This window comes from Falsibacillus albus, assembly GCF_003668575.1.
Classification (GTDB): Bacteria; Bacillota; Bacilli; order Bacillales; family DSM-25281; genus Falsibacillus; species Falsibacillus albus.
Genome location: NZ_RCVZ01000001.1, coordinates 1 through 230686, shown reverse-complemented (window position 1 = coordinate 230686; position 230686 = coordinate 1). Strand labels below are relative to the sequence as shown.

The following is a 230686-nucleotide window of genomic DNA, read 5'->3' as shown; positions in this document are numbered from 1 at the left end:
TGTTTCCTCGACTGCTTTCGCATATGCTTCAGGTAAAATGAAGTCCAATGCGTCTTGGTATAATGATTCTACACCGAAACGTTGTTCGAACATACCGCGCGGCATTTTCCCTTTACGGAACCCAGGTACATTTACTTGTTTTACGACTTTTTTGAACGCTGAATCCAAGCCTTCTTTAACTGTGTCCGCATCAACTTCAACAGTTAATACACCTTGGTTGCCTTCTAATTTTTCCCATTTTACAGACATACTTTTCCCTCCAACAATCTATATTTCATAGTTTTTTTAAGTAAGATCATTTCTTTTTGGTCTGATGCTGCCAAACATTATCAAACCTTAGTAAAAAAATGAAAAAAAGGAATATGTTCATAAATACATATTACAACCATTACATTATAACATACGATTTCTTTGTTTCAACATCGGCGCTACATAATGGGAGAAGAAATTTCTTCTAGGTTCCTTATAACGGCCAATGGTTTGTGTATGCCCTCTTCGTCTGCCCCATATTGCTCTGCTATGACTTCAGCAGGTCGATCCTCACCGTAATATTCCAGCATCAATAAGTGGTATGCAGCGGCTGCAAGCTTTGGCGATGCTTCTGGCAGATCAAACGGGTATAAAAGAAATTCATGCCTTTTCACCAATTCCATGCATTGGTCAAACAAAGTCGGATTGCTCTGTCCGATCTCCCTTTCCAATTCTTCCTTTATTTCGATAAAAAAATCGTTTGCAAACACCTCATCCAGCTGTGAAGGAATCACTTCGTCTGTATAGTCGAATTTTGAGATTTCTACAGGGTGCCCGATTGCATGTTCCTTCAGAACATTAAGAGCCATCGTTTGCAGGAAAGGATGCTGTTTATTATCTTTTAAGAAGGATTTCAGCTCCTTCAAGTAGGGATGAATATTCTTTTGGGCCAGCTGCGCAAGGAGAAGCGCCTGTTCCTGTACATTACGGCCCTCCAATAAAACCTGATTGCTGAGGTTTAATTCCTCATTGTCATCGTCATTTTCTTCCACCTGCGGGCTGGAAGCGTATAATGCCCTCTCACTGAATTGGAGGAGCTTTTCAAAATGCTCCAGTTTCTCTGAAGGCACTTCCCTTTCCTCCAGGAGCGCCCTGATGGTCGATTCAATTTCCTGATGCTCATTCAATTGAAGAAGGATCATAAGATACAGGTCCACCACTTCAAAATAATCGCCGATTCCTTTATGTAATAACTCCTGGCAAATATTTTTGGCTTCCTTATAGCTGCGCGACTCATACAAGGCGATGGCAAGTGCCATTTCAATATCGCCATCGCCCCTTCCCTCACTCAGTTGCAGGGCCTTCTGAAGAAATTCAACCGCCTCATGGAAACGGTGCTGATTGAGATGCTCGAGCCCTATATCCAGATACCGCTCTTTTAGATTCGGGAATAGAATAATATTTTCTTGGTTCTTTTTTTCTTTTGACATGCAAAGTCCGTCCTTTTTTCAGTAAATTCTTCATGGAATCTACATTACCAGATGAATATGTTCATTATTCACTTATCTATTTCATTTTGCAAATTTCGTATTTTTAATAATGGCTCTTTACTCAAAGATTGTTGCCTCAGCTACTAAATAGGATTGTCATTGCAATTTTTCACCTTTAAAATGGCGCAATTAGTGAGAAAAGACTCTTTTGGAAATACAAAAAAAGTCCACTTGCCAGTGAACTTGGTTTGTAAAAATTATTACGTCCCAGGAGAGATTCGAACTCCCGACCGACGCCTTAGAAGGGCGTTGCTCTATCCAGCTGAGCTACTGGGACTTAGTTGCTGTTTTTTAAGACATTTTTTATTATATTCATCAAACGTCTAAATGTCAATAGGTTTTTAAGGAGAAATTTTCATTCCTCCTTAAAACCTGAACAATATCTATATTATATCGTAAATTCCATTCTCAAATCGACCATTTCCTCATGGGTGTCTTCAAAAATTTTCACGGTTATGCGGTTGTTTTCTTTTTCTACAATAGCATACGTCGCTTCATTTCTTCCTCTTGGAAGAAGGGTGCTTCCAGGATTTAAAAAAAGGATGTTCTCTATCATCTCAGCGCCTACTAAATGTGAATGACCGAAAAACACAAAATCCGCTTCCTGTTCTTTCGCATGGTAGAACAATTTATTTAAAGACATTTTGATTCCGAAAAGGTGGCCGTGGGTGACAAAGATTTTTTCATTGTCGATGACTTCCAGCGATTCCTCCGGAAAGCCTGGCCCATAATCACAGTTCCCTTTCACGACCTTGAATCCTGTAATTGCGGGATCATCAGGGGAAAGCTCTGAATCACCGCAGTGAAACATGCCATCCACCTTTTGAGCGTACCGTCTTTTTAAATCCTCCAGAATACCAGAAGAGCCGTGGCTGTCACTTACCACTAATAATTTCATTTTTATTCCCCTTTAACTATGATGGTATCGATCCTATCCTTCAATTGCTGCAAAGCTTTTGCTCGATGGCTGATTTTATTTTTTTCTGACGAAGAAAGCTCTGCCATCGATTTGCCTTGTTCCTTTACAAAAAAGATTGGATCATAGCCAAATCCATTTGTCCCTTGGCGCTCAAAAAGAATATGCCCGTCGCATGTACCTTCGACTGTAATCGTTTCTTCTCCTGGTACTGCAACAGCAAGTGCACAATGGAATCGAGCCGTTCTATCCTCGCCGGGTATATCCTTCAACTCCATAAGGACTTTATCCATATTGGCTTCATCATTCTTTTCTTCGCCTGCATACCTGGCCGAATAAACCCCTGGCCTTCCTTCCAACGCGTCAATGGCAAGGCCTGAGTCATCCGCAATTACAATTGTATTCATTTCCCCTGAGATCGTTTCAGCTTTAAGAATTGCATTCTCTTTGAAGGTTGTCCCTGTTTCTTCCACATCCGGAGCATTCGGGATATCCAATAATGTTTTCACTTCAATTCCATAAGGGGAGAACATGCTCACAAATTCTTTCGCTTTCCCTTTATTTTTTGTAGCGATAATCACTTGCTTTCCCATATCATTCACCTTTTCTTGACTCAATTTTAAGAGCGATATCCCCTAGTACCTGCTTCTGCATTTCAATCAATTCATTAATTCCTTTTTGGGCGGCATCGATCATTGATTGAAGCTGGCTATGGGAGAAAGTGGATTCTTCACCGGTTCCCTGCAGTTCTACAAACTCCCCGCTTCCAGTCATAACGACGTTCATATCCACCAGGGCGCTGCTATCTTCTGCATAGTTCAAATCCAATACGACGCCATTTTCCTCCATTACACCAACGCTCGTAGCTGCCAAGAAATCATTTATCGGAAATGAAGGCAGCTTTTTCGCTTCTTGAAGTTTATTCATTGCAATCGCCATGGCTACGAATGCTCCTGTGATAGAAGCTGTCCGTGTACCGCCATCTGCCTGGATGACATCACAATCGATCCACACTGTTCTTTCACCAATTTTATTCAAATCCACAATCGCACGAAGCGCGCGTCCGATCAGGCGCTGAATTTCCATTGTTCTTCCGGAAACCTTCCCTTTTGAGGATTCACGAATGTTCCTTGTTTCTGTGGCACGGGGAAGCATGGAATATTCCGCTGTGATCCACCCTTTTCCTTCTCCTCGCATGAATGGAGGAACTCGATCCTCGACGCTGGCAGTACAAATGACCTTTGTTTCTCCCACTGAAATCAAAACTGACCCCTCCGGGTGTTTCAAATAATTCGTATCAATATGTATGGGTCTTAGCTGCAGCGGATTTTCCCTGCCGTCTGGCCTCATCTATAACTCCTCCTTGAATGTATTTCAGTTTATGTTCTTCACAATAAAGAAGAGGTGGCAGTCTGCCATCCTCTTTCATAGTTCAGTATATAGTATAACAAAAAATTTTTTTTAAAAACTACCTGTGTTCACTTTTTCAGGTCTTGTGACAGGTTCTGTCAATGATTCCCCTTGATCATCAACAAGTTTGGTGCTTCCATTCACTTCAATTGCAACACTCTTGATCTCAGGCTGTTCCGTCAAGGACAGGACAAGCGAATTCATTAAGTATTGGGAAATCTTCTTTTCTTTAAAGCTCCCTAGTACAGATTCATTAAAGTTCAGAGTGACTTTGCCAGCATCAAATTCAGGTGCATCGACCAATTTGACATCCGGAAGAAAATCAGTGACGAGGTTGCTGTTATAGCCCGGTCCATCAACCAGTTCTTTTACGACAGCTGCCACATCATCCCGTTCACTGTTATCCACCCTTTTCGTGACCGGAACATAATTATAGCCCTTTCCATTTTGTGATAAGTAATAAACCGTTATCGGATGTGTGTTAGTGATATCAGCCACACCGGAAGTATCCATGTTGATGCCATCCGCCCGGCTGAGTCCATCCGCACTGATCGGAGTTCCCTTAACAGGCATTTCCTTTAATGGCGTTCCATTGACCCGCAGTTCCACTTTTTTCACTGTATCAAACTGGGTCATTGTCCAGGTGATCGCTTGAAGGATTTTTTGTTCATCTGCTGCCTGATATTTAGTGAACTCCTTCGAAAAATCAACTACTGCTTTGCCGTCATCCTTAATATCAACACCCAGGACTTCGGTATCAGCCGGCAATACCGCTCTAAATCCATTTGGCAGCATTTCCGTCACCGGCCCCCCATCGACCAAATATTCCAGTGCTTCCTTCGCAATTGATTGGGTATTCGGCAGTGCAAAGGTTTGGGCAACGACATAGCCATCTTTATTGATTAAATATAGCTCGGTTTGTATCGCCTTTTCGGTTGCTTTGTTGGAATTTTTATCTGCGGAAGCGTCAACAGATTTACCTTCCTTCAAATACGAAACATCTTGCGGCGGATCGAGTTTTTCTTTATTGTTCCCTCCGAATAATCCACATCCGGATAAATACATGGATGAAGCCAGGACTGTAATCGCAATGGTTGCTTTCGCACGTTTAGACATGCAGTACCCCTCCTCAGGACAGTTTGTACTACATATATACGAGCCTTGATAAAAAAATAGACCGCTTGGACAAAAAAAACTCTTTTCGTATTCTCAATAGTTGCAAGCCTTCCTGGCATAAGGCTGAAAAAAAACCATTTCGTCCTAAGAGCGTTCATTCACTCTTAAAACGAATGGTTTCTACTTCGATCATTTCTTTATTCAGCCAATCCATAGCGATCCTCGAGAAGATTTGCCGTGAACCGCTTGTGAAAAATCTATGCATCGGCTCTTCTTTCAAATCAGACATCATCCCATAATAATAAAGGATTGTACTCACTTCCCGTGCGGTCTCCTCACCTGAGCTGATTACCTGGACGGTCTTGCCCATGATGTTTTCAATCACAGGCTGAAGCAATGGATAATGCGTACATCCCAATATTAAGGTATCTATCCCCCAATTCCTTATTGGCTGCAGCGTTTCGGCTACAATCTTCTTTGCAAACGAACTCATATATTCTCCACTTTCAACAAGAGGGACAAACTTTGGACAAGCCAATCCTTGTACAGATACACGTTGATTTATGGAGGTCAATGCCTTTTCATATGCTTTGCTTTTAATTGTGCCGATCGTTCCTAATACCCCAACGTGGTGATTCTTCGTCAATTTCAGCGCTGCCCGAGCCCCTGGATAAATGACCCCGATCACGGGAATTTGGAGCTCCGACCTTATCTCGTCAAGGACAACGGCGGTTGCGGTGTTGCAAGCAATGATCAGCATTTTAATTTCATGCTTCAGTAAAAAACGGGTCATTTGCCATGTATACTCTTTCACTTCTTCAACTGGCCTCGGTCCATATGGGCATCTTGCCGTATCCCCGAAATAATATATGGTTTCATTCGGCAGCTGCCTCATCACTTCTTTCGCTACCGTCAAGCCTCCAACTCCTGAATCAATAATGCCAATCGGTTGTCTCAAGCATCTCGCCTCATTTTTCTTTCATTTCTTGGTGTAATTTCATCAAATTGTCTTTCAGGTTGAATACTTCATCAGCTGAAAAGTTTTGGAGCAATTCCTGTAAATAAATCTGACGCTTTTGGATTACCTCATCAATGATCCGTTCCCCTTCTTTTAGCAGATGGATCCTTACCACCCGGCGGTCATTAGGGTCCTTCACTCTCATCACAAGATCATTTTTCTCCATACGGTCAACCAAATCGGTTGTAGTGCTGCATGCTAAGAACATTTTGTTTGATAGATCGCCAATTGTCATATCTCCATCCTCAAAAAGCCATTGCAGCGCAACGAACTGAGGGGGTGTGATCGTATAATTGCTGAGGATTTCCCGTCCTTTTTGTTTTATGATTGCGGATATGTATCTTAAATCTTTTTCTATATCGGCAACGACGTCAAGTTTTTCCTTATCGACGCTTTTGTTTATCATTTCATGCAACTCCCTAGTACTAGTGTCATTCTACGATTATTGTCCCTTTTTTTCTATGAAATTTCAAGAAAGAATAATTCAAATGAGTTTTTATTAATGGCTGCTTTCTTAAAGTTGGTTGCAATTATCCATAAAAAAAATAAAGTTGATTACTCGAAAATATGCTTACTCCAATTAATGACCTTATGAATAATTCTCACTGATAAAAGAAAAAGACTCTTTTCTCAAAGATTGTTGTTTAGAACAGTTTTTCCTGAAAATTATTGTTGATTTGAACGCAAGGTGTGAGACTCTTGAGGGATCAGCGCGCAGGTTGGAAAAGCTGCAGGGCTTTGACTAGGGGCTTATGACCGATCCCCTAAGCTCTGGCCTGGATCTAGACAGGTGAGACCCCACGAAGCGAGGAGGCTCACAGCACGCCACTTGGAAAGCGAGCAACCTGCAGCGGAAATCAACCTTACACAACCTTTGTCCAATAGCAATAAACTTTACGAAAAGAGCGAAGAAAAAAACAATCTTCTCGAAAACAGCCCAGTCATTGTATTTACACTTAAAAATGGGAAACCGGCCACCTTAAAAATAAGGAAGCCGGCATCACTTATAGCTTTAACTCTCCCATTCGAAGAAGTTCAACTACAGCTTGAGAACGCCCCTTAACTCCAAGCTTTTGCATGGCGTTGGAAATGTGGTTTCGAACTGTCTTTTCGCTAATAAACAATTCGCCTGCGATCTCCTTGGTTGTTTTATCCTGTACTAACAGTTCGAATACTTCTTTTTCTCTCTTTGTGAGCAACGGTTTGTGAGTGAAATCATTGTCCTTCAACTATTGTAACCCTCCTTGCCTTCGCCAGCTTCTAACCGCGGGGATGGGTATTTTGGTCGTCACGTTATCATATGTGATTTAAATAATTGAAGTGACATTAGAATGGCTGATAATGTAAAAAAAGGCTATTCTTTTTTAAAAAGAATAGCAATTGCTCCGTTTTCCTGCATTGGCCATCCTTTCTTTCATGTCCTCCGTCCATGGGGCGCCTTTTCCAGTCTTCTTTGACATTTGCACGATGGTTCCTCTCCCAACAAAGCAAATGCAGCCATCCTCGTTTGTCCCCATATAATGAAGATCCATGGAAGAATTTCCGATCGATTCTGGCTTCACATGAACTTGGATCGTTTGACCGAAGAATACCTGCTGGATAAAATCGCATTGCAGATCAGCGACAACAGGGATCTCGCCACTATCAGGATGAACCCAATCCTGCATGAATCCAAGAAATTTAAAAAACTCGATTCTTGCTTCTTCAAAATAAGTGAATGGTACAGTATTGTTTAAATGGCCGAACATATCGGTCTCAGAAAATCTGACCTTAATGGAATGCGAAAATGAAAACGCCTCTTTCCACGACTCCGGTTCATCTATATAATTTACACGGTTTAACACTAGAAACCCCTCCTTGATGCTTTTAAGCAATGATCTCATCTAAAAATGAATGAATGTTCATTCTTTTTTTTACTATTATAAAACTTTTCTGATTCTTTGAAAAGAATAAACGGTGATCTTTTTTGTCCCCCTGTTTAAACCTGGATTACTGATAAGGTTGGATGAGAGTGAGAGTTTATTCCACAAAATAACCTTTTTATCAATTAACTTTTTTAATGCTTTTTAACAGAGATTGTTGTTTTTTTACCGTTGTTTTTGCAGAATTTGCTATTTATTGTTGATTAGAGCGGAAGGTGCGAGACTCCGGAGGGATTGGCGGGTCAGATGAGACCCAGCAGGCGAAAGCCGAGGAGAGGTAAGGAGGATGTTCGATTAAGGTCGGCACATCGTGTGAGGCCCCTCGGAAAGCGAGCATCCTGCAGCGGAAATCAACCATACTCAATCTTGATAAATAGTACGAAGGTTTTTAAATAGCCTTTCTCTCTTATTCCTTTTTTGGCAATTGAACAATCCTTCCGCCCTCTGGAGAAGTGACGGTCTTCATTTTCTGGATATACGAAGACACCGCCTCATAATCGACCATTGGCAATTCTTTCGACTGGCTCTCTGCTTCCTTGAAAACGGTGTATCCATCACCGCCATCTGCCATGAATTTATTCATGACCACGGAATACTTTCGGTTGGGATTAATGGGATTGTAGGAATCATCGGATTTCACCTTCACATTAGTTACTCTTTTCCCGATGGGCTTAGTCGGGTCAAATTCAAAGTGAATGCCTGACACTTGCAAAAAACGCCCTGATGGTTCTTCCAATGCAGAAACACCATGTTCAAGGGCAGAAATGATTTCGTATCCTGTAAGCGGTAAAACAATCAATGAATCTCCGAATGGGAGGACATTAAGGAGATTTCCTACAGAAATCGGCCCCTTTTCCAAAGACGCTCTGATGCCCCCACTGTTTTGAAAGGCAATATCCACATGATCAGTTTTACGGGCTTCATTGAGCAGGGCATCAGCAATCAAGTCTCCCAAATTTGTTTCTCTTATACGGATATCCGGCCGATCGCCGTTCAATCGCTCAGCGGATGTCCCGATTATTTTAGTTTCCAGCGCTTGCACAGACTTGCTGTATTCTCTTACTTTTTGTTGGGCAAATTGATCTGGCTCATATATATCGTTTCCATTTTTGTCTTTCGCATGGACATCGATCAATTTTCCATTCCATTTATCCAATTTTCCGTTAGGGTCGAACACCACATTTAACTCGCCTAAATATTTTGCATATTCGTTCGCTTGTACGATGATTGTCGGAGTCGTTCCATTCATTATGACTACTGGCTGATCCAGCTTTGTATGGGAGTGCCCGCCGATGATGACATCGATACCAGCTACCTCTTTGGCCAATTTTTTGTCCTCATTGAAGCCAAGATGGGATAAGACTACTATCTTATTGATCCCGTTTTTCCTGAGCTGCTGGATCATTTTCTCCATTTTTTCCTTTGCGTTTTGGAAAATGATCGTTTTGCCGGGGCTGGAGAGAAAAGGCGTTTCTTCAGTAGTAACTCCAATGATGCCAATTCGATGTCCATCTATTTGTTTGATGATCGCTGGATAGATCATGCCATCCTTTGCGGGGTTTCCAATTTTATTTATATAGAGACCGGACAGGTCGGGATCGTGGGAAAAATCAATATTTGCGCTGACAAACGGAAATTTCGCTCTGCTGACGAACTGGGATAGGACTGCTGAGGTCCGATCAAATTCATGATTGCCGAAAGTCATCGCGTCATAGCCGATTCTGTTCATTAACGCTAAATCCGCCTGACCTAAAAATTGGTTGAAGAATAATGTTCCTGAAAACACGTCTCCTGCATCGAACAGCAATGTATGTTTACTTTCCTGGCGAACTTGTTTTATGGCGCTATGCAAAAAAGGGATGTTCTCCAAATGGGAGTGAGTGTCATTTGTGTATAGCAGGGTAAGATCCAGTTGATTAGTCGCTTCTTTGGACTGCGCAACTTCCCATTCCACCGTGCTCAACATACTAAATGAAAGCGTGGCGATAACACCTATCAGCATTTTCCTGAAGTTCATCATACGTGCCTCCTTTGGAAGTTTTTCGTTTAGTATGCCAAGAAAGGAGCTGAAAAATTTGTGGAAAGTTCTCTTCGAAAGATCTGTAGCTCTTCAAAAAAGGATGGATACGGTTGATTGCCAAGGAAGGTTGTTCGCGTTCCTCGGGGCGGGATATTGAGAAAACAATCAAAAAAAGCTTACAGCCGCGTTCGGCTGTAAGCTCTTGTGACTTATATTAAACAGTTTTGTCGCTTCCAAAGAAGTTACGGAACATTTGGAAAGTGGTATCCCTGTTCAAAGCTGCAATGGAAGTGGTTAAAGGAATGCCTTTCGGACAAGATTGAACACAGTTTTGGGAGTTTCCGCAGTTCGCAAGTCCACCGTCACCCATGATCGTTTCCAAACGTTCATCCCTGTTCATCTCTCCAGTTGGATGTGCATTGAAGAGACGGACCTGGGATAAAGGCGCCGGCCCGATGAAGTCCGATTTGCTATTCACATTCGGACATGCTTCCAGGCAGACTCCGCAAGTCATACATTTAGAAAGCTCATATGCCCATTGGCGCTTCTTCTCAGGCATACGTGGACCAGGACCCAAATCATAAGTTCCATCGATCGGAATCCATGCCTTTACCTTTTTAAGAGAATCGAACATTCTGCTGCGATCGACCTGTAAATCACGGACAACCGGGAATGTACGCATCGGCTCAAGGCGAATCGGCTGCTCTAATTTATCAACAAGCGCAGTACATGACTGTCTTGGCTTGCCGTTAATGACCATCGAACAAGCTCCGCAAACCTCTTCAAGGCAGTTCATATCCCATGTAATGGGAGTCGTTGCCTGGCCTTTGACATTGACAGGATTTCGCCTGATTTCCATCAATGCAGAAATCACGTTCATATTCGGTCTATAATCTAATTCAAACTCTTCTTGATAAGGTGCCGCTTCAGGACTATCTTGACGTGTAATGATGAAGCGAACTTTTTTATTTTCACTCATCCTTTATTCGCCTCTTTCTTACTTTTAGTATAGTCACGTTCGCGTGGAGGGATCAAGGAAAGATCCACTTCTTCATAATGGAATTCAGGTGCATTTGTTTCAGCATTATACTTAGCCATTGTCGTCTTTAAGAATTCTTCATCATTACGTTTAGGGAATTCCGGCTTATAATGGGCTCCACGGCTTTCATTACGGTTATAAGCTCCGATTGTAATGACTCGTGCAAGCTGAAGCATATTATGAAGCTGTCTCGTGAATGATGCACCTTGGTTGCTCCATTTTGCCGTATCGTTGATATTGATATTTTTATAGCGTTCCATCAATTCCTGGATTTTTTCATCCGTTTGTAGAAGCTTATCGTTATGGCGGACCACGGTTACATTATCCGTCATCCATTCACCAAGCTCCTTATGAAGGACATAGGCATTTTCTTTTCCGTCCATGGAAAGGATATTTTTCCATTTTTCTTCTTCCTGCTGTACATGACGATCGAAAATGGAAGAAGAAATATCGTCAACATGCTTTTCCAAACCTTTAATATACTTAACTGCATTTGGTCCTGCAACCATTCCGCCATAGATTGCGGATAGAAGGGAATTCGCCCCGAGACGATTTCCGCCATGCTGGGAATAATCACATTCTCCCGCTGCAAAGACGCCAGGAATGCTTGTCATTTGATTGTAGTCGACCCATAGTCCACCCATTGAATAGTGAACGGCCGGGAAGATTTTCATAGGGACCTTGCGTGGGTCATCACCCATGAATTTCTCATAGATTTCAATGATTCCACCAAGTTTGATATCAAGCTCTTTCGGATCTTTATGAGAAAGATCAAGATACACCATGTTTTCTCCATTGATGCCTAATTTTTGATTGACGCAGACATCAAAAATTTCACGCGTCGCAATATCACGCGGAACAAGGTTTCCGTAAGCAGGATATTTCTCTTCAAGGAAATACCAAGGCTTCCCGTCTTTATATGTCCATACGCGTCCACCTTCACCACGGGCAGATTCACTCATCAAGCGAAGCTTATCATCCCCAGGGATCGCTGTCGGATGAATTTGAATAAATTCGCCATTGGCATAGTAAGCCCCTTGCTGATACAAAATGGAAGCTGCAGAACCAGTATTGATTACAGAGTTGGTTGATTTACCAAAAATGATTCCAGGACCGCCGCTTGCCATGATGACAGCATCTGCAGGAAATGATTTGATTTCCATCGTTTTCAGATCCTGGGCAACGATTCCTCGGCCTGCTCCATCATCATCTAGGACTACCCCTAGAAATTCCCAGCCCTCATACTTATTTACAAGGCCGGATACTTCGTGGCGGCGAACCTGCTCGTCCAATGCATAAAGAAGCTGCTGGCCAGTAGTTGCCCCCGCGAATGCTGTTCTATGATGCTCTGTTCCGCCAAATCGACGGAAATCCAATAATCCCTCTGGTGTACGGTTAAACATGACACCCATACGGTCAAGTAAATTGATGATTCCTGGTGCAGCTTCACACATCGCCTTTACTGGAGGCTGATTGGCGAGGAAATCGCCTCCATAGATCGTATCATCAAAATGAATCCATGGAGAATCCCCTTCACCTTTCGTATTTACAGCACCATTGATTCCACCTTGTGCACACACAGAGTGAGAACGCTTAACAGGCACTAGTGAAAACAGATCCACTGGCGTTCCTGATTCTGCGATTTTAATTGTTGCCATCAAGCCGGCAAGTCCGCCTCCGACAACAATGACTTTTCCTTTACTCATCATGACTCACTCCTTTTCTAACCATTGTCCATTCTTTCAAACATGCTATCTATCAAGTCTGAACATTAACTTATACGAACGCAAGAAGCGCTTGAACGCCAACTACAGACAACGCAATAAAAATCAATAACGTTACATAAGTTGAAATAAGCTGTGATCTTGGAGAAACAGTGATTCCCCAGCTTACGCAGAATGACCATAGTCCATTTGCGAAATGGAAAACAGTTGATACAACTCCGATTATGTACCACGCAAGCATTAGTGGATTTGATAAAATATTGTGCATCATTTGGAAATTGACTTCTGCACCAAATGCTGCCTGAATCCGTGTTTCCCAAACATGCCATGCAACGAATGCAAGTGTAATGACACCGGATACACGCTGAAGCATAAACATCCAGTTACGGAAGTACCCAAATCTGCTTGCATTGTTTTTTGCAGTAAATGCAATATATAGTCCGTATATCGCATGGAACAGCAAAGGCAGAAAAATAATAAAGATTTCCAAGAAATAGCGGAATGGCAGTTTCTCCATAAAGCCTGCAGCATCATTGAATGCTTGATCTCCGCGTGTTGCAAAATGGTTCACTACTAAATGTTGAGTCAAGAATAAACCAACAGGAATAACACCTAGCAGAGAGTGCAATCTGCGATAATTAAATTCACGATTTCCAGCCATGATTTACCCCCCTTAATGATGAATGCTTTGCATCGATTTTCAATGGACACAATTCGATATTGTGCGACATCCGATGCATTATTGAATTATAACAATAATGTGACATGTTCATTTTACTCCCATGTAGTGGAAGCGTCAAGAAAACGTATTCACAAAATCACTGTTATTCTAAAACATTTCTTTACCCTTCTTTATCCGGAATGTTCTGAAAATAAGCTTATGATTATGTTCATTATTCAACAAGAAGGTATTGTGAAAAAATATTCCAGTATGAATTCGTCCTTTTTTCCTTTTAAAACAATGTAGATTTTTGTATATAATATAATTATAGAAAGAGGGGAATTACGTGAATGCTTCTACTGAAGAACTATTGAGTGCTGAGACCGAACAAGAACTGGAAGAGCAACAAACCACAACCAAAGATATGATATCGGTCTTTGGTTATGAACTGATTCGTGAAATCCTGGTCCCTGACCTGCTTGGAAAAGAAGCTCCGGACATTTTATATTGGGCAGGCAAGAACTTAGCCCGTAAATTTCCGCTGCTGTCCCACGACGAACTGTATGCCTTTTTTGTGGAGGCCGGCTGGGGATACCTACATATTACGAAGGAAGGAAAGCTGGAAACAGAATATGAACTGACCAGCTCCATCATCAAAAACAGATTGAAATCCAATCCTGATTCATGCTTCAGGATGGAAACCGGATTTTTGGCACAGCAAATTCAATCGCAAAAAAAAGTAATTACAGAGGCCTATGAAGAAATACACAAAAAACAGCAATCAGTGAAGATTATTGTGAAATGGGACAAAAAAGATCCAGTGCACGATTAGAAATAAGGGCAGGCAGCGACTATCCATCCGCTGCCTGCCCTAACGTTTGTATGTGAATCTTTTTATGAGGAAACTTCAGCTTCTGCTTTCAATTTATCCAAACCGAAAGCGGTGTGGAGGATGCCCGCTGCCTTCAGCATCTGCCCCTCATCAATAACCGTTGAAACCTTGATTTCAGATGTGCTGACCATTTTAATCTTGATGTGTTCATCGGCCAGTGCCTTGAACATTTGTGCTGCCACACCAGGGTTGGAAACCATGCCTGAACCAACGATAGATACCTTGGCAAGTCCGGTTTCATATTCTGCGGATTCAAAATCCAACTCTTTTTTATAATTTTCCAGGACGCTGATTGTCTCATTCAGCTGTTCTTTTTTTATCGAAAAAGACAAGCTTGTTTTTTGTGCTTCCGTTTGGCTTTGAATGATAATATCAACATTGATATGATTTTCAGCAAGTTTTGTAAAAATTGTTGATAAATGCTGAATTTCATTTTTTAGCCCGACCAGTGTCACCCGGATAATATCTTCTTCAAAAGCCACACCACGGACAATAAGATTTTGTTCCATCGTAACCGCCTCCTCAATGATTGTACCTTCCACTTTTTCCATACTTGAACATACCTGAAGAGCAATGCCATAATTCTTCGCAAATTCTACTGCTCTAGGATGCAGCACCCCCGCTCCCAAATTTGCCAGTTCAAGCATTTCATCGTAGGATACGGACTTTAACTGACGCGCTCCCTTTATATATCTGGGATCAGTAGTATAAACGCCTGTCACATCCGTAAAAATATCGCATCGGTCCGCATTCAGGGCTGCGGCCAATGCAACAGCGGTTGTATCCGAGCCTCCCCTGCCAAGCGTCAAAATTTCATTATTTTCATCGATGCCTTGAAATCCTGCAACGATGACGATCTTTTTTTCATTCAAGCAACCTTGTATCTTTCCTGAGGAAATGTGTTTGATCCTCGCATTCCCCGGAACGGATTCCGTCAAAATCCCTGCCTGCCCGCCTGTAAAAGAAATGGCTTCATGTCCCATTTCCTTCAGTGCCATTGATAACAGGGAGATGGTAATCTGCTCCCCGGTGGACAATAGCATATCCATTTCTCTTTTATCCGGTATCGGACTTATTTGTTTTGCCAATTCTACAAGCTGATCGGTAGATTTGCCCATAGCCGAGACGACTACGACGACTTGATTTCCTTTTTCCTTTTCTTCCACTACTCTTCTGGCTGCATTCAATATCCGCTCAACATTGCCTACCGATGTGCCGCCAAACTTTTGTACAACTATACCCACGGTTTCTCCTTCTTTCTTTAACGGATTTATTTTGGAGAAATCTGGCCACCAATAAAAAAAGCAATGAGATCTCATCCCATTGCCAGTAATGTACGAAAAAAACGAACAATACATTGGTGAGATAGCCCTCCAAGATGTTAACATCTTGACAATCCTGCATTTATTCAATGCAGAACCAGCAAAAGGAACGATGAGCTTCCTCTCACTTCGGCAGACATTCCCTTTCAAAACTCTTCACTGAAGCTCATTCTTCTCTGAGTTCCTACTATTGAAGCCCGCACCTCTATCATCACTTTGTTATAAAAAGTGATTTATGCTTATTAGGTTTGCTATATTATAACATACCCTCCATGAAGGTAAAGCTTAATCTTTTAACTTTTCAAAAATGTTTTCCGCGACTTTTTGGGGAAGACCCATACCAATAAAATCCTCGATTGACGCTTCCTTCATTTTTTTCATGGATCCAAAATGCTTCAACAACTGTTTTTTTCTTTTCGGGCCGATCCCTTCAATATCATCCAACAGCGATTTAAAGGATGTTTTTCCTCTAACCTGCCTGTGGAATGTAATGGCAAAACGGTGAACTTCGTCCTGGATCCGTTGAAGCAAATAAAATTCCTGGCTGCTCCGTTCAAGCGGCACGATTTGAAGCGGATCGCCGTATAAAAGTTGTGAAGTCCTATGCTTCTCATCCTTTGCCAATCCCGCGACAGGTATCTCTAAATCCAATTCGTTGAGCAATATATCCTTTGCCGCCTCGATCTGGCCTTTTCCCCCGTCAATCACTATCAAATCCGGGATGGGCAGATTTTCTTTCAAAACCCTTGAATACCTGCGACGCACCACTTCACGCATGGATTCATAGTCATCCGGCCCCTGGACGCTTTTAATTTTATATTTTCGATACTCTTTTTTTTCCGGCCTGCCATCGATGAAAACGATCATGGCAGAAACGGGATCCGCCCCTTGAATATTTGAATTATCGAAGGCTTCAATCCGATGCGGGGTGTAAATATTCATGATCTCCCCAAGGTTCTCAACTGCTTTGATCGTTCGTTGTTCATTTTTTTCAATTAAAGCAAACTTATCATTCAATGCCATTTTTGCATTTTTTTCAGCCAGTCTGACAAGCTCTTTTTTCTGTCCCCTCATTGGCTTTAACACTTTGATATCCAATAGTTCCGAAGCCAATTTTTCATCAACTGATTGCGGCACGAACAGTTCATTTGGCTTAATATGATTCGTTTTCGAGTAAAATTGACCTAAATAAGTAAGGAATTCGCCTTCAGGCTCATCATAAACAGGGAAAAGGGATACATCACGTTCAATTAATTTCCCTTGCCGCACGAAGAACACTTGGACACACATCCAGCCTTTATCAACAGCGTAGCCGAAAATATCCCGATCCGTAAAATCGGTCATCGTCATTTTCTGTTTTTCCATCGTAGCTTCAATATGCATGATTTGGTCCCGGTATTCTTTTGCCCTTTCGAATTCCAGATTTTCCGAAGCATCCTCCATCTTTTTAGTAAGTTCCACTTTGATATCCTTGTACCCTCCGTTAAGGAAACGGGTGATTTCATCCGTCATTTCCTTATAGGTGTCCTCTTTTACTTCCTTTACACAGGGTGCCAGGCATTGTCCCATATGATAATATAGGCAGACACGGTCAGGCAGTGTGGAACATTTCCGAAGAGGATATAAGCGGTCCAGCAATTTTTTTGTCTCATTTGCCGCACCGACATTTGCATAAGGTCCGAAATATTTCCCTTTATCTTTTTTTACTTTCCGAGTCGTGATCAATCTTGGATGACGCTCTGCAGTAAGTTTGATAAAAGGATAACTTTTATCATCCTTAAGCATGACATTATATTTTGGATCCCATTTTTTTATTAGATTCATTTCCAATATAAGTGCTTCCAGGTCAGAAGATGTCATGATATATTCGAAATCATGTATTTCACTGACAAGCCTTTGGGTCTTTCCGTCATGGGATCCAGTAAAATAAGACCTGACCCGATTTTTTAAAACCTTCGCCTTTCCTACATAAATGATCGTTCCCTGGCGATCCTTCATCAAGTAGCATCCTGGTTGATCGGGAAGCAAGGTCAATTTATTTTTAATTAGTTCATTCATCGCTACAACCAACTCCATATCGCCTTATCCTCTATATAGTATTATACAATCGGTGCGGTCAAAGATAAACTGGATTGCACCAGCATAACTCATGCCATCCGGGGACGGTTCGTTAAACGGATTTGTGGGGCACGCCACCGCCCTCTTGTTCCCTTTTTTTTTCCGCGAGCCCCTCATTCGGGCACGATAACCGCTCGTTCCCTTTTCCTTCCCCTATGACTCAATAGGAATCCGGTTCAACTGAAACTCCAAGCCCTTTTCAAACACTACTAAATGCTTCAGTTTTTCAACCAATTTCCAGTTGGCCCACCCCGCCATAATTATTTTACAGCCATAAAAAATGGCTGCCGAATAAATTCGACAGCCACTATTGTGCTTAGGCACCGTTCAATGTATTATGCGTGTTTGTTCAAAAGCTCAGCCAACGCTTCTTTTGGTTGGAATCCGATTACTTTGTCTACAACTTCGCCGTCTTTAAGAACGACTAAAGTTGGAATGCTCATTACGCCAAAGTTGCTTGCAGTTTCTTGGTTTTCGTCTACATCAACTTTAACGATTTTTACTTTGTCTCCCATTTCGGAATCCAATTCTTCCAAAACAGGTGCAATCATTTTACAAGGTCCGCACCACGGCGCCCAAAAATCAGCCAATACTAGGCCTTGCCCAGTTTCAGCAGAGAAATTTTGATCAGTTGCGTGTGTAATAGCCATTAATTTTGCCTCCTAATGAAATATCCTTAACTTATATGGAGAGTATACCATCCATTATACGATGATGCGAATATTTTGCTCGTACGTAATTTACCCAAAACACTGTTTTGTATTCATCCAAAAGGAAAGCGGCCCTTAGGCCGCTTTCATCTCAAACCATATTAAGAACTTGCAACCTTCAATTTCTTGAATTCTTCTGTCAGCATCGGAACTACCTCGAAAAGATCGCCGACAATTCCGTAATCTGCAACTTTGAAGATGTTGGCTTCAGGATCTTTGTTAATGGCTACTATCACTTTGGAATTCGACATTCCCGCCAAATGCTGGATCGCCCCGGAGATTCCGCATGCGATGTAGAGGTCAGGTGTTACGACCTTGCCAGTCTGGCCGATTTGAAGGGAGTAATCGCAATAGTCTGCATCACATGCCCCACGGGAAGCCCCAACCGCCCCGCCAAGCACGTTCGCCAATTCTTTTAAAGGCTCAAAGCCGTCTTCGCTTTTCACTCCGCGGCCTCCTGCAATAATGACTTTTGCTTCAGAAAGATCTACGCCTTCGCTCGCTTTTCGCACAACATCTTTAATGATCGTACGCAGATCCTTGATTTCAGCTGTTACAGACCCTACTTCTCCGCTGCGGCTTTCATCCTTCTCAAGAGCTGGGATGTTATTAGGACGTATAGTGGCAAAAATAATTCCATCTGTGATGATCTTTTTCTCAAACGCTTTTCCCGAATAGATCGGACGGGTGAAAACCAGATTTCCGCCTGCTTCTTCCAATGCTGTCACATCGGAAACCAAGCCTGTCCCAAGCTTGCCCGCTACACGCGGTGATAGGTCCTTCCCAAGCGCTGTATGGCCGAAAACGATTCCTTCAGGACTTTCAGCATCCACTACTGCTTGAAACGCTTGTGAAAAGCCATCGGAAGTGTATTGCTTCAACTTTTCATCTTCGACGACCACGACTCGATCCGCACCGTAATGGAGCAACTGTTCTCCTAAAGCGCTTACAGAATCGCCCAATAAAACGCCTACTACTTCTCCGCCCTCTGCAATCGTCTTCCCAGCTGCAATCGCTTCAAAGGATACATTGCGCAGAGAGCCGTCCCTGACTTCACCCAATACTAAAACTTTTCTAGTCATGTTTTATTCCCTCCTGTTTGTCATCGTCACAATAGAAGTTATTTCAGACAACCTTTGCTTCTTTATTCAGTAAAGTCACCAATTCTTTTACTTGGTCTTCTAGTTCGCCTTCCAGCACTTTTCCTGCTTCTTTCTTCGGCGGCAAATAAATTTCAATGGTTTTTGTCTTGGCTTCGACATCGTCCTCATCAAGATCTAAATCATCCAATTCCAATTCTTCCAATGGCTTTTTCTTTGCTTTCATTATCCCTGGAAGCGAAGGATATCTTGGTTCGTTCAAGCCCTGCTGTGCAGTGACCAGCAAAGGAAGTGTTGTTTCAATCACTTCAGAATCCCCTTCGACATCACGTACGACAGTCGCTTTGTCCCCATCTATTTCAAGCTTCGTGATGGTTGTTACATAAGGGATATCCAATAATTCGGCTACACGTGGACCAACTTGCCCCGATCCCCCATCGATGGCTACATTTCCACCTAGAATAATATCTGCGTCCTTATCCTTCAGGAATTCAGCAAGGATTTTAGCTGTCGTAAATTGGTCGCCATATTCCAAATCATCCTCGGTATTGATCAGAACAGCCTTATCAGCACCCATAGCCAATGCAGTGCGCAGCTGCTTTTCGCTTTCCTCGCTGCCTACTGTCACAACCGTGATCTCGCCGCCGTGCTCATCCCTTAATTGGATTGCTTCCTCGACCGCATACTCATCATAAGGATTAATGATGAATTCAGCACCATCCTCATTGATTTGTCCGCCGGAAATAGTGATTCTTTCTTCTGTGTCAAAAGTTCGTTTCATTAAAACGAAGATATTCATATTCTGTCCCTCCCAATAATGAAAACATTATTTTAGTTTAAAAGATTTCGAAAATTCACTTCAAAAAAATTTGTATTTTTATTTTTTAAATTGTGTAAGGTTGAATTCCACTTCAGGATGCTTGCTTTCCAAGCGGCATCGCACCTTCCACTCCAATCAACATCATATGATGAGCTATTTTAGAGAAAAACTATTTGCCTATGAAGTTCGGCTTCCGTTTTTCGATAAAAGCACTGATTCCTTCCTGTCCATCCTCAGACATGAACACTTCGCCAAAAAGCTCAGCTTCACGCTTCACTCCTTCTTCAAACCTGCCGTCCTTAGCATAATTTAGAAGTTCAATAGCTGCCTTCATGGCAATCGGGCTTTTTTGGGCAACCTTTTGAGCCAGCTTTTCAGCTTCTTCAAACACTGCATCCTCTGTGAATGCCGCATTCGCAAGCCCCCAAGCAACAGCTTCTGTGCCAGATATCGGATCGCTTGTCAGCAGCATTTCAGCAGCTTTCGCTACGCCGACATATCTTGGGAGACGCTGTGAACCGGCAAAACCTGGAACAAGTCCTAGCTGAAGTTCAGGCAGACCGAGCTTGGCATTTTCACTGACATAGCGTATATGACAAGCCATCGCAAGTTCCAGACCACCTCCGAGAGCTGCACCGTGTATGGCAGCAATGATCGGTTTAGGGAAGTTTTCCATCCGCTCGAAAACTTCTTGGCCGTTTGCGCCAAGCTTTTCGAAATCGGCTTCATTCTTTACAGATGTGAATTCCTTAATATCTGCTCCTGCAGAGAAAAATCTTCCCTCTCCATGAAACAGCAGGACACGAATTTCATCATCCTTTTCGACTTCGTCCAGCACCAGCGATACTTCCTCGATGACCCCTGATGCCAATGCATTAGCTGGCGGCCGGTTAATCGTTACATAACCAACGAGATTTTCTTTCCTTAAAGACAAGTATTGCACGCCAATCCCCCTTACTTTTTAGTCTGCATTCTGCCCGCTGAATCCATTGAGCAAAAGCTGATGAACGGCGGGAGCCTGTTTGACTAAATCGTATTTTTGTTCATTCATGACCCAAGTTGTAACGGTTTCGTCAATCGTACCGAAGATCATTTGCCTTGCCAGTCTAATATTCAATGAATGGAATTCTCCATTATCAATGCCTTCTTGAAGGATGCTATCCATCAATGATAAGTATCCTTTAAGTACATCGTTGATCTTGAGGCGCAAATCTTTGTTCGACTGTCTTAACTCCAGTTGGGTAACAATGGCTAAGTGATGGTCCTCTGATAAGATCTTAAAATGATTTTCTACCATCACTAATAATTTCTCCGCCGCTTTTTGTTTTCCTGCTATAACTTCTTCAATTTTTTCAACAAATAATCCCATTTTTTCTTGAAACAATGAAATCAATATGTCTTCTTTGTTTTTGAAATACAAATAAATCGTTCCATCTGCTACACCAGCTTGCTTGGCAATCTTTGAAACTTGTGCCTGATGATAGCCATTTTCGGCGATCACAATGACAGCAGCATCGATAATTTGTTTATATTTTGGTTTGTTTCGCTTCATAGCTATCACCTGCTAGTTTTCTTCCTGGATTCAAAATGAATGAATGGTCATTCATAATTCTATAATAAATAGAATTCACACATCTGTCAAGGAACGGGACGCATTTTCTTCCCAAAAACAAAGAGCCCCTTATTGACGGCTCCAATGGAGAAGCATTCATCCTAGTTTATCATCTTTTTGTTTATTTTTCTCTTCCTCAATCAACGCACGCCTTAATATTTTTCCAACAGCCGTTTTTGGAAGCTCCTCCCGGAACTCGTATACCCGGGGAACCTTGTAAGCGGCTAAATGTTTTCTTGCGAAAATATTTAATTCATCCTCTGTGACGGTTGAACCTAATTTTCTCACCACATATGCTTTAACGGTTTCACCACGATAAGGATCCGGAACACCTGCAATGACCACTTCCTGAACATCTTCATGCTCATAAAGGACCTCTTCGATTTCCCGGGGATAAATGTTGAATCCCCCAGCTATGATCATGTCTTTTTTACGATCTACCACATAGAAATACCCTTCTTCATCCATATAGCCGAGATCTCCTGTCCGGAGCCAGCCATCTTTAAGGATTTGCTCCGTTTCTTCAGGACGGTTCCAATATCCTTTCATCACTTGAGGTCCTTTGACAGCTATTTCACCAACTTCCCCAACTGGAAGCGGTCTCCCATCCTCTAATGACAAAATGGCAGAATCGGTATCCGGCCATGGGACTCCTATGCTTCCCTTCATCCGTTTTTGCCCCCATAAGAAGTTTGCATGCGTGACTGGCGAAGATTCAGTCAAACCGTACCCTTCGACCAGCTTTCCATTCGTAGCCTTTTCGAATTGTTCCTGCACTTCGATAGGAAGCGGCGCCGATCCGCTGATGCATGATTCAATCGAGGATAAATCAAAATCTTTGAGCTTTGGATGATTCAAGAGTCCGATATAAATGGTCGGGGCCCCCGGGAACAGCGTAGGCTTTTGTTTGTGAATGGTTTTTAAAGTTGTTTCCGGATCAAATTTGGGCAGCAGCACCATCTTATATGCTTGCATGACAGCAAGGATCATGACAGCAGTCATCCCATATACATGGAAAAACGGTAGGATGCCGAGAATCGTTTCTTCACCTTTTTTGCATTTGTAGAGCCAAGCGTCGCACATCGATGCATTGGAAACCAAATTTTTATGCGTCAGCATGACTCCCTTAGGAAAGCCTGTTGTCCCTCCTGTATACTGGAGCAAGGCCAAATCTTCCTCAAAGTTGAAGTCGATTGACAACGGCTTCGCTTCTGCAACATCCAAAATTCTTTTTAAAAGATGATGGTTTCCTTGATGTTTGACATCTACGACAATTCCGTACTGCTTTTTCTGGATGAATGGGTAGATCAGGTTTTTCGGAAATGGCAGAAAATCCTTGATAGCGGTTACAATTATATGCTCCAATGATGTTGATTCCAGGATGCCGATCACTCTTGGAAACAGGATATCCAAAGTGATGATTGCTTTTGCTCCCGAATCATTCATTTGGTACTCCAATTCACGCTCCATGTATAGAGGATTTGTCTGTACGACTACCCCGCCAGCATAGAGAATACCATAGTAGCTGATGACCGACTGCGGAGTATTTGGCAGCATGATTGCAACGCGGTCGCCTTTCTTTATTCCGATGGAGCAAAGATAATTCGCCATTTTCAAAGCAGCTTCGTACACTTCCCTGTAGCTTAATTCCTTGCCCATAAAATGAATGGCAGTCTTGTCTGGAAAGTGTGATGCCGCTTCGGTCAAATAAGAATGTACCGGGATTGGGGCATATTCAAGGGCCGAAGGTATTTCCTCAGGATATTGTTCAAGCCACGGTTTGGATTCCATCCATATCCTCCTTTCTTCTCACAAAATCATTTTTACTCGAAAAATTAGAATTTTTAAATTTCTCTTTACAATTATAATATATCCATAGTCCCTATACAATTTATTAAAATTGGCATTTGGCGGATATAACTTTAAAAAATTGTTTTTATACTAGAGTGTTAATAGAAATGAAATTATCTTATAAAGGCTGATTGGAGCGGAAGACGTGAAATTCCGGAGAGATCAGCGTGCAAGGTGAGCCCCCTCCACAGCGGAATGAGAAGGCTAACTCCCGCACCTCGGAAAGCGATCATCCTGTAACTGAAATCATCCTTTACATTCATCAACGCATCCAGCAGATTTTTTGATTACTTGTAATCCATTGATACAATATTGATTTTTCAAACTGCCTAAAATCAAAATGGAGCACTGCGTTTCGCAGAACTCCATTCAGACTGGTAAAATATTTATATCTTCACATTGAAATAATCATATATATTATGCCAATTAATAAAAACACTCCGCATAAGGTGAGCAATACCTTTGCCAATTTATCCATTCAAGTCTCTCCTTACGATATGCTTGCGCCAATGACATAGGATAATCCGATGGAGATGACCATCGATATGAATCCTACCGCCCGGTTATCCTGTTGAATTTCTTCATCGATTTTAAACTTCGGAGTCAAGAACTCATAGATGAAGTAGCCGATCAATAGCAGGACAAACCCGAATACTCCCCAGCCAATCATGGTCAAAAGGGTATTATGCTGCAGGATTGAATGGCGGAAAACGTTGGCTATGCCAAAGATTTTCCCGCCAGTGGCCATTGCAACAGCCAAATTCCCCTTTTTGATTTCGTCCCAATTTTTGTACTTCGTAACAAATTCAAATATGGCTAAAAATAATACCATGCAAAGGATGACTACGCTGTAATAACCTGCTGTCTGTACGTACTCATTTTCCCAAAAGGACGCATTCATTTTTCCACACCACTCTCCCTGTTATTTCAATTCGACAACCGTCACGCCGCTGCCTCCTTCACCAGCTTCCCCGAAGCGGATCCTTTTGACGTTTCGATGATTTTTCAAATATTCCTGAACACCCTGCCTCAATGCGCCGGTCCCTTTCCCGTGAATGATGGAAACCCGTGGATAACCAGCCAAAACGGCATCATCCAGGTATTTTTCCACTCGAATCAGCGCACCTTCATACCTCTCGCCCCTTAAGTCCAATTCAAGGCTGACATGATAGTCCCTGCCTTTAACCGTGGCGAGCGGCTTTGTTTCAACCTTTTGCTTGCCTTTAATGAATTCCAGGTCGGATTCTTTCACCTTCATTTTCATGATGCCGATCTGAACCTGCCATTCATTTCTGGAAACTCTTTCGACCAGATGCCCTTTTTGATCAAAGCTCAGGACCTTGACTTCATCACCTGCTGCAAATTCATGTTTGGATGCTGAACGTTTGACCGATTTGCTGGTCTTCTCCAATTCAGGTGCAGCACCTTCCAGCCTCTTTCTGGCCTCAATCAGTTCATGCTCTTTGATTTCCGCTTTTTTGTTCTGCTGAAGCTTTCTCAAATCATGAATGATTTCTTCGGCTTCACTTTTTGCTTTGTCGACGACCTTTGCTGCCTTTGCTTCTGCCTTTTCATACATTTTGTCCCGTTGTTCATAAAACTCGATCATCTGTTTCTGAAGGTCCTTATGGAGTTTATCCGCACTTTTCATCAGTTCGTTTGCTTCCAGCCGCTCTTCTTCTGCGAGTCTCCTGCTCTGTTCAAGTGAAGCGATCATGTTTTCGACTTCATTCGTATCAGCACCGATATAAGAGCGGGCATGCTCGATGACTGCATCATTCAATCCGAGACGCTTGGAAATTTCAAAGGCGTTGCTCCTTCCAGGGACACCGATCAATAATTTATATGTGGGGCTCAACGTCTCAACATTAAATTCCACACTTGCATTCATGACCCCTTCTCGATTATATCCATATGCCTTCAATTCAGGATAGTGGGTGGTCGCAATGACTTTGGCCCCTCTATTATATACCTCATCGAGTATAGAAATCGCTAAGGCTGCACCCTCCTGCGGATCGGTCCCGGCACCCAGTTCATCGAAAAGCACAAGGCTCTCATGATCGACAAGTTTCAAGATTTCCACAATATTGACCATGTGCGAGGAAAATGTACTTAAACTTTGCTCAATGGATTGTTCATCCCCGATATCAGCAAAGACTTGCTTGAAGACGTTGATCTCCGAACCATCGAGAGTCGGGATTTGAAGCCCGGCCTGTGCCATGATGGTACAAATCCCGATTGTTTTCAAGGTGACCGTTTTTCCGCCGGTATTTGGGCCTGTGATGACAATGGTCGAGTAATTTTCCCCGATTGCTATATCATTTGCAACGGCTTCATCCATTGCCAAAAGTGGATGACGTGCCTTGAAGAGCTTAACGATGCCATTATCGTTCACTTTCGGTTTGGTCGCCTTTATGGAAGCACCGAATTTTGCCTTTGCGAAGATAAAATCAAGTTCGCCCATAATCCGCACTATTTCAAGTAATTCATGACTGGCCGCTGCAATTTCAACCGTCAGTGCCTGAAGGATCTTCTCGATTTCCTGCTGTTCTTTCAGCTTGAATTCCCTTAACTGATTGTTTAATTGAACGATGGACTGCGGTTCAATGAACAATGTCTGCCCTGATGAAGATTGATCATGGACAATCCCGCCGTAGTGTCCTCTATATTCCTGTTTGACCGGAATGACATAGCGGTCGTTCCGGATGGTGACAATCGCATCCGATAACATTTTCTGTGCGTTTTTTGATCGGATATAGCCTTCCAGTTTTTCACGGACCCTTGATTCATTTGCCCTCAGCTGCTGACGGATATGCCTCAATTCGGTACTTGCTGAATCGAGTACCTCACCATTTTCGTCCACTGCATTTTTTATTTCATGCTCCAAAGGGGTTAAGATCGACATTCCATCCGATTTTTTAACCAAAATTGGAATGAGTATGTCCTTCGAATCAGTGATATCCTCTATAAAATGTTTTATTACACGGCTAGCGTGAATTGTACTGGCAATTTGGACAAAATCATTTGGACTTAAAATTCCCCCGATTTCCGATCTTTTTACATGTGGGCGGATATCGTAAATTCCGCTCAAAGGAACATTTCCTTTCAATCTTATGACAGAAGCGGCTTCGTCTGTTTCTTCCTGCAGCTTTACAACTTCATCATAGGATGTTGATGGCAAAAGCGATTTTATTTTGTCTGCACCCAACGATGAGGATGCAAATTCGAGCAATAAACTTTTAATTTTATCGAATTCCAATGTTTTTAATACTTTTTCAAACATGGAAGTTTTCTCCCTCCTGCTACTTGCTTGTTGTTTCATCATTCCGTCTTAAAAATTCCATCAATTCATCAGGAGAATATGTGTTGAGGACCATCTCTGCGGATGCCCACCCTTTCCGTGCTGCAGAAACACCTATTTCCATGAAATCAAGATTTTTAATATTATGTGCGTCGGTGTTGATGACTATTTTGACGCCTGCCTCTTTTGCTTTCCTGATATGTTCAGATGAAAGATCCAGCCTGTTCGGATTTGCGTTCAACTCCAGGACTGTATCGGTCTTCTTGGCAAGCTCGATTAACATGTCCATATCGACACTGTATCCTTCCCTTCTTCCAATGAGCCTTCCGGTAGGATGTGCAATGATATCAACATGATGATTGTTCAATGCAGCTGTGAGCCTCTCCATTATTTTTTCCTGGGATTGTGAGAAGCTCGAATGAATGGATGCGATGACAAGATCCATTTCTGCAAGCAAATCGTCATCATAATCCAAGGTTGCATCCGGTAAAATATCCATTTCAATCCCAGATAAAATTAATATATCATCATACTTTTCATTCAATCGGCGAATTTCTTCCTTTTGCTTTCTTAGCCGTTCAGATGTAAGTCCGTTGGCGACCCTCAAATATTGAGAGTGATCGGTGATCGCCATATATTTATAGCCTTTTTCCCTGCATGCCTCAATCATTTCCTCCAAAGAAAATGCACCGTCCGACCAGGTTGTATGCATATGTAAGTCGCCTTTAATACCTTCTTTGGAAACAAGTCGGGTTTCAGAAGAAAAAGTCTCTACTTCCTTGCCGTCTTCCCTGACTTCAGGTGGGATGAACGGGAGGCCGAAATGATCAAAAAACGCTTCTTCCGTTTCAAAAGTCAGCACTTCCCCTGTTTCCACCACTTCGACACCATATTCGCTTATTTTTTCTCCGCGTTCTTTGGCAATCTGCCTCATTTTGACATTATGATCTTTAGAACCGGTGAAATGATGCAAGGCAGTGGCATAGACTTTTGGTTCCACTAATCGAAAATCTACGGAAACATCATAGTCAAAGGAAAAGGTTAACGATACCTTGGTCATTCCATTTGAAATGGCTTCTTTTATATCAGGCAGCTTCAAAAGCTGATCTTTCACTTTTTGAGGGGAATCAGTGGCGATGATGAAATCCAGATCTTTGACTGTCTCTCTCATTCTCCGTATGCTGCCTGCACGGGAAAACCGGTCCACGTATTCCATGCGGCTGATGCATTCCTCCAGTTTATCGACGATCGGGAGCATATATGCCAACGGTAATCTCTCTGGCCTGGATCCAACTTCTTCGATGGCCTGCAGAATTTTTTCCTCCGTCTTTTTGCCGAACCCTGCTAACCCCTTTACTTTTCCCTCTTCACAGACAGCTTTTAAAGTTTCAATATCCACTACATCAAGTTCGTGATAAAGCTTGGCGATTTTTTTTCCGCCAAGCCCAGGGAGCTGCATAAGCGGAATGAGGCCCTTTGGCACTTCTTTTTGGAGCTCTTCCAAAACAGAGGATCTCCCGCTCTCTATGTATTCTTCAATGACGGCGGCAGTTCCTTTTCCAATACCATTCAAAGATTGGAAATCTTCCATTTCAGATAGACTGCGATCATCCGCTTCCAATGCGGCCGCCGCTTTTCTGAAAGCAGACACTTTAAAGGAGTTTTCCCCCTTCAATTCCATATAAATGGCTATATGTTCAAGTAATCTCACGATATCCTTTTTATTCATATTTAAACAATCACCTTCCAAAGATTTATGCTTCTTCCATAATAGTAGCAAATTCATCTGAAAAAGAAAAAAATCGGAACCAACCCCATCAAGACAAGTACATCAACTCATATGAAGGTCCACAGGAAGTGGAGTCCGCCAATTATGAGGAGATGCCTGGCCTCTGATTACGGGTCAGCTCCGTTTAGGACGCTACATATTCAATCCACCATTCTTTCAAACGCTCAGAAAAAATCGGTGTATTCTCGATCATGGCTTCAGCAAGGAAGGATTTATCCAATGCATTCTGAATCGATTCGATAGGCAGCAGTGCGCCAATATATAAAAGGATGAAAATCAATAAATATATTTCCACAAAACCAAGGATGCCGCCAGCCCAAACGTTCAGCTGCTTGATGATTGGAAGATGTGCCACAAAATCCAGCATTGAACCGAAGATATGCAAAACAATTTTCACAGCGAAAAAGATGATGGCAAACGCAATTGCACGGTAATAAGCGTCTTCCATTCCCCCGCCCTGAAAGATCATATTGAATGAATCAGCATTATCCAATGAAGGGTATGGAATCCACAACTTTAATTTCGGAGCCAAATCATCATAGTAAAAGTAGGCGGCAATGAATGCTGCCACAAATCCGATCATATGGATCGCCTGAAGGATGAATCCCCTGCGCAAACCATTAAAAAATCCAATAATAAAAAGAACAATAATTACTAAATCAAGCATTATTTCTTCAACCCTTTAACTTATTTATTTCCTCTTCCAACTGTGCATTTTTCTCCTCAAGCTTGATGAGATCATGCACAGCGTTGACAGCTGTTAAAATAGCCAGCCGATTTTGTCCTAAATAGGGGTTTTTTTCGTTTAACTCCCGAATTTTTTCATCGACAATTGATGCAACCAAATGTATATGTTCTATTGATTCTGAACTGACAATGTCATATTGTTGATTGTATATCGTAACAGTTGTTTTATTTCTATTTATCGACAACCGTTATTCCCCCATTCTAAAGAATCCTAATCCCTATATTACCATGAAAAAAAAATGAAGGGAATGAAATTTGTCCAATAATGCCGTATCATAGCACTATATGAAAGGAGATAGCATATTTTGTCACATGCCGTACTGAAAGTAAATCAATCAACCATTCAACAAATGAAAAATCATTATAAACTCGGACTGGGTTCCAAAGTTCCTGCCGGAGCAGCATTTACTGCCAAAATCGAAGGGTGCACCATTACTGCTTACCATACAGGTAAGGTTCTTTTCCAAGGAAAAAACGGAGAGGTTGAAGCCAAAAAATGGGGTGCATCCTTGCCTTCAAAGGCTAAAAATGGATCGCCAAAAACCAAAACTTCGGGTGCACCGCTCCCAGAGAACATCGCAGCTCTTTCTCTCATCGGCTCCGATGAAGTGGGTACAGGTGATTATTTCGGCCCGATTACAGTAGTCAGTGCATATGTGGAGAAAAAACAGATTCCACTCTTAAAGGAACTCGGGGTGAAGGATTCCAAGAATTTATCTGATCCGCAAATTATCTCAATTGCCAAAGAGCTATTAAAATTCCTTCCATACAGCCTGTTGACACTCTCCAATCAAAAATATAATGAGTGGCAGGCAAAAGGAATGAGCCAGGGCAAAATGAAAGCATTACTTCATAATCAAGCCATCCAGAACGTTTTGGTGAAAATCGAGCCTGAAATCCCGGAAGCGATTTTGATCGATCAATTCGTGGAGGCAAGTACATATTACAAACATATTCAAGGTCAGAAAAAGATCATTAAAGAAAGGGTATACTTCAGCACAAAAGGGGAAAGCATCCATATCGCAGTTGCCGCGGCATCGATTTTGGCAAGGTATGCTTTCTTGAAAGCGATGGACGCATTAAGCCAAAAGGCTGGATTTACGATTCCTAAGGGAGCCGGCCCGGCAGTCGACAAAGCGGCTGCTAGACTCATCTCCGAAAAAGGGGTCGGTGCCCTCACTGAATTTACAAAGCTTCATTTTGCCAATACGGATAAAGCGAAGCGGATTATCAATTTGAAATAAGGCTGTTTTCGTATTATTTAATACACTTGCTAAATCATTATATTAGTTGTTTTGCGCTCCAGGATGCTCGAGTCAATTGATTGATGAATCCTTTTCAGTTTGTTTTTAAAACAGCGCTCATTAATTAAACAGCTTTTGAAGGATTTCTACAACATTACCTTTTCCACACTACATTATTTTTCTGTTATCCACCATAAAAAAAGGCTGTGCAGTAATCTGCACAGCCCTTTCCTTTTATTATCCTCGCAATTCCGCTCCAGTTTCTTCTTTTACAGCCGCCAAGACTATTTCATGTGCCTTGACTACTTCTTCATCGGTCAATGTTTTTTCCGGATCGTAGTATTTCAATGAGAATGCGACCGATTTCTTTCCCGGTTCCATATGTTCGCCTTCGTATAAGTCGAATACGCGCACATCTTTCAATAATTTACCGCCGGATTTAATGATTGTATCTTCGATTTTACCTGCACTGACAGATTGATCCACCACAAGTGCGATATCGCGGGTAATCGATGGGAAACGTGGAATCGGATCATAGGCAAGCGCTGGCACTTCTGCCGTGAACAGCGGTGCAACCTTCATCTCGAATACATATGTTTCCTTTAGATCCAATGCTTTTTGGACGTTTGGATGCACTTGACCGATAAATCCGATGGCATCGCCATTCAGAATGATTTCAGCCGTTCTTCCCGGATGCATCCCATCCATATTAACCGCACGATAAGCAATTGATTGCTGGAGGCCAAGTTTTTCAAACAGCCCTTCCAAAACTCCTTTTGCCACAAAGAAGTCCATTGCCTTCTTCTCCGCTTGCCAAGAATGCAGATGCCAATTCCCAGTCAGCGCACCAGCTAAATGTTCTTCCTCCTCTGGCAGCTCCCCTTCGCCATTGTTCAAGAATGTTGCACCCAATTCAAACAGCGCGATGGAGTCGTTCTGTCTCGCAAGATTATATGACACAACCTCCAATAATTGCGGGAGGATGCTCAAACGAAGAAAGCTTCTTTCTTCACTCATCGGCATGGAAAGCTTGACAGGCGTCCTAACATCCAATGCATATTGGACAGCCTTATCCGAGCTAGTCAATGAATAAGTTACGGCTTGGTTTAACCCTGCTCCTTCGAGAAATCTCCTGACCGTTCTTCTCTTGCTTTGGTACGGAGTCAGTCCTCCTGGAGTCGCAGCACCCGTTGGCAGCGTTTTTGGAAGGTTGTCATAGCCATACAGCCTTGCTACTTCCTCGATTAAATCTTCTTCAATCGTAATATCCCCGCGGCGGGTAGGGACTGTCACGATGATTTCTTCTCCATCTATGCTGGTTTCAAATTGAAGGCGATTGAAAATTTCCTGTACTTTATCCAAAGAAATATCCGTTCCTAAAACTTTATTGATCTTCGTTAAAGAAGTGCTGACAACAGCCGGCTCGATATGCATTTCATTGACGATCGCTTCCCCGCTCAACACTTCGCCGCCAGCATACTCAGCCATGAGCTGAGATGCCCGATCAGCTGCTTCTTGAATCCTATTAGGGTCCACGCCCTTTTCAAAACGGGCACTGGCCTCACTGCGGAGACCATGATCCTTGGAAGCATTTCGAACCGTCTGGCCCTTGAAATAAGCAGATTCCAATAATACAGTCACCGTATCCTTTTGAACCTCGGAATTGGCTCCTCCCATTACTCCAGCAAGAGCAACCGGCTCATTGCCATTGGTTATGACCAAGTGGTCTGTCGAGAGCTCCCTTTCCACATCATCGAGTGTCACCATCTTCTCATTCGGACGAGCTTTTCTCACTACGATTTCTTTTGACCCCAAGCGGTCATAATCGAACGCATGCAGCGGCTGGCCGTATTCCAAAAGAATATAGTTTGTAATATCCACGACATTATTGTGAGGACGTATGCCTGCTGCCATCAGTCTCGTTTGCATCCAAAGCGGTGACGGCCCTACTTGGATGTTTTTGATTACTTTCGCAATATACAGCGGATTGTCTTCCGTTTCCTCAACCTTCACGGAAATATAATCTGTTGCTTTTTCTGATGATGAGTTTTTTTCAATGCTTGGCAGCGTGACACTCTTTCCGAGAATCGCTGCGACTTCATAAGCTACTCCAAGCATGCTTAAGCAGTCTGAGCGATTCGGTGTCAACCCCAATTCCAGAATACGGTCATCAATGTTCAGCTGCACCAATGCATCGGCGCCCGGCTCAACACCATTCGGGAATACAAAGATCCCTTCCGTATATTCCTTCGCCACCAATTTACTTTCTATGCCCAATTCTTGAAGGGAACAGATCATCCCATTGGATTCTTCCCCTCGAAGTTTTGCACGTTTGATTTTAAAATTCCCAGGGAGTACAGCACCAACCTTGGCAACAGCCACTTTCTGGCCTTTTGCTACATTGGGAGCCCCGCAAATGATCTGGACAGGTGCATCTTCACCTAGATCCACAAGGCATTTATTCAATTTATCTGCATTTGGATGCTGTTCACATTCCAATACATGGCCGACTACCACACCGGAAATGCCATCTCCAGGATGCTCGACACCTTCAACCTCAATTCCGCTTCTTGTAATTTTTTCAGCGAGCTCTTCCGCTGAAATCCCGTTCAGCTCTACATAATCCTCTAACCACTTATATGATACAAACATGTTGTCGTCCTCTCCCTTCTCTTACGCTTCGTATTTGGCAAATTGTTTTAAGAATCGAATATCGTTCGTATAGAAATGGCGGATATCGTCAATGCCATATTTCAACATCGCAATTCGCTCCGGACCCATTCCGAATGCAAAACCAGTATATTTTTTCGAATCGAAGCCAGCCATTTCAAGGACGTTAGGATGAACCATTCCAGCTCCCAGTATTTCAATCCAGCCTGTACGTTTACATACACTGCAGCCTGTTCCACCACAAATTTTACAGGAAATGTCCATTTCCACCGAAGGTTCCGTAAATGGGAAAAAGCTCGGACGCAGGCGGATTTCACGATCTTGGCCGAACATCTTTTTCGCAAATACTTCAAGTGTCCCTTTCAAATCAGCCATTGTGATATTCTCATCGATGACAAGACCTTCTATTTGCATGAATTGATGGGAATGAGTAGCATCATCGTTGTCGCGGCGATATACCTTACCAGGGCATATGATTTTCACAGGTCCTTTTCCTTCGTGCCTTTCCATCGTCCTTGCCTGTACCGGTGATGTATGTGTGCGCAAAAGTGTTTCTTCCGTAATATAGAAGGAGTCCTGCATATCCCGGGCCGGATGTCCTTTTGGAAGATTCAACGCTTCGAAATTATAATAATCCTGTTCGACTTCAGGACCTTCAGCAACTTGGTAGCCCATTCCGATGAATAAATCCTCAATCTCTTCGATGATTCGTGTCAAAGGGTGATGGTTTCCTACTTTTACCGGACGTCCCGGTAAAGTAACATCGATTGTTTCAGATTCAAGCTGTTTTTGGACTGCTTCTTTTTCCAACTTTGCTTGCTTTTCTTCCAATTTTTCCTGGATTGCACTTCTTACATCGTTGGCCAGCGCCCCCATCTTTGGACGTTCTTCAGCCGAAAGCTTCCCCATCCCGCGCAATACTTCCGTGATTGGGCCTTTCTTTCCCAGGTACGCCACTCGTATGTCATTCAGGCTCTTCAAATCTTCAGCTTTTTCAATTTGCTCGATGGCATCGTTTTGAAGTTCGAGTAATTTCTGCTCCATTTTTCTTCCTCCTATTAGTAAAAATAAAAAAACCTCGCCCCTAAAAAAGGGACGAGGATATGTATCGCGGTACCACCCTTGTTAACATACGATAAAAACTGTATGTTATCTTCATTGGAATAACGGTCCTGTGCCGTGGCATCTTTACACATTGTGTGGTCCCGATGCCAGCTCCGGAGGTGAACTTCGCTTGAATGGACCATTAAAATGCTTTCAGTCTTCGGCATTTTATCCCTGAAAGGCCATTATCGAGCTACTTTTCTCCGTCATTGCTTTCATTTAGTACAATTATTTTTATATTATATTACTTTAAGAAGCTGTTTTCAAACCTTTTTGGAAAATCAGGCTCATCCCTTCAAATAATACATAAGAATCCCTGCTGCGACCGCAACATTCAATGATTCGCTTTTCCCGTAGATCGGTATAAACAAGTTTTGTTTCGTCCGCTGAAGCAGTTCGCTTGCAACACCACTTCCTTCATTTCCTACGATCAATGCAAACGCATCTCCGGAATCCGCTTCTTTGTATGGAACACCATTCTCAAGTGCAGTTCCAAAAATAGGGATCCCATGTTTTTCAAAAGAAGTGATCCAATCATTCAAATCACCTCGTCCGATGGGCAAATGAAAATGGCTGCCTTGAGCTGACCGAATCACCTTTGAATTGAATAGGTCGGCACTGCCTTCACCAAGTACCACCAAATCAATCCCTGCAGCATCCGCTGTCCGGATCATCGTCCCAACGTTTCCGGGGTCTTGAACGGCATCAAGGAACAATGCTGTTTTTACATCTTTCATATCTATTTCCATTTTCGGCTGAAGGCATACTGCATAAATGCCTTGTGCCGCTTCCGTTTCTGAAATTGCTCTGGAAGCATCCTCGGATATATACGTTAAAGAAATATTGTTTAAATCCCATGATGCAGGGATTTGTATATTCTCTGTAGCAATTAATTCCATGACATGTCCATCCTGTTTCAATGCTTCTTCTACAAGATGAAATCCTTCGATTAAATATTGCCCGGTTTTGGTCCGTTCCTTTTTCGCAGTAAGCTTTTTCCATTGCTTGATTTGTGGGTTTTTAGGCGACTGAATAAAATTCAAAACGACTGCACCTCTCATATTTATTCCATATTCCAGACTAGTCGTCTGCGTACATGATTTCATAAGCTTTTCTGCTGGATGCAAAAACAGCCGATGTTAATTATACCCTTGTTTCGTACATAATAAAACAAGTTCGTGAAAAGATATAAGTAGAAGCGTCAACTTCTGGGCATTTTTATTTTGTTGACGATTTCAAGGTTTTGGAGAACCTAAAATTCTGTGAGGTGCAAAAGCATGAATTTAAATTTGCGAAACGCAATCGTCCACAACGTTTCTGGCAACAACCAAGAGCAGCTTGAAGACACGATCATGGATGCCATACAAAGCGGCGAAGAAAAAATGCTGCCAGGATTAGGTGTTCTTTTCGAAATCATTTGGAAGCATGCAGATGAAAACGAAAAACACATGATGCTCGAAACCCTCGAAGAAGGCTTGAAGTAAGAAAAGTGCAGGCAGCTTGCTCAGAGGCGTAGAGATTGGACTGAAGTACCGCGAGATAAAGGAAACACGATGAGCGGAGCGAATCGATGTTGACTTATCGTAAGCGTGCTGAGGGAAATCTCACAGCCTCTAGCTGCCGGAGCTGGACAAAGAGAAAAGTGGAGCCGGCTGTTTATCGACGTACGGACTAGAAGGACTTTCCTTGTCTATTTGGAACAAAGGCTTAGTACGCCACGTCCTCGAAAAATGCCAGTCATTTTTCTTCGTGCGATGTGTCGCAATCGAAGCTTTACTTGTCCTGTGGCAACGCCTTTGCTAGTACATCCTGTAAAGGAATCACGATGAACGAAGTGAATCGATGGTGACTTATCATAGGGAGGAATCCTGAAGTCCGCTGGTCGATAGCCGGCGAAACAAAAAAAGGATGCCCATTGACGGCATCCTTTTTCTTGTTTGTACATATTCAGCTTGAATCTTCGTTTAAACAAAAGTCAATTTTTCAACTGTTTCTCTATCCAGTTTTTTCACGACTTCCGTGATTAATTTCACGGCGTTTTCATAATCATCGCGGTGGAGCATAGCGGCATGTGAATGAATGTACCTTGTGGCAATGGTGATGGATAACGCAGGCACCCCATTGGCGGTTACATGGATAGCTCCAGAATCCGTCCCTCCCCCAGGGATGGCATCGAATTGATAAGGAATATTCAGTTCATCGGCTGTATCCGTGACGAAATCCCGCAATCCTTTATGAGAAACCATTGATGCATCATAAAGAATGATTTGCGGCCCTTTCCCCATTTTGCTTTGCGCATCCTTATCGGAAATACCCGGTGTATCCCCTGCAATTCCAACATCTACGCCAAATGCAATATCAGGCTGAATAGCCGATGCAGCCGTCTTCGCTCCACGCAGTCCAACTTCCTCTTGGACAGTGCCCACGCCATAGACAACATTTGGATGGCTGGCATCCTTTAAATTCTTCAGTACATCGATGGCGATGGCACATCCGATCCGATTGTCCCAAGCTTTAGCCAAAAGCATCTTTTCATTGTTCATGACCGTGAATTCAAAATATGGGACAACCATATCTCCCGGCCTCACACCCCATTCCATGGCTTCTTCACGGTTAGAGGCACCGACATCGATGAACATATCTTTAATATCAACCTGCTTCCTGCGCGCCTCTGGAGGCAGGATATGAGGAGGCTTGGATCCGATTACACCCGTCACATCACCTTTTCGTGTAACGATCGTGACACGTTGTGCAAGCATGACCTGCGACCACCAGCCTCCGACTGTTTGAAAGCGCAAAAATCCTTTATCATCAATTTGTGTCACCATGAAACCGACTTCATCTAAATGACCGGCAATCATTACTTTCGGTCCATTTTCTTCGCCGACCTTTTTAGCGATCAAACTTCCCAGACCGTCTGTTTGTATCTCATCTGAGAATGGTTCAATATATTTCTTCATCACTTCCCGGACTTCCTTTTCATTGCCCGGAATTCCTTTCGCATCAGTAAGATCTTTGAGCATATGTAATGTTTCATCAAGCTTTGTCATTCAATTTCCCCCTATTTCTATTTATAGCCTCATTATACTAGAGGTGAAATAAAAGTTCAAAAATTCAGCCAATTAGTATCCCTCATGCTGCCGTTGAAAGTTCACATCATTTTTAGCTCTATATGCCTGTTCAATTTCTTCAGGATGGAATCCAAGATTTTGCGCCAGCCCTAAATAACCTTCAAGAAGCTTATGGAAATGGAGGATGGAAGGGTCATTCCAAAATGAATTCACCTGTCCATAGATGTTAATAAACGCTTGTACATTATCTGTCTCCACCTTTATTTCTTCGAAGATGAATTCCTCTTGGTCATAGCCCAATTCGATTCCCAATGAAAGGATGAAATGGACACCATCCACGAACTCTTCAAGGATCCTTTCCCTTGGAGCCGAGGGCTTGAGGCTCCAAAACTTAAAGCACCTGGTTTCATTAGCCAATTCACCGATCTCGACCAATAGTGCCAGCACCTTTTGACTGATGAGATCCTCTTTTTCAAGTCCATGTTCCTTTTTAATAAAGCTGTCCAATTCCTTCTGCATTGAAAACATTGCTTTCAAATCCATAAAAACCACCTTTCTTTCAAAAAAATTATATCAAATGAATGAAACCTTTTTCATTCTCAATCGTATATATGATAAATGTTTTCTGGAATAGGGGGGATTATCCATATGCTCTGGTTATTTCGATTTGCCATTTTTGCTTTGATTCTTTATTTATTGTACAAAGCCATAAAATTTATTATAGATCCAAAAAGAAAATTGGAACTTGCCCATGAAAAAAAAGAATATTATTTTTTCGATGATTTGAATAATGTGAGAAAAAACTTCCTGATCACATATAAAGGGGTTATGTTTGAAGGGGAAAAATATCTTGGGACAACTGAAAATGCATTTGATGTCGTTTCGATTTTTGTTTGGCCAAGAAATGCGTCTAAGCTTCAAGGGCTGACCTATGATGATTTCATGTTTTTGGAAGATGAAATCTCAGGAGCTTATGAAAATGCCAAAATCGATTGGAAAAGCCCCATCAAGGAATTTTTAGAGAAAAAGCATACGGAATAAAGCTTATTTTAATGAACTGACGTTAACTAATGGCATTTATTTTGTTTTTTTTTTGAGGATGAGGACATCAGAACAATCTTCTGGTGTCTTTTATTTTGGATTTAGAAATTGATCAGCATCAGATTCTCGTTCTGGTTACCGTTATTTTGTTTTCCCACTCTGACGGGCATCTGATCTCCTTTCTGGTTACCGTTTTTTTGGTTTTCAACTCTGACGGGCATCTGACCCCCATTCTGATTACCGTTATTTTGTTTTCCCACTCTGACGGGCATCTGACCCCCATTCTGGTTACCTTTATTTTGTTTTCCTGCTCTGACGGGCATCTGATCCCCCTTTCTGGTTACCGTTATTTTGTTTTCCCACTCTGACGGGCATCTGATCTCCTTTCTGGTTACCGTTTTTTTGGTTTTCAACTCTGACGGGCATCTGACCCCCATTCTGATTACCGTTATTTTGTTTTCCCACTCTGACGGGCATCTGACCCCCATTCTGGTTACCTTTATTTTGTTTTCCTGCTCTGACGGGCATCTGATCCCTCGTTCTGGTTACCGTTATTTTGTTTTCCCACTCTGACGGGCATCTGATCTCCTTTCTGGTTACCGTTTTTTTGGTTTTCAACTCTGACGGGCATCTGACCCCCATTCTGATTACCGTTATTTGGGTTTTCTACTCTGACGGACACCTGACCCCTATTCTGGTTACCGTTATTTTGTTTTCCCACTCTGACGGGCATCTGATCTCCTTTCTGGTTACCGTTTTTTTGGTTTTCAACTCTGACGGGATACTGATTCCCATTCTGATTACCGTTATTTTGGTTTTCTACTCTGACGGACACCTGACCCCTATACTGGTTACCTTTATTTCGTTTTCCAACTCTGACGGGCATCTGATCTCCTTTCTGGTTACCGTTATTCTAGGGTAGCCCCCCCCCCCCAAAAAAAGACCATGTCAGTGAAGAAAAAAATTTTCTTCACTGACATGGTCTAAAATTTTCCGGCTCACTGCCCGCCCCTCGGAAAGCGAGCATCCTGCAGCGGAAATCAACCTTATAGAAGTATTGATGAATAGCAACAAACATTACGAAAAGAGTCTTATTTTTCAACACTGCCATCATTTATGATTCGGAACGAAAAAACTCCCTCCATGTCATTGTGACCACTTTCTCCCTGAGCAAATAAAACAGCACTGACATTGAAAGCAAGATCATGACCACCATACTTGGTGTGAACCGTGTGATGAATTCACCAAAAACCGTATAAAAAAAAGCAAGGGGAATGTTTGAAAAAAACGTACTTTTTGCATAATCCCTGAAATTTGGCTTGCGCTCCATAAGGCACAGATTGAGTAAATGATAATGAAAGAATGGAACCATTTTAAGGATGGCAATTTGGCCAACGGTTAGCTTGGCATGATGTCCAAACCATTTCTGCTTGATCTGAAGGAGTTTTTTGTATGTTCTGGGCATTTTATGAATACAGAAATAAAATAAACAAGACAAAAGGAACAGCCCAATCAGCGAATAGATCGTTCCAAGCAGGCTTCCAAAAAGAATTCCGCCCGCCATGCATACGACCGCCACGGGGATGAATAAGAACTGTCTAAGTATATGGAACAAAATAAAGATTACTGGAGCAAAGATTCCGCCTGATTCAACAAAAGAAAACAGCAATGCAAGCTTTTCGTTCAATTGACTCACCCGCTCTCCAAGCCCCTTCATGCCCTCATTACACCTTATACATGGTTTCTCGCATTTATGACAACTTCCAAAGGAGATAAAGCCATATTACGCCTTCCACATACGCAAGAACCGGCATTCCCCATTTAAAATTGCGATGTTTCGTTTTATGCCTGAACAAGTTCATTCCAATGGAAGACCCGATCGCCCCACCAAGGATGGCAGTGTTCCACAGTGTTTTTTCCTGGATGCGGTATTTGCCTTTTCTCGCTTTATCCTTATCGACTTTCATTAAAGTAAAACCGACGATGTTGATGACAATCACATATCCAACCAACAAGACCATCATTTCGTTCCCCCTTCTTTCTATTAGGCTGTTTTCGTAAAAATTGTTGTTAAAATCCTAATGCCGATTTTAACGTAATAATAGCTATTTAATTCGTTAAAATAAAGTTATCCAGCTCTTTTCCCCCTATATACGCTATTTTGAAGTTGAAACTTTGCTTAAACCATCCTACTTTATTAGCTCAAGCAACAATGTATGGGAAAAGAGCCTTCTGTCAGGCTGTTTTCGCAAAGAATGCTGCTTTTAACGGTTTTTCTTCACAAAAATTAGTCATGTGAGGGTGATTGGAGCGGAAGGTGCGAGACTCCCGAGGGATTAGCGAATCAGGTGAGACCACGCAGCGGAGCAAAGAGATAAAGGCGGATGTTCGATTAAGTTAGTCACCTCATCGAAAAAGCCAGGCATTGTTCTAGGGTGATGTGTCTCCGCCTAAGAGTTCTTCGTCCTGTGCCAATATCGATCGGCCTCACTTCTTGTGCCCCGCCCCCTGGGAAAGCAAGCATCCTGCAGTGGAAATCAACCTTGCACAATTTTTATGATTAGCAACTTACTTTACGAATAGAGCGTCTATTGCAATTGAAAAAGCCATTCCCTTGATTAAGAGAATGGCTGGTTTCAATCATTATTTTTGAAGTTGAGATTTTGCTTGGCTTGCTAGTTCAGCAAATGCATTAGCATCATAAATAGCAAGGTCAGCAAGCATTTTACGGTTTACTTCGATGCCAGCAAGCTTTAGACCATGCATCAAACGGCTGTAAGAAAGACCATTGATCCGAGCAGCTGCGTTGATACGAGTAATCCATAATTTACGGAAGTCGCGTTTTTTCTGGCGACGATCGCGGAAAGCATAGTTTCCGGATTTCATAACCTGTTGGTTAGCAACTTTATATAATGTATGTTTTGAACCAAAATAACCTTTGGCTAATTTCAATACTTTTTTACGACGTCTGCGAGTAACTGTACCGCCTTTTACACGTGGCATATTATTTCCCTCCTAATGTTTATCCTAATTACTTAATCATGTCAAGCATATGACGAATGCGTTTGAAATCACCTTTAGAAACAACGGCAGCTTTGCGAAGCTTGCGTTTTTGTTTCGTAGATTTATTAGCGAATAAGTGGCTTGTATAAGCGTGGGAACGTTTTAATTTACCGGATCCAGTCTTTTTGAAACGCTTAGCTGTACCACGGTGAGTTTTCATTTTTGGCATGTTGTATTCCTCCTCAATCCATTACTTTTCGTTTTTAGGTGCTAATACTAAGAACATGCTGCGACCGTCCATCTTAGGTTTCGATTCTATTGTAGCAACGTCATCACACGCTGCAGAGAAACGGTCCAATACGCGCTGGCCGATTTCTTTATGAGTGATGGCACGTCCTTTAAAGCGAATCGACGCTTTCACTTTGTCACCTTTTTCAAGGAACTTTCGTGCATTGCGGAGCTTCGTATTAAAGTCATGTTCTTCAATAGTCGGACTTAAGCGAACTTCTTTTAAATTGATGATCTTTTGATTCTTGCGCGCTTCTTTTTCTTTCTTTTGCTGCTCGAAACGATATTTACCATAGTCCATGATGCGGGCTACTGGCGGTTTTGCGTTTGGAGCAACCAATACGACGTCCAAGTTCACACGCGCTGCAATTTCAAGAGCTTCGTTTTTGGACTTGATGCCCAATTGCTCTCCATTTTGGTCAATGAGACGAAGTTCACGGGCACGAATGCCTTCGTTTACGATCATGTCTTTGCTAATAATTAGCCACCTCCAAGGTTTTTTAAAGAATACACGGTTTGGGTCAAGATTGTCTTGACACATCATTGTACAGGTATTTAAAACATAAAAAAAGTGCGGGTAGTAGAAGACCCGCACCATGTATACATACGAATAGCGTAAGAATTACATTGAATCGCAAAACCTGCCAACTGCATATATCGCGTCAATCAGGCGAGAAGCGGGTGCTTCTTCTTTTACCACAAACTAGTATTCAATTTACCTTAGTAATATATCATAAGCATATTTCTATGTCAAATGATCGCTTCATTTCACAACGTTTATAATCTTATCAGACAATCACGATGGAAGCAATAGTTTTTTGAATTTTATTTTTTTGACTCTTTTTTGTAAGTTTGTTGCCCATCATAAAATAGGTAAAGTTGATTTCCACAGAGGGAGTCTCGCACCTTCCGCGGAAATCAACGTCTTTAAGAAATATTCATCGCAAAAGTGTGATAAACAACCATCTTTTACAAATCCGCTATTCTTTTTTAACGTTTTACTTCGTCTTTCAAGCCGGAAATGAACTGCTCGAAAGGCATTGTTTCGGATTTTTGTTCGCCATATTTTCGAACGTTTACGGCATCGTTTTCAATTTCTTGATCTCCGACGACAAGCATATATGGAACCTTTTGCATTTGTGCTTCACGAATCTTGTAGCCGATTTTTTCATCCCGTTCATCAAGTTCAACGCGTAAGCCTTCCAATTGAAGCTTTTCTTGAACCTTTTTCGCATAGTCGAAATGGACCTCCGGGGATACAGGAATTACCTGTACTTGTGTAGGCGCAAGCCAAGTAGGGAATGCCCCTTTATATTCCTCGATAAGGAATGCAACGAATCGTTCCATAGTAGAAACGACGCCGCGGTGGATGACGACCGGTCTATGCTGCTTTCCATCCTCGCCGATATAGTTGAGGTCGAATCGTTCCGGAAGCAAGAAATCAAGCTGGACAGTGGATAGTGTCTCATCCTTTCCTAGCGCTGTTCGAACCTGCACATCCAGTTTCGGGCCATAGAACGCTGCTTCTCCTTCTGCTTCGAAATATTCAAGTCCGCTTTCATCCATCGCTTCTTTCAGCATGCTTTGTGCACGCTCCCACATTTCGTCATCGTCGAAATATTTTTCTTTGTCTTCTGGGTCGCGGTAGGAAAGGCGGAATGAGTAATCATCCAGTCCAAAGTCCTTATATACCTCTAGAACGAGTTGTACGACTCGCTTGAATTCTTCTTTGATTTGGTCAGGTCTCACAAAGATATGGGCATCATTCAATGTCATGCCGCGTACCCGCTGCAACCCTGCAAGGGCACCGGACATTTCATAGCGGTGCATAAGCCCAAGCTCCGCAATGCGGATCGGCAGTTCTCGATAGCTGTGAATATCATTTTTGTAGATCATCATATGATGAGGGCAATTCATCGGACGAAGGACAAGCTGTTCGTTATCCATATCCATTACTGGGAACATATCTTCTTGGTAATGATCCCAATGTCCGCTTGTTTTATAAAGATCGACGCTTCCCATGATCGGTGTATAAACGTGGTCATAGCCAAGACGTTCCTCTTTATCCACGATATATCTTTCAATGATGCGGCGGATCGTCGCGCCTTTCGGAAGCCACATCGGCAAGCCTTGCCCAACCTTTTGGGAATTAGTAAATAAGTTAAGCTCTTTCCCGATTTTACGATGATCGCGTTCTTTCGCTTCTTCTAATAAGCGCAGGTGTTCTGCCAACCCTTCTTTGTTGAAGAAAGCAGTTCCGTAGATGCGCTGCAGCATTTTATTGTCGCTGTTACCGCGCCAATATGCCCCTGCAATGCTTAACAGCTTGAATTCCTTTAATTTATTCGTTGAAGGGACGTGCACGCCGCGGCAAAGGTCGAAAAATTCTCCCTGCTCATAAATCGTGACAGTCTCGCCTTCAGGGATGGCATCCAAAAGTTCCAGCTTGTATGGATCTCCGATTTCCTCATACAATTTCTTTGCTTCTTCCCTTGTTACTTCCTTGCGAACGACTTCCAAGCTTTCACCGATGATTTTTTTCATTTCTTTTTCGATTTTCGGTAGATCTTCCGGTGTCAAAGACTCCTCCATATCGATATCGTAATAAAAGCCGCCTTCAATGACCGGACCAATTCCCAATTGAACATTTGGGTAGAGGCGCTTTATGGCCTGGGCCATCAAATGCGCCGTGCTGTGTCGAAGGATTTCAAGCGCTTCCTCACTTTTAGGTGTGATGATCTCGATTTTTCCATCCTCTAAAATTGGACGGCGAAGATCGTAAAGCTCGCCATTCAATTTGCCCGCAAGCGCCTGCTTCTTCAAGCCGGGGCTTATGGATGCGGCAATATCTTCAGTTGTTGCGCCTCTATCGAATTCCTTGCTGGCTCCATCAGGAAAAATAATATTGATTTTCTCTGCCATCGTTACCACTCCTTTTATTTCTGACAAAATAAAAAACCCGTCCCTCTAAATAAGGGACGAGTTTAAATAAACGAAATTAATGGTTAATACCCGTGGTTCCACCCTAGTTCTCAAATTGCACCTTGTTTCTGTGGCACAATATGACTCTGGATTCAGATAACGGTCTGTAAAGCCGTCAGCTCTTACTGGATCTTTCGTTCTGAGCTGAAGTTTAGAGGTGGTAAGCATTCAAATCGTGTTAGGAAGTCCCAGCATTTCTTCCCTCTCTGTAAACCGTAAGAGAACACCCTTATCCTCATCATAACCTTTTGCATCTTCACTTATAATATGTACCAAATTATAGATGGTTATGTTTAGAAAATCAAGAGGGAGAGATTAATTAAATTCTACTAGTTGGCCGGGCTTCCGTTTGCCGCATTCTTTTCTTCTTCAAATGTTCCTCTTTTTAAAATACAAACCCTTTCTTCAAAAATATTTTGTACCGTTCGGACCAAGCCATTATTACGTTCATCTGTATATATATAAATGCATTGCGGGGCCATGGACAAAAGGGGCGCAATGGTGAAGGAATCGATATAGACCGGGTGATTGGTCAATAAACGGCGATCCATCATTTCGAGCAGCTGTTGCCTTGTCAATTGCTCGAATCGGGAATTGAAAAAAACAGGTTGGTCGTCCCCGCTTAACACAAGGTGGATCGCATCCATTTTAGATTCCTTTTTTTGCAAAAAATCACGAAGCATTTGAACAAACGTTTGATATTCTTGCTCCATTTTGAATTCATCGATTGCCAGCTCAACATATTGGACAAGACGCATCATATATTTTTTCATTCTGAACTTTATGAAAGAATCGAAAGAAATGGCCCCTGACCTTTCAAATAGAGACGCAGCCGCCTCCTCGATCATTGCATCCTCATCCGCTTCCTCGAGTAATGAAGTCAATTCCGTTCGATCCCCGCTGAAAATTTCATACACAATATCCATTATTTGATTTTGGAGAGTATCATCTTGGTAAAAGAACTGTTCATGTAATATGGTCCTGATCCAATCCCCTCTCTTTTGATTCAGTAAAAAATTTTTGATGATTCTTTTTAGATGAGCTTCATCTATGGCATCCACATCTATAGTCAATATAAATTGTTTTTGGTTTTGAAATTCCGTTTCATAATACCAAGATGATTTTGCATGCTCCGCTAAACAATGTTGGAGCTTCAACACATCCTGCCATTGTTTAAAAATAATTTCCATCCTCACTCCCCCTTTATGCAAAATCCCTGATTTATATATATGGGAAGCTTGGACGTTTTAGAAGTAATCCTGAAGGAAATGCATAGTCGGTTGATTTCCGCAGGAGGATGCTCGCTTTCCGAGGGGCCTCACGCGAAGTGAGGTCGTTCGATGTTGGCACATGGATGCGCCGAACTTAATCGAACTTCCGCCCAACATCTCCTCGCTACGCTGCGGGGTCTCACCTGGCCCGCTTATCCCTCCGGAGTCTCGCATCTTCCACTCCAATCAACACAACTGTGATGAATTTTTCTCATAAAAAAAAACAATAATCTTTAGGAAAACAACCTTTTATTAAGAGGCTATGTTATAGCTTCCTGTTGTTAGGAGCCCGTGGAAATCAACCTTACTCACCCCTTATGATTCACCACAGCTTTACGAAAAGAGCATGGATAAAATACAACTTTTGAAAAAGAAAAAGCCCCAAAATGTCAGTTGGGATGGTTAATCCCCTCACATTTCAAGGCTCAGACAATTTAATTTCTTCGATTCGGTCCGTTCACGATTACGGGCGCGGCCAAATATTTAATCCTTTCAATAATGCGGGCAGCCTTCAATTTCTCTTCCTCTCCCCGCTGCGTGTAAGTAAGGTGATACTCCAATCCTTTTAGATCGAAATTTGAGGAGAAGAAGGTCGGCAGGTTTTCAAGCATCCTGAATTGAAGGATCGTTCCCAGGACTTCATCCCGTGTCCAGCTTGACATCGTTTCAGCTCCGATATCGTCCAGCATGAGTACCGGCGCTTTCTTGACAGCATCCAGCTTTTGATCGACGGTTTGATTTCCCAGCGATTGTTTCATTTCCCTGAAGAACTCAGGTACATAGACGATCAGCGTAGAAACCCCCTTTTCAGCAAGCTGATTGGCAATCGCACCAAGTAAATAGGATTTGCCGATCCCAAAACTTCCGGACAAGAATAAACCTTTCATTTTTTTGCCCCGTTCATACTCCGCCACAAACTTTTCAGCAAGAACAAAAGCATTCATCCTTTCATCCGTATCCAATTCAAACTCAGCAAGATTGGCATTTAGGATGTCTTTAGGAACATAGATGCTTTGAATCAGCTTTTCAGTGCTCTTTCTTTCATCGTGCATGATTTTCTGCGGGCATTTATGATATTGCAAATCAATGGAATTTCCATTGATGACAAGCTCCGGTTCATACCCTTGCATCATGTTTTGGCATTGGGACAAACTTGGACAGTCACCACACTGTTTCGATTGTGAAATGAATTCATATAGCTTGTTTAGGCTTCTATCCATCATCTCTCGTGTGATGACATCGGAATGCTGATGAAAAAAGGCTTGTACATCTTTGTTTTCCATAATCTCCTTTTTCATCATTGAAAATCTTTTTTGAAAATCACTATTTCCTGCAAGACGCTTCAAGGTCTTATTTATTTTCTCCATCAGTTTACCTCCTTACTTTTTATATTTTTCCTGCAGCATCTTGGCTTTTCTTCTCTTTTCCTCAATATCATCATCCTGGCTGTCCACAGGCTGCTTTCGCGAGCTGCCCTGATCTTTATCTTCAACAAACCAGTCAGGCAATTTTTCCGTTCGGGTCGGCTTCGATTGCCAAGATGTTTTTTTTGCAGTCTGCGCGGTCTTTTTACCCTCAGCCCAATCTTGATACTGACGATGCTCCTGTTTTGCGAGGTCCATCGCTTCTTTAACCGTCTTGATATTTTTCCTTGCCCAATGTGAAGCGATTTTCTCCAAATAGTTTTTTGATAGCTTCATATCGGTCTTGAGCATGACATATTGAATCAGTACATTTACGATTCCGGCTTCGAGTTTCTGATTGAACATAACCTCCTCCACTGCTGCCAGATCCGCTTTAGAAGGGTCGGCACCGTTGGAAATATCCCTCAGCAACTGTCTCGGGGAAGTCGTTTCAAAGTATTGAATCAGCTTTTCTTCCTTATCATTGCTTCCCTTGCTTGATTGAGCAGGGGGCTGCAATCTATCCACCAGCTGAGGCAGCTGGTCTCCATTCTCAACCTGATACCAATCCCGGGCTGTCTTCCTCAATAATTCAATATCTATTCGCTGATCATCCGTTATGGCATTCATCACGATTTTTTTCATTTCCACTGCATCGATTTGATAAAGGAAGGCTAGCTTCTCGATGGCTTGTCTTGCTTTTTTGGTCATCGCTTTTTTCGGCACAATGGAGTCCTGTAACCCTGACATGAGCAGCTCAAAGTCAAATTCATCATTGCGGACAATGAATGATTCAGCTTTTGTTCTTGTCATCAATTGCCTGGAATCATCGATGCTGCTGTCCTTCCATACATCATCATCCATAAAGCTTTGTTGATCGCCAGAGGAAAAAACATCTTGAAATGCTCTCGTGATCTCAGAAAACTCTTGTTTATTCGCCTTTTGATCCATGAAAAATTGTTTAATGCGAAGGAAATGGCTGCGCCCGAGTTTCCGGTATAAGTATACATTCAGCATTCCATCGGAAAAGAATTGGTCCGGGGATAAGGGAGGCTGCAATTCATAAATGAAAGACCTTTCTCCGTCGGTCTCCTTGGCAAATACCTTTAACAAGCCAATTCCTTCAAGCTTTAGCCTTGCTTCATATATATCCGGTAAATTCAGTGACATAAAATTCATCAATTGATAATGGTTGCTTTTTTGAGACCATAGCCTATTTTCCTCGACCTCGTTCCACAATGTCATCAATAAGCTGGAACAGATCGGCCCGATTAATGGCTGGTATAAAAAAGATATCACTTTCCGATCAAACTCATGAAGAATTCCATTCGTTGATACTTGATAGCTATCGATAGGCTGAATTTGATTCCAATACTGTTTCATTTCCAACATCCTTCAAACAATTCTATTAATGAAAGGCTCATGTAAAATAAGCAGAGCCTAATGAAAAAAGGATGACCCGCAATTACCATTGTCATCCATACACTAGACGTGCATAGCCACTTTCTTAGTGTAAGGGACAACAGAATGGGCCAGCCTTGATTATGATTGTTCTTTTTTTATCAGCTCTTTTAACTCATCGAGAAATACACTGATATCCTTGAATTGACGATATACGGACGCAAACCGCACATACGCAACTTCATCGACGGAGGCAAGGCGGTCCATGACCATCTCCCCAATGCTGTCGGATTGTATTTCGGCGACGCCGTTGCTTCTCAATTCCTTCTCGATATCCTGCGTGATTTCCTCCAATTGCTCAAGTCGAACAGGTCTTTTCTCACACGCTTTAATTAAACCACGAAGTATCTTATCCCGGCTGAATTCTTCTCGAGTTCCTTCTTTTTTCACGACAACAAGTGGGATTTCTTCCACCCTCTCAAATGTCGTAAAACGATATGCACAGACCTCGCATTCCCTTCTTCTTCTGATTGAAAGGCCATCCTCCACCGGTCTGGAATCAACTACTCTTGTGCCATTATGATGACATGAAGGGCAAATCATCCTATCAACTCCGATTCAGTAATCATTTGTATTACCATTATCTTATATAAAAGATACCCTCTGTACAAGATGTTCATTATTTCCTGTTCAAGACAGGCAGATTCCCGTCCAACCAATTGTAATAAGAAATGATTTCCTTCCTCAGCTTGGGGTAAGGGCCGCTGATTTTCGTATCATCACTTGTTATTTTAAAATCAATCGCCGTTTCGAAAGGCCGTACCGTTACGATAGAAGCGATGATGAAAATTCCTTTCTTCTGAAAAGCCCACTCCCCATGTTCTTTTGAATGGGATATTGGTTTATACATGCTGTCTGAGAAAATTTCCCCCACCGCCTCGAAGGCTTTATCAAATGATGTACGATAATAATGAGTGGCCAATGACGGATCCGAATGTTTTTCTGAAGTCTCGCATTGGTGCTGAAATCGTTGAAACAAGGTTCTAAAGAAACTCACTGCTCGTCCTCCAAAATAGTCTTTTCTTACATTTTACCATAATTAATCCCACAGCGTATAAGGACAAAAAATCATGGCTATGTTTGTATAAGGATTATTATTTGTTACATCAATACCTTCGAGAAGACAGCCAAAATCAAAAAAGATCGACTCATATTTGAGAGCCGACCTTTTCATTCGATGTCGTTGTTATTATAATGCTTTTACTTTTGATTGTTTTACTTGTACTGGACCCATTCCACGCGGCAATTCGATATTTTCGCGAGTTTGGGCACCCAATGCTTCTGCAATATAGTCAGCAGCGATATTTGGATCTAAATCGCCGCAAGTGTACACATCAATACTTGCATAACCATGCTCTGGAAAACTGTGGATGGTTAAGTGGGATTCAGAAATGATGACAACACCACTCACACCTTGTGGAGCAAATTTATGAAAGGCAACCTCCCGAACTTCTGCACCTGATTTTAGCGCAGCATCTACAAATGTTTGCTCAATCTGTTCCACGTTGTTCAGCTTTTCAAAATCACAACCCCATAATTCTGAGATTACATGACGACCCATTGTTTCCATTGATCGTTTCCCCCTTTTACCTTAATTTTTTGCGATCACTAAAACAATTCATTCTACAACTACCACGGGGGAAAGTTAGTCCAAAGAGGTCCTAACCCTTTAAGTAGTCAATGTTTTATTCTTGACAAAGATCAAGAAGTTCACGAAAAATAGTATACTTTGTTTAAATTCTTTTTGCAATAAAAGTTTTTAAAAATTTGTGCCCAAATTTTTAAAGCTCCTATGGTAAACATTGTTGATTTAAAATAAAAGTTGACTTCCTCTGCAGGACGTGCGGTGAAACGAAATCAATTCTTCGTGCTAACGCCGCACGAAAAAAATACTTTTTCATTTTCGAGGATTCTCGTACCTGCCGTCCAATCCACATCAATTTATGGATGATTGACAAAATAATCTTTTAAAATAACAAATTCGCGAGAAAATTCTTGAGATATTCAGCGTATTTTCCAAATGGCTCTTTTCTCAAAGATTGTTTTTTAAAAACAATTTTTCTTTGAAATAACTCATCATATGTTGTTGATTGGAGCACCTTTAATGAATAGCAACAAACTTTACGAAAAGAGCGTTCCAAAAACACCATAAATAATTTTGGCTCTTTTCTCGAACTTTGTTGCTGTAACGACTAAAATAGGATTGTCCATTCATTTTTCATCTTTAAAATGGCCAGATAATCAAGAAAAGAGCCGGGATCCTATAAGCGTTAAACACCTTTTTACGTGTTAAAATCGTCAGTACGATTTCACCAACAATCTTTACGAAAACATCCTTAATTAAAAAAGCCCATCCTGAGAGGACGGGCCACTACCGATTCTTAAACAGCTTTAAGCTCGGATACTACTTTCATTTCATTCGCTACATACTTAGCAAGATCTACAACCCTGCAAGAGTATCCCCATTCATTGTCATACCACGCCAAAACTTTCACTTTTGTACCGTCAATCACCATAGTGGAAAGTCCATCGATGATGGCCGAATGCGGGTTGGTATTGAAATCTATGGAGACAAGCGGTTCAGTCGTATATTGCAGAATGCCGTTCAGGCTGTCGGCAGAAGCTGTCTGGAATGCTTGGTTGATAGCCTCAACCGAAACTTCCTGCTTTAAGTCCACCACTAAGTCTACCAGCGATACGTTCGGCGTCGGCACACGCAGCGCCATCCCGTGAAGCTTTCCCTTCAGCTGAGGCAAAACGAGCGATAAAGCTTTTGCAGCTCCTGTCGTTGTCGGAATGATTGATTGGCCGCAAGCACGTGCACGGCGTAAATCCTTGTGAGGATTGTCAATATTCTTTTGATCATTTGTATAAGCATGGACGGTTGTCATAAGACCATTTTCAATGCCAAATTGCTCATCCAGTATTTTCGCAACCGGCGCTAAGCAATTCGTTGTACATGATGCATTGGAAATGACGTCGTGTTCATGAATATTTAATGCGCTTTCATTTACACCCATGACAATCGTCACATCTTCATTTTTCCCTGGTGCGGTCAGAATGACTTTCTTCGCTCCGGCTTCCAAGTGAAGTGCGGCTTGATCGCGTGAATTGAATTTACCTGTAGCTTCAATGACAATATCAATGCCAAGTTCTTTCCAAGGTAACATCTCAGGGTTGCGCTGATTGATCAACCTAATAGGATGACCGTTGACGATCAATTTATTTTCTTCATGGGACACTTCTCCATCGAAAGTGCCATGATTAGTGTCATACTTAATTAAATGCGCCAAAGTTTCTGCAGGATAACTAGCATTTATGGCTACAATGTTCAAATTATCTTCCATAACGGCTTTTCTAAAAACCATTCTTCCAATACGTCCGAACCCATTTATCGCAATTTTGGCATTCATTATCGGATCCTCCCACATAAATGTTATACTTATTAAGCGAATTAACTGTAATTAGTATAACATATTAAAGGGAGTATGTAATGATAAATGTGCGGAATTTTAATTAAAGTAATATTCTGAAAAAAAACTTGGTTAGAAGGAAAAAATCAACAAAACAATCTCCACCGGCACATCGGCAGGCCGCTTGTAACGGTTAACATAAAAAAAAGCCGTTCTCTATGCACTGTTTCCTGCGCATGAGACGGCTTTCTTTATGGAAGCAACCCCCATTTTGAAATGAGCTGTTCCAATTGTGCTTCTGTATTTTCTCTTCTGTCATTATTGTCAATGACCACATCGGCCATTTTTACCTTTTGGCTAAGCGGGAGTTGGGAAGAGATTCTGGCCGAAGCTTCATCCTTACTTAAACCATTGCGCTCCATTAGTCTATGAAGCTGGACTTCTTCATCTACGTAGACGAGTATGACCTTCTCGACCATATACGTCAAGTTGCTTTCGTATAGAAGAGGGATATCGAGGAAGATTGTACGCTTCCCTTGTTCAATCGCTTCATCCTTGCGCTCATTCATCCATTTTCGAACAGCAGGATGAACGATTCCATTCAGTTTCTTCCTTTGTTCTTGGTCATGGAAGATGATCTTCCCTAATTTGGCTCTGTCAAGATTTCCATCAGCCAGCAGGATCCCCCGGCCAAATGCATCAACAATCTCGCACAATGCTGGAGCACCGGCTTTGACAACTTCCCTTGCCGCGATATCTGCATCAATTATTTTAAATCCCCGATGATTGAGCATTTCCGAAACTGTGCTTTTTCCACTGGCAATCCCGCCGGTTAATCCGATAATAAGTGACATAGTGAATCCTTTCTAACTGACTATATTTTTAAAATTCCAATCAAAATTAAAAGCAATCCAGGTAAGAAAGACATTCTTTGCACCCAGCTTACATGGGAGAAGATCGACCCGATTTTCATTCCGCTTGTTACAAATAGCATACTCATCAAAGCTACCGTGACCGACAATATCAATGGGGAGTAGCCGAGCATCGCTGCACCGAATCCTGCACCGAATGCATCCAGCGACAATGCGACTCCGAGCATCAACGCCTCTACGCCCGTGATGGTTCCCGATTTGTCGAAGTCAGCACTTGTAGGCTTTTTCAAGATTTGAATGACGACTCCGAGTGAACGGATTTCAAAGTTAATAATCGTTTTTTCATTTTCCTGTTGTTTTTCAGGACGAAAGAATTGAAATAGCACCCAGCCACCCAAAAAGATTAAAATGATCCCGCCGGCATAGTTGGCCACGTTGGGGGAAAGGAACTTTCCAACAATGTTTCCCATCAGCATTGCTAGCAGAAGGGATGCTGCAGAACAACAGGCGATGATGATAATGGACTTTAAAGGAATATGCATTTTTCTTAATCCATAAGTAAGCCCTGTGCTGAAATTATCAAGACTTACAGCAAGGGCCAATAGTAATAGTGACAGCGAAAATTCCATGATGATACTCCTTCCAAACACAATCGATAAAATAGTATATGGAAGGAGCTAGAACACTGTTAAAGGTCCATTTTAAGTTCTTTTCTGACAAGAAGGACATATATGTGTTCCGCGGCCAGCAGCTACAAATTTTTCTATCTCGGTGCCGCAAACCCTGCATGGTTCTCCTTTACGTCCGTAAACAAACAGGCTCAATTGAAACATCCCGATCTGCCCTTGCGAATTGAGATACGACCGGATCGTGCTTCCCCCTTTGTCAACAGCCTCCTGCAAAGTCTTTATCGTTTCTTTATGAATCCTTTCTACTTCGGAAGGAGTGAGTGAACTTGCTTTCTTTTCAGGATGGACGCCCGCACGGAAAAGGACTTCATCCACATAAATATTGCCAAGGCCCACCACGACATTTTGATCGAGGAGGACAGCTTTGACGGCCCTTTCCGTTTTTTGTAGTTTTTCAGTCAGCATTTGCAAGGAAAACTCCTTGGAAAAAGGTTCAGGCCCTAATTTTTTCAATGGGAGCACATCAAATTCAGCTCCCTTTTGAAATAGGTGCATCGTGCCGAATTTCCGGACATCCTTATACCTCAATTCAAAACCATCTTCAAATGTGAACGTAATATGGGTGTGAAGATCCATGGGATCTTCAGCATTGAAAAGTCCATATTTCCCTTCCATCCGTAAATGGGAGACAAGGGTAAATTGATCAAGATAAAAAATGAGGAATTTCCCTCTCCTACCGACTGAATGAATCGTTTCACCCCTAAGCAAAGTACAAAATTCCTGTACTTCTTCGGGATGCTTAATGATTTTGGGCCACATCACTTTTACATCTGATATGGTTCTCCCCACCACTAATTCCGTTAATGTTCTTCTGACAGTTTCTACCTCTGGAAGTTCAGGCATTGCTTTCACCCCAAAATGAACTATTTTGCATCATACCAAGTCGATCCATAAGCGAAGTCCACCTTCAATGGCACTTCTAGTGAGATGGCATTCTCCATCACTTCAGGAACGATTTTTTTCAATGTTTCAATTTCTTTTTCCGGTGCTTCAAAGATCAATTCATCGTGAACCTGCAGCAACAGGCGTGTTTCCAGATTTTCTTCCTTTAACCGGTCTGCCATCTGGATCATCGCCAGCTTGATGATATCCGCTGCACTTCCTTGAATCGGTGTATTCATTGCAGTCCTTTCAGCAAAGCTTCTCAAATTAAAGTTGCGGCTGGTGATTTCAGGGATATATCTTCTTCGGTGAAGCAATGTGGAAACATAACCATTTTGCTTCGCTTCCTGGACAATGTCTGTCATGTATTCCTTGACTCCCGGAAAGCTCTCCAAGTAACGATCGATGAATTCACCAGCTTCCTTGCGCGTTATCCCCAAGCTCTGGGATAATCCATAGTCGCTGATTCCATATACAATTCCAAAGTTAACAGCCTTTGCTTGTCTCCTCATGTTCGATGTAACTTCATCTTTCCCTACATGAAATACATCCATTGCTGTTTTTGTATGGATATCCATATTCTCTTTAAATGCTTCAACAAGTTTTTCATCATTAGCAATGTGCGCAAGGACACGAAGCTCGATTTGGGAGTAATCCGCTGCAAATATGACCCAGCCTTCCTGTGAAGGGATGAATGCCTGGCGAATCTTTCTGCCCTCTTCTAAACGGATTGGAATGTTTTGAAGGTTCGGGTCTGTTGAACTGAGCCTTCCTGTTTGTGTAAGAGCCTGGTTAAAGCGGGTGTGAACTTTATGGCTATCTTCATGCACCACTTTTAACAAACCTTCAATATAGGTTGATTGCAGTTTGCCCAATTGACGGTAATGAAGAATCTGTCTGACAACATCATGCTTAGACTCCAGCTTTTCAAGCACATCTGCCGAAGTGGAATACCCTGTCTTTGTCTTTTTGATGACCGGCAGCCCCAGCTTCTCGAAAAGTACCACGCCTAGCTGTTTCGGTGAATTAATATTGAATTCTTCTCCGGCCATCTTGAAAATGTCTTCTTCTATTTGTTTCAGACGCTCTGTCAAGTCTTTATTCATGTCCTTCAACCGCTGGACGTCCACTTTCACACCCGTCGCTTCCATATCTGCCAAAATGATGGATAGCGGCAATTCAAGATCTAAAAATAATTCGAGCTGATGGTTCTCCTTTAACCCATCGACACAATCAGATGCCACTAAATTGATGCCTGCTGCTTTTCTGGCAAGATGCTCAGCCAGCACAGCTTCGTCATCGGGAACTTTTCTTTTGGCACCTTTTCCATATACCGCTTCATCTGGCTGTACATCATGATAGCCATGACGCTTAGCCACTGAAGCAAAATCGTCGCCAGATTCAGATGGATTGAGAATGTAGGAGGCAATAAGCAAATCAAATTCGACACCGTTTAAATCAATGCCCTTTTTCTGCAGGGAAACGATGGATTTCTTTGCATCAAATACTTTTTTCTTCTTATTTTCATCCGCAGCCCATTCTTTGAAACGCTCCGATCCCGCTGCAGTATCCGTAGGGATGAAATAGTTCCCGTTTTTGTTGTTCAAACCGATCCCGATCATTTCTCCTACTTGATAATTTTCACCAAAAATTTCTATATAGAGGGAAGCCTCACTTGTCAAATGCTCATCTGTCAGCTCATTCACGATCTCATATGAAAGATCTTTCATTTCCTCCTGAGCAGTTTCACCTTCAGAGCCCATCTTTTCCAGCAGTGAATTGAAGCCAAGTTCTTTATAAATGGCTACAACTTTATCCGCATTCCATTCTTCATATTGAAGGTCATCCATTCCAATTTCTACAGGGGCTTCACGCATGATCGTGGCAAGCTCCTTGCTCATGATCGCTTGATCTTTAAATTCCTCGAGCTTTTCCTTTAATTTCTTTCCGCTGACTTCATCGATGGAATCCAGCAGTTTTTCCAGAGTTTCAAACTGCCCCAGCAATTTAATGGCCGTTTTTTCCCCTACACCAGGGACACCTGGAATATTATCAGAGTTATCGCCCATCAGGCCTTTCATATCGATGATTTGTTCCGGAGCCAGTCCATACTTTTCCTTGATATGTTCCGGGGTGTATACTTCGATATCGGTCATTCCTTTTCTTGTGATGGCAACCGTCGTATGGTCTGAACTCAATTGGGTCAAATCCTTATCCCCGGATATGACTTTTACTTCGTAGCCGTCTTTTTCAGCTTGCAAAGAAAGTGTGCCGATAATGTCATCCGCCTCATAATTTTCAAGCTCGTATTGTTTGATTTGATAAGCATTCAACAATTCCCGGATGAAGGGAAATTGTTCGGATAATTCAGGTGGGGTTTTTTGACGTCCCCCTTTATATTCCTTGAACGTCTTATGTCTGAATGTCGTTTTACCCGCATCGAATGCTACTAGAAGATGTGTAGGCTTCTCTTCATCCAGTATCTTTTGAAGCATTGTCGTAAACCCATAAACTGCATTTGTATGTATACCTTTGTCGTTATTCAGGAGAGGCAGCGCAAAAAACGCACGGTAGGCGATGCTGTTCCCGTCGATCAATACTAATTTTTTCTTGTTTTTTCCCAATTCTAATACCTCCCGATTGGAGTTGATTTAGTTCTTCAAAAATATAAAAAAGCCGTTATTTTCCCATCTTTATTTTATCATGTTCGATAAAGAAAAGGAAAATAGCGGCCTATTCAAAGACTATTTTGTATATCCCTGCAAAATCCTAGCATAAGGAGAATCAGATGGAAGGACGATGACCGTCTTCTTCCCGATCGTTTTTTTATAGGATTGCAGTGTTCTGTATAAGTTATAGAACTCTGGATCTTTTGAGAAGGTCTGATTATAAATTTTTGCTGCCTCACCCTCACCTTCACCGCGGATGACTTCAGCATCAGCTTTTGCTTTGGACAAGAGCTCTTTCACCTCTTTATCAGTCTCTGCCGTGATTCTATTTTTTTCAGCATCACCTTGGGATAAATATTCTTGTGCTTTCGTTTCCCTCTCCGAGATCATCCTCGTATAGACGGACTTTTCATTTTCTTCAGGTAGATCTGTCCGCTTCATCCGAACATCCGTCACTTCGATTCCGTAATGATCGTTATTCAATAGCTTATTCACCTTTTCTGTGACCCTGTCGTTCAGGCTTCCCCTTGAAGAATTTTCATCATTGATGATTTCATCGTAGTTGAGCTGACCAAGCTCCGCACGGACAACGGAATAAATGAATTCCTCCATCCTGGTTTCCGCTCCGGTCACCGTCCTTGCATTTGTGATCATTTTTTTCGGATTTGTAATCCTCCAAACCGCATAGTTATCGATGATCATCCTTTTCTTATCCTTTGTATTGATTTCTGCCTCTGATACATCATAGGTCATTTGATATTTTGGCAATGTAGATACACTTTGCACAAATGGAATTTTAAAATTGATTCCTGGTTTGCTTATGATCTTTACGACTTCACCAAATTGGCGGACCACTTTGTACTCTCCTTCTTTCACAATAAATGTGTTGGCCAGGATGATTGCAGCAATCACTACAAACAGGATAAGGGAGATTCCCAATTTGGTATAGCGCCTCCATTCAAAACCCGATCGTTGACCTTCATTGATGTTTACAACATTTTTATCTGACATTATTGATTGTCGCTCCCTTCCTGTGAGGGTTTTGCCGACTCTTGATCGATAGGTTTAATCGGGAAGTACTTGAGAGTATTCCCTTCATCTTTCATGATATATATTTCGGCGTTGGGCAATACTTGCTCGAGCGTTTCAAGTACTAAACGCTGTTTCGTAATTTCGGGATTCGTTTTATATTGTTCGAATAGCTTATTGAATAAAGCAACGTCCCCTCGAGCCGTTTGGATACGTGCCGCTTTATCCCCTTCAGCTTTTGAAATGATCGCATCCTTCTCACCTTGCGACTCATTCAGGGTTTTGTTTCGATATTTCTTTGCTTCATTTATCTTTGTATTCATCGTTTCGCGTGCATCCGTCACATTTGTAAAAGCACTGCGGACATCTTTATTCGGGAGCTCAACATCTTGCAGCTTCACCGCCAGGATAGATATCCCCAAGTCATATTTTTTGATAAGGCTGGCCAGTAAATCCCTGACCTTCGCTTCGATTTCACCCTTTCCGGAAGTCAGTGCGTCGTCGATTTTCGAGCTTCCAATGATGCTTCTTAACGATGCTGAAGTCGTATCATACAAAAGCTCTTTTGGATTATCTGAATTGAACAAGTATTTCTTCGGATTGGTGATTTTCCATTGAACGACAAGATCAGCCAAGACAATGTTTTCATCACCGGTGATCATCTTTGTATCATTGGGATGTTCTTTAACCTTCCCATCTTTTTCTTCATATCCAAACTGAAGGCTGTATGTCTCTTTTGAAAGCTTTTCGACCGACTGAATCGGCCAAGGCATTTTGAAATGAAGGCCAGGTTCTTGTATTGCATCCTCTGCCTTTCCAAAAGTCAGGATGACAGCCTGATCGGATTCATCAACGGTATACCAAGAAGAAAATAATACAATGGCGAGTACAATGACGCCAACCAAAATACCGATAAGCGAATAAATTCTTTTTAAACTCATAAGTATCGTCCTTTCTTGAAGATGTGCTAATTGTAATACGGATATATATGTAAAAAGTTCCATTGGAAGAAGAAAAAACTAAAGGGAATGATTTCTAAAGGGGAAATGTACAATAGGAATGCATGAAAAAAGACATGAACGGGGTAGGTTCATGTCTTTTTTCTGGCTCCTTGGATGAAGGGGTTTTCACTTATGATTGTAGCAAGCGTATGTTAAGAAAGAATAAACTATTTGTAAAAATAACGTAAACAGACTTTAATCCTAATATTATTTTGCCGGAAATGATTTCGTTAAATAAACTGTGAAGACAGTCCCTTCTCCAACCTTACTTTTTACGGATATATAGCCCCTATGTGCTTCAACAAGATGCTTGACAATGGCAAGCCCCAAACCAGTCCCGCCTGAATTTCGGCTGCGGGCTTTGTCGACTCGGTAAAACCTTTCGAAAATCCGCGGTATTTCCTCTTGGGCTATCCCGATTCCAGTGTCTGATACTTCCACCTTTACCCTTGAACCTACACTGGAGGCGTGGACTTTAATGCTGCCGCCGGATGGTGTATAAGCGATGGCATTATTGATCAGATTGATAAAAACCTGCTTAAGCCTATATACATCTCCTTCAATTTCAAGGAGGTCTTCCGTATTGTACTGCAACTCAATATTTTTACTATCTGCCTTGTTTTCCAGCATTTTCATGACCTCCTCCAGCATATGGGAAAGGTCAAGCGGCTGAACATTCAATTTAAATCCTTGCTGTTCGATCTTTGATAAATCCAACAAATCCTGAATCAAGGATTGAAGTCGGTCGCTTTCATTTAAAATGATATTGAGAAATGACTTCAAAGCCTCTTCATCATGCATCGCCCCGTCCAGAAGCGTTTCTGAAAAGCCTTTGATCGAAGTGATCGGTGTTTTCAATTCATGCGATACGTTCGCAACGAAATCTTTCCTCATCTGTTCGAGCATCTTAAGATCTGTAATATCGTGAAATACTAATAGAATCCCATTCCATTCATCATTCGTTCCGATGATCGGCGCACCGTATACTTCAAAATGGCGCCTTTCAATATCAAGGGATAGCAGCAGCTGCCGTCTGACGTTTTTCTCCGTCATAAAAATTTCTTCTACCAGTTTTACAACTTCTTTGTGCTTGATTACTTCATGATAGCGTTTTTGCAAGAATTCCGTTGGCTCGATATTGAAATTTTCCTTGTAGGATCGATTGATCAATGTAACATAGCCCCTACTGTCGATCAGGACCAGTCCGCTCCCCATATTTTCAATGAGGGTGCTCAAGCGATCCTGCTGCATCTCCTGGGAAACCACCATTTCTTGAAGATTCCTGGCCAAAATATTGATGGACGAACTTAGCATCCCGGCTTCATTCACTTGTTCTTCATACGTCCTTGCTCTGTAATTGCCTTTTGCCAATTCTATTGCCACTTTAGTTGCAGATTCAATCGGCTTTGTATAGCTTGTCATGATTCTTGTACCAAGCAGGATGATCACAACCAACGCCAAGCCAAGCGAAATGCTGAGAATGAGCCAAATCTGCTGATAAATCCGCTTTAGCTCATCGACTTTCGCACTCACAACAAGCAGGCCTTCGACTGCTTTTTTATCTTTTTGTGATATGATCGGTTTCCAATAAAATTGCAAATCATTGGCAGCACGCTTTACATTGCCGCTTGTACTATTTTTTTTCTTCATTTCTTTGAAAATGGACCGAACAATATCTTCATTAGCTTTGTCATTGATGCTCAAAGGCGATCCATTATCGAAAAGCACATCTCCATTCGAATTAAGCACCGTTAAATGAAGGTCCAGTAGATTGACGCTCGATTTCAAATGTGTTCGATTCAATTCTGAAAGACCGCCATTTTCTTCAATTCTCTCTGCTAGATAGGTCGTTTCTTTTTCCAACCGCTCATTGAATATATTTAAATAATAACTCTTAAATAATTGGCCCAGTAAAAGACCCAGCGCTAATAGAACAAGTAAAATTAATGATATCAATGCCACTAATAATTTTGTTCTAAAACGATTCATATACCTTTGGGCTCCTCTAATTTGTAGCCTAATCCTCTGATCGTCTTGATATACGCTGGTTTCTTTGTATTACTTTCAATTTTCTCCCTTAAATGGCTGATATGTACATCCACAATTCTAGTGTCACCGGCAAAATCGTAATTCCAGACCGCGCTCAGTAATTGATCCCTCGTCAATACACGACCTTTATTCTTTGCCAAATACAAAAGAAGCTCAAATTCCTTTGGTGTGAATTCCAACAAATTATCATCGAAATAAGCTTCATAATGTTCAGGGTAAATTTTCAGCCCGCCAATTTCAATGCATACCCGCTCTTCTTGCGTCCCTTCGACAAGCTCTGCCTGTACTTGGGACCTGCGAAGGATCGCTTTTACTCGAGCCACAACCTCTCTCGGACTAAAAGGCTTTGTCATATAATCATCTGCACCTAATTCCAATCCAAGAACCTTATCGAATTCGTCATCTTTAGCCGTAAGCATCAAGATCGGAGTCATGACTTTTTGCTGGCGAAGCTCTTTGCAAACTTCAATTCCATCCAGTTTAGGCAGCATCAAATCCAATATGATCAAGTCTGGATGCTGCTCGATGGCCAGTACTTTTCCTTGCTCACCGTCTGGAGCGGTCAATGCATCATAGCCGGCTTGTTCAAGGTTATACTTTAGTAGTGTTGCGATTGATTGTTCATCTTCGACGATCAAAATTTTTTTACTCATGAAGTCCTCCATCTTTTATCAAAAATTAAAACCCCTTCATCCAGGAACCACTTCTTGACCTTATTATAATATAATTCCCAAATCAATGATAAATAAAAAAAGATTGCCCCCGATGGGACAATCACAATTTAGATCAATTGCATTGAGAACCTTTCTTGTGCTCCTCTTTTTGCGTTAATCATTTATTTTAACTTAGATAGGTGTTTTCACTAAAAACATTGTCCATTCCTTTCCGCTGCAGGCACTTGCTTCCCTCTATTTCCCGCAGGAGTCAAGTGCCTTCCGCTCCAATCCACTTAGCACCATTATATGTCCATTGGAATAAGAAGGACAGTGGAGAATCATGCACATAGGAACTATAGAAGCTCGACCCTGATCCCTTGCAGTGGTGAACAATCTCAATTTACAATCATTAAAATAAACCCTAGACAAGAATCTCATTTGTCTTCGGTCTGAGCAAACTTTAGAATGAATGGATTGTTATTTCATCATGTTAGAAATTTTCCAATGCATTCCCGTTCATTCCGTCGATTTGCTGTGGCGGACAAACAAGGACCATACCGGTGACGACCGTTTCATTTTCCTCGTTTGTTGCATGGACCTTCACTTCTACTGTTCGCTCTTCCTTATTCACCTTGGTTACCTCAAATAAAAACTCTACTGTCCCATAATGGTATACCGGTTTTGGGAATTCGATTTCATGTTTTAAAATATGTGAGCCTGGTCCAGGCAGATATTTCGAAACTGCAGCGGTTATCGTACCAGTAAGCATGATTGTAGGAACTATAGGTTTCTTAAATGGAGTCTGCGATGCATAATCATGTTGAATATATAAAGGATTCGCATCATTGGTCAAGCCAAGGAATAATAAAAGGTCCTTATCTTCAATTTTTTCTGTTAGGGTCAGTTTTTCACCGACACAAATCTCTTCGATTTTCCTACCCATTTTTCGCTTTTTTCCCAGCAGCATAAAGACACCTCCGAAATATGTAACCGTTTACAATTTAAATAAAAAAATAAAGAAAACTCTGTATTGTCTGTCTTTTGATTCTATCATAGCATTTTTAACCTACCCTTTCAAAAGAAATTTTATGAGGTGCTCTGATGTGAATTGAAGATGGCGCTCCATTTTCTCAGTGATCTGTCCTTTTATCGGCACGATGTTCTATCCTAGAGCCATCATTCCATAGAAAAACGCCAAGGCATCCATTGCCTCGGCGTGATGATAGATAGTTTCATGCAAGCGAACTCATTACATTTTTAACGGAATCGGCAGATTTTGTTAGTGCTGCTTTTTCATCATCGGTAAGTTCCAATTCGATGATTTTTTCCAATCCATTGCCGCCAACGATTGTAGGGACTCCCAAATAAATGCCATCATACCCGTACTCACCTTCGAGGTAGGCAATGGTTGGAAGTACACGGCGCTGATCTTTCAGGATGGCCTCGCACATTTCAACCAATGACGCGGCAGGTGCATAATATGCACTCCCGTTGCCTAGAAGATTTACGATTTCACCGCCGCCTTTGCGCGTGCGCTCAACAATCGCTTCCAGGCGGTCTTGAGGAATCAATGTTTCAAGTGGTATTCCTCCAGCATAGGAATATCGCACAAGCGGAACCATATCGTCTCCATGCCCGCCCAATACAAATCCAGTGACATCCTTGACTGAAAGGTTAAGTTCCTGTGCCACAAATGTACGGAACCTTGCTGTATCAAGAACGCCGGATTGACCGATTACCCTGCTTTTCGGGAATCCTGATTCTTTGAATACTGTATAGGTCATTGCATCCACCGGGTTCGTTAAAACGATGATCAAGCAGTTTGGAGAAAATTTTACGATTTCCTGGGTTACACTCTTCATGATTTTTTGATTCGTTTGCACGAGGTCATCTCTGCTCATGCCCGGCTTGCGTGCGATTCCAGCGGTAATGACTACGATATCTGAATCCTTCGTGTCCTCGTAGTCTGCTGTTCCAGTAATGTTGGCGTCGAAACCTTGTACAGGGCTTGCTTCAAGCATATCCAGTGCTTTCCCTTTAGTTGGGTTTTCCATTTGAGGGATATCGACCAAAACGACATCGCCGAGCTCTTTTTGAGCAAGTAAAAATGCAGTTGTAGCGCCAGTAAATCCTCCACCAATTACAGAAATCTTTTTACGCTTGATTGACATGAGAGATTCCCCCTTTATTTGTTTGCTATGTAATATTCTGTCCACAATGAACAGCCGAGCAAGAGTGATCCAGTTTCTATTAAATCGCGGAGCCGGTTCAACCGGCTCCGCTTTTCTGCATGTCCAGCTCCGGCAACTAGAGGCTAGTAGACTTCCTTCAGCGTGCTTACGAAAAGTCAACACTTCAGTCCAAGGAAAATTTGCATTCTAATTTTCCCAATCTATACGCCTCTGATCAAGCTGCCTCGCTTTTCTGCTTACATATTCTTGATTAGTTCGTCTCCGAATTCAGAGCATTTTACTTCAGTTGCTCCGTCCATTAAGCGGGCGAAGTCATATGTTACTACTTTTGATGCGATGGATTTTTCCATTGCTTTTGTGATAAGGTTGGCTGCTTCGCTCCATCCAAGGTGTTCAAGCATTAACACACCAGAAAGGATGACGGAGGAAGGATTTACTTTATCAAGGCCAGCATATTTAGGAGCTGTTCCATGAGTAGCTTCAAAAATCGCGTGTCCTGTTTCATAGTTGATGTTTGCACCAGGAGCGATTCCGATTCCGCCTACTTGAGCAGCCAATGCATCAGAGATGTAGTCTCCGTTCAAATTCATAGTAGCCACTACATCAAACTCAGCTGGGCGCGTCAAGATTTGCTGTAAGAAGATATCTGCGATTGCATCTTTTACGATGATTTTCCCAGCAGCTTCGGCTTCGGATTGTGCTTGATTGGCAGCATCCAATCCTTTTTCTTCTTTGATCTTGTCATATTGTGCCCAAGTGAAGACTTTATCTCCGAATTCTTTTTCAGCAAGCTCGTAGCCCCAGTTTTTGAAGGCACCTTCAGTAAATTTCATGATATTCCCTTTGTGAACCAATGTTACAGATTTGCGTCCTTCAGTGATGGCATAATTGATTGCTGCACGAACAAGACGGCTTGTACCTTCTTCAGAAACTGGCTTAATGCCGATTCCGGAAGTTTCAGGGAATCTGATTTTGTTAACGCCCATTTCATTTTGAAGGAATTCGATAACTTTTTTCACTTCATCTGAACCTTTTGCATACTCGATTCCGGCATAAATATCTTCAGTATTTTCACGGAAGATAACCATGTCTGTATCTTCAGGACGCTTTACTGGGGATGGTACTCCATCAAAATAGCGGACTGGACGCAGGCACACAAAAAGGTCCAATTCTTGGCGAAGCGCTACGTTCAATGAACGGATTCCGCCGCCTACCGGTGTCGTAAGAGGTCCTTTGATGGCAATGAAATATTCGCGGATAACATCAAGTGTTTCGCTTGGGAGCCATTCACCTGTTTTATTAAATGCTTTTTCCCCTGCCAATACTTCTTTCCATACTAATTTGCGCTCACCATTGTAAGCTTTTTCCACAGCTGCATCCAATACGCGTGATGCAGAAGCCCAGATATCAGGACCTGTGCCGTCTCCTTCGATAAATGGAACGATTGGGTTGTTAGGAACGTTTAATACACCATTTTCTACAGTAATTTTTTCACCTTGTGACATGTCTTTCCCTCCAATATCAATATCAAAGGTTAGATGGCAGCTGCCCCTAACCTTTTAAACTCACATTACATATTACAACAATAATTTTTCAATTTGTAAATAAAGGCGTTATCCGCGTTTTTCAACAGGCACGTAAGTTTGCATTCCTGGACCGGTATAATCAGCACGCGGACGGATCAAGCGGTTATTTTCATACTGTTCAAGAATATGGGCAAGCCAACCGGATACACGGCTTACAGCAAAGATCGGTGTGAATAGATCATGGTCGATCCCTAAGCTGTGGTACACAGATGCAGAATAGAAATCAACATTTGGCGGAAGCCCTTTTTCTGATGTCACGATATTTTCAATTTTTGTGGACATTTCATAGAAATGGGATTCACCCGTTAATTTTGTAAGCTTTTCTGACATTTCTCTTAGGTGTTTCGCGCGTGGATCCCCTTTACGGTAAACACGGTGACCGAAGCCCATGATTTTTTCTTTATTGTTCAATTTCTCATGAATATACGAATCTACATTTTCAACAGAGCCGATTTCGGTCAACATCTTCATAACCTGTTCATTAGCACCGCCATGAAGAGGTCCTTTCAACGCACCGATTGCTGCCGTTACGCCTGAATACACATCGGATAAAGTGGCGACACACACTCGCGCAGTGAATGTGGATGCATTTAGTTCGTGGTCTGCATGAAGGACCAACGCTTTATTGAATGCTTCAACCGCAATATCTTTCGGTTCTTCGCCAGTAAGCATGTATAGGAAATTAGCAGCAAAACCAAGATCTCTCTTTGGTGCGATCGGCTCCAATCCTTTGCGGATACGCGCAAACGCAGTTACAAGTGTAGGTAATTTTGCTTGAAGACGAACCGCTTTGCGATAGTTGGCATCCTTTTCCATGACATCCGCTTCTTCATCGAATAAACCAAGGGAAGAAACCGCTGTACGGATTGCTGCCATTGGATGCACTTTATTGATTGGAAACGTTTTAAATTGATTCAATACTTCCTGTGGCACCGCGGCATCCTTAGCCAATTGTTCTTTCAATTCGTTAAGCTGACCTGCAGTAGGAAGCTGGCCGTGCCAAAGCAGGTAGATTACCTCTTCAAAGCTTGCGTTTTCTGCCAAGTCGTCGATGTTATAGCCTACATATGTAAGGGTGTCATCGATGATTGAGCTGATGGAAGAAGTTGTAGCTACAACACCTTCTAAACCTCGTGTTGCTGTCATATCAATCTCTCCTTTATCAATATAAATCTCACATCACCATTGCAATGTGGAGCAAAAAGCCAATTAGGCTTGTTCAATGTATTTCTTCACCAAAGGAATTTCCTTGGGCTATCGAGCGCTTGCTCATTTGACAAACATGCACAGAAATACTTCGACATTCTCTTGCGAAAAACGACATTTTTTTAGCATACGCTTACATTTCCTATTATAAACAATTATCTGACTTTTGTGAACGGATACGCATTAAAATAAATAAAAATTATTTTTTTAGAAAAACTTAAATAATCAAAAATTCACCAGAAGAAACTCTTTTCTGGTGATAAAATTTGGTTCTTTACTAATATAATAACTTGCATAAGATCATGTAAATATTTGCATGACTTTCATTGCCATATAAGCAATGCCGGCTCCAATCAACGGTCCCACAGCGACACCATTGAATAATGAGACGGATATTATCGTTCCCAGGACCAACGCAGTGGTGATATGGGGGTCATCTTCAAGGAGCCCCAACCCGCTCTTCGCGATCAGTGCGACCGCCATCCCTGCCAATAACGCAATCCATGCCAAAGGAGATTTCATGGATTCCCCTAATTCTTTAAAGCCGATCGCACCACTGGCAATAGGTGCTAAAACAGCGATTGTGATGATGGTGACTCCCCAATTGATGCCTTTTGTCTGCAGCGCTGAAAATATTTTTTCATCAATCCCTATGATTTTTAATACAATTAAAACCACGACAGCTATGAGCAGTGATTGATTTTTAGCCAAAAGGGCAATTCCAAGGAGCAATAATAAAAAGAGCATTGGCTGAACAAACATATTTTCACCCCTTCAAAGTGATGCCAATATTATCCTAACATACTAAAAACTTTGTATATTTTTTCACAAAGGGTTGTTTTGCAAAAACGTTAATAAAATTGGAACTTTTTTTCAGTTGCAACACCATGTAGAATAATACTTATATTTGATATCAAAGGTGGTTGATCATTGTTGAATCCGGAATTTATATATCGGACCCTCCGGTTTATATTTGTAATTGGAATTATCGTCATTTCATTGATAGGCCTATACTATATTTCCACCGTTACCTATCCTTTTTTAATTGCGATCGGCATTGCCTTTATCATCAATCCTTTAGTGAACCTCTTTGAGAATAAAGCAAGAATCCCGCGGTCTGCAGCCGTTTTAATATCATTGGTCATCCTCATTGCATTTTTTGCAGGACTAATCACTTTGCTGATTGCTGAAATTGTTTCTGGGGCTAATTATCTAGGAAAAGTAGTACCGGAACATGTGGATACGCTTGTAAAGTACATTGAAAACCTCATTACCTCACAGATTATTCCGCTTTACAATGAAGGGGCTAGTTTATTTAAAAACCTGAATGCCGGACAACAGGATACAATCACACAAAATATTCAAACTGCTGGCCAGAAAATTGCCTCATCGGCCGGTGCATTTTTACAAAATTTCTTTCAAAAACTGCCTAATATCATTTCGTGGATTCCAAATGCTGCCACTGTTTTAGTATTTTCTGCACTTGCTACATTTTTTATCAGCAAAGATTGGTATCGTCTTTCTGGTTTATTGGCGAGGTTTTTACCCGTCAAAGCGCGCACAAGCGGTCAAAAGGTCTTCATTGATTTAAAGAAGGCTTTATTCGGCTTTATCCGTGCTCAATTCACTTTAATATCCATCACAAGTGTCATCGTTCTTATCGGACTTTTGATCTTGAGGGTGGATTATGCCATCACCATTGCCTTGGTCAGCGGGCTTGTAGATCTTTTGCCTTATTTGGGAACCGGGGCTGTATTTGTACCTTGGATTGTTTATGAGGCCATTGCTGGCGATACTGGGTTGGCTGTAGGGTTAAGTATTTTGTATGTAATCGTAATCGTCCAAAGACAGATCATGGAGCCAAAAGTTTTGTCTTCAAGCATTGGCCTTGATCCATTGGCTACATTAATAGCATTATTCGTTGGCTTTAAATTAGTAGGGTTTCTTGGATTGATCCTTGGACCTGTCACACTCGTCATTATCACGACTCTTCATAAGGCCAATGTGTTCCACGATGTATGGAATTTCATTAAGGGCAAAACCGATGATAAGTTAACATGATAAGGACAAATTTGTATAATTTGTGGTATTCAACATGGGTTGTGCAAGGTTGATTTCCGCTGCAGTATGCACGCATCGATGGCGGATCTCACCTTGCCCGCTAATCCCTCAGGACATCAAATTCACTTCTTCGAGCTAACACCGCACGAAGAAAATGCGTATGCATTTTCGAAAAGTCCCGTACCTTCCGCTCGAAACAATTTCAATTGATCGATTACATTTAAAAAACTGCTAAAAGCCAAATAAAGGACTGGGTATCAAACGATGCGATCCCAATATCCTATGTGAAATCAATAAAATCGTTCACATAGAAGGGAATCACACCGATAATAGCCAGCCCTTGTTCATCTAAAGATAATGATATTTTTTTGTTCGATCCATTTTCGAATCATTTTGATCAGTACAGGCTTTAACATACCTCTGGTAATCGGGAACAATAGAAAAAACCCGATCGTATCAGTGATAAATCCTGGAGTCAGCAAAAGCACACCACCGACAAGGATGCATACTCCATCTATTATGGCATTCCCAGGCGGTTCACCTTGCCTTACTTGATCCTGCAGCTTCCTTATGGCCTCAATTCCTTGCTGTCTGGCCAAATAGGCTCCGATGACACCGGTTAAAATAATGAGTCCAATTGTGGGCCAAACGCCCAGCAAATTGCCTGAAAGGATAAAAAGCCATATTTCTAATGCCGGGACGATTATTAAAAAAAGCATAATAAACTTCATCAAACATGCCTCCAAGCATTGAAAATTTCTTTTCTTCCTTCAGTATACCACAAACAAGAAAAATGCTATTCCACAAGCAACTTGAGGAATAGCATTTTCTTTAATCTATTTACAGGACACTCGCATGACCATTGTAGATGACGCCATGTGCTGCATCTACTGTAAGCTCTTGTCCATCTTTAATAAGGGAAGTTGCGTTCTCTGCACCGACAATGACCGGCAAGCCTAGATTAATTCCTACAACTGCTGCGTGGCTTGTCAAACCGCCTTCTTCAACAATAAGTGCACTGCATTTTTGCAAAGTTTCCACCATATCTTTGTCTGTACCGAGCGTTACTAGAACAGAACCTTGTTGAACCTTTGCCTTTGCTTCATCTGCATTTTTTGCAATGACAGCTTTACCATAGGCTGACTTTCTGCCGATTCCTTGTCCCTTCATCAGTACATCTCCAACCACATGGATCTTCATCAAGTTTGTAGTCCCGGATTCACCAACTGGGACTCCTGCCGTGATGACAACAAGATCGCCATGCTTGACGATGGTTGAATTGATGCTTTCTTCAACAGCCATTTCCAGCATTTCATCCGTGGAGGCAACTTTTGTACCCATTTGTGGAATGACGCCCCATACCAAGGCTAAACTTCTGGACACTGTATCGTTGGCAGTCACAGCAACAATCGGAGATTTCGGACGGTATTTGGAAATCATACGTGCTGTATGGCCGCTCTCTGTTGGCGTGATGATGGCATTCGCATCCAGATTCAATGCTGTGTGGGCAACGGACTGCCCGATGGCATCCGTCATATTATGTCCGCTGTTCCTGCTTTGCAGAGAAAGGATGTCGCCATGGTTAAGAGCAGATTCTGCTCTTGATGCAATATTGTGCATCGTTTGTACTGCTTCAAGCGGGTAATTGCCGGCAGCAGTCTCACCGGATAGCATGATTGCATCAGTTCCGTCAAAAATCGCGTTTGCAACGTCACTCGCTTCCGCACGGGTAGGGCGAGGATTGCGCTGCATAGAATCAAGCATCTGTGTAGCCGTTATGACTGGCTTGCCTAACAGATTGCATTTTTTTATTAATTGTTTCTGTACCAATGGGACTTCTTCAGCAGGGATTTCAACGCCAAGATCACCGCGGGCAACCATCAGACCATCTGAAACCTCAAGAATTTCGTTGATGTTATCAACACCCTCTTGATTTTCAATTTTTGGGATGATTTGAATATGAGATGCGTTATGTTCTTCAAGAAGCTGGCGGATTTCCAATACATCAGAAGCTCTGCGAACAAAAGAAGCAGCAATAAAGTCGACACCTTGTTCGATTCCAAATACGATATCCTGTGCATCCTTTTCAGTAATGCCAGGGAGCTTGACAGAAACTCCAGGAACGTTTACGCCTTTTTTGTTTTTTAAAGTTCCGCTGTTCAGTACTTTAGTATGGATCTCATCATTTGCCTTATCGATGGAAGTGACTTCAAGACCAATCAATCCGTCATCCAAAAGAATTTTGGAACCGACATGGACATCCTCGATTAATCCTTCATATGTAATGGAGAATTTCTCAGGAGTCCCTTCCACTTCTTTCATCGAGACAATGACATTCGTCCCTTCCGTTAGTTCAATCGAACCATTGACCATATTATTCGTCCGGATCTCTGGTCCCTTTGTATCCAAGAGGATCCCAATGGTTTTACCAGTTTTTTCAGCGGCTTCACGAATGTTTTTAATGCGCTGACCGTGTTCTTCATGATCTCCGTGCGAAAAGTTAAGACGTGTTACATTCAACCCGGCTTCCATTAATTTAGAAAGCATATCCACACTTTCACTTGCTGGACCAATCGTACAAACAATTTTTGTTTTTCTCATTTGAGTGATTAAACCTCCTATGGTTTCGTTTAATGATTAAATCGAAAGCTCTTTAGAAAGACGATACATATCTAAGTCGACACGATGCGGCATAGCCAATGCCTCAATGATGTCGTAGTCAACAAGCTGGTTCTTTTCGATCCCTACAGCTCTTCCACCTTTACCTTCAATTAATAATTCTACCGCATGTGCTCCCAATCTGCTAGCCAAAACCCGGTCAAAGGCAGTCGGAGAACCACCGCGTTGTATATGTCCAAGGACAGAAACCCGCGTTTCCATGTTAGTGGCTTCTTGTAATTTCTCTGCAAATTCGGGTCCGCTCATGACACCCTCAGCAACGATGATGATACTATGTTTCTTCCCGCGCTCATGTCCTTTTTTCAAACGGTTCGCGACATCTTCCATCTTGAAATTATCTTCCGGAATGACGATGGTCTCTGCACCACCCGCCAAGCCTGACCAAAGCGCAATGTCGCCTGCACCTCTTCCCATCACTTCAACGATAAATGTTCTTTCGTGGGAAGTAGCAGTATCCCTGATTTTGTCGATCGCATCGATCACGGTATTCAATGCCGTATCAAAGCCGATCGTATATTCTGTACCTGGGATATCATTGTCAATCGTCCCTGGAACACCTACACAAGGGTAGCCTTGCTCCGTCAAAGCCTTGGCGCCTCGATACGAACCGTCTCCGCCCACGACAACAAGTGCATCGATTCCATGCTTTTTCAATTGTTCGATTCCTTTTTGCTGACCTTCTTTTGTTTTGAATTCTTCACATCTTGCGGAGTAAAGCATCGTACCCCCGCGATGAATGATATCGCCAACTGATCCCAATTCCAATTTCTTGATATTCCCATTGATCAGGCCGCTGTACCCTTGATAAATGCCATACACTTCCAAATCGTGAAAAATCGCTTTCCTTACAACAGCACGAACCGCTGCATTCATTCCTGGAGCGTCTCCTCCGCTTGTTAATACGCCAATCCGTTTCATCTTCTACCACCTCTATCAAATTATGTAGGAAATTCATCATATAATTTTTTGTTAAAGACTTCACAAAAAATTCGGTTTATTAGTTTCTTTGGCCATTATAGTAGATTTCTCATAAATATTATGGTCGTTTAAATCATTTAATATTTCTAAAATAACACGAAGATTGGTCTAGCTCAATAATTTACTGGTTTGAAAACAAAAAGACGAAATTATCCGCATAATGAAAGCGTTTAACTCAATAAGAAAAACGCATCCATGGAGGATGCGCCTATGATTTGATTTCTTCAAATTGTTTCATATCCGTATACTTGCCGATCTTTTTGAATTTTTCATACCTCTCATCAACAAGCTGATCCTTGGAAAGAGAGAGCAATTGTTTTAAAGATGCCTTTAAAACATCATCGATAAATCCAGACTGCTTTTCAACGTCCTTATGGGCTCCACCTTTGACTTCTGGGATAATTTCGTCAATAATCCCCATTTCCTTTAAGTCAGGGGCGGTGATCTTCATGGATTCCGCTGCCTGCTTTGCAAGTGATGAGTCTTTCCAGAGTAAAGCCGCAGCACCTTCTGGAGAAATGACAGAGTAAGTGGAGTTTTCAAGCATATGGATATGATTGCCGATTCCCAGCGCCAATGCTCCACCGCTTCCACCTTCCCCGATCACAATGCAAATAATCGGAACCGTCACCCCGGCCATTTCAAAAAGGTTTTTTGCTATTGCTTCACTTTGGCCACGCTCTTCCGCTGCTTTCCCCGGATACGCGCCTTTCGTATCGATGAAACAGATGATCGGACGATTGAATTTTTCTGCTTGTTTCATATGCCTCAATGCTTTGCGGTAGCCTTCTGGATGAGGCATTCCAAAGTTGCGGCGGATATTCTCTTTTGTATCTTTACCTCTTTGATGCCCGATAACAGTGACAGGAAGGCCTTTGTACTTTGCAATTCCCGATACGATCGCTTCGTCATCACCGAAGGCACGGTCACCATGCATTTCAAAGAAATCTGAAAATAAAAATGAAATATAGTCCAATGTGGTCGGACGGTTTGGATGGCGTGCTACCTGCACCCGGTCCCAAGGTTTCATATGCTCATAGATATCTTGCTCCAATTTGGCCAAACGAGCCTCAAGCTTGGAAATTTCCGAAGATAAATCCACATCTGATTGTGTCGTGAATTCCCTCAATTCTGTTATTTTTTTCCGTAATTCTGTGACGGGTTTTTCAAACTCCAATTCATTTACCAATCGATGTCACCTCCAGGCTGATGAATTTCTAATACATTTGCTAATTTTTCCTTCAATTCTAATCGATGAATGACTGCATCAAGTTGTCCATGCTTCAACAGGAATTCAGCAGTCTGAAAGTCTTCCGGTAAATCTTCCCTGATTGTCTGTTCAATGATGCGTCTACCGGCAAAACCGATCAATGCACCCGGTTCGGCAAAATTATAATCCCCAAGAGAGGCAAAGCTTGCAGAAACTCCTCCTGTTGTCGGGTTGGTCATGATAGATAGGATTAGGCCGCCATGATCGCTGAACCTTTTTAAGGCTGCACTTGTTTTCGCCATTTGCATCAACGACAATACACCTTCTTGCATTCTGGCACCGCCTGAAGCCGTAAAAATAATAAATGGCACTTGCTTGCGGTCGGCTTCTTCAATGGCTCTCGTAATCTTTTCACCTACGACAGACCCCATACTGCCCATTCTGAAATGGGAGTCCATGATCGCGACGACAACCTCGATGCCGCTGACTTCCCCTGAGCCAGTCAAGACTGCTTCATTTAGCTTTGTTTTTTTCTTATCCTTTTCAAGCTTATCAAGGTAATCCGGGAAGCCAAGTGGATTTTCGGATGTCAATCCTGCATCCAATTCTTTGAACGTCCCCTCGTCGAGGAATGAATCCACTCGTTCGAAGGCATTCATTTTATGATGGAATTCACAGTGCAAGCAAACTTTCAAGTTCTTTTGCAATTCTTTTGTGTACATGATTTTTCTGCATTTCGGGCATTTCGTCATAATGCCTTCCGGTACGTCTTGCTTTGCTGCCTCCGAAGGGATCGTTGCATATTTTTTTTTCTTTGTTTTAACAAATAAATCTTTTAGCAAGGTTTTTTCCTCCTTGTCAAAGGATAACAATTTATTAAGATGGCTTGTTTATATAATGTATCGAATGTTACGTTCGAATATTGTTATAAATTGTCATCTTTGCTTCGACAGTTTTTGCATTTCGTCATAAATTTGAATGGCTTGCTCATGATCGCCTTCCATGAGCCCGGCGATTAATTTAAGTGGAAGGTCGATGTCATCGATCTTTCTTTCACTCGAAAGTTGTGAATGATATTGATTCAATATGAACCATATTTTAAGCAGCAGCCGATTTTTTGATAAATAAAAAATGGCTTTAAACAGTTCGTCTTCGCTTTGGATTTGTTTGGAATGAATCGAGTCGGTAATTGTGGCCAGACCACTTTTTTGCTCCATGTGTTCCTTAGCCACCAGTCTAAGACAGTCTTTCTCCAGAAGCTCTTTTGTATGCTCGACATCATTTTTCACATCTGCATCCTGAAGAATGAACGTACTCAATAATTCTACCAGCTGATGATCGCGAAAATCACGTAAAAAAGTTCCTTCTCCTCTTCTTGTCTCGATCAAACCAAGCAATTCGAGTGCTCTTAAAGCTTCGCGAACCGAAGAGCGGCCTACATTCAGCCGCTCCGATAGTTCACGTTCAGAAGGGATTTTGTCCCCTTTTTTCAATCCATCACAGTCGATCATATCTCTTAATCGGTGAACAATTTCAAGATAGACTTTTTTATTTGGAGGAGTTGACTTCACTAGGCAATCACTCGCCTTTTCCAATGACTGCCAATGTCTCCGTACGCTTTTTGACTTCTTCTGGATCGACCTTCATTCTGGCGACGCCTGTCTCCATTGCCGCTTTGGCAACCGCTGATGCCACCGCGGGAGCCACTCTTGGATCGAAAGGACCAGGGATGACATAATCAGCGTTCAATTCATTTTCGCTGATTAAGCTTGCAATGGCTTCAACAGCTGCCTGCTTCATTTTTTCATTGATATGTGTCGCCCTTACATCCAATGCGCCCCTGAAGATGCCAGGGAATGCCAAAACGTTGTTGACCTGGTTAGGGAAGTCCGAGCGGCCAGTCCCGATGACCTTTGCCCCTGCTTTTTTTGCATCCTCCGGCATGATTTCAGGAACAGGATTTGCCATTGCAAAAATGATGGAATCATCTTTCATCGATTGAACCATTTCTGATGTCAATGCACCTGCTACCGATACACCAATGAACACATCCGCATCCTTGATGACATCAGCTAAGCTGCCTTGGAGTTTATCCCTGTTTGTGTATTTAGCAACCTCTGCTTTAATATCATTCATTCCATTTGGACGCCCCTCATAAATGGCCCCCTTCGTATCACACATGATGATGTCGCGGACACCATAATTATAAAGCAGCTTGATGATGGCAATCCCTGCAGCACCTGCTCCATTCGCCACTACCTTAATCTCAGACATCTTCTTGCCAACGAGCTTCAATGCATTGACAAGACCGGCAACCGTCACGATGGCGGTACCGTGCTGGTCATCGTGGAAAATTGGGATATTCGTCTCTTTCTTCAAGCGCTCTTCAATTTCAAAACAATTCGGAGCTGCAATATCCTCGAGGTTCACTCCTCCGAAAGTAGGTTCCAGCAGCTTGACCGTTTCTACAATTTTATCAATATCTGTCGTGCTTAAACAAATAGGAAATGCATCGACGCCTGCGAAGCTTTTGAATAGAACTGCTTTCCCTTCCATTACAGGCAACGCCGCTTCAGGACCGATGTTCCCCAGTCCCAAGACCGCCGTTCCATCTGACACTACCGCTACCATATTGCCTTTCATTGTATATTCGTAAACCGTTTCCGGCTTATCATATATGACTTTGCAAGGTTCAGCAACACCAGGAGAATAAGCTAAGCTTAAATCTTTAGCATTTTTCACTTCGACCTTTGATTTTGATTCCAATTTCCCTCTGTTCACACGGTGCATATGCAATGCTTCTTCTCGTAATGACACCTTACTTCACTCCTTCATTCCTGGATCCTTAGCTATTTTATTTTGGATGTTTTCGTAAAGTTCGCTGCTAAATAGAGTATTGATAACAGAAAACACCATTTTATTAATTGAAATTAATTGAAAGTGGTCTGACCACACAGTCTCTTAAACAATATAACATATCCGTATTGGAAGTAAAGAAATTATTGTTTCAGTATGACATTGTCTTTGCCCAGTAATGTTTCCAATTCCTCCAGGCATCCTTTGGAAGCATTGACCCAATCCTTTTTACCTAGTTGAATGATTTTATCATCGCTTTCGTAATACATGATCACACGGGTCGATCCATGATATTTCCTCAAGGTCGATTGGACTTTGTGAAGTTCCCTGGAATTTTGAAAGGAGGGAGTAACTTTTAGATAGAGCTTTTTCATCGAATCAGCCAGCTCTTCTTTTACTTGATCAATCGTTTTGACCTGCTGAACGATCATTTGTTTTTTTTCATTTCGATCTTCAATCTTTCCTTGAATGATGACAATATTTCCTTGCTGACAGACAGCACTGTTCTTGCTATAGACTGTAGGGAAGAGGACGCACTCAAGATCGCCCCATTGGTCGCTGACCGTCATGAAGGCCATCACTTGTCCCTTCTTGGTTCGAATGGTCTTCATAGATGTAATGTATCCACCTGCCGAAACGTTCTTTTCCCCGATTGAAAGGTCATTAATATACACAGTTCCATAATGGTCCAATACTTCTTTATAAGGACTTACCGGGTGATCGGATAAATAAAGGCCGATCGCCTGTCTTTCAAAGTTCAGTTTTTCCAATAATGGCATCGCTTCGACATCCGTATATTTCGGAACCAGCTGAAAGGAATTTTCATCTTCAAAGAGATTGTAATCCTGGTCATCAGGGTTTAAAAGTTCACCGTGCTCCAAAGCAGCGTCAAGGCTTGCAAGGAGGACTGCCCGGTCTTTTCCGAATTCATCAAATCCGCCTGAAAAGATAAGGGCTTCAATTGTTTTGCGATTTACGGCTTTTATTGGGACCCTAACGCAAAAATCAAATAAATCCTGATATTTCTTACCTTGCCGGTTTTCGGTTATGGCCCTGAGTGCTGCGACACCGACTCCCTTGATGGCTGCAAGACTGAAACGTATGCTTCCGTTTTCAACCGAGAAAGCAAAGTGGCTTTTGTTTATGGATGGAGGAAGCACGTAAATCCCCATCAATTTTGTTTCTTTGATATATTGTGCCACCTTGTCCTCGTTTCCTACTACGCTAGTTAATAATGAAGCCATGAAATATATTGGATAATGCGTTTTTAAGTAGGCTAATTGATAGGCGATCACACTATAAGCAACTGCATGTCCTCTTGGGAAACCATAGTTGGAGAACCTCACGATTAAATCATAGATTTGATCGGCATTTTTTTGATCATATCCTTTGGTGAGAGCCCCTTTTACAAAATGATTTCTCTGCTCATCGAGAACCTCTTTCTTCTTTTTGCTTACGGCTCTTCTTAATAAGTCTGCTTCCCCTAAAGAAAACCCTGCCATCTTGTAAGCAATCTGCATGATCTGTTCTTGATAAACGATGACTCCATACGTCATTTCCAATATTTCCTTTAAATCCTCATGCGGGTAATCAACAGTCTTAAGACCATGTTTACGATCGATGTATAGCGGGATATTCTCCATCGGTCCTGGACGATACAGTGCGTTTACCGCCACTATGTCTTCGAATCTGGATGGTTTTAACTTCATTAACACCTTTCTCATCCCATCCGACTCCAGTTGAAACACTCCCGTTGTATCGCCTTTGCTCAATAAATCATATGTTTCTTTGTCATCGAAAGGGATTTCCCTAAGATTCACTTTACGGCCCGTCCCGCGTTGGATTGATTGGATGATCCGTTCTAATATCGATAAATTTCGCAATCCGAGAAAATCCATTTTGAGCAATCCGATTTCCTCTAAGATATCCATTGAATATTGAGTGAGGGATAAATTCCCCTGTCCGCTCTGCAATGGAACATCTTGCACAAGTGGAGAATCGGAAATCACTACCCCTGCAGCATGTGTAGAGGCATGCCTGGGCAAACCTTCCAATTTCACCGCTGTAGAAAACATCTTTTTATACAATTCTGTTTGGGCGATGAACTCCCTAAATGAAGGGTTCTGTTCGTATACTTCCGTTAAACGGAGCCCTGGCTTGGAAGGAAGCAGCCTGGAGATTTGCTCAAGCTCTTTTGAATTGCAGCCGAATACTTTTGCAACATCCCTCATTGAAGCCTTGGCAGCTAATGTACCAAAGGTGATGATTTGTGCAACATGTTGTGTTCCATACTTTGCTGCTACATATTGAAGCACTTCATCCCGTCTATGATCAGGGAAATCAATATCGATATCGGGCATGGTGATTCGCTCCGGATTAAGGAAACGTTCAAATATCAGTCCATGATCAATCGGGTCAACATCTGTTATCTGCAAGGAATAAGCAACAAGCGAACCTGCCGACGATCCCCTGCCAGGTCCCGTCAAAATTCCTTTTTCCCGAGCATATTTCATAAAATCCCAAACAATCAAGAAATAATCACTGAACTCCATATTGCGGATGACCCCTAGTTCGTAGTGAAGTCTGTCCTGATAGATTTTTTTATGGAGAAGCCCTCTTGACTCAAGACCCCGTTCACATTGTTCCTTGAGCATTGCATGCGGGTCAAGATGGCCTTCAAGCGGGAATTTGGGAAGCAGCCTTTTATGGAAGGAGAGATTGACTTTGCATGAATCAGCCACTTTAATTGTATTTTCCAATGCTTCGACGTCATCCGAAAATAGTTCGGCCATTTGCGATTTCGTTTTGAAATAATATTCATTTGAGTCTAAACGGGGGCGGTCCTCATCCGCCAGCACTTTCCCTTCACGGATGGCCATCAGACATTCATGCGCGAAGCTATCGGCCTGTGATAGATATTTGACATCGTTCGTAATGATTGTGGGGACGTTTAGTTCTGACGCCAAGCACCTGATTTGTGGAATGGAATGCTCCACGTCTCGTTTGTTATGCTGCTGCAGGGATAGGTAGAAGGACTCTCTTTCAAAAATATTTTTGAAAAGCTGAATCGCTTCCTTTGCCTTGTCAACCTCATCCTCTGCTATGTAATATTCAATCTCGCCTTCATTACCTGGAGTCAGGGCAAATAAACCTGCACTGTAAGCCTTGAGCCACTTAAGAGGTATCCCGTCTTCCGATTTGGTTTGGATGACACTGGAAATCTTAAGCAGATTCTGATAGCCTTCGTTGTTTTTTGCGAGCAGTACCAACGGATATGATTGGCCAGGCTGAATTTCGCTCAATACATCTGCCTCAAGGCCTATAATCGGTTTAATTCCATGATTCATACAAGCTTTATAAAAAGGAACGGAACCATACATCACATTTCGATCCGTAATGGCTAACGCCTCATAATGCATTTTTTTGGCTTGCTGAACCAATTCCTCTATGGAAATGGTACTTGATAAAAGACTATATGAAGTTGAAACTTGTAAGTGAATGAACGACATGTCGATTCACAACCTTTTTTCAAATCTGTATTTATTATATTTATAGTATATCAAAAAAAGAAAATATGTTCCCATCAAGGAGCTAATCATAACATAGAATGTTGTCCCATATATATAGGGTAAAGATATTTTAATTAAGGATGATTGCGGGATGAACGGTGCTTTTTTTCCATCTTTCTTTGAGAGTTTTTTCATTGCATTCGGTGTATTGATCGGAGGGACTTTAATCGGCGGGCTGTCTGCTTTCATTACGGGAGAGCCTCCGTTGACCAAAGTGGCTGAAATCTCGACAAATATTCGGATTTGGGCCATCATTGCGGCCATTGGGGGGACATTTGATACTGTTTATAGTTTTGAAAGGGGATTTCTTGATGGAGATACACGTGATCTCTTCAAGCAATTCCTGCTTATTTTATCTGCCATGGGCGGTGCTCAATGCGCTGCGGAAATTATCAGGTGGTTTACACAGGAGCATATTGGATGAGGATACCCCCATTGTATCGAAGACCGGAATGGCAGCGATTATTGGCTGGAATAGCAGTGGGCGGCTGTATCAGCTGGGTCATCTTTCTCTTTATGTTCGGCGCCCTTCAGGAAAAACAGGCAAAAATACTGGAAGATCAGCGCGATAAAATCATTCAATTAGAAAAAGACAAATCAATATGGCAGGAAGATTTCGCTGAGTTGAATAAAAAAAATCAGGAGCTGCTGACCATTCAAAATATTTCCATTAAAATCACCAATGCTTCCAAATACAATATTGATGATTTATCCTTGGATGAAGCTGAGGATGCACTAAGAGAGGATTTAAGGCCGCTTTTGGCAAAAGACTTGAACTCAGTCTATAAAAATAAAGAACTAGTAAAAAGGACGATCGAAAATAAAACCATCACTCTAAATGACAAGAGATATTCATTTGTCATAAAAGAAATCTTCTTTTATACAACCATCCAAGTCACATTGGAAATGAAGCTGGCCAAATGAACCTTGGCCAGCTCTTTTCGTCAACACTTCAGAATGCTCTGTTTCTGTGGGAAGGCGATTTGATTTATGCTTCCATACAGACAGCTTCCAGATCTTTCGTTACATCTTCGACTTCTTCCCAAGAATGTACGGATGCACCTGCAGCCAGAGGATGACCGCCGCCATTATATTTTTTGGCAATTTCGTTGATTACAGGTCCTTTGGAACGAAGGCGGACACGGATTTGGTCCTCTTCTTCAATAAAAAAGCACCACGCCTTGATACCTTTTACATTCCCGAGACTGCTGACAAGCTGGGAAGCAGCTGATGGAGTAACATTGAATCGTTGCAGCAGGTCCTTTTTTAATATGAGGACACCAGCTCCACTAGGCATCAGTTCAAAATTTTGCATGATAAAACCCTGAAGCTTCATTACCTTAGAGTCAGTCTCATACATTTGATTGAATAATTCCGTTCTGTCAAAATCATAGCGGATCAATTCACCTGCATAGTCAAATGTCCTCTGAGTTGTACTCGGGTACAGGAATCTGCCTGTGTCTCCGACGATGCCTGCGAATAGAAGACGGGCTGCTGCATCTGTCATGACCAGGCCATAGTCTTTTTGTGACAAATAAAAATCGTAGATCATTTCACTCACAGAACTTGCAGATGTATCGACCCATAATAGATCTCCGTATGGATCTTCATTGGGATGGTGGTCTATTTTCACGAGTTTCTCACCCAGCCGATAGCGCTCATCGCAGATTCGCTCTTGGTTTGCAGTATCGCAGACGATGACAAGAGCTTGTTGATACATATCATCCTCAATGACATCCAGGCGATTCAAAAAGTTCAGAGAAGGCTCTTCCGTGCCAACTGCAAAGATCTTTTTGCCGGGAAAAGAAGCTCTCAACATTTCCACCAGACCTCCTTGCGATCCGTACGCATCTGGATCTGGCCTGACGTGGCGATGAACAATGATGGTTTCGTATGCTTTTATCGTTTCTAAGATTTTTTCCTTCATGATTTTAATAGTCTCCTTTTGTTCAACTTTCCTGCAAATTTCGAATAAAAGTGGCTTTTTTCCAGGAATATCGTTACAATATAAATTGAAAATTGTCGATATTTGGAGGAACTTTCATGCCATTTCTTGTTGTATTTATTGTACTATCGCTATCATTTTATATATACTACAAAGTCAAATATGTCCGAAGCAATCTTCCTATGGAAAAGAAATACATATCCGGAAAATCCAGTATGGCTTTAGGATTGTTTATCGGACTATTCGGCATCAATCAATTATATCTTTACCCTACCACTACTACTTATATCGTTGCCGCTCTCTTTATCATTATGGGTACGCTTAGCATTTGGGCAGGCTACAAAGCTTATCGATTTTACCTGCCGCACGCGATCAAAGAGGCTGAATATGTTGATGAGCAAAGCTGACGATGGTCAGCTTTTTTTTTTATGCCCCCAGCGCCTAGAGGCTCGAGGACTTCCCTCGGCTCGCCTACGATAAGTCAACATCGAATCGCTGATGCTCTTCGTGTTTCCTTTATCTCCGATGTACAGGATGTACAAGCAAAGGCGTTGCCACACGACGTGGCGATCTTAGCCTTTGTTCCTTTAATCAGTCTAAGGAAAATTCGAACTCTAATTTTCCCAGTCCTTAGCGCCTCTAATCAAGGCGCTTCCGCTTTTCTATCTATCAATAAGTTGGCACATCATTAGGGCTTTTCCAACGAGTACGCCATCGTTAAAGACTTCTACATCTACTTTTCCAAATTTGCGCCCTACCTCCAAGACTCTTGGGACGATTTCAATCATGCTTTCCATTTGGACCGGTTTGATAAAATAAATGGTCATATTTTCAACGACCAAGTCGCCCTTTTTGAAGCTCCTCAATGCACGATTGGCAGCTTCGGTGACGATGGTGGTGAATACGCCGTAAGAAATGGTTCCGAGTTGATTGGTCATTTGCGGTGTGACTTCAAATCGGTAGCTGTTTTCCGAATCATCGGCATGGGATACTGATAGCTGGTCTGTCATGATGTCATCAATCGTTTCACCTACCTGCGGCTGCCTTTGAATCATTTGAAGCGCTTTTAATACATCCTGCCTGCTGATGATCCCTTGAAGCCGATTTTGTTCATTGACGACCGGGAGGACTTCGATGCCTTCCCAGATCATCATGTGCGCTGCAGATGCTACACTTGTCTTTACGCCGACCGTTATCGGGTTTTTCGTCATAATCTTATCCACTGTAATATGGGAATCGACGCCGATGATATCCTTGGAGGTGATCATCCCTTGAATTTTCATGCTTTGGTCAACGACAGGGAATCGACTGTGGCCCGTTCCTTTATTTTTTTCATGCCACAACTTGACCGTCTCATCCGTCTTGAGGAACACGGTCTCTTCCAACGGTGTCAATATATCTTCGACAAACACAATATCCTTTTTGATCAATTGGTCGTAGATGGCGCGATTGATCATGGTTGCCACCGTAAATGTATCATAGCTAGTTGAGATGATCGGCAGCTCGAGTTCATCTGCCAGTTTCTTTACTTCATCATCTGTATCAAATCCACCTGTGATGAGGACTGCAGCCCCTGCCCTGAGTGCCAACTCGTGGGCTTTTGTACGATTCCCCACGATAAGCAGGTTGCCGGCGCCGGTGTATCTCATCATCGCTTCAAGTTTCATGGCGCCTATAACAAACTTGGTCAGTGTTTTATGTAATCCGTCTCTACCGCCCAGAACTTGTCCATCAATGATATTGACCACTTCAGCAAATGTGAGCTTTTCGATATTTTCTTTCTTTTTTCTTTCGATCCGTATCGTCCCGACTCGCTCAATCGTACTGACGTAGCCTTTATTTTCGGCATCTTTGATCGCGCGGTAGGCAGTACCTTCACTCACGCTCATGGCTCTGGCGATTTGCCGGACAGAAATCTTCTCCCCGACAGGAAGCCCATCTATGTATTGCAAAATTTGTTCATGTTTAGTAGCCAAGCTCTTCACCCTTTTCTAATCGGTCCCTTTATATAATCACTATTATAAGGTGAAAAGCTTGCTGATTCAATTTTATTGGGCATATAGCGGGTTCTAATATGATCTTGCTTTTTTCTTTGGCATCTGAGGTTTTCCTTGTTTCTGCGGCTTTTCCCGTTTTGGGGTATATAGGAGTGCAGAAAGATTGCCTGCAATCACAAAGCAGGCAAATAAGAGCCAGGATCGCGTGAAAATCTCTTCTGCCCCTTCCGCATGAAAATTCAAATTAGGCACAGCGTAATAAACCAGCAGCCCGCTTAACAGCAAGCACAATAAAAACCTTTGCTTCATTGTTTTCCCCCCTTTATGCACAGCTTGTTATATTCTATGCTTGTACCCAAATAAAAAGACAGGTCCTTTTCAGACCTGTTTCGGTTTGTAGTTATAAAAGGACCTGTTAAAGCTCCAACGATTCTCCAGGGGTCATCACTAGACCATTTTTATCCTTCAAAGATTCAACGAATTTATGAGGATCCTGTTTGATCGGCGGGAATGTATCGTAGTGGATCGGCACTGTCTTCTTAGCCATTAAGAGCTCTGCTGCATAGGCGGCATCTTCCGGACCCATCGTGAAATTATCCCCGATCGGAAGGAACGCAACATCAATCGGGTGTCTCTCCCCAATGAGTTTCATATCTGAAAAGAGCGCTGTATCACCAGCATGGTAGATCGTCTTTCCTTCAGCCATAAATAGCACTCCTGCAGGCATACCCATATAAATGATTTCTTTATTTTCTGTCACAAGACCCGAACCATGGAAAGCAGGCGTCAATTTGACTTTTCCGAAATCGAATTCATAAGCTCCTCCGATATGCATCGGATGTGTATTCAAGCCTTGGAAGCCAAGGTAGACGGCAAGTTCGTTCGGGGCGATGACAAGCGCATTGCTTCGTTTCGCGATTTCCATCGTATCGCCGACATGGTCCCCATGGCCGTGGGTTAAAATGATGACATCGGGATTTTCATTTTCTGCTTTTAAATCTGTCAATTCGTTGCCATTGATGAATGGATCGAATAAAATCGTTTTCCCGTTTGTTTGAATCTTGATGACTGAATGTCCATGATAAGATACTTTCACTTAGCTCCACTCCTTTACATTTCATCCACATAAAATATTCTTCACGAGCTGCTTGATGTCCTCCCAAAGAAACTCACAGATACGATACCCTTTTTCTGACTAGTTTAAAAGTTTACTTTCAAAAAAATTGTTGGTACTCTCATTAGTAGAAAGAACCTACTAGCCGCGAGGAGGAATTAGTTTGAAACAGAGAATGCAATCATTCATGGATTGGATGAAACAATCAGATATTCAGGCATCCTTTATTACTTCCAAAGAAAATGTCTTTTATTTAAGCGGTTTCCGAAGCGAGCCGCATGAAAGATTATTAGGCATATTGGCCTTTCAGGATGAAGAGCCGATTTTAGTCTGCCCTGCCATGGAAAAAGAAGACGCAAGAAACGCAGGCTGGGAATATGAAATCATCGGTCACTCCGATACTGACCGGCCATGGGATATGATCGAAAAAAGCGTCAATGCCCGCATTAGAAAAGTACATAAATGGGCGATTGAAAAAGAACATTTAAATGTTGAAAGATATGAAGAACTGAAAGAAAGGTACACTGGAGCAGCATTCGTATCTGCCGAGGAAAAACTGCGCGTCTTGCGGATGATCAAAGATGAAAAAGAGCTCGAGATTTTAAGGAAGGCTGCCGAGTTTGCCGACTTTGCCATCCAAACAGGTGTCGAGGAGATTAAAGAAGGTAAATCCGAGCTTGAAATCATCGCCAAAGTCGAATATGAATTGAAGAAAAAAGGGATTTCCGAAATGTCCTTTTCAACGATGGTACTGACCGGGGCGAACGGTGCATCACCACACGGCAACCCGGGAAGCACAAAAATAAAAAAGGGTGATCTTGTCCTGTTCGACCTGGGAGTCGTTTACCAAGGGTACTGTTCAGATATAACTAGAACGGTTGCCTATGATCACTATAATGATAAACAGGAAGAAATCTATCAAACAGTACTGAAAGCACAATTAGCGGCTGTTGAAGCGGTAAAACCGGGGGTCAAAGCGAGCCAATTAGATAAAACCGCCAGAAAGATGATTGCCGACGCTGGATACGGAGATTACTTCCCGCATCGCCTTGGCCATGGATTGGGAGTCAGCGTCCACGAATACCCCGCTTTGACAGAAACAAATGATTTAACGATGGAAGAAGGCATGGTTTTCACTATTGAACCTGGCATCTACGTACCGAATGTAGCCGGCGTGAGAATTGAGGATGACCTTCTCATTACTGCTGACGGTGTAGAATCCTTCACAAAGTTCCCAAAAGACCTGCAAATCATTAAATAACGACTGCAAAACGGAGCTTCCTCATTGAGGGGAGCTCCGTTTTTGTATGGGGCTGTATTCTAAAAAGAATGTTGTTTTTATACAAGACTGTTTTCATAAAGATTGTTGCCATTGATAAACAGAATTGCAAGTATATGATTGAAGAGGAGGGTGGCTACTCCTGCGGGAAAAACGGCTCGGCTCCGCCCGCAGCGGAAATCAACACACGCTATTTATTTCATAAAAAAAGGATGGTATGCAATCTCTCTGAATTTGTTTACAGTCCAAGAAAAACCAAAAACCCCTTCAACTGAAAACTTGTCCAGTTAAAGGGGCTGTTTTTTATGCTTTTTCCAATAAGGATTTTGCATCTGAGTAGTCCAGGGCATGCGCCTCTGCTACTGCTTTATAAGTTACGTAGCCGTCCAATGTATTGATTCCTTTTAGCAAGGCCTCATTGTCCATGCATGCTTGACGGTATCCTTTGTTTGCAATTTGTACGGCATATGGGACCGTAACGTTTGTCAATGCGAACGTAGATGTACGCGGTACTGCACCAGGCATATTGGCTACGGCATAATGCACGACTCCGTGTTTTGTATATATTGGATCATCATGTGTCGTTATGCGGTCGGTCGTTTCGAAGATTCCGCCTTGGTCGATGGCAATATCCACCACAACAGAACCATCCATCATCGTTTGGATCATCTCATCCGTTACTAACTTAGGAGCTTTAGCACCAGGAATGAGGACGGCCCCGATGACAAGATCGGCTTCTCTCACAGACTCTGCGATATTAAGCGGGTTTGACATCAATGTTGTAACATCACTGCCAAATATATCGTCAAGCTGACGAAGTCGTTCAGGATTCAAATCAAGGATTGTAACCTGCGCTCCAAGGCCAATGGCCATTTTGGCAGCGTTCGTTCCAGCAACCCCTCCGCCGATGATTGTGACACGGCCACGATGGACACCAGGGACTCCAGATAGAAGGATTCCTTTTCCACCATGGATCTTCTCAAGGAACTGTGCACCGATTTGCGTTGCCATTCGTCCTGCTACTTCACTCATTGGCGTCAACAATGGAAGAGATCCATTTGGAAGCTGAACCGTCTCGTATGCAATGCCGACAACTTTATTATCTATTAATGCCTTCGTGAGCTCTGGTTCCGGAGCTAAATGAAGATATGTAAAAAGAATAAGCCCTTCACGGAAGTATTCATATTCTGAAGGAAGCGGTTCCTTAACCTTCATGACCATTTCCATACTCCACGCTTCAGATGCTGTACCAACTATTTTTGCTCCAGTTTGAAGATAATCTTCATCACTGAATCCCGAACCGAGGCCAGCTCCGGTTTCAATAAAAACTTCATGGCCATGGTTGACTAAATGGAAAACACCAGCTGGGGTCATAGCTACACGATTTTCATTATTTTTTATTTCTTTAGGTACCCCGATACGCATATTACATACCTCCCAAATCATATTTCAATAAATCTTACGGGACAAAACACTTAATTAATATAACATTTAACATGTTAAAATGCTAAACAATTTTTTATAGATTTCACGCCAATGAAAACACTTACATTTTATCAAAAAAAAGGAGACTTGCCTATTATGTGTAGTCTTTGCATATATTGAAATTTTATGTGCAAAAAAAGGGATAAGTCCGTTAAAATGGGAATGGATATTATTTTACTTCAGGGACGAGGGAAGAACCGAAAATGACCACTGCCAAAATGAACAGGATTGAACGACTCGGGCTTCAGCCTGTACCGACTGAATTAAAGAACACCCGCTGGTTTGAATACTTCATCATCCAGCTTTCCTTCTCCGTGAATGCGGGGAACTTTATCGTACCGGCTCTTGCAGTTCTTGATGGAAATCTGCCATGGGAATGGGCAATCGTATCCACACTACTTGGGGCAGCAGCAGCTTTTCTTTTTGTTTCCATCCTATCCATTCCAGGCTCAAGGTATGGACTGCCCGCCCAATATGCCATCCGATCCCTGCTTGGTACTAAACTGGCGAGATATTTCGCTTCTCCTGTCAGGTCCATTACTTCCTTATATTGGTTCAGCGTACAAACCATCGGAGGCACAATGGTCATCGTTGACTTATCTGAAGAATTCTTCCATATACACCTTCTGTCTTTGCCTATATCAATCATACTCGCAATATTGATGACCATTCTTGCACTCGTTGGTTTTGATGCTGTCAAAAAGTTCACGAAATGGTGTATGCCACTGCTTATTTTAGGCCAGATCGTCATGGGCTATCTTTTTATTCACGAATTGAATTCTCACTTTATCACAAACGCATCAAATGGAAACTTTACTTTTGGTTCGTTTTTCTTGTTTGCAAGTCTGGCATTTGTTCAATATGTATCAGGTGTAAGTGCTTCTTCAGACATCACTCGCTATGCCGAAAATGTGCGGCAAGGATTCTGGGGATTGTTTTCAGGCAATGTGGTCGGTTTTTTCATTACTGCACTCTTTGGGTCTCTTTCTGCACATCTGACGAATAACCTGAACCCTTTCGTATCTTCAAGTCATCTGGCGAATTCTGCGTGGATGACATTCATTCTGACCTTGTGCGCGATGATTTCAATGGTTTCCATCAATTTAAGCAATGCTTATACAGGTGGATTCAGCTTACTTAATGCCATTCCCAGGGTTGGTAGGATCAATAGTTCACTTCTTTTTGGGGCTGCAGCCATATTATTAAGCTGCTTTCCAGCGATTATTGAAAATGCGAAAGATTACATCAGCCTGTTAGGGGCTTTCATCATTCCCATTTCAGCTATTATCGTTGCAGAATTTATGTTTTTAAAACGATTAAAGCTTTCCGTACAGGACCTTGAGCGAATTGCAGATCACTCCTTTTCATATAATTCGACTGCATTATTGATCATAATTGTGAATTCAATCCTCTACTTTTTAATCCCTGGTTCACTCTCCCCGGGGTTCATTGTCTTTGCAGCTGCATTCATGATGTATCTTTTTGCAAGTGCCGTTACAAAGAAATCAGTAGTGCGGGCCAGTATAAATAAGAGCTGAACCGAGCAATTACGGTTCAGCTCTTGTTCCATTATTTATACTCGTTTTCTATGTCCTCATTGGGAGCCTCTGTTTCCCTATCGAAAGTTCCCGCTGAATAAACATTCATGATTTGATTGCTCACTTCATGAAGCCCGCTTTCATCATAGTGCATTTCTTCCTTTTGCTCTCGTTTTTTCATTTGTTGACCCCTCCGTTTTGAAATTTACATTACATGACTAGTATTCGAATATTTGTCAGAGATATTACTGAAGTTTTAATGTAAAATGTAAGCAAAGGAGGAATGAATATGGGACAGACCTATCAGAACATCCTCGTTGCTGTCGATGGATCTCAAGAAGCAGAGTGGGCATTTGAAAAGGCAATTTCCATTACAAAGCGAAATTCGGCTTCATTGACCCTTGTACATGTCATTGATACCCGTTCCTATGCCACGGTCGAAGCATATGATCGAAACATGACAGAAAGAGCTGACACTTATGCAGAAGAATTGTTATCGCGCTATAAGTCCGAAGCTGAAGCTGCTGGCATCGATCATGTAAAAACGATGATTGAACACGGTTCCCCTAAAGCTGTCATTCCCAATCAAGTTGCCAAATCAGTGAGGGCTGATTTAATTATTTGCGGAGCCACTGGCATGAGCACCCTGGAACGCTTCCTTATCGGCAGCGTCTCCCAGCACATTACCAAGTCCGCACCATGTGACGTGCTGGTCGTCAGAACAAATAAAGGTGAAGTTTTATAAATATACAAATAAAAGAGGATGGGACAAAACTAAATCACTTCACTCTAGAGGCGAACAATACCAGGAGTAAGCATCTGTCATTACACCGCTGTTGCTTTCCGTGCAAGACTTCGCTTTCCGCGGGGCGGGCGGTGAGCCGGAGTCTTCGTCTTGCACTCCAATCAACAGCAAAAATATGCCAAAAACAACAACACTCTTTAACATGAAAAACCCGAACGAATTCGAAGTCTATGGAAGATTTCGAATTATGGTTCGGGTTTTTTCTCGACTAAAACACTTTTGTCCCAGCCTCTTTATCAATCAAAGCAGCCCTTGCTTTTTCTATTTGGATTTCTACTTGTGCAAATCCTGTTCCTCCATAGGAATTTCTTCTTTTAACCGCCTGCTCCGGTGAAAGGACTTCATAGATGTCCTCTGCAATGAGAGGACATGCATTTTGGAAATCTTCAATGGATAGGTCAACTAAAAAAATATTGGTTTCAACGCAATGCAAGACAAGCTTGCCTACAATCTCATGCGCATCCCTGAAAGGAATCCCTTTTACAGCCAAATAATCTGCCAATTCAGTTGCATTTGAAAAATCCTTGGCTACAGCAGAGGCAAGGTTGGATTCATTGACCTTCATAGTCTCCACCATGCCCGCAAAGATATCCAAGGATCGTTGAATCGTCTGGGCGGTATCAAACATGCCTTCCTTATCCTCCTGCATATCCTTATTGTACGCAAGGGGAAGTCCTTTTAAAGTAGTGAGCATACCAATTAAATGACCGTAGACCCTGCCTGTTTTCCCCCTTATCAGCTCTGCCATATCAGGATTTTTCTTTTGGGGCATGATGCTGCTCCCTGTCGCATAGGCATCATCCAATTCAATGAATTGGAATTCTTGGCTTGCCCACAAAATGATTTCTTCTGCGAACCTTGAAAGATGCATGATCAATATGGATGAATTGCTGAGAAATTCAACTATGAAATCCCTATCGCTTACGGCATCCAGGCTATTTTCATATACTGAGCTGAAACCCAAGGTTTTGGCTGTCATGAAGCGATCAATCGGAAAAGTTGTCCCGGCAAGGGCTCCTGCCCCCAACGGGCTGCAGTCGATCCTTTTTAAATTATCATTCATCCGTTCTTTATCACGATCCATCATCCAAAAGTAGGCAAGCAAATGATGGGCAAATGATATCGGCTGCGCCCGCTGGAGGTGGGTATAGCCTGGAGCCACAGAATGAACATGCTGGGCTGCTTTGTTTACAAGAACACGCTGGAATTGATCAATGCTATTGATAATTTCCTGAACTTGTTTTTTTAGATAAAGATGCATATCTGTCGCGACTTGGTCATTACGGCTGCGCCCCGTATGGAGTTTGCCGCCGACAGGGCCGATTTCATCAATCAGCATTTTTTCGATGTTCAAATGAATATCTTCGTGGGATAATTCGAATTTCAACTCGTTGTTCTCTGCCTTGTGCTTAATCACCTGGAGTCCTTGTTGAATGAGATCTCCATCTTGTTCAGAAAGGATGCTGCATTGGACAAGCATTTCAACATGCGCCAAACTTCCTTCAATATCTTCAAGCACCAATTGGTGATCGAATGGAATCGATGCACCGAACTCATCGATCCACTCCTCAGAACTCCCTTTAAATCGGCCATTCCATAATTTTTTCATTACACGTTCACTTTCCCTTTTTGATGAACAGCACTATGGACGGCAGTCGGAAGCCCCCAAAGTTCTATGAACCCTACCGAAGATTGGTGATTGAATGCATCTTCAGTCGTGTATGTTGCAAGTTTTTCGTTGTAAAGGGAATATGGAGACTTTCTTCCCTCGACAATCGCATGGCCCTTGAATAATTTGACCCTTACTGTTCCTGCCACATTCTTTTGCGTCTCTGCCAGGAATCCTTGTAAAGCCTTGGTGAGAGGAGAGAACCAAAGACCGTTATAGATGACCTCGCACAATTTTTGTTCGATGACCGGTTTGAAGTGAGCCACTTCTTTAACAAGTGTTAAATCTTCCAATTCTTTATGTGCTTTAATCAAGGTAATCGCAGCAGGGCACTCATAAACTTCCCTTGATTTTATCCCGATCAAGCGGTTTTCGATATGATCGATCCTGCCCACTCCATGCTTGCCGGCAACCTTATTCAATTGCTCAATGATTTCCTCCAGTGAAAGGTACTGATCATTTAATTTGACAGGTGTTCCATTCTCAAATTCTATTTCAATATAATCCGGTTTATCCGGGGTGTTTTCCAATCCGTTTGTAAGATCATATGCTGCTTCCGGCGGGGCAGCCCACGGGTCTTCGAGGACACCGCATTCGTTGCTTCTCCCCCAAAGGTTTTGATCAATGGAAAAAGGATTATCGAGGTCAATCGGAATCGGGATATTATTCTTGGCAGCATAGTCGATTTCCTCTTCGCGTGACCAGCCCCATTCCCTTACAGGCGCTAGGACTTGCAAATCTGGATTGAGCGCTTTGATGGAAACTTCAAAACGAACTTGATCATTCCCTTTCCCCGTACACCCATGTGCAACTGCAACAGCTCCCTCCTGTTCAGCCACTTCCACTAATTTCTTTGCGATCAAAGGTCTAGACAGTGCAGACACCAATGGATATTTTCCTTCATAGAGTGCATGAGATTGTAGTGCAACCAGTGCATACTCTGCTGCGAACTCCTTCTTCGCATCGATGACCACACTTTTCTCCGCCCCCACTTGGATGGCTTTGGACTTCACGAAATCCAGATCTTTTCCTTCCCCTACATCCAGACAACAAGCAATGACCGAATATCCTTGATCTTTCAACCATTGGATGGCTACCGAGGTATCAAGCCCCCCTGAATAGGCCAAAACTACTTTCTGCGGCATTTAAAACAGCTCCTTTTTAGTATAATTATTCATAAATTTGATTAAATATAAATTTTTATAATTGTTATAGTAACACCCATCTTGATTTCAATCAATACTTATTCATCAATTTGTATAAATATTATTTGACCTCTGTGAGGAATGCCTTAAAATATAATTAAAGAAGGGAGGATGCTGCTCAATGATACATTTTCGCTTCGATCAGAGATTGGGAATTGAAGTGCCTATATTAATCAATGATTGGGATGACCATAGCATGGAGGAAAAAAAAGAAATCACGTTCATGTGGGAAAAAATTAGAGGTAGAATACCCGATCGAATTTCTAGACTGGATCAAGAAATGGAAGAGCTTCAGCTTTTATTATCCGAAGAAGAAGATTTTGCCCGTTCATGCAAAATAAATGAGGAAATTGCCGAAAGGGCCTCCATCGTGAATGATTTATGGATATGGTACAGGACCACACCATCGATACATTCATTAAATTAAAAAAGGACAGATCAAGAAGATGCATTGTCACCTCCTTGAACTGTCCTTACTTGTCTTTTCGCAATTCAAAAATGATATGGGATATTTCTGGTAAAATCAATTTCTTCATCGCCAGCTTTACGGCTCCCGTTGATCCTGGAATAATGAACACTGCCTTCTGGTTGTATGTCCCGGCTGCCGCACGGGAGAGGATCGCCGCGCTTCCAATATCCTCTTGATAACTCAAGAACCTGAATAACTCCCCGAAACCGACGATATCTTTTTCAAAGAAAGCAGATATCGCTTCAATGGTTACATCTCGTTTGGCTAACCCTGTACCTCCGTTAATGATGATGGCATCCATATTTTCATCCGCTGCCATTTCCTGAAAAGCTTCTACAATATGCGTTTCATCATCACGGACAATGGAATAGGCAATGAGGGAATGGTTATCTTCTAAAAGAATTTCCTTAATTATCCCCCCGCTTTTATCCGTTTCTGCCGTCCGAGTATCACTGACCGTGATGACGCCGATGCTGGCGGTTTCCGGGCCTCTTTTTCGATGCTCGATTAGGCTCATATCGACTGCTCCTCTTTGTCAAACAGGTACCGATATTGATAATATTTTTCTCCAAAAGTCGTAACCTTCCTGGTCAACTGATAGTTGACAGATGCTCCGATAGCCATGGATATCAATGGAATGCCTGAGATCAGCCTTTTTCTGAAAAGCTGAATGAATATCGCTTTCAATAATTGCTTCAACGGTTCTTCAAGCCAAGTATGATTGGTTAACTGTTCATTCCCAACATAAAAATAGTCGTAGGAATTCCTGGCATGGTCTTTCAGGTCCTCCCAGCCGCTGCTCTTCATCCTCGATGGCAATGTGGAAACATGGAATACTTTCAACGATGACATCATTTCAAAAGGGGTTTGAACTTCATATCCATACGCCATCGCCGTCAACTGAATGGCCCTTAAATTCATCAAAGCCATCACAAGAAAATCCGTTCCCAAAGCGATGGGGCCGCCTGTACCGGCAATGCCTCCTTGAACAAGTGAATAGACCCTATGCCTTGCCGCGTGCTGGTCAGCTATGTATCGAAGCTTATCAATGCTTAGCCTTCTCATATCCGTGATTGCTTCTATATCACTATCAAACACACGGGCAGTGGTTAAAATTCTTTCTCTTGCGTCATTTTGGATCTGGGATCCCTGCAAAAGAGAATGAAGATGAAAAAGCCATGTGTCCAATTTTTCAAAAAATTGCTCCTGGATCTCTTCAGGCAGCAGACCGAAAGATTGATCGATCCATTTTACATAAGTTTTTTCAAAGTCATTTGCTTCATATTGGAAAAGTGATTGTTCCCACTGCAGAATTTCATTCCAGTATTGTTTATCCTTTTTTGTCCAAGTCATGGTTCGCCCCCCTGTAAATTAATTATCTGAATAATAAAAGTATATCATATCAGGATGATCAGGCTATATATGGATCAGTCACAAAAATAATCCGTTTCTTTCTGAAGCAGACATATGATTTCCGCTGCAGGATGCTCGTTTTCCGAGGGGCGTGCCGTGAGCACCCTCGCTCCGCTGCAATCAACATCATATGTTGAGTTATTATAAAGAAAAACTATTAAAGACAACACTCTTAGAGAAAAGAAACTAATTATATTAGCCTGATGATAAAAGAAAAAGACTGTAAACAAATTTGTCTACAGTCTGATTGGCCCCATAAGGAGCCGACGTAATTAATTTGATAATCTCACAACATCACGGGCAATCATGACTTCTTCATTTGTTGGAATGACCATGACTTTAACCGGTGAGTGCGGGTAATTGATGAATGCTTCTTCACCGCGGGTTTTATTCAATGCAGGATCCCAATATACTCCCATGAATTCAAGTCCGCGAAGTACTTTTGCACGGATCGCCTCACTATTTTCACCGATTCCGGCAGTGAAGATGATCGCATCGATTCCATTCATGCGGGAAGCGTAAGATCCGATATATTTATGGATGCGATTTCCGAATACTTCCAAAGCAAGTTCAGCGCGCTCGTTTCCTTTTTCTGCTTCTTGCTCGATATCGCGAAGATCGCTTGAGAAGCCGGAAACTCCAAGCATACCGGATTTTTTATTAAGGGTATCCAGGACCTCATCTGCAGATTGATTTGTTTTTTCCATGATAAATGGAATTAATGCAGGGTCAATGTTACCAGAACGTGTACCCATCGTGACACCAGCCAATGGCGTAAAGCCCATGGAAGTGTCGATTGATTTTCCGCCTTCGATCGCCGCGATGCTGGCACCATTTCCAAGATGGCAGGAAATCAATCGTAAATGTTCTTCCGGTCTGCCAAGTAGATCTGCTGCCCTTTGTGATACATATTTATGGGAAGTTCCATGGAAACCATATTTACGGATACCGAAATTTTCATAATACTCATATGGCAAGCTATATAGGAATGAACTTTCAGGCATCGTTTGATGGAAAGCCGTATCAAAGACAGCTACTGCCGGTACATTTGGAAGAACCGACTGGAATGCTAAAATCCCGGTAATATTTGCAGGGTTATGAAGAGGAGCTAAGTCTGAAAGCTCACTGATTTGCTGAATTACCTTTTCATCAATCAAAACAGAATCATTGAACACTTCGCCGCCGTGAACGACACGGTGTCCGATCCCTTCGATTTCATCCAATGATTGAATGATTCCAAGCTCAGTCAGTTTACTCAAAAGCAATTTAACCGCGACATCATGATTCGGGATATCCGTAACCTCTGTAACCTTTTCTCCGTTTACAGTTATATTAAAAACGGCATCATCTAAACCGATTCTTTCTATTAAACCTTTTGTGATTACTTCTTCTGCAGGCATTTCAAATAATTGAAATTTCAAAGAAGAGCTGCCAGCATTGATTGCTATAACTTTAGCCATTGATCATTCGCTCCTTCAATTTTCAAATAGTCATCTATAATCATCAACGACCTGAAGACCCAATCATAGTTTGTTCATCCAGGCACATAATATATCTTTCAATTTCTCATTAAAACATTGTACTAGTCCTATTTCAAGAAAAAGCTTGAAATGACATCGTTTTCATGGTAAATTAAATATTTTCAAAAAAATTTGAAAGTGGTGTGTTCGCATTTTCCTCATTGAAGATAAGCAGAAAGCATCAAACTTCACGTAAAGGTTGTGTAAGGTTGATTTCCTCTGCAGGATGCTCGCTTTCCGAGGGGCGTGCCGTGAGCCTCCTCGCTCCGCTCATCTGGCCCGCTGATCCCCCAGGACATTGAATTCACTTCTGTGAGCTAACACCGCACGAAGAAAATGCGCATTCCTTACGCTCCAATCAACAACATATGTTGAGTCATTTTAAAGAAAGACTGTCAAAAACAACAATCTTTGAGAAAAGAGCCATTTTATTAAACTGTTTATTAAAGCGTATTGTTGATATTAGCACTCTCCAGCCTTTGATTGGAGTAAGTCGAATACTCCGGCGGGAAAAGCGGAGTCATGGATACCCTGGAGGCAATAGTCGAGGAGGGATCAGGCGGATGTTCAATTATGTTCGCGCGTCCTCGAAAAAATCACTAGAATTCCCCATCCTGCTATGTGTCGCTGTCGAAGAGTTCCTTGTCGTGGGCCAACATCGAATGACCTCACTTCGTGTGAGGCCCGCGGAAAGCGAAGACTTGCACGGAAAACAACAGCGGTGTTTAACCGTACCTTATACAAAAAAACGACTGAGAAAATATCCCCAGTCGTTTATGAAACTTATTTATTTTCAACAAACCATTCATCGATCTGTCTGAATATATCCTTCATTGCTTGTTGATTGGACATTTTTGGCAGGTTAACCATTAGCCCTTGCTTTGGTGGTTCAATGCCCTCGCCTTTTCTTTGCAGAACAAAAATGCTTTTCGCTGCCTGTTCATTTTTGAAAAGCGACATTGGCAGTTGGATCAAGCCCTGGATATTTACATGCTCTTTGATGTATTCACGGAGTTTAGGCGCCTGTTCAGATTCAAACAATCGATTCGGCACGAGAAAAAACAAATACGCTCCCGGCTTTGCATGATTGACGCTTTGCTCGATGAATAAGTGATGTGCATAGGAATGTCCTTCATCTGCCTTCAGCTCAAATTCCTGTGCTCTTAGATCATTGGGATAATACCCGACAGGAAGGTCACAGACTACACAGTCAACTGGATCGATAAAGAGCTTCTCCAATGCATCTTGATTGAAGAATTCAATCGGCTGCTCCAATAAGTTCGCCCCGGCAAATGCAAGACGAAGCAATAAATCATCAACATCGACGCCAATAGCGTTTAAATCATCCTTCTTAAGATAGTTCATGATCGTAAAAAGTAAATTTCCTGTTCCCACTGCTGGATCAAGCAAGGAGAATCGCTGATGACCGTCCATGAACTTTCCGATCAAGTAGCTGATAAATAATCCAATGGAGTCTGGGGTCATTTGATGATTTGGCTGGGAAGCTTCCCTCATCCCTTTTATAATAGCAAGCTGGAATGCTTTTCTTTTATCCTCGTTTGAAAAAACCGGCGAGCTTATCGAATCATAAGCCTTTTCCAGCCTTTTTTTACTTAATTCGTTTATTTCATCTTGAAGGATCGTGCCATGGAACATATTGTCGCCCGATTCCGCCAATGCTTCTAAATATGTACAGGATAATTCCTCTGCTAAAATTTCCGTTGTTTCGTTAAAAACAGTAAATAAATTTTCAACAGGAGAAGTTTTCATTTTCAACACTCCTAGCATTCTGGGGTTTATGTAAGTAACATTGTTGATGGGGAAAGTTGATTTCCACGGACGGATGCTCGCTTTTATCAACCTTAACGTATTCTACTATGATTTTTTTCAGATAACAAGCAAGGGGCCAACCCATCTTGTGAGCCAGCCCCTTATTGAAGAATATCATTTATTCAGCTGATTTCGCCGCTTCGATTGCACCTTCATAATCCGGGTGGTTGGTTGCTTCACTCACGTACTCCACATACGTTACTTTATTGCTGCTGTCTACGACAAATACAGCACGAGCCAATAATCTAAGCTCTTTAATATGGACGCCGTAAGCTTCACCAAAAGAAAGGTCGCGATGGTCGGAAAGTGTTTGTACATTCTCAATGCCATTCGCTGCACACCAGCGCTTCTGGGCAAATGGAAGATCCACCGAAATGGTCAAAACCTTCACGTTATCGAGCTTAGATGCTTCTTCATTGAATCTTCTCGTTTGGGCATCACAGACACCCGTGTCGATAGATGGAACGACGCTGATGATTCTTACTTGTCCTTTGGAGTCATTCAATGTCACTTCCGATAAATCATTCGCAAGTACTGTGAAATCCGGTGCAGTGTCCCCGACCTTCACTTCGTTTCCAAGCAATGTTACAGGATTTTGTTTAAATGTAATAGAAGCCATCATTTTACCTCCCTATGTAAATAAGTACATGTCTATCATACTGAAGTGTCCCCTCTTATTGCAATTCAAAACCATTGAATTGAAGGAAAAGGCTGCTGCACTAAGAAGGGGCGATTCCAAAAGCGTTTGGAATCGCCCCTTCGAGTTTAAAATTCGAAGTTCTGTCTTTGATGTTGTTGATGGGACTGAGATGAGTTTTCTTTTTTGTCATCTTTTTTCATCATGTTTTGAATTTTTTCCACAGCACTAGGAGCGATATCCAATATTTTCTCCAACAAATGTGTACTTTCATCTAAATGGAGCATTTTAACACCGTGGGAATTGACAATCAGAAACGCTATTGGCGTAATGGATACGCCTCCTCCGCTTCCTCCGCCAAAAGGATGCTTTGGTCCCTGATCATTTTGCTGACCATTTGAGGAAGAATGCTGCTGAGATCCTTTGCCGTTCATTGAAAACTCACTGCCGCCTGCAGCAAAACCAAAACCTACTCGAGAAACTGTCAAAATAACGCTGCCATCAGGGGTTTCTACCGGGTCCCCAATAATGGTGTTTACATCGATCATTTCCTTTAAGCTTTCCATAGCTGTTGTCATTAAACCTTGAATTGGATGTTCTGACATGTGAATCCTCCTTATCTATACGGAATGTTTGTTTTTTTCCTCGGAAAAAATAGATAAAGGTTTTGTTTTAAATTTGGCTTTGCCGCCTTTCCAGTACCTTATCAATTTCAAACCTGCGAATATAGCATGCCCGATTCTGAATTTAAACATACACTTTAATGAGATTTGGGAAATCGCCATATTAAAAGAAGGAACCACTTCAACTACCGGAGGGTCCATCAACTTCATATATTTGCTGATCAAGGCAACGATGCAGGACTTTGCGGACCAGATCCCCCCGACCAATGCCCCGGTCAACGCTGCATCCTTTGTGCCAATTAATGAGTGCCACTCAAGGTTGAAAACTTTTATTTTCTTTAAAAATTTTCGTATGATCACATTCATGCCGAAAACATGCCGAATGAGCTCCTTAGTATCTTGAAGGCTATTCAGGATATCCCAAGGGGTAATTTTCTTTTTTGTTTCTTTTTTCGTCTTATCCTGCTTCCCCGTTTTCACTTTCTGATCAATTTCAATATTGGGTTCATCTTCATCCACTCTCACCATCGGAATATCAATTTTGTAATGGATCAAGCCGAACCATACTTTCAGCAAGATTTGAAAATGATCGTTATCCTGACCATGATACAAGTCAAGATAAACATTAAGCGGTGTAAGCCAAATCAGTAGTATGAGAAATAATAAAATGAAGACGATTATCCAAAAGATATACATATAGACACTACCTTTCAGCATTACATTATCGCCGAATATTTCAATATTAAAACTCCCATCGGACAAAACTTTCATAAAAAAAGAAACCTGCTCCTTATGCTCGAGCAGGTTCCAATAGTATTGTCCGTTCATGAATGACGGCCGTATCCGCAAAAATATCGTGAAGGCCTTGTTTTCTGGGCATGAATGCCACCAATAGATAGAGAATGATGACGGTTGCCGAAATATATCTTCCTATGAATTCCCTGAAAATCACAGTCCCCCATGTCAAACTTTCAGATTTTACCGGAATGACTTTTAAGCTGAATACCATTTTGCCAAGCGTTTGATGGGAAAGCTTGGTCATCAGTACAAAGTAAAGGTAAAAAACTAAAGCGCCTGCAATTGCAGCAGGAGCAAAAACTGTTGATTTATCAAGAGAAACGCCAATCACCTTAAAAATTGGATAAACGACCAACCTGCTTATACTGCCTATGATGATCAAATCCAGCAAGTATGCCCAAAACCTTATCCAAAAGCCTGCAAAATGTAGTTGGCTCAGAGGGTTATCGTCTTCTGCAGGAGGATGGAATTCAGTTGAACGAATGCTATCTTCCGCAGTCAATTCATGCGGCTGCGACTCTTCGCTGAAATGCTCCTGATTATGTCTGTCATCAAATTCACTCATCGTTTCCTCCCCCTTTTATTTTGCATATAGATACATCAATCTTGGCGTATTAGGCTGTTCCAAAAGCTTCATGGCTCCATCCATTTCGAATTGACTGCTGATAAACTTTTGTGCACTCATTCCAAAGATGGAAGGAAAGCTGAAATCCGATCCGTAGCTGATGACCTCGGCATTTTTGATGTTTTCATCTTTTTTCATCGCTTTGACGACATCATCAAAATAACCAAATTCATCAATTAAATGAAGTTCCTTTGCCTGAATGCCATCATAGACCCTTCCGTCTGCCAATTCACGCACTTTACTCTCGGGGATGTTTCTACCTTTCGAAATCACACTTACGAAGCCGTCATAGGAATGATTGATCATCGTTTGGAGAATATCCTTTTCCTTTTGCGTCATCGGTCTTGTAGGGCTCATGATATCTTTATATGGACCACTCTTGATGGTGACAAAATCAATCCCGAGCTTTTTCGCCAGTTCACCGTAATTATATCCTTCCATGATTACACCGAGCGATCCCGTCAATGTATCACGACTTGCAAATATTTTATTTGCTGCAGTCGATATGTAATAGCCCCCTGAAGCTGCCATAGAACCCATTGAAACATAAACTGGTTTCTTCGTTTCTTTTTCAATTTCTAATAATTTGTCGTGGATTTCCGCAGACTCAACGACTCCCCCGCCTGGCGAATTCACACGGATGATGATCCCTTTAACTGCATCATCTTCTTGTACATGCTTCAACTGCTTCATGAAATTTTGATGATTGTAGCCGGAACTGTTTAGCAATGAACTTTCCTGCCCGTTGTCCTGAATAACGCCATTTACATATAGGACGGCAATTTTCTTTGATTTATTTCCTTCTTGAATGACATTTTCAGAAAACTCATCCTTCGAAGCAAACAGTTGATCAAGACTGGCCTCAGTATCCGTCGTCAGGGCTGAAACAGCGAATTTCATGACGATGGAAACGATAAATAAACCAGCCGCAATCGCTATGGCTCCCCATCGTTTTTTGTTCATTTTCTTGTCCTCCCTTTTTTTATACACTTAGTATACGGAGCATCCTTTATAAATGTTTCACGAACATGGTAAACTAAACCATATTGAATATTTTAACAAAACGCACAGAGAAAAGGTAAAAAACATCATCACAAACAACCAGAAGGAGGAACTCTATATGTCTGATCGCAGAAACCTTTATTTTTTTCACCACCACGATGCACAAATGATGGACCAAGTCGCTTCACTCTATGAATTGGCAGACCGCTATGATTTCCATGTCGTTGACAATCCCAATGAGGCGAATATCATTGTCAGCGTCGGTGGGGATGGGACTTTTTTGCAAGCAGTCAGGAAAACCGGATTTCGTCAAGATGCCCTTTATGCAGGAATTTCCACGACGGGCAATTTGAGCATGTATTGTGATTTTCACATTAGCGAGACGTCTAAGATGATCGACGCTATGACCAAAGAACAGGTGGAAATTCGCCGATATCCAACCATCGATATTTTAATCGATGATGGATCATCCTTCCGGTGCCTGAATGAGTTCAGTATCCGTTCCGGCATTATCAAAACCTTTGTCATGGATGTTTTCATTGATGATTTTCACTTCGAAACCTTTCGAGGCGACGGAATGATCCTCGCCACCCCTACAGGAAGCACGGCTTATAATAAATCTGTCAATGGAGCAGTAGTAGACCCGATGCTTCCATGCATCCAGGTGAGCGAACTCGCATCTCTTAACAATAATCGCTACCGCACTCTCGGATCATCCTTCATCCTCAGCGGCGAACGAAAGTTGAAGCTGAAAATAGTCCAAGCCGGCAATGACTACCCGATCATGGGCATGGATAACGAGGCACTCAGCATCCAACACGTAAAATCCATCGAAGCCAAACTAAGCGGTGAAAAAATCAAAACCGTCAAACTAAAAGACAACTCCTTCTGGGAAAAAGTAAAAAGAACGTTTTTATAACAAAAGCGGAGCCGGCTTGCTTAGAGGCGAAGAGACTACTGGATACAGTGGAAGAAATAAAAAATAACTTCTAGCAAGAAAGACAATGGGCCATAATGTTTTAGTCAAATAAAAATCCGAACTACCATTGAGAATCTTAATTAGATTCGAATTAGTTCGGATTTTTTAATAGATGTTGATAAAGCGTGTTTGTTCTAGCCGTTGATTGGAGTGCACAAGGACTCCGGAGGGATTAGCGGCCCCATAGCGAAGCAAGGAGGCTCCCCAGTCTTGGACGGAAATCAACAGCCGTGTAATATCAGATCCTTAGAATATGATTTATCCTGATATAAGTTCAACTCTAGAATGAAGTATTTTAGTTTTGTCCCAACCTCATCCTCTTTTTTATGCCGATAAGCTTTTATTTTGCTTCAAACGTTTTTTCTTGAACCATTTCACCCTGGAAGCAGTAAAGATGGCAAGTGCTCCCCAAATGAATAAAAATGAAATCATATCGATTTTTGAAAATGGTTCACGATATATGAATACCCCTAAAATCAAGGTCAAAGTCGGAGCGATGTATTGAAGGAATCCAACCATGTATAGAGGGATGCGCTGGGCTCCTTTAGCAAAGAACAGAAGCGGAATGGCGGTTGCAGCACCGGCTCCCATCAAAAGCAAATCCGTTCCCGGAGAGACGTTGAATAGGGAGGCATTTCCTCTGTTTGCCATCCAAATCATATAAATGAATGCAAATGGCGCGACCACCATCGTTTCAAGTGTCAATCCAATGGCTGAGTCCACTTTTATCATTTTTTTTGCCAACCCATATAACCCAAATGAAAAGGCCAATCCGAATGCAATCCAAGGGAATTGACCGTAAGAAATCGTTAAAATCAATACACCTACGGCAGCCAAAATGAACGAAACAATTTGAGCCTTTGACATCGTCTCCCTCAAAATAAAGATTCCCAGCAGGACGCTGACAAGGGGATTAATATAATAGCCCAGGCTTGCTTCGACCATTTGATTTGAATTGACGGCCCATATGTAAATGAACCAATTGCAGCTTACGAGCAATGAGGCCAGAATAAGGGCAGCAAGAGTCCTCATCTTCATGGTTTTGACCACCTGAAAAAACGCGGGCAGCTTCCTTGTTGCAAGCAAAATGATGGCCATGAACCAAAAGGACCAAAAAATTCGATTAGCTAAAATTTCGTCGGAAGATACGTGATGAAGGAATTTCCAATAAACCGGCAATATCCCCCAAATAAAGTATGAAAAGGCGGTGTACAAAATTCCTCGCTGATGTTGATTATCCATAAGTGTACTCCTATTCTGTCAGACATTTTTGTTTAGGAACTCGAAATAATTTCATTATAAACAGTATTTACCTTTCCGACAATCCTTTTGATCCAAAAAACAAAAAGGGACCGATCAAACATTGAAAATTACCTTCAATGTATATGACCAGCCCCATTTTCATAAATCAGCCTGATACACGATTTCTTCATCCACAACCGTCATCAAAACCTTGGTCTGTGGAATTTCATCTTCATCGATTGAAAATAAATCCTTATCCAATACGGTAAAGTCGGCAGTGAATCCCCTTGAAATCTCCCCTCTGAAATTCTCATGGTGGACAGCATATGCCCCTCCTTTGGTAAATAAGGAAATCGCTTCGTAAACGGAGAGTTTTTCTTTGGGATTATGGACACTTTTTTCGTTTTTATGAAAATAAGCTCTAGAAACGGCTTCATATATTCCAAGCAAAGGATTGATTGGCTCTATAGGTGCATCAGACCCGCCAGCACAATGTATCCCTGAGTGAATCAATGTTCTCCAAGCGTAGTTATAAGCCATATTTTGTTCTCCGATTCTATCGATCACCCAAGGAAAATCTGATGCTACAAACCTGGGCTGTATATCGAGCACGATCGGCAGTCTCTTAGCTCTTTCTATTAAATCCGCCCGCAAAATTTGTGCATGAATCAACCGGTCTCGTTTTCCTGAGGGGACAGGGATGCTTTCAATGGCGTCCAGTACTAGCTCAAACGCCAAATCCCCTATGGTATGGACGGCAACGGGAAGGCCATAGCTCCTCGCTTTTTGGACGAGTCCCAGTAAATCCTCATAGGTATGGATGGCAACTCCATTTGTAGCGGGATCATCCCCATAGGGGTGGCTCAAGAGTGCCGTCCTTCCTCCGAGAGCCCCATCAGCAAATATCTTCATCGCGCCGAATTCAATATATGGACTTTCATTTTCATATATATTTCGATCTTGCTGCCATTCCTCTATCACTTCATGGTGAATGAGGAGATTCGCCTTGAATTTGCGTTGTTCTTCTTTAATGACTTTTGTAAATGCTTCAATCGTTCTTTTCATTCCACCGTAATAATTTAAATCCTCGGTATGACCTCCGACCAGCCCAAACCTCCAACAATTTTCTATACCTGCCCTAAGTGCATGCTCCAAGTACGCATCCGAAACGCTGGGCATGACCGAAAAAATCAATTCCTGTGCTTGGTCCTTCAATACACCATTGATTCTTCCCATTTCGTCGCGCTCAATGACCCCACCGGTTGGACTTTGGGATTGGTCGTTGATGGAGGCTTCTTTGAGCGCTTTTGTGTTCACACAAATCGCGTGCCGGCAAATTCTTTTCAACAACACCGGGTGATCCGGGACCGCTTCATCGAGATCAAACCTTGTTGGAACCGTTTGATTGTCCCAAAGGTTTTCATTCCATCCTTCGCCGATGATCCATTCGCCTGCCTCGGCCAGTTTCGCCCTATCCATCAATAGCTGCATCAATTCTTCTTTGGATTGCACTTCAGATAGATCCAGCCTGATCAGTGTTTCTCCATGTCCAATTAAATGCATATGGCTGTCGATGAATCCAGGATACATGATGCCTTCGTTTAAATCGACCTGTTTTGTGATCTTACTTTCATACTTTTTCTGAAGCTCGGAAAATGAACCAATTTCGGTTATCCAGCCATTCTCACAAAAAACCGCTTCAGTCGTTTCACCTTCATGGAGCATTGTATAAATCGTTCCATTAAAAAATAGTGTCCCCATATCCAATCGTCCTTTCTTCTAAAGCAATAGAGACCTTACTGCATGAAAAACAGACAGTAATCACACTGTCTGCAGGTACTTGGTTTTATCTTACAGATATTCACTGATTCTTTAAAGCTTGTTCTCTCTTTCTCAGTTCTACGCGCCTGATTTTCCCGGATGTTGTTTTTGGCAATTCATCAATGAATTCGATGCTTCTCGGATATTTATACGGTGCAGTCAGTTCTTTGACGTGCTCTTGCAGAAGTTTCACCAACCCATGTTCATTCGGACTGATTCCATCTTTAAGGACGACATAAGCTTTGACGATGCTCCCCCTGATTTCATCCGGGCTGGAAACAACCGCACATTCCTTTACATAGGCGTGTTTGACCAATGCATCTTCCACCTCGAATGGACCGATTGTATATCCTGAACTGATGATGATGTCATCCCCACGCCCTTCGAACCAGAAGTAGCCATCCTCGTCTTTTTTTGCTTTGTCGCCTGTAATATAGTAATCTCCCCTAAATTGCATTGCTGTTCTTTCAGGGTCTTTGTAATAATTTTTAAAAAGAGCTGGTGTCTCAACATGAACAGCTATATCACCTACTTCTCCAACCCCGCAGGACTCGCCAACTTCATTGATGATATCAACACGATTGCCTGGTGTCGGTTTTCCCATCGAACCAGGTTTCAATTCCATCCCTTTCATGATGCCGACAAGCAGCGTGTTCTCTGTTTGCCCATAACCGTCCCTTACTTCCAGCTGAAAATGTTTTTTGAAGGTTTCTATCACTTCTCGGTTCAAAGGCTCTCCGGCTGAAACAGCACTGTGAAGCTGAGATAAATTATATTTGCTTAAATCATCGACCTTTGCCATGAGTCGATATTCTGTCGGTGTACAGCATAGGACGTTTACTTTATAGCTCTCCAAAAGCTGCAAATATTTTCGCGGATCAAATTTCCCATTGTAAACAAACCCTGTCGCTCCAGAGCCCATGACAGACAAGAATGGACTCCAAATCCATTTTTGCCATCCTGGCCCCGCAGTAGCCCATACCATATCATCAGCTTCAATGCTCAGCCAGCTCTTTGCTGCAGTCTTTAGATGGGCAAACCCCCATCCATGTGTATGAACGACTCCTTTAGGATTCCCTGTCGTCCCCGAAGTATAGGATAGGAAAGCCATATCGTCCCGCGAAGTATCGGCAGCTTCCATTTCATCTGAAGCAGTTTCCATCAACCGATCCAGATAGTCCCACCCTTCCTGTACCTGTCCAACGGTGAATTTCACCAGCTCTTTCGCTTCATCCACCACATCAAATTGTTCTGCGTATGGATAAAAGGATACTATCCCCTTTACATCACCGTGATTGATTCTGTATGCCAGATCCTTTGTTCTCAGCATTTCTGAACTTGGAATGACAACGATTCCCGATTTCAGTGCAGCAAGATATACTTGGTAGGCTTCGATTAACCTGGGTATCATAACAAGGATGGTATCTCCCTTGTTTAATCCTTTCTCTCTGAAAACGTTTCCAATTTTATTGACATTTTTCATTAGTTTTTGATATGTAATTTCCTTGCACTCGCCTTGTTCATTTTCCCATTTGATTGCTGTTTTATTGGGATCAGCAGCAAATTTCTCAACTTCCTCGATGATATTGTACTTTTCTGGTGCAATTAAATCTTTGCGTTCCATCGTTTTTCCCCCTTATCGAGTAGGTTTGTACAATATCATTATACAAAATTTTTAAAAACTTTTAAATAATTTGTCATTTTCGCGCAAAAAAATAAAGAACGGGCCTAAGCCCGTTCCTGTAGCCATTTTTTGTTTAAAATTATTTTTGGTATCCGCCTAATTGTTGTTCAGCCATTTGAACTAGACGTTTAGTGATCTCACCACCAACAGAACCGTTAGCGCGAGCAGTTGCATCTGGTCCAAGTTGAACTCCGAATTCAGATGCGATTTCGTATTTCATTTGGTCGATAGCTTGTTGAGAACCTGGAGCTACCAATTGGTTTGTACTTCTGTTTGCCATGTGTGTTCACCTCCTTGTGAGTATATGGTGTGCGAAAACACATGGATTCATGCAGAAGTTTCAATTGGTAATTGTTCCTAAATTTTCAGGCTGATTTATAAGCAATATAGCCTGCTTTTTTCGTGGAATTGACCATGAAAATTGCCATCAAAATAAATCCTTTAACTCCTCATGTGCGTCTGCATTTCCTTTAGGTTTAACCACGATGGTTTCAGTTCCATCAATCGCTTTTTCGATAAGTGGTGCGAAATCGACGAAGCTTTCATAATATTGCACTTTTTCCAATTTAGGCTTCGTTTTGGGCGATGCCGGTGTAAAAATCGTACAGCAATCTTCGTACGGCAAATTGGAAATTTCATGCGTATCAATGTCCTTGGCAATATCAATGATCTCAAGCTTATCCATAGAAATCAATGGCCTTAAAACCGGCGTGCTTGTCACTTCGTTGATGGCCAGCATGCTTTCCAATGTCTGACTGGCTACTTGTCCTAGACTTTCTCCAGTAATGATCGCAAATCCCTCATTTTTCTTCCTTAATTCTTCTGCTAACCGAAGCATCAATCTGCGGGTTGAAGTCATCGTATAATTCTCAGGAACCTGTTGATGGATCGTTTGTTGAATTTCTGTGAACGGAACAACGTGGACCTTTACACTTCCGCTGAATGCAGCTAATTTTTCGGAAAGATCAAGAACCTTTTGCTTGGCTCGTTCACTCGTAAATGGAGGACTGTAAAAATGCACAGCTTCGATTTCCACGCCGCGCTTCATGGAAAGATACCCTGCTACAGGACTGTCGATTCCGCCTGAAAGCATCAGCATAGACTTACCGCTGGAGCCAACCGGCATCCCTCCGGTTCCTTGAATGACCTCTGAAGATAAGTATGCGCCCTCTTTTCTGATTTCCACAATCAAATTAATATCTGGATTTTTAACATCCACTTTAATGCCTTCAACATTTTTCAATATAAAACCGCCAACTTCATGATTCAGCTCGTGGGTATCAAGTTCAAATGTCTTGTCAGCTCTCCTCGCCGAAACTTTAAACGTTTTACCAGGTAAGTATAATTTGTTCACTAAGCTCAAAGCAGCATCCCTTATATCGTTCAAATTCTTATCCACTTTTATTGTCGGACTGAAGGACTGAATGCCGAAAATTTTCGATAGTTTTGAACAAACTGCTTCACTCGGAGCCCCATTCAACATTAAAAACATTCGATCACGCGTCCCTTGTACACGGACCTGTGGATAATCCTTCAATGAGTTGATGATATTGGACTTTAACTTATCAATGAATCGATTGCGATTCCTGCCTTTTGTAGATATTTCACCATATCTGATTAATATGCGTTCGTAATTCATTTCGATCTCCTTATCACTTTATTTAACTTGGAAGCAGTATTCCGATATTCTTGGATGAAAGTTGCTGCTTCTGACAACGTATTATCAAAAGAAAGGCTGATCCGGATTGATCCTTCTGCGTCATCCTTTTTCACACCCATTGCCAATAATGTTTTGCTGAGGGCCTTTTTCTTCGATGAACATGCACTGGTTGTGGAAACGTAAATCCCCGATTGTTCCAAGGCATGAACAAGGACCTCTCCTTTCATACCCCTGTGTGAAAAATTGACAATATGAGGTGCTGAAAGATCTGAAATTGTGTTTATCGAGACGCCTTCCATTTCACTTAATCCATGGATAAGATAGTCTTTTACCTCCATAATTTTTGCAGTCGATCGTCTGCGATGCTCCTCACTCATTCTCAGCGCCTTGGCCATTGCAACGATTCCCGCTGTATTTTCAGTACCGCTACGCAGTTTCCATTCTTGATTCCCTCCGGAAAATAAAGGTGACAGCTGGATGCCTTTTCGGATGAATAATGCACCAGTTCCTTTTAATCCGTGAAACTTATGAGAAGAGATGGTACAAAGATCCACCATGGCACCGTCTAAGGAAAGTGGCACTTTGGTACACCCTTGAACATGATCCACATGAAATATGATATTTGTATGTTGAGCAAGCCATTGTCCAATTTCTTGAACGGGCTGAATCGAACCCACTTCATTATTTACATGCATGATGGTAACCAAGATTGTATCATCGCGAACAGCTTTTTTGAGATCATCAATTTGAACGACGCCTGCTTTATTGACTGGAAGATAGGTGATTTCATAACCTTCCTTTGAAAGATCTTCACAAGCCTGCAGGACAGAAGGATGTTCGATTTGCGTTGTGATGATATGTCTGCCACGTGTTTGATATTGTTTTGCCGCACCTTTGATGGCTAGGTTGTTGCTCTCTGTCCCTCCAGAAGTAAAGTAAATTTCCTGCGGATCGACCTTCAGTATGTCTGCGACCTGCCCCCTGGCCTGGTTCAAAAGTTGCTCTGCCTTCACCCCTAAAGCATGCAATGAAGATGGATTCCCATAATATTCACGGGAAACCTTAACAAAAGCATCCAAAACTTCATCATAAGGCTTAGTAGTTGCACTATTATCAAAATAAATCATTATTTACACCTTCAAACGTAAATTCCTTAACCAACATTTAATGTTACCATAACTATTACAAGAAAAAAATTCCCACCGAATGCGGACACTTTAAAATTTTTTCTTGATATCTTACTTCTTTAAATATAAATTCAGGAAATATCCATCAAAAAGAAAATAGTCAAAACATTGATTTTTCATCCTTTTTCCATGTTCAGCATTAACGCCCTAAAGTTATTCTAATATATTGAAAGTTTAGACTTTTTTAAATTTCGACATTTTTTGTGGAACCTGTGTTACTATTACTTTGTTTTTATTAAAATTCCACAATAATTAAAATATTCAGGAGGGATCTGATTGGACAAGAAAGCGCTATCATCAAGAGAAATCATGACAATCGGCCTGATGCTCTTTGCCTTATTTTTAGGAGCAGGAAATATGATCTTTCCTCCTTTTCTCGGTCAACAAGCAGGTCAGAATGTTTGGGTAGGAATATCGGGATTTTTGATCACAGGTGTCGGTTTGCCACTCCTTGGCGTCATAGCGATTGCACGGACAGGAGGGGATTTGCAGACTCTGTCCAGCAGGGTGCATCCTTTATTCGGGCTCATTTTTACAACTGTTATGTATTTAGCAATCGGTCCATTTTTCGGCATTCCAAGAACAGGCACCGTTTCATTTGAAATCGGGGTTATGCCATTTTTGCCAACTGACATTGCGGCCAATGGATGGCCGTTGTTCATCTTTTCGCTCATCTTCTTTGCTTTGACGGCTTGGCTTTCCATGAATCCTTCTAAATTGGTCGATCGCATTGGAAAGTTCTTGACTCCAGCCCTCATCATTATTTTGGCTGTACTGGTGATCAAAAGCTTCATCACACCAATGGGGAAGCCGATGCTACCTCAGGGACCATATAAAAACGGACCATTTTTTAAAGGATTCATTGATGGATATTTAACAATGGATACTATTGCTGCCCTTGTTTTTGGAATTGTGGTCATTTCCTCTGTCAAGGAAAAGGGAATCACCAATAAATCCGTATTGACAAGAACTTGCATCACTGCCGGACTCATTGCAGCAGCCGGTCTTGCCCTTGTGTATCTTTCACTTGCCTTCATTGGCGCAACCAGTACAAGCGCCATCGGCTCGCAGGATAATGGAGGAGCGCTCTTATCAGCGGCAGCTTCCTATCTATATGGGGCAGGAGGGACAATCATTTTAGGTTTGGCCATTACTTTTGCTTGTATTACAACATCTGTCGGGCTCGTTTCGTCATGTGCAAAATTTTTCACAAAAATTGTCCCATCCATTTCTTATTCGAAATATGTAATCATTTTCTCTGTTTTCAGTATGATTATATCCAACATCGGTCTTACACAATTAATCAATGTCTCTTTGCCGGTATTGATTGTCGTATATCCATTAGCCATCGTACTGATCATCCTGTCGTTTCTTCACAATAAGTTCCACGGTTATCGGGCCGTTTATATCGGGGCTTTGATTCCTACAGGGGTGGTCAGTTTAATCGACGGTCTGAAAACGGCGCATGTGGATGTTTCCTCCATTACGGAGGCATTATCCGGACTTCCCCTGTTCAATGAAGGGATAGGCTGGATCATCCCTGCACTAGCTGGGGCAATCGTCGGTTATATTATCGCAGTACAATTAGGGCAAGTCAGGAATTCGGTAAACACGACTCATTAATATCCAAAGACCAATAAAGAGGCTGGGGCTTTGTAGCTCCAGCCTCTTTCAGTTTATACAAACGTTGTAATGGTCCATTCCGTTGAAGGCACTTGCTTTCCGCTTGGAGGGACGGGAGCCTCCTCGGCTTCGCCTGCAGGGTCTCCCGCTTCCCTCTTTATCCCACTGGAGTCAAGTGCCTTCCGCTCTAATCAACTCAGTGTTTTTCATCACTAGGGTTCCATAACTCAGTGTTTTTCATCACTAGGGTTCCATCAAGACAATGCAGGGCAGAGTATAAATCTTTCAACTTTGTGGTTGGTTAATTTCAGCGTAAATTAACCTTACTGAACCTTTGGCCATTAATTAATATTATTAATACAGTCGAAATAATAGAGAAGTGGATCGAGACAACAGGTCTCAACCCACAAATAAAAAAGGATGGGGCTTAATAGCTCCATCCTTTTGTTAATTTTCGAGTTCTTGCTTGATCGATTCTTCGATTTTTTTCAGCGAACCCGGTTCGATTTCTTCGATTGTTGTTGCGGCCTGTTCTAATGCCGCGCGGTATTCATAGCTTCTGAACGCGTCTTCAGCCGTTCTTAATCGTTCTTCAGCGAATGAATATCTGCTTCTAAATCGGTTTCCATATTGAATAACTTTTTCAGCCAGCATGACGTTTTCAATCAATTCCATGGTTTTATCGTAAAAATGCTGGACGGTGTCAGAAGCAATATACAAATGTTCTTGAACAGATTTAATATTCAATGGTTTTTCATTCAAGCTCTTGATGACATCCTGTATATGATCCTCCGACTGCTCTAATAATGAGAGATAATCAGATGGAAGGCCGGGAATATTGCTCTTTGAAATTTGCCGGCTTGCTTCGGATATCTTTTTTCTCAAATCCGTCACAGTTTCACGTGCAGTAATTTCATCTTTTCTCAGATTTTGCAAGTAATCCGAGAAATCCTTTTGTTCCTTCTGCAACATTTCAAGTTCTTCGCGGATGTCCTGCAATTCTTCCTTCATCATGGAGTGTGCTGCAGCATTCTCAGCCGATTTAATTTCAAAATGATCATATTTATTGATCAACTGGTAAATTCTCTTTTCCAATCCTTTTGGAACATTCAGCTCTTCCTCGACTAAGTGATAGCTTTGTTGGACAAACTCCGTTTCATTCCTGAGAACTTGGTGTGCTTCCTCAAGTTCATCGAGCATCGTCTTTGTTTTCGTGTCATTTTGAATGAGGAAATGTTTGGAATGCACCTCGTTTTCAAGTGCATCATATAACCCTTCGATACGTTCTTTCATCTCTGCAAGACCCTTTGTCACATCATCAAGTTCTGCTTTTTGGACAAAGTCTATGTATGTCTTCAACTCTTCCTTCATCCGATCAATTTCTTTGGTGAAAGCAATATGATCAAGGTGATAGCCAGTTGACTCCATCTCTCTGTATCCATCAGTAAGCTCGTCCAATTGAGAAGGGAGCAGCGTTTGACATTCAGTAATCAGATCTGGGATTCTTACCATTTTTTCATTCAATCCGTCGATCTCATTCCTAATGGATAAGAGCACTTCCCTTGCATCTAAATAATCGCCATTCTCAGTCAATAGTTCAAAATTCGAAAACTGTGAACCAATTTGCTCCAACTGTTTCTCCAGTGCGGATGCCGCGATGCCAAATACGTGCCGATGGGCCAGCATTTGTTTTTTTACATGCCGATAAGATTCTTGCAGCTCGGTAATCTCGGTCCTGTTTTTTTCTTCACTGCCGACCAGTTCTTTTAATTCTGCAAGAATCGTGTCGATTTGTTCTTCGGTGGACTTCAAGCTTGAGTCGATTTGATTTTGCACTTCTTTTGATTTCTTGAATCGATATTTATCTGCGTACTCTTCTGCATCAAATAGTAGTTCTTCGACGTCTGGCAGCTGAATGGCTACAATTTCATCCCAGCTTTGTCTCCAGCGCTCAAACATTTCTTCTGTTTGCCCGGTCATATTCAATTGTTTGACTTTGGACATTTCTTCAAGAATCGGACGGTTCATTATATCGATTTTCCATTCTTCCAATCGATCGATTTCTTTAAAATGATTTTTCTTTGTAAAATATCCATAAAAAAATAATATAACCAATAAGATTAATGCACCGATGACAAATTCCATCGTAAGCCCCCTGTCCATCTCAATTAAGCCATAACCGTATTTATATAAACAAATATATTTATTGCATCTTAATGCTTTAATGATACCATGTAAACGACAATTTTTGACTATTATTTTGATTTTTTTTGTATTTTCATTCCAAAAAACCTGATATATGCCAAGATACTCATATTTGATTCAATTAAATCTCTATTTTACTATTATAATATAAAGAATAATTTCATTAAAAGTGAGGGGGATTCGATGTTAAGAGATGGGCATATTCATTCACCCTATTGTCCGCATGGGACGAATGATGCTTTTAAAAAATATATTGAGAGGGCAATCGAACTTGGATATAAAGATATCAGCTTCACTGAGCATGCACCCCTTCCCGATTCTTTTATCGATACTACCCCAACGAAGGACAGCGGCATGGATAAGGGGAAATTAGAAAAATATTTAAAAGAACTTGATTCTCTCAAGGAAGAGTATAAAAAGGATCTTTTCATCCGTACTGGCCTGGAGGTCGATTTCATCGAGGGCTTTGAAAATGAAACGGAGAAGCTTCTTAATGAATATGGGCCATTTTTGGATGACAGCATTCTATCTGTTCATTTTCTCAAACATGAAAACGATTGGTATTGTGTCGACTATAGCCCGGAATTTTTCAGTACGATGGTCGAAGTTTTTGGATCGGCCGAAGCGATTTATGACACTTATTACAATACCATACACCTTTCCATCATGTCCGATTTAGGCAAGTGGAAGCCGATCCGGATCGGACATATGACACTCGCGCAAAAGTTCCAAAAAAAATTCCCTGCCAAGAATGTGAATCACAAACTGATCGACAACATTCTCAGAGAAATAAAAAAGCACCGTTATCAATTGGATTATAACGGTGCAGGAATTGTAAAACCATTTTGCCAAGAAAGCTATCCAAATAAATGGATTGCAGAAGAGGCTGCTAAAATGGGCATCCCGCTTATCTATGGATCTGACGCACATCAAGCGGCCGATTTAAATCAAGGAAGAACAGACTTGATGGAGCATATCATCACGTAGAAACTGTCATTGGCAAACGATCTCAGGAGGAGATGGAATCGTATTATTAACCAGTATACCTCTAATCCAGATTTCGATAATTTGATAATATTTTTCTGCAAAATAGACTTCTTGAGGGTAGATGTTCCATACCTCCCTTAAATATTGACTATTTAAATATGGCATATTGATCATGCCCTTCAATTGGATGATCAAATAGCTTGAGGTGTACTGATTGAACTCTTCTTTTTTTACACCTGCATCAATGATCTCCTTAAGGAAGTATCTTTCTTTCATTAAATAAGAAGAAGTGATTTCCCTGACGACCTGAGAGTCCAATGATACTTCCCGCCATACAAACCTTGTCAATAAATGATGTCGGGATTGGAACTGCAGCACATTTTTCACGGCGCGGTTGAGGCAATTGACTGGAGAATCATACATGAGATTACTGGCTTCTTCCTCAAAGAAAGCTAAATAGGATTCAAAAAATTTTATTAAACAAGCTTCGAGCAGCCCTTGTTTATTACGAAAATAATAAGCAATATTAGCAGGATTAATTCTGGCCCTCTTAGCAATATCCCTAATCGACACACCATCAAAGCCTTTTGTGTTGAATAGATAAATCGCTGATTCCATTATTGATTCTTTTGTTGAAGTAGCATGCTTCATAGTCGGATTCTCCTTTTACGATTTTTAATTCATAAAGCACAATCGGCGTTGGCCAAAGGGGAAGCAAGATTGATGGGAGAGGGAGGATGCTCACTAGTTGCAGGCGGTGAGGCCTTCGGAGTTTCGCACCTCCCTCTCCGACAACATCAAAAAATGAGAAAACTGTTAAAAACACAACAAACATTGAGAGAACTGGCCTTTCGAAAAAAATCATTGCAAAAATCAACAATCTTTTCGAAGCAGCTTTATGAAAAAATTCTATTTTTCTAGACGTATTCCTGTTAAAATATATCGACAATATCTTTATAAAAAAAGGTTTTTTTAGCATATATTGAAGAGAAATGAGGTAATATCATGTTTCAAGTCGAAGGATATGAAGGCAAAAGAGAGGATCAATACAACTTGGTTAAAAAACAGCTAAAAGCGCTGATTGAGGGCGAACCAAATCAAATCGCCAATTTGAGCAACGCAAGCGCCCTATTAAATCAATTCCTTGATAGAATTAATTGGGTCGGCTTTTATCTATTGGATGAAGAGCAACTAGTATTAGGACCGTTTCAGGGTCTTCCAGCTTGTGTAAGGATTCCTTTAGGCAGAGGCGTGTGCGGTACATCTGCGGCGAATCGGGAAACACTCCTTGTTGCTGATGTTCATGCATTCCCTGGGCATATCGCCTGCGATGCAGCAAGCAAATCGGAAATCGTCGTCCCCTTGGTCAAGGATGGCCGGTTGATAGGCGTCTTGGATATCGACAGCCCCGAATTGAACCGATTTGATGAATTGGATCAGAAACATCTGGAGGAATTTGTTTCGATTTTATCCGTAGCCATTTAAGTAAGAGAGTCTCTCCATCCTAAAGGAGAGACTCTCTTACTTCATAGACAAAAAGGATGGAAGTAAATTACTTCACGATCCCTTTTGTCTATTTTCTTGGCTCTTTCTAAAAACTATTTGCTTTTAAGCAAGATTTAGTAAGGTTGATTTCCGGAAAGGATACTCCCTTTCCGAGGGGCGGGCGGTAAGTCCTCCGGAGTATCGCACCTTGGATGAATGATTTACAACAATTTTTGAAATAGCAGTCTCTTTTTAGATTTACAATGTGGATAATGCTGTCGCCAGGTCATCCCAAAGGTCTTCCCATGCCTCCAATCCGACTGACAGTCGAAGGAGCTGATCGGATATCCCCATTTTTTTTCTCGATTCTTCCGGGACGACCGCATGCGTCATTGTGGCAGGGTGCTGGATCAGTGTTTCGGCATCTCCGAGACTTACGGCTATTTTAATCAACCTCAAATTATCCATGAATTTCTGGGCATCCTCTTTTGAGCCTTTAATGGTAAAGGAGATAAGCCCTCCGCCTTGAGTCATCTGTTTTTTCATGATTCCATAGTTTGGATGTTTATGATCTCCAGGATAATATACTTGTTCCACTCCAGGATGTGCAGCAAGCTTTTCGGCTATCTGCGCGGCAGACTGACAGTGTCTATCCAGCCTTACAGGAAGAGTCTTTACCCCCCTGAGCAGAAGCCATGCATCGAAAGGCGATAATACTCCCCCTATGTCTTTTTGGGTGGTCATGGATACTTCCTTGATCCAATCCTTCTTGCCCACTACAATACCCGCAATCACATCTCCATGTCCGCATAAATATTTCGTCGCGCTGTGAATGACGATATCACACCCCAATTCAAGCGGTCTTTGCAAATATGGCGAACAAAATGTGTTGTCGACGACAACCGTGATTCCTTTTCGCTGCGCGACACCAGCCACCATTTCCAGGTCAATCAGCTGCATCGTTGGATTTATTGGTGTTTCAATGTATATGCATGTTGTTTCCGGCCTGATTGCCTTTTCCAATTCTTCTGGAGATGACATCGATAGAAATTCATGTTCGATATTGAATTTTTTCTGCATCATCTCAAGGAGCCCGAATGTGCATCCATAAACGCCTTGTGAGCAGATTATATGGTCTCCCGTTTTGGTCAGCGCAAATAACGTTGCTGACACAGCTGCCATTCCAGATGAAAATGCAAGAGCAGCTTCCCCTTTTTCCAAGACTGCCATACGGTCTTCAAGCATTTTAACGGTCGGGTTGCCAAGTCTGGAATAAATGAATCCTTCCTCTTCACCACTGAATCTATTTTCACCTTGTTTTGCTTGATCAAATACAAAAGTAGATGTCTGAAAAATAGGTGGAGCCAAGCTTCCTTTGAATTCACTAGAATCATAGCCGCTATGAATCACTTCTGTTTCAAATCGTGTGTCTTTTCCCATATCCATCCTCCTAGAAAGCGCTTACAAAAATTTTGATGAGATATTGCTCTACTACTAGAATATGATATTTAGGCTGAATTGGAAAGGGCGCCATAAAAAAAGAATGGCAGATCACACCATTCCAATTAAACCAGCATTCTATAATCTCTTTCGTGGATGACCACTTTATTTTTCCCATTATTCTTTGCGATATAAAGTGCTCGGTCCGCCCTTTTAATCAACTGCTCCACTTGATCAGTTTTTTCCTTGTTCCAATAAGAAACTCCACAGGAAACGGTCACAGATGGTTTAGTGCGTTTTTGGACCGTCTTGACCAATCTGTCAGCCACACTATAGCCCACTTTCAAAGATGCTCCCGGGAGATAGATCGCCAGCTCTTCGCCGCCCCATCTTGCCCCGACATCGGTGGAACGGATATTTTGCTGGATCAGCTTTGCCACTTGAATGATTACGCTGTCCCCTGTTTGGTGTCCATATGTATCATTGATCTTTTTAAAGTTGTCAATGTCCACCAAAATGAATGTTCCTTCATGTTCATGCTCCATCGAGTTTTCAATGGCACTGTCCAAATAATTCCTTGCGTACAACTGTGTCAAGTAATCTGTGATCACCATGCGCTCCAACTCTTCTCTGAGCATGGAGTTGGATAAGGCCAATGTCGAGTGGTGTATCAATGATTGGAATAGCTTATACATTTCAAATGTGAATGCATACGGTGAATGGTGGAGGACGATGCAAAATCCGATCATTACATTGCTATGCACCATTGGAATCGCCATCAATGAACAATATTCATATTCAACATCATCATCGCTATTATTTAAATCCCCGATGAATAATGAATCCTTCTCTTTTTGAATCTTCTTTCTTACGAATTCTATATACTTTTCACCTGCAGCAGTCAAGAAAAAGCCGCTGCTTCCATCCATTGTCTTTACCTGCTCATTGACTCCCAGCATGATAAAGCCAATTTCGGAAGTTCGAAAATATCGTTCGATTTGATTTTTAAGAAATTCAATTGTGTCGGTTAAGCGAAGGCTGGAGTTCAACTTATGTGAAGTGTCGTTGATCAATTGCAAATCCGATATCAGCCGCTTGGACTGCTGATATAGTTTGGCGTTTTCAAGGGCGCTCCCGGCCGTATTTGCCAGCAATGTGATAAATTCTACCTGGCCATCAGGAAAAATAAGAGATGAAGGTGCAAGAACTTGTAAAACTCCATATACACCTTGCTTCCCTCTTAATGGGGCATAAAGGATGGTTCTTCTTTCCTTGCAGGAATCTTCGATCTGCACCGATCCATTCACATACGACTGCATGGCTACAGCGTTTTCTGAATCATACTCCAAATCCTTGATAGGCAGATCTACTTTCCGTTCATCGTCATTGGACAGCATTAAGTAGTATTCATAGGCTGGGAAGACTCTTTTCAATGTATGGATGATTTCGGATAAAACACTATCGATATCCATGGTAGAGTGGAATTTTTCTGTAACCCGAAAAAGTTCTTTGTATTGTCTTTCTTTATTCATAATTTGGAAATGGCTAAACAGCCGATCAAGAAATCGTTGGCTCTCGGAAATCATTCTGCGGTATTTCTCTTGATTCACTTGAAATTCCTTAGCACTTTTCAGGAAAACGATCGCGTTTTGATCATTTATATTTTTCAATAAAAAAGCACTGTTGAACATTGTCTTAATCGAATGTCCACAAGGAAAATCCTCAGTGCACACAAAATCATTGCCGTTTTGCGAGCTCTCTGACCACAAGTCGGCTGAAAGTCGAAAGCGTACAGGCAATTCTCCCTCAACATTAAAGACCTTTTTCAAGATTAAGGAATCTTCTTCCACCGGATCTATCAAATAAAAGGCCAATCTCTTGAATCCATATGATTTGCCTAGAAGCTCCAGCCACTTGCCGATTATCTTCCAAGCATCATTTCTTTCATCGACGCAGTCCAATAAATCATATAGCTGTGACTTAAACTCCATTGTATGTATGTGATCATTATTAATCATCGCCATCACCTATGTCCTTGCTTTGTCGTCAAAACACTTTCCGACGTTCTCACTTAGATGCAAAAATTATACCATAAACGAGACTTTTTTCCTATGATTATTATTTCAATTTGCCATTCACCGTGTGAAATTTTTTATTGTGTAAGTTGTAGATAAATTCTAATATTCTTCAGGGATCGAGCAACGATGAATGCGAGCGTTTGTCAACAGTCTGTGAAACTTCTATTGACTTAGTGCCATGAAAATCATATAATATTCTTTGTGTAAAATAATGCAGCTTCAGTACACACCTTTATGTTCTTTCATTTTATTCCTCACAAACGAGGTGCATCGCGTAACCCGCTGCTGCTAGGGCGATGATGCATGAAAATAAAATGGGCATAATTGTTGATTGTACCTGTTTTTATTTTACAACAAAATAAAAACATAAGGAGGAGTCTCTTATGGCTCGATATACTGGTCCAAGCTGGAAAATTTCCCGTCGTCTTGGAATCTCTCTAAGCGGAACTGGAAAAGAATTAGAAAAGCGTCCATACGCTCCAGGCCCACATGGTCCTAACCAACGTAAAAAAATCTCTGAATACGGATTGCAGCTTCAAGAAAAGCAAAAGCTTCGTCATATGTATGGCGTGACTGAGCGTCAATTCCGTAATTTATTTGATAGCGCTGGTAAAATGCAAGGTAAACATGGTGAAAACTTCATGGTATTACTTGAATCCCGTCTTGACAACGTAGTATACCGTTTAGGTTTAGCTCGTACTCGCCGTCAAGCTCGCCAACTTGTAAACCATGGCCACATCACTGTCAACGGCAGCCGTGTGGATATCCCATCATTCCGTGTACAAGCTGGTCAAACAATCGGCGTACGCGAAAAATCACGCAACTTTGATATCATCAAGGAAGCAATGGAAGTTAACAGCTTCGTACCTGAATATTTAACTTTCGATGCTGAAAAATTAGAAGGAACTTTCACTCGTTTACCAGAACGTTCTGAACTTCCAGCTGAAATCAATGAAGCATTAATCGTTGAGTTCTACTCTCGTTAATCTTTCATGGATTCAAGAACCTGCCATTCCATGGCAGGTTTTTTTATATTAGCAATTAAAAAAGACTCGAACTATTAATTCGAACCTTTTTCCGTTTTATGTCACCTTTCACTGACGCACCCTGTTTGTTGAAGTACATATTTTCACAATATCATCAAAACAAAAGGCTGCTGCAAAAGACTAAACATTTCGTTTCTCATATTTAAATGGGTCTTCACACGAGTAAATTTCATGGAAAAAACCTTTATACGGAATATCGTCCTCTAAGCATTTTATGAGATACGACAACTCCTCATCACACTCTGGTTTTTCACCATTGTGCCGTAACACCTCAAATGCATCTACAATACCTTCCAGAATGGTTACTTGGATAAATAAGGGCAATTTATCCAACATCGAATTTTCGATACCGGTCTCGGATTTATACCCCTTGAGAACTGTTTCAAAATAATTATCCATGAACATTTTCCGTTTACCAGCATCTGGTTCAAATTGTATCCAGCCAACTCCGTGCGTCCAGTGACCTGCCAGATCAAACATATACCAAAAATAACATGAATTATCAAAATCATATACGGTAATTTGCCCGGTATCAAAATCTATTGAATAATTCCCGTCGTTGTAATCAAAATGGACCATACCGAAAGATTCACTATTCCTGTCCAATCCTTTTAAGGTTTCAAGGAGGTCAAACATCTTCTCCTTCAGAAGTGGTAATGAACCGGGTATCAGTTTCTCGATATATTCAGCAGTGTATTTATCAAAAAAACTATACCGACTATGGATAGGAGTGTATCCTTTTGATAATTGGTGCATTTTCCCTAAGGTTTTACCGCAATTATAATAGTATTCGGTAATTGGAATTCCTTCTCGGTACCTATAATTATTTTCCACAAGCATTTTTCCTTTAGCCTTTTTAAACATGCAGATAAAAAAAGTATGATTATTATGGGTTAACTCTTCCAGCAAATTCCCCTTCCGAGAGTTGACTACATCCGAAACACTTCCGCCATGTTCGAATAAATACCTGATATACTCCACTTCACCCTGAAAATCTTCCCGGATTCTGTCATTTAAGAAGGAGATTCTGAGTATTTTAGCGTCGGTGCCTTCTTTTTCACAGGTATAAACGACATTGCGCCCTCCAATATGTGCCTTAACCGGATTGATTTCATAACCTTCCAACCCGTACAACTCTGATACTAATGGAAGTATGTATGCATCCCCGATTTTAACTATCTCGTTATAAATCATAAACCTCCCCCTAATTTTTTCAACTAAATAAAAGTATTCTATATCATTCAAGCACATCCTTTTTTTTGCAAATAGTTGCTTATTGAACTAGCAGGGGAAAGGACTAACCATGGTATATGATAAAAAGACAACTTCTCGGTCACTTTGGTCTACAAGGGCATTTTTTTTTATGTGTAAGCCAAGAATGAGTTTTTATCACCCCTAAAACGGTTATGTTATTAAAAGAGGTGATATAATTTGTTTGAAAAAAGAACCGGTGAAGTATTGACAGATATCATGATAGACTGGGGCATCGACCACATTTACGGTCTCCCAGGGGATTCCATTAATGAATTGATGGACGATTTACGAAAAAAACAAGAAGAAATTCGTTTCATCCAAGTACGCCACGAAGAAACCGCAGCACTTGCTGCAGGAGCCTATGGCAAATTAACAGGAAAGCTTGGTGTTTGCTTATCCATTGCAGGTCCTGGGGCAATCCACCTCCTGAATGGTCTCTATGATGCTAAAGAAGACGGAGCACCCGTATTGGCACTTGTCGGCCAGGTAACGAGCGATGAAGTCGGAACGGATGCGTTCCAGGAAGTGCATTTGGAAAGACTTTTCTCAGACGTGGCCGTATTCAGTAAACGGGTTCAATCTGAGCACCAGCTTCCGGATTTATTGAATCAGGCGATCCGGGCTGCCTATACTGAAAAAGGTGTCAGCGTATTGATCATCCCTGATGACTTATCTGCTCAACCCTACAAAACAAAAGAGCCGCTAACATCATCAGTGAAGGTGGAACAGGAAATATTCCCTTCTGTCCAGCAACTGGAAGAAGCCCAAAATCTCATCAACAACGCGAAAAAGCCCATTATACTTGCTGGAAAGGGCGCGAAGGGCGCCAGGGATGAACTTCTCTCGTTTGCTGAAAAGATAGGGTCCCCGATCATCATCAGCTTATTGGGGAAAGGTGTCATCCCTGATGAACATCCTTACTGCCTCGGTCACCTTGGGCAAATCGGAACCCGACCGGCATATCACGCCATGAAGGATACCGACCTGCTGATCATGATTGGAACATCATTCCCTTACAGGCAGTTCCTGCCGAAGGATGCAAAGGCGATTCAAATCGATATCGATCCTCGTAAGATTGGGAAAAGATACCCCATTTCGATTGGCCTTGCAGGCGATTCAAAAAAGATACTTTCCTGGCTGAATGAAAAGGCACATTACTCCTCGGATACATCATATTTGGAAAAGGCACAAAAACAAATGGAGGAATGGAGAGCAGACCTGGAAAAAGATGCCCATGAAAAAACCGATCACATCAGGGGCTCTCAAGTGATGGTCGAACTGCAAAAAGTCCTGCAAGATGATGCCATCCTTTCTGTTGATGTCGGCAACGTGACCGTATGGGCCTCCCGCTTCCTGAACCTGACCAATCAAAAAATGATTGTATCAGGCTATCTGGCTACAATGGGATGCGGCTTGCCTGGGGCGATTGCAGGTAAAATCGCATACCCTGATAAGCAAGTCGTCACGGTAAGCGGCGATGGGGGCTTCACCATGGTCATGCATGACTTTGTCACTGCGGTTAAATATAACTTGCCTATCATCGCGATAGTCCTTAACAACAGCAAGATCGGAATGATCGAATATGAGCAGCAGGTTAAAGGCCATCGCAACTATGAAACAGGATTGGGCCAGCTCGATTTTGCCAAATTTGCCGAAGCCTGCGGAGGGGAAGGATACCGTGTAGAAGACCCAGATCAATTGGAAGCTGCGATGAAAAAAGCCGCACTTTCTTCCAAACCGGTAATCCTCGATGTCGTTACGGAGCTGCAGCCTCCGCTGCCAGGGAAAATCACATACGACCAGGCTATTCACTACACTGAATACTTAATCCAGGAATTCTTTGAAAAAGGAAAAGTGGATATGCCTCCATTCAAAAAAGCGATCAAACGATTATTTTAATTCCAGCTCTTTTCTCCCTATATACGCTATTTTGAAGCTGAAGCTTTGCTTAAACAATCATACTTTATTAGAGCAACAATGTTTGAGGAAAGAGCCTTTTTATTAAAGTTTTTCACAACAAAGAGTCCATCCCGGTCTGGGACGGACTCTTTGTTTTTAACTCTTTTCGTAAAGTTTGTGTAAGGTTGATTTCCACTGCAGGATGCTCACTTTCCGAGGGGCCTCACACGAGGTGAGGTCGTTCGATGTTGGCACACGACGTGCCGAACTTAATCGAACTTCCTCCTTTCTCCTCCTCGCTCCGCTGCGGGGTCTTATCCTGCCCCGCTGTTCCCTCCGGAGTCTCGCACCTTCCACTCCAATCAACAACACCTTAGGATGAATTAGTTTCAAACTAGCTGCTGAAAACAACTATAGTTCCAAAAATAGCTATCATTCACATTAAACATAACGAATCAAGTAGTACTTTTTCTTACCTCTTCGGATGATGGTGAATTTCCCTTCCAAACGATCATCTTCTGATAGGGTATGATTCACATCCGTCAGGCGCTCGCCGTTAAGATAAACAGCCCCATTTTGAATGTCTTCCCTTGCCTGACGCTTAGAGGATGATATTTTGGCATTGACCAATAATTCAACGAGTGTGATATCCTCATCTTTGTTTTGTTCAAATGACGGAACATCCTTGAATCCTTCAGCAATCTCTGCGGCACTCAATGTTTTTACGTCCCCGCTGAACAGTGCTTCCGTAATTTTGATCGCCTGCTCCAATGCTTCCTCACCATGGATCAAACGCGTCATGGATTCAGCCAAGGTCTTCTGGGCTTTTCTTAAGTGCGGCTCATTTTCAACAGATTGCTCCAGCGCTTCAAGATCCTCTTTCGAAAGGAACGTAAAATATTTGAGATATTTGATAACATCTGCATCGGCGGTATTAATCCAAAACTGGTAGAACTCATAAGGAGAGGTCTTTTCCGGATCGAGCCAAATCGCTCCACCCTCCGTCTTTCCGAATTTGGACCCATCCGCTTTTGTCACCAATGGAATCGTGAGGCCAAATGCTTTCGCTTCGCTTCCTTGATTTTTGCGGATCAATTCAAGACCTGTCGTGATATTCCCCCACTGGTCACTTCCTCCGATTTGCAGCTTACAGTTGTAATGCTCATACAAATGATTAAAGTCCATTGCCTGCAAAATGGTATAAGTGAATTCCGTAAACGAAATGCCTGTTTCCAGCCTGGAAGCAATCGTATCCTTTGCCAGCATGTAATTGATGCCGATATGCTTCCCGAAATCACGCAGGAATGTAACCATATCAATGGAACCGATCCAATCGTAGTTGTTGACCATTTGAGCTCCGTTTGAACCAGTGAAATCAAAGATGCTCTCCATCTGACCTTTGATGCAGTTTGCATTATGCTGGACCGTTTCCAACGTTTGGAGCTGCCTCTCTTCGCTTTTACCGCTTGGATCTCCAATCAAACCGGTTGCCCCTCCAACCAGAACTATCGGACGGTGTCCATGCTCCTGGAACCTTCTCAATGTTAAAAATGGAAGCAAATGACCGATGTGCATACTATCTGCAGTGGGATCGACCCCACAGTAAATCGAAATTTTTTCACTGTTCAATAATTCTTTTAGCCCTTCTTCATCCGTCTGTTGATAAACGATTCCTCTCCATGCTAAATCATTCAATAATTCCATCCTTATTCCTCCTTCGGTAGATTGAATCCTCTTGATTCATCCAATAAAAAAAGCATCCCTGAAAATGCAGGGACGCTTGAAGCGCGGTACCACCCAACTTAAGAATCAAATGATTCTTCACTTGAATTCGATAACGGAATATCCGTTTGCTGCTACTTTCGTTTTCACAGCAAAAGCTCTAAGTTGTAATTCATCAATCTATTTGCATCGGTTTGCACCGTCCACCGACTCTCTAAACTGCAGTGATAGCTGACTACTTTAACCTGTCATTGCCTACTATTGAATTTTATCAGATAAAATTTTTTTATCACATTTTAAAAATATTGTCAAACTAAATGAAGAAATATAGAGAACTTTGTCATATCTCTTCATATAATATGCTATAATGGTTGTGATTTTAGGGGGAATGATGAAATGAAAGAAAAATGGAGCCAATTCAACGAAAAAATAAGCTCATTATATCATAAAATCCAAAACAACCGGCTGCAAAAAGGAGCACGAATTACATACGGAGTATTATGGAACCTTCTGCTCATCTTCGTCATCGTTGTCGTGGCAGGAGCGTTTTTCGCCGGCGGCGTAGGGGCAGGCTATTTTGCCTCATTGGTAAAAAAAGAGCCTGTACGTTCTTACAGCGAAATGAAAAAAGATATTTACAATTATGAAGAAACTTCCAACCTTTACTTTGCCAATAACGTTTACCTTGGCAAGCTCAGATCTGATATTGACCGTGAAGAAGTTTCCATCAACAACATTTCTCCATATTTAAAAAAGGCCATAGTCGCAACGGAAGACCAATATTTTTATGAGCATCACGGAGTCGTTCCAAAATCGATTTTCAGGGCCATGTTTCAGGAATTCACCAACTCTTCGGTTCAAACAGGTGGAAGTACCTTAACACAGCAATTAATAAAAAACCAAATTCTCACAAACGAGGTTTCCTTTGAACGAAAAGCGAAGGAAATTTTATTGGCGCTTCGGTTGGAAAAATTCTTTAATAAAGATGAAATCCTCGAAGCTTACTTGAATGTATCGCCATTCGGAAGAAATTCCTCCGGACGCAATATCGCAGGAGCGCAAGCAGCTGCAAAAGGCATCTTTGGTGTGGAAGCAAAAGACTTAAGCCTTCCACAAGCCGCATTCATTGCCGGTCTGCCCCAAAGCCCATATGGATACACCCCATTCACCAACCAAGGGAAGCTGAAAAGCGAGGATGGTTTGAAGCCTGGCCTTGATCGGATGAAGATCGTATTGAAGCGGATGAACGACAATGGATTCATTTCCGATAAACAGTATCACGATGCATTGAATTATGACATAGTAAAAGACTTTATTCCTTCAAAACCAAGTTTAATTGATAAATATCCTTGGCTGACATTCGAAATTGAAGACAGAGCTTCAGATATCATATCGAAAATACTGGCCAAAAAAGACGGATATACCGAAGAAGATTTGAAAAAGGATAATGAACTCAAAGATAAATATAAAACATTGGCGAGCCGCAACCTTCGTCAAAATGGATATAAGATTCATACAACGATTAATAAAGATATTTATGATGCAATGCAGAAAGCAAAAGACAGCTATGATCAATATGGTCCGACCCTGACAGAAACCATCACAGATAAGGAAACTGGACAAAAGGTGCAAAAACCGAATCCTGTGCAGGTCGGCGCCATTCTTATACAAAACCAAACAGGGAAAATCCTGAGCTTTGTCGGAGGAAGAGATTTCAAGACTGAACAGCTTAACCATGCAACACAATCCCACCGATCAAATGGATCGACGATGAAGCCGCTTGTTGATTATGGTCCAGCGATGGAACTGGGCAAATCAGCCCCGGGTGCAGTTTTGCCTGATGTCGGGTTGGCTTTGAATCCTCAAAAGCCGAATGAAGTATATCCTCATGACTATGTGGAAACAAGCTTTAAGGGACTCGTGACCGCCCGTTATGCACTGGCCAAATCCTATAACGTTCCGGCAATGAAAACGTTCGTAAGCATAATGGATAATCCGTCATCCCATTTCCTCGAGAAAATGGGTGTAACTACTGTCATTCCATCAGACTATCAACATCGATCCTTGGCATTAGGGGGAATTCATTACGGCATTTCAGTTGAAGAAAACGTAAATGCATACGCTACGTTTGCCAATGGGGGACAATTTGTCGATGCGTATATGATTGACAGCATCTCAGATAAGGATGGAAAGACGATTTTCAAGCATGAAAGCAAGCCAGTGGATGTATTCAGTCCGCAAACCTCATACTTAATGCTCGATATGATGCGTGATGTATTGAAATATGGTACCGCTGCTTCCGTTCCTAGCCACTTGAAGTTCTCAACTGATTGGGCAGGCAAAACCGGGACTTCCCAAGATCAGCATGACTCATGGTTTGTCGCCACGAATCCAAATGTAACGATGGGGACCTGGACAGGCTATGACATTCCTGAAGATTTAAAAGCTGCCATAAGCAGGCATGGCGGCGGTGAATCATACAGTCTCCGTAACTTGGGCATTTGGAGCAAGCTGGCCAATGCAGCCTATGATGCTGATCCAAACTTGATGGATCCTAAGGAACGCTTTAAAATGCCGGGAGGAATCGTTAAGAGATCCTATTGTGCAGTTTCAGGTAAGCTTCCTTCAGAAGCATGCAGCAAAGCTGGATTGGTAGAAACAGATTTATTCAATGCCAAATATGTTCCGAGTGAAACCGATGATAGCTTGGTGGATGGCAAATACGTTGAAGCAGGCGGAAAGAAATATCTTGCATTGCCGACAACACCTGCTGAGTTTTCCAAATCAGGCTTGATCTTGAATCCTGATTTCGTAAAAGAAATAACTAACGGCTGGATGGTAAATCCAGATCCGAGACAGCTAATACCAAATAACCCAAAATGGAATAAAATTTTAGTTCCAGATGATAAAATTGAAGATGACGGCGCTGTTCCTGGTGCAGTAAAAGCAAGTGCCTCCGGCAATAAACTTAGCTGGACATCCTCTCCAAGCAAAGATGTCATCGGCTACAGGGTTTACAAAATTTCCGGAAGTTCCATGCAGAAAGTTGCTTCGGTTTCTTCTGGATCAGCTCATACCGCCAATGTCGGAAATGGAAAATATACCGTGATGGCCGTTGATATTGCAGGAAAGGAATCTTCATCATCTAATGTAGTATCGATTGGCAGTTCAGAACCTGCTTCAAAACCGGACAAGCCGGATAAGCCAGATAAGCCGGATAAACCGGGTAAAGGAGATAACGGAGGGGGAGACGGAACAGATCCAGCGACCCCTCCTACAGATCAGACCGATCCAACAAAACCAGGCTCGGGGGATGGAACACAGGATCCCCCTCCAAAAGACAATCCTTGATAAACAAAAGAGGAGATCGTGAAAATTTCACGATCTCCTCTTTTTATTTGGCTATTTTCGTAAAGAGTGTTGTTAAAATCCTAATGCCGATTTCCAGCTCTTTTCTCCCTATAAACGCTATATTGAAGTTGAAACTTTGCTTAAACAATCCTACTTTAGTAGCTATAGCAGCAATGTATGAGAAAAGAGCCTTTTATTTTAGTCTTCCATTGTTGATAAATCCCCTGTAGGCAAATCCAATTCCCATGCTTTTAAGACTCTCCGCATGATTTTTCCGCTTCTGGTTTTTGGAAGCTTATCGCGGAACTCAATTTCCCTTGGAGCTGCATGTGCAGCAAGACCTTTTTTGACGAACTGGCGTATTTCTTCCTTCAGTTCATCGGTCGTTTCGTAGCCATCGCGCAGCGCCACGAATGCTTTAATGATTTCTCCACGGACTGGATCCGGCTTTCCGATGACCCCTGCTTCAGCAATGGCGGGATGCTCGACCAGCTTACTCTCCACTTCAAATGGACCGACCCTTTCACCCGATGTCATGATGACATCATCGACGCGGCCTTGGAACCAGAAATATCCGTCCTGATCCATATATGCGGAATCACCGGACACATACCAATCACCAGGCATGAAATAAGACTGATACTTCGGCTCATTTTTCCAAATGGTATGCATCATCGATGGCCATCCTTTTTTGATGGCAAGGTTCCCCATTCGATTTGGGGGCAGCTCATTTCCTTGATCATCAATGATTGCAGCCTTGACTCCGGGGATCGGCTTACCCATCGAACCTGGTTTGATATCCATGCTTGGATAGTTGCATATCAATTGTGCACCTGTTTCTGTCATCCACCAAGTATCATGGATCCTTAAATTAAATACTTTCATTCCCCAGCGGATGACTTCAGGGTTCAATGGTTCTCCTACACTTAAAACATGGCGCAAGCTGGACAAATCAAACTTTTTCACGACATCATCCCCTGCCCCCATAAGCATGCGGAAGGCAGTTGGTGCACTGTACCAAACAGAGATGCCGAAATCTTCGATCGTCTTGTACCAATTCTCCGGTTTAAAGCGTCCGCCGACAATGACGTTGGACGTGCCGGTCAGCCATGGCCCGAATATTCCATATGAAGTCCCTGTTACCCAGCCGGGGTCTGCTGTGCACCAATATACATCGTCCTCATTAAGATCGAGCACCCATTTAGCCGTTTGATAATGCTGGATCATGGCATTATGGACATGCAGGACACCTTTTGGCTTGCCGGTTGATCCTGATGTATAGTGAAGGATCAATCCATCCGTCCTCTCTACCCATTCAATTTGGGCATGGGGATCGGCGCTTTCCATTTTACTTAAGAAATCAATATATTTTTCATCTTCTTCAATATTTTCGCCTACTAAAAAAATGTGTTTTAATGCAGGAAGCTCATTTACAGGAACCCTTTCAAGAAGCTCGGGGGTCGTCACAAGAACTTTCGCTTCACTGTCCTCCAAACGATCCTTTACCGCACCTTCCATAAATGCTTCGAATAACGGACCAACAATCGCTCCCAATTTGATGGCTCCCAAAACAGCAAAATACAACTCCGGTGAACGCGGCATGAAAATAAATACCCGATCCCCTTTTTCAACATCTCCAAAGCTTTTGAAAACATTGGCTGCCTTATTGCTTTCTTCCTTCATTTCCTTGAATGTGTACTTTTCGTTCCTGGAAGCATCCCGGTAATAAAGAGCCACTTTGTTTTTTCTAAAGGTCTCTGCGTGCCGATCGATTGCTTCATATGCAAGATTTACTTTCCCTGTTTCATACCAGCTGAATTCCCGCTCCACTTCTTTCCAGTCAAATGAATGATATGTGTCTGAATAATCCTTTAATTGATAATCTCCATTTGTCGGTGATAGCGCTTCCACTTTCATTTGCCGAATCCCCCTTTATGTATGAATTTACATTAATATTATAGTACAAAAAAGTATTTTTCTCAATTTTTTAACTATTTTTAAGTTTTCATCAACTCATTCCCTTGTTAATATGTTAATAGATAAAGAGAATGAAAAGAACAATGATGTGAAAGCGCTTTTATTTATCTGAAATTATGTATAATAGTGAGTATGGAAGTTTTACAAGGTGGTGACCAAATGGAACATAAAAAAACATATAATGTCATGGAATTAAAAACAACAAAAGGCTTCTTAACAATTGAAGGGCCGATTTCTTCAGATCAACTGAAGAAGATGGATTTTCACGAAGATCTCGTGGCCTTCCGTCCGCCTTCCCAACAGCATAAAGCATTGACTGAAATTGCAGCTCTCCCTGAGGGAAGAATAATTATAGCCCGAGATCATAATACGATAGTCGGGTATGTGACGTACCTTTACCCTGATCCATTGGAACGATGGTCACAGGGAAAAATGGACAACCTCATCGAGCTTGGTGCGATCGAAGTAATTCCAAAGTATAGAGGGAGCTCTGTAGGAAAAAGCCTTTTGCGTGTCTCCATGATGGATGAGGCCATGGAAGATTACATCATTATCACAACAGAATATTATTGGCACTGGGATCTTAAAGGAACCGGATTGAATGTATGGGAATATCGAAAAGTAATGGAAAAAATGATGAACGCAGGCGGCTTGGTCTGGTACGCAACCGACGACCCGGAAATCAGCTCACACCCGGCAAACTGCCTGATGGCCCGCATCGGCAGCAGGATCGACGACGATTCCATTCAACAATTCGACCGATTGCGCTTTATGAACCGTTTTATGTATTAACAGGCTTGTAAAAAAGGCTGCGAACTATTATTCTATCAATCTCTAAGGTGTAGGAGAGGAAACAGATGCTCGTTGAACAAATCATGAAAAAAGATGTCACGACGCTTGGACCCGAAGACACAATAAGGACAGCTATCAGAATCATGAGGGAGAAAAAAATCCGCCATCTTCCGATAGTCAATGAACAAAAAGAAGTGATTGGCCTGGTTACCGACAGGGATGTTAAGGAAGCGGCTCCGTCCATTTTCCAAGAAAACAGGCATGAGGAAGAAATCAATAAACCTTTGCGCTTGATCATGAAATCAGCCATCATCACTGGACATCCATTAGACTTTGTGGAAGAAATCGCTTCGGTGTTCTATGAACACCACATCGGATGCATGCCCATCACAAAAGAAAAAAAATTGGTCGGAATCGTCACCGAAACGGACCTGCTGTATACATTGGTCGAACTGACAGGGGCAAACCAACCTGGATCACATATCGAAGTGAAGGTCCCGAACAAAACAGGCATGCTTTATGAGGTCTCAGGCATCATCCGCAAGCATAATGCCAATGTCCACAGTGTCCTTGTCTACCCTGACAAGGATAGTGAACAGCACAAAATCCTGGTCTTCAGGGTAAAGACCATGAATCCAATGAAGGTCATCGAAGAATTGAAGAAACAAGGGCACACGGTTCTATGGCCAAATATGCCGGGGATTTCGTCATGAAGAAAGAAGCTTTATTTGTGTATTCCGATCAGCTTCTATCCTACCGCTTCTCAGAAAAGCATCCTTTCAATCAATTCAGATTGACATTGACACTGGATTTATTAAATAAATTAAACGCAATTAAGCCATCTGATATCATCCCTCCACGTGCTGCTTCTGACGAAGAGCTGAACATGATCCATAATTCAACCTATATCAATGCAGTGAAGGCTGCAGGGAAAAGTGAATTATCCTCGGATCAGGCAGAGGATTTTGGTCTGGGTACGGAAGATACCCCGATTTTCCAAGGGATGCATGAGGCCAGTTCGCTTTTAGTCGGTGGTACATTGACAGCCGTTGATGCCGTCATGTCCGGTGAGAGTGATCACGCCCTTCACCTGGGCGGCGGCCTTCATCATGGGTTCCGTGGAAAAGCATCAGGATTTTGCATTTATAATGATTGCTCAGTAGCAATCAAATATTTAAGGGAGAAATATGATGCCCGCGTCCTTTACGTTGACACGGATGCACATCACGGAGACGGGGTGCAATGGTCATTTTACGATGATCCCAATGTCTGTACCCTTTCCATACATGAGACAGGAAGATACTTATTTCCTGGAACAGGCAATGTAACCGAAAGAGGGAGTGGAAAAGGCTACGGTTTCTGCTTCAATGTTCCATTGGACGCTTTTACGGAGGATGACTCTTGGATAGATGCATACGATACCGCTTTTCGGGAAGTGATTGAATATTTTAAGCCCGATGTCATCCTGACACAAAATGGTGCTGATGCGCATTACTTTGACCCTCTCACCCATCTTTCTTCAACGATGCGTATCTATAAGGAAATTCCCAGGCTTGCACATGAACTTGCACATGCCTATTGTGGCGGCAAGTGGATTGCAGTCGGGGGAGGCGGATATGACATATGGCGGGTAGTCCCAAGAGCTTGGTCTTACATATGGCTTGAAATGACAGGGCAAATGGATTTCGCGGAGCGAAATGTGCCCAAAGACTGGATAGCCCGCTGGGAGCAGCAATCCCCGGTTGAATTGATTCCTACATGGGATGACCCATCCAACCTTTATAAACCCATCCCTAGAAAAGGGGAAATAACCGAAAAGAATAGAAATACTGTGGAAAAAGCGCTTTATATCATTAGGCAAAACGAACGTTCACGGAATGGTTCGGAGTAGCTAGTTGAACGCCAAAAAGGATAACCTCAATCGGTTATCCTTTTTTGGTGATGGGCTTTGGCAGCCTAATTATTTTGTCGAGCTTCTATGTTCAATTCGATGAGGCAATACGACAATATTTTCGTTCACTTCTTCTTTATTCATATACTTGGTCAACAAGCGCATCGCAACCGCTCCGATATCATATAGGGGCTGGACGACTGAAGTCAGCTGCGGCCTTACCATCAATGCAAGGCGTGTGTTATCGGAGGTGATGACTTCAAGATCATCCGGAATGTGGAGTCCAGCATCCTGTGCACCGTGAACGACTCCAAGGGCCATTTCATCATTGCCGACAATGGCTGCAGTTGGCCGCTCTTTTAATTCACTTAGTTTTTGCCATGCTTCCATTCCTGAATCATACGTATAGTCGCCTTCGACAACCAATTCTTCGTCAAAGGATAGGCTCGAATCGTTCAGTGCTTTTTTGTAGCCTTCCAGCTTTTGAGCCTGATTGATGGTATCATGGAAAGGACCAACGACGAATGCCACTTTCTTATGGCCTTTATCTATTAGTTCTTTTACTGCATCGTATGTCGCTTGATAATAGTCGATATTGACGGATGGAGTTTGTCCCGAGCTTTCGACTGAACCTGCCAATACAATTGGTACAGGTGACTTTTCAAATTCTTCTACATGTTCTTCCGTGATGTTCCCGCCCATGAATACTATGCCGTCCACTTGTTTTCCAAGCATGGTATTCAATAAATGAAGCTCTTTTTCCTTATTTTGATCGGAATTGCTCAGGATGATATTGTATTTATACATCGTGGCAATATCCTCGATTCCCCTTGCCAATTCAGCAAAGAAAATGTTGGAAATATCAGGGATGATCACTCCGACAGTCGTCGTTTTCTTACTAGCAAGACCTCTTGCCACCGCATTTGGCCGATATCCGAGACGGTCGATTACTTCCATCACCTTTTTTCTTGTAGCGGGTTTAACATTAGGGTTTCCATTTACGACCCTTGATACAGTAGCCATGGAAACATTTGCCTCCCTGGCAACATCATATATTGTGATGTTCATTACCAGCACACTCCTTCGTACATTTCGACATTTATTTATTTTATAGCATAATATCCAGATCTAGTCATGCATTCTTTAGCATAGGTGCATCGGTGAAAAAACCATCCGATCGTCACTGGAAGCTTTTCGAAAGAGTCCTTCAGAAAAACTTAAATTATGTTACCTATCATACGATAGTAAGCTCTTACAAGCAATTAATTCACTATTATTTTGCCTAGGAATTCACAATTTAACTCATAAATCTCATAAAAAGACAAAAATAGAAGCTGATGCCTTCAGCACCAGCTTCCCGTATTGCATTATCGATCCATAATTTCCCTATACTTTTAAGGGATGGTTCTTTAATAATGTTGAATAAAAATCATCGAATTGTTTTATGTCCATTTGCTGTGCAGAATCGGACAACGCGACTGCCGGATCAGGATGTACCTCTGCCATTACCCCATCAGCTCCGATAGCCAATGCTGCCTTGGCGGTTGGAAGCAGCAGATCCCTGCGTCCGGTTGAATGAGTTACGTCAACCATGACAGGAAGATGCGTTTCCTGCTTCAAGATTGGCACAGCAGAAATATCCAGCGTATTGCGGGTCGCCCTCTCATATGTGCGAATGCCGCGTTCGCAAAGGATGATATCGCCATTTCCCTGCGACATAATGTACTCTGCCGCATTAATGAACTCTTCAATCGTTGCTGCTAAGCCTCGCTTCAATAACACCGGTTTTTTCACTGCCCCTGCAGCTTTAAGCAATTCAAAGTTCTGCATATTCCTGGCACCGATTTGAATAACATCTATATATTCCACTGCTTTTTCAACATCTGCGGGATTCACAATTTCACTGACAACGGCCAAATCAAAGTCGTCCGCAATTTTCTTTAAGATTTTCAATCCTTCAATGCCTAGTCCTTGGAAGTCATATGGGGAAGTCCTTGGTTTGAAAGCACCACCGCGCAGCATTTTCAACCCTTTTGCCTTGATTGATTTCGCCACTTCGGCAACCTGTTCATATGATTCAACCGCACATGGACCAAAGATATAATGAGGATTTCCATCACCGATTTTTTCACCTTTTATATCAACGATCGTATCTTCAGCTTTCTTCTTCCTTGAAACGAGAAGTGCTTTGCGATGATCATCCTTTTGAAGCTCCAGCCCCGCTTTGAAAATCTCCTTAAAGATATGCTCAACAGTTGAATGCTCAAAAGGGCCGTCATTTTGGTCCTTGATCAAGTCAAGCATTTTCCTTTCACGAACTGGATCATACCTGTTCACACCTTGCTTCTCTTTCACCTTGCCTATTTCTTGTACAAGGCGTGCTCGCTCGTTGATTAGTTTTAATAGATCCAAATTCATTTCATCCACTTGCTGCCTTAATTGATCCAGCTCTTTATTGCTCACTGATGCTCATCCTTTCCCTGGGCAAAAAATTTAAAAAGAATTATCCAGTAGAACAATTCTTTTCCATAAACTTAAATTGTGTTACATTTTTCATATATTAGGGTTTATTATAAGGGATAAAAATCAAAAAGTCACGAAAAAACTTTATTAATTAAACGCTTTTAAGTATTAAAGTATTTTATGATAAGAATTCAAAGTAGGTGTGTGCAATTGCTGAAAAATAATAAAGTGTTTGCCCTTGATATCGGCACGCGATCTGTGGTGGGCATTATTCTTGAAGAAAAAGACCAAGTATATCATGTCACTGATTTGCTTGTACGGGAACATAAAGAACGTGCCATGCTGGATGGACAAATTCACGACGTCCTCGCAGTGTCAAGGGTCATACAAGAAATCAAAGCGGAACTGGAACAAACGCATGGCCCTTTGGAAAAAGTATGTGTGGCCGCTGCCGGCAGGGCTTTAAAAACGGAAATGGCGACTGCCAAGCTTACGATCAAAGGCAAGCCAATGATCAAGAAACAAGATATATTGCATTTGGAATTGACCGCTGTCCAGCAGGCCCAGGCATTCGCCGCTGAAAAAAATGACAATGAAAAAAGCTATTACTACTATTGTGTAGGCTATTCAGTTCTTTACTACCGCCTCGATGGTGAAGAAATCGGCAGTTTGATCGACCAACAGGGCGATGAAGTATCTGTCGAAATCATTGCAACCTTCCTGCCAAGGGTTGTGGTGGAATCCCTCATATCCGCATTGAATCGTGCCGGCTTGGAAATGGAAGCTCTTACCCTTGAGCCAATCGCGGCGATCAATGTATTGATCCCCCCTTCGATGAGACGGCTCAATGTTGCTCTTGTAGATATTGGGGCTGGCACATCCGATATTGCCCTCACGAATATGGGAACAGTTGTAGCGTACGGGATGGTCCCTGTGGCAGGAGACGAAATTACCGAGGCGCTTAGCGACCAATTACTCCTGGATTTTCCCCTGGCCGAAAAAGCCAAGAGGGAATTAAGCAAGAATGAAACCATTCAAGTCAAAGACATCCTAGGGTTTGAATCTACTCTTGTCAAAAAAGAAGTCGTTCAAAAAATATCTTACTCGATCGACAAACTTGCACAAGCAATCTCCAATGAAATTCGATCCTTGAACAATGGCCAGCCTCCCAAGGCCGTCATGCTCGTAGGAGGTGGAAGTCTGACTCCAGAACTTCCCGAAAGATTGGCGCATATATTAGAGCTTCCAGCCAACAGGGTTGCCATTAGAGGCTCGGATGCCATTCAAGGATTAACCATCGAATCCGGCATCAGCAGTGGACCCGAATACGTCACACCTGTGGGAATAGCGATTGCAGCTAAAAAGTCACCGGTCCAATATATAACCGTTCAAGTGAACGACCGCCCCGTCAGGTTATTTGAAGTCAAGAAACTTACGGTCGGAGATTGCCTGCTTGCATCCGGGCAAAAGATTTCAAAGCTTTATGGGAAACCAGGCATGGCCATCATGATTAATTTTAATGGTCAAACTGTGACAATTCCCGGCCAGCACGGGAAAGAACCGACCATACTAAAAAATGGGGCCATATGCGAACTAAGCACTGAAGTTCATCACGGGGACACGATCAATACAGAAAATGGAAAGGATGGAGATCCCGCCAAAGTCAAGATCATTGATTTTATCGATCAAATCCCGACAAAAAGTATATCAATCAATGGTGAAGAACATACCCTTGAAATGTCCATTTTTAAAAATGGATATAAAGCAGATTTACAAGAATATCTGGCAGATAAAGATACCATTGAAATGACATTTCCTCAATCGATCGAAGACATATTGAAAGTACTTCCAATGCCGGTAAATCTTAAACCCTTCCGAATTAAAATTAATCGCAAGGATACATTCCTGCCATCGTTTTCCGGGAAGGTCCTTATCAATGGCAATGATGGAAGGCTGCAAGATCGAATTAATGAGCATGATTCCATTGAACTCATTCCTGCTTCCAATCCGAGTGTTAAAAACATTGCGGCATTAAAGCAGTGGCAGCTGTCATATTCCATCGAAATCACATTTAACGGACAGAAGCTGAAATTAGAAAAGCCCGCAGCAATCATTAGCAGACAAGGGACTCCATTATCTTCAGACGACACATTGGAGTATGGAGATGAAATTGAAGTGGAGATCAAGACAAGGGAGCCATTCATTTTCCAAGACTTGTTCCGACACGTCGAAATTGAAATGCCAAAGAAAGCCTGCGGAAACTTCAAACTATTAAAGAACAATGAAATCACCACCTTTTATGAAGAAATCAATTCTGGCGACGCCTTGGAAATTGTTTGGCCCATGGCGGAAACAAAATGAAAATAAAGCGGGCATCCTGCAGCGGAAATCAACTTTACTCAATATTTGAACAATAGCTACATTTACGAAAAGAGCCAATAGTTTTTAGTCTAGAGCCAAAATAATGACAAAATGAAAGAGCTGATATGATATCAGCTCTTTGTCATTTGCTTCTCCAATTCATTTTTTGTAATCCTGCTATGGGACGCATGCCATAGCACCTCTCCATGATCGACCAGGAATGCTTGAGGCGATTCATGTTTGATGCCGAATGTTTCTGCAATATGATTGGATAGACTCCGTGATTCCTGTACAGCTAAATAATATCCCTTCGCATCGGTTTGATCCAAAAATCTGTTAAATTCCTGATAGGCATTTGCACTGATTGGACAAGTCAAACTGTGTTTCATGAAGAAAAAATGATTTTCTTTCTTCAAAAGCTCATTAAATTCTTCTACTGAATCGATTTTCATGTGGTGCCTCCTTCATTTTCTTTGTCTCTTCTCGTAATCAAAAACCAAACGGTGAAGGAATCCTCCACCGTTTTATTCTTCCTAATTTTTATTGAATTATTGAGTTACATTTTTTTCGGTTTCATCGAATGCTTTTTTCGTATCTTCAAGCTTTTGATTTAATTCATCGACGGAAGCAGAACTTTCTTCCGGATGATTTTCCAATTCCCCTGCAGGCTGTTCTGCACTGCGGAAATTTTTGACTTTATTGACCAATTCATTAGATTGGACAGCTTGGGAAATAGCCGAAGTCTTTTCTTTGGCAACTGCTGCCCATTCATTTCCTTTTTCAACGGCAGAGTCTTTCCATTGCCCTGATTTCTCTTTAAGGGTGGTAGCCTGCGTGTTAAGATCACTTCTTAGTTCTTTACCTGATTTGGGTGCTAAAAACAGGGCAGTTGTTGCACCGATTATACCTCCGATTAGTGCTCCAATGACAAAATCCTTCGTGTTGATATTTTGTTCATTACTCTCAGTAGTATTCGTTTCGTTTAACTGTGCCATGTTAATTTCCTCCCTAATGGTTTTTTAAGATCTTGATCTTTGTACTGCATGTTCCCGAAGCTTGGATGGCTTCGAATTTATTTCTACAGGCAGCTGTGGAGCTTCTTGTTCCCTTCTTTTGGATTTCCATTTATCTCGGATTTCCATGAAGACATTGCTCCATTGCACCACTTGTGAAATTTTATCTTGATTTTTCTCCACTTCGTTTGAAATGGATGTTGAAACCTTTTTAATGGAATGATTAAGACCTTGTATGGAATCCCCTACGTCCTTCACTGCAAAGACAACAGTATTCAATTTCTCTGATTTATCTTGGATATCCTCTGCCAAACTATTGGTTTTATGAAGCAAGTCGGTAGTTTCTCGCGTGACCCCTTGAAGCTGGGTCTCAAGCCCATCAAGGGTTGTAGAGACGCTATCCATCGTTGACTGCAATGATTTCAATGTTTTTGATAGGTTAATGACTAAAATGAGGAATGCCACTGCCACTAATGCAGCGCTCAAATAAAGAATGATGATCAATATGTATGCACCTCCTGTATATATAAATGCTGTATACCCGATTTGATAATTTCGCAAACGACTTTATTATATTTTCTAGAGTAAATGAAATTATCCTCCTATTTCACAGAAAATTTTTTAGCTCCTTTAAAACCTTTCTATTCAACATTCTTTTTGAATTCGGTTACAATGTATATGTACGTTGAAATATTCTTTATTTGGAGGAAATACATATGAAAGATCCACGTATTGAAAAGTTAGCCAAGAACCTCATTAATTATTCCGTTCAACTTCAGCCGGGTGAAAAAGTCTTGATCGAAAATTTCGGCCTTCAAAAAGAATTGGTAACTGCATTGGTGAAGGAAGCTTATGAAGCAGGCGGCTATCCATTTGTATCCCTCAAGGACCAGCAAGTTGATCGTGCCTTGCTGATGGGGGCCCAAGAAGAACAGTTTAACATGATAGCTGAGTTTGAAGCTAATGTTATGAGCAAGATGGATGCTTATATTGGCCTGCGTTCCGGCGACAACATTAATGAACAAGCCGATGTCCCGGATGACAAAATGAAAATCCAGGGAAATACTGTAGGCAAAAAAGTACATCGGGAAATCCGTGTACCAAAAACAAAATGGGTCGTTCTTAGATATCCAAACTCTTCCATGGCGCAATTGGCTAAGATGAGTACTGAAGGATTTGAGGATTTCTATTTTAATGTATGCAACTTGGATTACAGCAAAATGGATAAAGCCATGGACAACCTTGTTGAATTAATGAACAAGACTGATAAAGTACGTTTGACTGGAGAGGGAACGGATTTAACATTTTCGATCAAAGATATCCCTGCCGTTAAATGTGCTGGCCGCCTGAACATTCCAGATGGAGAAGTTTATTCTGCGCCTGTCAAGAATTCCGTGAACGGTACGATTACTTACAATACACCGTCTCCATATCAAGGCTTTACGTTTGAGAATGTTTCTTTGACGTTCAGGGATGGGAAAATCGTTGAAGCGACAGCCAATGATTCAGAGCGAATCAATAAAATCTTTGATACTGATGAAGGAGCACGCTATGTCGGTGAATTTGCCATCGGCGTAAACCCATATATCCTTCACCCTATGCAGGATATCCTTTTTGATGAGAAAATCGATGGAAGCTTCCATTTCACTCCAGGCGAGTGCTATGAAGATGCCTACAATGGAAACCATTCAAATATTCACTGGGATATGGTCATGATCCAGCGTCCTGAATACGGCGGTGGAGAAATTTATTTTGACGAGGTGCTCATCCGCAAAGATGGCCGCTTTGTCCTGCCTGAATTAGAATGCTTGAATCCCGAAAATCTTAAATAAACCTGATTTTGCAAGCCGCATGAAGTTTTTATTTCAATGCGGCTTTTTTTTGGCTATATTTCAACACTGCCTTTCATTTTAGCTGCAAAGAGACCCAGCAAATGGGTGAACTTAAAAAAGGACCCGGAAATCCGGGTCCTTCAATTGCTAAAAATGTAATTCATGCGCCTTTTACATGATCTCTCTTCAATTCTTCGTAGGCAGCTTGGAACTTTTGGATGTCTCCGGCACCCATAAAGATGATGACACTGTTGTCATATGCGAGCAATGGGGATGTATCATTTTCATTGATCAGATGGGCACCTTCCACTTTTTCCCTCAAGTCCTGTATAGAGAGCTTTCCATGGTTTTCACGGGCAGAACCAAAAATATCGCACAAAAATACATGATCCGCTTCACATAAACTTTTGGCAAAGTCCGTCAAGAAGGTTTGAGTCCTTGTAAAGGTATGCGGCTGGAATACGGCAACCAAATCTTTGTCAGGATATTTCTGCCTTGCCGAATCGATGGTTGCTTTAATTTCCGTTGGATGATGTGCATAATCGTCGATGATCACTTGATCGCCGATGAACTTTTCTGTAAATCTTCTCTTTACACCCGAAAAAGTACTGAGCTGTTCTTGAACAGCTTCTGCATCAATTTCTTCATAATGGCAGACGGCAATGACGGATAATGCATTCAATACATTGTGGTCTCCATAAGTAGGGATGCTGAAGCTTGCATAGAATGTATTTCGCACAAACACATCGAATGATGTTCCTTTTTCACTTTTGTTTACATTCCTTGCCTGAAAATCATTTTCTTCACCGAACCCATAAAAAAGGACAGGTACTTTCGCCTGGATTTTCTGTAGCTGTTCATCATCTCCGCAGGCAAATATTCCTTTCTTCACCTGAAGCGCCATTTCCTGAAAAGCAGAGAATACATCATCCACGTTTGCAAAATAGTCAGGATGATCAAAATCAATATTCGTCATGATCGCATAGTCAGGAAAATAAGAAAGGAAATGCCTTCTATATTCACATGCTTCAAAAACAAAATATTCCGCGTCCTGCTGGCCTTTGCCGGTCCCATCCCCGATGAGGAATGAAGTTGGCTTAGCGCCTTTGATTACATGGGCCAGCAACCCTGTAGTCGATGTTTTGCCATGTGCACCTGTTACCGCGATACTTGTGAACTTTTGCATAAAGTCGCCTAAAAATTTATGGTAGCGCACGACTGGTAAACCAAGCTTCATAGCTTCTTGGATTTCTTCATGAGTGTCAGGGAATGCATTACCGGCAATAACCGTCATTCCCGGTTGAATATTTTCACGCTGAAAAGGCAGGATCTCGATACCCGAATCCTCCAAAGCCTGCTGCGTAAAAAAATATTTCTCTACATCAGATCCTTGAACACGGTAGTTCATATCGTGAAGAACCTGGGCTAATGCGCTCATTCCAGAACCCTTAATGCCTACGAAATGGTATAAAGTCATAATAGAACCTCCAACATTCGTCTATCTGTAAGCAGTATATGAAATCAATCTTTTGTTTGCCATGGTCCATATCAATTTCAAATTCCAGATTGTAGTTAGTCAATCTGAATTCAGCTTAAATAATTTGTTTTAGTAAATGAAAACTCATAATTTTTATGGATTACTACTGGACATTGCTCCAGCAGAAATTCATATTGAACAATTATAACACTTTTTAATCACCATGACTATTTTACAAAGAGCTCTCCGGACAAAATGCATATTTCATACTATTTTCCTTCAGGAAAGCACGCCAGGTCATTTTTTTGCCCCGTTTTTCTGCATCTTTATAATCAGCAAGGAGCTTTTCGATAACCCTCCACTCCTTTACCACAAAAACACTTCCGATTAACATATCTGTCGTAATTAATGGAATTTTCCTTAGGAATGCATATCCCACGCAAATATCCAATGGTTCTTTTGAAATGACCAGTGATGAACTGCCCTTGCCGAGCACCGGCATCACCTCAAATTGATTAGGAGAAAGGACATCGGTAATTTCAACCGGCTCCAATGCAGCAGTTAAAAAGAGAGCCCCTTGAATCCGTTCGGGCTCTGTCCATTCTTGATGCGTATGATTCATAAATGTATGAAAGATCGTTTTTCCGCTGATTGTTTTATAATCGAATAAGAACCATTCGAAGAAAGCCTCTTCAAGTCCACCGATAATTTCATCCGCGCCCTTATCCACTAATTGGCTGAAGATATGCTTGCCTCGCACCTTCTCCCGTATGTTGACCTTCCTCTCAGCATATTGAATCGCGTTCAAATAAATACTCCAGGTTTTATCTTCTGCAATATTCTGTTTCTTTTCTCTGAACCGGCTAAAATCTAGCGGTGCGCCTTCCTCATAATTCATAGGAATCCCAATCCAATTTTTCCAACCGAGGATTTGGCCTTAACTTTCTTCCAGCCTTTGCTTGGGGCTTTCCATCAAGCATGACATTATCTCCGGTGAATCCGATATTTATTTTCAACAGGCTGCTCCCTACTCCATACATATCCACCGGGACGCCATTCCTTTCGAATTCTTCGATCCTCTCTTCGTTAAAACCGCCTGAAACTACTATTTTCACATGATTATAGCCTTCATCATCCAAGGCCTTGCGCAGGGCGAAGATCAACTCGGAATTGACTCCACGGGGATCGAATGTCCCGAGCAGATGTTGATTGCGCAGAAAATATTTATCAATCATCGTTCGTGACGTATCCACACGGACACCTTTGAGTTCATCTCCGAACTCGCGAGCCACCTTTAAGGAGTCAGAAATGGCATCATTATTGTAATCGACCAATGCAATCAATTCATCTTCAGGAAATGTTTCCTTATAAGCTTTCGTCGCTTCTACGATATCGCCATTGAACAACTGGATAAGCGCATGAGGCATAGTCCCCATGCCTTTTTTTCCCCACCATTCATTCATGGCATGGGTAGCTTGGGCTGTAGCCCCGCCGATGTAGGCAGCATACCCATCCCCAGCCTGCTGGGTAAAATGGTCATCACGGTCGCCCATGAAAATAACAGGTTTTTGAGTACCGGAAATGCCAGCGGCCTTTACGACATTGTACACGTTTGTCGATACGGATGTTCTTCTCGCCAATACTCCATCAATGATGCCTTCTAGATAGCCGAAATCCTGATACCTTCCGGAAATGGTCAACACCGTTTCAAATGGGCTCACTTTATCCCCATCCTTCAATGAATGAATTTCCAAGTCTTCAGGATTGTCCGCAAAGGTTTTTAATAGCGCAATGACTTCATCTGTACCGCACAGAACCGCATGCTGTTTCTGAAAGAATTGCAATGTAACGTGGCATTCCGGTTTAAATTTCCGGGTGATTTCCCGCGTTTTTAAAAAATATACGGCGGAAAACCAGCCTTCTTTCACTCTTTCGTCAAACTTGAATGTTTGATTTGTCAATCGATTTATTTTACCTTGAAGTTTTAATTCAATTTCTTTCATCTCAAAGCTCCTTAAAAAGTCACTTAGTCCTTTTCGATAGGCCGAAAAGAACCTATTTACGATTAGTATGTTTAGACATAAATAAAGAATACCATGTTCTAAACGTTAGGACTAGTATCCTGTATGGATTCCAACTCCCCTTCTGAAATCAGGACATCACGCGGGCGTGAACCTCTAGATTCAGAAACGATGCCTTGCCTTTCCATCATTTCAATCAGTCTGGCTGCACGATTGTATCCGATATGGAATCTTCTTTGTAAAGCTGAAGTGGATGCTCCTCCTTGATCGACGACAAATTCACACGCCTCAAAGAATAATTCATCTTCTTCTTCCTGAACTTGAGCTTTCTTAAGTAATTCCTCTTGTTCAAACAAATAATTCGGCTCTCGTTCATTCCTGACATGTTCGACGATTTTATCGATCTCATCATCGGATACAAACGTCCCTTGCAGCCTGACAGGCTTGGATGAGCCATTTTCAAGAAACAGCATATCCCCTTTTCCAAGAAGCCTTTCTGCTCCGCTGATATCAATAATGGTTCTTGAATCGACCTGGGAGGAAACAGAAAAGGCGACGCGTGTCGGTACGTTTGCCTTTATCAATCCTGTTATGACATCAACTGAAGGACGCTGGGTTGCAATGATCAAATGGATTCCGCAAGCGCGGGCTTTTTGGGCGATGCGGCAAATCGCTTCTTCTACATCTGCAGGCGACATCATCATTAAATCCGCCAGCTCGTCTATGACGATTACCATATATGGAAGCTTATCACTGAGCCTGCCGCTTTTCTGTGCAAGTTCGTTGAATCGATTAATGTCCCTTACACCTGTATGGGCGAATAGCTGATATCTCCGTTCCATCTCCTCAACTGCCCATTTCAAGGCGGCTGTTGCTGCCTTCACATCTGTGATGACAGGGCTGACGAGGTGCGGGATATGGTTATAAGGCGCCAGCTCCACCATTTTAGGATCGATTAACAACAGCTTTAATTCATCAGGAGTTGCCTTATACAGTAAGCTTACTAAAATTGAATTGATACAAACACTTTTTCCAGATCCGGTTGCTCCAGCTATCAATCCATGAGGCATCTTTTTCAAATCGGTTACGATAGGGTTGCCGGATATATCCAGGCCAAGGGCAGCTGTAAGAGTGGATTCACTCTCCCTGAATGCACTGCTTGATATTATTTCACTGATAAATACCGGTCTGCTTGTATGGTTTGGGACCTCTATTCCGATCGCATGCTTTCCAGGAATCGGGGCCTCCATCCGAATATCCTTGGCTGCCAAGCTAAGCTTGATATCATCTGTAAGATTCGTGATTTTGTTCACTTTCACACCTGGTGCCGGCTGGACTTCAAACCTTGTGACAGCGGGCCCTTGTGTGACATTCACCACCTGTGCCTGCACATTGAAATTTGCCAGCGTTTGATTCAACAATTCACTTTGTTCATAAAGCCAAGTTTGATTTTTTTCTTCCTTGACAGGCGGTGTTAAATATTGAAGTGCCGGTTTTTGATATCCAAATTCTCGATCCACATTATCATCCAGGCCGGCGGCATTCATTTCTGGTTCGACGTTTTTGGGATCAGGTTCATTGGCTGTCTTTTTTACCGTTTCTTGCCGTACCCTGTTTCGGTCTTGTTTTAGCATGATGACGTTAAAAGGAATATGAGAGCGGCTTTTCTTCGGCTCTGGTGATTCTGCCGCTTCACCTTCTTCCTCTTGAAGATGGCCAGGTTCTGGATTTTCCTCAAGAAGTTCTCCAGAATATTCAGGAGCGGTTCTCTCGACAGGTTCACTCTGATTTTCCTGCTCGCCTGAAATTTTACTTTCTTCACTTGCAACTTCTTCTGTAACTTGTCCGATATTATCTTCTTTTCTTGAAGGGACATTCTCCATCTTTTCGTCTTGAAGAATGGGAAAGTCATTGAATTCTGCAGGATTTTGGACTTTTGGTTCTTCTTCAGGCTCTTGCGCTGCAATTTCCTCATCTCGGTTTTTTTCAACGACGATATCATCGTGATTTTGTCCTGCTTCAAATTCTTGCTCTCTCATCGGATCCATGTATTCATCATTGAAGTCGTCGATGGCTGTCTTCTCATCAACAGGGCCAGTTTGCTCAGATATTTCCATTTTCTTTTCTTCCAATGCTTCTTTGGCCGCTGAAATTTCTTCATTCATCCGTCTTGAAACGGTTTTAATGCCTCTTAATTCAATTTCTACCTTTTCAGTGCTCTTCGGCCTATTAAATCCATATATCGGGGATGGAATTTCTGTCGGCCTGAAAGGTCTATTTATTTTTGGTTCGACCGTTTTTGGTTTTTTTTGATGATGGACTGTGCTGTTCTTTGGCGGTTTTTTCTCCAAAGATGGTTCTACTTCTTGTTTTATCACTTTTTTTTCTTTTTTTACCGGTTTTACGGATTCCTCTTGATGTGTTTGCTTCCTTTCCGGACGCGGCCTTCGATTTCCTTGATCCGGAATCAGCGGAAACCTGAACTCACCCTTTGGATACTGGTATGTCATCCTTGCTTCAATTTCTTTCCCCTTTGATTTCGGGCGGTTATTTCGGTCTGGCAGCTGGTTCGCTTCCTGTTCTAGTTCTTCGGTGAATTCTACTTGTTCTTCTATATCATCTTCTGATTTAAGCAGACGAGAAATTTTTTTAAACCAACTCATATGTATCACTCTTTCTGATAGAATCAACTCTTATTGTAACAGTTTCCGCTAAAATATCGAGTGATTAAATAATGTATGGGAAGAAAATCATTTTTACCAGCCTCCATTATGAAGGAAAAGTATAAATCGTTTTACATGCCCAACAGACATTTTTGGCCACTATGCGAATACAATTGCCCAACTGGCAAACATGCTTTTTTCCTAACTTTTTAGTAAATTATAGTTTCTATTTTTCTTACTTTTGGAAGGGGACGGTAAGCATCCAGAGTCTTGAAAACAAATAAAAAAGCCGACTCAGAGAGTCGGCTTTGAAAGATCAGGAAAAAAATGGTTCACCTGCATCATATTTATCGGCATCAAGCACTAAGATCCCTTTTTCCTGTGGTGCATCCGGAAGATCCAATTCTTTTGCGGAGCAAATCATCCCACTGGATGGAACCCCTCTCAGCTCTGCATCTTTGATGATCATTCCGCTCGGCATAACCGCTCCAACCTTTGCGACCACCACTTTTTGGCCCGCCTCTATATTGGGTGCACCACACACGATCTGCAGTTCATCTTCGCCTACATCCACCTTACAAATGCTTAATTTATCCGCATTCGGATGCTTCTCTTTTTCTTTTACATAGCCAACGACGAATTTCGCCGAAAAATCAGCTTCCAATTTCTCTTCAAATCCATTCTTAGCGATGGCTGCATTGATAGAATTCAGAATACCTTCATTCAGATCCAATGAACCGCTTGTTTCAATGTTCATATAAGTGGAAGCATTGAATAGGTTATATCCAATGGTTTCGTTTGTATCGCCATTGAATATCCTGGCAGCATCCCCTTTTCTTTCAAATCTGTGCTGATCTTTGTCGGCATCACACAATGCCACGATTAATGTATCGCCAATTCCCTCTTTATTATAAAAAACATTCATTATTATAAACTCCTCACTTTTTACGATTTTTCCCAAGAATAAAAATAGGCTCAAGTTCGCCTTTTTCATACAAGAATGACAAAGCTGTGATCGGCACATGTCCGTTGCTGAAAAAGCTCATGGCCATTTGCGCGAGCACATCATAGCCTGTCTCATTACGGATATCGCCAATAATCAAGACATCTTGATGTGGGACGGCCAAAGTCATTTCACCTTGTATTTTTTCGGCCATATCCTCCAAAAAGGAATCATTTAGAATACGGCTGGCATCATAGCCGTCATTTGTATTCAGAAAATAAAACACGTTCCCCGCAACCGTATCTTTCTTCATCTTGGAAGATAATGATCGGACGTTGAAAAGGGCTGTTTCCCGTATTTGTTCCTTCGTCCATCCCTCGCTGCTAAGCAAAGCTTCATCTATCAGACGATATGTGGTGCCTAAATCCAATGCATAATAAATTCTTGTTTCTGCAGTATGTTCATCTGTCACAAAAGGCGTTCCTTCTGATGATTCCTGCGGGAAAGAAGTCGATCGGATCACAGGGTAAATATGCTTTTCCTTTCCATCCATGCTCGTTTCGCTTCCCATTACCCCAAGAGCCTCATTTACGTAGTATACAACTTCTTCGATCGCCTTACCTTGCTGCTCATTATATTTTGAAACGATTCCCGGGATTGAAATCGTAACCCCTTTACCCGTTTCTGTTTGTTCGACCCTTAATGAGTCCTTATCCCGGTCATATGTAAATGATCGATGTGGCCCATCCAGGCGTTTTTGCAATTCCTGCTTCATTTTTTTACTATCCATTTTCATCGTTACCCCTCCTTCAAGAGTAGGAGACATTTGTTTTTGCCATTTCCCATTCTACAACAAAATCCCTCCATCTCAAAGACGAAGGGATCGATTTTTTATGATTGGCTTATAGTTTCTTTATAAATTGTTGAATCTCTTCCATTGTTTTACGATCTTTGCTGACAAACCTGCCAAGCTCTGCACCATCCTTTGTGGCAACAAAACTTGGAATCCCAAAAATGGACAGCTCTGCGCACAAATCAATGAATTGGTCGCGATCAACATATACAAACGTATAGTCATTAAATTCCGACTCAAGCTCCGGCATGAACGGATCGACAAATCGACAGTCCGGACACCAGTCTGCTGAAAACATAAAGATATGTTTTCCGTTGTTCTTCATTTCATTGAATTGATCGATGCTATTTAAAGATTCCATTTATTTACCTCCAGTTTCTATCTTCATCTGGCCAGCTTTGATCCAGCCCTTCTTCCTCATATATTCAGATAGTATCAGGCTGATTGCTGCAGGTCCAACAATATGCAATAAAAGAACTTTCACAGCAATATCGGCGGAGAACCCCATCGTTGTAAAGGTCATGATCTGACCGACAAAGCCGCTTGTTCCCATCCCGGCACCTGCAGGATTATTTTCCATCGGAAACAAAGTCGTTCCAAAAGGAGCCAACAGCACTCCAGCAACGGTGGGGGGAATAAGGATCAGAGGATTCCTTACAATATTGGGAACCTGGAGCATGGATGTCCCCAGCCCCTGTGCCAGCAACCCCCCCATTTTATTTTCTCTATAGCTGATCACAGCAAAACCTACCATTTGTGCACTGCATCCGATTGTTGCCGCCCCGGCAGCGATCCCGCTCAAGCCCAGCATAAATGCAATGGCAGCACTCGATATCGGAGCAGTCAATGCGAGTCCCATCAATAGGGCAACAAGCATCCCCATGATGATCGGCCTCTGCATCGTTGCCCATTCAATCCAGCCTCCGAACATCGTCATGAAATCGGCAATGAACGGACCTATGAAATAAGCAGTCGTATACCCAGCAAAAATGGTGACCAGTGGTGTCACAATAATATCTATTTTCGTCTCCTTGCTGATTAGTTTACCAATTTCCGTCGAGATTAATGCAGCGACATAGCTCCCTGCTGGACCTCCCAATGTCGCTCCAGCAGCCCCGGTAACGGCTGCTGCAAAGATGACAAGCGGCGGCGCACCTAAACCATACGCTATCGCAACGCCAATTGCAGGTCCCATCAACCCCATTGCCAATTTTCCCATGTCCACAAAGAATGGCCAATCGAATTGCTCCCCCATTGTTTTTATGATCAGGCCGATGATCAGTGAACTGAACAATCCTAATGCCATGTAGCTCAATGCATCTATCAAATAAGCTTTTGCCGTTATATTTACTCCTTTTCGCGTCAAAAAGGCTCTCATAAAATTCCTCCATTAATGCTGATTTCTACTTTCATTTTACTAGTGTAAAGACACATGTACTATTTGTCTACTAAAATCTTATATTATTCCAGCATTTATTTACATTTATAATTAAATGAAGAAAAATTTGTATTTTATCAAAATAAAAAGGGGAGAAATGGGGAGGAAATGAAAACGATCGAAGGAAGGCTTCGGTTTTTGCTGATCTTGGCTATGGCAGGACGGACCTTTCAGCAAGCTTGCGCACTTCAGATGCGACGACAGCGAATCCTTTCCCTGCCTCTCCAGCCCTCGCTGCTTCGATCGCTGCATTAAGTGAAAGTAAATTAGTATTTTCCGATATTTCCTGTATCGTTTGAACGATATTTGATGAAATTCAAACATCGATTATAAAAGTGGAAAATGTCAGCAGTCAATTGAATGAAAAAATGGATGTCATCTATTCCATTTCGGAGCAGTCATCGAGTGTAGCAGAGGAGGTCAGTGCTTCCAGTCAGGACCAGCTTGAAGGGATATCGCAAGTAAATGAAGCAGCAGTCCAATTAAGTGATATTGCCGGAGAGCTTCAATCGCAAGTCGGACAATATCGTTTTGAAGACTCATACTAAGAAGATAATAAAGCTGTGTACCCACCCCTTTCGAAAGCGGGCACCTTTCCGATGAATAGCAACAAACGTTACGAATATAGACATAAATAAAAGCCTGGAAAAGGATTCATCAAATGGATCCCTCCAGGCTTTTTTATTCAAAGGCCATTATTTCTTATAAGTGGCGGAAGAAACGATATCCATCATCATTTCTGCTTCTGATGCAACATGGCTCGTCTTGGTTTCGGTCGTCAATTTAATGCCGCCGATGCCGACGCTCACTTCATAATAGTCCTTCTTTATTTTATTGATGATCAAATATCCAAAGCGTTTCTTGTCTTTAAATGTAAATTCTTTATAGATACTTTTGCTTTGTTTTTTTGTCATTTGGTAAACTAGTTCGCTTTTTGCAGATTCTTTTGGATTGTAAAATAAAATATACGTATTCGAACCTTTTTTCAGAATCACATTATTTTCCGCTTCTTTTTTGACGGACATTCCGAAAGGAAGGTGGATTTTTAACTTTTTCAGGGTTTCGCCAGCTTTTTTGGGCTCAGCCTTGAATGACTTTTGAACACGAGTTTGTGCATCCTTTGCTTGTACTTTTATTGATGAAGAATTGCATCCCGTTAAGGCAAACAGAGCTGAGATGGCAACGATGAAGATGATCAATGATTTTTTCATAAGGAATTCCTCCTGCTATACTTGAAGCTATACCCATATCATACCCTTATTTCGAAATATTTTACAGAAGCATTTCGCAAGGATAGGCCATTGGTTAGTACATCCCAATCTCTCATGGTAAAATTAATGAAAATGAATGATAGGGAGGAAATGGAATGATTGAATTAGTTGCGTATCTTGCAGGCGAGATCCATAGTGATTGGCGTAAAGAATTAAAGCAAATGGCAGGCTCGGCAGGCTTGCCGGTTCACTTTGTAGGTCCGATGGAAAATCATGATCGCTCTGATCTCATTGGAGAAGAAATATTGGGGGAACAGCCCAGCCCCATTTTTCGAGATGAGGCTGCTTCTAAAATCAACAACCTGCGGACACAGGTGTTAATGGATAAAGCGGATATCGTCATTGCCCTATTCGGTGAAAAATACAAACAGTGGAATACCGCCATGGATGCATCAGCCGCAATCCAGCTTGGAAAGCCGTTGATCCTCATCCGGCCAGAAAAACTTCACCATCCCCTTAAAGAGCTTTCGCAAAAGGCGAATGTAACAGTGGAATCATTAGATCAGGCTGTTAACGTGTTGGGTTATATTTTCGCTGAAGAATGATGATTAAGAAAGGCTATCCATTCATGAATGCTCATGATTAGGATAGCCTTTTTCATTCAAGATTTTTGCTTATATAAATATTGGCCGATCAACAACTTCATAATATGATGGAACATTGCATCTCTTGTAACTAGGCCATCCGAAAAGATTCCAACTGCACCTTGGCTTTTGCGGATATCCTTCGCTTGGCAGAAATCATCCATGACATGCCCTAATTCCTCTCCATCCAATACCCTTTTGCCGACTTCATCAGGAAGGAGAATCCTTGCACCGCCAGCAATGATCGGAGCGGCTGTACCATCGGATAAGGCTCCCCAATTGCATAGAAAAAGCCCGAGATCTGATTTTACCACACCGCCCTCCAATCCGATGCCGATGTCTGCTTTCCCTCTTTCTTTTGCCCATTCAGCACGATTGACAGCGCCTTTGATTGTCTCTTCATCAGAAAATGGCTGCTCGCTTACACCTGATGGCACATCAAAAGAAAGAAATGTTTTGTTTTTCAGCACTTCCATGAATGCATGCTCGACAGCCTTGATTTTTGCAGGATTCTTTGTCCCGATTGAAACGATCATGAATCGACCTCCGCCTAACCATTTTGAATGATTGTATCAATGGTAGTTTGATCACATGATTTCACTAATTTCACAAGCAGTTCTTTCGCTGCAGCATAATCATCGATATGGATCATGGAAGCATGGGTATGAATATATCGTGAACAGATGCCAACTACGGCGCTTGGTACACCATTATTGGAAAGATGGACGCTTCCTGCATCTGTCCCGCCTTGGGACACGAAATATTGATATGGTATATCATTGGATTCCGCAGTGTCCAAAATGTAATCACGCAGCCCCTTGTGGGTTACCATCGAACGGTCAAGGATCCGAAGCAATGTCCCTTTGCCCAATTGCCCAAATTCATTTTTATCCCCGGACATATCATTCGCGGGACTTGCATCCAACGCAAAAAAGATGTCTGGGTCAATTAAATTGGCAGCAACCTTCGCTCCTCTTAAGCCAACCTCCTCTTGGACTGTCGCTCCGGAATAGACAATATTCGGCAGCTTTTCATCTTTGATTTCCTTCAGCAATTCGACTGCGAGCCCGCATCCATAACGATTATCCCATGCTTTGGCAAGGATTTTCTTTTCATTTGCCATCGGTGTAAATGGACAGATTGGAACAATCTGCTGTCCCGGCTTGATTCCGATCCGTTCTGCATCCTCTTTATCATCGGCCCCAATATCAATGAGCATGTTCTTCATATCCATCGGTTTATTGCGCTGCTCCTCGCCTAACAAATGCGGCGGGATGGATCCGATGACGCCGATGACCGGTCCTTGATCAGTGATGATTTGAACACGTTGAGCCAATAGGACTTGACTCCACCATCCACCTAAAGTTTGAAATCGGAGCATTCCGTTTGAAGTAATGGAAGTGACCATGAAGCCCACTTCATCCATATGGCCGGCAACCATCACCTTAGGCCCGTTTTCTTTCCCTTTTTTTATGCCAAATATGCCGCCCAACCGGTCTTGAATGATGTCATCAGAATATTTTTCCAGCTCGGTCCTCATAAAGGATCGGACTTGATGTTCATTGCCTGGTGCTCCAGGCAATTCTGTCAATGTTTTAAAGAGATTCAATGTTTCCTGGTTCATTTTCAGTCTCCTTTTCATCAGTTATGTACAGTTTTTATTTTACAGAAGTTTCTTACAGCTTACCACTCTCTCAGGCTCTTAACAGGAAATTCTGAAATTGCCCGGCAATTATTAGATGAATAAGAAAATGTTTAGTATACTTAAATAAATCTTACTCACATTAAATAATGATTTTTGGAGGGATCAAGGTGAATTGGAAATCCTTTATTATCGGAACAGCTACTGGTGCTGCAGCAGGATACATAATGAGCGGTACCGTTCAAAAAAGAACTCCTGTCTCTGCTGAATCTGTATTGTCCAAAGTCAAGAAAGCATTTAAGGAAGATGGGGCAATTGACGGGTCTTGGATACAGATGAAGCCAGAAACGTTTGAAAAACACGCCTTAAAGACCCAAATATACAGGGGCGGCATTTCACGCCATCGGAATGGCAAACTTCAGCAGTTCGAATTCATTGCCGATGTGCATAGCGGAACGATTTTGGATATCAACCTTTTGACCCCAATGTAAATGCGTGGAAGCCCGCTTCCACGCATTTTCTTACAATCACGGCGTCATTCTTTTCACCGCATCCATGACCTTTCCATCTTGGTTCCATTTAATTGCACGGTAAACGGCATCATGATAAAAAATAAACCATGATTCTTTCTGCATTGTTTCTGGAATCCATTCTTGTTTGGCTTGTATGGATGTCATTGGATAATCATCATAGGCCAATACCCATAACACGTTTTGGTGGGCGTGCGTCGGCATCAAATCTGCCATATGCACAAGCTGATTGCCTTCTCCATCCTCAATGACGATGATGGAATGGCCCTCGCTGTGCCCTCCGGTATGGATCATTTTCAGTCCAGGGATAACGACAATCTCCTTTTCAAAGGTCTCGACCTGCCCCTGGATGGCTTCCCAATTCTCCTCCCAATATGTATTCCTAGAACGGATGTTGGGATTCCTCATTTCATTCCATTCCACACTTGATGTATAGATGACCGCTTTAGGAAATGATGGAACCAGTTTTCCATTTTCCCATTTTGTCAGCCCGCAGGCGTGGTCAAAGTGCATATGCGTCATACAAACAATATCAATATCTTCAGTTGTCAATCCCAGTTTTTTCAGGTCCTCTTCAATCGACGATTCTTCATTGACACCGTAGTTCCTTTTTTGCTTTTCATTCAGCTTTCCTTTCCCGATGCCAGCTTCAATCAAGATATTTTTCCCCTCCAGCTGCAGGAAGATGGGATCGGTCCTCAACTCAATCTGATTTTTATCGTTGACAGGATATTTTCTTTCCCACAATGGCTTTGGTACCACACCAAACATGGCACCTCCATCCATGTTCGTCACCCCTCCGTTCAGCCAATTCAATGTCAAATTACCTACCGTTAATGTTTCCATATGCATTCCTCCTCTTGTTCGACATGTCCATTTTAGCATGTTCCAATTTCGATAAGCCACCTTCCTGTCCTGGAAAGTAAAGCGTTTACAAAGATTGAGTGATGTGGGCAAGGGAAGGAGAAGGAATGTTTAGAAGGAAAAAAATATACCTCCCTCACGCTTACTGCATACTTGTATATGAGCAGCTGTTCAGAATCTTTTTTGAAAATATATTGGTCATTTTTGCAAAGTTTAAGGTGATGGGGCGAAAAATGAATGCCTAATCAATGCATAGTTTTTGAATAGCGTATGATTTCAACTGAATTTTTACTATTTTGGTGCATAGACTAAGTTTCGGGCACGATAGCTTCCCTCGCATTCCCTTTTTCATCTCGCGGACCTCGTTTCGGGCACGGCAGCCTCCTTCTCGGTCCCTTTTTCGTCTCGTAGATCTCGGTTCGGGCATCTTCCCTTCCTTATCAGGATTGCCAATTTAATTTATTTGATCAAATTAAAAAAGCAGCCAAGGTCTCCGGCTGCTTTCAAGCTTCTTATTTTTCGTTCTGATATTTTACTTCACAGCGGTAGATCCGCTGCCCCTTGGAAGAGAACTTTTCTTCGTATTCGGTCATGATATTTCCTTCGAAATCACTTTTGTGTAAATCAAGACTGATGAATGTCAACAAAAGGCCATATTCTGAGAAGCTTTTCAAGGAATATTCAAAAAGGCCTTGATTATCTGTCTTGAAGTGAATTTCGCCGCCCTTTACCAAAATCTTTTCATACAGATTCAAGAATGTTTTATAAGTTAAACGGCGTTTGGCGTGCCTTGTTTTCGGCCATGGATCGGAAAAATTCAAATATACTCGGTCCACGTCCCCTTCAGCAAAATAATCCGTTAAATCTTTCGCATTGACGTTCAATAACTTAACGTTTGGCCGTTCATCTTCAAGGATGAGATCAAGTGCAGTGACCAATACACTTTCGAACAGTTCAATGCCAATGTAATTGATTTCGGGATTGGCTTTGGCCATCTCCGTCACGAATTTACCTTTTCCCGTTCCCACTTCAATGTGAATCGGGTTGTCATTGCCGAATAGTTCACTCCAATTGCCTTTATGTTTTTCCGGTTCAGAAATTACATATTGTGAATATTGGTTCAATTTATCTTTAGCCCATGGCTTGTTTCTCACGCGCATGACGACACCTCATTTTTCTTTATCGTTGAAAACAATACCATGACCTTTCGTTTCGTGCAAGTCCATCTTTCGGCTAGAGAATCATTTAAACCTTTAAATGTCTACAATCGGTGGGCCTATGTATAAACAAAAGAAGAATTCACAAAATAAATGTGAATTCCTCAGGAAAGGACATGATTGGATGCCGTTGACGTACGAACATCAAATGCAAATCCTTAAAGATATATTAAGCAACCATCAGACCGATTGCTGCGGGTCGGTTGCAGAATGTGAACAGTTGGAACGCTTAGTAAAATCGCTTATGGTCAATACACATATCACAGATAATATAAGGCCGATATTGCAGGAAGTATATGAATACAGCCAGTCCGGCGTGAATGCTTCAAATCTGGATGACCATATCAACGGAAACCAGCAGAAGCTTTCTCAATGGGTTGATGGAATGAACTCGTATTCCTAAAGAATCGAATGTAAATATTCGAGCCAATGGTTCATCTCATGAAAACGCCCCTTGGCTTTGTGCCACTGGATCGAGAGCAGCGTTTGCGAAACGACGTACCATTTCATTCGTAATCGCAGATGATCTGTAAGGATTGTCCCATATTGATCAAGCCAGGAACTCCATTGTTCTTCAGGGATATACCAGTAAAGGAGCATCCCAAGATCGATGGCTGGATCTGCAATCATGGCGCCGTCCCAATCAATCAAATACAACTGGTTGTAATCAGATAGCAGCCAGTTGTTGTGATTGACATCTCCATGGCACACAACATATTCCTCGAAATGAATGTCATCTATATTTTTTTGCAAAAAAGAAATGGATTGACTGACAACAGGCAAATTCAACAAATCAAAATCCAATGTAGTTTCCACTTCCGCCAGCATCATTTCTGGCTCGAAGCTCTGTTTGCCTAGTCGTTCAAGCATTGTCAGCAAAGGCTTGGACACATGGATTTTATTTAAAAGTTTTGCCACACGCTTTTGCAGCATTTCCTCAGGATCAAGCTCCCTGCCATTCAGCCAATGCTGTGCTGTAATGACATCCCCGTTTTCCATGCGCTTCGTCCAGACAAGCTTCGGGACGATTCCTTCGGCAGAAAGAACAGCCAAAAACGGCGAGGAATTACGCTTTAAAAAAAGCTTTTGTTCATGATGCTTTGCGAAAAAAGCTTCTCCTGTAGCTCCACCTGCAGGCACAATTTCCCATTCCTGATCGAATAAGTGTTCCAACATGATTCACCTTCGTTTATTTTACTAAATCAGTTATTTTAAGAATGACGCAGAAAATAAAAAAGATAGCTATTTCTTTTTTGATGCATAAATAGCTATCTAGTAAATTTTATCGCTTTACGGCCACATTCGTCAAGTTCACTTTCTATCGCGCTGCATAAACCTTGCAGCTGATGGGCTCCAATAAGATTTTTCTTTCCACGATTTGTTTTCCCAGATCCCAGACTTCCTCCCCATCGCTCCACAAAGTCCATTTCCCCTCTACTTCAGGCAATTCCGCTTCCTTACCATTTTCTTCAGGATTCACAAGAATTGCAATATGATTGCATGGCCCAAACACTCCCACTTCTTTGAGATGAAGTCCGATCACATTTTCATCGACAAGAAACACTTCGATATATTTTCGTATCTCATCCAACGTCTCCAAACGGAAAGCCTTATGTTGTTTCCTCATGGATATTAGTCTTCTTATATAATCGACATTTTTTTTGTATTGATAAGAGCGGTCCCAATCCATCCAATTGACCTCATCTGGGTGTTTATAGCTGTTATCCACGCCATTCTTCGTTCGAAAGAACTCCTGTCCGGCATGGATAAAAGGGATCCCCTGTGATAGAAGGACAATCGAAGTCGCAAGCCGGTGCCGTTTAATATTCCGTTCTTCCTGATTCGGAAAACAGAACTGGATCTTATCCCAAAGGGTATGATTGTCATGGGATTCAATATAATTGATGGATTGAAGGGGCGAATTGAAAACCCCTCTCCCAGTCATAACTTGAATCGCTTTCCTGACAAGTCTGCTGTGTCCGAGCGCATAGCCTCTTTCATATAAGTCGAATGTGCTTCCCTTAACAGTATCCCTGAAAAAATCGTTAAAAAATGCAACCTCCTGCAGCTGGTTCGCATTTCGGATGTTTGCCTTGTCATTTGCCGGCAGAGGGGTATTCAGCTCCCAGCCTTCCCCAAGGAGCAAGACATGAGGGTAAATATCCGATGCTGCCTTGCTTACTTCCTTTAATGTACCAATATCCAAAATGCCCATTAAATCAAATCTAAAGCCATCCACCATATATTCCTTCATCCAATATCGGACTGAGTCCACTATGAACTTTCTTGCCATCAATTTTTCAGAAGCAAAATCGTTTCCGACCCCTGTTCCATTGGCGGGTGTCCCGTAGAGGTCATGACGGAAGTAATAGCCTGGGACCAATATTTCAAATGAGGAGGTTTCCCGAACATATACATGATTGTAAACAACATCCATGATGACAGAGAGTCCTTCTTCATGAATGGTCCGGATCATGTTCTTTAATTCATTGATCCGCGTGTATGGATCTGTTGGATCTGTGCTGTAGCTTCCTTCGGGAACATTAAAAAAAAGTGGGTTGTAGCCCCAATTGTACATGGATGCAGGATCTTGATCAGGTATGCCGTAAAAGTCATTGAATGGCAGCAGCTCCAAGTGGGTGACGCCGAGGCTTGATACAAAGCTCAAGCCTGTCTTTTGTTGATTGGAACCAACGGTATTTCTTTCAGCGAGCCCATTGTATGATCTCTTTTGGACAATGCCGCTGTTTGGATGTGATGTGAGATCACGGATATTCGCTTCATAAATGATGGCATCAGCGATCGGGAGTTCAGGACGTAAACTCTCGTCATCCATCCGCGTCTTGGTCATGTCGACGACGATCCCCCATTCACTGTTAACGGAAACAGCCTTTGTGTAAGGATCGACCGCTTCCTTCCACTCCAGGTTGTTTTTAACCGAATAACGATATTTCACTCCTTCCAGATCACCATCTATTTCCGCTGTCCACGTTCCTTTTTTGCTGCGGACCATCGGGATTTTTGTTTCCTCTTTTTCATCTGGTCCAATCATTTTCACGAAAGCGTCCGTTGCTGTCGGAGCCCACACCTTAAAGACGCTTTTACTTTTGGAATAGCTGCACCCGAAATCATTTAGATCATCATAATGGATCTGGTCAAATTCGGGGGAACGGATGACTGCTCCGATTTGAAGATCGGTTTCATTTCCATGTTCATCGATGATGTAATACGTACAGCCAAATTGCGGAGAATGCTGCGTATGGCAAATATATTTTTTCTCTTCCTCAAGCGGAATGATTTCATGGATTTCCAGATCCCACTTTTCATCCTTCTTTTCCAGAAAAAAACGGCTGCTGTCACCGTTGTAATAATGATAAGGCAATAGAATGACAACGGTGTTCATTCCATCTAAATATGCTTTAAAGATTCGCTCCATCCGGTCCATGTCTACACCTTCTTATAAAATTATCCAGCTTTTGGGCTTTACTTCAATATGTACTGGTGTACTTCCAATATATTCACCATCCGCATGAACGGGTATTAAACCTTTGAAATCAATATCGATTTTTTCGCCTTGAAATGTTTTCACTTCCTTGAAGCGTGTATGGCCGCCCCAAAAAACAGAAATAAAAACGGCAAGAAGCTTTAATTTACTCAAACGGTCCACCACAGTAATGTTCAATTTGCCATCCCCCGGATCAGCCGTCGGTGAAATCTTCATTCCTCCTCCATAGTAAGGATGATTGGATATCGTGATGAACCAGGTTTTTGTGAATTGATATTTTTCCCCATCTATGCTTATTTCACACAGGCCCGGCTTATAGGTGAACAATTCCTTGATTAAATAAAATGCATATACCATGTTCCCCATTGAAGCTTTATTTAACCATTTCTTTATTATTGATCGATTGGCACTCAATGAAATTTGCGCATCGAAACCTGCTCCAATGCTATTAACAAAGTATCCATGAGGGGTGTCCTTATTTTGAAAATATCCAGCATCATAATATGTACCGCTCTGGCCAAGAACAGTAAGGATCCGTTCCGTACTCTCCTGAGGGGTTGCCGGGAGATGAAACCCCCTTGCAAAATCATTACCGGATCCAGCTGGTATGTATGCAATCCTGATGAGAGGGAATGGGATCGCCCCATTGATGACTTCATTCATGGTTCCATCTCCTCCGACCACGATGAGAATCGTTTCCTTCGTAGCTGTACACCCGATTTGCTCAGCTATTTGCGTCGCGTGCTTGGGGAACTCCGTAAAATGAACTTGATAATTCAGCCCCGTCAGTTTTGTTTTGACCTCGTTCCATATCTTTTTGCTTAATCCATTTTTCGCCTTTGGGTTTACAATAAAATGCACATGCATCACTCATCGAATCCTTCCAAATCCCCTTCACGCTCTTCTTTCCACTCCAACCGTTTAAATCCGACTGTATGTGAAAAGTCCAATAGCGCCTGGGCTGCCTTTAATTGGATATGCTTGATCGGCGACCTCATATTTCTTAGCTGCTGAAACCATTCTTCATAATTCTTTTTGTCGATCAGCTCGATCCCATATGGAACAGCTGGATAATCAATGAATCCGTTCCTCGATAAAATAGCTTTTTTGACCGGCATATCCACTTCGTGTATTTGCAAGATGTTTGTAATGATTTTTTCCATCCTATTCATGGATATAAGCGGGTTTAATATTTTCGAAGAATCCTTGCCGCTGCGCTTTTCCCAAAAATGTTCCTTGGATCCTATAAATACATCCCCTGCTTTATGCTCCAACAACGTCAAACACCATAACGTCGTCGGTGTAATGAGGATGATCTCCATTTCGACCCTTGCTTTTTTCACCATGAAAATAGGTTCATAGAGTACGAGAAAAGAATCTGGAAACCGCTGCAGGAAATACTTAAGCAATGGATCCCGTTTATATTTATGGTCCATATGCGACTTTTCAAAAACTGTGGAGGTGCCCCACTTTAATTGAAAGTTGAGAAGCTGGTCTAAAAAGTACTGCTTCAATTCTTCCTCGGAAGTTATCGACTGATATCCATCAGAACCAACCTGTATATCAAAATCCCCTTCATCACCAGCCTCTGCAGAAGTATCCACCACCTTGTTCTGCTGGAGATCTGCCGGAGTTTTTTTAAAGATGCCTTTCATTTTTTTCACAATGCCCGGCTTGCCTTCTATCATCATCTTCATATCTTGAAACTGAGCAGCGGAAGCCGTTTGATGCAGAGTTCCAGCTTCCCACGCCAGTTTGATTTTTTGCCACTGTTGTTTTTTTAGCCTGATAAATTGTGTCGGATACCGATATAAATCCGTTTCATAACGGGAAATATAATCTTGGAGCTTGATTAGCTGCGCCACTTTTCTTCCTCCTGCCCAGTCATTTTCGTTGTGTAGGATCCAATTGCCATGATGCCTTTATTTCATATTTTGGCACTCGGTCCATGTGGGTTTCGTATAAAACAATCTGATCGACGAGAAAATGGGATGTTTCCCTCTGTTCTTCTAAGAACGATACAGGAAAATCAGCTGAATCCGACCATTTTCTTGCCAAAGTGATGTGGGGATTGAAGGGCTTCTCATCCAATTCGAATCCTGCAGAGAGAGCGGCGCCCTTCACTACCTCTTGAAGTGAATAAAGATTGTCCGGTGCAGAAACCCCAGCCCAAAAGATCCTGGGTGCCGTCTTTCTCCCGAACACACCTAAATGATCGATTGCCAATGAAAAAACAGGGTGATGACGAATGAGAGAATCCAATGATTTTTTCAATGCCTCCAATCGCTGCTCATCAGCCACCCCCAAAAAGGCCAGGGTGATATGGACATCTTCAGGATGAACCCATTTTTTAAAAGGCAGTTCATTCGATAATTTATTGGACCATTGTTTTAAAAATTGTTTGCTCTCGGGAGGCAGGGGAATCGCTAGAAAAAAATGCGGTCTATTCATTGATCTCGTCCTTTAGCTTTTACTATATATTTTAGCAAAATTTTCTGACGTTCACACATCTTTGGGGTGAAATTATTCATTTAGGAGTTGATTGGAGAGGAAATTGTGAGATTCCGCAGAGTTCACCGCACAGTCGATAACATTGATGGAAACTAAATTTCAAAAATACCTAAATACGTATAATTTGATTGAATTACTAAGAATGAGTAAGATAAAAATAGAATACCCAGAAGGAAAGGAACGTGTTGAAGATGAAAGTAGTCGGAAACATTGCTGATTTAATCGGAGAAACACCATTAGTCAAATTAAACAGATTGAATCCCGAAGACGGGGCGGACATATATGTAAAGCTTGAATTTTACAACCCAAGCAAAAGTGTCAAAGACCGTGCTGCATTCAACATGATCGTCGAAGCAGAGAAAGCAGGATTACTGAAAAAAGGATCGACCATCATCGAGCCAACAAGCGGAAATACAGGGATCGGACTTGCCATGAATGCAGCGGCGAGAGGATATAAAGCCATCCTGGTCATGCCGGATACGATGACACAAGAGCGCATCAATTTGCTGAAAGCATATGGAGCGGAGGTTGTATTGACACCTGGGGATGAAAAAATGCCCGGTGCGATTTCAAAGGCTAAAGAACTCTGCGACGAAATCCCAGACAGCTTCATGCCGATGCAATTTGAAAATGATGCAAACGCAGATGCACACAGAAAAACAACGGCATCGGAAATTATCGATGCGATGAAGGAGCTTGGAAAACCATTATCCGCTTTTGTCGCAACAGCAGGAACAGGCGGAACCATTACGGGCACAGGCGAAGTCTTGAAAGAGGCATATAATGACCTTCAAGTCCATGTCGTTGAACCAGCCGGCTCCCCTGTCCTTTCAGGCGGCAAGCCAGGAAAGCATAAACTTGTTGGTACAAGTCCTGGTTTCATCCCTGAAATTCTAAACCAGGATGTATATGATAAAATTCATCAAATCAAAGACGAAGAAGCTTATGAAACAGCACGGAGAATGGCGCGTGAAGAAGGAATCCTGGTCGGTCCATCATCCGGTGCTGCATGCTATGCCGCAATCGAGGTGGCAAAAACACTTCCGAAAGATGCCGTGGTCGTCTGCATCGCATGTGACACAGGCGAACGCTATTTATCCAGTGACTTGTTCAGCTACTGATGCTGCCCTGGTTAGTGAAAATGATCCTTTCGATTAAAAAGAGGCTGTTCCCGCTGCATTGCAGTGGAACAGCCTCTTTTTTTATAGCCTTTTTCGTAAAGTTTGTTGTTATTCATATAACTTTAAATGGCTAATTTCGCTCGTTCCACGACCCTGTTCCAAAACAATGTTTGAAGCTGCTTTGTCACTTGTCCCGGTTTGCCATCGCCAATCACGGTATTATCTATTTCTACGATCGGCATGACCTCCGAGGTTGTGCTCGCGATGAAGACTTCATCAGCAGCCATCAAGTTGGTAACAGTGAATTCCCTTTCTTCAAAAACAATGCCACTCTCCGAACAAAGCTTTTGTATTTCCTGCCGTGTGATGCCATTAAGGATCAGGTTCGTGGCCGGATGAGTAATGACTGCCCCTTCCTTGACTATAAAGACATTTGAAGAGGACCCTTCTGTCACTGTTTCACCACGGTGCTGAATCGCTTCAAAGCAGCCTGCTTCCGAAGCACTTTGCTTCGCCATGATGTTGCCTAGCAGGTTCAAACTCTTAATATCGCAGCGCAGCCAGCGGATGTCTTCCACTAAATGCCCTTTGACACCCTCTTTCATGAATACTTCCGGCCTCGCCATCACTTTCGTATAAGCGACATATGAAGCAGGCACAGGCTCCACAGGAAATGCGTGCTGGCGTGGAGATGCACCTCTCGTGAATTGCATGTAGATGATCCCTGTGTCTAGCTGATTACTTTGAATCAATTTCTCTAAATGGTCTGTCAATTCTTCCTTCGTATAAGAGATGTTGAGCCCGATTTTCCCGGCGCTCTCATACAGCCTATTCAGATGCTCTTCCTGCGTATACATTCTTCCCTCATACACCCGGATGACTTCATAAATTCCGTCCCCGAATTGGTAGCCTCTGTCTTCAATATCGACATAAAAACCATTACGCTCAAGCATTTCCCCATTTACAATGATCTTCTCCATGCTTTTCCCTCCAAATAGTTCTTTATTTGTTTGCCAATTCATAGATCGCCTGCGCATAAATGGCAGTCGCCTTGAATAAATCCTCCAAAATCATATATTCATCTTTTTGATGGGCCACGTCCGGCCTTCCCGGGAATAATGGGCCGAATGCTACTCCTGACTTCAACGAACGGGCATATGTCCCGCCTCCGATGCTGATCAACTCGCCCTTTTCCCCCGTCTGCTCTTCATACACCTTTTTCAATGTTTGAATGAGCGGATCCTTTTCATCCACATGATGCGGCTTGGAATCTGTGAAATTTTCCACATCGAACCCTTCGTTGTGAACACGGCTCCACAATGCTTCTTTCTCTTTGTCCAGATCGAACGTCACCGGATATCTCATGTTGAGACCGAGCCTTCCTCCTTCATTCGCTTCGTAATGGAGCTTTCCGACATTGATTGTCAGATCTCCAGTGATGTCGTCGCGATATAGAACTTCCAATGCCCTTCCTCTCGAGTCCTGGAAGAAATTCTTCTTGATGAATTGTATGAACGTATTCGAATTTTTATCTAATTCAAATTCTGAAAGGAAACCAGCCAAAAAGATCCCGGCGTTTTTTCCAAGATCGGGTTCCATGCCGTGGACGGACTGCCCCTTCACTTCGAGATAGAGCTCTCCGTTGTCAACATAATAATTTCCTTCCAGCTCCCATTTGGCTATGTATTGATCAAATTCCTGCAATACCTCCGTATGATCGCCCTGAACAACCAGTATCGCTTTTGCAAAGTCGGGAACCATATTGTACCTTCTGCCGGAATGGAAAGACCGGACAAAGATCTTCTCATCTGTTTGTTCATAGCTTGGTTTGCAAACCAAATCATAATCTGCAATGCCTTTTTCTGCATAGATAATCGGGAAATCAGCATCTGGTGCAAATCCCATTGAAGGCATTTCCTCTTTTTTGAAATAATGATCCACACAGCGCCAATCACTCTCTTCATCTGCGCCAATGATCATCCGAATCCTTTTGTTAAGCGGAAGGCCAAGCTCCTTCACAATTTTCATGGCATAGTAGGCAGCCATCGTCGGCCCCTTATCGTCGATCGCACCGCGGGCATAAATTTTCCCATCGCTGATTTCTCCACCGAATGGGTCAAATGACCAGCCATCCCCTTCCGGTACGACATCTACATGACAAAGGATCCCAAGCAATTCCTCGCCTGCTCCCATTTCAAGATGTCCTCCATAGCCATCCACGTTCTTACCGGTAAAGCCGTCTTTTTCACCGAGATTCAATAAATAATCCAGCGCCTCTTTCACGCCTTCTCCAAACGGTGCATTTTCAGAGGTGTCCTCCTCATCCAAAACGCTTTTGATCTGAAGAAATTTTTGAAGGTCTTGAAGCAAATCTTCCTTCCTTTTTTCAACTTCTTCCATCCAATTGATTGTCGTCATATCAAATGCTCCTTTCCTAGCTGCTATTGATTCTCTCTTTTTAGTATGTTACTACGAATAAAAATTGATTTACAATCTTAACAATGGAAAAGAATTTTCTTCCTTTCCCGCCAATTCACTCTAATTGATTATATCGCGTTTCATGATGCCGTTAAACGGATAAATATAAGTCTGGGACATATTTCGGTTGTTCTAGTACATAAGAATGAACTAACAGGATTGTCAAAGGAGGATGATTGAGGAAAATCATTAATTTATTGTAAAATTCCGTTTTTTTATAGATATTTAGTAGGTATAGGGGTACAATATAGGTGTCTGACATCTTAGATGAAAAAATCGTCATTAGTAAAGGAGTTGTCTGCTCGGAAGATCATATTAACAAGGTGTTTGAAGTCATTCCTTTTATGAGGAAGCCGTCCATAATCTTTGCCATTGTGAAAAAAGATGAGGGAGTGGTTTTTTGAAACCTTCAACAAACCGTATGTTAACCCGGATTAAATCAGTCTACATGTTCATCAAGGAACATGGTACTGTGTCTACTCAAGATTTGGTAGACGAATTCGGCATCACACCTCGAACTATTCAAAGAGACTTAAATGTATTAGAATATAATGATTTAGTCGAGAGTCCAAGTAGAGGAAAATGGTCAACCACTGAGAAACGAGTTAAGATGTCATCATAATTAATTAAAACAACAATGCATTAAAAAGGGGCTGACCCTAACACGTGCCGTGCACGTTTGGGTCAGCCCCTTTATTGGTTATTGGTTCAGGATCGATTATTTTTCAGCAAATCGATTTCTTCTTCGGTCAATTCCCTGTATTCCCCCAGTTCAAGGGTTTCATCCAGCTCCAACGGTCCCATGGAAAGCCGCTTTAAATAAATGACATTCTTCCCTACCGCTTCAAACATCCGCTTCACTTGATGGAATTTCCCTTCCATGATCGTCAATTCAATATCAGAGCGGAGGCCCGATTTTAAAATTTTCAAATCCCCTGGCTTTGTCTCATATCCGTCATCAAGGACAACTCCATTGGCAAATGCTTTGACATCCTCATCCGTCACTTCTTGATCGATGACGGCGAAATACGTTTTGGGGACATGCTTCTTCGGCGAAAGCAGTTGATGGGATAATTGCCCATCATTCGTGATTAAAAGAAGCCCTTCCGTATCCTTATCCAGCCTTCCCACAGGAAAGGGGTTCCGAACGGAATCCTCGATTTCCAGCAGGTCGATCACAGTTTCATCATGCTGGTCTTCGGTTGCAGAAATCACTCCCGGGGGCTTGTTCATCATCAGGTAGATGAATTCCTTATATACCACCTGTTCCCCGTTGACGGATACTGTGTCCTCATCCGGATCAACATGCGTTTTGGGATCCTTGACGACCTCATCGTTCAGCTTGATGTGCCCGCTTTTAAGCAGTTTTTTTACTTCTTTCCTGCTGCCATATCCTACATTGGCCAATAATTTATCGATTCTCATAGGTTCCTCCTTGTTTGCTGATTCAATTAAAGACTTTTTCAAAGGCTCTTATCCTTAAAGAAATGAGTTTGTCTTCCTTACAGTAAGCTCGCCTTTTTGAAGTGCCTTGCATGTGATAATGCCTAACTATAGAAAATAAGAGATGGGAATGGATTTCACTCCACTTCACCACCTCTTTCGGGTATTCATGAAATGCGCAGTTTCTTTTTGATCCGGTCCAATCTCGCCCCGAATAATTTATCCGCCAGCTTGGACCTCAGCCCTAAATATCCATATAATGCTGCACCGATCCCTCCACAAATGAGGATGAGGAGGAGGGAAGGCAATTTGTGTGATGGATTTAAAATATGCGTCAAGCCTTTATAGCTTATGATAACCACAATCGCCATCACCACATTCATCGCTGCAATCAGCATTGTTCTCCGCATGGCCAACTTGAAAGAATACCTCGCAAATACTTTGATGACAATTAAATTGATCAGAATCGATGCCGTATATCCGATTGCGGTAGCATATACCGCCCCTTCCGTCTCAAACATCTTAATCATCGGAATATTGAGGGTCAGCTTAACAAGAAGCCCCACAAGCAGGCTTAAAATGGTGAAACGCTGTTCATTCACTCCTTGCATGATGGCTGCCGTCACGGAATACAGGGCAAACAAAATCGCGACTGGTGCGTAGCTTGCCAATACATCCGTCCCAAATTGGCTATGGCTGTAGAACACGGTGTACACCGGTTCCGCCAGCAGGGACAGCCCGACCGCAGCAGGGATGGTGATGAACAGCAGGACTTGGAATGTTTGATCGAGCTGACGTTTCATCGTTTTCCGATTGCCGGTCACAAACGATTCCGTTATGAGCGGGACAAGCGTCAAAGCAAAAGCAGTAGCAAGTGAGACAGGGATGATGACGAGCTTGTGAACCGTAAAGCTCAATGTTCCCAGCGCAGTATCACTTTGAGCGGCTTTCCCGATCTCAGCCATTGCCTTAGAAAAAGTTAATTGGTCGATTTCCTGGAATAATGGATTTGCGATTCCGACCAGTACAAAGGGGATCGCGTAAACGATGATTTCCTTATACATTTCCGGAATGGAAATTTCTAGCGTCCCCTTATCTTCTTCAAGCAATTCGTCCAAATGAGGCTTGCGTTTTTTCCAATACCATAACAGCAGGAGCAGACTCGCTATTCCCCCGATGAAAGCTGCAAAAGTCGCCACGCCGATGGCGGAAACAATCGAACCTTTAATAACGTAAAGAACTACATAGGCACCGATCAGCAAAAAGATGATGCGGGCAATCTGCTCGACAACCTGGGAAACGGCTGATGGCCCCATTGATTGATGCCCTTGGAAAAAGCCTCTTATCAAACTCATGAATGGAATGATGATCAAGGCGAAGCTGACTGCACGAATGACTGATGCGACATCGCCTTTTGTAAACATCACATTCGCACCGTCTTGTACCACTAAGTCGGCAAACGATGGTGCAAGCAGATACATGATCAGAAAAGAAATGAATCCGGTCAAAAGCATAAGGACAATACCGGATTTAAAAAGCTTCCTTCCGACGGCATATTCTTCAATAGCATTATATTTGGATATATATTTCGAAACAGCCAGCGGCACACCCGCCGTTGCAATGCTGATGAAAATCGTATAAGGGACGTAGCCGTATTGATAAAGCTGCATAGCCCCTTCTGCATTACCATTTTTATTGAGGATGGCATAAAACGGGATGACATAAAAAAGTCCCAAAACTTTGGATAAAATCGTTCCTAATGTAAGTACAAATGTTCCACGTATTAATTTAGAAGACATATGATCCCTTCCTGAGTTCAACTTAAACACTAGTAGTAGTTTACAACTTACGACGCTAATTGACAATTTATTCGTGAAAGATTGCTTCTTTTGGCTTGGCTCATTACAATACAGACAGACGGTATTTTCAGCACGAAAAACCTGAATGCGCCCAAAGCGCCTGAAAGGAATTGTTTGAATATGAATTATGATGTTATTGTCATCGGCGGAGGTCCATCCGGGCTGATGGCTTCAATTGCAGCTGCAGAGAATCATGCAAAAGTTTTGCTGATCGATAAAGGAAATAAACTCGGAAGAAAGTTGGCCATTTCCGGCGGTGGACGCTGCAATGTGACGAATCGCCTTCCGGTAGATGAAATCATTAAGCACATCCCAGGAAATGGACGTTTCTTATATAGTGCATTTGCTGAGTTCAGCAATGAAGATATCATTACTTTTTTTGAGGAGCTGGGAATCCAGCTGAAGGAGGAAGACCACGGAAGGATGTTCCCGGTTTCCAACAAAGCACAATCAGTCGTGGATGCGCTCCTTGATCGAATGGAAGCTTTAAACATTACCGTTTGGAAGGACACTCCCGTAAAGGATGTTTTATTTAATAATGACCAGACCAGCGGGGTCCAATTAACAAACGGCGATATCATCGGGGCTAGTTCCATCGTCATTGCAGTCGGGGGCAAATCTGTTCCCCATACTGGCTCGACAGGAGACGGATACCCTTGGGCAAGAAAGGCTGGACACACCATAACCGACTTGTTTCCAACAGAAGTCCCTCTGACCTCTGATGAACCATTCATCAAGGAAAAATTGCTCCAGGGTCTTTCTTTGCGGGATGTGGAACTGAGCGTATTGAATCCAAAAGGGAAAGCGCTGATCACTCACAAAATGGATATGATCTTCACTCATTTAGGAATATCAGGACCTGCAGTGCTTCGCTGCAGCCAATATGTCGTAAAAGCAATGAAAAAATGGAATCTTGATAGAGTCACGATGAATATCGATGCCATCCCTGGCTTGAATGGAGAAGAGCTGTTCCAAAGGATTCATAAGCAGCTCAAAGAGGATGCCAAAAAAGCGGTGAAAAACAGTTTGAAGGGCCTCCTGCCCGAACGGTATTTATTATTCTTACTGGAAAAGAGTGAAATCGATCCGAACGCTCAAGGCGGGACCATTTCTACCGAAAAAATCAGGGTCTTTTCCCAATCCTGCAAACAGTTCCGCTTCACCGTAAACGGAACACTGCCAATCGAGAAAGCATTTGTCACCGGCGGTGGTGTATCCGTCAAAGAAATCGAACCGAAGACGATGGCCTCCAAGCTTATGCCCGGACTATATTTCAGCGGGGAGGTCCTCGATATCCACGGCTATACGGGTGGATACAACATCACATCCGCACTCGTCACCGGCAGGCTAGCCGGCATGAATGCTGCCATTCATGCTAAACAATGAAAATGAACCGGTCTATGAAAAAGAAAAGGTTGAAGGTGCGAGACTCCGGAGGGATCACAGGGTCATGTGAGACCCCGCAGAGAAACGAGGATGTGTAAAGCTGATGTTCAATTAAGTTCGGCACTTCGTGTGCAAACATCGAACGACCTCACATCCTGTGAGGCACCTCGGAAAGCAAGCATCCTTTCACAGAAATCAACCTTGCACTTTTTTAGTTGAAAACTAGAAGCTTTACTAAAAATGTCTAACAAAAAGGCTTTTCCCAGGGCGTCCCCCGGGAAAAGCCTTTTTTTATTTGGCTGTTTTCTTAAAGATTGTTGTTAAAATCCTAATGCAGATTTTAACGCAAAAATAGCTATTTTGTTCTTGAATGAAAGTTTTGCAGCAAAAGCAGCAAAGTATGAGAAAAGAGCCTTTTATTTTCGATAAATCACCATGCCGCTAAAGCAGTAGATCTGCTCTTCTTCATCTTCTGGTATGGCTGCGATATGGTATTTGATATCAACGATTTTCGTATCATCCAATCCCTTCAAAAAATCGTTCATACCGTGCTCCAGATCCTTTTCATGCTCATAATCGAACACCTTAACTTGAATCATTGCGATCCCCTCATCCGTTTTTATCTACTATTATGGACAAAGGTTTAATTTTCAAAACATTCAATCACTTATACAGAGTTTATTGCTTTGGTCTTGTGTCGCCGGTCCATTCAAGCATTCCGCCAACCATGTTAACCACTTTATATCCTTGATCTTGCATAAAGAGGGCAACATTTTCACTTCTGCGTCCAGAACGGCAAATGAAAACATATTCCGTATCTTTATCAAATTGATCCAAAGATTCTGGGATATCACCCATTTTCACATGCTTAGCCCCAGGAATCATACCTTCTGCGACTTCTTCATCCTCGCGGACATCCACCAACGCAACATCTTCTCCAGCTTCAACCTTCTTTTTTAATTCTTCAGTCGTAATCGTCTTAAGCTCGCTCATAAAAGAATTCATCCTTTCAAGTTTATGAAAATATTATAGCAAAGGCTGTTTGGAGAAACAAAAGTTGGGTTCAACATCCGGAAAAAAAGATACCTCGTGCTTATACAGAACAGCGGGCTTTCGGGGCTGAACCGGGGGCACATATTGAACGTGGGGACATAACTGGGGCTCTTGTTCAAGATTTCAGGTCTCATGGGAGGGGGTGGAGACACGTTTTGCATTTCGTGTCCCATGCCCGTTCAAGCTTGAGTTATTTTTAATAATTGATGTTCGATCACAAAGATAATCACTCATAGATGCAGCTTTTCCCAGATCTTACTTGTCCTGCAGATTCCACCTGAGTGTTGCATGATTTACTCCAGACATCTTTACGAAAGGTAGTCTCACGTTCAATCAAACTCCGCAAAAATGACAAAAACGGCGGGAATCACCCCGCCGCCAAATCTAACTAATAATTAATTCGCGACTACATTGACCAATTTGCCAGGGACGGCAATGATCTTTCTGATTTGCTTTCCTTCAGTATGCTCTGCCACTTTTTCATCGTTCATGGCTAGCTCTTGAAGATCGTCACGGCTAATATCGCGTGGAACTGTAAGCTTCGCCCTTACTTTTCCATTCACTTGCAGCACGATTTCGATTTCGTTTTCGACCAGCTTGGACTCGTCGAATGCCGGCCACTCTGCATACGTAATCGATTCTTCATGACCAAGCTTGCTCCAAAGTTCTTCTGAAGCGTGCGGAGCGATAGGGGCTAGCATTTTCACAAATCCTTCCACATATTCCTTCGGCAAAACGTCCACTTTATAAGCGTCATTGATAAACACCATCAGCTGTGAGATGGCCGTATTGAAACGAAGGCCATCAAAGTCTTCCGTCACTTTTTTCACTGTTTGATGGTAGACTTTTTCAAGCTCCTGGCTGCTGCCATCTTGAACCTTGGAAGAAAGCTCACCATTTTCCTCAACAAACAATCTCCATACACGGTCAAGGAATCGACGGGCGCCATCAAGTCCATTGGTTGACCAAGTGACGGATGCTTCAAGCGGTCCCATGAACATTTCGTATAGTCTTAGGGTATCTGCGCCATGGCTTTCGACGATATCATCTGGATTGACGACATTCCCTTTTGATTTACTCATTTTCTCGTTATTTTCCCCGAGGATCATCCCTTGATTGAACAATCTTTGGAACGGCTCTTTCGTCGGCACTGCACCGATGTCATAAAGGAATTTATGCCAGAATCGTGCGTATAGAAGGTGAAGGACTGCATGCTCTGCACCACCGATATAAATATCGACCGGTAGCCAAGCTTGCAATTTTTCAGGATCTGCCAGCACTTCGCTGTTTTTGGGATCGATATAGCGCAAGTAGTACCAGCAGCTTCCAGCCCATTGCGGCATTGTATTCGTTTCTCTGCGGCCTTTTTTACCTGTTTCTGGATCAACGACATTCACCCAATCCGCAATGTTCGCAAGCGGTGATTCACCAGTGCCGGATGGTTTGATATCATCCGTTTTAGGCAGCATAACCGGAAGCTGCTCTTCTGGAACTGCGGACATCGTGCCATCTTCCCAATGGATGATTGGGATCGGCTCGCCCCAGTAGCGCTGGCGGCTGAAAAGCCAATCACGTAGCCGATAAGTAACTTTCTTCGTTCCGATTTGCTTTTCTTCCAGCCATAGAATCATTTTTGAAATGGCTTCCTCTTTGCCCATTCCATTTAGAAATTCAGAATTTACGTGTTCACCATCTCCTGTATAAGCTTCTTTTTCGACATTGCCTCCTGCTACGACTTCCTTGATGGGAAGGTCGAATTTGCGGGCAAATTCGTAGTCTCTTTCATCATGAGCCGGAACTGCCATGATTGCTCCTGTACCATAGCTCATAAGTACGTAGTCGGCGATCCAGATCGGCATCTTTTCGCCATTTACCGGGTTGATCGCGTAAGCACCTGTGAACACGCCCGTTTTATCCTTTGCCAAATCTGTTCTCTCTAAATCTGATTTTGCTTTTATTTGCTCCAAATATGCATCGACATTTGCACGTTGATCTTCGGATACGATTTCCTTCACAAATGGATGTTCTGGTGCAAGCACTGCATAAGTTGCACCAAAAAGTGTGTCTGGGCGAGTTGTAAATACAGTGAAGGTTTTGTCGAAGCCTTCAATCCCGAAAGTAACTTCTGCCCCTTCAGAACGGCCAATCCAGTTCCGCTGCATATCCTTCAAGCTCTCCGGCCAATCAAGCTCATCCAGATCTTCAATGAGACGGTCAGCGTATGCTGTGATCTTCAACATCCATTGCTTCATCGGACGGCGCTCAACGGGATGTCCGCCGCGCTCACTTTTCCCATCGATGACCTCTTCATTGGCAAGGACTGTTCCAAGGGCAGGACACCAGTTGACAGCCACTTCATCAATGTATGCCAATCCTTTTTCATAAAGTTTCAAGAAAATCCATTGCGTCCATTTGTAGTAATCTGGATCTGTTGTATTCACTTCCCGATCCCAATCGTAAGAGAATCCAAGAGATTTTATCTGCTTTTTGAACGTGGCGATGTTCTGCTCGGTGAATTCGGCAGGATCATTACCTGTATCGAGCGCATATTGTTCAGCAGGCAAGCCGAATGCATCCCAGCCCATTGGGTGAAGCACATTGTAGCCCTGCATCCTTTTGAATCTGGATAGAATATCCGTCGCGGTATATCCTTCTGGATGGCCGACGTGCAGTCCGGCACCGGATGGATATGGGAACATATCCAAAGCATAGAAATTGGATTTCCCATTAATTTCGGTTGTCTTGAATGTATCATGTGTTTCCCAATACTTTTGCCATTTCTTTTCAATGGCTTGGTGATCGAAACTCATTAAAAATCAACTCCCTTTTCGATTAAAAAACAATATAAAAAGCCTCTCATCCCATAAAAACATGGGACGAGAGGCTGTATATACGCAGCTCCCGCGGTACCACCCAAAATTAGTGTACACACTCGCTTCATTACATCCTTAACGCGGAAAACGGTCAAGCATTACAAGGGAGTCACCCCCTTCACACTGACAACTCAAAGGCGAGTTCATGAGGACCTTGGTTGACTTGCACCACCCGTCAACTCTCTAATCATACAAGATCTTTCATTACTATTCCTTTTCAACGTTTGTTTCTTTACATAATTGTATTAACTATTTTAGCCAATCTTATACATTGTTTCAAGCCTAATTTTTTCAGTCTGTATTAGCAAGCATAAATGAAACAGTTAGAAAGATTGATTTCCGATGGGCAACCATAATGTTATTGCACCGTATATCCGCCGTCGATGACCACTGCTTGCCCCGTGACCGCTCCTGCCTGTTCGCTGCTCAGGAAAACGGCGTAGTCCGCAATTTCTTTTACAGACAGCAGTCTCTTTTGCGGCACCAATGGATATATCACTTCCTCCAACACTCTTTCAACTGGAATATTTCTTGTTTTTGCGATATCTCCAAGCTGATTCTGGACAAGTGGAGTATCCACATAGCCCGGACAAATGGCATTGACAGTTATGCCATGCTCCGCCGTTTCCAGCGCAGCCACCTTTGTCAACCCGATCACACCATGCTTCGCGCTATTGTATGCAGCTTTTCCTGCAAAGCCGACAAGTCCATTGATGGAGGCCATATTTAATATCCGGCCAAACTTTTGCTCCTTCATGATGGGAATGGCATGTTTCATGGCGACGAAAGGAGCCGTCACCATGATTTTCAAAATCAGCTCAAATTTTTCTACAGGAAATTCCTCAATTGGTGCAACATGCTGAATTCCAGCATTGTTCACGAGAACATCAAGTTTCCCGATATGTTTTATCGTTTCATCAATGACCGATTTAATGTCCGACTCCTTCGTTACATCGCACACCAGTCCCAATGTCTCCAATCCCTGTTTGTTCAAACTATCTGCAGCCTTCGCAACCTTTTCCTCATTGATGTCCGTCAAAACTACACGTGCGCCGCGCTTGGCATATTCGGCAGCCAATTCAAACCCGATTCCTTGTGCCGCCCCTGTAATCAACACACATTTTCCTTCCATAACCAATAATGACTCCTTTCTATATTCCAAGACCAAGTGAGAATAATATGATTGCCAGTGTCAATCCGAGCAGAGGCACGATGACCGTCAGTGCACCGACCGCACCATAAGCATCTTTATGAGTCTCCCCGCAGATCGCCCGGATCGTCGTCACGACATATCCGTTATGCGGAAGTGAATCCAATGCACCTGAAGAAATGGACACGACACGGTGAAGCGCCTCGGGATTCACACCAGCATCCATATAATGCGGTGCCAACAACGGCAATGCGATAGCCTGCCCGCCTGAAGCAGAGCCTGTCATCCCAGCAATGACGCTGACGGCTATCGCCCCGCCAATCAAAGGGGATCCAGGGATATGCGTCATATAATCGACCGCTTGAGTAAAGGCAGGAACAGCCTTTGCAACCCCGCCGAAACCGACGACTGCAGCCGTGTTGCCAATTGCGATCAATGCACCCATTGTTCCTTCCGATACGGCATTCCAGAACGAGTTGAAATATTTTCGATTCAATAGATACGTAAAGATGACGCCACCCAATAATGCAATGATCAGTGCAGATTCTTTCAATGAATCATGGAATGTGAATGCAAGGACCAATACGACAACCAATGGAATCAACCCCAGCACCGGGTGTGGCAATGCTTTATCCACTGCAACCGGATCACTTTCCCTCCCTACAAATCTTTCGCCTTTTGCGACAGCTTTTTTGATCATGCGCTTGAGCCACCAATACCCAAATACTGCCATGAAAACAGCCACCAGTAAACTGACTTCCCATCCAGCATATGGAGTGGTGTTGAGATATTGTATAGGTATCCAGTTTTGGATTTCAGGCGACCCCGCTGAAGTCATCGTAAATGTTACGGACCCAAATGATAATGCAGCTGGAATAAATCGGCGGGGAAGATCTGCCTGCTTGAAAAGGCTGATTGCCATCGGATAAACCGAGAATGCAACAACGAATAAACTGACTCCTCCATATGTCAAGACAGCACAAGCAACTACAATGGCCAATACGGCATATTTCATACCGAGCTTGTCAACGACAAATTTAGAGATACTGTCTGCCGCTCCGCTGTCTTCCATGACCTTTCCAAAGATGGCTCCTAATAGGAACATCAAATACCAAGCAGTAACGAAGCTGGAAAATCCGGTCATATAATTTCCGACTAAATTCGCTTGACCATCCCCCGCAAGCTGAGGAAAGAGCGGCATTCCACTAAAAACCGCTACAAATAGGGCAGAAATCGGCCCGACAATCAATAAGTTCATCCCTTTCATCGTTAAAAAAATCAATAAAAATAATCCACCAATAAGTCCAATCATACTGAGCATTCTACTTCCCCCTTGTTATCTATGGATGAGACGCTTTCCTTTGACCTCCTTTTTATAAAATGTCTCAATAAAGTTTAATGCAAGTTTTATGCCAAAATTGTAAGCGCTTTATATAAAGGGCAATTAACTTTTTATTTTTGTCACTTTCCGAAATTCCGGACTAATTGAGGAAATTTTCTAAAAAATGAACAAAAGAAACATTCCGACTTCTCGGAATGTAATCCGAAAAACCGGAACGTCAGCTCAATCCATATTTATTTAATTTTTCATAAAGAGTGGACTTACTTATTCCAAGTACTTTTGCCATCATCAATTTATCATTATGATATTTTTCCAGGCTATTTTGAAGGACTCCCCTTTCAGCTTCCTCCAAAATTTCCTTCAATGTTCTTTCACCTAATGGATAGAGCGCAGCATTCCTCAAATATTCAGGCAGCGACTCCATCTGGATCATTTCAGAAGATGAGAGATGGACCGCTGCTTCAACCGAATTTTCAAGCTCCCGGATGTTCCCCGGCCAGCTGTATTGGATAAATCTTTGGCGGACATGCTCCTCCATTCCATTAATCCGTTTCCCGATTTTCTTGGAAACCTTTTGAACAAAATGATTCAAAAGTAGGGAAATATCCTCAATTCTTTCACGGAGAGGTGGAATTTCGAACGGAACGACATTTATCCGGTAGTAAAGGTCCTCCCTAAATCTTTTCTCCTCCATCATTCTTTCCAAAGGGCGATTCGTCGCCGCCAGAATACGGACATTTACCGATGAGGGAACAGTCGATCCGACCGGTTCAATCTCACCTTCCTGAAGGGCCCTCAGCAGTTTGACCTGCATGTTCATCGGCATGTCCCCGATTTCATCCAAAAAAAGTGTTCCACCATCTGCAAGTTGGAACTTCCCTTTTTTGCCTCCTTTTTTTGCTCCTGTAAATGCACCTTCTTCATATCCAAATAACTCAGATTCAAGTAAATGCTCCGGTATGGCTGCACAGTTAAGTTTTATGAAGGGCTGGGGGCTGCGGTTGCTCAACTGATGGATGCTGTGTGCAAACAGCTCCTTGCCCGTCCCGCTTTCCCCCCTGATCAAAATGGAAATATCGCTTGCTGCCACCAGCTTGACTTTTTCTTTCAGCTCCAATACTTTCGGAGAATTGGTCAAAATGTCATTCAATGTATACTTAGCTCCACTATTAATATCCTGGATATAGCTTTGTATTTTAGACATCAAGTCCTTTACATGTGAACTCATCTGCATCCAGTGGCTTGTATCCCTGAAGATGACCGTCCCGAAAGCACCGATGCTTTTTCCATTAGAAAAAATCGGGATCCTGTTTGCAATCATATAGCTTCCCCTTATGTACTGAAGTTCTGCCAATTCTTCCTTGCCTGTTTCTGCTACAATATGCATGCGGGTATTTTCAATCACTTCCGTCACATGCTTTCCCACTACTTCTTCTTGAGAAACCTCTACAAACTCACAATAATTCTTATTCATATATGTAATGAATCCTTTATGATCGACGACAACAATCCATTCATATGCATTTTCCAAAATGGTATCAACTACGTCCAGCGAAATCTCTGAAATGGACTGACGCATAATTCTCACCTGCTCATTTTATGAATTGATATGGATACTTCCTATTAATACATTTTCTTGATAAAACGGATTTATCCTTTTTTTAACGTTCTTTTCGTAAGGCTCTTTTCTCGAATTTTGTTGCTTTAACAACTAAAATTGGATCGTCCATTCAATTTTATCTCTTTAAAATGGCCTAATAATCGTGAAATGAGCCGGGATTCTATTTTTCAACGCGCTAAACATCTATTTACGCGTTAAAATCAGCAGTAAGATTTTAACCACAATCTTTACGAAAACAGCCTTTCGTAAACTTTGGTGCCATTAATTAAAAGTGAGTAAAGTGGATTTCCGCGGCTGGATGCTCACTTTCCGAGGGGCGGACGGTGAACCCTCAGGAGTCTCGCACCATCCGTTCCAATCAACATAGAGGGTTAATAATTCCTATTCCAAAAGTAAAACCAAAAATCATTTTTTAAAACAAGGTTATGTTCTAGAAAGGTGTTGATATTAGCCGTGTGCAGCAGGTCGCAGACCTTTGGCAGGAAAGATCAAGTCAGGTGGCCTTGGAAGCTATAGCCGAGAAGGAAGAAAGTGGATGTTCGATTCATGTGAGACCCCGCGTAAAGCGAAGACTTGCACGGAAATCAACAGTCGTGTTTAACAGAGCAAAAAAAAAAACCGACAAATAAAGTCGGTTCTTCAAGCAGAAACTTTTGATACATCCGTATTCTTCACTAGGTTTCGATCATAAATGGTTGTAAAGAAAATGGAGACGATCAATAGAGTGATCAAAACAACAAAAAGGGACTGCATCCCGAATAAATCAACAATGATCCCGCCGGAAAGTGGCCCGATCATACGACCTCCAGTCGCAGTGCTATTGACCACCCCTTGATAGAAGCCTTCCCTTCCTTTTGGTGCAAGCTGATTGGCAATGGTCGGCACCGCTGGCCAAACGAACATTTCACCGATGGTCAAAATGACCATCGCTGCTAAAAATCCAGGAAAATGATGGACGAAGCCTGTGGCACTGAATGAAAGAATAAAGATACAAATTCCGATAAGGATTTGGGTTTTCATGCTTGCTGCCGTTTTTTTAACCACAATTGAAACGAATGGCTGCCCAAGAACAATAAGTGCCCCATTCACAGTCCATAATAAACTATATGATTTCAAGGGGATATGAAGTTCCTGTGTATAGGAAGCAATGGTCGATTGCCATTGGACGTAAGCGACCCAGCATAGGAGATAGCCAATACAAAGCACCATGAGGGCCGTAAATTTACTTTTATTTTTTATATAGCTGCCTTCCTGGATGATTGACGTTTGCTTCATGTTTCTTGCTTGGATTTTTTTATATCCGAATACTGCAATTACGGCAAAAATGGAGTACATGAATAAGTTGGCCATAAAGACATAGCTGAAAGAATAGGAGGCGACTAGTCCTCCCAAAGCAGACCCGATGGCCACTCCGGCGTTCTGTGCCACATAAATGGCATTAAAACCTTTTCTGCCACCTTCCGGCCATACAGAGCCGGCCATCGCATACATGGCGGGAAAGATAATGCCTGACCCGAACCCAATGATTATTAGGAAAAGGATATAAGGCTCCCACGTATTCCATAAGGTTAAACCGATAAGTGCACTGATGGTTATGCCGAGTCCTATAAGAATCGTGCGATACCCTCCGGCTTTATCAAAAAGAACACCGCCGCCTAAATTCCCAATGACGCTTGCGCCTGAATTGAGCATCAGCACCAATCCTGCCACAGAAAGTGATTTTCCTAATTCCCCATGGATATAAATTGTATTTAATGGCCATAGAAAAGAAGATCCGGTAACATTGACCATCATTCCAATTACCAAAAGCCAAAGTGATTTTGGCATCATAATCCGCTCCAGTTACAATAATTTTTTATACCAGAACGATTTTATTCCTTTTAAGGATGTTGTGCAATAAAAAAATTTCGAGTTGCTAATTATTTTTTTAAACACAATATTAAGATAATAAGTAATCCAAAAATCCTACTGCTAAGATGGATTTTTCAGCCCCCACTTATTGGTGACAGGCACTATAGTGCATAGCTGTAGCTGGGACAATTGGGTGTGATGGAAAAAGCAAAACATGATGACATTTTTTGGGGTAAACGATGGAGTAGTTGCCGATCCTGAAGAAGTAAATAGCATACTTCCGCAAAAATCTACCCATTTGAACAGCGAAACTTCCTTTTTTCACTTCATGACGCATGGATTTACCGAGTTTACAGTTAAGTGAAGCAATTTATTTAACTTGGTCCTTCTGAAATAATGCGAATTGCAAAGGAAAAGGCTGTCGAAAAAAGTTTTTTCGACAGCCTTAGGGACATCCCTCTTGCAGTTATGCCATTAATCTGGATTTTCAATATGCTGTTTTGACTTGATTGGCTGTGCGTGCTGTTCATACCTTTTCTTTGATTCCTTCACAGGATCGTAGTCTTTCCCCAATTCTACATCCTGATTGTTAACCCCATTCCGGGTCTTTTGTTCCGGATTGCTTCGTTCAGAACGTTTTTTCATCTGCAATGCTCCTTAATGGTCATGATTCAGTAATATCATTTGATTTTGCAGTTGCTGCAGCTGCAGGCGCTTCCTGTGCAGCATTTCCCGCTGCTGGGCATTTGCGCTTTGAGCTAGATGGGTCAATTCGTTATAGGATTGTTCGATTTGCCCCATAGCATCCGTATATTCCTGATCATGATAGTGATCTTGTTTACTTCCTGAGAGAAGATGCTGTTCAGCATTGCGGATAGCATCTTCACATTGTTGAAAGAATTGATCCATCGAGTTGCGTGTAGTCATATTTATCCCCCTGCTTATGACTTTAGAAGCATTTTGCTTCTATCATTATTGTGTTCAATTCCGGGACTGCTATGATGGTAATGAAAGGACATCCCGCAATTCCATTGGATTGGTGCTTTGTTCATGATAAAATTTCATGTATGACTTTACAAAAGAACTGGAGGCTGGCTGATGAGTCAGGCAAACCCTTTTTTATATGCAAGTGATGATAAACGATATCATACATGGAATTACCACTTAAGGAATCATTTTGGGCATAAAGTCTTTAAAGTCGCCTTGGACGGTGGCTTTGACTGTCCAAATCGGGATGGCACCGTTGCTCATGGCGGCTGTACATTTTGCAGTGCAGCAGGCTCTGGCGATTTTGCCGGAAATCGTGCTGATGATCTTGAAACACAATTTTTTGAGATAAAGAACAAAATGCATAACAAATGGAAAAACGGAAAATATATGGCCTATTTTCAAGCTTTCACCAATACCCACGGACCAGTGGAGGAACTTAAGGAAAAATACGAAACCGTGTTGAAACAGGAAGATGTTGTCGGTCTCTCCATTGCTACAAGGCCAGACTGCCTCCCAGATGAAGTGGTCGAATATTTGGCTGAATTAAACGAAAGAACCTATCTATGGGTGGAGCTCGGACTCCAAACCGTCCATGAGAAAACGGCCAGGATCATCAACAGGGCTCATGACTACGCCTGCTATAAAGAAGGCGTTCAGAAACTCCGCAAGCACGGCATACGGGTTTGTTCCCATATAATCAACGGACTTCCCCTTGAAGATTATGACATGATGATGGAAACGGTCAACGAAGTTGCCCGCTTGGATGTACAAGGAATTAAAATTCATCTCCTCCATTTGTTAAAGGGGACTCCAATGGTCAAGCAATACGAAAAAGGAATGCTTGAGCTTTTATCTTTTGATGATTATATCCAATTGGTATGTGACCAGCTTGAGAGGATCCCGCCTGAAATGATTGTCCACCGCATCACTGGGGATGGACCGATCGATTTGATGGTCGGTCCGATGTGGAGCGTAAACAAGTGGAAAGTGTTGAATGAAATAGATGCTGAATTAAAGCGCCGCAACAGCTGGCAAGGAAAATATTATAAGAAAAATAAGTTGGAGCTGAGAGCATGATTTTGGAAAGAATACTTCCATTTGGAAGAGCATTGTTGGAAAAAGTCATTCACGAAGGGGACATCGCCGTCGACGCGACAATTGGGAATGGACACGATACTTTGTTCTTATCACAATTGGTAGGAGAAACAGGAAGAGTGTATGGCTTTGACATTCAGCCGGAAGCAATTCAAACAACGAAAGAAAGACTGGAAGAACATGGCCTTTCCCATAGGGTTACGTTATTTCAAAATGGACATGAGACTGTGATGAATTCTCTGCCCCCTGTGCATTATGGGAAAATTGCAGGCGCGGTCTTTAACCTGGGATATTTGCCTGGCGGGGATAAAACGCTCGTAACGAGGCCAAGGACTACATTATCTGCCATTGGACAGCTGATCGAAATGATGAAGCCGGGCGGAATCATCGTGATAGTTATTTACCATGGTCATCGAGAAGGGGCAGTGGAACGGGACTATATTTTACGATTTGTAAAACAGCTCGACCAAAACGATGTCCACGTCTTGCAATACCAATTCATCAATCAGGAAAATAATCCGCCATTTGTGGTGGCCATTGAAAAAAGATAACAAAAAGGACGGGGATCAGTAATCCCGTCCTTTTCAGTGTACTTATTTTGAGATCTCGATTCTTCCAACAGAGCGGTCTTTACTTTCACCAGTCACCCGGATTTTCAAACCGTATTTAGGTACATCACGGCCTGCGTCTGGAACCTTGCTGTCAAGGTAATTATGACGATCATCAAACATCGGAGTCGGATGCGTATCATAATCCTTAAGCGTCAGTCCAAGCAAGTCTGTGTAATCCAAGAACATTTTATCCGTTCTATCCAAGCTGAAGGCTGCATCATGTATTTGATATCGAGTGGATGCCATAGTATTGTCGCTCCATTTCAGCTCATGCTGATCGGCATCGACCACGCCAAGGAAGCCTTCACCTGGATGGATGCCTGTCCAGTTATCATCATACTTATCATCGACATACCACACAACCAAGCCTGGATCATATTCCATCATGCTGTTTCCGCGTTTCAAATGTGCCAAACCTTCATCGACACCTTGATGGTTTCTCCATTCCAATAAATAATAATGGTCCGTATACATTTTTCCATTATTTTTTTCAAAACCATCCAAAGTGACTGCTTGATCGCCATCGGCATTATCAGTAAGTACAGTCTCTCCATCGACGGTCACTTGGATATCATCCACATAAAATCCTGGCATTGCCGCAGCGACATCCGTCCAGTAATTGAATTTCACTTCCATATTTTTACCGGCATATGCGCTCAGATCAAAGGAACCGTCTACCCATCCGTCTGATTTGCCTGTGATGCCGTCTCCAGGATTTTGTCCATTCGGATCAGCCGTTGTCGTCAGATTTCCTGGAACTGTTGTCCAGTCATCATTCGTTCCAGCTTCTCTTACCTTAATGGATGCATAATCCCAATCCTGCTCGATGTCATACCATGTTTTAAAATTCAAGGAAGCGTTCGCCGCCTTCGTTAAATCCACATTAAAAGACATGGAATTTTCCAGGTTGTTTCCACTTCCGCTGAAGTATTCGCTGCTGCCGCTATATGGAGTATTCACAACAGTTTCCTTCTTCGGAAGATTGATTTTTAACGCATCAAGATTTGTTCCTTTCGTACTTGCTTGGTCAAGCAAAGCTTCGACACCTTTTTTATCGATGTCAGCCAAGTCGATTTCGGCATCCTTCAGCCAGTTGCCGCCATGGGCAGCCTGCAGGAATTCCTTCGACCAAGCACTGAAGCCTGATGGCTCTGTACCCGGCACCGCTCCTGACCAGCTTCCGCTTGCCATGATGGACCAGTAGGATACCGCTTCCCCAGCACCTGAATATTGAGTGTCATATTCATCCGGTAGCCCTAGATCATGGCCGTATTCATGGGCGAATACACCGGCGGCGCCATCTGCAGGTTCGATTGTATAGTCATAAGCCCCCATGCTTCCTCCCCAATAAGGTACATCAGTGGAGGTGTTTGGAATTTCATATGGGGCACCCAAATTCCAGCGATGTGACCAGATTGCATCCTCACCGAGCTTTCCGCCCCCGGCTTCCTCACCGACAGAAGAGTGCACGACCATCAAGTGATCGACGAGACCATCCGGCTCATTGTAGTTGCCATCGCCATCCAAGTCATAGCGATCCTCTTGGTCATAGTCGGCTAAATTGACATTTGGATCTTTAGCAGCAGCATCCAAAGCTTCTTTGATCAATCCTCTTGCATTGGCATCACTGCCGTTTGAACCATTCCCGCCATAATAGGCTGCTGGTTGCTTAGCCATGTACCACCCGGCTACCTGGCCGTCGATCGTATAGCTGCCGCCTGATTGCTGCTCATAGTATTGCTTGACGGATATCTTGTTTTTGCCATCCGGCCCTTTGTAGCCATGATCCCCGAAGATCATGTCTTGATAGTGCTGCTGTGTATAATCCGAATAGTACATATCTGTATCGCCAGGTTTGATTTGATTATGTGGGAAATCTGGATATTCAATCAGCAGGACAAGCACTTTGTCCTTCCGTTCTGTCCCGTTATATTTTTCAGGCACAACATTGTCCACAGCATCTTTGTGATGGCTTCCTTTATCGTGCCCTCCTTTTTGATGCTTCATTTTATCCTTGATATTTTCTTGCAGTTTCTCTTGTTCCTTGATGAGCTGGCCATCATCCGGAACACCTGTTTCAGCCTGCTTCGCCTTCGTTTTCAAAAATTGATTGACAGCATTTTCTGCCTCTGCAGCCGTTGCATTTTGTGGAATGGCACCGCTTTTCTTCAGCATTTCAATCAATTTATCTTGATTCGCAATGGCAAGATCGACTGGACCACCTGTAGAGTGTGATTCATTCCCTTTTTGTACTTGTGATTGGCCAAAATCCACTGTTTTGGCGTAGCTGCTGCCAGGCAGAGCAAAAGCACCAAGGCTCAGCGCTGCCACCATGGCCATTGAAAGAACTTTCTTCGCCTTCAACTTTCTTCCCCCTTTAGTGAAATATCTGTTTAATACACTAAAGATTTATATGTTTTTTCAGAAAAATCCTTCTTTTTCTACAAAAACAGGAAGAAAGCTCCAGGGAATTATTTACACAATATGATAATTTTCCTGAATAACCGACAATTACTTTAGTTCTTTTAGCCCATAAACACATCTATATGCCTAAAAAAAGAGACGATCAAAGTCGTCTCTTTCAAAAATTACTTTATTTCGCCATTTGTTTGGCCAATCCAGCCGGAATTGCCCGTTGAATCCTTCGATACATTCTTCCGTTCCAATAAAAGAAGTAGCTAATGGCTCCACCGGCCTTCATGATTTTCTTTGCAATCGATTGGATATGCTTTTGCTGATGCACTTTATCGTCTGACAAGTATACCCCCAACAACCCTCGATTGATTAATTTATGGAATTTTTGATGCGGGAGATTTTCTGTGAACTTATCAGCCTGCACGACGAAATGCTTCAACCGCTCCAACAGCCTCTCATCATTTTCATAATAGAAGCAGAAATTCAGATCACCGCCATTTCTGTCCTCTTCCTGATCGATGAAATAATCCAAAAGGATATGTAAGCCCTGGATATATGGAAAATATCCATTTCGTATCATGGAAGCATGCTCTTTTTCGAAATCGGTCCTCAATGCATAGGAAACTAAACAAAAAATTCCTAATGTCGAACCTGAACAAGCAGAGAATTCATGCCACTCCATTTCGGGCAGTTGACTCTTATAAAGGGCAAACCACTTTTGCAGCCTCCCTTCACGTTCTTCCACTTTTACATGCTTATGAATTTGAAGATCGCTGTAATATTGGCAAAGCTCCAATAAGTATTCTTTAATTTCCTGATAATTAACAATATCCCTTAGAACATGCTGGCATGTCCTCACTAGCGACGCCAGATAATCACCATCATTTTGGTCCTCTCGAAGGCGATAATAGTTCCTTGAAGGGGCTCCGACTGTCAGGGCATCCTTCATGGATTCATGCAAAGCAGCAAAATCTTCAGGGTCCAAAGAAGTGCTCCGATCACACAAGTTGTCCAAATAGTCGCTGATGGTTTGATAGGCGACGATGAATTTTATGGCATCCGCCCTATTTTCCAAAGCCAGCAACCCTAATATGGAACCTCCTTCACAGTGGAAGGTTTTATGTTCGATGCTGGCAAGCGCCTGTTTCCTTAGTTCATCATTGGGTATTTCCTGAGCTTTCTCCTTCCAAAAGGAAAGCTCTTTGTGTACCAGCGGAAATACCTTGCGATAAACTTGATTCATCAAGGAAAACGGCTGAGAAGGAATCGACATTATTACACCTCACTCCACAACATAGCCGAGGGTACGCAAACGGTTTTCAACGAAGTTCTTTGCATATGCAAACACATCATCCCTTTCCGGCTCATTGAAAATTTCATGGTAGCATTTATTCCATTCTTTAAATTGTTTTTCTGATAATGGCACTTGATTGAACCAATCTTTCACAACGGTCTTGTTCACTATTTTATCATCTCCGCCCTGCATGACCAAAAGCGGATAATCAGGCAGCTTTTCCATATTCACAAAAGCCAGCTTCATCGCCTTGACCAGCTCCCGATACCAGCGGACAGACACTTTTGTTACGTATAATGTATCATTGACATCAATTTCACGGACTTCTTCGTTTCGAGTCGCCATGTCAACGGTCAATCCACTTGGAAATTTAAGTGTCGGGAAAACGGTATTCAAACCATAAGATAATAATCCGACTGCTTTGGATGGGTATTTCACCAAGCCAAGACATGGAGATGAAAGGACCACTCCTGCCAGATTCAGCCTATGCTCCTGCAAGGCACGGATCGTCACCAATCCTCCCATGCTATGCCCGAGCAAAAAAACAGGCAGATCAAACTGATAAGCTGCTTGGACCCAGTCCTTTACTTCAATTATATAATCATCAAAGGAATCGATATGTCCTCTTTTGGATCTTGATGTCATTCCTTGTCCCGGTAAATCACCCATGATTACATGATATCCGGCTGAACGCCACATTTCAATCAGCCAGCCATAACGTCCATGATGTTCCATTGCCCCGTGTACCATGACAATCACAGCCTTGGCAGGACCATCTGCTTCCCATTTCCACATATGAAATCCTCCTTCTATCTTGTATAGATTATACTAAACCGGCCGCAAATGTTAAAATCATTTCTATCAGCACTGATACCTCCTGGTGTCTTTTCAAGACTGTCTCGCTTGATATACACTGAAGGATTATTAAGAAATTCTTAACAGTTTTTCTAAAAAAAAAACGATTAATGTTGATTGAAGCGGAAGGTGCGAGACTCCGGAGGAAGCAGCGGGCCAGGCGAGACCCTGCAGCGAAGCGAGGAGATGTTAGGCAGATGTCCGATTAAGTTCGGCACGTCCTCGAAAAATGCAAACATTTTTTCTTCGTGCAATGTGTCGCTGCCGAAGTGTTCCTTGTCCTGTGCCAACACCGAACGACCTCACTTTGTGTGACGCCCCTCGGAAAGCGAGTATCCTGCAGCGGAAATCAACCTTACGCAACCTTTGACCATTAGCACAAAATTTACGATTAAGTGTCTTTTATAAGAAATATTTTATATAAAGGTGCTGAAAGCCACTTTTTACAGCTCGGTAAAAAACAAGGTATAAGCCTATAAAAAAGTTAACATATTGCATATTATTTCCGATAAAATTGATATAGAAAAACCTAGAAAAGGAGTTCTTGCATTGTTATACCCATATAAAGGAAAAACCCCTCAAATAGCTGAAACAGCATTCATTGCCGACTATGTCACGATCTCTGGTGATGTGCAAATCGGTGGTCAATCAAGTGTATGGTTCAACACCGTTATCCGAGGGGATGTAGCGCCGACCGTTATCGGCAATAAAGTGAACATCCAGGATAATTCCGTTCTTCATCAAAGTCCCAACAATCCGCTTATTATTGAAGATGAAGTTACTGTTGGCCATCAAGTCATCCTGCATAGCTGCAAGATCAGAAAGAAAGCGCTGATAGGAATGGGCTCCATCATTCTCGATAATGCCGAAATCGGAGAAGGTGCCTTCATCGGGGCTGGCAGCCTCGTTCCCCCCGGCAAAGTCATTCCACCGAATACCCTGGCATTTGGAAGGCCCGCTAAAGTGGTGAGGGAGCTGAATGAACATGATATAAGCGAGATGAAAAGAATTTCAAGGGAATATGCCGAAAAAGCACAAATATATAAAGAAATGCAAGACTGATTAAAGATATTTTTAAGATTCAAAAGGTGGTATCATGTTACTTTTTATTATCCCAGGCTCAATAATATTCTTATTTCTTTTAATTATCTGCCTCCGGTGGATGTCCTCCCGCCACCGATTATTGCTTTCGATTATCTTCATTCTATTAGTGTGCACTTCATCGGTGTCTTTCATTTATTTAAAAGGAACTTTTGCAAAAGAGCAGACGGTGTATCATTATCCAGAAACAGCATCTGACACTAACAATCATGAACTGATAAAAATTAAAAACAAAGTATTATTGAATGCATCGGTCGTTACCCAATATCCCCAGCTTGCAAGGGGCTGCGAAGTCACAAGCTTGGCGATGCTCCTCCAATATGCAGGAATAGAAAAAGCAGACAAAATGAAACTAGCTGAACAAATTGCCAAGGATCCTTCCGCTTATTCAAATAAAAATGGAAGCGTCCGCTTTGGAAACCCAAACACCGGATTCGTCGGGGATATATACACATACTCAAAACCGGGTTACGGGGTCTATCATGGCCCCGTCGCAAAACTGGCTGCACGCTATTTAGGAGATATGGTAATTGATTTAACCGGATCTTCCTTCGATATATTGAAAATGTACCTATCTGCCGGAAAGCCGGTATGGGTCATTACGAATACCGATTACAAGAAATTGCCTTCTGCATATTTTCAAACTTGGCAGACCCATGAAGGGCCGATAAAAGTAACATTTAAAGAGCATTCGGTCCTGATCACAGGCTATGATGAACACTATATTTACTTCAACGATCCATTGACCGGACAAAAAAACAAAAAAAAACCCAAGGACGCTTTCATTTCATCCTGGGTTCAAATGGGCAGTCAGGCTATCTCCCTCAGTATTAATTAGAGCGGGAAGCTGCTGCCTTTTTTAATTTATATTCGTTTTGAAAATCATACTTATCTTCCATATAAATTCCATGCCATATCATGAACACAAGTACAGTCCAGATTTTTCGGCTGTAATCCGCTTTTCCTTGACAATGTTCTTCCAACAGATTCAATACATACTGCTTATTGAGTATATGGTCTGTCTGGCTTTCGCGAATGATGTTTTTTGCCCAATCATTCATTTCATCCTTCAGCCAATGGCGGATAGGCACAGGGAATCCTAATTTTTTCCTCGTCAGTACGTGCTCCGGTACGACTCCTTCAGCAGCCTTCCGTAAAATATACTTTGTCGTTCCATTAGCCGTTTTAAGGCTTGTTGGAATCTTTGAAGCTACTTCGAAAACCTTCTTATCCAGGAACGGCACGCGCAATTCCAGGGAGTGGGCCATCGTCATTTTATCGGCTTTCAACAGAATGTCTCCCCTGAGCCATGTATGGATATCGATATATTGCATACGATCAACCGGATCATAGCCAAATGTCTCGGAATAGAACTGCTTCGTGATTGACGTATAGTCCAATCCGGATTTATATTCGGTAAGCAGTTCTCTCTTTTCGCTCTCAGAAAACATTTTTGCATTTCCGATATACCGCTCTTCCATCGGCGTCACACCGCGTTCGATAAAGCTCTTCCCTTTAACACCTTCCGGCATCACTTTGGCAATCGAACGAAGCAATGACTTTCCGGCTTCAGGGATTTTATTGAACATCTCAAGCGATTGAGGTTCCCTGTAAATATTGTAGCCACCGAAAAGTTCATCCGCTCCTTCACCTGAAAGAACGACCGTTACGTGCTTTCTAGCTTCCCGAGCTACGAAGTATAATGGTACACAAGCTGGATCCGCCAATGGATCATCCATATGCCACATGATCTTTGGCAGTTCCTTCATATACTCTTCCGGTGTGATCACATAACTGATATTTTCTACTCCAAGCTTGTCGGCCGTTTCTTTTGCAACATCTATTTCACTAAAGCCATCGCGTTCAAATCCGACAGAAAATGTTTTGATGGCAGGATGATATTCCTTTGCAATCGATGCGATGATAGACGAATCAATTCCCCCTGAAAGGAAAGATCCAACCGGTACATCGCTTCGCATATGCATGTTGACCGAGTCGAACAGGACATCCTTGATTTGCTTGACAAATTCACCTTCCGATTTCATCACCGGATGGAAGGCAGCTTTCCAATAGCGCTGAATATTAAGGGGCTGGCCCAATTTCTTAGTGAAATAATGCCCAGGTTCCAACTTCTCGATCCCAACGGACATCGTCTTCGGCTCTGGTACATACTGATAGGTCATATAGTGCTGGACTGAATCGTAGTCAAGCACATCGTTTTCCATCGCCAATAAGATACTTTTCTTTTCGGATGCAAAGAAAGTACGCCCGCCATCTTGTGTGTAGAAAAATGGCTTGATGCCGAAATGGTCGCGGGCACCGAAAAGAACCTGCTCTTGTTTGTCCCAAATGACAAACGCAAACATGCCGCGAAGCTTTTCCACAGCTTTTTCTTTCAGATGGCTGTAAAGGGCGATGATGACTTCGGTATCAGAAGACGTCTCGAATGTGAGTCCTTCCTTCAGTAATTCCTCCCGAAGCTCAACATAGTTGTATATTTCTCCATTAAAAATGATCCAATAGCGTTCATTTTCGTAAGTCAACGGCTGATGGCCAGCCTCTAAATCGATGATGCTCAAACGTCTGAACCCGAACTGAATATGTTCATCCGCAAAATAGCCGTCATCATCCGGGCCGCGGTGGGTAATAATATTATTCATATTTTCAAAAAGCTGTCGGTCCTTCTCGCTAAGCTCAACAGCTTGATCATGTACACATCCAATAAAACCGCACATTATGTATGCACCTACTCCATTAATCGTTTTTTATTTAGAACATTTCCATATTACAGAAAGACCATTCATTCGGCAACAGTCTAAAGACTTGCTAAAATATTTCTACAGACTATCTAATAGTATCATCTTTTCCCCTAATTTGCAGTGTTCAACCCCATTTTATCCTAAGGCAATTTAAGGGAGGCAGTATATATCTTTATTATACGAAAAAGAGAAAGTGGAGTTGCATAATAACATGCAACTCCACCAATGACTACTATATCTTATGGACTAATAAAAATTATTTAGATAGTGCTTCTGTTTTCAATGCTTCCGCTCTGTCCGTTCTTTCCCATGGCAAATCTAGATCGTTTCTGCCAAAGTGTCCATAAGCAGCTGTCTGCTTGTAAATCGGACGGCGAAGGTCGAGCATTTTAATGATTCCTGCAGGACGTAGGTCAAAGTTATTTCTTACTACGTCTACAAGATTATCTTCATCAACTTTTCCAGTACCAAATGTTTCTATTGAAATGGAAACAGGCTGTGCAACACCGATTGCATACGCAAGCTGAACTTCAACCTTTTCAGCAAGACCTGCTGCAACGATATTTTTTGCGACATAGCGTGCTGCATATGCTGCCGAACGGTCCACTTTAGTGGCATCCTTACCAGAGAATGCACCACCACCGTGGCGTGCATAGCCACCGTAAGTGTCAACGATGATTTTTCGGCCAGTCAATCCGGCATCCCCTTGAGGTCCGCCGATGACGAAACGGCCAGTAGGGTTAATGAAATACTTTGTTTGATCATCGATCAGTTCTTTCGGAACGACCGGATCAATCACGTATTCCTTTAGATTGCGTTTAATTTGTTCCAAAGACACTTCCGGATGATGCTGTGTGGAAATGACGATTGTATCGATGCGGACAGGTTTGTCATTTTCATCATATTCTACAGTCACCTGTGTCTTCCCATCAGGACGCAAATACGGAAGAATTTCTTCTTTGCGCACTTCTGTTAAACGTCTTGCAAGTTTATGTGATAAAGATATAGGAAGCGGCATCAATTCTTTTGTTTCATTGCAGGCGAACCCAAACATAAGTCCTTGGTCACCAGCTCCGATTGCTTCGATTTCTTCATCTGTCATTTGCCCTTCACGTGCTTCAAGCGCCTGGTCAACTCCCATGGCAATATCTGCTGATTGTTCATCGATGGAAGTCAGGACCGCACAAGTTTCAGCATCAAAGCCGTATTTTGCACGGGTATATCCAATATTTGTAATGGTTTCGCGAACGATTTTCGGAATATCCACATAAGTATTTGTTGTGATTTCACCTGATACCAATACCAAACCAGTCGTCACGGATGTTTCACAAGCGACTCGGGCATTGGGATCTTTTGCGATGATTGCATCTAGAATGGAATCTGAAATTTGGTCACAAATTTTATCCGGATGTCCTTCTGTCACGGATTCAGATGTGAATAAACGGCGTTTTTTTGACATCAATGTTCCTCCTTAAAAATTAGCAGAGCGAGGAGCCTTTTGCAAAATGCATTGGGCGAAACGATCTGCCGTAAGTTCGTTTCACGGTACTCATTTCCCTTAGTAGTATGAAATAAACCCCAATATATTATCAAACCAGGCATTTATGTCCATGCATGCTAAGACGCGAAATGTTTTATACAAAAGAAAAAACCTTCCCTTTGTACAATGTGAGGAAAGGTTTTGATTACGTCATCGAGCCTTTCACTCTTATCGTTCAAGGTTTGTACCTTGCGTCAGATTAGCACCTTCTCTCGGAAAAATACGTCGTATGAACAAATGCATATGCTTGCCTTTGAGCACGGCATACATTCTTCGTTGCATCGATCGTTTCAAGCTCGAGCAGGTTGCTGGGTTTCATAGGGTCTGTCCCTCCACCAGCTCAGGATAAGAGTATCCGTTCAAGGTAAAATCATAACGAACTCACTTATTTATGTCAATATGTTTTCATATATTTCCTAACCTTATCGTTTAATTAATACAAGTAATCGTATAGGAATTAGATTTATCTACTAAATTTTGATCGTTCCCTTACATTTCGTCAATGGTTCAGGATTAATCTCTTGGGATATGACCGGCACTAGTGTTAAAATCATAATAAACCGTACACGATCCAGGCTCAATGCCCGGATGCTTTCACAAAGATTGTTGTGTAAACGATATCATACTTTAATTGTGAATGAGGCGGAGGAGCAAGGCTCCGAGGGATCACTGCCGCACGTCCCTCGGAAAGCGGGCATTCTTCCGGAGATCAACCATACTCAACCTTAAATAATTACCAACAAACTTTACGAAAAGTGACTATATAATTGAAAGTTTTTACAAATGATACAAACAAAAATAATCAAGAAATAATACATATATAGTATAGACTAATTGAATCAATGTGTTATACTATTTCTTGAGTCAACATAAAGGTTCAAAATTTAGATAAAGGAAGGTTAATACTGTATGAGTTCAGTAAGCATCTCAAATAAATTATTGGAACTTTTAAACGGTCATAACATTCAAATGCAGCTTTCTGTTTCACAATTAGTCGAAAAGGTCCTTAATCGCAATGAAGGGATTTTGACTTCATCCGGAGCAGTTCGTGCAGAGACTGGGAAATATACAGGCAGATCGCCTAAAGATAAGTTCGTGGTGGAAGAACCATCCACAAAAGATAAAATTGACTGGGGCAGCGTGAATCAGCCGATTTCATCAGAAGCCTTTGACAAGCTTTATAATAAAGTCATTTCATACTTAAAAGACAAAGAAGAAGTATTCGTCTTCAAAGGATTTGCAGGTGCAGATCAAAAATACCGCCTTCCCATCCAAATCATCAATGAGTATGCTTGGCATAATCTATTTGCCCACCAGCTATTCATTCGTCCAAATGAGGAAGAAGTCAAGGAACATGATTCGGAATTCACCGTCATTTCAGCGCCTACTTTCAAAGCGGACCCTGCGGAAGATGGGACCAATTCAGAAACATTTATCATCATTTCTTTTGAACGCCGCATCGTCCTGATCGGTGGGACGGAATATGCAGGTGAAATGAAAAAATCCATTTTCTCCGTGATGAATTATATGCTGCCTGAAGCGGACATCCTTTCCATGCATTGTTCCGCCAATGTTGGCTTTGAGGGAGATGTCGCCTTATTTTTCGGACTTTCCGGCACCGGCAAAACAACATTGTCAGCAGATCCAAACCGGCGATTGATCGGGGATGACGAGCATGGCTGGTCTCCCAATGGTGTCTTTAATATAGAAGGCGGATGTTATGCCAAATGCATTAACCTTTCTGAAGAAAAAGAACCGCAAATATTCAATGCCATCCGTTTTGGCTCCGTATTGGAGAATGTCATGGTCGATCCACATACAAGAGTTGCGGATTATGATGATACGTCGTTAACGGAAAATACCCGTGCAGCTTACCCACTGCAATCGATAGACAACATCGTGGACCCAAGCATCGCAGGGCAGCCAAATACAATCGTCTTCCTTACTGCGGATGCCTTTGGTGTATTGCCGCCGATCAGCAAGCTTTCGAAGGAACAAGCTATGTATCATTTTTTAAGCGGTTACACATCTAAATTGGCTGGCACGGAAAGAGGCATCACTTCACCGCAGGCAACGTTCTCCACTTGCTTCGGATCACCATTCCTGCCCCTTCCTGCTACTAGATATGCAGAAATGATGGGCAAGAAAATCGATGAACACAATGTGCAAGTATTTTTGGTCAACACAGGATGGACCGGAGGAGAATATGGAGTGGGCAGCCGTATGAAGCTGAGCTACACCCGCGCCATGGTCCAAGCCGCTCTCGAAGGGGAATTGAACCATGTGGAAACGGTGAAGGATGAAGTCTTTGGATTATCCATCCCAGTCCATGTACCGGGTGTCCCGGATGAAGTTCTTCAGCCGCAAAAAACATGGCAAAATCAAAATGCCTATCAAAACAAAGCACAGGAACTATCCGATAAATTCAAAGAAAACTTCAAAAAGTTCAATAATGTCCCTGCCGACATTGCTGAATTAGGCGGACCGTTAAAATAAAATATGATAAGAAACCAGGCAACCAATGATTGGTTGGCACAAGGGTATCGAGACCGTCTCTCGATACCCTTTTTTTATTCTCATTCAACTGAAAGGGGAAACTGCTTTGCGGCACATCTGTCACCTTAATTAAGTAGATATGATTCCCTATGTATGCCTATACGAAATAAGCTGGACCCTGACGACGATTTTGTTGCCCATCACGAGCCTAAACATAATTAACGGGCACCAGATGCTGGATCTGATTCCCCTCATCAGCCAAAATTAATATAAGGGGAAACCGATATCCAACAATGCATTAAATTTTAAAAAAACTGCAGGCAAACTCGATATTACTCGAGTTTGCCTGCAGTCAGCACTATTTTTACGCTATTAATTCGTTGAGTATAAAGAAATCAGCTGATAGGAAAGAATGGTTTGATTATCTTCCCATTTAATTTGTTGAATCACGGCAATCCCTGTTCCTTCTCCATCCTTCGAACGTTTCACTTCAATTGGAATGTCCATCGGATATAAGCGATAGCCTTCTTTCACCAGTGTAAATAAATTATCTTCAAGCCTTCTTTCCAATCCTTTAGTCACAATCATGGTATTTAATTCGAGCGGCATCCCCATGGTTCTTCTACTCCTTTATCAATCTTAATTCTTATCCTATCATGCATGTGTTTGTTTTTTCATCCATTTTGTAAGTTCTTTTACAACTTTCCGATTAATTTTTGGCGGAAAATAGTGCGTAAACTCATGGAAAAGCCATGTTTCATGATTTTTTTCCAACTCTTTCAACCTTTTTTCCAGGCGCAAGGAATGTTCTACCGATACATTTAGATCCCGAACGCCATGGATGATCAATACCGGGGCGAGGAGATGTTCCAATTCGAATAATGGCGTCCTTCGTTTGTATTCACCAGGTACACGAGCTGGAGTTCCGCCAATGACACGCTTCATCATCCTTCGCAGGTCCTTTCTTTCTTTATACGTGAGAGCCATATCTGAAACCCCTCCCCAAGTGACAACAGATGCTGCTTCCTGCCTTCTGATAGCTGTCAGGAGGGCCATCACCCCACCTCGGGAAAATCCGAAAAGATGCACTTTTCCTTTGCGGACCCTTGGATGTCCACGAAGAAGATCAAAACCTGAAACAGCGTCATTCATATCTTCTCCGGCAAAGTCCTCATTTCCTTCTCCCCCTTCATTCCCCCGATAAAAAGGGGCAAACACAATGAATCCCTCTGAGGCAAATTGTGCAATCCTTGCCGGCCTCACCATGCCTACACGCTTTATTCCTCCCCTTAAATACAAGAATCCATCATATGTATTTTCATCCGCTGGTTCTGCCAACAGGCCCTTCACTTTCAGTCCATCCGAAAGATAAGTCATCAAAAACAAACGAACTTTCGGATTAGGGGACGGAAAAGCGTGCTTGGAAACAATGAGGTATGTTTCATGCATTTCTTCACCCCCTTAAATTTTTTCTGGGCATTCACACATTTCTCAACCTGCTCATACGATACCATATCCAATTATTAGGCTCATATCATCTAAGCCAATTGATAAAGAAAGCAAAGGAGGATTTATAAATGAATCGATGGCTGAAAAGAAGTTTTGCACTGCTGCTGGCATTTGTATTGGTATTTTCCATTTCAGCATGCAGCGAGAAAAATTCAAAGACAGCTCTTAAAAAAGTACGTATTGCAGAAGTCACACGATCCATCTTTTATGCCCCTCAATACGTAGCAATCGAAAAGGGATTCTTTAAAAAAGAAGGTCTTGATGTAAGTGTCACGACAACTGCAGGCGGCGATAAAACGATGACCGCCCTCTTATCCGGTGGAGCTGATGTTGCATTGGTCGGATCGGAAACAAGCATTTATGTGTACGCACAAGGTTCCAGCGATCCTGTCATTAATTTTGCCCAGCTTACTCAGACTGACGGTACATTTCTTGTATCCAGGAAAAGAATTGATGATTTCCAATGGGATCAATTAAAAGGCTCGACATTCCTTGGGCAAAGAAAAGGCGGAATGCCGCAAATGGTCGGAGAATTTGTTTTGAAAAACCACGGAATCGATCCACATAAGGACCTAAATCTGATCCAAAACATCGATTTCGCCAATATCGCCAACGCCTTTGCTTCCGGAACGGGTGATTACGTTCAATTATTCGAACCGACTGCATCCGTTTTTGAAAAAGAAGGAAAAGGATATATCGTGGCTTCATTCGGCAAGGAATCCGGCCATGTTCCATATACGACTTTCATGACGAAGCAAAGCTACCTAAAAAAGAATAAAAGCACCATTGAAAAATTCACGAAAGCCATTTATGAAGCTCAGCAATGGGTACAGTCACACAGCGCTTCCGAAATTGCCAAGACCATTCAGCCTTATTTTGAGAACACCGATTTAGCAACAATCGAAACGGTGGTCGACCGCTATAAGTCGCAAGGGTCCTTTGCCACAGATCCAATCTTGGATGAAGAAGAGTGGAATAACCTTCAAAACATTATGAATGAAGCGGAAGAGCTTCCTAAACAGATTCAGCATGATACCCTGGTCAATACTGAAATCGCCAATAAAGTCATTAAAAAATAAGGAGGCAGTTCCGCCATGAGCTTCCTGAAAATCGATCATCTTCACCATAGTTATTTTACCCCAAAAACCGCGGTTAAAGCGCTTGAAGACATCTCATTTGAGGTTAAGGAGGGAGAGTTCATCTCTTTCCTTGGCCCAAGCGGTTGTGGAAAAACAACACTGCTTTCGATCATTGCCGGATTAATGGATGCAACAAATGGAACGATAACCTTTTCGAACAATGATCGAAAGGGTTCTACAGGCTACATGCTGCAGCAGGATTACTTGTTTCCATGGAAAACGATCGAAGAAAACATTCTATTGGGCCTTAAACTAATGAATAAATTAAATGATGAAACAAAAACAGAGGCATTGAAGCTGCTCGCAAATATGGGGCTTGAAGGCGTGGAAAAGCAATATCCCCGTCAACTATCTGGAGGCATGAGGCAGCGGGCGGCACTGGCACGGACATTGGCCGTCAATCCGAAACTATTGCTGCTTGATGAACCTTTTTCAGCTTTGGACTACCAAACCAAACTAAAACTCGAAGATTTAGTTTTTCAAACGCTTAAATCCTTTAGAAAAACCGCAATCCTGGTCACACATGATATCGGGGAAGCCATTGCAATGAGTGATCGGATCCTGCTGTTTGCCGCAAAGCCTGGAAGATTGCATAAAACTTTCATCGTTCCGGAAGAAATGAAGACGTTGACACCTTTTGAATGCAGGAACCATCAATCTTATTCAGGCCTTTTCCAAATGATATGGAAGGAGCTGGAGAGCCTTGAAATCAACTATCAACGAGACGGAGCTCCTTCATGAGCAGTTTCTATTCAGCATCAAAAAAGAAAAAAAGTGGGTAAGGATCTACCAGCTGCTCATTTTCATCCTTTTTTTCGGGTCATGGGAATTCGCCAGCCGGGAAAGATGGATCGATCCACTCATCTTTAGCTCGCCAACCAAGATATGGCACCTTTTATTGGTTAAAATAAGCGATGGAAGCTTATTCAACAACTTATATGTGACAGTGGGAGAAACAGTCTGCGGATTTTTACTTGGGACACTCCTTGGCACCATTCTGGCAGCAGTATTATGGTGGTCTCCATTCTTATCCAAAATACTGGACCCTTATTTGGTCATATTGAATGCAATGCCAAAAGTGGCATTGGGTCCTATTCTCATTGTTGCACTTGGGCCTGGACTATCATCGATCATCGCCATGGGGACGATCATATCTGTCATCATCACAACCATCGTTGTCTATACTTCCTTTCGGGGAGTAGATCCAAATTACATGAAAGTGCTCCAGACTTTTGAAGCAAACAGATGGCAAATTTTTAAAGAATCGATTTTGCCTGCATCTTTTCCGACGATCATCTCGACACTGAAAGTCAATGTGGGACTCTCCTGGGTGGGGGTGATCGTCGGTGAATTCCTCGTTTCCTCTAGAGGATTGGGATACATGATCATTTATGGATTTCAGGTTTTCAATTTTACGCTTGTCCTGTTATCCCTACTCCTAATCGCCGTATTCGCCACAATCATGTATCAGCTGGTGGAGCTGTTGGAAAAAGCACTGATCAAGGATGAACAAGAATAATGACACTTGGTGATCGATCACCAAGTGTTTATTTTTGGCTCTTTTCGTGAAGTTTACTGGTATTAATAAAGGTTGAGTGGTGTTGATTCCCACTGCAGGATGCTCGCATTCCGAGGGGCCTCACCTGACCCGATGATCCATCCGGAGTCTTGCACCTTCCGCTCCACGCAACATCAATGATGTAATATATTAAGTAGCTGTAAAAATGAATGCTTTGAGAAAATAGACTTGTTATTTGTCAGTCCCCGAGTGAAATTAATTATGCTTTAAAAGCCCGCGCTTATTTAATTGTTCCAAAGTCCGAATGAGCACCATATCCTTCATGTTAAAGCTGAATCTTCCCTCTTGAACGACCGATAAAATATCGCTCATAAGGATGGGGCCATTCGTTTCGAGGTAATCTTCTTTTGATTGTATTTCACGAATGGATGCAAAGAATATAGCCTTAACAAAACTCTTTCGTGGAGGAGTTTGTGCCACTCTATATTCACCCATATAAACGAGATTTCCTACTATTCCCCCTGTTTCTTCAAATACCTCCCGTTCAGCTGCCTGCTCTATTGTTTCAGTTGCTTCCTGCTTCCCCCCGGGAAACTCGATCCCCCGCTTTGGATGATCGGTCAGCAGCCATTGATCACGGTAGCGGCAAACGACAAACACATGCGTAGGTGATTCCACAAAACGATTTTGATCAAAGGTCAATGTAACCATATTGCCATTCAAATCATAGAATTTTTCCATTTTTTTACTCTAATCTCCCTTGGTGAAATATGCTACTATTATTAATGAATTCCATTTTTTTCTGAAACTGAGCATTTTGTTGTACTATGTCAATTTTTGGGCCAAAAAGACTATTCATGATTTTATTGAAACATTTTCCTTCTCAATCCGTAAAGATAACTGTACGATTCAAATCGCCGATTTCATTTACTTTATTAAAGGAGTGTTCAAATTGAAAAAACTAACTTCAGCATTCATCATGCTGATGCTGATCCTTTCATTGGCCGCATGCGGGGAAACTGCAAAGAATGTAGATTCAAAGGACGCAGCCTCCCCTAAAAAAGATGATAAAAGTAATTTAACCTTAGCACAAGTATTTCAAAAATCATTGGATGCATCCAAAAATGTAAAAAGTATGTCTGGAGATATGGATTTAACCCAAAAGATTCAAAGCGGGGAACAAGCACAGCCAATCAACTCGACTTCCCATATCGAAATGGATGTCCTCATTCAAAAGCCAATGTCCATGCATCAAAAGATGTCCATACAAATGGATGGAAACACCGATGCCAACGCTAATCAAAGCTATGAAACTGAAACTTACTTGACGAAAGATGGATTCTTTATGTATGATCCGACCCAGCAAAAATGGATGAAAATGCCTAAGGAATTTTCTGATCAAATATTGCAGATGTCTGATTATCAAACAAACCCTGGAGAGGAATTAAAGAAGCTCCAGCAATATGCTGACGATTTCTCATTTGAACAGGACCATGAACACTTCATCTTAAAGTTGAACGCTTCAGGTGACAAATTCAACAGTCTGATCCAGGATTCCATGAAAAATCTTCCTGAACAGCTTAAAGGGAATGAGGAAAACCTCAAAAATATCAAGTTTAACAAAGTCAATTATGAAATATATATCAACAAAGAAACTTTCTTAACAGACTCACTCAATGTGACAACCGACATGGAAATGAACGTAAATGGACAAAGTGTAAATGTAAATCAGGAAATAAAAGGTGCTTATAAAAATTATAATAAAATCAGCACGGTCGAAGTTCCGCAAGATGTGTTGGACAATGCACAGGAAGTACAGTTTTAACTAAAGCAAAACGCCGGGAATGCATTCCCGGCGTTTTATTCATCCTTGGTTGGATTCACATCTAAAATCCCCATTGATTCAATATGATTTCTCGCTTCTTCATCCCCAAGGTCGTGGATCATTTGGTACACTTGCTGAAGATTGCGGTCGTAAGCATCATTTTCCCGGTCGTAATGGTATTGAATATACGGAACATGTGATCTAAAGAAGCCTTGCTCATCAGTTGCGTAATTGGAATCAAATATCTCACGCAATTTCGTTATTTCTTCATCTGTTGCTTCAATTTTAAAATTCCATGGGGAATCGGTTGAACTTGAAGAGATTTCTCCACTTCCCACTTCGATATAATATGTTCGCTTTTGATCACTCACGATAACACCTGCCTTTATGACTGATACCTTTCTTTTGCCACAAAGGTTCGGTTTTTATTCTTTGTTGTTTGATCGGTTTTTTAATGCCTGAATCTTTTCCAAGATGGAAGGCGGCAATGGCAGACCTGCCTTCCCCGCATTTTCTAGTATGGATAATATTTCATTGCACAAATAAAAGATGACTGTTGCATTACGGATCATTTCACCTGTTGATAAAACAACATCGATAAAGTGGGCAGCCACGACTATGCTAAAAATGATTATCTTTCTTAATATACCTTTGAAACCAACTTCGCTTGACAATTCCCCATTTATCATCCCCGCAATTAACCCAGTAATATAATCAATGATGACAGCGACCAGCAACATAGGGATCATTGAATTCGAATCTCCGAATAGTGTAGAAGAAATAGCACCGGACAATGATATCAATGGCACGATGAATTTTCCCAGAATACCCCCGCCTTCCTAGTGTGTATGATTACTTTCATTGTTGTAGGGTATAAATAAAGTAAAACCTTTTGTTTATTTCTACATAATATGATTTAAATCGAAAGATGTATAAATGTTTGTCCTTATGCACACACACATTTTCATAGAAAAGGAGTCAGAAAAGACAATGAGGCTGGTGGATGAATTATTTGCAATCTATAGAGACCGCTTATCAGGGGATGAGGAAGATTTAGATACGATTACCTTTACCGTACTGGAGCATTATAATAGGGAAGAACTTATGACGATAGTTGGGGATATGAGAACGGATGAACTTCAATATTTCATCCGTCAATATTTACTGGAAACATTGAAGGAAAAGTTTGCACGCAAAGAGGGAAAAAGCATCGATCCCAATTATATTAAACACTTGCATTAATACAAATAGGGACTGAATGAAATGCTGCCATTCAGTCCCTGTTGGGATATTACCCTTTCAAGTCAATGGAATTCCCTTTATATGGGTGAGGTGCTGCCGGAGTCATCTTATCGAGCATGACGACTGCCTGAGCAGTTTGGGTGGCCATCTGGCTTTTCAATAAATTCAGATTCAGCGTGTGCCTTAATTCCGACACTTGCTGACCCATTAAAGCAGAAACGTTCACATTCATACCTCCTTTGTACAATTTTACCAAAATTTCGACAAAATGATATCCGTCCATTGAACGATTCAGACATTATTTGCCACTATCTACTTAATACGTGGTAAAATATCTCTTAAAAGAGAGAGTTATCAAGGAGGCTCTTAGTATGAACACCACAGTCTTAATCATCCTGATCATTGCCATCATCATAGTCTTTGTCGTCCTGCTTCTTTCCGTTCTTACGACTTCAAAAGCCTACAAGTATAAACACACCATAGATCCCATCAAAGATAACCCTGATTTGAAGAGCGATGAAAACAGCGTCGGAGATCCTGAAGTGGATGAAAGTGATCAAACTGAATAAAACACTGCACCACAAAAAAGCTGCCCCAGAGGAAGTTCCCTTGGGACAGCTTTTTTTGGATTATGCAAATACTTGCTTCAAATCTTCTTTGCTTTGTTCAAGCCAAAAACGCATCAAGTTCTTTGCACCTTCTAAATCATGCAATTTCGCCTGACCGCATTGTTTTTCATTGGCAGCAGGGATATCAGTGATTTCAACTGCACTTTTCATAGTTGCTTCGAGCAAATCAATGATCTCTTCCACTTCCGGCTCACCACTCACGACAAGATAGTAGCCTGTTTGGCAGCCCATAGGCGAGATATCGATAATATCAAAATGATCATAGCGATCAGCAAATTCACGAATGTTGAATGCTAGCAAATGCTCAAGTGTATGAATCGCATCTGGCTTCATTGCCTGCTTATTAGGTTGGCAAAAGCGAATATCAAATTTATTGACAACACCGTCGCTGCCTACTTTATGAACACCACAATGGCGTACATATGGCGCTTTCACCGCATTATGGTCCAATTCAAAACTTTCGACTGAAGGCATTGATTCCTCACTCCTTTTATTCTAATATCTTCATGTATTATTATAACACACATTAAATTCCTAGTATATTTATATGATTAATCAATTTTTAAGTGAGAAATATCTCATGATATAATGAAAATGAAGTTAGGAGAGAAGAAAAGATGTTAAAATATATCTTCATTAAATTGATCCGTGTTTATCAAAAGTTCATTTCACCGATAAAGCCTCCGAGTTGCAGATTTTATCCAACTTGTTCACACTACGGGCTCGAAGCTGTGCAGAGATTCGGCGCCATCAAAGGCGGTTGGCTTGCGATAAAAAGAATATCCAAATGTCATCCAATGCATCCAGGAGGTTTTGATGACGTACCAGAACAATGGCCAGGCTTCCTAAAAAGCAAGAAAAAATAAATTCTTGCTTTTTTTTGTGTGTTTTTGTATGATTAACAATGTTAAATCGGAATGATTCTTATTATTCGCTTTTTAAATCGGAATGATTACGTTTCACTTTGGAAGGAGTCACTTTATGCGTGTATTAAAACTAATACTTTCGATATTGATAATAATTTCATTATCAGCCTGCAGTGAACAACAGAAAAATACAGCCTCAAAAAAGAAGAAAAATCACTTGGACATCTATACGACAGTTTATCCCATTCAAGAATTCACAAAATTAATCGGTGGAAAGTATGTAACTGTCAACACTATTTATCCTCCAGGTTCAGATGAGCATACGTTTGAACCATCTCAAAAGGATATGATGAATCTCGCAGATTCAGATTTATTATTTTATGTGGGGCTTGGCCTTGAAGGATTCGTAAATAAATCTGAACAAACGCTGAAGGATGAAAATGTAAAGCTGGTGCCGCTTGGTGAAAAAATCAACCTGGACGCTCAGCCAGCAGAAAATAAAAATGGCGACGTCAATCCACATATTTGGCTTGACCCTATATATGCAAAAGAAATGGCCAAACAAATCACCAAAACACTTTCATCAGAAATGCCGAAGCATAAAACTGAGTTTGAACAAAATTATGATAAGCTTGCGGCTAAATTAGATCAACTCGACTCCGACTTTGCCAAAATGGCAAGTCAGGCAAAACATAAAGAATTTATCGTTTCACATGCAGCATACAGCTACTGGGAAAGCCGCTACGGGTTGAAGCAAACATCTGTTGCAGGCATTTCGACTTCGGATGAACCATCACAGCAGGATCTGAAAAAAATTGTGGAGACAGCAAAAAAAGCACATCTCAAATATATCTTATTTGAACAAAACGTCCCTTCACGACTGACGGATGTGGTCAAAAAAGCAGTCGGAGCACAGTCGCTCACACTCTATAATCTCGCCGTCTTAAATGAAAACAACATCAAAAATCATGATGACTATTTCAGTTTGATGAGAAAAAATATCGCTACACTGAAAAAAGCTTTAAATTATTGAACGGGGTGTAATGGTTTTACATCCCATCCAGTAAACGGAGCATGGATTCTTTCGTCCATGCTCCGTTTTTTTGTGTGGTCGAAACACAGCGGAGTGAGCAGGCAGCATTTTATTCCATCCATGCATAAAAAGAGGGAATTTGTGGACAATAAGGAAATACTATCGAATAAAAAAGGAGTATTTTCCGATGGATGATTTGACGATTGCCCGATCTCTATTTGGTACGACTATGGCTTTTCATATCATTTTTGCCACACTTGGTGTAGGGATTCCTTTAATGGTCCTTGTTGCAGAAATTCTTTATCAAAGAACAAAGGATGCTGAATATGCCATCATGGGAAAAAGATGGACACGCGCTTTCGCTGTTTTACTCGGTGTCGGCATTCCCTCCGGAACGATCGCAGGTGTGCAGTTATCACTCCTCTGGCCCGGGTTCATGGAGGTTATCGGAAGAGTCATGGCGCTACCATTTCAAATCGAGATGTATGCTTTTTTCATTGAAGCACTATTTATGTCGATTTACGTATATGCAGCCAACCGGATTCTACCATGGATGCGAATCCTCAGTCTCGTCCTCGTGGTGATCGGCGGCCTTGCCTCAGCAGTATTGATTACAAATGTACATGCATTCGAAGGAACACCTGCAGGCTTTAAAATCGTCAATGGCCGCATCACGGACATAGATCCATGGGCTGCTTTTTTCAACCCAAGCTTTTTTGTGACAGCTGGACATGTCGGACTGTCCGCTTATGTGACCGGAGCATTCACGATTGCGTCGGTATCGGCCTATAAAATGTTGAAGTGTGACTTCGGAAGCAAGATCTATAAATTCCATCACAAAGCACTGATGCTGTGCCTTTTGACAGGCGGAATCTTCGCATTCCTGACTGCGATCAATGGTCATGAATCCGCCCAGGGGCTTCACGAATACCAACCGGAAAAACTTGCAGCTGCAGAAGGATTATTTGTGACACAGTCACATGCACCATTGGCTATAGGCGGTTTCACCGATCGTAAAAGCGAAGAAGTGAAATGGGCGATCGAGGTCCCTTGGGCCTTGAGTTTCCTGGCCGGAAATAGCTTCGATACCGAAGTGAAAGGATTGCATGATTTTCCGGAAAATGATTGGCCACCACTCTTCGTGCATACCCTTTTCAACGCCATGGTGGGAATCGGAAGTTTATTGATTTTAGTTGCTTTGGCTGCATATGTCTGGAACAAATTGATGAAAAAAGAACGATTTTTAAAATGGATGCTCTGGGTTTTTGTATTTACCGGCCCTCTTGCCATCCTGGGAATTGAGTTTGGATGGATTTTTGCCTGTACTGGAAGACAGCCATGGACGATCTATCATATTTTAACGACCGCCGACTCGGTTACCACCTCCGGGAATATCGCGACGCTCTTCGCACTGTTTACCGGGATGTATCTCATTTTGGGAATTGCAGTAGTATTGGTATTGCTTTATTACTTCAAAAGGCATCCAGCAGAAAAAGAGCTTGAAAATGAAGATGATGCAGGTGTTTCCATTTACACATAGAAAGGGGAAAGAAGGATGACGAATGCGCTCATTGCCATTACAATACTTTGGGGATTTGTTTTCATTTATGCAGTAATGGCGACAATGGACTTTGGAGCTGGGTTTTGGTCGATGGTTTATTATAACCGGGATAAAACCAAAGCAACCAATATCGCCAACAGGTATCTTTCCCCTACCTGGGAAGTCACGAATGTGTTCATTGTCAATATCGTCGTTGGGGTTTACAGTCTTTTTCCTGGTGCCGCCTATACACTCGGCACCGTTCTTTTGATCCCTGGAAGCATTATTTTGCTTCTTCTCTCCATACGAAGCGCTTTCCTGGTATTCTCACATGTTGCCGATGACTACAGAAAAATTTTAACCTATATCTCTGGCATATCCGGCATCATTATCCCGGCATTTTTGATCAGTGTACTGCCTGTTTCTCACGGAGGTTTTGTGGATTTTACAGATGGCAAGCATATCCTACTTCTCAAGGATCTTTTTACAAGTCCGAATGAATATGCGTTCATCGCCTTCGCCATATGCAGCACACTTTTTCTATCCTCCCTGCTTCTAGCTGATTATTCCAAAGCGGCAAAGGAAAGGGATGCCTATGAGGTCTATCGGAGAGATTCGATGATACTTGGCCCAATCACCTTGGCGTCTGCATTTTTAATCATGCTCACATTAAGGACAGAGTCGACTTGGCTTTATGAAAAAATGATGGATCACCTGCCACTGCTGCTGACATCGCTTTTCTTTTTCATCGTTGGCGGCCTTGCCATCTATTTGCCTAAGGACAAAAATGGCATCAAAGGTTATCCACGCCTGGCCGTGATCTCTGTCACCCTTCAATATATGATCGCCAGCTACGTATACGGGCATGCCCATTTGCCTTATTTTATTTATCCGGGTCTGACGATAGAATCAGGGTTTACCGATCCAAGTTCATTCAGGGCAGTATTCACCATTTACATTGTCGGATTCCTTATTCTATTTCCGGGATTCGTGTATTTTTGGAGTTTATTCATGAAAGACAAGCGATATGTGCGTCAAAAAACAGAATAGTCCCAACCCTTTCCACTTATGAAGTGATGACAGGAGTATACAATAAGAATGTATCATCATCTTCAAAATAAGGAGTGGATCATCTTGGCACAAGACGTGTTATGTGAAGTTCACAATTGCAGTTATTGGAAAAACGGCAATAAATGTGGGGCTGATCAAATTTACGTTGTAAGCCACACAGGGAACCATGCCGATGATTCCTATGAAACAGATTGTAAAACATTTGAACCTAAGCTGTCATAGAAGAAAAAGGGGCTCACAAGTCGATGTGAGCCCCTTAGTTATTAAACAAATAAAATCGATAAAACGTTCTCTCGATTCTTTTTTGTCTTCATATCTTTACGCTGCAGGCGGTAAAGAAATAATTTTCAAGAGAACTGCTCTGTGGCTTATTTATATGATCAGACGGCAATTTTATGAATTTATATCCGATTCAATTTTTCCTTCAATACCGTGACTTCTTCAAGTCTTTTCTCATTGATATCAAAACCGATTCCCGGTTTCATCGGAGCCGTCACTTTCCCATTGACTACCTCGATTGCTGGTGTAATGATATCTTCTTCCCAAAACCGACTTGAGGAAGACAGATCGCCCGGCATCGAGAAACCTTCCAAAGTGGACAAGGCAAGGTTGTGCGCCCTTGAAATTCCAAATTCGATCATTCCTCCACACCATACTTTAATTCCATTGTGCAGGCAAAGATCATGAATTTGTTTAGCCGGAAGAAGACCTCCGACACGTCCGATCTTTAAATTCATTACCTGGCAGGCCCCGAGCTTAATGGCACTTTCAGCATCATGAAAGGTCACTATGCTTTCATCCAGGCAAATAGGGGTTTCAACTTTCTGCTGCAGTTCAGCATGATCGACAATATCATCCACCCCCAACGGCTGTTCAATCATTAGAAGATTGAACTGACCTAAGGCCACTAACTTATCAATATCTTCCAGTGTATATGCTGAATTAGCATCGGCCATGATGTCCAGGTCAGGGAATTTCGCCCGGATTCTCTTTAATAGATCAATATCCCGCTCCGGAGAAACCTTAATTTTCACCCGTTCATAACCTTGATCCACATACTGATGAATCTGAATAATAGCTGCTTCTGCCGAGTCCGCTGCCACCACTACCCCTGCCGGAACCTGCTGATTGACTCCACCCAGCCATTGCCATAAAGGGATGTCTTGCTTCTTTGCTTCTAAATCGCATAAAGCCATATCCAGCGCTGCCTTGGCCATATGGTTCCGCCTGATAGGATGGAACCTTTTGTGAAATGCTCTTGGGCTTGTTATCATTTCTTTCAGCAGTTGAGGGACAAGCACGTCTTTAAGCATATGAAAGCAGGTTTGGACGGTTTCTTCTGTGTACCATGGTGTGGTGAAAGCGACCGCTTCCCCATAGCCCTTCAATCCAGTTTCATCAACCACCTCTACAATGATCCCTCTCCTTTTTGAAACCTTTTCAAGATGGGTAATAAAAGGCTGCTTCAAAGGCATTTCGATAACGTGAAGATTTATATGCTTAATCATCATTCTGCCCCCTTTACCTTCGACTCCAATCAATCAACTAATCATATAAGAATTTTATAACAACACTCTTTGAGAAAACAGCTTTTCATTCGATCAGCAAAGGCAGTTCCCGCCTCAGCAGCTTATTAGATGCATTGCGAGGGAGTTCGCTAACAAAATGCACCTTTTTAGGGACCTTATATTTTGCCAGTCTGTCCATACAAAATCGAATGATATCCATCTCTGTTACAGCTTCTTTTATTACGACAAATGCAAATGGGACCTCTCCCCAGTCAGGGTCATGCATTCCCTTTACGCCAGCATCAGCGATGGAAGGATGTGAAAGCAGTACACTCTCGATTTCGGCTGGATAAATGTTCTCTCCTCCGGATATGATGAGATCTGAACGTCGATCAAGCACGAATAAGAAACCTTCCTCATCCAAGTAGCCAATATCTCCAGTCTTAAACCAGCCGTCTGTGAATGAAGTCCGATTGGCATCCTCCCTCTTTAAATATCCACTTGTCACATTTGGACCCTTAACGATAATTTCACCCGCTTCCATCGGGAGAGCTTGTCCGCCGTCGCTGTTCTCAATTTTTAATTGACAGGGAAATAACGGTTTACCGGCGGAGCCGACCTTTCTTAGGCTATCCTCTGGAGCAAGTGTGACAATCTGAGAAGATGTTTCTGTCATCCCATATGTCTGGAACACTGGTATATTCTGATCCATACATGCCTGAAGGATAGGAAGAGGTGCAGGACCGCCTCCAAGCAGCATACACCTGAAGGATGGATGGTACCGCTCTTCATTCAAGTCATTCAACATCCTTTGCAGCATGGCACTGACTACCGATATAATGGTCAATCTTCCTTGTTTAAGATGTGTATTCATTTCATTCGGTTCAAACTGGGGATACAGCATGACTGTCATTCCATAAATAACGCCTCTCATCAATATGGATAGGCCACTGATATGGAATAATGGAACGGCACATCCCCATACATCATTGTCTCGAATCCCAAGGTTCAATGATGATCCGATCGCACTCCACCAATGGTTTCCGTAGCTCTGAAGAACACCTTTTGGATTCCCCGTCGTTCCAGATGTATACATGATGGAACACACATCTTGAGTGGAAAACTCGTCTCTGATGGAAACTTCATCAGGATTGCTGGAACTTATCTCTTCAAGAGTTTTTACATGAAGATTCGGAAGAATTGAATGGATTTCATCTTTTTTTGACATAAATTGAGTTTCAGTGATCAGGAGATTGACACCGGCGTCCTTCAGCTGCCATGCCAATTCAGGTGGGGTAAGACGAAGATTCAGAAATACCGTCCTTACATTCAATTGCTGCAAAGCGTGGATGGTAATGAATGTATCCATGTGATTGGATAGAAGAATGGCTGCAGTATCTTCTTCCCTGATGGATAGAGAGGAGATTTTTTTAGCAGTCAATACGGCTTCATTATATAGTTCTTCAAATGTGAGGGATTTCCCTTGAAAGATAACTGCCTTTCTATTTGGCGTTAAATAAGCTCTTTGCTTGAGCCAGTTCGGTAATCTCTGTTCCATGCTTCCTGCTCCTTACTCTTGCTAGTTTGTATTTTTAGGCTGTTCGATCCCGGAATGAACATTCAATCTGATGAAAAAAGGGCTGTCGCCAAAAGCGGCAAGCACTTCTGGGACACCCCTTTCATAATAGAATGTTTTTATATATTTGTTGCTAGTCAGGTTTTACAAGGTTGATTTGCGCTCGATGATGCTCACTTTCCATGGGAGGTGAGCCCTCCGGAGTCTCGAACCTTACACGCCAATCAACTCTCTTCTTCATCGTTTCCCTTATCAAAAAAACGATTAAGAACCGGCTCCGCTTTTCTATTAAGGGAATCTTGGGAATTGGCCGAAGTCTGGTTTGCGTTTTTCTTTGAAGGAGTCGCGTCCTTCTTTTGCTTCGTCTGTTGTATAGTATAGCAATGTTGCGTCTCCTGCAAGCTGCTGGAGTCCTGCAAGTCCATCTGTATCTGCGTTGAATGCCGCTTTCAAGAAGCGTAGGGCAGTCGGGCTCTTTTCAAGCATTTCTTCAGCCCATTTGACGGTTTCTTCTTCTAATTGCTCCAATGGTACGACTGTATTGACCAAGCCCATTTCCAATGCTTCCTGAGCATTGTATTGGCGGCATAGGTACCAGATTTCTTTTGCTTTCTTATGTCCAACGATTCGGGCCAAATAACCTGCACCGTATCCAGCATCGAAGCTGCCGACTTTTGGTCCTGTCTGGCCGAAGATCGCATTGTCTGCTGCAATCGTAAGATCGCAGACAACATGAAGTACATGGCCGCCGCCGATCGCATATCCTGAAACCATCGCAATGACCGGTTTTGGAATGACGCGGATCAAACGCTGCAAGTCGAGGACATTCAAGCGAGGGATTTGATCTTCTCCTACGTATCCACCATGTCCACGGACAGATTGGTCACCGCCTGAACAGAAGGCTAAATCGCCTGCACCAGCCAAGATGATGACACCGACGTTGGAATCATCTCTCGCATATGCAAATGCATCGATCAATTCTGCTACTGTCCTTGGTGTAAATGCATTTCTCTTTTCAGGACGATTGATCGTGATTTTTGCGATCCCATTATAAGTTTCATATAGAATTTCTTCATATTTTCTTTCTGCTACCCATTCAATTGCCATGAATGAAACCTCCTCATTATGTATTATTTAAAAACTCTTCTATTATTGTACCAAACTTTTGCGGATCTTCCACATGAATTGCATGCCCGCAATGAGGAATTTCCTTATATTGAGCATTTTTCAAATGATCCTGCATATCTTTTCCGATCAAGCAAAACTTCCTATCTAATCCACCGGCTGTAATTAGAACTGGAAGCTCGATGGCATTCAGTCGTTCCCACCAGCTTGGCTGGGAACCTGTTCCCATACCAAGCAAACTATTGGACAAACCGATTGGTGAATTTCCAAGCCTTTGCATTCTTATGTTCTTCTGTACCTCTTCAGGAAGGCGTTTTTGAGATGAAAATAAGGGAATGTCCTCCCAATAATCAACAAATGCCACCATTCCTTCATCAAGGATCCTGCGAGCAAGGGCAGAGTCTTTCTGCCTGCGTTCACTGCGCTCCATTTCACTCTTTATCCCAGGTGTCGAGCTTTCGAGAATCAGCCTATTCACTCTCGTCGGAAAGAGGATGGCAAATGTCAATGCGAGCCTTCCTCCCATCGAATACCCCAAAAAGTCGGCTTTTTTGATATTAAGATTGTTTAATATTTCTGCTAGGTCCTCAGCAGCACACTGAATATCATAACGCTCAAGATTAGTGGGGGCATCGCTTTTCCCGTGTCCTATGATATCAATTAATATTACCTTATGATGATGGGAAATGTGTCGAACTGTTTCAGACCAAGTAGTTCCATCCCCTGTAAATCCGTGAAGCAATACAATGGGATCACCCGCTCCAACTACATCGACATGATATTGAACACTTTTGATATTTATCTTCATTATTCGACACTCTTTAAATAATCGCTAATTTCCCGGGAAACACAATTCCACAATTTCCGATGTGCTTGGACATTTTTTTGCCTGTCGGTAGGGACCTCAATAATGGATATACCTTTAGTATTTGCCGCCTCGGAGACAAATACTTCGAAATCATTCCAATCATTCACTTTGGCATATGATGCACCATAGAGCTCTCCAGCTGCTTTAAATTCCATGTTCAATGGAGTGCCGAATAATTTTTCAAAGTGCTTCGCGTGCTGGGCCTGCGGTAAATATGAGAATATCCCTCCGCCATTGTTGTTGATCAGGATAATCGACAAATTCAATTCATTCATCCTGGCAGCGAGAAGACCATTCATATCGTGAAAGAAAGATAAGTCTCCAATCACTAGAAACATTGGTTCATTATAGACACTCGCTCCCAATGCGCTTGATACAACTCCATCGATCCCATTGGCTCCACGATTTGCATATAAAGTGATATTTTTATTCGTTTTAAAGAAAAATGTGTCTACATCCCGAATCGGCATGCTGTTCCCGATAAAAAGTGCGCTTTCATTCGGAAGAAGCTTTGCCAATTCACAAAAAATCTTGCCTTCATCTATTTCTTCAATCGCCTTAACTTCCTGCAGATTTCTGACAGCAATCTCATTCATTGCCTGCCATTTGGATAACCAACCGCTTTTCCTCGCAATTTCATTCTTTATAGCTGAGATTGTTTTGCAAAATTCAGCTTCACCACCATATATCATGACCGTTGACATCGATGAAGGATCCCTCCAGCCTCCTCCGCTGTCGACTACGATATGGGATGCCTCTGTCAGTCCTTGCATAAACTGCATGGTTGATTTCGAAACCGGCATTGCGCCAAATCGGATAACAACTTTCGGCTGTAATTCATTCTTTGCGTCGACACTCCGCAAGATGGCATCGTACCCTTCAAGGATGATTTGCGGGCTTTCATGGCCAGATCTTAGCTGTGATAAAGGGTCTGCCAAAATAGGATACCCCAAAAATTCTGCCAGATGGATGACTTCTTTTGAAAATTCGGGGTCATCGATTGGTCCGCAGACAATCACTCCTTCTTCTTCATGGAGTAAGAGATCCAATAGTCCTTCCACCTGTTTCGGATCAATCTGTCTTCTTCCTTCCATCACACCAGGAATGGATGTCACTTCTGTTTTGACGGATTGATAAGGCAATGAATCCAAGTCTGGAATGAGCGGTTCTCGAAAAGGAAAGTTCAAATGGACAGGACCAGCCGGCTTGCATAATGAAGTCGAGACGGCTCTTCTGGCTGCGGCAGTGACATATTTCATCGCTGATTCCCCTTCTTCCGGGAGCGCCATTTCATTGAACCATTTTACATGCTGTCCATATAAATGAATTTGATCGATTGCCTGAGGAGCACCGACATTTCTAAGCTCATGCGGCCTGTCAGCGGTCAGCACCAATAAGGGGACCCGCGATATTTCCGCTTCCACAATGGCTGGAAAATAATTTGCCGCCGCTGTTCCCGACGTGCAGAGAAGTGCGACAGGTTTTTTCGAAGCTTTTGCCATGCCTAAGGCAAAAAAACCGGCCGATCTTTCATCTACATTTATATAAAGGTTGATGTTTGGATGTTCTGCCATCAACATGGCCATAGGTGTTGAACGGGAACCAGGACTTACCACGACATCCGTTATGCCGGACTTATTCATTTCATTAATGAATGAAGCAGTAAAATCCGTCAATGCTTTAATATGATTCATTCTTCGGTTCCTCCAATTGCACGATACATCGGCCTGAATTTTATTTTTGTCTCGATATATTCACTCTGTGGATCTGAATCAGCGACAACTCCGCACCCCGCGTATAATACTGCTTCATCCTGCTTGATCAGGCCTGAGCGGATGGCTACAGCAAATTCCCCATTATCACGGTAATCCATCCATCCAATCGGAGAAGCATACATCCCCCGATCCATTTGTTCCTTTTCTCGAATAATATGCATTGCTCTTTGACGTGGCACACCACCAAGGGCAGGGGTTGGATGGAGTGCCTCCACTAATTTTGTAATGGATAGGTTTCCATCAACTGTACCTGTCACAGGTGTGTATAGATGCTGGATATCCCTTAGCTTTAACAGTGCAGGATTTTCAGGGATTTGGATATCGATGCAGTGTTTTTTTAGGACCTCCACGATCATCTTCACGACGAGCTGATGTTCATGCAGGTTTTTTCGATCATTTAGAAGCTCCTTGCCCAGCAGTTCATCTTCTCGGGTTTCTTTTCCCCTCGCTATTGAACCTGCAAGACATGTTGAAAAAACAGTATTGTTTGTCTTTTGGATCAGCCTCTCTGGAGAAGCACCGATAAAACAGCTTTCCAATGCCTCCAAAGCAAAAATAAAACTATCAGGCTGCTGCTGCCAAAGATTTTGTAAAACCATCTCCGTCAGGATAGGCTCATCGAAATGAACCTTCATTTTCCTTGCTAATACTACTTTATCTACATCTCCTTGCTTCAGCTGTCTTACAACATCTGCGACAGCAGCAATCCATTCCTCTTTATTTATTTCTTCCATATCTGAAATGATAGGTGATTGTATGGACCTTTTTTGTTGGAATTGCATGTATCCCATTTGAAAGTTTTCTATTTCAGTGACGGCACCAAGATCATCATTTGGATCGCAGGCAACATTGACAGTTAAATAGGATTTACCTTGAGAAATAGTGAGCATGAATTTAGGCAAATAAAATAAACTGTCCGCAAAAGCTGCCCATTCAGTTTCCTTTTCAGACATGGGATCAAAAGAAAAACCTCCAAAAAGCAGAGGACCCGTTCCGGGAACTTCAAATGGATTTTCTATGACAGCCCGATCGATAAAGCGCTTCCACTCTGTTTCAGCTTCAAAAAATCGATTATGATCAGTTCTCTCATGTGAGAAAGATTTTTCAATACCTACTCCTACAAGAACTGCATGATTTTGTGAATCTTTCCACAGAAACCTTTCTCCATTGAATTTTTCATTACCATATTCAAAAAAAGCAAGGGGGCCATCAGCATCCTGGATTTCCATCGTTGTGCTAAATAATATTTCCATATTCTCTTGCTTTGCTTTTGATATCGTTGAAGTCAAACCTTCTATTATATTGGATTGGTGTATGACAGCCAATTTGAATCCCCCCACAATGCTTTGAAATCGTTAATAAACAAACTCATCTTAAGATACACCCGAATCAAAATAGGTGTCAATCTAACCTCTAATAACCTTATTATAATATATCCTTCTTTTTTTATCAGCTAACGGAGTTTATATGCTTTCTTAAAGGAAATATTATCCTTCTTTAGTTTGTAAAAAGTGATTGACACTAGTTAGTCCATTACCTACACTTTAATTTGTAAACAAAATGTAACAGTAGAAAGAAAAGTTTATTTTAAGGGAGAGACTTACATGAGCGTTCAATCACCTCAGGCGCTTGAACGAGACAAGGGCTGGAGGATATGGTGGCAGCTGACCCGCCCCCATACCTTAACGGCTGCATTTGTGCCCGTTCTTCTCGGTTCTGTAATTGCGTTAAAATATACAAACATAGACTTGGGGCTCTTTTTTGCCATGTTATTGGCAAGCTTGCTGATCCAAGCAGCCACGAACATGTTTAATGAATACTATGACTTTAAAAGAGGCTTGGATAACGAGAATTCCGTCGGGATTGGCGGAGCGATCGTCAGGAATGGGGTAAAAGCAGGAACTGTCTTGAATCTTGCCTTATCCTTTTACGGCATATCGGTTTTACTCGGGATCTATATTTGTATGAAGAGTTCATGGTGGATCGCCATCATAGGACTTATTTGTATGATCGTCGGCTATTTTTATACCGGCGGGCCCGTCCCGATTGCTTATACACCATTTGGGGAAATCACTGCCGGTTTATTCATGGGAGTTGCCATCATCCTCATTTCTTTTTATATTCAAACTGGGGTCATTACGGGCTCCAGCATCCTTTTTTCCGTGCCCATCTTTATACTCGTGGGAGCCATCCTTCTGGCCAATAATATCCGTGACTTAGATGGAGATGAACAAAATGGGCGCAAGACCTTGGCCATTTTGTTAGGAAGAAAAGGGGCCATTTATTTATTGGCGTCCATGTTCATCGTATCCTACCTATGGGTTGCTGCATTGGTATTGTTTGCACATGTGACACCTTGGATGCTCTTATCATTCTTGAGCATACCAAAGTCTGTTCAGGCGACGCGCGGTTTCATCGGTAAATCGATGCCGATTCAAATGATGCCCGCCATGAAAGCAACCGCTCAAACCAATACTTTTTTTGGGTTTCTACTATCAATCGGTTTATTTATTGCTTACTTCATTTAATTAATTGCGATTTAAAAATATTTGGAGAGACTGACGATGATCGTCGGTCTCTTTTTTTGATTATGAGGAAATCAACTAACACTGATTAATTCCATAGCTGCAATCACAAAATGTTTGAAATAAATAATATCGGATAAACAAATATACAAATGAGCATCATGAATTCAAGTCCAACAGTTCATACTAAGGGCAGATGACAATCTGTTAAAGGATGTGTAAAAATGCTTACGGAAGAACAAAAACAACAACTGAAAAAGGAACTCGAAAACGAAAAAACACAATTGATGCAACATTTAAAAAATGATAAGGACAGTCTGCATGAAAGGAACGAAGGAGATAACGTCGGGGAGCTGTCACTGTATGATAACCATCCTGCTGACATGGGGACTGAATTGTACGAACGGGAAAAGGATTTTGCAATCGATGAACATGCTGAATCCGAGCTCAACAAAATAAACCAGGCATTAATGGCAATGAATGATGGCACGTATGGTAAATGTAAAACCTGTGGACAAGAAATCCCTTTTGAACGGCTGGAAGTGATACCAGACACCTTATATTGTAAAGAGCACTCGAAAGGACAAAGGGTGGCTCAGGACCGTCCTGTGGAGGAAGAAGTGCTTGAACCTGCTCATGGAGATACTTTTCAACATAAGCAGCAAGGTGAAATTAGAGATTTTGAAGACAGCTTTCAGGAAGTGGCAAGATACGGAACGTCAGAGACGCCATCCGACTTCAGGGAAAGTGTGGAGGATTACGAAAGCTTATACAATGAAGATGATTACGATACCGAAGGATTTACGGAAGATTATGAATCGTTCGTAGGAAGCGATATGGAAGGCAATCAAAGAAAGGTGTATCCTTCTAAGAAGCATGAAGAGTACGAGGAGATGCTGGAAGCCGCGGATATGGAATCCCCGATCGGGAACATTCCTTACAAAAGAGGCGACAGTTATATAGACGATGAAAAGAAAGAAAATGAATGATAAGATAAAACAGGGTGCTGTCCAAATGGCAGCATCCTTGTTTTTAATTGGCTCTTTTCTCAAGCTTTGTTGCTTTAGCTAATAAAGCTTGAGAAAAGAGCGGAAAAACTTTATTCAACGAACTTAATAGCTTTTTTCACTTTCTTTACGAAAAATGCCTTTTAATTTATCGATGTTTCTAAGCTGGTGTTCGAAATCCCCCAAATCTGGGAGGCATATTCCTCAATCGTCCTGTCACTTGAGAAATACCCTGACATAGCTATGTTTCTCAGACTCATCCTCAGCCATTTTTGTCGATTTTCAAATGCACTTCCCGCTTGCTGCTGAATATTTACATAAGAATCAAAATCCCTCATCACAAAATATTGATCATTCTCAGTCAATAATGAATCGACGATGGGCTCGAATTCATCTGCAACATCCGGAAGGAAACCATTCCTCATTTGATTGATGATTTCCTGAAGACGTTTGTCATGATAATAATATTCCATCGAGTTATAACCGCCTTCTTGTTCAAATTTCATGACTTCCTTTGCGGATAGGCCAAAAATGAAAATATCATCTGCCCCTACTTTCTCCCTGATTTCGATATTAGCCCCATCCAATGTACCGACAGTGACAGCACCATTCATCATCAGTTTCATATTTCCAGTCCCGGAAGCTTCCTTGCTCGCCGTTGAAATTTGTTCACTTATATCAGAAGCCGGAATGATCTCTTCGGCAAGTGATACGCGATAATTCTCCATGAAAACCACCTTGATCCTCTCCTTGACAGCAGGGTCATGGTTAATTTTTTCAGCCACAGAATGAATAAGCTTGATGATTTTTTTTGCGTAATAATACCCAGGCGATGCTTTTGCTCCGAAAATAAACGTCCTTGGGTAAAAATCACATGAAGCATCCTCTTTTAAACGATTATATAGGTGCATGATGTGTATGATATTCAATAACTGCCGCTTATAGGCATGAAGCCTTTTTACTTGTACATCAAATATAGAAGTGGGATCGATCAACAGCCCATTTTGATCCAAAATTCTTTTTGCGAGCTGTTCTTTCTTTTTTTGTTTGACAACTGCCAACTGATCAAGAAATGCGCTGTCATTCATATATGGGAGCAGATTTTTCATTTGCTCTGGCTGGTAAACCCAGTCATTTCCGATTGTGTCTGTGATCAAGGATGACAATTCCGGGTTCGCCTTCAAAAGCCAACGCCTATGGGTAATACCGTTTGTTTTGTTATTGAACTTTTCGGGGGAATGCTGGTAAAACAATTTCATTTCGCGATCCTTTAATATTTCAGTATGAATCCTTGCTACCCCATTCACACTGAAACTTCCGACCACTGCCAGATGAGCCATTTTCACAACACCATCAGCAATGATCGCCATCTCTTGAATGTGATCCCATTCGCCGGGAAACTTCTCCCATAGCTCATGGCAATACCTCTCATTCATTTCTTCGATGATCATATATATTCTTGGCAGCAACGGCTTAAAAATATGAATCGGCCATTTCTCCAATGCCTCTGAAAGGGTCGTATGATTCGTATAGCAAAAAGTGCCCCTTGTAATTTCCCATGATTCTTCCCATCCCAATCGGTATTCATCCAATAATATACGCATCAGCTCGGGAATGGCCAAAGCAGGATGCGTATCATTGATATGAATGCAAATGTCCTTGGAAAGCTGTTTGATGTCTCCTTTTCGATTTAAATAGGATCGAATGATCGATCTAAGACTTGCCGCAACAAGAAAATATTGCTGTTTCAACCGCAGGATCTTTCCTTCATCATGGGTATCATCAGGATATAGAAACTCGGATATCATTTCGGTTTCCCGTTTGTAATGCATGATATCTTTGTTTACTGGATAGGGAGAGACCTCTGCACTCCATAGCCTCAGAGTATTGACTGTTGAATTGTTATACCCGACTACGGGAAGATCATAGGGGACCGCAGTCACATATTCAGCATCTAAATGCTTAAACTCCAAGTTCTCGCCTGTTTTTGTACATTCAACCCTCCCCCAAAATGGAACTTCAACCGATAAGTCTTCCTTCCTTACTTCCCAAACATGACCATGCCTCAGCCAGTGGTCGGGCAGCTCCAGTTGGTAGCCATTCATGATCTTTTGTTCAAACAATCCATGCCGATATCGAATGCCGCATCCATGGCCAGGCAGGCCGAGGGAAGAGAGGGAATCCAGAAAGCAAGCTGCCAGACGCCCAAGTCCACCATTTCCCAGACCGGCATCCGGCTCAATTTCTTCAAGCTGTTCCAATCCAATTCCTAAATCGGAAAGGCCTTCTTGAACGATTGTATAGATCCCTAAATTCATCAAGTTTTGGCTTAAAACCTTTCCAAGCAAAAATTCTATCGACAAATAATAAACCTGTTTTTGTTTGGTCAGCCGGTAATGTTCATTCGTGTTGATCCAGTCGGTACTGATAAATTCCCTGATCATGTTACCCAATGTATGATATTGGTCCCGGACGGTCGATTCAGGAAACGTTTTTCCGAAACCCATCTCAAGTTTTTTTAAAAACGCTAGCTTGAATTCATCTTTATTAGAAAACATGGCTTTCACTCCTGATGACCAAATCTGCATAAAGATCATTGTATTTAAACGCGGATTGAGCCCAGCTGTAATCCTGTTTCATGGCATTTTGGACAATTTTCTCCCAAGTCTCTTTTTCATGATAAAAATAAATCGCCCTCCGATACGTATACAGCATGTCATGCGCATTGAAATTTGCAAAGCTGAACCCATTTCCTTCCCCTGTATATTCATTGAAGGCTTGCACAGTGTCATTCAATCCTCCCGTTTCACGGACAATGGGAATTGCACCATACTTCATGGCAATAAGCTGCCCCAAACCACAAGGCTCGAATTGTGAAGGCATCAAAAATAGATCCGCAGCGGCATAAAGGCGATGAGCCAATCCTTCATCAAAACCGATGATCGTTCGGACCTTTTGCGGGTAGGATTGAGCCATTTCACCAAAGAAATGCTCGTATTCAGCATCTCCGGTACCTAAAATGATCAATTGAATATCCGATTCCATCATTTCATGAAAGACACCTTTAATTAAGTCAATCCCTTTTTGTTTTGTCAGCCTGGATATCATGATCATAAGAGGGACATCCGGCCGAGTTTCAAACCCCAACTGCTGCTGGATATCCGTTTTGTTTATTATTTTTTTTCCGATGGAGCGAAAATCATATTGCTGATCAATGGTTGGATCATGTCTTGGATTATAAATATGTTCATCGATGCCGTTAAGGATACCTCTAAAGGACTCTATACGTTTTGTCAACACTCCATCAAGTTTTTCTCCGTAATAAGGGGTTAAAATCTCGCTGCAATATGTGGGGCTGACGGTCGTAAGAAAATCGGAGGCGACCAATCCAGCTTTCATAAAATTTATGTTTCCATAAAACTCTGCTAAATGCGGTTGGAAACAACGGTCATCAAGGTTTAATAAATCCGATAAGACCTGCTTTGGAAAGATGCCTTGAAACTGTAGATTATGAATGGTGAAAACTGTTTTAATAAATTCATATCCCCTTCTTTTTTGGTGCTCGAAACGAAGCATGAGAGGGACCATACCGGTATGCCAATCATGGCAGTGAATGACGTCCGGATAAAATGAAAGGTGGGCTATGGCATCAAGGACCGCTCTGGTGAAATAAGAGAAACGTTCACCATCATCATAGAACCCGTACATTCCATCCCGATAAAAATAATATTCATTATCCACGAAATAATAAGTGACTCCATCTAATTTCAACATTTCGATTCCACAATATTGCTGCCTCCAGCCGACGGGAACAATGAATTCTGCCACCTTGGCCATTTCCTGTTTATAATGTTCAGAGATTGTTCCATACTTTGGCAATATGACCCTTACATCTGTCCCCAGTCTCTTTAGTTCTTTAGGCAGGGCACCTGCAACATCTGCCAATCCGCCTGATTTGGCAAAGGGGACACATTCAGAAACGACAAATAATATTTTCACGAACTCATCAACGCTCCTTGTGTAGAACCCTTCTGAAGGACTAACGGATGATCATGCTTTCCTATCAGAGAAACTCCACTTTCTACTTTTACATCCTTATCCAAAATCACTGCGTCCAATGAACAATTGGAACCGATCGTGCTTTTCTGCATAATGATGCTATTTTTGATAACAGCCCCTTTCCCGATTTTGACCCCTCTGAAAATGATGCTGTTCTCCACGTGCCCCTCGATCACACACCCGTTTGCCACCATTGAATTCTTCACCACTGCCCCATTTGAATAACGGGTAGGCGGTTCATCTTTCACTTTTGTATAAATAGGATAATCTTTCATAAATAGTTCTTTCCATGTGGATGGATCTAGGAGTGAAAGACTCATATCGTAATAGCATTCTATCGAATCAATCATTTTGGCAAATCCGGGAACTTCATAGCGTGAAATTTTATAATTATGAGTGGAGCTTTCAACCACATCTCTCATACATGTAAAATCAGTTCGCTTCCTAGTTTTGATCAAGTCGATGAGCAGGGAAGTTTTCAAAATATACATCTGCAAGGATTTGGCATGATGGCGGAGTTCGGTAATATCGCTGCCAAGTTGAATGTGCTTCTCTAGTGCAGGCTGGAAATTCATTGTATTCACCGTAAAGCAATTGCTGATCACTGCATACTCCTGCTTGCTTCTTTCAAAATAGTCAATGTGATGCGAAAAATGATTGAATGCCCCAATCCCGCTGAGTTCGGCTTCAAAGCTGGGAGAAGGGAAAAAGAAGAGGCCATCTCGCTTGCGATTCAAATCCCAATTCTTTCCTGAACCAAGATGGTCCATCAATGAACGATATTGATATTTAGGAAAAATCGCTACACTGTGAATACCAGAATTCACCATATTCGATAATATGAAATCGATCAAACGGTACCTTCCGCCAAATGGAACGGCAGCCAATGAACGATGAGTGAGAAGAGGTTCCAGTGATACATTGCTCGTTGTCGCGTCGATCACACCTAAAATAGATTTATTCACTATAATCCCTCCTGTTTTATTTATGATTATTGGGCTTTTTTCCATTGCAGATAGTCTTCCGTCACAAGGATGACCTCATTAGAATCATCATCCGGATAAATGTGGGTACCATCAGGAATCCTGACTGAAGGTGATACGATGGCACGTTCAATATAAACATCTTTACCGATGACAGCATCCGGCATGATCACCGATTTTACAATTTTCGAATCAGCTCCGATATGTGCTCCCTGGAACAAAACGGATTCCCTTACCTCGCCTTCAATAACACAGCCCTCATTAATGAGCGATTCTGCCACGACTGCAGTTTCACTGATGAACTGCGGCGGCTGGTTCGGATTGACAGAATAAATTCTCCAATCGTAATCAAATAAATTTAATTCACAATCTTCTTTGAGCAGATCCATATTGGCTTCCCATAAACTGCTTACTGTCCCAACATCCTTCCAATAGCCTGAGAATGGATATGCAATGAGTTTTTTCTTTTCCTGCAGCAGCAATGGGATTATATCCTTCCCAAAATCATGGGAAGAATCAGGATTCTCATTATCCCTTTCAAGATAATCTTTTAAAACAGACCATTTGAAAATGTATATCCCCATTGACGCCAAGTTATTTTTAGGGAATTCCGGCTTTTCCTGAAATTCGATGATCTCCATATTTTCATTCGTATTCATGATCCCGAAGCGATTAGCTTCATCCCAAGGAACTTCTATGACCGAAATGGTCGTATCTGCATTGCGGCTTATATGGTAATCCAACATCTCGGAATAATCCATTTTATAAATATGGTCACCAGATAAAATTAAGACGTACTCCGGATCGAATTGTTCCAAGTAATTGAAATTTTGATAAATGGCACTAGCCGTACCAGAATACCAACGGACCTGTGAGGACTCCGTATAAGGGGGCAGTACTGTCACTCCCCCGCTTTTTCGATCAAGATCCCATGCACTTCCTATTCCAATATAGGAATGCAGGAGAAGAGGCTGATATTGTGTCAGGACCCCGACGTTTTCAATGCCTGAATTTGTACAGTTGCTCAAGGTGAAATCGATGATTCGATATTTCCCTCCAAAAGGGACTGCTGGTTTAGCGAGGTTTTGTGTTAGTGAGTTTAACCGACTTCCTTTCCCTCCCGCTAGCAGCATTGCTACGCAATTGACTTTGACCATTACTAATACGCTCCTTTCGTTGTTTTACTGGTTGAAGATAGAGTACAGAAAATGGTGGGACAGTTATTTCTACATAGCATGGTTTGCCATGATAAACACCTTCGTTAACGTCAAGCTTTCCTTTATTGATCCTGCCCAATCCCCCATATTGCTCATCATCACTATTCAGGATTTCCTTATAGGCATCTCCAGGAAGAACGCCGACCTTATATGTGTAGTAGGCATTCGGGCTAAAATTACATAAAATAATGACAAAATCATGAGGATTCTTGCCTTTTCGAATAAATGAAAAAATTCGCTGCCCATGATTATGGACATCTATCCAATCAAAACTCTCATTGTGATAATCCTGGATATAGAATGGTTTGGTTTTCTTATATAAATGCAGGAGTTTTTTGAGGTATGCATGAAGCTTCAGATGCTTCTCAAAATCCAATAGGTTCCAATCAAGTTCTCTTGCCTCGCTCCATTCAGTGAATGATGCCAGTTCCCCGCCCATGAATAATAGTTTCTTGCCAGGGTGCGCCATCATATAGCCATATAACAATCGAAGCTGGGAAAATTTATCATCGTAGTGACCCGGCATTTTATCCAGGAGCGACTTCTTTCCATGCACCACTTCGTCATGTGAGAATGGCAGGATAAACCTTTCTGTGAAAGCATATACCAATGAAAAAGTCACAAGTGAATGGAAATCAGAGCGTTGCTCAGGATGCGTTTCCATATATTTTAAAATGTCATTCATCCATCCCATGTTCCACTTATAGCTAAAGCCAAGCCCCCCATTCTTGACGGGTGTGGTCACTTGTGGGTAGTCAGTGGAATCTTCGGCAACCATCAGGACACTGCTGTCATAATCATGGACAAATTCATTCATTTTTTTAAGGAAACCAATGCCAAATTCATTTAATTGCCCCTTATCCGAATTTGGCCAATAGATGATATTCGCTACGGCATCCACCCTGAATCCGTCAATATGGTAATATTCAAGCCAATAATGGAGATTGGAAATGAGGAAACTATGAACTTCTTTTTTGCCAAGGTCAAAATTTGCCGTTCCCCAAACATCATTTTCTCGTTCCGGCAAATGGGCATATTCAAAAAGATATGAACCATCAAACCGAAATAGACCATGTTCATCTTTGCAAAAATGACCTGGCACCCAGTCAAGGATGACCCCTATGCCATGCTCATGACAGCGATCGACAAAACTCATGAAGTCGTATGGGGTTCCGTATCTGCTAGTCGGTGCATAGTAGCCAGTACCCTGATATCCCCAAGACCCATCAAATGGATGTTCAACGACTGGAAGAAGTTCAATGTGCGTAAATCCCTGTTCTTTTACATATGGGATCAATTCATCAGCCAGTTCGACGTAATTTAGGAATCGATCGTTTTTGGTCCTTTTCCAGGAACCAAGATGCACCTCGTAAATGGAAATCGGAGAATGAATATGTTCCTTTCTTTTTCTATTCTTCATCCACTGCTGATCATTCCATTGATAGTCATTAATGTTATAGATGATGCCCGCACTATTGGGCCTTACTTCTGAATAGAAAGAAAAAGGATCTGTTTTAAAGATTGTAGGACCATGTTCAGTGTAGATCTTATACTTGTACAAATGCCCGGCTAGATTTCTCGGCACGACTATGCACCAAATTTCTGAATTCACACGTTCCATCTGATGCTGTTGCCCATCCCAATCATTGAAACTCCCTACCAATTCGACATTTAACGCATTTGGTGCCCATACACAAAAACGTGTATATGCCGAGTGGCCAACTTGATAAAGATGTGCACCAAATAATTGATAAGCCTGAAATAGCCTTCCCTCGTGAAAGAGGTGAAACTCAAATTCTGTTGGTTGTAATACTTGCATGTCATCTCACCTTCATTAATATATTGTCTCTTTATACTTTTTTCGGCTATAGAAGAGAAAATCCTGTAAATAATAATCTAAATATTACGACATTTTAATACAAATAGATACAATTTTTTTCAATTTTTAGTCGAATTTCTAAGGTAAACGTTTTCAAAATATTGATGAAAAGTAAGTAATTGTCGAAACTTTTTTTATAATCTGTTTTGGGAAAGATTGTTGATTTTAAAAGGATATCTTGTAAATCATTCATCCTTGTTGATTGAAGGGAAAGGTGCGAGACTCCGGAGCTTTGCAATGGTGAGCTATCAGAAAAGTGATGCTGCAAAATAAAAAAAGACTATCAATTGATAGTCTTTTCGATGACCCGTACGGGATTCGAACCCGTGTTACCGCCGTGAAAGGGCGGTGTCTTAACCGCTTGACCAACGGGCCGTTATGTATGGCGGAGAAGGAGGGATTTGAACCCTCGCGCCGCTTACGCGACCTACACCCTTAGCAGGGGCGCCTCTTCAGCCACTTGAGTACTTCCCCATATCATAAAAATGGCTCCGCAGGCAGGATTCGAACCTGCGACCGATCGGTTAACAGCCGATAGCTCTACCACTGAGCTACTGCGGAATGGTGGGCCTAAGTGGACTCGAACCACCGACCTCACGCTTATCAGGCGTGCGCTCTAACCAGCTGAGCTATAGGCCCCAAAAAAAACAGTAATATGGTTTACGATGACTGTCTTACAGCAACCTTAAACCTATTTTTAAATATATTGGAGCGGGTGAAGGGAATCGAACCCTCATCATCAGCTTGGAAGGCTGAGGTTTTACCACTAAACTACACCCGCATCTATGGGGCGACTGATGGGAATCGAACCCACGAGTGTCGGAGCCACAATCCGATGCGTTAACCACTTCGCCACAGCCGCCATAGTTGAAAGAAAATAGAATGTTGCGGCTTTATAATGGTGGCTCGGGACGGAATCGAACCGCCGACACATGGATTTTCAGTCCATTGCTCTACCGACTGAGCTACCGAGCCATAATAGTTTACGGTTTACGCTAGGCGGCGAATTTCTTTGTCAGCTTCACTCACTCAAGTCCTCACGTGCGTTTAGCACGTTCCGGCTTTCGTTCGTTCGCTTCCTCGAACTTCTTGCCTATCCTAAACCTTTCATTCTGTATAAATGTATCATTTAAAAGTGGCGGTCTGGACGGGACTCGAACCCGCGACCTCCTGCGTGACAGGCAGGCATTCTAACCAACTGAACTACCAGACCATTATTTTTTGCTTTAGCAAAATAACATTTCTTAACTGCTTTAGCAAAGAAGTTTCAATATTCTGCGATAGCATATTAGCAATCATTGAAATTGATTGCGGGGACAGGATTTGAACCTGCGACCTTCGGGTTATGAGCCCGACGAGCTACCAGACTGCTCCACCCCGCGACGATGAGAAAGATAATACATCTTTGTTATGCACCATGCATAGTTGACCATCCCGACTTCAGGAAGCTTATTCAAGCTGCGGTTCAGTCGGTATGCTGATGTGAATTCGATGAAGTTAATTCGATCGTGCTCCACCCCGCGACGATGAGATGAAATATTTATGGCGGAGGAAGAGGGATTCGAACCCCCGCGCGGTTTAACCCGCCTGTCGGTTTTCAAGACCGATCCCTTCAGCCAGACTTGGGTATTCCTCCACAAATATTGAGAATGGTGGACCTTGTAGGACTCGAACCTACGACCGGACGGTTATGAGCCGTCTGCTCTAACCAACTGAGCTAAAGGTCCTTATTGGTGGCGGCAGAGGGGATCGAACCCCCGACCTCACGGGTATGAACCGTACGCTCTAGCCAGCTGAGCTACGCCGCCGATATAAATTTAATGGTGGAGCCTAGCGGGATCGAACCGCTGACCTCCTGCGTGCAAAGCAGGCGCTCTCCCAGCTGAGCTAAGGCCCCATTTAGGTTTAAAGTGGTCGGGAAGACAGGATTCGAACCTGCGACCCCTTGGTCCCAAACCAAGTGCTCTACCAAGCTGAGCTACTTCCCGTTATATGTATGGCGCGCCCGACAGGAGTCGAACCCATAACCTTCTGATCCGTAGTCAGACGCTCTATCCAATTGAGCTACGGGCGCAAGATATAAAGCACACATGGTGCCGAGGACCGGAATCGAACCGGTACGGTAGTCACCTACCGCAGGATTTTAAGTCCTGTGCGTCTGCCAGTTCCGCCACCCCGGCAATAGGCTTGGAGCGGAAGACGGGATTCGAACCCGCGACCCCCACCTTGGCAAGGTGGTGTTCTACCACT

Annotated in this window: 209 protein-coding genes, 17 tRNA genes, 1 pseudogene, 2 riboswitches and 5 other annotated features (1 of these 234 cut by a window edge); of the genes and pseudogenes, 51 read left to right on the top strand and 176 right to left on the bottom strand. The window is 42.2% G+C overall.

The genetic code is table 11. The annotated features are described in order from the left end of the window. From tig to D9X91_RS01065, 15 genes are all read right to left on the bottom strand, one after another. Window positions 1–249, bottom strand: partial view of a trigger factor gene (gene tig, locus D9X91_RS01135; RefSeq protein ID WP_121678712.1) — the beginning only. 1038 nt of this gene lie to the left of the window's left edge; 249 of the gene's 1287 nt are visible here — the first part of the coding sequence; its start codon is at window positions 247–249; its stop codon lies beyond the left edge, outside the window. A gap of 179 nt (window positions 250–428) precedes the next feature. Beyond that, complete coding sequence (locus tag D9X91_RS01130; RefSeq protein WP_121678711.1) at window positions 429–1460, bottom strand: tetratricopeptide repeat protein; 1032 nt, start codon at window positions 1458–1460, stop codon at window positions 429–431. Window positions 1461–1723: 263 nt separating this feature from the next. After that, a tRNA-Arg gene (locus D9X91_RS01125) sits at window positions 1724–1797 on the bottom strand. Between the two features lie 111 nt (window positions 1798–1908). Then, a complete protein-coding gene (locus D9X91_RS01120) occupies window positions 1909–2418 on the bottom strand; it encodes a metallophosphoesterase (protein WP_121678710.1) in 510 nt (169 codons plus the stop codon). Window positions 2419–2420: 2 nt separating this feature from the next. Next, window positions 2421–3029: an XTP/dITP diphosphatase gene (locus D9X91_RS01115; RefSeq protein WP_121678709.1), complete on the bottom strand. Its 609-nt coding sequence runs from the start codon at window positions 3027–3029 to the stop codon at window positions 2421–2423. Window position 3030: 1 nt separating this feature from the next. Then, the gene (rph, locus tag D9X91_RS01110; protein WP_121678708.1) at window positions 3031–3786 is read right to left on the bottom strand and encodes a ribonuclease PH; all 756 of its coding nucleotides are present in this window, start codon (window positions 3784–3786) and stop codon (window positions 3031–3033) included. A gap of 111 nt (window positions 3787–3897) precedes the next feature. Then, window positions 3898–4962, bottom strand: a complete 1065-nt coding sequence (locus D9X91_RS01105) for a GerMN domain-containing protein (protein WP_121678707.1) — start codon at window positions 4960–4962, stop codon at window positions 3898–3900. A 154-nt stretch (window positions 4963–5116) separates the two neighbouring features. Further along, entirely contained in the window at window positions 5117–5920 is an 804-nt protein-coding gene (racE, locus tag D9X91_RS01100) for a glutamate racemase (protein WP_121678706.1), read from the bottom strand. A gap of 10 nt (window positions 5921–5930) precedes the next feature. Then, a complete protein-coding gene (locus D9X91_RS01095) occupies window positions 5931–6386 on the bottom strand; it encodes a MarR family winged helix-turn-helix transcriptional regulator (RefSeq protein ID WP_121678705.1) in 456 nt (151 codons plus the stop codon). A 598-nt stretch (window positions 6387–6984) separates the two neighbouring features. Next, a complete protein-coding gene (locus tag D9X91_RS01090) occupies window positions 6985–7209 on the bottom strand; it encodes a helix-turn-helix domain-containing protein (protein WP_018664930.1) in 225 nt (74 codons plus the stop codon). A gap of 135 nt (window positions 7210–7344) precedes the next feature. After that, entirely contained in the window at window positions 7345–7824 is a 480-nt protein-coding gene (locus D9X91_RS01085) for an acyl-CoA thioesterase (protein WP_233569476.1), read from the bottom strand. Between the two features lie 484 nt (window positions 7825–8308). Then, entirely contained in the window at window positions 8309–9919 is a 1611-nt protein-coding gene (locus D9X91_RS01080) for a bifunctional metallophosphatase/5'-nucleotidase (protein ID WP_158598203.1), read from the bottom strand. A gap of 217 nt (window positions 9920–10136) precedes the next feature. Next, on the bottom strand, window positions 10137–10901 hold the full coding sequence (gene sdhB, locus D9X91_RS01075; RefSeq protein ID WP_121678702.1) for a succinate dehydrogenase iron-sulfur subunit: 765 nt from the start codon (window positions 10899–10901) through the stop codon (window positions 10137–10139). Next, a complete protein-coding gene (gene sdhA / locus D9X91_RS01070; RefSeq protein WP_121678701.1) occupies window positions 10898–12667 on the bottom strand; it encodes a succinate dehydrogenase flavoprotein subunit in 1770 nt (589 codons plus the stop codon). The genes sdhB and sdhA overlap by 4 nt, the downstream gene beginning before the upstream one ends. Before the next feature lie 70 nt (window positions 12668–12737). Then, entirely contained in the window at window positions 12738–13346 is a 609-nt protein-coding gene (locus D9X91_RS01065) for a succinate dehydrogenase cytochrome b558 subunit (RefSeq protein ID WP_121678700.1), read from the bottom strand. 346 nt (window positions 13347–13692) lie between these two features. On the opposite strand from D9X91_RS01065, the gene D9X91_RS01060 reads away from it, so the two are divergent. Beyond that, window positions 13693–14178 carry a YslB family protein gene (locus D9X91_RS01060; RefSeq protein WP_325050486.1) on the top strand — a complete coding sequence of 162 codons (486 nt, stop codon included), beginning with the start codon at window positions 13693–13695 and terminating at the stop codon, window positions 14176–14178. Window positions 14179–14240: 62 nt separating this feature from the next. Here D9X91_RS01060 and D9X91_RS01055 read toward each other — a convergent pair whose 3' ends face one another. The 13 genes from D9X91_RS01055 to zapA all read right to left on the bottom strand — a co-directional run bounded on the left by D9X91_RS01055 (window position 14241) and on the right by zapA (window position 29793). Beyond that, window positions 14241–15482 carry an aspartate kinase gene (locus tag D9X91_RS01055; protein WP_121679004.1) on the bottom strand — a complete coding sequence of 414 codons (1242 nt, stop codon included), beginning with the start codon at window positions 15480–15482 and terminating at the stop codon, window positions 14241–14243. A gap of 114 nt (window positions 15483–15596) precedes the next feature. Continuing rightward, window positions 15597–15776: riboswitch (Lysine riboswitch) on the bottom strand. A gap of 69 nt (window positions 15777–15845) precedes the next feature. Beyond that, on the bottom strand, window positions 15846–17618 hold the full coding sequence (uvrC, locus tag D9X91_RS01050; protein WP_121679003.1) for an excinuclease ABC subunit UvrC: 1773 nt from the start codon (window positions 17616–17618) through the stop codon (window positions 15846–15848). Window positions 17619–18013: 395 nt separating this feature from the next. Further along, entirely contained in the window at window positions 18014–18328 is a 315-nt protein-coding gene (trxA, locus tag D9X91_RS01045) for a thioredoxin (RefSeq protein ID WP_121678699.1), read from the bottom strand. Window positions 18329–18489: 161 nt separating this feature from the next. After that, the gene (locus D9X91_RS01040) at window positions 18490–19470 is read right to left on the bottom strand and encodes an electron transfer flavoprotein subunit alpha/FixB family protein (protein WP_121678698.1); all 981 of its coding nucleotides are present in this window, start codon (window positions 19468–19470) and stop codon (window positions 18490–18492) included. A 43-nt stretch (window positions 19471–19513) separates the two neighbouring features. Then, window positions 19514–20287 carry an electron transfer flavoprotein subunit beta/FixA family protein gene (locus tag D9X91_RS01035; RefSeq protein WP_121678697.1) on the bottom strand — a complete coding sequence of 258 codons (774 nt, stop codon included), beginning with the start codon at window positions 20285–20287 and terminating at the stop codon, window positions 19514–19516. Window positions 20288–20477: 190 nt separating this feature from the next. Next, window positions 20478–21251 (bottom strand): enoyl-CoA hydratase, encoded by a 774-nt coding sequence (locus D9X91_RS01030; protein WP_121678696.1) that lies wholly within the window; start codon window positions 21249–21251, stop codon window positions 20478–20480. Between the two features lie 18 nt (window positions 21252–21269). Then, window positions 21270–21860 (bottom strand): TetR/AcrR family transcriptional regulator, encoded by a 591-nt coding sequence (locus D9X91_RS01025; RefSeq protein ID WP_121678695.1) that lies wholly within the window; start codon window positions 21858–21860, stop codon window positions 21270–21272. 156 nt (window positions 21861–22016) lie between these two features. After that, on the bottom strand, window positions 22017–23711 hold the full coding sequence (locus D9X91_RS01020) for an AMP-binding protein (protein ID WP_121678694.1): 1695 nt from the start codon (window positions 23709–23711) through the stop codon (window positions 22017–22019). Window positions 23712–24261: 550 nt separating this feature from the next. Continuing rightward, window positions 24262–24672 carry a DUF350 domain-containing protein gene (locus D9X91_RS01015; RefSeq protein ID WP_121678693.1) on the bottom strand — a complete coding sequence of 137 codons (411 nt, stop codon included), beginning with the start codon at window positions 24670–24672 and terminating at the stop codon, window positions 24262–24264. Window positions 24673–24693: 21 nt separating this feature from the next. Next, window positions 24694–27054, bottom strand: coding sequence for an endonuclease MutS2 (locus D9X91_RS01010; protein WP_121678692.1), 2361 nt, complete (start codon window positions 27052–27054; stop codon window positions 24694–24696). A gap of 19 nt (window positions 27055–27073) precedes the next feature. Then, window positions 27074–28801, bottom strand: a complete 1728-nt coding sequence (gene polX, locus D9X91_RS01005; protein ID WP_121678691.1) for a DNA polymerase/3'-5' exonuclease PolX — start codon at window positions 28799–28801, stop codon at window positions 27074–27076. A gap of 184 nt (window positions 28802–28985) precedes the next feature. Beyond that, entirely contained in the window at window positions 28986–29528 is a 543-nt protein-coding gene (locus D9X91_RS01000) for a CvpA family protein (protein ID WP_121678690.1), read from the bottom strand. A 7-nt stretch (window positions 29529–29535) separates the two neighbouring features. Then, window positions 29536–29793 (bottom strand): cell division protein ZapA, encoded by a 258-nt coding sequence (gene zapA, locus D9X91_RS00995; protein WP_121678689.1) that lies wholly within the window; start codon window positions 29791–29793, stop codon window positions 29536–29538. A gap of 120 nt (window positions 29794–29913) precedes the next feature. On the opposite strand from zapA, the gene rnhC reads away from it, so the two are divergent. Beyond that, window positions 29914–30852, top strand: a complete 939-nt coding sequence (gene rnhC, locus D9X91_RS00990) for a ribonuclease HIII (protein WP_121678688.1) — start codon at window positions 29914–29916, stop codon at window positions 30850–30852. A 237-nt stretch (window positions 30853–31089) separates the two neighbouring features. On the opposite strand, the gene pheT is transcribed toward rnhC, so the two are convergent. From pheT to D9X91_RS00975, 3 genes are all read right to left on the bottom strand, one after another. Next, a complete protein-coding gene (pheT, locus tag D9X91_RS00985) occupies window positions 31090–33504 on the bottom strand; it encodes a phenylalanine--tRNA ligase subunit beta (protein ID WP_121678687.1) in 2415 nt (804 codons plus the stop codon). A 21-nt stretch (window positions 33505–33525) separates the two neighbouring features. Beyond that, window positions 33526–34566, bottom strand: coding sequence for a phenylalanine--tRNA ligase subunit alpha (pheS, locus tag D9X91_RS00980; RefSeq protein WP_121678686.1), 1041 nt, complete (start codon window positions 34564–34566; stop codon window positions 33526–33528). A gap of 44 nt (window positions 34567–34610) precedes the next feature. Next, window positions 34611–34845: a binding site (T-box leader), on the bottom strand. 68 nt (window positions 34846–34913) lie between these two features. Then, entirely contained in the window at window positions 34914–35669 is a 756-nt protein-coding gene (locus D9X91_RS00975; protein ID WP_121678685.1) for a TrmH family RNA methyltransferase, read from the bottom strand. 234 nt (window positions 35670–35903) lie between these two features. Here D9X91_RS00975 and sspI point away from each other — a divergent pair, with 234 nt between their 5' ends. Beyond that, window positions 35904–36110: a small acid-soluble spore protein SspI gene (gene sspI, locus D9X91_RS00970; protein ID WP_121678684.1), complete on the top strand. Its 207-nt coding sequence runs from the start codon at window positions 35904–35906 to the stop codon at window positions 36108–36110. Between the two features lie 480 nt (window positions 36111–36590). Here the strand turns inward: sspI and D9X91_RS00965 are convergent, their stop codons facing one another. Together D9X91_RS00965 and D9X91_RS00960 are read right to left on the bottom strand one after the other, a co-directional pair. Next, window positions 36591–37676, bottom strand: coding sequence for a M42 family metallopeptidase (locus D9X91_RS00965; protein ID WP_121678683.1), 1086 nt, complete (start codon window positions 37674–37676; stop codon window positions 36591–36593). A 72-nt stretch (window positions 37677–37748) separates the two neighbouring features. Continuing rightward, the gene (locus D9X91_RS00960; RefSeq protein WP_121678682.1) at window positions 37749–38240 is read right to left on the bottom strand and encodes a dUTP diphosphatase; all 492 of its coding nucleotides are present in this window, start codon (window positions 38238–38240) and stop codon (window positions 37749–37751) included. Window positions 38241–38345: 105 nt separating this feature from the next. Here D9X91_RS00960 and D9X91_RS00955 point away from each other — a divergent pair, with 105 nt between their 5' ends. Then, complete coding sequence (locus D9X91_RS00955) at window positions 38346–38738, top strand: sigma-w pathway protein ysdB (RefSeq protein WP_121678681.1); 393 nt, start codon at window positions 38346–38348, stop codon at window positions 38736–38738. 101 nt (window positions 38739–38839) lie between these two features. On the opposite strand, the gene D9X91_RS00950 is transcribed toward D9X91_RS00955, so the two are convergent. The 29 genes from D9X91_RS00950 to D9X91_RS00810 all read right to left on the bottom strand — a co-directional run bounded on the left by D9X91_RS00950 (window position 38840) and on the right by D9X91_RS00810 (window position 68152). After that, window positions 38840–39061 (bottom strand): hypothetical protein, encoded by a 222-nt coding sequence (locus D9X91_RS00950; protein WP_121678680.1) that lies wholly within the window; start codon window positions 39059–39061, stop codon window positions 38840–38842. Further along, window positions 39033–39266: a hypothetical protein gene (locus tag D9X91_RS00945; protein WP_121678679.1), complete on the bottom strand. Its 234-nt coding sequence runs from the start codon at window positions 39264–39266 to the stop codon at window positions 39033–39035. The genes D9X91_RS00950 and D9X91_RS00945 overlap by 29 nt, the downstream gene beginning before the upstream one ends. Beyond that, entirely contained in the window at window positions 39238–39624 is a 387-nt protein-coding gene (locus D9X91_RS00940) for a hypothetical protein (protein ID WP_121678678.1), read from the bottom strand. Before D9X91_RS00940 ends, D9X91_RS00945 begins: the two co-directional genes overlap by 29 nt. A 228-nt stretch (window positions 39625–39852) precedes the next feature. Further along, window positions 39853–40455 (bottom strand): TVP38/TMEM64 family protein, encoded by a 603-nt coding sequence (locus D9X91_RS00935; RefSeq protein WP_325050485.1) that lies wholly within the window; start codon window positions 40453–40455, stop codon window positions 39853–39855. A 34-nt stretch (window positions 40456–40489) separates the two neighbouring features. Beyond that, window positions 40490–40762, bottom strand: a complete 273-nt coding sequence (locus D9X91_RS00930; protein ID WP_121678677.1) for a DUF1294 domain-containing protein — start codon at window positions 40760–40762, stop codon at window positions 40490–40492. 619 nt (window positions 40763–41381) lie between these two features. Beyond that, window positions 41382–41741 (bottom strand): 50S ribosomal protein L20, encoded by a 360-nt coding sequence (rplT, locus tag D9X91_RS00925; protein WP_121678676.1) that lies wholly within the window; start codon window positions 41739–41741, stop codon window positions 41382–41384. Between the two features lie 28 nt (window positions 41742–41769). Beyond that, window positions 41770–41970 carry a 50S ribosomal protein L35 gene (rpmI, locus tag D9X91_RS00920; protein WP_114745100.1) on the bottom strand — a complete coding sequence of 67 codons (201 nt, stop codon included), beginning with the start codon at window positions 41968–41970 and terminating at the stop codon, window positions 41770–41772. A gap of 21 nt (window positions 41971–41991) precedes the next feature. Further along, entirely contained in the window at window positions 41992–42495 is a 504-nt protein-coding gene (gene infC / locus D9X91_RS00915; RefSeq protein ID WP_233569475.1) for a translation initiation factor IF-3, read from the bottom strand. Between the two features lie 93 nt (window positions 42496–42588). Beyond that, window positions 42589–42728 (bottom strand) — a sequence feature (ribosomal protein L20 leader region). A 291-nt stretch (window positions 42729–43019) separates the two neighbouring features. Further along, a complete protein-coding gene (gene thrS, locus D9X91_RS00910) occupies window positions 43020–44951 on the bottom strand; it encodes a threonine--tRNA ligase (protein WP_121678675.1) in 1932 nt (643 codons plus the stop codon). Window positions 44952–45000: 49 nt separating this feature from the next. Then, window positions 45001–45262: a binding site (T-box leader), on the bottom strand. Window positions 45263–45340: 78 nt separating this feature from the next. Beyond that, a complete protein-coding gene (locus D9X91_RS00905; protein ID WP_121678674.1) occupies window positions 45341–46201 on the bottom strand; it encodes a putative sporulation protein YtxC in 861 nt (286 codons plus the stop codon). A gap of 515 nt (window positions 46202–46716) precedes the next feature. Further along, complete coding sequence (dnaI, locus tag D9X91_RS00900) at window positions 46717–47649, bottom strand: primosomal protein DnaI (RefSeq protein ID WP_121678673.1); 933 nt, start codon at window positions 47647–47649, stop codon at window positions 46717–46719. 12 nt (window positions 47650–47661) lie between these two features. Further along, complete coding sequence (locus D9X91_RS00895) at window positions 47662–49068, bottom strand: replication initiation and membrane attachment family protein (RefSeq protein WP_121678672.1); 1407 nt, start codon at window positions 49066–49068, stop codon at window positions 47662–47664. 159 nt (window positions 49069–49227) lie between these two features. Further along, window positions 49228–49689 carry a transcriptional regulator NrdR gene (gene nrdR / locus D9X91_RS00890; RefSeq protein ID WP_121678671.1) on the bottom strand — a complete coding sequence of 154 codons (462 nt, stop codon included), beginning with the start codon at window positions 49687–49689 and terminating at the stop codon, window positions 49228–49230. A gap of 76 nt (window positions 49690–49765) precedes the next feature. Then, on the bottom strand, window positions 49766–50143 hold the full coding sequence (locus D9X91_RS00885; protein ID WP_121678670.1) for a hypothetical protein: 378 nt from the start codon (window positions 50141–50143) through the stop codon (window positions 49766–49768). Window positions 50144–50335: 192 nt separating this feature from the next. Continuing rightward, the gene (gene speD / locus D9X91_RS00880; protein ID WP_121678669.1) at window positions 50336–50716 is read right to left on the bottom strand and encodes an adenosylmethionine decarboxylase; all 381 of its coding nucleotides are present in this window, start codon (window positions 50714–50716) and stop codon (window positions 50336–50338) included. Window positions 50717–51527: 811 nt separating this feature from the next. Next, entirely contained in the window at window positions 51528–52559 is a 1032-nt protein-coding gene (locus tag D9X91_RS00875; protein ID WP_121678668.1) for a glyceraldehyde-3-phosphate dehydrogenase, read from the bottom strand. Window positions 52560–52810: 251 nt separating this feature from the next. Further along, complete coding sequence (coaE, locus tag D9X91_RS00870; protein WP_121678667.1) at window positions 52811–53413, bottom strand: dephospho-CoA kinase; 603 nt, start codon at window positions 53411–53413, stop codon at window positions 52811–52813. A gap of 20 nt (window positions 53414–53433) precedes the next feature. After that, on the bottom strand, window positions 53434–54060 hold the full coding sequence (gene ytaF, locus D9X91_RS00865; RefSeq protein WP_121678666.1) for a sporulation membrane protein YtaF: 627 nt from the start codon (window positions 54058–54060) through the stop codon (window positions 53434–53436). A gap of 72 nt (window positions 54061–54132) precedes the next feature. Beyond that, window positions 54133–54963 (bottom strand): DNA-formamidopyrimidine glycosylase, encoded by an 831-nt coding sequence (gene mutM, locus D9X91_RS00860; RefSeq protein WP_121678665.1) that lies wholly within the window; start codon window positions 54961–54963, stop codon window positions 54133–54135. A 20-nt stretch (window positions 54964–54983) separates the two neighbouring features. Further along, on the bottom strand, window positions 54984–57626 hold the full coding sequence (gene polA, locus D9X91_RS00855; RefSeq protein WP_121678664.1) for a DNA polymerase I: 2643 nt from the start codon (window positions 57624–57626) through the stop codon (window positions 54984–54986). A gap of 120 nt (window positions 57627–57746) precedes the next feature. After that, the gene (gene hflC / locus D9X91_RS00850) at window positions 57747–58682 is read right to left on the bottom strand and encodes a protease modulator HflC (RefSeq protein WP_121678663.1); all 936 of its coding nucleotides are present in this window, start codon (window positions 58680–58682) and stop codon (window positions 57747–57749) included. After that, window positions 58682–59641, bottom strand: coding sequence for an FtsH protease activity modulator HflK (gene hflK / locus D9X91_RS00845; RefSeq protein WP_121678662.1), 960 nt, complete (start codon window positions 59639–59641; stop codon window positions 58682–58684). The genes hflC and hflK overlap by 1 nt, the downstream gene beginning before the upstream one ends. 267 nt (window positions 59642–59908) lie before the next feature. After that, entirely contained in the window at window positions 59909–61690 is a 1782-nt protein-coding gene (gene pnpS / locus D9X91_RS00840; RefSeq protein ID WP_121678661.1) for a two-component system histidine kinase PnpS, read from the bottom strand. Beyond that, window positions 61687–62403, bottom strand: coding sequence for a response regulator transcription factor (locus D9X91_RS00835; RefSeq protein ID WP_121678660.1), 717 nt, complete (start codon window positions 62401–62403; stop codon window positions 61687–61689). The genes pnpS and D9X91_RS00835 overlap by 4 nt, the downstream gene beginning before the upstream one ends. Before the next feature lie 493 nt (window positions 62404–62896). Continuing rightward, the gene (locus tag D9X91_RS00830; RefSeq protein ID WP_121678659.1) at window positions 62897–63373 is read right to left on the bottom strand and encodes a MaoC/PaaZ C-terminal domain-containing protein; all 477 of its coding nucleotides are present in this window, start codon (window positions 63371–63373) and stop codon (window positions 62897–62899) included. Between the two features lie 265 nt (window positions 63374–63638). Then, window positions 63639–64577, bottom strand: coding sequence for a malate dehydrogenase (gene mdh / locus D9X91_RS00825; RefSeq protein WP_121678658.1), 939 nt, complete (start codon window positions 64575–64577; stop codon window positions 63639–63641). Between the two features lie 257 nt (window positions 64578–64834). Next, window positions 64835–66103, bottom strand: a complete 1269-nt coding sequence (gene icd / locus D9X91_RS00820; protein WP_121678657.1) for an NADP-dependent isocitrate dehydrogenase — start codon at window positions 66101–66103, stop codon at window positions 64835–64837. A 108-nt stretch (window positions 66104–66211) separates the two neighbouring features. Next, on the bottom strand, window positions 66212–67330 hold the full coding sequence (gene citZ, locus D9X91_RS00815; RefSeq protein ID WP_121678656.1) for a citrate synthase: 1119 nt from the start codon (window positions 67328–67330) through the stop codon (window positions 66212–66214). Between the two features lie 360 nt (window positions 67331–67690). Continuing rightward, entirely contained in the window at window positions 67691–68152 is a 462-nt protein-coding gene (locus tag D9X91_RS00810) for a DUF441 domain-containing protein (protein ID WP_121678655.1), read from the bottom strand. A 171-nt stretch (window positions 68153–68323) separates the two neighbouring features. Here D9X91_RS00810 and ytvI point away from each other — a divergent pair, with 171 nt between their 5' ends. Further along, entirely contained in the window at window positions 68324–69451 is a 1128-nt protein-coding gene (gene ytvI, locus D9X91_RS00805) for a sporulation integral membrane protein YtvI (RefSeq protein ID WP_121679000.1), read from the top strand. Between the two features lie 344 nt (window positions 69452–69795). On the opposite strand, the gene D9X91_RS00800 is transcribed toward ytvI, so the two are convergent. The 8 genes from D9X91_RS00800 to dnaE all read right to left on the bottom strand — a co-directional run bounded on the left by D9X91_RS00800 (window position 69796) and on the right by dnaE (window position 80683). Continuing rightward, entirely contained in the window at window positions 69796–70182 is a 387-nt protein-coding gene (locus D9X91_RS00800; RefSeq protein WP_121678654.1) for an FxsA family protein, read from the bottom strand. A 109-nt stretch (window positions 70183–70291) separates the two neighbouring features. Beyond that, window positions 70292–72052: a pyruvate kinase gene (gene pyk, locus D9X91_RS00795; RefSeq protein WP_121678653.1), complete on the bottom strand. Its 1761-nt coding sequence runs from the start codon at window positions 72050–72052 to the stop codon at window positions 70292–70294. Between the two features lie 36 nt (window positions 72053–72088). Next, complete coding sequence (gene pfkA / locus D9X91_RS00790; RefSeq protein WP_121678652.1) at window positions 72089–73048, bottom strand: 6-phosphofructokinase; 960 nt, start codon at window positions 73046–73048, stop codon at window positions 72089–72091. Window positions 73049–73316: 268 nt separating this feature from the next. After that, window positions 73317–74297 (bottom strand): acetyl-CoA carboxylase carboxyl transferase subunit alpha, encoded by a 981-nt coding sequence (gene accA, locus D9X91_RS00785; protein ID WP_121678651.1) that lies wholly within the window; start codon window positions 74295–74297, stop codon window positions 73317–73319. Continuing rightward, window positions 74291–75160 (bottom strand): acetyl-CoA carboxylase, carboxyltransferase subunit beta, encoded by an 870-nt coding sequence (gene accD, locus D9X91_RS00780; RefSeq protein ID WP_121678650.1) that lies wholly within the window; start codon window positions 75158–75160, stop codon window positions 74291–74293. Before accD ends, accA begins: the two co-directional genes overlap by 7 nt. Before the next feature lie 93 nt (window positions 75161–75253). After that, a complete protein-coding gene (locus tag D9X91_RS00775) occupies window positions 75254–75829 on the bottom strand; it encodes a FadR/GntR family transcriptional regulator (protein ID WP_121678999.1) in 576 nt (191 codons plus the stop codon). 67 nt (window positions 75830–75896) lie between these two features. After that, window positions 75897–77135, bottom strand: coding sequence for an NAD(P)-dependent malic enzyme (locus D9X91_RS00770; protein ID WP_121678649.1), 1239 nt, complete (start codon window positions 77133–77135; stop codon window positions 75897–75899). A gap of 182 nt (window positions 77136–77317) precedes the next feature. Beyond that, the gene (gene dnaE, locus D9X91_RS00765; protein WP_121678648.1) at window positions 77318–80683 is read right to left on the bottom strand and encodes a DNA polymerase III subunit alpha; all 3366 of its coding nucleotides are present in this window, start codon (window positions 80681–80683) and stop codon (window positions 77318–77320) included. A gap of 151 nt (window positions 80684–80834) precedes the next feature. Between dnaE and D9X91_RS00760 the strand changes: the two genes are divergently transcribed. Continuing rightward, window positions 80835–81167 (top strand): YtrH family sporulation protein, encoded by a 333-nt coding sequence (locus D9X91_RS00760; protein ID WP_121678647.1) that lies wholly within the window; start codon window positions 80835–80837, stop codon window positions 81165–81167. Beyond that, window positions 81164–81667 carry a sporulation membrane protein YtrI gene (gene ytrI, locus D9X91_RS00755; protein WP_121678646.1) on the top strand — a complete coding sequence of 168 codons (504 nt, stop codon included), beginning with the start codon at window positions 81164–81166 and terminating at the stop codon, window positions 81665–81667. The genes D9X91_RS00760 and ytrI overlap by 4 nt, the downstream gene beginning before the upstream one ends. A gap of 64 nt (window positions 81668–81731) precedes the next feature. Here ytrI and D9X91_RS00750 read toward each other — a convergent pair whose 3' ends face one another. Next, window positions 81732–82670, bottom strand: coding sequence for a DHH family phosphoesterase (locus tag D9X91_RS00750; protein ID WP_121678645.1), 939 nt, complete (start codon window positions 82668–82670; stop codon window positions 81732–81734). A 116-nt stretch (window positions 82671–82786) separates the two neighbouring features. Here D9X91_RS00750 and D9X91_RS00745 point away from each other — a divergent pair, with 116 nt between their 5' ends. After that, window positions 82787–83095: a YtpI family protein gene (locus D9X91_RS00745; RefSeq protein ID WP_121678644.1), complete on the top strand. Its 309-nt coding sequence runs from the start codon at window positions 82787–82789 to the stop codon at window positions 83093–83095. 255 nt (window positions 83096–83350) lie between these two features. On the opposite strand, the gene D9X91_RS00740 is transcribed toward D9X91_RS00745, so the two are convergent. The 3 genes from D9X91_RS00740 to D9X91_RS00730 form a co-directional block, all read right to left on the bottom strand. Next, window positions 83351–84664 carry a CBS domain-containing protein gene (locus D9X91_RS00740; protein ID WP_121678643.1) on the bottom strand — a complete coding sequence of 438 codons (1314 nt, stop codon included), beginning with the start codon at window positions 84662–84664 and terminating at the stop codon, window positions 83351–83353. A 93-nt stretch (window positions 84665–84757) separates the two neighbouring features. Next, a complete protein-coding gene (locus D9X91_RS00735) occupies window positions 84758–84994 on the bottom strand; it encodes a hypothetical protein (protein WP_121678642.1) in 237 nt (78 codons plus the stop codon). A 106-nt stretch (window positions 84995–85100) separates the two neighbouring features. Then, entirely contained in the window at window positions 85101–85781 is a 681-nt protein-coding gene (locus D9X91_RS00730; RefSeq protein ID WP_121678641.1) for a metal-dependent hydrolase, read from the bottom strand. A 181-nt stretch (window positions 85782–85962) separates the two neighbouring features. On the opposite strand from D9X91_RS00730, the gene D9X91_RS00725 reads away from it, so the two are divergent. Further along, window positions 85963–87060, top strand: coding sequence for a M24 family metallopeptidase (locus tag D9X91_RS00725; RefSeq protein ID WP_199738058.1), 1098 nt, complete (start codon window positions 85963–85965; stop codon window positions 87058–87060). Between the two features lie 321 nt (window positions 87061–87381). Here D9X91_RS00725 and ald read toward each other — a convergent pair whose 3' ends face one another. Continuing rightward, on the bottom strand, window positions 87382–88503 hold the full coding sequence (ald, locus tag D9X91_RS00715; RefSeq protein ID WP_121678639.1) for an alanine dehydrogenase: 1122 nt from the start codon (window positions 88501–88503) through the stop codon (window positions 87382–87384). Window positions 88504–88766: 263 nt separating this feature from the next. Here ald and D9X91_RS00710 point away from each other — a divergent pair, with 263 nt between their 5' ends. Then, on the top strand, window positions 88767–90101 hold the full coding sequence (locus tag D9X91_RS00710; protein ID WP_121678638.1) for a purine-cytosine permease family protein: 1335 nt from the start codon (window positions 88767–88769) through the stop codon (window positions 90099–90101). Window positions 90102–90132: 31 nt separating this feature from the next. Here the strand turns inward: D9X91_RS00710 and D9X91_RS22410 are convergent, their stop codons facing one another. Beyond that, entirely contained in the window at window positions 90133–90282 is a 150-nt protein-coding gene (locus D9X91_RS22410; protein ID WP_158598202.1) for a hypothetical protein, read from the bottom strand. A 108-nt stretch (window positions 90283–90390) separates the two neighbouring features. On the opposite strand from D9X91_RS22410, the gene D9X91_RS00705 reads away from it, so the two are divergent. Beyond that, window positions 90391–90846, top strand: coding sequence for a universal stress protein (locus D9X91_RS00705; RefSeq protein WP_121678637.1), 456 nt, complete (start codon window positions 90391–90393; stop codon window positions 90844–90846). Window positions 90847–91114: 268 nt separating this feature from the next. Here the strand turns inward: D9X91_RS00705 and argH are convergent, their stop codons facing one another. Together argH and D9X91_RS00695 are read right to left on the bottom strand one after the other, a co-directional pair. After that, complete coding sequence (gene argH, locus D9X91_RS00700; RefSeq protein WP_121678636.1) at window positions 91115–92515, bottom strand: argininosuccinate lyase; 1401 nt, start codon at window positions 92513–92515, stop codon at window positions 91115–91117. Further along, window positions 92515–93720 (bottom strand): argininosuccinate synthase, encoded by a 1206-nt coding sequence (locus D9X91_RS00695; RefSeq protein ID WP_121678635.1) that lies wholly within the window; start codon window positions 93718–93720, stop codon window positions 92515–92517. The genes argH and D9X91_RS00695 overlap by 1 nt, the downstream gene beginning before the upstream one ends. A gap of 181 nt (window positions 93721–93901) precedes the next feature. On the opposite strand from D9X91_RS00695, the gene D9X91_RS00690 reads away from it, so the two are divergent. Further along, window positions 93902–94207 carry a hypothetical protein gene (locus D9X91_RS00690; RefSeq protein WP_121678634.1) on the top strand — a complete coding sequence of 102 codons (306 nt, stop codon included), beginning with the start codon at window positions 93902–93904 and terminating at the stop codon, window positions 94205–94207. A gap of 46 nt (window positions 94208–94253) precedes the next feature. On the opposite strand, the gene D9X91_RS00685 is transcribed toward D9X91_RS00690, so the two are convergent. The 9 genes from D9X91_RS00685 to sppA form a co-directional block, all read right to left on the bottom strand. Next, window positions 94254–94766, bottom strand: a complete 513-nt coding sequence (locus tag D9X91_RS00685; RefSeq protein ID WP_121678633.1) for a MogA/MoaB family molybdenum cofactor biosynthesis protein — start codon at window positions 94764–94766, stop codon at window positions 94254–94256. Beyond that, complete coding sequence (locus tag D9X91_RS00680) at window positions 94763–95602, bottom strand: EcsC family protein (RefSeq protein WP_121678632.1); 840 nt, start codon at window positions 95600–95602, stop codon at window positions 94763–94765. Before D9X91_RS00680 ends, D9X91_RS00685 begins: the two co-directional genes overlap by 4 nt. Window positions 95603–95934: 332 nt before the next feature. Then, window positions 95935–97122 carry an acetate kinase gene (locus D9X91_RS00675; protein ID WP_121678631.1) on the bottom strand — a complete coding sequence of 396 codons (1188 nt, stop codon included), beginning with the start codon at window positions 97120–97122 and terminating at the stop codon, window positions 95935–95937. An 843-nt stretch (window positions 97123–97965) separates the two neighbouring features. Continuing rightward, window positions 97966–98952 (bottom strand): class I SAM-dependent methyltransferase, encoded by a 987-nt coding sequence (locus tag D9X91_RS00670; RefSeq protein ID WP_121678630.1) that lies wholly within the window; start codon window positions 98950–98952, stop codon window positions 97966–97968. Between the two features lie 178 nt (window positions 98953–99130). Continuing rightward, window positions 99131–99631, bottom strand: coding sequence for a thiol peroxidase (tpx, locus tag D9X91_RS00665; protein ID WP_121678629.1), 501 nt, complete (start codon window positions 99629–99631; stop codon window positions 99131–99133). A gap of 146 nt (window positions 99632–99777) precedes the next feature. Continuing rightward, the gene (ytfJ, locus tag D9X91_RS00660; RefSeq protein WP_121678628.1) at window positions 99778–100254 is read right to left on the bottom strand and encodes a GerW family sporulation protein; all 477 of its coding nucleotides are present in this window, start codon (window positions 100252–100254) and stop codon (window positions 99778–99780) included. 15 nt (window positions 100255–100269) lie between these two features. After that, window positions 100270–101043 carry a DUF2953 domain-containing protein gene (locus D9X91_RS00655; RefSeq protein ID WP_233569474.1) on the bottom strand — a complete coding sequence of 258 codons (774 nt, stop codon included), beginning with the start codon at window positions 101041–101043 and terminating at the stop codon, window positions 100270–100272. A 19-nt stretch (window positions 101044–101062) separates the two neighbouring features. Then, entirely contained in the window at window positions 101063–101635 is a 573-nt protein-coding gene (locus D9X91_RS00650; RefSeq protein WP_121678627.1) for an RDD family protein, read from the bottom strand. A gap of 15 nt (window positions 101636–101650) precedes the next feature. Continuing rightward, window positions 101651–102658 carry a signal peptide peptidase SppA gene (gene sppA / locus D9X91_RS00645; protein WP_121678626.1) on the bottom strand — a complete coding sequence of 336 codons (1008 nt, stop codon included), beginning with the start codon at window positions 102656–102658 and terminating at the stop codon, window positions 101651–101653. A gap of 157 nt (window positions 102659–102815) precedes the next feature. Between sppA and D9X91_RS00640 the strand changes: the two genes are divergently transcribed. Beyond that, window positions 102816–103616, top strand: a complete 801-nt coding sequence (locus D9X91_RS00640; protein ID WP_121678625.1) for an NAD kinase — start codon at window positions 102816–102818, stop codon at window positions 103614–103616. 384 nt (window positions 103617–104000) lie between these two features. Here D9X91_RS00640 and rarD read toward each other — a convergent pair whose 3' ends face one another. The 6 genes from rarD to D9X91_RS00610 all read right to left on the bottom strand — a co-directional run bounded on the left by rarD (window position 104001) and on the right by D9X91_RS00610 (window position 111210). Further along, window positions 104001–104918 (bottom strand): EamA family transporter RarD, encoded by a 918-nt coding sequence (gene rarD, locus D9X91_RS00635; RefSeq protein ID WP_121678624.1) that lies wholly within the window; start codon window positions 104916–104918, stop codon window positions 104001–104003. Between the two features lie 159 nt (window positions 104919–105077). After that, on the bottom strand, window positions 105078–106679 hold the full coding sequence (locus tag D9X91_RS00630) for an amidohydrolase (protein WP_121678623.1): 1602 nt from the start codon (window positions 106677–106679) through the stop codon (window positions 105078–105080). Window positions 106680–106779: 100 nt separating this feature from the next. Then, window positions 106780–108363 (bottom strand): acyl-CoA synthetase MbcS, encoded by a 1584-nt coding sequence (mbcS, locus tag D9X91_RS00625; protein ID WP_121678622.1) that lies wholly within the window; start codon window positions 108361–108363, stop codon window positions 106780–106782. A gap of 139 nt (window positions 108364–108502) precedes the next feature. Continuing rightward, window positions 108503–108703 carry an alpha/beta-type small acid-soluble spore protein gene (locus tag D9X91_RS00620; RefSeq protein ID WP_121678621.1) on the bottom strand — a complete coding sequence of 67 codons (201 nt, stop codon included), beginning with the start codon at window positions 108701–108703 and terminating at the stop codon, window positions 108503–108505. Between the two features lie 147 nt (window positions 108704–108850). After that, window positions 108851–110062: a tRNA uracil 4-sulfurtransferase ThiI gene (thiI, locus tag D9X91_RS00615; protein WP_121678620.1), complete on the bottom strand. Its 1212-nt coding sequence runs from the start codon at window positions 110060–110062 to the stop codon at window positions 108851–108853. After that, the gene (locus D9X91_RS00610; protein ID WP_121678619.1) at window positions 110059–111210 is read right to left on the bottom strand and encodes a cysteine desulfurase family protein; all 1152 of its coding nucleotides are present in this window, start codon (window positions 111208–111210) and stop codon (window positions 110059–110061) included. The genes thiI and D9X91_RS00610 overlap by 4 nt, the downstream gene beginning before the upstream one ends. Window positions 111211–111546: 336 nt before the next feature. On the opposite strand from D9X91_RS00610, the gene brnQ reads away from it, so the two are divergent. After that, window positions 111547–112893, top strand: coding sequence for a branched-chain amino acid transport system II carrier protein (gene brnQ / locus D9X91_RS00605; protein WP_121678618.1), 1347 nt, complete (start codon window positions 111547–111549; stop codon window positions 112891–112893). Window positions 112894–113340: 447 nt separating this feature from the next. Here the strand turns inward: brnQ and ezrA are convergent, their stop codons facing one another. Further along, window positions 113341–115038, bottom strand: a complete 1698-nt coding sequence (gene ezrA, locus D9X91_RS00600; RefSeq protein WP_121678617.1) for a septation ring formation regulator EzrA — start codon at window positions 115036–115038, stop codon at window positions 113341–113343. Between the two features lie 243 nt (window positions 115039–115281). Between ezrA and hisJ the strand changes: the two genes are divergently transcribed. Next, the gene (gene hisJ, locus D9X91_RS00595) at window positions 115282–116085 is read left to right on the top strand and encodes a histidinol-phosphatase HisJ (RefSeq protein WP_121678616.1); all 804 of its coding nucleotides are present in this window, start codon (window positions 115282–115284) and stop codon (window positions 116083–116085) included. A gap of 6 nt (window positions 116086–116091) precedes the next feature. On the opposite strand, the gene refZ is transcribed toward hisJ, so the two are convergent. Next, the gene (gene refZ / locus D9X91_RS00590) at window positions 116092–116736 is read right to left on the bottom strand and encodes a forespore capture DNA-binding protein RefZ (RefSeq protein WP_121678615.1); all 645 of its coding nucleotides are present in this window, start codon (window positions 116734–116736) and stop codon (window positions 116092–116094) included. A gap of 354 nt (window positions 116737–117090) precedes the next feature. Between refZ and D9X91_RS00580 the strand changes: the two genes are divergently transcribed. Then, window positions 117091–117570, top strand: a complete 480-nt coding sequence (locus tag D9X91_RS00580; protein WP_121678613.1) for a GAF domain-containing protein — start codon at window positions 117091–117093, stop codon at window positions 117568–117570. 258 nt (window positions 117571–117828) lie between these two features. On the opposite strand, the gene megL is transcribed toward D9X91_RS00580, so the two are convergent. Together megL and D9X91_RS00570 are read right to left on the bottom strand one after the other, a co-directional pair. Further along, the gene (gene megL, locus D9X91_RS00575) at window positions 117829–119010 is read right to left on the bottom strand and encodes a methionine gamma-lyase (protein WP_121678612.1); all 1182 of its coding nucleotides are present in this window, start codon (window positions 119008–119010) and stop codon (window positions 117829–117831) included. A 125-nt stretch (window positions 119011–119135) separates the two neighbouring features. Beyond that, entirely contained in the window at window positions 119136–121028 is a 1893-nt protein-coding gene (locus tag D9X91_RS00570; protein WP_233569473.1) for a sensor domain-containing diguanylate cyclase, read from the bottom strand. A gap of 443 nt (window positions 121029–121471) precedes the next feature. On the opposite strand from D9X91_RS00570, the gene rpsD reads away from it, so the two are divergent. Continuing rightward, window positions 121472–122074: a 30S ribosomal protein S4 gene (rpsD, locus tag D9X91_RS00565; RefSeq protein WP_121678611.1), complete on the top strand. Its 603-nt coding sequence runs from the start codon at window positions 121472–121474 to the stop codon at window positions 122072–122074. 180 nt (window positions 122075–122254) lie between these two features. Here rpsD and D9X91_RS00560 read toward each other — a convergent pair whose 3' ends face one another. After that, the gene (locus D9X91_RS00560) at window positions 122255–123328 is read right to left on the bottom strand and encodes a phosphotransferase enzyme family protein (protein WP_199738057.1); all 1074 of its coding nucleotides are present in this window, start codon (window positions 123326–123328) and stop codon (window positions 122255–122257) included. Between the two features lie 237 nt (window positions 123329–123565). Here D9X91_RS00560 and D9X91_RS00555 point away from each other — a divergent pair, with 237 nt between their 5' ends. Then, on the top strand, window positions 123566–125287 hold the full coding sequence (locus D9X91_RS00555) for a pyruvate oxidase (RefSeq protein ID WP_121678610.1): 1722 nt from the start codon (window positions 123566–123568) through the stop codon (window positions 125285–125287). A 441-nt stretch (window positions 125288–125728) separates the two neighbouring features. Here D9X91_RS00555 and tyrS read toward each other — a convergent pair whose 3' ends face one another. Further along, window positions 125729–126991 carry a tyrosine--tRNA ligase gene (gene tyrS / locus D9X91_RS00550; RefSeq protein WP_121678609.1) on the bottom strand — a complete coding sequence of 421 codons (1263 nt, stop codon included), beginning with the start codon at window positions 126989–126991 and terminating at the stop codon, window positions 125729–125731. A gap of 65 nt (window positions 126992–127056) precedes the next feature. Next, window positions 127057–127270: a binding site (T-box leader), on the bottom strand. A 135-nt stretch (window positions 127271–127405) separates the two neighbouring features. Here tyrS and D9X91_RS00545 point away from each other — a divergent pair. After that, window positions 127406–130360, top strand: a complete 2955-nt coding sequence (locus D9X91_RS00545; RefSeq protein ID WP_121678608.1) for a transglycosylase domain-containing protein — start codon at window positions 127406–127408, stop codon at window positions 130358–130360. Between the two features lie 198 nt (window positions 130361–130558). Here D9X91_RS00545 and acsA read toward each other — a convergent pair whose 3' ends face one another. After that, the gene (gene acsA, locus D9X91_RS00540) at window positions 130559–132277 is read right to left on the bottom strand and encodes an acetate--CoA ligase (RefSeq protein ID WP_121678607.1); all 1719 of its coding nucleotides are present in this window, start codon (window positions 132275–132277) and stop codon (window positions 130559–130561) included. A gap of 219 nt (window positions 132278–132496) precedes the next feature. Between acsA and D9X91_RS00535 the strand changes: the two genes are divergently transcribed. The 3 genes from D9X91_RS00535 to D9X91_RS00525 all read left to right on the top strand — a co-directional run bounded on the left by D9X91_RS00535 (window position 132497) and on the right by D9X91_RS00525 (window position 135020). Next, entirely contained in the window at window positions 132497–133129 is a 633-nt protein-coding gene (locus D9X91_RS00535; protein WP_121678606.1) for a GNAT family N-acetyltransferase, read from the top strand. 65 nt (window positions 133130–133194) lie between these two features. After that, a complete protein-coding gene (locus tag D9X91_RS00530) occupies window positions 133195–133842 on the top strand; it encodes an acetoin utilization AcuB family protein (RefSeq protein ID WP_121678605.1) in 648 nt (215 codons plus the stop codon). Continuing rightward, window positions 133839–135020: an acetoin utilization protein AcuC gene (locus D9X91_RS00525; RefSeq protein ID WP_121678604.1), complete on the top strand. Its 1182-nt coding sequence runs from the start codon at window positions 133839–133841 to the stop codon at window positions 135018–135020. The genes D9X91_RS00530 and D9X91_RS00525 overlap by 4 nt, the downstream gene beginning before the upstream one ends. 69 nt (window positions 135021–135089) lie before the next feature. Here the strand turns inward: D9X91_RS00525 and ccpA are convergent, their stop codons facing one another. Further along, entirely contained in the window at window positions 135090–136088 is a 999-nt protein-coding gene (gene ccpA, locus D9X91_RS00520) for a catabolite control protein A (RefSeq protein WP_121678603.1), read from the bottom strand. Between the two features lie 318 nt (window positions 136089–136406). Next, window positions 136407–137483 carry a bifunctional 3-deoxy-7-phosphoheptulonate synthase/chorismate mutase gene (locus tag D9X91_RS00515; RefSeq protein WP_121678602.1) on the bottom strand — a complete coding sequence of 359 codons (1077 nt, stop codon included), beginning with the start codon at window positions 137481–137483 and terminating at the stop codon, window positions 136407–136409. Between the two features lie 210 nt (window positions 137484–137693). Between D9X91_RS00515 and D9X91_RS00510 the strand changes: the two genes are divergently transcribed. Then, the gene (locus D9X91_RS00510; RefSeq protein ID WP_121678601.1) at window positions 137694–139844 is read left to right on the top strand and encodes a cell division protein FtsA; all 2151 of its coding nucleotides are present in this window, start codon (window positions 137694–137696) and stop codon (window positions 139842–139844) included. Window positions 139845–139975: 131 nt separating this feature from the next. Here D9X91_RS00510 and ytxJ read toward each other — a convergent pair whose 3' ends face one another. The 3 genes from ytxJ to D9X91_RS00495 all read right to left on the bottom strand — a co-directional run bounded on the left by ytxJ (window position 139976) and on the right by D9X91_RS00495 (window position 141361). Beyond that, complete coding sequence (ytxJ, locus tag D9X91_RS00505) at window positions 139976–140296, bottom strand: bacillithiol system redox-active protein YtxJ (protein ID WP_121678600.1); 321 nt, start codon at window positions 140294–140296, stop codon at window positions 139976–139978. Between the two features lie 96 nt (window positions 140297–140392). Then, window positions 140393–140839 carry a YtxH domain-containing protein gene (locus D9X91_RS00500; RefSeq protein ID WP_121678599.1) on the bottom strand — a complete coding sequence of 149 codons (447 nt, stop codon included), beginning with the start codon at window positions 140837–140839 and terminating at the stop codon, window positions 140393–140395. A 24-nt stretch (window positions 140840–140863) separates the two neighbouring features. Continuing rightward, the gene (locus D9X91_RS00495) at window positions 140864–141361 is read right to left on the bottom strand and encodes a DUF948 domain-containing protein (protein WP_121678598.1); all 498 of its coding nucleotides are present in this window, start codon (window positions 141359–141361) and stop codon (window positions 140864–140866) included. Between the two features lie 212 nt (window positions 141362–141573). On the opposite strand from D9X91_RS00495, the gene D9X91_RS00490 reads away from it, so the two are divergent. Beyond that, window positions 141574–142689 (top strand): aminopeptidase, encoded by a 1116-nt coding sequence (locus D9X91_RS00490; protein WP_121678597.1) that lies wholly within the window; start codon window positions 141574–141576, stop codon window positions 142687–142689. 160 nt (window positions 142690–142849) lie between these two features. Here the strand turns inward: D9X91_RS00490 and murC are convergent, their stop codons facing one another. From murC to D9X91_RS00445, 9 genes and pseudogenes are all read right to left on the bottom strand, one after another. Further along, window positions 142850–144166: a UDP-N-acetylmuramate--L-alanine ligase gene (murC, locus tag D9X91_RS00485; RefSeq protein WP_121678596.1), complete on the bottom strand. Its 1317-nt coding sequence runs from the start codon at window positions 144164–144166 to the stop codon at window positions 142850–142852. A gap of 232 nt (window positions 144167–144398) precedes the next feature. Beyond that, window positions 144399–145064: a hypothetical protein gene (locus tag D9X91_RS00480; RefSeq protein WP_121678595.1), complete on the bottom strand. Its 666-nt coding sequence runs from the start codon at window positions 145062–145064 to the stop codon at window positions 144399–144401. Next, window positions 145054–146169, bottom strand: coding sequence for a nicotinate phosphoribosyltransferase (locus D9X91_RS00475; protein WP_121678594.1), 1116 nt, complete (start codon window positions 146167–146169; stop codon window positions 145054–145056). Before D9X91_RS00475 ends, D9X91_RS00480 begins: the two co-directional genes overlap by 11 nt. A 98-nt stretch (window positions 146170–146267) precedes the next feature. Further along, complete coding sequence (locus D9X91_RS00470; RefSeq protein WP_121678593.1) at window positions 146268–148850, bottom strand: DNA translocase FtsK; 2583 nt, start codon at window positions 148848–148850, stop codon at window positions 146268–146270. 316 nt (window positions 148851–149166) lie between these two features. Continuing rightward, window positions 149167–149775 carry a YtpR family tRNA-binding protein gene (gene ytpR / locus D9X91_RS00465; RefSeq protein WP_121678592.1) on the bottom strand — a complete coding sequence of 203 codons (609 nt, stop codon included), beginning with the start codon at window positions 149773–149775 and terminating at the stop codon, window positions 149167–149169. A 13-nt stretch (window positions 149776–149788) separates the two neighbouring features. Beyond that, window positions 149789–150583: a DUF1444 domain-containing protein gene (locus tag D9X91_RS00460; protein ID WP_121678994.1), complete on the bottom strand. Its 795-nt coding sequence runs from the start codon at window positions 150581–150583 to the stop codon at window positions 149789–149791. 112 nt (window positions 150584–150695) lie between these two features. Continuing rightward, entirely contained in the window at window positions 150696–151007 is a 312-nt protein-coding gene (locus D9X91_RS00455; protein ID WP_121678591.1) for a thioredoxin family protein, read from the bottom strand. After that, window positions 151008–152024, bottom strand: coding sequence for a PTS transporter subunit IIC (locus D9X91_RS00450; RefSeq protein ID WP_121678590.1), 1017 nt, complete (start codon window positions 152022–152024; stop codon window positions 151008–151010). It lies immediately after the preceding gene. Window positions 152025–152247: 223 nt separating this feature from the next. Beyond that, window positions 152248–152385 (bottom strand): annotated as a pseudogene (locus tag D9X91_RS00445) (methyl-accepting chemotaxis protein); the annotation flags it as partial. A 55-nt stretch (window positions 152386–152440) separates the two neighbouring features. On the opposite strand from D9X91_RS00445, the gene D9X91_RS00440 reads away from it, so the two are divergent. Continuing rightward, window positions 152441–152632, top strand: coding sequence for a hypothetical protein (locus D9X91_RS00440; RefSeq protein ID WP_148709032.1), 192 nt, complete (start codon window positions 152441–152443; stop codon window positions 152630–152632). 147 nt (window positions 152633–152779) lie between these two features. On the opposite strand, the gene D9X91_RS00435 is transcribed toward D9X91_RS00440, so the two are convergent. Continuing rightward, complete coding sequence (locus D9X91_RS00435) at window positions 152780–153295, bottom strand: hypothetical protein (protein ID WP_121678588.1); 516 nt, start codon at window positions 153293–153295, stop codon at window positions 152780–152782. 158 nt (window positions 153296–153453) lie between these two features. On the opposite strand from D9X91_RS00435, the gene D9X91_RS00430 reads away from it, so the two are divergent. After that, entirely contained in the window at window positions 153454–153900 is a 447-nt protein-coding gene (locus D9X91_RS00430) for a YtoQ family protein (protein ID WP_121678993.1), read from the top strand. 56 nt (window positions 153901–153956) lie between these two features. Here the strand turns inward: D9X91_RS00430 and D9X91_RS00425 are convergent, their stop codons facing one another. Further along, on the bottom strand, window positions 153957–154475 hold the full coding sequence (locus D9X91_RS00425) for a DUF84 family protein (protein ID WP_121678587.1): 519 nt from the start codon (window positions 154473–154475) through the stop codon (window positions 153957–153959). 14 nt (window positions 154476–154489) lie between these two features. Further along, on the bottom strand, window positions 154490–155563 hold the full coding sequence (locus D9X91_RS00420) for a M42 family metallopeptidase (RefSeq protein ID WP_121678586.1): 1074 nt from the start codon (window positions 155561–155563) through the stop codon (window positions 154490–154492). 188 nt (window positions 155564–155751) lie between these two features. Between D9X91_RS00420 and D9X91_RS00415 the strand changes: the two genes are divergently transcribed. Beyond that, on the top strand, window positions 155752–156072 hold the full coding sequence (locus D9X91_RS00415) for a hypothetical protein (RefSeq protein WP_121678585.1): 321 nt from the start codon (window positions 155752–155754) through the stop codon (window positions 156070–156072). Window positions 156073–156108: 36 nt separating this feature from the next. On the opposite strand, the gene D9X91_RS00410 is transcribed toward D9X91_RS00415, so the two are convergent. Then, a complete protein-coding gene (locus D9X91_RS00410) occupies window positions 156109–156957 on the bottom strand; it encodes a YtnP family quorum-quenching lactonase (protein ID WP_121678584.1) in 849 nt (282 codons plus the stop codon). Window positions 156958–157487: 530 nt separating this feature from the next. After that, on the bottom strand, window positions 157488–158135 hold the full coding sequence (gene trmB / locus D9X91_RS00400) for a tRNA (guanosine(46)-N7)-methyltransferase TrmB (RefSeq protein ID WP_121678582.1): 648 nt from the start codon (window positions 158133–158135) through the stop codon (window positions 157488–157490). Window positions 158136–158316: 181 nt separating this feature from the next. Between trmB and D9X91_RS00395 the strand changes: the two genes are divergently transcribed. Then, complete coding sequence (locus D9X91_RS00395; RefSeq protein WP_121678992.1) at window positions 158317–158595, top strand: YtzH-like family protein; 279 nt, start codon at window positions 158317–158319, stop codon at window positions 158593–158595. Here the strand turns inward: D9X91_RS00395 and D9X91_RS00390 are convergent. The 5 genes from D9X91_RS00390 to thpR all read right to left on the bottom strand — a co-directional run bounded on the left by D9X91_RS00390 (window position 158592) and on the right by thpR (window position 164148). Continuing rightward, the gene (locus D9X91_RS00390; RefSeq protein WP_121678581.1) at window positions 158592–159365 is read right to left on the bottom strand and encodes a phosphotransferase family protein; all 774 of its coding nucleotides are present in this window, start codon (window positions 159363–159365) and stop codon (window positions 158592–158594) included. The genes D9X91_RS00395 and D9X91_RS00390 overlap by 4 nt on opposite strands. Window positions 159366–159510: 145 nt before the next feature. Continuing rightward, window positions 159511–161637 carry a type I pullulanase gene (pulA, locus tag D9X91_RS00385; protein ID WP_121678580.1) on the bottom strand — a complete coding sequence of 709 codons (2127 nt, stop codon included), beginning with the start codon at window positions 161635–161637 and terminating at the stop codon, window positions 159511–159513. A gap of 12 nt (window positions 161638–161649) precedes the next feature. Further along, entirely contained in the window at window positions 161650–162558 is a 909-nt protein-coding gene (locus D9X91_RS00380) for a diacylglycerol/lipid kinase family protein (protein WP_158598201.1), read from the bottom strand. A gap of 5 nt (window positions 162559–162563) precedes the next feature. Further along, on the bottom strand, window positions 162564–163562 hold the full coding sequence (locus D9X91_RS00375; RefSeq protein ID WP_121678578.1) for an NERD domain-containing protein: 999 nt from the start codon (window positions 163560–163562) through the stop codon (window positions 162564–162566). 19 nt (window positions 163563–163581) lie between these two features. Continuing rightward, window positions 163582–164148 (bottom strand): RNA 2',3'-cyclic phosphodiesterase, encoded by a 567-nt coding sequence (thpR, locus tag D9X91_RS00370; RefSeq protein WP_121678577.1) that lies wholly within the window; start codon window positions 164146–164148, stop codon window positions 163582–163584. A 251-nt stretch (window positions 164149–164399) separates the two neighbouring features. Between thpR and cysK the strand changes: the two genes are divergently transcribed. Then, window positions 164400–165329 (top strand): cysteine synthase A, encoded by a 930-nt coding sequence (gene cysK, locus D9X91_RS00365; RefSeq protein WP_121678991.1) that lies wholly within the window; start codon window positions 164400–164402, stop codon window positions 165327–165329. A gap of 122 nt (window positions 165330–165451) precedes the next feature. On the opposite strand, the gene dat is transcribed toward cysK, so the two are convergent. Both dat and pepV read right to left on the bottom strand, forming a co-directional pair. Continuing rightward, window positions 165452–166309, bottom strand: a complete 858-nt coding sequence (gene dat / locus D9X91_RS00360; protein WP_121678576.1) for a D-amino-acid transaminase — start codon at window positions 166307–166309, stop codon at window positions 165452–165454. Between the two features lie 22 nt (window positions 166310–166331). Further along, on the bottom strand, window positions 166332–167747 hold the full coding sequence (gene pepV, locus D9X91_RS00355) for a dipeptidase PepV (protein WP_121678575.1): 1416 nt from the start codon (window positions 167745–167747) through the stop codon (window positions 166332–166334). Between the two features lie 311 nt (window positions 167748–168058). Here pepV and D9X91_RS22405 point away from each other — a divergent pair, with 311 nt between their 5' ends. After that, complete coding sequence (locus D9X91_RS22405) at window positions 168059–168211, top strand: hypothetical protein (protein WP_158598200.1); 153 nt, start codon at window positions 168059–168061, stop codon at window positions 168209–168211. Continuing rightward, on the top strand, window positions 168208–168429 hold the full coding sequence (locus D9X91_RS00350) for a DeoR family transcriptional regulator (protein ID WP_121678574.1): 222 nt from the start codon (window positions 168208–168210) through the stop codon (window positions 168427–168429). Before D9X91_RS22405 ends, D9X91_RS00350 begins: the two co-directional genes overlap by 4 nt. Before the next feature lie 86 nt (window positions 168430–168515). Here D9X91_RS00350 and D9X91_RS00345 read toward each other — a convergent pair whose 3' ends face one another. Together D9X91_RS00345 and D9X91_RS00340 are read right to left on the bottom strand one after the other, a co-directional pair. Further along, window positions 168516–169232, bottom strand: a complete 717-nt coding sequence (locus tag D9X91_RS00345) for a pseudouridine synthase (RefSeq protein WP_121678573.1) — start codon at window positions 169230–169232, stop codon at window positions 168516–168518. 185 nt (window positions 169233–169417) lie between these two features. After that, window positions 169418–171049 (bottom strand): putative polysaccharide biosynthesis protein, encoded by a 1632-nt coding sequence (locus D9X91_RS00340; protein ID WP_121678572.1) that lies wholly within the window; start codon window positions 171047–171049, stop codon window positions 169418–169420. A gap of 180 nt (window positions 171050–171229) precedes the next feature. Here D9X91_RS00340 and D9X91_RS00335 point away from each other — a divergent pair, with 180 nt between their 5' ends. Further along, entirely contained in the window at window positions 171230–172495 is a 1266-nt protein-coding gene (locus tag D9X91_RS00335; RefSeq protein WP_121678571.1) for a BaiN/RdsA family NAD(P)/FAD-dependent oxidoreductase, read from the top strand. A gap of 416 nt (window positions 172496–172911) precedes the next feature. Here D9X91_RS00335 and D9X91_RS00330 read toward each other — a convergent pair whose 3' ends face one another. The 7 genes from D9X91_RS00330 to D9X91_RS00300 all read right to left on the bottom strand — a co-directional run bounded on the left by D9X91_RS00330 (window position 172912) and on the right by D9X91_RS00300 (window position 182361). Continuing rightward, the gene (locus tag D9X91_RS00330; protein WP_121678570.1) at window positions 172912–173094 is read right to left on the bottom strand and encodes a sporulation protein Cse60; all 183 of its coding nucleotides are present in this window, start codon (window positions 173092–173094) and stop codon (window positions 172912–172914) included. A gap of 79 nt (window positions 173095–173173) precedes the next feature. Next, on the bottom strand, window positions 173174–173488 hold the full coding sequence (locus D9X91_RS00325) for a rhodanese-like domain-containing protein (RefSeq protein WP_121678569.1): 315 nt from the start codon (window positions 173486–173488) through the stop codon (window positions 173174–173176). A 455-nt stretch (window positions 173489–173943) separates the two neighbouring features. Continuing rightward, window positions 173944–176358 (bottom strand): leucine--tRNA ligase, encoded by a 2415-nt coding sequence (gene leuS, locus D9X91_RS00320; RefSeq protein ID WP_121678568.1) that lies wholly within the window; start codon window positions 176356–176358, stop codon window positions 173944–173946. A gap of 59 nt (window positions 176359–176417) precedes the next feature. Beyond that, window positions 176418–176651: a binding site (T-box leader), on the bottom strand. A gap of 128 nt (window positions 176652–176779) precedes the next feature. Then, a complete protein-coding gene (locus D9X91_RS00315; protein ID WP_121678567.1) occupies window positions 176780–177553 on the bottom strand; it encodes a 3-hydroxybutyrate dehydrogenase in 774 nt (257 codons plus the stop codon). A gap of 19 nt (window positions 177554–177572) precedes the next feature. Beyond that, window positions 177573–178892: a GntP family permease gene (locus D9X91_RS00310; protein ID WP_121678566.1), complete on the bottom strand. Its 1320-nt coding sequence runs from the start codon at window positions 178890–178892 to the stop codon at window positions 177573–177575. A gap of 238 nt (window positions 178893–179130) precedes the next feature. Then, window positions 179131–180492: a sigma-54 interaction domain-containing protein gene (locus D9X91_RS00305; RefSeq protein ID WP_121678565.1), complete on the bottom strand. Its 1362-nt coding sequence runs from the start codon at window positions 180490–180492 to the stop codon at window positions 179131–179133. A 681-nt stretch (window positions 180493–181173) separates the two neighbouring features. After that, a complete protein-coding gene (locus D9X91_RS00300) occupies window positions 181174–182361 on the bottom strand; it encodes an MDR family MFS transporter (protein ID WP_121678564.1) in 1188 nt (395 codons plus the stop codon). A gap of 238 nt (window positions 182362–182599) precedes the next feature. On the opposite strand from D9X91_RS00300, the gene D9X91_RS22400 reads away from it, so the two are divergent. After that, window positions 182600–182749 carry a hypothetical protein gene (locus tag D9X91_RS22400; RefSeq protein ID WP_158598199.1) on the top strand — a complete coding sequence of 50 codons (150 nt, stop codon included), beginning with the start codon at window positions 182600–182602 and terminating at the stop codon, window positions 182747–182749. Between the two features lie 110 nt (window positions 182750–182859). Here the strand turns inward: D9X91_RS22400 and D9X91_RS00295 are convergent, their stop codons facing one another. Further along, window positions 182860–183030, bottom strand: coding sequence for a glycogen biosynthesis protein GlgD (locus D9X91_RS00295; protein ID WP_121678563.1), 171 nt, complete (start codon window positions 183028–183030; stop codon window positions 182860–182862). Between the two features lie 12 nt (window positions 183031–183042). After that, on the bottom strand, window positions 183043–183312 hold the full coding sequence (locus tag D9X91_RS00290; protein ID WP_121678562.1) for a DUF2524 family protein: 270 nt from the start codon (window positions 183310–183312) through the stop codon (window positions 183043–183045). Between the two features lie 171 nt (window positions 183313–183483). On the opposite strand from D9X91_RS00290, the gene D9X91_RS00285 reads away from it, so the two are divergent. Continuing rightward, entirely contained in the window at window positions 183484–184452 is a 969-nt protein-coding gene (locus D9X91_RS00285) for a TIGR01212 family radical SAM protein (RefSeq protein ID WP_121678561.1), read from the top strand. Next, the gene (locus tag D9X91_RS00280; RefSeq protein ID WP_121678560.1) at window positions 184449–185021 is read left to right on the top strand and encodes a class I SAM-dependent methyltransferase; all 573 of its coding nucleotides are present in this window, start codon (window positions 184449–184451) and stop codon (window positions 185019–185021) included. The genes D9X91_RS00285 and D9X91_RS00280 overlap by 4 nt, the downstream gene beginning before the upstream one ends. A gap of 42 nt (window positions 185022–185063) precedes the next feature. Here the strand turns inward: D9X91_RS00280 and D9X91_RS00275 are convergent, their stop codons facing one another. The 3 genes from D9X91_RS00275 to D9X91_RS00265 form a co-directional block, all read right to left on the bottom strand. After that, complete coding sequence (locus D9X91_RS00275) at window positions 185064–187445, bottom strand: immune inhibitor A domain-containing protein (RefSeq protein WP_407644165.1); 2382 nt, start codon at window positions 187443–187445, stop codon at window positions 185064–185066. A 229-nt stretch (window positions 187446–187674) separates the two neighbouring features. Further along, window positions 187675–188769 carry a tetraprenyl-beta-curcumene synthase family protein gene (locus D9X91_RS00270; RefSeq protein ID WP_121678559.1) on the bottom strand — a complete coding sequence of 365 codons (1095 nt, stop codon included), beginning with the start codon at window positions 188767–188769 and terminating at the stop codon, window positions 187675–187677. A gap of 9 nt (window positions 188770–188778) precedes the next feature. Beyond that, a complete protein-coding gene (locus tag D9X91_RS00265; protein WP_121678558.1) occupies window positions 188779–189585 on the bottom strand; it encodes an alpha/beta hydrolase in 807 nt (268 codons plus the stop codon). Window positions 189586–190194: 609 nt separating this feature from the next. On the opposite strand from D9X91_RS00265, the gene D9X91_RS00255 reads away from it, so the two are divergent. Further along, window positions 190195–190707, top strand: a complete 513-nt coding sequence (locus tag D9X91_RS00255) for a gamma carbonic anhydrase (protein ID WP_121678556.1) — start codon at window positions 190195–190197, stop codon at window positions 190705–190707. A gap of 163 nt (window positions 190708–190870) precedes the next feature. Continuing rightward, complete coding sequence (locus tag D9X91_RS00250; protein WP_325050482.1) at window positions 190871–191584, top strand: C39 family peptidase; 714 nt, start codon at window positions 190871–190873, stop codon at window positions 191582–191584. Here D9X91_RS00250 and asnB read toward each other — a convergent pair. Both asnB and metK read right to left on the bottom strand, forming a co-directional pair. After that, complete coding sequence (asnB, locus tag D9X91_RS00245) at window positions 191577–193481, bottom strand: asparagine synthase (glutamine-hydrolyzing) (protein WP_121678554.1); 1905 nt, start codon at window positions 193479–193481, stop codon at window positions 191577–191579. The two genes, D9X91_RS00250 and asnB, sit on opposite strands and share 8 nt — an antisense overlap. Window positions 193482–193761: 280 nt before the next feature. Next, window positions 193762–194964, bottom strand: a complete 1203-nt coding sequence (gene metK, locus D9X91_RS00240; protein ID WP_121678553.1) for a methionine adenosyltransferase — start codon at window positions 194962–194964, stop codon at window positions 193762–193764. A gap of 246 nt (window positions 194965–195210) precedes the next feature. Next, a riboswitch (SAM riboswitch) is annotated at window positions 195211–195397 on the bottom strand. A 557-nt stretch (window positions 195398–195954) separates the two neighbouring features. Here metK and pckA point away from each other — a divergent pair. Then, window positions 195955–197541: a phosphoenolpyruvate carboxykinase (ATP) gene (pckA, locus tag D9X91_RS00235; RefSeq protein WP_121678552.1), complete on the top strand. Its 1587-nt coding sequence runs from the start codon at window positions 195955–195957 to the stop codon at window positions 197539–197541. 372 nt (window positions 197542–197913) lie between these two features. On the opposite strand, the gene D9X91_RS00230 is transcribed toward pckA, so the two are convergent. Together D9X91_RS00230 and D9X91_RS00225 are read right to left on the bottom strand one after the other, a co-directional pair. After that, entirely contained in the window at window positions 197914–198156 is a 243-nt protein-coding gene (locus D9X91_RS00230; RefSeq protein WP_121678551.1) for a DUF2584 domain-containing protein, read from the bottom strand. Window positions 198157–198195: 39 nt separating this feature from the next. Then, window positions 198196–198990, bottom strand: coding sequence for an alpha/beta hydrolase family protein (locus D9X91_RS00225; RefSeq protein WP_121678550.1), 795 nt, complete (start codon window positions 198988–198990; stop codon window positions 198196–198198). A 128-nt stretch (window positions 198991–199118) separates the two neighbouring features. Here D9X91_RS00225 and D9X91_RS00220 point away from each other — a divergent pair, with 128 nt between their 5' ends. From D9X91_RS00220 to D9X91_RS00210, 3 genes are read left to right on the top strand one after another with little or no spacing between them, the layout of a single operon-like run. Beyond that, window positions 199119–200129 (top strand): ABC transporter substrate-binding protein, encoded by a 1011-nt coding sequence (locus D9X91_RS00220; RefSeq protein ID WP_121678549.1) that lies wholly within the window; start codon window positions 199119–199121, stop codon window positions 200127–200129. Window positions 200130–200144: 15 nt separating this feature from the next. Next, window positions 200145–200930: an ABC transporter ATP-binding protein gene (locus tag D9X91_RS00215; RefSeq protein ID WP_121678548.1), complete on the top strand. Its 786-nt coding sequence runs from the start codon at window positions 200145–200147 to the stop codon at window positions 200928–200930. Further along, window positions 200893–201708 carry an ABC transporter permease gene (locus tag D9X91_RS00210; protein ID WP_121678547.1) on the top strand — a complete coding sequence of 272 codons (816 nt, stop codon included), beginning with the start codon at window positions 200893–200895 and terminating at the stop codon, window positions 201706–201708. The genes D9X91_RS00215 and D9X91_RS00210 overlap by 38 nt, the downstream gene beginning before the upstream one ends. 255 nt (window positions 201709–201963) lie before the next feature. On the opposite strand, the gene ytkD is transcribed toward D9X91_RS00210, so the two are convergent. Beyond that, window positions 201964–202449 (bottom strand): RNA deprotection pyrophosphohydrolase, encoded by a 486-nt coding sequence (gene ytkD, locus D9X91_RS00205; RefSeq protein ID WP_121678546.1) that lies wholly within the window; start codon window positions 202447–202449, stop codon window positions 201964–201966. A gap of 211 nt (window positions 202450–202660) precedes the next feature. Here ytkD and D9X91_RS00200 point away from each other — a divergent pair, with 211 nt between their 5' ends. Then, complete coding sequence (locus tag D9X91_RS00200) at window positions 202661–203533, top strand: DUF6612 family protein (RefSeq protein WP_121678545.1); 873 nt, start codon at window positions 202661–202663, stop codon at window positions 203531–203533. A gap of 35 nt (window positions 203534–203568) precedes the next feature. On the opposite strand, the gene D9X91_RS00195 is transcribed toward D9X91_RS00200, so the two are convergent. Beyond that, window positions 203569–203904 (bottom strand): hydrolase, encoded by a 336-nt coding sequence (locus tag D9X91_RS00195; RefSeq protein WP_121678544.1) that lies wholly within the window; start codon window positions 203902–203904, stop codon window positions 203569–203571. A gap of 54 nt (window positions 203905–203958) precedes the next feature. Beyond that, on the bottom strand, window positions 203959–204342 hold the full coding sequence (locus tag D9X91_RS00190) for a phage holin family protein (RefSeq protein ID WP_148709031.1): 384 nt from the start codon (window positions 204340–204342) through the stop codon (window positions 203959–203961). A 181-nt stretch (window positions 204343–204523) separates the two neighbouring features. Here D9X91_RS00190 and D9X91_RS00185 point away from each other — a divergent pair, with 181 nt between their 5' ends. Continuing rightward, complete coding sequence (locus D9X91_RS00185; protein WP_121678542.1) at window positions 204524–204775, top strand: DUF6154 family protein; 252 nt, start codon at window positions 204524–204526, stop codon at window positions 204773–204775. A gap of 49 nt (window positions 204776–204824) precedes the next feature. On the opposite strand, the gene D9X91_RS22395 is transcribed toward D9X91_RS00185, so the two are convergent. Continuing rightward, a complete protein-coding gene (locus D9X91_RS22395; protein ID WP_158598198.1) occupies window positions 204825–205001 on the bottom strand; it encodes a hypothetical protein in 177 nt (58 codons plus the stop codon). 145 nt (window positions 205002–205146) lie between these two features. Between D9X91_RS22395 and ytzI the strand changes: the two genes are divergently transcribed. Beyond that, a complete protein-coding gene (ytzI, locus tag D9X91_RS00180) occupies window positions 205147–205344 on the top strand; it encodes a YtzI protein (RefSeq protein ID WP_121678541.1) in 198 nt (65 codons plus the stop codon). Between the two features lie 60 nt (window positions 205345–205404). Here ytzI and D9X91_RS00175 read toward each other — a convergent pair whose 3' ends face one another. After that, window positions 205405–205878, bottom strand: a complete 474-nt coding sequence (locus D9X91_RS00175) for an S-ribosylhomocysteine lyase (protein ID WP_121678540.1) — start codon at window positions 205876–205878, stop codon at window positions 205405–205407. A 143-nt stretch (window positions 205879–206021) separates the two neighbouring features. Here D9X91_RS00175 and yidD point away from each other — a divergent pair, with 143 nt between their 5' ends. The 5 genes from yidD (at window position 206022) to D9X91_RS00150 (ending at window position 210136) form a co-directional block, all read left to right on the top strand. Next, window positions 206022–206270, top strand: coding sequence for a membrane protein insertion efficiency factor YidD (gene yidD / locus D9X91_RS00170; protein ID WP_121678539.1), 249 nt, complete (start codon window positions 206022–206024; stop codon window positions 206268–206270). Window positions 206271–206385: 115 nt separating this feature from the next. Next, window positions 206386–207303, top strand: a complete 918-nt coding sequence (locus D9X91_RS00165) for a metal ABC transporter solute-binding protein, Zn/Mn family (protein ID WP_121678538.1) — start codon at window positions 206386–206388, stop codon at window positions 207301–207303. 187 nt (window positions 207304–207490) lie between these two features. Beyond that, window positions 207491–208843 carry a cytochrome ubiquinol oxidase subunit I gene (locus D9X91_RS00160; protein WP_121678537.1) on the top strand — a complete coding sequence of 451 codons (1353 nt, stop codon included), beginning with the start codon at window positions 207491–207493 and terminating at the stop codon, window positions 208841–208843. 15 nt (window positions 208844–208858) lie between these two features. Next, a complete protein-coding gene (locus D9X91_RS00155; protein WP_121678536.1) occupies window positions 208859–209893 on the top strand; it encodes a cytochrome d ubiquinol oxidase subunit II in 1035 nt (344 codons plus the stop codon). Window positions 209894–209977: 84 nt separating this feature from the next. Then, entirely contained in the window at window positions 209978–210136 is a 159-nt protein-coding gene (locus tag D9X91_RS00150) for a DUF1540 domain-containing protein (protein ID WP_121678989.1), read from the top strand. A gap of 179 nt (window positions 210137–210315) precedes the next feature. Here the strand turns inward: D9X91_RS00150 and menC are convergent, their stop codons facing one another. The 6 genes from menC to D9X91_RS00120 all read right to left on the bottom strand — a co-directional run bounded on the left by menC (window position 210316) and on the right by D9X91_RS00120 (window position 218091). Continuing rightward, the gene (menC, locus tag D9X91_RS00145; RefSeq protein ID WP_121678535.1) at window positions 210316–211425 is read right to left on the bottom strand and encodes an o-succinylbenzoate synthase; all 1110 of its coding nucleotides are present in this window, start codon (window positions 211423–211425) and stop codon (window positions 210316–210318) included. 82 nt (window positions 211426–211507) lie between these two features. Then, a complete protein-coding gene (locus tag D9X91_RS00140) occupies window positions 211508–212980 on the bottom strand; it encodes an o-succinylbenzoate--CoA ligase (protein WP_121678534.1) in 1473 nt (490 codons plus the stop codon). Between the two features lie 306 nt (window positions 212981–213286). After that, complete coding sequence (gene menB / locus D9X91_RS00135) at window positions 213287–214105, bottom strand: 1,4-dihydroxy-2-naphthoyl-CoA synthase (protein ID WP_121678533.1); 819 nt, start codon at window positions 214103–214105, stop codon at window positions 213287–213289. 16 nt (window positions 214106–214121) lie between these two features. After that, entirely contained in the window at window positions 214122–214931 is an 810-nt protein-coding gene (gene menH, locus D9X91_RS00130) for a 2-succinyl-6-hydroxy-2,4-cyclohexadiene-1-carboxylate synthase (RefSeq protein WP_199738055.1), read from the bottom strand. Next, window positions 214931–216685, bottom strand: coding sequence for a 2-succinyl-5-enolpyruvyl-6-hydroxy-3-cyclohexene-1-carboxylic-acid synthase (menD, locus tag D9X91_RS00125; RefSeq protein WP_121678532.1), 1755 nt, complete (start codon window positions 216683–216685; stop codon window positions 214931–214933). The genes menH and menD overlap by 1 nt, the downstream gene beginning before the upstream one ends. Continuing rightward, complete coding sequence (locus D9X91_RS00120; protein ID WP_233569472.1) at window positions 216682–218091, bottom strand: isochorismate synthase; 1410 nt, start codon at window positions 218089–218091, stop codon at window positions 216682–216684. Before D9X91_RS00120 ends, menD begins: the two co-directional genes overlap by 4 nt. Before the next feature lie 279 nt (window positions 218092–218370). Here D9X91_RS00120 and D9X91_RS00115 point away from each other — a divergent pair, with 279 nt between their 5' ends. Then, on the top strand, window positions 218371–219294 hold the full coding sequence (locus tag D9X91_RS00115) for a 1,4-dihydroxy-2-naphthoate polyprenyltransferase (protein WP_121678531.1): 924 nt from the start codon (window positions 218371–218373) through the stop codon (window positions 219292–219294). 221 nt (window positions 219295–219515) lie between these two features. Beyond that, window positions 219516–220280 carry a TraR/DksA C4-type zinc finger protein gene (locus D9X91_RS00110; RefSeq protein ID WP_121678530.1) on the top strand — a complete coding sequence of 255 codons (765 nt, stop codon included), beginning with the start codon at window positions 219516–219518 and terminating at the stop codon, window positions 220278–220280. A 161-nt stretch (window positions 220281–220441) separates the two neighbouring features. Here D9X91_RS00110 and D9X91_RS00105 read toward each other — a convergent pair whose 3' ends face one another. The 21 genes from D9X91_RS00105 to D9X91_RS00005 all read right to left on the bottom strand — a co-directional run bounded on the left by D9X91_RS00105 (window position 220442) and on the right by D9X91_RS00005 (window position 230616). Continuing rightward, window positions 220442–222856 carry a glycogen/starch/alpha-glucan phosphorylase gene (locus D9X91_RS00105; RefSeq protein ID WP_121678529.1) on the bottom strand — a complete coding sequence of 805 codons (2415 nt, stop codon included), beginning with the start codon at window positions 222854–222856 and terminating at the stop codon, window positions 220442–220444. Beyond that, window positions 222846–224297 carry a glycogen synthase GlgA gene (glgA, locus tag D9X91_RS00100; RefSeq protein ID WP_121678528.1) on the bottom strand — a complete coding sequence of 484 codons (1452 nt, stop codon included), beginning with the start codon at window positions 224295–224297 and terminating at the stop codon, window positions 222846–222848. Before glgA ends, D9X91_RS00105 begins: the two co-directional genes overlap by 11 nt. Next, window positions 224294–225322, bottom strand: coding sequence for a GlgC family sugar phosphate nucleotidyltransferase (locus D9X91_RS00095; protein ID WP_121678527.1), 1029 nt, complete (start codon window positions 225320–225322; stop codon window positions 224294–224296). Before D9X91_RS00095 ends, glgA begins: the two co-directional genes overlap by 4 nt. Before the next feature lie 26 nt (window positions 225323–225348). Then, entirely contained in the window at window positions 225349–226497 is a 1149-nt protein-coding gene (locus tag D9X91_RS00090; protein ID WP_121678526.1) for a glucose-1-phosphate adenylyltransferase, read from the bottom strand. After that, window positions 226415–228376: a 1,4-alpha-glucan branching protein GlgB gene (gene glgB / locus D9X91_RS00085; RefSeq protein WP_121678525.1), complete on the bottom strand. Its 1962-nt coding sequence runs from the start codon at window positions 228374–228376 to the stop codon at window positions 226415–226417. The genes D9X91_RS00090 and glgB overlap by 83 nt, the downstream gene beginning before the upstream one ends. Before the next feature lie 363 nt (window positions 228377–228739). Continuing rightward, window positions 228740–228811: transfer RNA gene (locus D9X91_RS00080), tRNA-Glu, on the bottom strand. 8 nt (window positions 228812–228819) lie between these two features. Continuing rightward, window positions 228820–228910, bottom strand: a tRNA-Ser gene (locus tag D9X91_RS00075). A gap of 12 nt (window positions 228911–228922) precedes the next feature. Further along, window positions 228923–228997, bottom strand: a tRNA-Asn gene (locus tag D9X91_RS00070). 1 nt (window position 228998) lies between these two features. Continuing rightward, window positions 228999–229075, bottom strand: a tRNA-Ile gene (locus tag D9X91_RS00065). Between the two features lie 68 nt (window positions 229076–229143). Beyond that, a tRNA-Gly gene (locus D9X91_RS00060) sits at window positions 229144–229217 on the bottom strand. Window positions 229218–229222: 5 nt separating this feature from the next. Then, window positions 229223–229298 (bottom strand) — tRNA-His (locus D9X91_RS00055). A gap of 37 nt (window positions 229299–229335) precedes the next feature. Continuing rightward, window positions 229336–229411 (bottom strand) — tRNA-Phe (locus D9X91_RS00050). 161 nt (window positions 229412–229572) lie between these two features. Beyond that, window positions 229573–229649, bottom strand: a tRNA-Asp gene (locus D9X91_RS00045). A 95-nt stretch (window positions 229650–229744) separates the two neighbouring features. After that, window positions 229745–229818, bottom strand: a tRNA-Met gene (locus D9X91_RS00040). 161 nt (window positions 229819–229979) lie between these two features. After that, window positions 229980–230072: transfer RNA gene (locus D9X91_RS00035), tRNA-Ser, on the bottom strand. Window positions 230073–230086: 14 nt separating this feature from the next. Then, a tRNA-Ile gene (locus D9X91_RS00030) sits at window positions 230087–230163 on the bottom strand. Between the two features lie 4 nt (window positions 230164–230167). Next, window positions 230168–230244, bottom strand: a tRNA-Met gene (locus tag D9X91_RS00025). A 13-nt stretch (window positions 230245–230257) separates the two neighbouring features. Then, window positions 230258–230333 (bottom strand) — tRNA-Ala (locus tag D9X91_RS00020). A gap of 14 nt (window positions 230334–230347) precedes the next feature. Then, window positions 230348–230424: transfer RNA gene (locus D9X91_RS00015), tRNA-Pro, on the bottom strand. A 9-nt stretch (window positions 230425–230433) separates the two neighbouring features. Further along, window positions 230434–230510, bottom strand: a tRNA-Arg gene (locus D9X91_RS00010). Between the two features lie 17 nt (window positions 230511–230527). Then, window positions 230528–230616, bottom strand: a tRNA-Leu gene (locus tag D9X91_RS00005). Between the last annotated feature and the right edge of the window lie 70 nt (window positions 230617–230686).

Coding starts and splice junctions, on each gene's coding strand:
- rph (WP_121678708.1), bottom strand. CDS start 3,786: ATGAGGCCAGACGGCAGGGAAAATCCGCTGCAGCTAAGACCCATACAT.
- D9X91_RS01130 (WP_121678711.1), bottom strand. CDS start 1,460: ATGTCAAAAGAAAAAAAGAACCAAGAAAATATTATTCTATTCCCGAAT.
- D9X91_RS00455 (WP_121678591.1), bottom strand. CDS start 151,007: ATGGAATCTTTAAATAGCATCGATCAATTCAATGAAATGAAGAACAAC.
- D9X91_RS00650 (WP_121678627.1), bottom strand. CDS start 101,635: ATGAGTGAATTTGATGACAGACATAATCAGGAGCATTTCAGCGAAGAG.
- D9X91_RS22400 (WP_158598199.1), top strand. CDS start 182,600: ATGATGACATTTTTTGGGGTAAACGATGGAGTAGTTGCCGATCCTGAA.
- menD (WP_121678532.1), bottom strand. CDS start 216,685: ATGAATCATATTAAAGCATTGACGGATTTTACTGCTTCATTCATTAAT.
- D9X91_RS01025 (WP_121678695.1), bottom strand. CDS start 21,860: ATGAAGCGAAACAAACCAAAATATAAACAAATTATCGATGCTGCTGTC.
- D9X91_RS00530 (WP_121678605.1), top strand. CDS start 133,195: ATGCTCGTTGAACAAATCATGAAAAAAGATGTCACGACGCTTGGACCC.
- cysK (WP_121678991.1), top strand. CDS start 164,400: ATGAAAGTAGTCGGAAACATTGCTGATTTAATCGGAGAAACACCATTA.
- acsA (WP_121678607.1), bottom strand. CDS start 132,277: ATGAAAGTGGAAGCGCTATCACCGACAAATGGAGATTATCAATTAAAG.
- D9X91_RS00230 (WP_121678551.1), bottom strand. CDS start 198,156: ATGGGGATGCCGCTCGAATTAAATACCATGATTGTGACTAAAGGATTG.
- D9X91_RS00155 (WP_121678536.1), top strand. CDS start 208,859: ATGACGAATGCGCTCATTGCCATTACAATACTTTGGGGATTTGTTTTC.
- mdh (WP_121678658.1), bottom strand. CDS start 64,577: ATGTCAATCAAGCGTAAAAAGATTTCTGTAATTGGTGGAGGATTTACT.
- thrS (WP_121678675.1), bottom strand. CDS start 44,951: ATGGCAGAGAAAATCAATATTATTTTTCCTGATGGAGCCAGCAAGGAA.
- D9X91_RS00690 (WP_121678634.1), top strand. CDS start 93,902: ATGATACATTTTCGCTTCGATCAGAGATTGGGAATTGAAGTGCCTATA.
- D9X91_RS00115 (WP_121678531.1), top strand. CDS start 218,371: ATGAGCGTTCAATCACCTCAGGCGCTTGAACGAGACAAGGGCTGGAGG.
- trmB (WP_121678582.1), bottom strand. CDS start 158,135: ATGCGCGTGAGAAACAAGCCATGGGCTAAAGATAAATTGAACCAATAT.
- D9X91_RS00310 (WP_121678566.1), bottom strand. CDS start 178,892: ATGCTCAGTATGATTGGACTTATTGGTGGATTATTTTTATTGATTTTT.
- D9X91_RS00290 (WP_121678562.1), bottom strand. CDS start 183,312: ATGACTACACGCAACTCGATGGATCAATTCTTTCAACAATGTGAAGAT.
- D9X91_RS00265 (WP_121678558.1), bottom strand. CDS start 189,585: ATGTGGAAATGGGAAGCAGATGGTCCTGCCAAGGCTGTGATTGTCATG.
- D9X91_RS00225 (WP_121678550.1), bottom strand. CDS start 198,990: ATGCATGAAACATACCTCATTGTTTCCAAGCACGCTTTTCCGTCCCCT.
- D9X91_RS00335 (WP_121678571.1), top strand. CDS start 171,230: ATGAATTATGATGTTATTGTCATCGGCGGAGGTCCATCCGGGCTGATG.
- murC (WP_121678596.1), bottom strand. CDS start 144,166: ATGACTTTATACCATTTCGTAGGCATTAAGGGTTCTGGAATGAGCGCA.
- D9X91_RS00750 (WP_121678645.1), bottom strand. CDS start 82,670: ATGAAGGAAAAAATCTTAGAAACGATAAAAGCATACGAAACCATCATT.
- D9X91_RS00295 (WP_121678563.1), bottom strand. CDS start 183,030: ATGAAAAAACGTTCTGAACGAAGCAATCCGGAACAAAAGACCCGGAAT.
- D9X91_RS00810 (WP_121678655.1), bottom strand. CDS start 68,152: ATGTTTGTTCAGCCAATGCTCTTTTTATTATTGCTCCTTGGAATTGCC.
- sdhB (WP_121678702.1), bottom strand. CDS start 10,901: ATGAGTGAAAATAAAAAAGTTCGCTTCATCATTACACGTCAAGATAGT.
- D9X91_RS00500 (WP_121678599.1), bottom strand. CDS start 140,839: ATGGCACAGTTAAACGAAACGAATACTACTGAGAGTAATGAACAAAAT.
- D9X91_RS00395 (WP_121678992.1), top strand. CDS start 158,317: ATGCCGTTGACGTACGAACATCAAATGCAAATCCTTAAAGATATATTA.
- D9X91_RS00490 (WP_121678597.1), top strand. CDS start 141,574: ATGAAAGATCCACGTATTGAAAAGTTAGCCAAGAACCTCATTAATTAT.
- mutM (WP_121678665.1), bottom strand. CDS start 54,963: ATGCCTGAACTTCCAGAGGTAGAAACTGTCAGAAGAACATTAACGGAA.
- D9X91_RS00905 (WP_121678674.1), bottom strand. CDS start 46,201: ATGGAAATTATTTTTAAACAATGGCAGGATGTGTTGAAGCTCCAACAT.
- pepV (WP_121678575.1), bottom strand. CDS start 167,747: ATGACGACAATCAATTGGATGGAAGAAGTTGAAAAAAGGAAGGAAGAT.
- pfkA (WP_121678652.1), bottom strand. CDS start 73,048: ATGAAACGGATTGGCGTATTAACAAGCGGAGGAGACGCTCCAGGAATG.
- metK (WP_121678553.1), bottom strand. CDS start 194,964: ATGTCAAAAAAACGCCGTTTATTCACATCTGAATCCGTGACAGAAGGA.
- D9X91_RS00140 (WP_121678534.1), bottom strand. CDS start 212,980: ATGGAACAGAGATTACCGAACTGGCTCAAGCAAAGAGCTTATTTAACG.
- sdhA (WP_121678701.1), bottom strand. CDS start 12,667: ATGAGTAAAGGAAAAGTCATTGTTGTCGGAGGCGGACTTGCCGGCTTG.
- D9X91_RS00285 (WP_121678561.1), top strand. CDS start 183,484: ATGAGTCAGGCAAACCCTTTTTTATATGCAAGTGATGATAAACGATAT.
- pyk (WP_121678653.1), bottom strand. CDS start 72,052: ATGAGAAAAACAAAAATTGTTTGTACGATTGGTCCAGCAAGTGAAAGT.
- D9X91_RS00270 (WP_121678559.1), bottom strand. CDS start 188,769: ATGTCGATTCCTTCTCAGCCGTTTTCCTTGATGAATCAAGTTTATCGC.
- D9X91_RS00435 (WP_121678588.1), bottom strand. CDS start 153,295: ATGAAAAAATCATTGATCATCTTCATCGTTGCCATCTCAGCTCTGTTT.
- D9X91_RS00955 (WP_121678681.1), top strand. CDS start 38,346: ATGCTCTGGTTATTTCGATTTGCCATTTTTGCTTTGATTCTTTATTTA.
- ytaF (WP_121678666.1), bottom strand. CDS start 54,060: ATGGAATTTTCGCTGTCACTATTACTATTGGCCCTTGCTGTAAGTCTT.
- pulA (WP_121678580.1), bottom strand. CDS start 161,637: ATGGACCGGATGGAGCGAATCTTTAAAGCATATTTAGATGGAATGAAC.
- D9X91_RS00580 (WP_121678613.1), top strand. CDS start 117,091: ATGTTTCAAGTCGAAGGATATGAAGGCAAAAGAGAGGATCAATACAAC.
- D9X91_RS00830 (WP_121678659.1), bottom strand. CDS start 63,373: ATGCTGCTGGGAAAAAAGCGAAAAATGGGTAGGAAAATCGAAGAGATT.
- D9X91_RS00090 (WP_121678526.1), bottom strand. CDS start 226,497: ATGGTCAAAGTCAATTGCGTAGCAATGCTGCTAGCGGGAGGGAAAGGA.
- uvrC (WP_121679003.1), bottom strand. CDS start 17,618: ATGAATGAACTAATTAAAAATAAATTGACCTTGCTTCCCGATCAACCA.
- D9X91_RS00685 (WP_121678633.1), bottom strand. CDS start 94,766: ATGAGCCTAATCGAGCATCGAAAAAGAGGCCCGGAAACCGCCAGCATC.
- D9X91_RS00185 (WP_121678542.1), top strand. CDS start 204,524: ATGAGGCTGGTGGATGAATTATTTGCAATCTATAGAGACCGCTTATCA.
- rpmI (WP_114745100.1), bottom strand. CDS start 41,970: ATGCCAAAAATGAAAACTCACCGTGGTACAGCTAAGCGTTTCAAAAAG.
- ald (WP_121678639.1), bottom strand. CDS start 88,503: ATGCGTATCGGGGTACCTAAAGAAATAAAAAATAATGAAAATCGTGTA.
- asnB (WP_121678554.1), bottom strand. CDS start 193,481: ATGTGCGGTTTTATTGGATGTGTACATGATCAAGCTGTTGAGCTTAGC.
- D9X91_RS00450 (WP_121678590.1), bottom strand. CDS start 152,024: ATGAGAGCCTTTTTGACGCGAAAAGGAGTAAATATAACGGCAAAAGCT.
- D9X91_RS00330 (WP_121678570.1), bottom strand. CDS start 173,094: ATGATTCAAGTTAAGGTGTTCGATTATGAGCATGAAAAGGATCTGGAG.
- dnaE (WP_121678648.1), bottom strand. CDS start 80,683: ATGTCGTTCATTCACTTACAAGTTTCAACTTCATATAGTCTTTTATCA.
- D9X91_RS00800 (WP_121678654.1), bottom strand. CDS start 70,182: ATGAAGTTTATTATGCTTTTTTTAATAATCGTCCCGGCATTAGAAATA.
- D9X91_RS00470 (WP_121678593.1), bottom strand. CDS start 148,850: ATGAGTTGGTTTAAAAAAATTTCTCGTCTGCTTAAATCAGAAGATGAT.
- D9X91_RS00165 (WP_121678538.1), top strand. CDS start 206,386: ATGCGTGTATTAAAACTAATACTTTCGATATTGATAATAATTTCATTA.
- speD (WP_121678669.1), bottom strand. CDS start 50,716: ATGGAAACAATGGGTCGTCATGTAATCTCAGAATTATGGGGTTGTGAT.
- D9X91_RS00420 (WP_121678586.1), bottom strand. CDS start 155,563: ATGAACCAGGAAACATTGAATCTCTTTAAAACATTGACAGAATTGCCT.
- tyrS (WP_121678609.1), bottom strand. CDS start 126,991: ATGGAATTATTGAATGATTTAGCATGGAGAGGAATCGTTTATCAACAG.
- D9X91_RS00945 (WP_121678679.1), bottom strand. CDS start 39,266: ATGCCCGTCAGAGCAGGAAAACAAAATAAAGGTAACCAGAATGGGGGT.
- D9X91_RS00220 (WP_121678549.1), top strand. CDS start 199,119: ATGAATCGATGGCTGAAAAGAAGTTTTGCACTGCTGCTGGCATTTGTA.
- rplT (WP_121678676.1), bottom strand. CDS start 41,741: ATGCCACGTGTAAAAGGCGGTACAGTTACTCGCAGACGTCGTAAAAAA.
- mbcS (WP_121678622.1), bottom strand. CDS start 108,363: ATGGAACGCAAAGATTTAATTGCACCAGAAAAGTACAATATCATCGAG.
- D9X91_RS00875 (WP_121678668.1), bottom strand. CDS start 52,559: ATGAATGCCAAAATTGCGATAAATGGGTTCGGACGTATTGGAAGAATG.
- menB (WP_121678533.1), bottom strand. CDS start 214,105: ATGGCAATTGAATGGGTAGCAGAAAGAAAATATGAAGAAATTCTATAT.
- thiI (WP_121678620.1), bottom strand. CDS start 110,062: ATGAATTACGAACGCATATTAATCAGATATGGTGAAATATCTACAAAA.
- D9X91_RS00410 (WP_121678584.1), bottom strand. CDS start 156,957: ATGGAAACATTAACGGTAGGTAATTTGACATTGAATTGGCTGAACGGA.
- trxA (WP_121678699.1), bottom strand. CDS start 18,328: ATGGCTATTACACACGCAACTGATCAAAATTTCTCTGCTGAAACTGGG.
- D9X91_RS00560 (WP_199738057.1), bottom strand. CDS start 123,328: ATGATTTATAACGAGATAGTTAAAATCGGGGATGCATACATACTTCCA.
- ccpA (WP_121678603.1), bottom strand. CDS start 136,088: ATGAACATCACAATATATGATGTTGCCAGGGAGGCAAATGTTTCCATG.
- D9X91_RS00680 (WP_121678632.1), bottom strand. CDS start 95,602: ATGACTTGGACAAAAAAGGATAAACAATACTGGAATGAAATTCTGCAG.
- D9X91_RS00525 (WP_121678604.1), top strand. CDS start 133,839: ATGAAGAAAGAAGCTTTATTTGTGTATTCCGATCAGCTTCTATCCTAC.
- menC (WP_121678535.1), bottom strand. CDS start 211,425: ATGATGATTAAGCATATAAATCTTCACGTTATCGAAATGCCTTTGAAG.
- dat (WP_121678576.1), bottom strand. CDS start 166,309: ATGGAGAAGATCATTGTAAATGGGGAAATGCTTGAGCGTAATGGTTTT.
- D9X91_RS00735 (WP_121678642.1), bottom strand. CDS start 84,994: ATGAAGCAAAGGTTTTTATTGTGCTTGCTGTTAAGCGGGCTGCTGGTT.
- D9X91_RS00105 (WP_121678529.1), bottom strand. CDS start 222,856: ATGTTTTCTAATAAAGATGAATTCAAGCTAGCGTTTTTAAAAAAACTT.
- D9X91_RS00280 (WP_121678560.1), top strand. CDS start 184,449: ATGATTTTGGAAAGAATACTTCCATTTGGAAGAGCATTGTTGGAAAAA.
- ytrI (WP_121678646.1), top strand. CDS start 81,164: ATGAGGATACCCCCATTGTATCGAAGACCGGAATGGCAGCGATTATTG.
- infC (WP_233569475.1), bottom strand. CDS start 42,495: ATGATCGTAAACGAAGGCATTCGTGCCCGTGAACTTCGTCTCATTGAC.
- D9X91_RS01120 (WP_121678710.1), bottom strand. CDS start 2,418: ATGAAATTATTAGTGGTAAGTGACAGCCACGGCTCTTCTGGTATTCTG.
- D9X91_RS00835 (WP_121678660.1), bottom strand. CDS start 62,403: ATGAGTAAAAAAATTTTGATCGTCGAAGATGAACAATCAATCGCAACA.
- ytfJ (WP_121678628.1), bottom strand. CDS start 100,254: ATGTCAGAACATCCAATTCAAGGTTTAATGACAACAGCTATGGAAAGC.
- sspI (WP_121678684.1), top strand. CDS start 35,904: ATGAATTTAAATTTGCGAAACGCAATCGTCCACAACGTTTCTGGCAAC.
- sppA (WP_121678626.1), bottom strand. CDS start 102,658: ATGAACAAAAAACGATGGGGAGCCATAGCGATTGCGGCTGGTTTATTT.
- D9X91_RS00160 (WP_121678537.1), top strand. CDS start 207,491: ATGGATGATTTGACGATTGCCCGATCTCTATTTGGTACGACTATGGCT.
- leuS (WP_121678568.1), bottom strand. CDS start 176,358: ATGAGTTTCGATCACCAAGCCATTGAAAAGAAATGGCAAAAGTATTGG.
- tpx (WP_121678629.1), bottom strand. CDS start 99,631: ATGGCTTCTATTACATTTAAACAAAATCCTGTAACATTGCTTGGAAAC.
- D9X91_RS00760 (WP_121678647.1), top strand. CDS start 80,835: ATGAACGGTGCTTTTTTTCCATCTTTCTTTGAGAGTTTTTTCATTGCA.
- D9X91_RS00960 (WP_121678682.1), bottom strand. CDS start 38,240: ATGGATTTGAAAGCAATGTTTTCAATGCAGAAGGAATTGGACAGCTTT.
- megL (WP_121678612.1), bottom strand. CDS start 119,010: ATGGGAAAAGACACACGATTTGAAACAGAAGTGATTCATAGCGGCTAT.
- D9X91_RS01040 (WP_121678698.1), bottom strand. CDS start 19,470: ATGACTAGAAAAGTTTTAGTATTGGGTGAAGTCAGGGACGGCTCTCTG.
- ytpR (WP_121678592.1), bottom strand. CDS start 149,775: ATGAATGTTTTTTATAATAAAGAGGGAATTGGCGATACATTAATCGTG.
- D9X91_RS00305 (WP_121678565.1), bottom strand. CDS start 180,492: ATGCGTCAGTCCATTTCAGAGATTTCGCTGGACGTAGTTGATACCATT.
- hisJ (WP_121678616.1), top strand. CDS start 115,282: ATGTTAAGAGATGGGCATATTCATTCACCCTATTGTCCGCATGGGACG.
- D9X91_RS00640 (WP_121678625.1), top strand. CDS start 102,816: ATGTCTGATCGCAGAAACCTTTATTTTTTTCACCACCACGATGCACAA.
- D9X91_RS00670 (WP_121678630.1), bottom strand. CDS start 98,952: ATGAAAACTTCTCCTGTTGAAAATTTATTTACTGTTTTTAACGAAACA.
- D9X91_RS00215 (WP_121678548.1), top strand. CDS start 200,145: ATGAGCTTCCTGAAAATCGATCATCTTCACCATAGTTATTTTACCCCA.
- D9X91_RS00930 (WP_121678677.1), bottom strand. CDS start 40,762: ATGATGGTCTTGTTGGTTGGATATGTGATTGTCATCAACATCGTCGGT.
- D9X91_RS00620 (WP_121678621.1), bottom strand. CDS start 108,703: ATGGCAAACAGAAGTACAAACCAATTGGTAGCTCCAGGTTCTCAACAA.
- D9X91_RS00895 (WP_121678672.1), bottom strand. CDS start 49,068: ATGAAACAGTATTGGAATCAAATTCAGCCTATCGATAGCTATCAAGTA.
- hflK (WP_121678662.1), bottom strand. CDS start 59,641: ATGAGTTTAAAAAGAATTTATTCGCTTATCGGTATTTTGGTTGGCGTC.
- coaE (WP_121678667.1), bottom strand. CDS start 53,413: ATGTCACTTATTATCGGATTAACCGGCGGGATTGCCAGTGGAAAAAGC.
- D9X91_RS01000 (WP_121678690.1), bottom strand. CDS start 29,528: ATGCTTGATTTAGTAATTATTGTTCTTTTTATTATTGGATTTTTTAAT.
- D9X91_RS00110 (WP_121678530.1), top strand. CDS start 219,516: ATGCTTACGGAAGAACAAAAACAACAACTGAAAAAGGAACTCGAAAAC.
- D9X91_RS00345 (WP_121678573.1), bottom strand. CDS start 169,232: ATGAGAATCGATAAATTATTGGCCAATGTAGGATATGGCAGCAGGAAA.
- D9X91_RS00950 (WP_121678680.1), bottom strand. CDS start 39,061: ATGCCCGTCAGAGCAGGAAAACAAAATAAAGGTAACCAGAATGGGGGT.
- D9X91_RS01080 (WP_158598203.1), bottom strand. CDS start 9,919: ATGAACTTCAGGAAAATGCTGATAGGTGTTATCGCCACGCTTTCATTT.
- D9X91_RS00675 (WP_121678631.1), bottom strand. CDS start 97,122: ATGGCTAAAGTTATAGCAATCAATGCTGGCAGCTCTTCTTTGAAATTT.
- D9X91_RS01065 (WP_121678700.1), bottom strand. CDS start 13,346: ATGGCTGGAAATCGTGAATTTAATTATCGCAGATTGCACTCTCTGCTA.
- ezrA (WP_121678617.1), bottom strand. CDS start 115,038: ATGGAATTTGTCATCGGTGCATTAATCTTATTGGTTATATTATTTTTT.
- D9X91_RS01035 (WP_121678697.1), bottom strand. CDS start 20,287: ATGAATATCTTCGTTTTAATGAAACGAACTTTTGACACAGAAGAAAGA.
- argH (WP_121678636.1), bottom strand. CDS start 92,515: ATGAAAAAATTATGGAATGGCCGATTTAAAGGGAGTTCTGAGGAGTGG.
- nrdR (WP_121678671.1), bottom strand. CDS start 49,689: ATGATTTGCCCTTCATGTCATCATAATGGCACAAGAGTAGTTGATTCC.
- D9X91_RS00460 (WP_121678994.1), bottom strand. CDS start 150,583: ATGGATAGTAAAAAAATGAAGCAGGAATTGCAAAAACGCCTGGATGGG.
- D9X91_RS00480 (WP_121678595.1), bottom strand. CDS start 145,064: ATGAATTATGAGGAAGGCGCACCGCTAGATTTTAGCCGGTTCAGAGAA.
- D9X91_RS00775 (WP_121678999.1), bottom strand. CDS start 75,829: ATGATCGACTGTGATGGATTGAAAAAAGGGGACAAAATCCCTTCTGAA.
- D9X91_RS01020 (WP_121678694.1), bottom strand. CDS start 23,711: ATGGAATCCAAACCGTGGCTTGAACAATATCCTGAGGAAATACCTTCG.
- D9X91_RS01010 (WP_121678692.1), bottom strand. CDS start 27,054: ATGTTTGAAAAAGTATTAAAAACATTGGAATTCGATAAAATTAAAAGT.
- D9X91_RS00710 (WP_121678638.1), top strand. CDS start 88,767: ATGACCACTGCCAAAATGAACAGGATTGAACGACTCGGGCTTCAGCCT.
- D9X91_RS00535 (WP_121678606.1), top strand. CDS start 132,497: ATGGAACATAAAAAAACATATAATGTCATGGAATTAAAAACAACAAAA.
- pheT (WP_121678687.1), bottom strand. CDS start 33,504: ATGTTTGTATCATATAAGTGGTTAGAGGATTATGTAGAGCTGAACGGG.
- D9X91_RS00315 (WP_121678567.1), bottom strand. CDS start 177,553: ATGGAAGGAAAATGTGTGTTGATTACAGGGGCGGCACAAGGAATCGGG.
- ytxJ (WP_121678600.1), bottom strand. CDS start 140,296: ATGAAAATCGATTCAGTAGAAGAATTTAATGAGCTTTTGAAGAAAGAA.
- D9X91_RS00965 (WP_121678683.1), bottom strand. CDS start 37,676: ATGACAAAGCTTGATGAAACATTACATATGCTCAAAGATCTTACTGAT.
- D9X91_RS22410 (WP_158598202.1), bottom strand. CDS start 90,282: ATGAAAAAACGAGAGCAAAAGGAAGAAATGCACTATGATGAAAGCGGG.
- D9X91_RS01115 (WP_121678709.1), bottom strand. CDS start 3,029: ATGGGAAAGCAAGTGATTATCGCTACAAAAAATAAAGGGAAAGCGAAA.
- D9X91_RS00340 (WP_121678572.1), bottom strand. CDS start 171,049: ATGTCTTCTAAATTAATACGTGGAACATTTGTACTTACATTAGGAACG.
- pckA (WP_121678552.1), top strand. CDS start 195,955: ATGAGTTCAGTAAGCATCTCAAATAAATTATTGGAACTTTTAAACGGT.
- ytkD (WP_121678546.1), bottom strand. CDS start 202,449: ATGGAAAAATTCTATGATTTGAATGGCAATATGGTTACATTGACCTTT.
- D9X91_RS00425 (WP_121678587.1), bottom strand. CDS start 154,475: ATGATCGTTTCAATCGGGACAAAGAATCCTGCAAAAATCAAGGCTGTC.
- pnpS (WP_121678661.1), bottom strand. CDS start 61,690: ATGAATCGTTTTAGAACAAAATTATTAGTGGCATTGATATCATTAATT.
- thpR (WP_121678577.1), bottom strand. CDS start 164,148: ATGAATAGACCGCATTTTTTTCTAGCGATTCCCCTGCCTCCCGAGAGC.
- ytzI (WP_121678541.1), top strand. CDS start 205,147: ATGAACACCACAGTCTTAATCATCCTGATCATTGCCATCATCATAGTC.
- pheS (WP_121678686.1), bottom strand. CDS start 34,566: ATGGAGCAGAAATTACTCGAACTTCAAAACGATGCCATCGAGCAAATT.
- D9X91_RS00705 (WP_121678637.1), top strand. CDS start 90,391: ATGGGACAGACCTATCAGAACATCCTCGTTGCTGTCGATGGATCTCAA.
- yidD (WP_121678539.1), top strand. CDS start 206,022: ATGTTAAAATATATCTTCATTAAATTGATCCGTGTTTATCAAAAGTTC.
- rpsD (WP_121678611.1), top strand. CDS start 121,472: ATGGCTCGATATACTGGTCCAAGCTGGAAAATTTCCCGTCGTCTTGGA.
- D9X91_RS00630 (WP_121678623.1), bottom strand. CDS start 106,679: ATGGGGACACTATTTTTTAATGGAACGATTTATACAATGCTCCATGAA.
- D9X91_RS00940 (WP_121678678.1), bottom strand. CDS start 39,624: ATGCCCGTCAGAGTTGGAAAACGAAATAAAGGTAACCAGTATAGGGGT.
- polX (WP_121678691.1), bottom strand. CDS start 28,801: ATGAATAAAAAGGATATCGTGAGATTACTTGAACATATAGCCATTTAT.
- refZ (WP_121678615.1), bottom strand. CDS start 116,736: ATGAAGCATGCTACTTCAACAAAAGAATCAATAATGGAATCAGCGATT.
- D9X91_RS00325 (WP_121678569.1), bottom strand. CDS start 173,488: ATGAGCGAGCTTAAGACGATTACGACTGAAGAATTAAAAAAGAAGGTT.
- D9X91_RS01095 (WP_121678705.1), bottom strand. CDS start 6,386: ATGATAAACAAAAGCGTCGATAAGGAAAAACTTGACGTCGTTGCCGAT.
- rarD (WP_121678624.1), bottom strand. CDS start 104,918: ATGGATAATCAACATCAGCGAGGAATTTTGTACACCGCCTTTTCATAC.
- D9X91_RS00475 (WP_121678594.1), bottom strand. CDS start 146,169: ATGAAAGAAATTGAATTAAAACTTCAAGGTAAAATAAATCGATTGACA.
- D9X91_RS00545 (WP_121678608.1), top strand. CDS start 127,406: ATGAAAGAAAAATGGAGCCAATTCAACGAAAAAATAAGCTCATTATAT.
- D9X91_RS00655 (WP_233569474.1), bottom strand. CDS start 101,043: ATGAAAGTTTTGTCCGATGGGAGTTTTAATATTGAAATATTCGGCGAT.
- D9X91_RS00300 (WP_121678564.1), bottom strand. CDS start 182,361: ATGCCAAAATCACTTTGGCTTTTGGTAATTGGAATGATGGTCAATGTT.
- glgB (WP_121678525.1), bottom strand. CDS start 228,376: ATGCAAGTATTACAACCAACAGAATTTGAGTTTCACCTCTTTCACGAG.
- D9X91_RS01015 (WP_121678693.1), bottom strand. CDS start 24,672: ATGAATGCGTCCTTTTGGGAAAATGAGTACGTACAGACAGCAGGTTAT.
- D9X91_RS00695 (WP_121678635.1), bottom strand. CDS start 93,720: ATGCCGCAGAAAGTAGTTTTGGCCTATTCAGGGGGGCTTGATACCTCG.
- D9X91_RS00175 (WP_121678540.1), bottom strand. CDS start 205,878: ATGCCTTCAGTCGAAAGTTTTGAATTGGACCATAATGCGGTGAAAGCG.
- D9X91_RS00935 (WP_325050485.1), bottom strand. CDS start 40,455: ATGAAGGGGCTTGGAGAGCGGGTGAGTCAATTGAACGAAAAGCTTGCA.
- hflC (WP_121678663.1), bottom strand. CDS start 58,682: ATGTCAGATAAAAATGTTGTAAACATCAATGAAGGTCAACGATCGGGT.
- D9X91_RS00745 (WP_121678644.1), top strand. CDS start 82,787: ATGCCATTTCTTGTTGTATTTATTGTACTATCGCTATCATTTTATATA.
- icd (WP_121678657.1), bottom strand. CDS start 66,103: ATGTCACAAGGTGAAAAAATTACTGTAGAAAATGGTGTATTAAACGTT.
- citZ (WP_121678656.1), bottom strand. CDS start 67,330: ATGACAGCAACACGAGGTTTAGAAGGTGTTGTAGCTACAACTTCTTCC.
- menH (WP_199738055.1), bottom strand. CDS start 214,931: ATGAAGATAAATATCAAAAGTGTTCAATATCATGTCGATGTAGTTGGA.
- dnaI (WP_121678673.1), bottom strand. CDS start 47,649: ATGGAGAAAATAAATAAGACCTTGAAGCGTCTTGCAGGAAATAGTGAT.
- D9X91_RS00570 (WP_233569473.1), bottom strand. CDS start 121,028: ATGATTAATAATGATCACATACATACAATGGAGTTTAAGTCACAGCTA.
- D9X91_RS00610 (WP_121678619.1), bottom strand. CDS start 111,210: ATGATTTATTTTGATAATAGTGCAACTACTAAGCCTTATGATGAAGTT.
- D9X91_RS01105 (WP_121678707.1), bottom strand. CDS start 4,962: ATGTCTAAACGTGCGAAAGCAACCATTGCGATTACAGTCCTGGCTTCA.